This is a genomic window from Burkholderia ambifaria AMMD (assembly GCF_000203915.1).
In the GTDB taxonomy this organism is placed as follows: domain Bacteria; phylum Pseudomonadota; class Gammaproteobacteria; order Burkholderiales; family Burkholderiaceae; genus Burkholderia; species Burkholderia ambifaria.
The window spans coordinates 1,034,164-1,264,849 of sequence record NC_008392.1; the positions used below are offsets into that span (position 1 = coordinate 1,034,164).

A 230,686-nucleotide genomic window follows, 5' to 3' on the forward strand; every position below is an offset into this window, starting at 1 on the left:
CGCTATGGTCAAAGGCCGATGCGGCACGCGTTGACCGGCACGGTGTTCATCGCAACATAGTCAGCCATCGAGTGGGCGTCAATCCAAACGCCTCGACAAACTGACGAGACATATGACTTTGGTCCGCAAAGCCCACCGCGACCGCACACTCGGCTAGCGGCGTGCCATTCGACATCAGACGCCTGGCGATATCCAGTCGACGCATTGTCATGTATCTGGAAGGGCTCGTTCCAAAGAACTGCCGGAAGTCGCGCGACAGGCTCCATCGGTCGCGTCCACTCTCCCTCGCGAGCACATCCAACTCGATCCGCTGGCTAGGCGCGCTCCGGATGCAATCGCGAGCGATCAGCGCTGCCTTGATGTTGCCGGTGTGCTTTGCTTTGGCTGTTCCGGCGGCGGCCTGCAGGGCCATAGCCAGATCAAACAGTAGATCTGTACGCTCGAGCGGTTCAAGCGGGCGGTCGAACTCTCTGAGCATCGCCCATATCGCTTGATATAGCTGCGCGTTTTGCGACACGCCTTCCTTGATGAACGGAAGGGAAGTTTGGCCGAGAATTTGCTGAAGCGCTTCCGGCTGCAGATGAACGATGCGATAGCAATATCCAGCAACCGTTCCGGCCCGCCCATCGTGTATCTCGTCCGGGTGAATGACGACGGTATCGCCCGGTGAGCTATGCACCAATTCGCCCCGATAGCGGATCGATTGAATTCCAGCGGTGGTTATCCCGACCGCATAAGTGTCGTGACGATGCGGGCCATACGCTCGGCCTCTGAAAAAAGCCTCGATTCGATAAAAAAGGGCATCGTCGGAAGATACGCGCATCCAGTCCCGCCCGGATCCCGAGCGATCGACACGCCCGGTTTTCTCCGGTGTAGTTGGGGCAGCGGATTGGTCGCCAGGTCGCAAGGATGCCATGCTGCGGTGCAATGTGTGTCGTCCGAGGGCACTTGTTCGATCCCTCGTCCAAGGTTCTATCTCACTTCGGCTTTGGCTGGCATCGTCGCACAAAGCTGGCTCGCGGGCAATGCAGGAGGGCTGCGCAGAGGAAAGGGCGTAACGCGCACAAAGGTTCAAGACACTTCGATATGTCGGGGCTACCTTTACTTCGCACCGCTCCGCACGGAACGGTTCCCGGATCAACCAACGACTAGGCCCTAGATACGATGACCACGCAAAGTAAGAGCGCAGAGATTGCGATTCACCTGTCCGCAACGGCTCGCTCCGCAGACGAGCGGAAGAGATTGATGGAGTCGAAGTTCAACTTCGGCGAGCTCTTTACCGACCATATGCTCACAGCACAGTACTCGCCCACGGAAGGTTGGCACGATTTCCGTATTGCCGCCGTGGCGCCTTTCGAAATGCATCCTGCGTCCACGGTTCTCCACTACGGCCAGGCAATATTCGAGGGGATGAAGGCCTACGCGACCCCCGACGGTGGCGTCGCACTGTTTCGTCCGGAAATGAACGCCCGTCGATTCAGGGAAAGTGCGGAACGCATGGCCATGCCTCCGGTTCCGGAAGAGATGTTTGTGGCGTCGCTCAACGCACTTGTCCAGATTGAACGAACGTGGGTGCCCGATGCCATCGGCGCGGCGCTGTACTTGCGTCCGATGATGTTCGCGCGGGATGTGCGGTTGCTCACGAAACCATCGCAGTCGTACACCTTTGCCGTGATTGCGAGCCCGGTTTCCGAATACTTTCGCAATGGATTGGCGCCGATCACGGTGTGGATATCGGACAAATATATTCGCGCTGCGCGTGGGGGCACCGGCGAAGCGAAGTGTGCCGGCAACTACGCGGGCGGTTTCGCTGCACAGGCCGAAGCCGCGGCACATGACTGCGAGCAAGTGGTTTGGCTGGATGCATTCGATCGGCAAACCATCGAGGAGCTGGGCGGCATGAACGTGTATTTTGTTTTCAAAAACGGAGATCGAACAACGCTCGTCACGCCGAAGGCGACGGGCACGCTGTTGAAGGGAGTGACGCGGGACAGTCTACTGACGGTTGCCAAAGATTGTGGATATGAAGTGGAAGAACGGCGCATCGATGTTCAGGAGTGGCGCGAAGGGTGTCGTTCTGGGGCAATTACAGAAGTATTCGCATGCGGAACGGCGGCGGTTCTTGTGCCAGTCGGGCGCGCCAAATCGTCCACTGGTGAAGATATCGTGGTGAATGGTGGCGCATCCGGTCCCGTCGCAGCGAATCTGAGAGATAGGCTTCTGGCGATTCAGCACGGCACGGCGCCGGATACACACGGCTGGCTGTCGCGGGTGACCGGCGGCGCCTGAGCCAAGCGCTGAAACTCGATAGGGATGGTTGACCGCGTTAGAGAGCGAATCGAACGAATCTAATTCGATAAGGATGGCAAATTAATTTGAGACCGCCCGCCGGCAGCTACGTTCGTCGCCCTACCCGTAGTATTGCTGGCATCAATGGTCCGATATCAAAACGAAATGCTCCGGAACGCACCCCGTCGTTATATTGCTATCTGACTGTACGGAACAGTGAGCTAAGAGGAATCGCGAATCATGCAGAGATTTGAAAACTTTATCGATGGTAGGCGCGTTCCGTCAGCGTCCGGGAAGTGGTTGCCGAGTCTTGACCCATATCGTAACGAGACGTGGTGCGAGATCCCGGATAGCACCGCAGAGGACGTCGATGCGGCGGTGAAGGCTGCGCGTGCCGCATTCCTGTCACCGTCCTGGGCCGGAGCGTCGGCGACCGCGCGGGGCGCGATGCTTCGTCGACTCGGAGACTTGATCACTGAGAACGCGCAGCGGCTCGCGGAGATCGAGGTTCGAGACAACGGAAAGCTTCTGAGCGAGATGTTGATTCAACTGCGTAATCTCCCACAGTGGTACTACTACTATGGTGGCCTCGCGGACAAAATCGAAGGCAGTGTCTTGCCGATCGAGAAGAAGGATCACTTCGTTTACACGACGTGGGAACCGCTCGGCGTTGTGGCTGCCATTACGGCGTGGAACTCCCCGTTGCTGCTGCTGACCTGGAAGCTGGCGCCGGGGCTTGCCGCGGGCAATACATTCGTCGTCAAGCCGTCGGAGTTTGCCAGCGCATCGACACTCGCATTTGCGGAACTCTTCGAGAAGGCCGGATTCCCCCCGGGTGTGATCAACGTAGTGTGTGGAACCGGGCAGGCCGTTGGTGCGCCGCTTGTCACGCATCCGGACGTGGCAAAAATCGCGTTCACTGGATCCGATGCGGCTGGCAAGGCGATCAATCGGGCCGCCGCGGAAGATCTGAAGCACGTCACCCTGGAACTCGGTGGGAAGTCGCCGAACATCGTATTTGAGGATGCGGACCTCGATGCCGCGGCGGCGGGTGTGGCGTCCGGCATTTTTGCCGCGGCCGGTCAGACTTGCATTGCCGGTTCGCGGTTACTGCTGCAGCGTTCGATTTACGACGGGTTTCTCGAGAAGATCCGTCAAATGGCGCAGGACGTGAAGATCGGTGATCCGCTCGAGCCGGACACTCAGTACGGACCTCTCGCCAACGTGCCTCACTACAACAAGGTTCTGAGTTGCATCGCGGATGCGCGGAAGGAGGGGGCCGTGTTGGTGTGGGGCGGCAAGCCGTACGATCATCCCAACGGCGGCCTCTTCGTGGAGCCGACCATCTTCCGGGACGTCGATAACAACTCCCAGCTGGCACAGCGTGAGATCTTTGGGCCGGTCCTTGCTGTTATTCGGTTTGAAGACGAGGAAGAGGCACTGGCATTGGCCAACCATTCGGATTTCGGCCTCGCGGCAGGTGTATGGACGAAGGACATGGCGCGCGTGTTCCGAATGACGAAGGGATTGCAATCGGGCACGGTGTGGGTCAATACGTACCGAGCGCTCAGTTACATGGCGCCGTTTGGCGGCGTGAAGGACAGTGGCCTCGGGCGAGAAAGTGGGCAGGAGATGATCAAAGCGTACATGCAAAACAAGACGGTCTGGATCAACAACGCTACCGGGAAACCTGCCAATCCGTTCGTCATGCGGCTCGAGTAGCTTGTGAGGTAATCCGTATGACCTTGGAGAGGTCGTACGCGTTCAGCCTCACGACTCTTTCCAGGGCGCCTTTAGATCTTTACCTCGACAAGGCGTCGGTTGATTTCGCACTACTGAGTTAATGCCTTGACGGACAACAATAACGGGCATGGAAGCCAGTGCGGGATCGTAGGCTTGCTGTATCTACTTGGTCTCATATTCCGATGACTTCAGACGCTGATCAGAACATTCGTCCTTGGCAGCATGACATTCATTCAGCCTTCAAGACTTCCAATGTCGGGCACATTTCCTACGTGCCGGATGGAGGGCATCGTGGGTTGATTCATTTGTGTGAGCAGGACGCCGACATTGGTACCACCGTATTGACAACGGAAGAGGAGGGCGTCGCGCTGTCAGCCGGGCTATGGCTCGGTGGGAAGCGAAGTGTGGTTCTCATGCAGTCTTCGGGGGTTGGCAACTGCTTGAACATGTTCACGCTCGCAGAAAACTGTCGCCTCCCGTTGGTCCTCTTGGTCACGATGCGAGGAGAGTTTGCCGAGTTCATACCGTGGCAGATTCCGATGGGGAAGCGAGCCGGTGCGGCTCTGGAATTGATGGGATTCGACGTGTTTCGCGCGGAGGATCCGGAAGCCGTCGGGGAGATTTGCTCGGGTGCGCTTGATCACGCGTTCTACTCGAATCGATGCGTCGCAGTTCTCCTGGCACAGCGACTTATCGGTCGCAAAAATTGGGCAAAGTAAAGGTAGAGCAAAGATGAATGAACTTCGATTGGAACGCCGCGCCGCAGTTGCACACCTGCTTGATGACAGGAAGGAATCGATCGTCGTCGCGGGCCTGGGATCACCGATCTACGATGTCTTTGCGGCGGGCGATCATTCGCTCAATTTCTACGACTGGGGCGCGATGGGCTCAGCAGCCATGGTGGGCCTCGGTCTCGCCCTTGCACAGCCGCGGCGTCCCGTCATCGTATTCACCGGCGACGGCGAGATGCTCATGGGCCTGGGTGCATTTGCGACGATCGCTCAACATTGCCCGCCGAACCTCGCAATCGTCGTGCTCGACAACGAACAGTATGCGGAAACGGGAATGCAGCGTACCGCGACAGGCATCGGAACTGATCTGGCTGCAGTGGCCCGGGGCTGTGGGCTCAAGAATGCGGTCACGCTTACCTCGGACAGCGAATTGACATTGCTGAAGGAGAAAATTCAGGCGTGCGATGGCACGAAAGTCGCGGTCCTGAAGATCGTACCGGGTGACCAGCCGAGAACGATTCCGATGCGGGATGGTGCAGCGATCGCAAACCGCTTCATTCTCGCTCTGTAGAAGATTACGATCCGGCATCAGGGAAGTTCGATAGGAGGGCCCGGTGAATCTGCTCAATAAGCAACGAGGAAGTTGTGTAAATGGCAGGTTGACGGACTGAATCGCCGAGAGCCGGCCTTCACGCATCGTGCAGAACCATGTCGAAACATAAAAGAGGAAAATGATGGAGAGCGGAATCGACCATCACGGAGACGCGGTTGAAGAGTTTGATTACATCATCGTCGGCGCGGGTTCGGCCGGTTGTACGCTAGCGGCTCGGTTAAGCGAGGATGCCAGTGTTTCCGTGCTTCTGCTCGAGGCCGGCGGGCGAGACAAAAATATCTGGATTCATATCCCGGTCGGGTATATCAAGACGCTGGATATGCCGCGGCTCAACTGGAGATTCTGGTCCGAACCGGATCCGTACACTTACAATCGACCGATTTCGATTCCGCGCGGCCGTGTGCTCGGTGGGACGAGCTCTATCAATGCGATGCTTTATGTGCGCGGCGAGAGGCAAGACTACGACGGTTGGGTTGCGCTTGGGAACCGCGGCTGGTCGTGGGACGAGGTTCTGCCGTACTTCTGCAAAGCGGAGAACTGGGAGGGTACGCCGGCGCCGTGGCGCGGAAGAGGCGGGCCTTTGAATACCAGGGATCTCTACGAGCATGGTGAAGTTCCCGATGCGATCATTGCCGCCGCAGCGCAGTGTGGTTATCCGATCAATCCGGATTACAACTCGGGTGACACGGAAGGGTTCGGATACTTTCAGGTTACGCAAAAAAATGGCCGTCGCTGGTCGACGAGCCGGGCGTATTTGCGGCCGGTGATGGGGCGTCCGAATCTCAAGGTTGAAACTGAAGCACACGCAACGTCGGTCACGTTAGCGGGAAAACGCGCAACGGGTGTTACCTTTGTGCAACGAGGGCGAGCTCGTGCCGTCAAGGCTCGTCGAGAGGTGATATTGGCGGCTGGCGCGGTGCAGTCGCCGCAGCTTCTGGAGCTCTCCGGCATCGGGAACCCCGAAATTTTGCGAGCTCACGGGATACCGGTGCGTCACGCGTTGCCTGGGGTGGGCGAGAATTACCAGGACCACTTCATCGTGCGCATGTCCTGGCGGGTAACCAGGCCAATTACGGTTAACGAGAAGGTGCATGGTCTGAACCTCGCTAAAGAGGTCGTCAAGTATGCGTTCAAGCGACGCGGTGTGCTGACGTTCGCAGCAGGGGTGGTGTGCGGTTATGTGCGTACCAAGCCGGACGTTGCGACGCCGGACATCCAATATACGATTGCTGATGCGACATTCAAGGATCCCGTGAAGCGGGTTTTGGACCCGGAGCCGGGCATGACCATTGGCCCGTCTCCGTTGCGTCCGGTCAGTCGCGGGTCGATACACATTGCGTCGGCGGATCCGATGGCTGCGCCCAAAATATGTCCGAATTTCCTGCATGCGGAAAGCGATCGCGTGACGCTGGTGGATGGCATGAAGATCGCGCGGCAAATTGCTTCTGCACCTGCACTTTCATCGTATATCTCGCACGAAGTGGGGCCCGGGTCCTCGGCTGGCAGTGACGATGAGCTGCTCGATTTTGCCAGGCGAACCGGGGCCACGATTCATCACCCTGTCGGAACGGCGAAGATGGGGAGCGACGAGATGGCGGTGGTCGACGAGCGACTTCGGGTGCGTGGTATCGACGGATTGCGTGTAGTCGACGCATCCGTTATGCCGACAATCGTGTCAGGCAATACAAACGCTCCAGTCATCATGATTGCCGAGAAGGCATCGGACATGATCAAGCAGGACGCGAAAAATAACACCGGCGGAAGCAGCAAGATATCGATCAGTCGAGAACCACTTTCGCGCGATTCAGAATCTTCCTCGCCCGTTCGATAACCGGTCGGTCAATCATGCGGCCATCCATCATGACCGCGTGCGTATTTTGCGTTGCGGTAATGACTCTCTCGGCCCATTCGATTTCGGCTGCAGAGGGAGCGAAGATCGCTTGTGTCAACGCGAGCTGAGTTGGATGGACGCAAAGCTTGCCGAGGAACCCGAGGTTGCGTTCGAAGCGAGCAGAGTGTTCGAACACATCCAGATCGGCAATATTTTCGGTGACGCCGGCGATTGGGGCAGGCAGGCCGGCAGAACGCGAAGCCACAACGATTCTCGAGCTCGGATATATCAGGCCGACGTGCTCGTCGGGCGGGAGGTCGACGTCGGTCTGATAGTCCATGTTGCCAAATGCAAGACGGCAGAGTGGCTGCGCAGACGCGATTTCGTCGACACGGACCACCGCTCGGGCCGTCTCAATCATTCCGACAAGCGTCGTGTTGGGGGGAAGTGCCTCCTGGGCCATGGTCACTTGATCCGCCGAATCGACCATGGTCAGAAATACGCCAGCGATTTGACCGGAGATCCGGTGCAACGCCGCGGCATCAAGATGGAAGTCGCTGCTACTCACGGGATTGACGCGGATGGCTACTCGACGGCCGTCCGAGTTAGCGAGGAAAGCGATTGTGTTGTGTCTTGCGACGTTCTTGCTGGACGCTATGACCGAGGCCTCCCAGTCGATGATGACGACATTTGCGTCGCTCTGCAGCGCTTTCGGGAAACGCTCGGGGCGATCGCCAGGGACGAACAGAAAAGACGTCGCACTTTCCAGCAGTCGCTGGTCGCTCGAGTCTCGAGGCGCGCGCTCGGAAGGGGACAGCGTAGATTGCTTCATATGCGTCCTTTGTCGAAATTCATAGCACTTTCCAGATCGACGTTGCGCTCGCTACGAGGGCGCCGGACTCGTCCGACACGGTCGACTGGAGAAAGCAGATTTGCCGCCCCTTCCGCATGAAATGGCTGCAAGCTGTCAGGGTTCCCTCGCGTGCTGCCCGCATGTACTGGATGTTCATCTCGAGTGTCGCGCCTGCCCCCACGTGATGTTTGAGCAGGTGCCCCATCGAGATGTCGAGGAGTGTCGCGGTTATCCCCCCATGCAGAGAGCCTTGCGGGTTATACATGAAGTCGCGAATCGGCATCGTGACGGTACATGAGGTTTCACCGTACTCGACGCTCATCCCGAACAGGCGGGCCAGAAAAAAGGTATTGAAGTCTTGGCGGTACGTCTGGATTGCGTTCTCGAACGCGATCCGTGCTTGTGATTCGTCCATGATATTGAGTACGTTTTCTGGCTATTGTTGAGCGGTTTGCTCCGCCCGATCGCGAATCACGCCCCGAGCGGCCAGTTCATCGAGTTGATGCGCGGAGAGCCCGAGAAGCGATTCGAGGATCTCACGCGTGTGCTGGCCCAGCATCGGTGGTGGCGATGCGTGGGTCATGGGCGCATCGTCCAGGCGAACCGGGTTTGTGATGTTTTTCACCACCCCTGCAATGGGATGATCCATCGAAAGAATCATCCCGCGCTCGGTCAGTTGCGCAGCTTCACACACTTCGCCCACTGTCCGAATCAAGCCGCACGGGACGCCAGCGTTACCCAACTTTTCGACCCAATCAGCTCTGCTGTTGCCCCGGAGGAGCGCGGCAACCAACGGCCGCAACTCGTGTCGATTGCTCACGCGCAGTGGTGCAGTTGCAAAGCGTGGATCGTCGACCAGATCGGACGCATTGGCCACCTCGCAGAACAGTTTCCAGAATTTGTCGTTCGCCACACCCAGATTGATCCATCCATCGGATGCCTGGAAGGTCTCGTACGGGCAGATGGTCGGGTGTTCGTTACCCCGTCGGGTCGGCGATGCCCCGGTGGAGAAGTAAATGCCCGCGTTGAAGGTGAGCAACGAAGCGAGTGCATCCAGCATTGAAATTTGAACCGAGCGTGCAACGCCAGTTCGATTTCGTTCGTACAGTGCCGAGAGGATGCCTTGTACGGCGAAGAGGCCCGCGATCATGTCCGCGATCGATGTGCCAACCTTGGTCGGTTGGCCGCTCGGGTCGCCCGTAATGTCCATGACGCCGGCTTCACCCTGCACGATCAGATCGTAACCAGGGCGCTGCGCATCGGGCCCTTGTGAGCCGAAACCAGAGATCGAGCAGCAGATCAGCCGGGGATTGATACTTCGCAACGTCTCGTGATCGAGGCCGAGGCGCTTCATGGCGCCGGGTCGGAAGTTGTCAACGACGACATCCGCGGTCTCGATCATTCTCAGCAGAATCTGTCGTCCCGCGTCGCTCTTCAGGTCGATCGCACAACTACGCTTGTTACGGTTGACGGACAGAAAGTAGGCGCTTTCGCCTGCGACGAACGGCGGCCCGAACGCTCGGCTGTCGTCCCCGCTGGTGGGTTCCTCGATCTTGATGACGTCAGCGCCGAGATCGGCCAGATGCATGGTCGCGAATGGACCTGACACGACTCGGGTTAGATCGACAATCCGTATTCCCTCAAGGGGGCGTGCTGACGTGCCGCTATCGAACGTTGCGAATCCCGCGTCCATCTGGCTCTCCTCAATGTGTCTGAGCCAGCATAGCGGCAGCATCTATATTTCTGAAATGGATTTTCTATATCTAAACATTCATGTAAAGTATGATCGATTGTCTTCGCGATAAAGGTCACCGGGATGAACCTCCGCTCCGTAGATTTGAACCTGCTTGTCATCTTCGATGCGCTTATGCGGGAGCGGAATGTGACGCGGGCCGCGCTGAGAATTCCGATGAGTCAGCCTGCCATGAGCAACGCGCTGTCCAGACTTCGTCATCTGTTCAAGGATGATCTGTTCATTCGTTCCGGCGGGGCGATGGAGCCCACGCCGCGGGCCATTGAGCTCGGTGAGTCCGTGCGGCAGATTCTTCGGCAGACAGAGCGGCTGATGTCGAGCGACGTCAATTTCGATCCCGCGACGAGTGAGCGTGAATTCACCGCGCGAATGTCCGATCTGGTCGGTTGCCTGTTGTTGCCCCAGCTACTCGCTACGTTGTCGGAATCCGCACCACGCGTCACGCTGGACGTACTCCACCTGTCACCGGAGCGAACGATCAAGGCGCTGGAAAGCGACGAACTGGATTTCGGTGTCAGCATGCAATTGCAACCCGCGCCGAATATACGGAGCGAGAAGCTGTTCATGGACCAGATGGTGTGCGTCATGCGCGCCGATCACCCGCTGACGAAGGGCAAGCTGACGCTCCAGCGTTTTCTGAATGCGGATCATCTTCGGGTGGCGATGAGCCCGACCGACATACGTTTTGTCGATAACGTCCTGGCCGACCAGGGTTATTCCCGGAATGTGGTGGCGAAGGTCCCGCATTGGCTGCTGATCCCGCCGATCCTTCGCGAGACTCAACTGATCGCCGTCATTTCCGGCAAGCTGGCTGCGCGTTTCGCATCGGAACCATTGGCGGTGCGCGCATTGCCATTCCCGTCGGAGCCATTCTCGTGGGACATCTACTGGCATCGTCGCAACGACAACAGCGTGGCGCACAAATGGATGCGGAGCCTGATTGCCAGTACCTGCGCCTCGCTCTGACGGTCCGGTTGCGATGAACCGATTTTTTCCGCAATAGGGTGGCGATATTTCGCATTGGGTCACTAGCGCCCGACGCGTAGCCTCAACGTGTGGGCCCGGAAAGTAGTACGCCGCCTGCCCTGATCTGCAAGCCTATCCAGCCTCTTGGCTCGCCATGCTTTCCATCCATTGCTCGAACGCGGACACCGCGGCATCGTCGGCGCGATCGGCGTTCGTCACCAGCGTGTAGTCGTCGGCGCGCCATACAGGCGATGCAATGGGACACACGAGGCGGCCTTCGGCGAGATCGCGCCCGATCAACGGCAGCGACGCGAGTGCCACGCCCAGCCCCTCGATGGCCGCGCCGAGCTGAAGATTCACATGATCGAATTCGACATGGCGCGCCGCGCGCAGATCGGCAGCGCCCGCTTCCCGCAACCAGTGCGACCACGCTGAGCGCGTCGTGGCCGAATGCAGCAGCGTGTGATGGCGCAGGTCGGCCACGCTCTGTATCGGATGCTGCCGCAGCAACGCTGGGTTGCAGGCCGGCACGCGCAGGTCGGGCATCAACGGGCGCGATACGACGCCCGCACCCTGTTCCGGACCGGAGCGAACACCGATATCGAAAGCGTCGGCGACATAACGCAGTTTGCGCGATGTCGTCGACACCCTGACGTCGATGTCGGGATACCGCGAATGGAAATCGGCAAGCCGTGGCAGCAGCCAGCAAAACGCGAAGCTCATCGGCACATTGACCCGCACGACGCCCGATATCCGGTGCGCGAGGGTATTGTGGCGCAGCCGCACCACCGCGGTACCGAGGTGTTCGAACGCGTGGCTGACGTCGTTCAGCAATACGGCCCCTTCGTCGGTCAGCACGACGCCGCGCGGACGACGGTCGAACAACGGCAGGCCGAACCAGTCCTCCAGCAGCCGGATCTGTTTTCCGACCGCCCAATGGGTGACATGCAACTCCGCCGCCGCGCCCGCGAAGCTGCCGTGCCGCGCGACCGCATCGAAAGCGCGCAGCGCATTGAGCGGCGGCAACTCGTCCCGATTCTTCGCAGCACCTCGGCTTTCGCTCATGACGTACGTGACTTTTTCTCTCCGTTGACGCGATTTTAGCTCAATTGATATGACTGATACCTCGGCCATAAAATTGACGCGTCCAACCAGAAGAACACACCACGAGTGGCTTCCATCGGCCACTCGTATAGAGAGAACGTCGATGCGCTTGCCGGTTTTTTCCCCTCCCGTCACTCGGGACGCTGTGCCATCACGACCGCGCGTGCTATGGCTATCCTGCATTGCACACGCAATCCACGACGGCTATACGGACATGATCTACGCGCTGCTGCCCGTATGGCAGTCCGAGTTCGGGCTCGACTTCGCGGCCCTGGCTATCCTGCGCGGCCTCTATGCCGGCACGATGGCGGTGCTGCAGTTGCCGGCAGGACGTCTCGCGCAACGCCTGGGCAGTCGCGCCGTCCTCGCGATCGGCACGCTGCTCGCCGCGCTGGGCTATGCAATCGCCGGCATGTCGGGCGGCCTGCTCGGTTTGTGCGTGGCGCTGGCGATATCGGGCGGTGGATCCAGCACGCAACATCCGATCGCATCGGGCGCAATCTCCCGCACCTATGGGCGTGACGCGAGAGGCCCGCTGAGCCTCTACAACTTTTCCGGCGATCTGGGGAAATCCGTGCTGCCGGCAGCCATTTCGCTGCTCGTGACCATGATGCCGTGGCGGCACGCGCTATGGGTCGTCGCCGGATTGGGCTGCGTCGCTGCCGCCGGCATCGCGCTCTGGTTTCCCGCCGTGCCAAGTGGCGCCGGAAAGACGGCGGCAAAAGAGCAAGCGTCCGCTCAACGCACGGGCACCCGGGGGCGCGGATTCAACGCGCTGTTTTCCATTGGCGTGCTCGATACGGCCGTACGCATGGGACTGCTTACCTTTTTGCCTTTCCTGCTCAACGCGAAAGGCATCTCGCCCCAACTGCTGGGAACGGCCCTTGCGCTTGTTTTCATTGGCGGGGCGGCCGGCAAATTCTTTTGTGGCTGGCTTGGCGCGCGTATGGGTGTGGTGAGGACGGTGCTGCTCACGGAAGGCGGTACGGCCGCGTGCATCATCGGCGTGATGTATCTGCCGTTGGCGCTTACCATGGTGCTGCTGCCGATTCTGGGCATGATGCTCAACGGCACGTCGTCCGTGCTGTACGGAACCGTTCCGCAGATGTCCCCGCCCGAGCGCACGGAGCGCGCATTCGCGATTTTCTACACGGGAACGATCGCATCGGGCGCGATATCGCCTGTCCTCTACGGTTTCCTCGGCGACAAGATCGGTGTGCAGGCCGCCACGTATGCCACCGCGTTTACCGCTCTGGCAATTTTTCCGCTCGTGCTCGCATTGCGCCCGCATCTCGGAGATCACTCGACAGGATGAACACCATGACGAAGTCTGACTACCCGACCGTCGCCGTTGTCGGTCCGGGCGCAATCGGAACGACCGTCGCCGCGGCCCTTCATGACGCTGGCCGCACGCCGGTGATCTGCGGCCGCTCGGCGCACGAGCGGTTGATGCTGCGCTTCGATGGCGGCGAGATCGTCGTGCCCGGGCCCGTGCGGACCGATCCGCAAGCGGTCAACGAAAGATTCGATCTCGTGTTCGTTGCGGTCAAGTCGACGCAAGTGGCGAGCGCGGCACCCTGGATCGCGGCGCTATGCGATGCGAAGACGGTGGTCTGCGTGCTGCAAAATGGCGTCGAGCAAACAGCCGCCTTCGCGCCATATGCGGCCGGCGCGGCGATCGTGCCATCGGTCGTCTGGTTTCCGGCGCAACGCGAATCGGATGCGTCGGTGTGGCTGCGCGGCAAACCGCGGCTCACTGTGCCCGATACGCCGGCGAGCAATGTGGTGGTCTCGGCGTTGCACGGCACGCGATGCCCGGTCGAGGTGGCGGACGATTTCATCTCGCTCGCATGGCGAAAGCTTTTGCAGAACGCGGTGGCTGGCCTCATGGTGCTGACTGGCCGCCGCGCCGGCATGTTCTCGCGAAGCGACATCACCGAACTGTCGCTCGCCTACCTGCGGGAATGTCTCGAAGTCGCACGTGCGGAGGGCGCGAAGCTGGGCGATGAAGTGCCGCGGGAGATCGTCGACGGATTCCATCGCTTCCCGCCCGATTTGGGGACGTCCATTCTTGCCGATCGGCAGGGTAACCGCCCCCTCGAATGGGACTGCCGGAATGGCGTGGTGCAGCGATGCGGACGAGCTCACGGAATTCCGACGCCGATCAGCGATCTGGTCGTGCCGCTTCTCGCGGCCGCCAGCGATGGTCCGGGCTAGTAGCAAGGAGCCCGGTAGCCGACCCGAAGCTGTCACGGACGGATTTCGAGGTGATGGAGCCTTTCGAATGCCTTTCGGATTGGGTCAGCGAACGTCTCAAACGGGCCGAACGCCGACGTTCCTGGCGTTTCCCCGGAAAGCCGCGACGAACCGTATTTTATTGGTACTGTGAATAGTTAGATACAACATATCCATTTCGAAAATAAACGCTGCAGACCTATCGTTGAGTCTGCAGGCCTCCAGACACGAGTCTACGTGTCGAAGCCGGCTGGTCGTCGGCGTTCCTGTCGGCGCGACAAGGAAAGGAGGAGACCCAGATGCACAACGAGCTCACCGCGGCACGCCGTAGTGCCTTCAGCGCCGACGAGAGGAGAGTGGTTTTTGCCGCCTCCCTCGGAGCTGTATTCGAATGGTACGACTTCTTCTTATATGGATCGCTGGCGGCACTGATTGCTGCGCAATTCTTCAGTAGTCTGAATCATACGACTGCGTTTGTTTTCGCGCTGCTGACCTTCGCGGCCGGGTTCATTGTTCGACCGATTGGAGCGCTTGTATTCGGCAGACTGGGCGATCTCGTCGGCCGAAAACACACGTTTCTATTGACGATTCTCATCATGGGTTGCTCGACGCTGTTGGTCGGGTTGTTGCCTGGCTACGCAACCCTGGGCGTTGCCGCACCGATTATCTTGGTCGTTCTTCGAATGCTCCAGGGCTTGGCGCTTGGCGGAGAGTACGGCGCGGCGGCGACATACGTTGCCGAGCACGCGCCGCATGACAAGCGAGGCGGGTGGACCTCATGGATTCAGACCACGTCCACGATCGGGCTGCTGCTGTCGCTGGTCTTGATCATCACCGTGCGTTCGCTGACGGGTACATCGTTCGAGGTGTGGGGGTGGCGCATCCCCTTCTTGTTTTCCGGCGTCCTGTTGGGGATTTCCGTATATGTGCGTCTTTCGATGCATGAGTCACCGGCGTTCCAGCGCATCAAGGCAGAGGGACGAACGTCTCGCGCACCGTTGTCGGAAGCATTTGGTCAGTGGCGCTATCTGAAGCTCGTCCTGCAGGCTCTGTTTGGATTGCTTGCGGGACAGGCGGTTGTATGGTTCACCGCGCTTTTTTACGCGATGTTCTTTCTGACGCAGACATTGAAGGTCGATGCCGGCACAACGAACTTGTTAGTGGGACTTGCGCTGGTCATCAGTACACCGCTCTACGTATTCTTTGGACGTCTTTCCGACCGCATCGGACGAAAGCCGATCATTCTGTGTGGCTCGTTCCTGGCGGCATTGACTATCGTGCCGATCTTTCATGGGTTGACTCACTTTGCCAACCCGGCATTGGCTGCCGCTCAGGCGTCTTCGCCGGTGGCCATCGTCAGTGATCCGGCCGACTGCTCGTTCCAGTTCAATCCAACCGGTACCGCATCGTTCAACAGCGCGTGTGACGTTGCGCGCCGTGTGCTGTCGGCAAATTCCGCAAGTTACGCGACAGTCGATGCAGCCGCCGGGTCAAGCACGCGCGTCAAGATTGGCGCAACGGAGATCGCTGCGCCTTCGTTGAAAGGGCTTGCTCCGGCACAAGCGAAAGTAGCGGAGCAGCAGTTCAGGGTGGCCACGATCAGGGCGTTGGGCGAGGCAGGATATCCGCTGAAGGCTAATCCGGAGACGGTGAATCGCCCGATGATTCTCGTTCTGCTTGTGCTGCTCATGGCGTACGGAGCGATGACCCTTGGCCCTATTGCCGCCATTCTTGTCGAGATGTTCCCCACACGGATCAGGTACACAGCGATGTCGTTGCCGTATCACGTCGGCAACGGCTATTTTGGTGGGCTACTTCCGACGGTGTGTTTTGCGCTGGTTGCGCAGACAGGGGACATCTACTTCGGGCTCTGGTATCCGGTGACAGTCGCAGCGGTGTCGTTCGTCATAGGGCTGGTGTTCATCCGAGAACCTCGTCGAGACGCACTTTATAGCGACGACTAAGCCATCAAAATATTCACTAAGTGAATGTCGCGATACCGTAAATCCATTTGATAAATGAATGGTGCGTTCTTAAAGTCAAGTTGCGCGACGGCAAATGGAAACCGGGCCGCGACAAATCTTATCCAGGAGAGCAAGAGTCATGAGTAATGCTGAACAACTCAAGAGCGAGATCAAGGTTGTCATGTTCGATCAATACGGTACCGTGGTCGACATGCAGAGGGGGCTGACGGAAATCGCCGCACCCTTTCTCAAGGAGAAGGGTTGGACGGGCAACCCGAATTCGTTCGTGACGTGGTGGCGCCGCACTCACTTCGAGAACTCGATGATCGATGCGCTGCTCCACAAGGAGCACACGCCGTACCGTGAAATCGGCCATCGTGCGGTCGCCTATACCCTGGAGCGCGCAGGCATCCAGTACACGCAAGAGGAAGTCCGCTATCTCGTGTCGTGCATCGAGCGCCTCAAGCCGTTCCCAGACGTTCCCGAGGCACTTGCACGTCTGCAGACGCGCTATAAGATCGTGGTTCTTTCGAACGGCGATCCCGACATGCTTGAAACGGCCAAGGAATACCACAAGATTCCGTTCGACAACGTGATTTCCGTGAAAGCCGCCGAGTCGTTCAAGCCGCACGTCGCAACTTACACGAAGGCAGCGGAGATCATGGGGGTGAAACTCAGCGAAGTTCTGTTCGTTGCGAACCATGCATTCGATTGCATCGGTGCAAAGTCGGCTGGCATGCGCTCGGCATTCATCGACCGTCGCAAGCGCCCGTTCGGAGGCACGCCGCACCAACCGGATATCTGGGTTGACGACATGTCTTCGCTCGCGGATCTGATGGTCTAACCAAACTACACCTGACGCTTCGTCATCGGATGCGCCGGTGCATGGTGGCTTCGAAGGCGAAGTATTGATGCCGACTGAGAGCGTATGGTTGGCATACGGAAGTGTTGTTCCGGCGTGGTGAATCGAAAGGGTGCCACGCCGATCATTTTGGCTATGTTCTCGGCAGCGCGATCGCGAAGGTCGTCGCAGAATTCGTTGCGCGTCATCGCTCGAGCCTGGACGTCGGCGATGCAGCACTGGAAGCGTGTTTTTTCATCCAGCTCCACAACTCTTCGGCCGCGGTATTCTGGTTTTCTGCCGAGCGATAGATGCGGATTTCCAGGTCGGTCGCCCAACTGTCTGCGCCGGCTATCGCCACCGACTTTTCTTGCAACTCTCGCGCTATGCAACTCGCAGGGAGCCATCCTAGTCCGTTGCCTGCCACGACCATCGCCTTTACGGCCTCGGACATGTGCGCTTCGAAGGTACGCCGCAGACCGCATGTTTCTACTGAGTTCAGGATGAGCATTTCCACGACGTTGCCCAAGAATGTTCCAGGCGCATACGCCATGAATGGAATTGGCTCTTGAGACTCGCCAGACAGTCGATACACCGCACTTCCATTTGCATCGGTCGCAGAGACCGGAATCAATTTATCCGTGCCCAGCGTCAGAAAGGGGAAGCGGTTGGCATCGAGAAGGATGGGTAGTTGCGGGTGATGGTAGGCAAGGAACAGATCCGTGTCGCCTTCCACAAGGGCTTGCACGCCATCCGGAATATTGACCGCCTGGACTTTTGCCTTGATGTGCCCGAGTTCGTCCCGCAGTTTTCTGAGGCGCTGTGGCAGAAAGGTAAAAAGCAGCGTATGCACGACGGAGAGGCGCACCACCTGCACACCGTCGGCGACGAGTTCATGGGCGTGCGCCAGCGTGCGCGCGGCGTAGATGCCTCGCAGTATCTCGGCAGCCTGGCCGCGAAACATGACCCCGGTTGACGTTAAGCGTACGGGACTGACCGTACGATCAATGAGCTTTGCACCCAGCCAGGTCTCGAGTGCGGCGATCCGGCGGCTCAGGGCCGATTGGGTCAAGTGGCGATCGTGGGCAGCGCGAGAAAAGCTTCTTGTTTCCGCCAAAGACAGGAAGTCCTCCAGCCATTTCGCTTCCATTTCAATTCCGAAAGAAGTTCTGAGAGACGCCCGTGGCGACTCTACGGGTACGAAAACACCACTGTCCTACATCGCGCGTCTTTGCTCAATGCCGGATCCGACGCATGGTATTCCGAATGCGCATGGTGCTCACGCATACGAAATCTGGACACGTACTCTCGCCTGGTCGATACGGGAAGCCGCTCGTGTACGAGCAGAGACGCCAACCCGGCCGGCGAGCAAGCGCGAGCACCGCGCGCTCGACCCGCGGGAGGCGGATTCAGCGCTCAACCGGGATCGACCCACGCTCGCGAGTATTGCATCTGTCTCGCTTACTTCTGCAAGGAATGTGTATGAACCCCGTATTTCAACATTGCAAAAATCCGTCCTGGCTCGATGCCGCAAAGGCGGATCGGGCTGCGGCGGCCGTCGAGAACCTCGGTGAGTGGCGCATGGCAGTGAAGGAGATTCACAGCTGGCCCGAGTATGAGTCACAGCCGTTGCACTCGCTCGATAGTCTTGCGGCGCAAACGAATGTGGCGAAGATCTACTATAAGGACGAGAGCCAGCGCTTTGGTCGTGGTATGGGCAGTTTCAAGGCTCTGGGCGCCCCGTATGCGGTATTTTGCATTCTGGCAGACGCTGTAGAGAAGAAGACCGGTACGCGTCCGACATCGGACGATCTTCGGAGCGGCAAGTACCGGGAAATTACGGAGCGTGTCACGGTTACTGTCGCGACGGACGGAAACCAGGGGCGCGGTCTGGCCTATGCGGCGAAAGCGTTCGGTTGCCGCTGTGTTGTCTATATCCACGAACACGTCAGCCCGGGCAGGAAAGAGGCCATGGAGGCGCTTGGCGCCATTGTGATTCGCATTCAGGGCGAATACGAGGCATCCGTGGGGCGTTCGCGCAGCGACGCGAAGAACAACGGATGGCATTTCGTGTCGAGCACCTCGTGGGACGACTACGCTTCCGGCTCACCGCGCGATGTGATGAATGCGTATATGGTGCTCGTGGACGAGGCGCTGCAACAGCTGCCCGATCCGAAAGCGATCACGCATATTTTTGTTCAGGGTGGCGTCGGCAGCATCGCCGCTGCGATTTTCCTGCGCTTCTACCAGGAACTCGATGGCGCTGCGCCTCGCATGGTGATGGTCGAGCCGAATGAAGCCGATTGTTTGTATCAAAGCGCATTCAACCGCACGCCGACTCCGTCCGCCGGATCGCTGCACACCATCATGGCTGGGCTGGCATGCCGTGAGGTTTCTCCGGCCGCCTGGGCACTGCTCGATTGGCTCGGCAGCGATTTCGTTACGATCCCCGATTCGTGGGCAGAAGATGCCATGCGCGCGTTGGCAGCCGGTAACGGAGACAGCCCGATTGTGTGTGGTGAAACCGCGGCGGGAGGGACTGCTGTGGTTCTGAAGGCCAAGGAACTCCCCGAACTCCGCGAGGCGCTGGGCCTTGACAAGCAGAGCCAGATTTTGCTGTTTGGTCTCGAGGGCGCAACGGACCCGACTATCTATGAGCAGATCGTTGGACGATCGGTAGCCGACGTTTTCGACGGCGTCGCACGATAAATCGAAACGGGAGGAGCGAGCGCCGTCGTGCGATGTCGCACGGCGGTCTTGATCCAGCAGGGTGGCCGGTTTTTTGAAAATCGGCGGCACTAAATTCAAAGAAATATCGGTTCGAATTTTTACCGACTGAGTACGAACGCCACTCAGTTGCATTCGAAAGGCCGATCATCCCGGCAAGACGCCGTCACACGACGCATCGAGTGGTCATGGGCTTGCCAGGTTAACAGGAGACTGCCGTGAGCAAAACTGCGGAACGCTTGTCAGCATTGGGGATTCGGCTCCCCAATATCCCCACACCAGTCGGAAGCTACGCCCCGTACTACCGAGCCGGAAACCTGCTGTTTCTCTCGGGGCAAGGGGCTCGGAACGAAGACGGAACGCTTAGAAAAGGACGTCTCGGAAGCGGTTATACGACGCAGGACGGATATGACGACGCCCGAAGAATAGCGTTGCAGCTCCTTGCTACTGCCGAACGTGCAGTCGGGGACCTCGACAATATCCGGGGCATCGTGAAGATCTTCGGAATGGTGCAGGCGGATGCTGACTTCAAGGAGCACCCGAAGGTGATCGATGGGTGTTCGGAGCTATTCATGGAGGTGTTCGGCGAACGAGGGCGGCATGCGCGCTCTGCGGTTGGAATGGCTTCGCTGCCGGCGGGCCTTGCGGTCGAAATCGAAGCGATTTTTGAGGTCGCTTAGTCGCAGTTGACGAACCTGCCTTTCAGGTTCCTCCAACAAAAAAACCGAACATTACGCCACGTCGGAAATCCGTCCGATGGATGAGTGTGTTCGCCGAACGGTCCCATTGAGAATTCCATGAGAAAGACCCCATCCCTTACGCGCTATATCATTGGCGCGATGATCCTTGGCGCCATCGTCGGGGCGATCTGCCACAATCAAGTTCAGGATTCCGCGAAGCTTGCCTCGATAGCCGGGTACCTCTCGATCGGCACTGAAGTATTCCTCCGCTTGATCAAGATGATTGTTGCGCCGCTTGTATTCGCAACCCTTGTACCAGGCATCGCAAAAATGGGGGATGTGGGTGCGGTGGGTCGGGTCGGCCTGAAGGCGATGTCCTGGTTCGTCGGCGCATCGTTGGTGTCGCTCGTTCTTGGTCTTGTTTTGGCCAATTGGCTTCAACCCGGAGCCAATACCAATTTTCCGCTCCCCGAGGTCACCGCGAGCGTATCGTTGAGCACCAACGCGTTCTCGCTGAAGGACTTCATCACTCATCTCGTCCCCCGCTCCGCTGCGGAGGCGATGGCCCAGAACGAGATTCTTCAGGTCGTTGTTTTTTCCATATTCTGTGGGATCGCTTTGGCGGCACTCGAAGAACGAGGCAAAATGCTGGTGCAGGTGGTCGATCAGCTCGGCATGATGATGCTGAAGATCACGGAAGCGGTCATGCGCTTCTCTCCGATTGCCGTCTTCACTGCTATCGCTTCGATTATTGCCACCAAAGGTCTAGGTATCCTGATGACCTTCGCGAAGTTCATCGGAATGTTCTATCTGGGGCTGGCAACTCTTTGGTCGGTACTGATACTCGTGGGTTTCATTTTCCTTGGACGCAGAATCTTCTCGCTGATCAAGATGATTCGTGCGCCGTTCCTGCTTTCTTTCATGACGGCGAGCTCCGAGGCAGCGTTTCCGCAAATGCTCACGGCACTTGATAAATTCGGTGTGAGTCGCCGTATCTCGAGCTTTGTCCTCCCGCTCGGGTATTCATTCAATCTTGACGGGACGATGGTTTACTGCACCTTTACGATCCTGTTCATCGCGCAAGCATACGGCATCGCCCTGCCGATCGAGACGCAAATCACGATGCTCCTGATGCTGATGGTGACTTCCAAGGGAATCGCGGGCGTTCCTCGGGCATCATTGGTGGTCATTGCAGCGACGCTCGCGCATTTCAATTTGCCGGAAGCAGGTCTGCTCATGATCATGGCTATCGACACGTTCATGGATATGGGGCGGTCTGCGACCAATGCCGTGGGGAACTCTATCGCGTGCGCGGTCGTGGCGAAGTGGGAGGGCGCATTGGATGCGTCAAGAACGAATGCGCCAGAGACGGAAACGGAGCTAGTGGCGCGGCGCGAAGCAGGAGGAACGTCGCCGTCTCCTGGAGTATCGACTTGATTGGAACCGCAAGGGGTTCTTGCTATTGATGAAGCCGCGCAACCAAGGTCGTTTCGTTTGGCCATAAACTACAGGGGGTATGCCTACCAAGGAGCATCATGAGCCGCCCCCTTATCCCTGATCTCAGCTCTCGCGAGCTTCAAGCGGTATGTACCATCGCCGAATGCGGCAGTTTCATGGCGGCGTCAATCACTCTCAATGTTTCCCAACCAGCATTGACGCGTACGGTCCAGCGTGTCGAGCAAGCTATCGGTCTCGACATCTTTCGTCGCACAACGCGACGACTGGAAATCACTGCGGCCGGTGAAGAATTCGTTGCGCTGGCCAACCGTATTCTCGCGGATCTGCGCATCTCGGTTGACAGCATGCGCGAGATTACGGATGAACTGCGAGGTCAAGTCATTGTTTCCACGGTGATGTCTGTTGCATGTATCCATCTGCCCGGCATCATAGCCCGCTACAGCAAGTCGAAACCGCGTGTGGAAATCCAGATTCGCGAGGGTGTCTACGGAAAAATCGTGGAAGACGTTCGCGGTGGTGTAGCCGACTTTGGCATCACCTACATTGATGATGTGCCTAATGAGCTGTCGACCATCAAATTGGCCATCGAAGCGTTCCATGTCGTAATGCCGAACGGGCATCCGCTATCGAAGAAGCCCGGTATATCGCTCGAGGAGGCATCGCACTTTCCCATGGTGTCGATGCCCAAGGAGTCGCAGACGAGACGACATCTTGAGGGTCTAGCGCTTGCGGGCGGCTTGGTGCTTCAACACGCCGTTACAGTCAGTCAGTTCGCGACCGTTATGCAATGCGTCCAGGCCGGGGTCGGATTGGCGATCCTGCCGGGAGGAGCGGTACCGAGCGCACTTAGCGCCGGTCTTGTTTCAAGACCGCTAACGAAGCCTGTCGTCAATCGGACACTGGGAATCGTCCTGTTGAAGGACCGAGCGCTAACGCCGAGTGCGCGTGGATTTCTTGGCCAGCTTCAAGCGTCGTGGGGATAGGCTCGGCAGCATATATGCATATTTCGCAACAAATATTCGAAACAATTGGATGTATGTATTTGTCGGGTGCGACGGTACGATGCCCATCTAGCTGTCGAGGTGGATGCATTCCAGCATCGTGACGGAGACACCCAGATTCCATTTGAATTCGGAGATTTGATTTGAAAACGATTGGTATTGTCGGCGGAATCGCATGGCCGAGTTCGATTATTTACTATCAGACGATTAATAGCCTTGTCGCTCAACAGATGGGTGGCGAAGGTCTGCACTGCGCGAAACTGGTCCTTGCACAGACCGACTTCGAGGAGATCGAACGTCGACAACGAGAGGGGCGCTGGGATATCGTGGGCGACTTGCTTGCTGCAGAGGGTAACAAGCTGAAGGCTGCGGGCGCCGATTTCTTCCTTCTAGCCTGTAATACCGTGCATACAGCAGCTGAGCGGATCGAGGCGAATGTCGATCTGCCGTTCATCCACATAGTCGATCCAACGGCCCGCAGCGTGCTGGAGCGAGGCTACAAAACCGTCGGTTTGCTTGGCAGCCGCTACACGATGACAGGAACCTATTTCGTTAGCCGGCTCAAGGATCGCTATGGCCTCGACGTTGTCATTGCGGAGGGTGAGCATCAGGAGAACGTACACAACGCCTTGTACGAAGAACTCGCCAAGGGCATCTTCCTGCCCGAAACGCGCGAGAAGTTCAGGAGAGCGATCGCCGACCTGGTATCTCGTGGCGCGGAAGTGATCGTTCTGGGATGTACGGAGTTCGGCATGCTTGTCAAACCCGAGGATAGCCCCGTCCCGATTATCGATACGACCATTGCTCATGCCGAGGCTGCAGTCAGATTGGCATTGGCGTCCGAATAGCGTCTCGGTCACATCAAGCGCGGCCAGTTCCAACAGCCGGCCATGGTCTTGCATGCGTCGCGCCGAGTCGGGCATGACTTGAGCTTCTTCCGTGCGGTCGTAGGGGCCGCGCGGAAACAGCTCCTTGCGACATACACTGCGTTGACCGCTTGCGGCTTACGTTTGAGTACCTCGATGAAGTGCCGGTAATCAACGTCGCAGTGCCTCACGCGCGGTCGCAGCTTCGGCGATTGGGGTGACGTGTTCGGCGCCGGCGTGCTCTTGCCGCTGCTCCTTCCGACACACCGGCGACGGGCGTCGCCCCGTACACGCTTCCTTTCTCGTCGTAGCGATGCCGGCCATCGGCGCTCTGTCGCACCACTCTCCACTCTGAGTCTTTGTCAGGCATAGGTGTCCACCTTGAATAGGTGGGCGCCTATGCTCGTCACTCCTGGCGACCACTGCCAGACGTTGAAGAAGTACCGCTTACCCTCGACCCTTCATTCCGCAGGAGGTGGGACCGCCAGAGACCTGGCGTCCTCGGCATGGAGCGGCGACGCGGAATAGCGACGCTCCCAAGAACGCGTCAGCAGTCGCGCGTCTGGCGACCGCAGCGCCTCATTCAATACGTCCGTTAATTTCCTTAGTCGGCAACAACTCGCATCCGTGCGCCGGGACTGCGCTGAACATCGACGTGCCGCATTCGCCGCGGAGATGACGTTGGGTTCCCCTCGCTACGGAAGTTGATGGCCCCGCCTGCCACTCGGGCACTTTGGTATGGACGCGAGGCTCCGGCGCAGGGGCGAGGAAGATTTTATTTCAAATGAAGACACTTTATCTCGTTTGTCGCGGGTAGAAAATAAGCGAAAAATTCACTTCAGCTGCGAACGCAGCCGCCGAGTAATCCGGGAAGCTGGCTCTGACCCCGACGGGTCGCCCGCAATAGCTTTTCTTCTCATCGGCGGTGAGATCCCGAGTTCGCGAGCGGAGATGCGGCGCCGATGCGCCCCAAGCCCGTTTCGCATTCTCTATTTCCATTTGTTGAGGTGAACAATGAAATCCCGCTTGATCGTAGCCATGCTTGTGGCGCTATCCGCCTATGTTGCTACCCCGGCTTTCGCTAGCGAAAGCACCGTAACTCGCGCGCAAGTACGTGCGGAGTTGGCGGCGCTTCAGCAGGCTGGCTATTCGCCAAGCCGTCCGAACGACCCGCATTACCCGGACAATTTGCAGGCGGCATTGAACCGAATTCGAGACAACAGCGGCGGTGCGACCGAACGGCAGAAACTCGGCAACAGCAGCAACAGCGATTACGGGACACAGTCGGGCCGTGGCGCCGTCGCGAGCACGGCCGAGCATTCAACCTATTTCGGTCATTGAGCACTGTGCCACGAAGCTCGCCATTGACTGACACCGTACAGGGTGGCGCGGAGCAGATGGTGTTTGGCGCGCTGATCCCAACGCTGTCGGATAGTCATTGTGGTGTGAGGGAATACATTCCGACCTGGCGCCTTTCGCGGCAGGCCGTCCCGCCGCTGGCGGGACGGCTTATAGGCGCTGATACGTATCGTGAGTTCCGTGGCGCCCCTCGTTGCTCGACGACGCAATGCCCGTGAGGGGTGGCGGTGCTACCTACGTCAAGGTCCGGCGGCGCGGTCCCAATATACTCGCTGCACTGGACATTGCGTCACTTCGAGTTGGCACGAAACACGATAGAGACACGCTACACGGTGCTTCTCACCAAGCCTCCATCTACGCAGAGGTTCTGTCCAACGATGTATCCCGCAGCCTCGCTGCACAGGAAGGCACACGCCGCGGCAAATTCCTGAGGCGTTCCGGCTCGGCCCGCGGGCACGCTTTCGATCATGGCGTCGGCCACGGCGCGCAGCTCGCGAAGGCGGTCGGTCAGGATCGTACCGGGAAGCAGATTGTTGATCGTCACGTTGAACGGCGCCACCTGCCTTGACACGCCGGCAACATAGCCCGTGAGGGCCATTCGCGGCGAAGTGGACAACTCCATCTTTTCTAGAGGCGTGCGCACCGTTACCGAGGTAATGTTCACGATGCGGCCAAAGCGGCGTTCGATCATCCCTGGCAACACACCTTGGATGAGGTCAACGGCAGAAAGAAAATTCAGCTCCAGCGCCTCGTGCCATTTGGCCGCATCCAGCTCCATGTACGGCACGGCCGGTGGCCCGCCGGCATTTGTCACCAGGATATCCGTGCTCTGGCAGGCGTCCAGCAACGCCGTGCGTCCGGCAGGTTTCGACAGATCCGCCACCAGCCACTCCACACCCGATGTCGCGTGCGGCGACAACTGCTCGGCGGCACGTCGCAAATTTTCTTCGCTTCTCGACACAAGGGTCACGTGCGCCCCCTCGGCTGCCAGCGCCCTGGCGCAGGCAAATCCCAATCCCGTTGATGCGCCGCACACCACTGCCCGACGGCCGACGATTCCAAGATCCATTTCAATGCTCCATTATTAAGGATTACAGCGCAATGCCCGGCACCACAACGAACTCGGCTTGCGACACCGGTAAGCGAATCGCTTTGGCGGTTTGATACTCGGGTGACTCGTAGAATGCACGTGCATGATCCATGTCCGGGAATTCCACGAGGACCATTCGGCGTTGCTCCTCCGGGCCCTCCAACGTCATCGGCGCCTGGCCCCGTGAAAGAAAGCGCCCGCCGTGGGCTTCGATGACGGTGGGGCTCAATGCCGTATAGCCGGAATAGATTTCGGGATCATCGACCTTGACACGTGCGATCAGATAGGCAGGCACAATGGGCTCCTTCTATAGTCCAGTTGAATGTAGAGTGCTCTCGTGATCAGCAGGTGTGCGCATAGGCCATGTAGAGTTCGCGCGCACGCTGGGCGATCGGTCCATAAGGCAGGCTGCGGTCTTCAACGCGATTGCAGTGAAGCACCTTGCCGTGGTTGCCCGTGCTGAACACCTCGTCGGCCTCCATGACGTCCGACGGGGCCAGTTGTGTCTCGCGCACGGTGATGCCGTCATCGCGAAGCAATGCCATGACGCGCTGGCGTGTGATGCCATTCAGGAAGCTGCCATTGGGCGTGGGCGTGAGAGCCACGCCGTCGCGCACGATCCACAGGTTGGCGACGGCGAACTCCGCCACGTTGCCATCCGAGTCCAGCACTACCGCGTTCTCGAACCCCCGGGCTATTGCGTCTCGAATGATGCGCTGTGTGTTTGGATACAAGCAGGACGCCTTTGCCTCCGTGGGGGCCATGGAAGGGGCGGGCCGGCGGTACTCGCTGAACGTTGCACTGAAGCCTTTGTCTTCCGGCAACGGGGCCTCGAAGATGTGTAGGGCGAAGGTGGTGGTGTCGGCATCGGGCAGTAGGAAGCCACCGGGACAGAAGAACAGCATCTTGATGTAGTAGTCAGTCTCCTGATTGGTCAGATGACTCATGCCTTCGTGCACCAGCCGCTCGATTTCCTGTCGGTCTATCTTGGGCTTCATGCCCATCGTGAGCGCGGAATTGATGACGCGTTGGCTATGCGCCGATAAATCCGGCAGATGCCCGTTGATCGCCCGCGCACCGTCGAAAACCGTCGAGGCCATCCAGAACGCGTGATCGGCAGCACCGATCATGGGAACGCCCGAGTCGCTCCATTTGCCGTCAAACCAGATGATTTCGTTTTTGCTCATGGGGTGATTTCCTTTGTTGCGTCGGTGTGCTTCGCGGGCTCATGGGGGGCAATGTCTCTTGCATCCGAAACGTCGCCACGGGCATCCCGTTCAACCGAAACCGGCCGGCGGGAGGGTTGTCCCCGGACTACCTGTGATATGAGTCATGGATATAATAGGCCCCAACATTGGCTCCAGTGGGTGCGTCACGGTGCTATCTAATATTGGTGGAACTCATAACTGGACGTTGGCGGAACTTCGAGCGTTTTGCCTCGTCTGTGAATGCCGGAATCTGACTCAGGTCGCCCTCCGTCTGGAGATGAGTCAATCGGCGGTTTCTCTCATGGTTCAGCGATGGCGCTTGGCGCTTGGCACCACTCTTTTCGTGCGAACCCGCTATGGCGTAACGCCAACCGATGCCGCGATGGCGCTGCGAGACAAGCTCCATCCGTTGCTGGAAGGCATGTCGCTGGCGTTGGCCAATTCGCGAGGATTCGACCCGAAGACGTCCGAACGTGTGTTCCGCCTCCACATGAGTGACATCGGGCAATTGGTGTTCTTGCCGGGCCTCAACAGCTTCCTGGCGCAGCATGCGCCAGGCATTCGACTGCAAATCAGGAACCTTGCCTGGGAGGCGCTGGAAGCGGGGCTCAGCGCCGGAGAGGTGGACGTGGCGATCGGCTCGCTGCCGATGATCAAGGGGCGGGTGTCTTCGCGCGTGCTGCGCAAGGAACGCTATGTCACGGCCATGCGGAGGAGACATCCACTGGCCAAACGCGCGCTGGATCTGGCCGCGTTCGCCGCGGCCGAACATATGGCCATCGACGCCACAAGTAGCGGGCATTCGTTGGTGGAAAGTGTGATGCGATCGAAGGGCATGCAGAGACGCATCAGCCTCACGATGCCCCACTTCCTGGCCGCTGAACGCATCTTGGGAAGCAGCGACTATCTGCTGACCGTACCCGAGGTCGCCGTGATGTCCTTTCGAGATCCAAGCGCGCTCCACATCGTTCCAACTCCGCTGGAGCTTCCCACGTTCGATATCCGCTTACATTGGCACGAAAGAAGCCGCCAGGACCAGGAAATCAAGTGGCTGCGCGCGTCAATCACCAGCTTGTTCGAGAAGACATGAGCACGCGACCGTTCAAGGACGATTGATCGTTTTCATGTCCCGCTGTTGATTTCGTCCGCATGCAGCACACCCTGTTGGAGGACGGCCTGGCGGAGTACGTCGACCAGCGGCTGCAAGTGCATGCCACACCTGCCTCCCAGGCGCCCAGCGTCGATCTCGGCATGGCCAGGCCCGCACGGCCAATACGTCCAGGCGAACTCAGACGACACGGATCACGCCGTCATCGCCGATGCGCTACCACGGCGATCAATACACAACTCATGCGAGCGGAAGTGCCTCCTTGCGGTCCGGTGATGACGCAAGATTGCGCATCTCAATCAAGGCTTCATGGCGGCGCTTGGCATGAGTTGCCATCGCAGTAGCCTTAACCGATCCGAAGCCACGAATTTCCTGCGGCAGGCTGGCAAACGCAGCAGCGCGTTCGATTCCAGCCGCGGCCAACGTGGTACACACCGACTCTATGTCAGCAAAGAACTCGCTCACCAACTGGCGCTCGACACGCCGCTCGCGGGTGTAGCCGAAGACGTCCAGTGGCGTACCGCGCAGCTTGCGCATGCGTGCCAGCGTGTTCATCGCACTGAGAATCCAGGGGCCGAACTTACGCTTGCGCGGCCGCCCAGTAGCAGGATCGATCCGGGAGAACAAGGGCGGCGCCAGCCACAGCGACATCTTGCCTATCTCTGAAAACTGACTTGCAAGCGAAGCTTTGAACTCGTCCGACCCGTACAGGCGCGCGACTTCGTATTCATCCTTGTAAGCCATCAGGCGGTAGGCGCTGACAGCCACTGCGGTGGCAAACACCTCGCTGCCGGGCCGCACGCGTTGCTCCGCACTGCGCGCGCGGACAACCAAAGCACTGTAGCGGTGCGCATACGCGGCGTTCTGGTAGGCGGTCAGATCTGCCACATGTTGCTTGATCACCTCTTCGAGCGTCTGGGAGCCAGACTGCTTGGCGCCTTGATCGCTGACAGCGTCCAGTGCGTGCGGATGCACCGCGAGAATGCGGCCCCACGTGAAAGCACGCTTATTCAGATCAACGGCCGCACCATTGAGCTCGATCGCTCGTTCAATGGCTTCACGCGACAGTGGCAGCAGCGCCTTTTGCCATGCATAGCCAAGCATCATCGTATGGGTCGGCAGCGTGTCGCCGAACACCTTCTGAGCCGCGTCGCTGGCATCCAGGCTATGAAATCGATCGGCACGACACCGTTGCTGCACCCGCTCGAGCATAAGAGGCGTGGGCACGCTCGCGTCGCGTTGATGCACTAAGTCCGCAGTTGGCGTTGCACCCAGATTGACGACTGCGCAGCTGCGCCCGTCAGACATCTTGCCCAGCGTTTCGGCAGCCGAGGAGACGACAAGATCGGCGCCCAGTAGCAAGTCCACCGAGGCTTCACTGATGCGCGCCGCATGGATGTCGTCGGGCGAAGGGGCAATGCGTACCTGGCTCACTACGGCGCCATTCTTTTGAGCCAAGCCGGTGAAATCGAGCACCGTCATGCCCTTGCCTTCGAGGTGTGCCGCGCCGCCGATGAGGGCTCCCATCGTCAGCACACCGGTACCACCTATTCCGGCGACATAGACGTTGAACGGGGCGGTGATGGTCGGGACAGTAGGCGATTGCAGGCCATTGCCCAGTTCAGCCTCAAGGGCGTTCAACCGGGCACCATCTGGTTTGCGCAGCTTCGCTCCCTCGATCTCGACAAAGCTCGGGCAGAAGCCCTTCAGGCAGGAAAAATCCTTGTTGCAAGCGCTCTGATTGATCTTGCGCTTGCGCCCGTAAGGCGTGGCCAGTGGCTCCACCGAAATGCAGTTGGACTGTACCGAGCAGTCGCCACATCCTTCGCAGACGCGGTGGTTAATGAACACGCGCCGATTCGGGTCTGACATCGTGCCGCGCTTGCGGCGCCTGCGCTTCTCGGCCGCGCAGGTTTGTTCGTAGACGATGGCAGTCACGCCCGGGATATCGCGAAACGTGCGCTGCACCGCATCCAATTCCTCGCGGTGGTGAACGGCCACGCCATCAGCCAGTTCCTTGTTTCCCGTCCAGCGCATGGGGTCATCAGAGACCATCGCAATGCGGGCCACGCCTTCGGCGTGCAACTGGCGCGTGATGCGCGCGGGATCAATGACACCCTCCGCAGGCTGACCACCTGTCATGGCCACCGCGTCGTTGTAGAGGATCTTGTACGTGATGTTCGTCTTCGCGGCCACGGCGGCGCGGATGGCCAGCAGCCCGGAATGCTGGTACGTGCCGTCGCCGAGGTTTTGAAAGGTGTGCTTCGTGGTCGAAAACGGCGCCGCACCGACCCATTGCAGACCCTCGCCGCCCATCTGCGAGAACGTGTGCGTCTTCAGCCATGGCTGCTGCAGCGCCATCACGTGGCAGCCGATGCCCCCTCCGCTGATTGAGCCGTCAGGTGTGCGTGTGGAAGTGTTGTGCGGGCAGCCCGAGCAGAAGTACGGCTTGCGAACGGGGATCACGCCAGAAGGCAGCGCCTTCTGCGGTGTCTGCAGTGCCGCCAGGCGATTGGTCAGAATCGGCGCTTCGATGCCAACAGCCTCGATACGCATCACCAGCACTCGCGCCAGCAGCCGCGGATCGAACTCCGACACCTCTGGCAGAAGCTGAGCACCGCGTTCGGTGGTCTTTCCCGTCACGCGGGGGCGTCGCGCCGCGGGACAGTGGTACAGCGCGTCCTTGATCTGCGCTTCGACGACCGAGCGCTTCTCCTCGACGACCAGCACCTCGTCGTGCCCTTCGGCGAAAGCGAGCGCGCCTTCGGTCTCCAGTGGCCAGCTCATCGCCACCTTGTACACCGAGATGCCCAGTTGCTCAAGATCACGCCGCGAGAGTCCCAAGTCAGCCGCCGCCTGCATAACGTCTTGATGGGCCTTGCCGACGGTGATGATGCCCAGACGGCGCTGGGGAGCGGCCACCACGATGCGGTCCAGCATGTTGGCGCGAGCCCACGCCCTCGCAGCGGGCAACCGCTCCTCGATCAACCGACGCTCCAACTCGGCACGCTGTGCAGGCCACTGAAGGGAAGGGTCCCAGTTGAGACCGTGCGGCGGCATGAGGAAATCCTGAGGTATCTTGAAGCGGGGCAGCGGTCCGAGTTCGAACGATGCCGCCGTCTCGACAACCTCAGCGATTGTCTTGAGCCCTACCCATAGACCGGAGAAACGGGACAGTGCCAAGCCAGACAAACCAAGCTCGATGACCTCGCGCACGTTGGCAGGCTGGAGAACAGGGATAGATGCGGATTGGAAGATGCCGTCCGTCTGGTGCGGGTACATCGATGACTGTGCCGCATGGTCATCGCCGGAAACCGCCAGCACGCCACCGAGCTTGGACGTTCCAAGCACATTGCCAGTACGCAGCACGTCGCCGCTGCGGTCCACACCTGGACCCTTGCCGTACCAGATGCCGAAGACACCGTCCACGCGTGCCTGACCAAAGGCCCGGTGCATTTGCGCACCCCACAGCGCCGTGGCAGCCAGGTCTTCGTTGAGGCCAGGCTGAAACACGATGTCGTGCGCAGCAAGCTGCTGGGAAGCCTTCCACAGTTGTTGGTCATAGGCGCCTAGTGGCGAACCCCGGTAGCCCGAAATAAGGCCGGCCGTGCTAAGACCGTGAGCCTCGTCCCACTGCCTTTGCAACATCGGCAGGCGAACCAAGGCTTCAATGCCGGTCAGGAGGATTCGGCCATCGGAACGGCTGTACTTGGCATCGGCAGTGAAGGAGGTATCAATGGCACCCATGTTCCGCTCTTTAGGCTAGGTAACTGTCTATGGGTGGAAATTCTCGTTCTAGCGGCGAAAGCAATGGCGCTAAAATCAGCCTAGGAGAACCCTCATTTTTGGATCAGATGACCTATAATTTTGTCGCGCAATCATCCACTTGACCCAACATGGACGAACTTGACAATTTCGACCTCGGAATCCTGCGCGAGCTCGCCAGTGATGGACGACTCAGCGGACGAGAACTCGCGGAGCGCATAGGCCTGTCGTTGACGCCGACAGTACGTAGGCTGCGCAGGCTTGAAGAAGAAAATTACATCGAGGGGTATGGTGCCCATTTGAACGAGCAGCGACTAGTGGGCTCGATTAGCGTCTTCGTGTCCGTCACGCTGGAGAAGCAATCAGAGGCGGTTATCGCGAGGTTCGAGAGCGTCGTCGCACAGTGCCCCGAAGTGATGAGCTGCTTTTTGATGAGCGGCGATGCCGACTACAACCTGCGCGTGGTCGTAAAGGATCTAGTGGCCTACCACGATTTCCTCACCCGTACCTTGACGCGCATTCCTGGTGTCGCGCATATCAGGTCCAGCTTCGCCCTTAGAACGGTACTGATGCGCCCTGCGCCGCTGCTAAAGTAGCTGCGCGGCACTTGCCGCGCGCCCGAGCAACTGCGGCTCCGATAGATTGCTCATCGTCGCGCTTTACAATTCCAGCTTGGCCTGCGGATCAAAACGCCGGCGACGCAATTCGCATTCGAAGCCTGTCACCAGACGTGACTTCAGATCGTTGCAGTGCTCTGTCATTGCATCCACTTCCTCGTTCAAGTGGACGCAATCGTCGCCGCTCTAGCCTCGCAGGTACAGGGGGGATCGTCGATCGCTTACTCTTATCGTGAGGACATCGACTCGAGTGCACGAGCGAAGTCCGCGATCAGGTCCGTGACTTCCTCCAACCCAACGGAGACTCGAACGAGACCATCCGGAATGTCCATCTCCTTGCGCTTCGCAGGCCCGGCCTCCCAGAAGATCGTCGATGCCACCGGAATGACAAGTGTTCGAGTGTCGCCCAATCCGGTCGCCTTGATCGGGATCTGCAATGCATTGAGGAAGGCGTTTGTGCTGCCGGCGTCGCGTAGTTCAAACGACATCAGCCACGCATTCGCGCTAAAGAGCGCTGCGGCACGTGCATGTTGAGGATGGTCTGGTAATCCGGGATAGTTCACTCTTGCAATCGCAGGGTGCGACGAGAGATATTCGGCGAGCGCCTGCGCACTTTCGCTACTTTGACGGATTCGCAGCGCCAACGTTTCCATACCGATCGAAATCAGGTTTGCATGCTCCGACGACAGGGCTGCGCCCATGTCGCGGAGTGCCTTCTTGCGGATCTGGCGCAATCCCTGTTGCTGCGGCGGCGCGCTGCGATACTCGTGAGCGATATTGACGTAGCTGCTCCAATCGAATTGCCCTGGATCCGTTACGGCCCCTCCCAGGGCCGTGCCGTGGCCTGAAAGGGTTTTACTCAGCGAGTTGATCACAAGGCTGGCTCCCACACTTGCGGGTTTGAATAGCGCGGGCGATGTAATGGTATTGTCGACGACGTAGATGAGCCCGTGTTTCGCGCATAGCATCCCGATGCCGGGTAAGTCCGCGATTTGCGTTCCCGGATTGGCGATCGTTTCGACGAAAACCATCTTCGTCGCAGGCGTGATCGCATCGGCCAATGCATGGGTAGATGTCATATCCACCATGGACACGGAAATTCCCAGCTGCTGTAACGTTCCGAGCAGGCTATTCGTGTTGCCAAATATATGGCGACTTGCAACAAGGTGGTCACCCGCACGAAGTAGCGTCATAAACACCGCGGCGATCGCGGCCATGCCGGTGGCAAAGCACACGGTTCCTACGCCACCTTCGAGTTCATTGATCTTGGCTTCGAGCAGGGCGGTGGTCGGTGTGCCCTGACGCGAGTAGTTGAAGCTGCCTTTCTTCGTGCCTTGAAAAATGCCGATCAGATCCTCGACGTTTTCGAAGCCATACTGAGCTGACGTATGAACCGGCGCCCTCAGCGCGCCGTGCTCCATACCGATTCGGCGATCTCGATGGACGATGGTGGTAGTGAGCCCACCTTTTTTCGCAGTATTCATCCAAGTCCTTTGGCTATTGATTGGGAGGGGTCGTGCTGATGTTGCGGGTCACGCGGCTCTAACGCATCGTCACGAACTCTTCCGCAGCGGTTGGATGAATGGCCACCGTGTTATCGAAATCTCGCTTCGTCGCCCCCATCTTCAATGCGACCGCGAAACCTTGAAGAATTTCGTCCATACCTGACCCGATACCATGTATACCGACGATTCTCTCATCCGGGCCCACGCATACGAGCTTCATGCGAGCCGGTTGTCGGTGCCGGGTTACAGCTGAATACATCGAGGTGAAGGTAGCCTGATAGACCTTGACTCCATCATCGCCGTACTTCATCCGTGCCTCGGGCTCGGTTAGCCCCACGGTGCCGATCGGCGGATGGCTAAATACCACTGTGGGTACGTTGTTGTAGTCGAGATGTTCGTGCGGCTTGTTGTTGAACAAGCGTTCCGACAGGCGCCGCCCAGCGGCCACGGCGACCGGCGTGAGGTCGAGGAGCCCAGTGATGTCGCCGACTGCATAGATGCCGGGGACGGTGGTGTTCTGATATTTGTCGACGATCACGTAACCGCGGTCGTCGATAGCGACGCCTGTCGCCCGTATATTCAGGTCATCGGTATGGGGCTCGCGTCCGATCGCCCAGACGATGCAATCCGCGATGTAGCTTTCACCACCTTCAAGCTGCAGCGTCAAGCTTCCGTCCGGGTTTTTGTGGATCGCTTTCGGGATCGCATGTGTATGCAGCGTCGGCCCGTCAGACTTCATCACTTCCACCAGGGTGTCGGAGAGCAATGGATCGAGGTGGCGCATGGGTGTATTTTTTCTCACAAACAGATGTGTCTGCGAGCCGAGCGCATTGAGCACGCCGGCTAGTTCCACCGCGATGTAGCCACCACCGATAATGGCTGTGCGGGCAGGCATTTCTCGTAATGCGAAAAAACCGTCCGAATCGATGCCGTGTTCCGCGCCGGGGATGTCAGGGCGCGATGGTCGACAACCCGTTGCGATGAGAATGTGATCGGCGGTCATTCGCTCGCCATCGACTTCGACGACCCGTGTATCGACGAATCGGCCGAAGCCTGCGATCACATCGACCTTATTCCGGTCCAAACTGGTTTCATAGGACGCGTGGATGCGATCGATATACGCGCTCCGGTTTTTCACCAGGGTCGCCCAGTCGAATCGCTCTATTTCGGCATTGAATCCGTAGTCGGAACTATAGTGGCGGATCGCATCCGCGATATGCGCCGCGTACCACATGACTTTCTTGGGAACACAACCCACGTTGACGCAGGTGCCACCGATTTCTTTCGCCTCGATCAGCGCGCATTTCTTTCCATGCATGGCAGCGCGGTTGACGGAGGCAATGCCGCCGCTTCCGCCACCGATCGCGATGTAGTCGTAACGCTTCATATGGAGTTTCTCCTTATCGACGGCTTTGTGGTAGCACGGGTCGTCCTCATCGTCAGCATGACGCCGAGTAGCACGACGACTGCCGCCACCGCGCTATGCACCGGCAGCGCTTCACCCAGAACGACAACGCCGAGGACGGCGCTCAGCACCGGAACCGAAAGCTGCACCGTGCCGGCGATGATGGCGGGCGTGCGAACCCGGACCCAGTACCACATCACATATCCGAGCCCCGAAGTGACGGCGCCAGAAATCGCGGCGTACGTCAGTCCTTCTGTACTGGTTCGAAGATCATGTCGACACACCCATAGCAGGACGACGGCCAGCGGCAGTGCCAGCAGGAAGCTATTTGCCGTCCCAACGATGGATGAGCTGTTCGAGCGACCAATGAGAGAAAATGCCCCCCAAGCAATTCCCGCCCCGAGCATGAGTGCCGAGTAGCGCAATGGTGGTGCGGAATGGGAGGGCGCGAGAAAGATGAAAAGACCTGTCACCGCCAGCGCAACACCCAATAGACTGGTTTTTTCGCCTTTGACGTATCCAAAGCCGAGCATCATCAATTGTGCCGAAACGAACAGGATCAATGCGCCGGCGCCCGTATCGATACCGCGATAGGCGAAGGAGAAGGCTGCAACGTAGATGAACAACAAGGTGCCGGACAACACACCATGTACAGACACGGTTGGTCGTTTCCCGGTGACGTACACGATGAGCGTTAGTGTCGCCGCGCCCGTTGCGAGCCTTACAGCTGTGAACGTGGCCGGATCAAGGGGCGTTTTCTGTAAGGCCATTCGCGTGAGAAGTGAATTTCCCGAAAACGCAAGCATTGCGATGGCCGTCACGCCCGCCAGCCACCAGGATGCCCGCGTGCTGGTGGTATTGACGGACCGAATTTCCATTTCCTCCACGTTGTCTGCTCCTGGTATCAGATGTTCATATCGCTGACAAAAATAGGAAAGCTATCTAAATAGGAAGGAAACCTTCCACGGAAAGATAGCGTTCGCCGGTATCGTAGGCGAATCCGAGCACGCGAGCGCCGCTGCGCAACTCGGGTAGCTGATGCGCAATCGCCGCTAGCGTGGCACCGGACGAGATGCCGATCAGCAAGCCTTCGTCACGTGCGGCTCGACGTGCGTAATCGCGAGCTGGACCGTCGTCGATTTGAATGACGCCGTCCAGCAAGCTGGTGTCAAGATTCCCGGGTACGAAACCCGGCGCAAGACCTTGAAGCGTGTGGGGAGCAGGGCGGCCGCCGGAGAGTACGGGCGAGGCCGACGGCTCCACGGCAAATACCCTCAGATTCGGGAATCGCGCTTTGAGTACTTTGGCCACACCGGTCAAATGTCCGCCGGTGCCGACTCCCGTGATGAGGGCGTCCAGCCCATCGGGAAAGTCATTGAGTACTTCCTGCGCGGTAGTGGCCTCATGTGCCGCGACGTTGACAGGATTCTCGAACTGTTGCGGCATCCAGGCGCCGGGCGTCTCTTCGGCGAGTTCGCGTGCGCGATCGATGGCACCTTTCATGCCCAATTCCCTGGGCGTGAGATCGAAGGTTGCGCCGTATGCCAGCATGAGGCGGCGGCGTTCGATGGACATGCTTTCCGGCATCACGAGAACCAGCTTGTAACCTTTGACGGCGGCAACCACCGCCAGTCCCACCCCGGTGTTGCCACTGGTGGGTTCGATGATGGTGCCGCCCGGTCTGAGCTTCCCGGATCTTTCCGCCTCCTCGATCATCGCGAGCGCAATTCGATCTTTAATGGAGCCACCCGGATTGCCGCGCTCGGACTTGATCCATACGTTGGCGTCTGCGCCAAACAGGCGATTCATGCGGATGATCGGGGTATTGCCAATAGTCTGCAGGACGTTGTCGAATTTCATGATGTCTGGAAGGCGAAAGATGAGTGGTTACACGTGAAGCAGATCCGGCATCACTTGCGGTGTGCACTCGTTGTCAAGACCATGCGAAACTTGACGTCGCCCGATTTCATCCGGCGGTATGCGTCATTGGCCTGTTCCAGCGGCATGACCTCGATCTTCGGACGAACACCAGCCAGCACGCTAAACGCAAGCGTCGACTCATTTTCGTACGGCGTGCCGGTGATGGAGCCGAGCATGCTTCGCTCGCCCACGACCATTTGGCCGGTCGAAACAGGCAACGGATCCTTGCCGGCGCCCAGTAGTACCAACCGTCCTTGTGGTGCGAGGCCGGCCATCAGCGCCGACACGGTGCCCGGATGAGCGATCGTGGTCAAAATGGCCTGCGCGCCGCCCATGCTGCCGAGCTTGGCCACTGCATCTTCCTGCTCGGTGTCGATGTAGATGTGTGCGCCGAGCGCCAGCGCGTCATCGGCAATGTCGTTGCCTCGTCCGACAGCGACGACTCGGAAGCCCATGCGGCGTGCGTATTGCAGCGCCATATGTCCCAAGCCGCCGATACCCAGGACGACGACGGTGTCGCCAGCTTGGGCACCGCACTTCTTCAGCGCGTTGAACGTGGCGATCCCGGCGCAGAGAATCGGCGCCGCTTCCTCGGCATCGAGTTCGTCCGGAATAGAAACCAGCCCGGTAGCGCGGGCCAGCATCATTTCGGCATACCCACCGTCGGATGTTGCACCGACGAAGGGTTGATTCTGGCAGAGCTGAAAGTGTCCCTTTCGGCACTGGACACATTCGTTGCAATGTCCACCCAGGCGACCAACCCCCACGCGCTGACCCACCTTCCAGATGGAGGGAACATGCGTGCCGAGCGCGGCGATGCGTCCGACCACCTCGTGACCGGGCACACGCGGAGGTTGTACTTCCGTACTGGCGCCTTCGACGTCGCCGACGTCGGCGCCGCAGATGCCGCAGGCTTCTACTTCGATCAGCACTTCGCCGGTGCCCGGCGTCGGTGTCGGACGTTCCACTAGTTCAAGGAAGCCGGGGCGCGTTATTTGCATCGCACGGTAGACGGTTTTCATGATCGTTGCTCCTGGTGTGGTCGAAAGGTATGAAGGCATTAGCGCACTGGCAAGGCCAGACGCCGGGTGTGGGGCGTCGACCATGCTCGATCGAAGTCGGACATTCGGGCCTGGTTCGAAGCAGGTCCGCGAGCTGCGTGCTCCGCGCGGCTCAAGTTCTCAGAGCTGCGCGAATCCGCCATCGACGACGATTTCGGCGCCCATCATGTAGCGTGAATCATCGCTGGCAAGGAATAGCACGGCCTGGGCAATTTCCATCGGCTCCCCCATGCGGCCGGCCGGAATCTGTAAGGACATCTGACGTTTCGTCTCAGCCAGCTGCGCGGGCGTTGCACCTTCCAACTCGAAGATTGGCGTATCGACCGCGCCGGGGCTGACGGCATTGACCCGTATCTTGCGATCCAGCAATTCGCAGGACCACGAGCGCGCGAACGAGCGAACCGCCGCCTTCGTGGCAGCAAGCGCCGAGAAACCGCCCATGCCAACATTGTTGAGCCATGCAGAATTGAGAATCACCGACGCCCCATCGCGCAGCACGGGTGTCACGGCCTGCATGGAGAAGAAGAGCCCCTTGACGTTGACTGCCAGCAGTTCGTCAAAGCGGGCCTCATCCGTGGTCAGCAGCGGCGTGGAGAACGCCACACCGGCATTGCCAAAAAAGACATCCAGCCCGTCGTCGCCAAAGGCGTCCGCGACCTGTCGGGCCATCCGCTTCATGTCCTCGCTGTTGCGCACGTCGGCCTGGATGGTCGTGACCGCACCGCCCAGCTTCGCGCGCGCACGCTTCAGCCGTGCCTCGTCGCGGCCGGTGATCGCTACCTGCGCGCCCTCGCGCACGAACAACTCGGCGGTAGCCAGACCGATGCCGCTGGTTGCGCCGGTAATCAACGCGGTTTTACCCTTTAATCTCATGGTCAATTCGTTGATATGAGTAGATTGTCAGGAGAACGTCCTAATCATTCGATTGGATCACCAGTTTTTCGCTTTCCGCTTCGAGCGTGGTGCTGACATCCGAGCCGCGAACGAGCGTCAAATCAACGGGGCACCGGTCGGCAATCGCCAGGAGTTTCTGCCGCTGCTCGTCGTCGAGTGGCCCCTCGAGGGAGATCGTCCGAGCGAACAGGTCGGCGGGTGTCTGATCGGGGCGCTTGCTATGCGTCACACGGGTAGATGCACGCACGAGCGGAATGCCTTTTCGGCGCGCGTACATGCGCATGGTCATGACCGTACATGCGGCGAGCGCGGCACAGACGAACTCGTAAGGCGATAGTCCGCTTGCCATCCCGCCAACGGACTCCGGTTCGTCGGCCAGGAACTGATGCTTTCCGCTGCGCATGGCCAACTGAAACAGACCCTTGCCTGTTTCCTCGGCCAATACACCATCTCCCTCGGAAATATCGGGTATATCGGCGGCTACCGCGGGCAGGTAGCGTACGGCCCAAGCCGCGACCACCGACGCGACGTAGTCCGAATCCGGCCTCCGAGTCAGCAGATGGTCGGCGTCGTCGAGCGACACGAAGCTCTTCGGATGGTGCGCGGCGACGAAGATTCGCGTTGCATGTTGAATGTCCACAATACGATCACCGGGCGCATGCATCACAAGCAAGGGCTTGTGCATATGTGCAATGCGATCCTCCAGCTTCTGTTGGCGCGCATCGTCGAGAAACGACTTTCGGAACGTGAACGGGCGTCCAGCAAGCAGAACCTCGGCTTCACCGTCAGCTTCGATTTGCGCGAGCGAATCGCTCCCGAACAGCCCGAGAACGTGTTCGACGCTCGAAGGGGCGCCGATCGTTGCGACAGCCTGCACCGAGGGCATATCGGCCGCGGCGGCCAACGCGGCCGCGCCGCCGAGGCTATGACCGATCAGCAGGGAAGGCGCGCGGCCTGAGGCGGCCATGGCGCGGCCGGCCGCCACGAGATCATCGACATCGGCCGCGAAAGTGGAGTTAGCGAACTCGCCTTCGCTACCGCCCAAGCCAGCGAAATCGAAACGAAGCACGCCGATTCCGCTCAACGCAAGGGCTCGGGCAATGCGTGCTGCAGCGACGCTGTCCTTACCGCACGTGAAGCAGTGAGCGAAAATCGCCCAACCGCGTGGCGTGGTCTGTGGGCTTTCGAGCCGGCCGGACAGAAGGGTTCCGTGCGCGCCGTGAAAATCGAAACGTTGCTCCGCCATGATCATCTCCTCAGTGAGACGCGATCGTCAAAGAAGTGTTTGCTGTCGCAATGCGCGAAACGAGCGTCTGCACACCTAACCCGGCGGCCTCCACCGCGCCGGCCAGATAGCCGGGAAAGTGGGGTGACCATTCGCTGGCGATACCGGTCAGGCGCCCGCTCCATGGGCCGGAGGAAACCGTCGCGACAGGGGCGGCGGCATGCGCGTTCGCAGCGACGAGGTCTGCGGACGTGGCCGTATAGGGTTCCTGTGCCCAATCCTTGATGAATTCCGCGCGGGGCGTGGCTGCCGCCGGGCCGAACAGGCGCACAAACTGCGCGCGGCTATGCATGCACAGCACTTCGTCGGATACGTTCTGGCGAACCTGGGCGGGCACACCGAAGAAGCCGAACAGTGCCGCGCTGCCGCCGGGCATCGAGGCGTCGTGAATTTCTCCCAACGGCCCGCGCGCGCTGCGGGCTTCGCCGGACAGTCCCTGATCGCGCCAGAACGGGGTATCGTAGATCGCGATGTACTTTGCGTGGGGAGCCATCCAGGTCGCCGTAGCGCGCCATTGCCGGGCCAGCATGGGTGGAAGCTCCGGCTCGAACGCGATGGTGTTCTCGGCGAGGCGGGGCGGTAGCGCGAGCAACACTTGTGCGACGCGCCACGTCGTGAAGCCGCCGGGAGCATCTTCACTATCCAGCTCGACATCCCCGTCCACGATGCGCATGCGGTTCACCGACTGGCCGGTGATAACCCGCTGGGGATCCAGTGCCCGGCGTAGGCGATCCACTAGCGAGCTCATGCCGCCGATCACGCGCATCGAGGCCGGCGAGTTGACATAGCCGCGCATGCGCACCGGTGGCTCATCAGGTGAGCGCTCCACCATCATGTCGCCCGTTTCGAACTGCTCGAACTGTTCCAGGCCCAACGCGTCGACGAGGCGTCGCAGCTCCTGCTGATACTCGGGCCAAAACCAGGTGGGCCCAAGGTCGAAGCGGTCGATCGCGTCCGCAGTGAAATCGGCGTCGGCTGAAGCCTGTCCCGGGCCCGGGACGGAGATGATCCGGCCGCCGAGCGTATCGCGTGCTTCCAACAGCACGTAGTCCCGGATGCCCTGGCGCTCGAGCAACCAGGCGGCATAAAGGCCGCTCAATCCTGCGCCGATGATGGCAATGCGAGCTGTTTGCATGGCTATACTTCCGCTCCGATGGCGACCGGAAGACCAGTCTTGAGATAAACAGTGGCTCCCTGAGAAGCAGCAACGACGTGGAGGGAGTCGTCGGCGGGAACGCGGATCCAGCTGCCGCGACCGTAAATTTCGCCCTCGGCCACCACGGCACCCGTCAGGACGAGTAGTTCGGCACCGTCTCCCTGCGCCGCGACGAGAGCATCATTCGGCGCCATGCGGTGCAAGCAGACTTGTTCGGCGTCGTCGGCAAACAGTGGACAGACCTCGCGGCCGTTCTGCCTGCGCCAAGCGGCTGGATCACGGGTGTCCACGCGGACACGGCGCGCCTCATGTAACGGCATCTGACGTAGCTTGACGAAGATCATGGCGCCTTCACGACTCGAGGGCTGATGACAGGAGCCGGGCGGATTACGGAGATACCAACCTGCCGGATAGTGGCCGCCTTCGTCAGAGAACGTGCCTGAGAGCACGAGGATTTCCTCGCCGGCTGGGTGCTGATGGCGCGGGAAATGTGAACCTGGGGCGTAACGTACGATACTCGTTGCTCGCGCTTTCTCCGCGCCCACACGATCCAGCATGACGCGTTCGACGCCCCCTTGGGGCGACGCGACCCATTGGTATTCGTGTGGCGTGACGATCGCGCGGCGCGAGAAATCGGCGTTGATTAGCATGGGTTCTTCCAGACATCGGATCGAAAAATGTGGGCTGGCCGTCTCATCGTCGAGCGGCCAGCTCATTTTCGTACTGCTTACTTGTTGGGCAATTGCTGATAGGTCTCGATGACGCGCGCCGAATAGGTCAGCGCAGCACCTGCGTTGAGGGCGATCGCAACGCCGAGCGCCTCGGAGATCTCCTCCAGCGACGCACCGGCCTCGACGGCCTTCTTGGTGTGAACCGAAATACAGCCGTCGCAACGCGTGGTCACGGCCACGGCCAGCGCGATCAGCTCGTGCATCTTCGCTTCCAGATGGCCGGTCTTCGCGGCGGCGTTGTCGATTGTCATCAGGCCGCGCACGACCTCGGGGCTCTGCTTCGCATAATCGCCCACACGCTCGAGCAGGTTGTCACGGTAGGAATTCCAGTCTTGCATCATGGCTTTTGCTCCTGTTGAGAATTGAGACGCCGGGTGTCAGCATGGCCCGGCGACATGGAATTACACCGTCTGGTAAATGCGCACATCGGGTGCGGCATCCAGCAGCGGTTTGAGGGCGCCCACGACGTCGGCGTTGAACAACTCGCTTTGCAGATAAGCGCTCGCATGCGCTTCGGTATCGAAACCATGCAGCACCTGGACATCGTCGTCACGCACCAACAGTTCCTTGGATTTCGCACCCGCGATGGTCTCGAGGAACGGCGCCTTGTATTTCTGATAAATACCGGCAGCTGCAGCGCGATTGCCTTGGGCGACCTTCAGCGTAATTTGCAGATAGACCATTTGCAGTTCTCCTTGATAAGTGGAAGTTGATGCGAACCTGCGCGGCGCTCGTGTGCGCCGTACCTCAATTGCGGCCGGCCATCACGCCGCCGTCGACATCCCAGATCGCGCCGGTGACCCAGCTCGCCTTGTCCGAGAGCAGGAAAGCGACGACTTCCGCGACGTCTTGCGGCGTACCCACGCGGCCGATCGGGTGGAACGTGTTGAACCCTTGCAGTGCGGTGTGGACTTCCGCCTTGGGGATGAAGCCCTCGTAGATGGGGGTCTGAACGACCGCCGGCGACACGGCATTGACACGGATGTGCTTGGGCGCGAGCTCCATCGCCAGGTGCTGGGTCAGCGAGTGCAGACCGGCCTTCGCCATCGAATAGGCGGACGACGGCGTGGCTGCGATGGCCTGCTTTGCCCACATCGAACCGATGTTGACGATTGCGCCCGGCTTGCCGTTGGCGACCAGATTGGCGGCGACCTTCTGCGTGATGAAGTAGAACGCCTTGTTCAGCTTCATGTATTGGTCATAATCCGCGCCGGTATGCTCGAGGAAAGGCTTGGGGAAGAACACACCCGCGGCATTGACCAGCAGATCGATGTCGGCGTGCTGTTCGTCGATGGTTTTGAGCAGCGTCGCTACGCCGTCGTCGCTGGACAGGTCTGCGGTCACTGCCCATACTTGGCCGAGCTTGGCCAGTTCCGCTCGCGCTTCTTCCGTTTTCTCCGGACGATTGCCGACGATTACTGCGCTGCCGCCTTCGGCCAGCACCATGCGCGCCGACTGCATGCCCATGCCACTGGTACCGCCGACGACCAGCAGTTTCTTGCCCTTGAATTGGTTGCTCATCTCGAAACCTCTGTTGTATACCCGCCGATGGGCAGGTGTTGGACTAGAAGAAAAACTCGCACGGCGCGGGCGGCCCGCTACTTCGATGCCCCGCCGGTGCGGCAGACTGCGACTGTCCGGGCTTCCGCCAGCCGCCATCGGAACCAATGCGAACAGATAAATGGGTGCTGCTTTTTCCCGTATTTGCATTGCGACCACGTCGCGGGCGGAAGCTGCTGACCGTCGACATGGGAGTAATTCTTTGCCTGTTTGCATCCGGCGACAAACGAGATAAAGTGTCCGATGTTGAAAGAAAAACTTTGTCTCCATGAAATCTCCCGTCCATCTCAACGCATTACGGGCCTTTGAGGCCAGCGCTCGCCATCAGAGCTTCTCTGCGGCTGCGGTGGAACTGAACGTCACACCGGCAGCGGTCGGGCAATTGGTGCGCACACTCGAGGATTGGTTGGGCACGCCGTTGTTTCTTCGAAGCACCAGCGGGCGAGCGAGGCTCGTCCCGACGGAGATGGCCGAACGCGCGTTGCCGGATATCAGGGCCGGTTTCGACCGGCTGACGCTGGGTTTGGAGCGGTTGCAGGAGATCTCGACCAGCGGTGTGCTCACCGTGACGGTCAGCCCGGCGTTTGCCGCCAAGTGGCTGTTACCCCGCATCGATCGGTTCCAGGCCGCATGGCCTGACACGGACGTGCGCCTGGATACGAACCATAAGTCAGTCGATTTCGTGGCCCAGCGGATCGATATCGGTGTGCGCTATGGGATGGGAAGCTGGTCGGGCCTCAAGGCGGACAAGCTGATGGACGAGGAGGTTTATCCGGTCTGCTCACCGGAACTGCTGCGGCAGCATTGGCGTCTGCGCAAACCGGCAGACATCGTGCGCGAGACCTTGATCCACGACTTGTCGATGGACGGCCACGCAGGCTTTCCGACTTGGGAGGTATGGATGAAGAAAGCCGGTGTGACGAACGCGCCTCCCACGCGCGGCATGCAGATCAACAATTCCGCCGCGGTGCTCCAGGCTGCGATCGAGGGACACGGCATTGCGCTCGCACGCAGCGTCATGGCGCGGGATGATCTTGCGAGCGGACGATTGGTTCGATTATTCCCGGATATCAGCGTTGCGTCCGAGTTGGCCTACTACGTCGTTTATCGGCCGGAGTGCGCCAGCTTGCCGAGATTGGTCGCCTTTCGTGACTGGTTGCTCGCCGAGGCGACGCAGCATGACGGAACAAGTCCCTGATCGAAAGATCCGGCGCTTACCTGTATCGCCGCCGCATACCTTTCCTCTGGCATTCGCTGAGCGTTGTTCGGATCAGCGAGCTTGTATACCGCGCGCCAGCACTTTCCACGTTTCGCGGACCAAATTTTCAGGGGCAACATTGTTTGGCCGCATGGCGTCACTTCGCAAGGCCAGGCAGAGGACACCGTCCATCATTGCCCACAGCGCGTTGGCAGCACTTTCAGGTTCCAGGTCTGCATGAAAGTCGCCAGCCGCGATCCCGTCCCGAATAATGCTTTCCAATTTCGCGTTTTGCTGACGCGCCATCGACGCGATGCGTTCGATCGCTTCCGGTTCATCCGGTGGATTGGCGAGGATACGAAACTGTTGCGGACGCTCGAATGCGAAACGCACATACGCGTTGAACACGCTTAACGCGCGTTCTTCTGCCGTACCGGAGGCGCTATACGCCTCGTCAATGAACGCGTGATTTTCCTGCATGGCCCGCTCGGCGATGGCCATGAGCAGCGCAGGTTTGCGGCCGATTCGGTTGTAAACAGTTTGAAGGGAAACGTCCGCGCGACGCGCGACCTCTTCAGCCGTCACGGCAGCCACACCTCCTTCGATCAGGAGGTCCTCCGCAATGTCGACGAGCGTGCGCCGCATTTCAGCGGCTCGGCGCTGCGTGCGGGTCAGGGTTGGTGTATCCATGGGTTGACTTTACCTTTTTCCAAATTTAGATTCCACTCCAACAATGGATTTCACTACACGGAGATGCTCATGCGGCGGCTTGAGGTGACGTTCCCTTCTGACGGGGACGATTGTGCAGCTTGGCTATACCTTCCGGACACCAGCAGGCCGGCACCGGTGATCGTGATGGCACATGGTCTGGGCGGCACGCGTGAAATGCGACTGGATGCGTTTGCTCACAGATTCTGCGAGGCTGGATTTGCCTGTCTGGTGTTTGATTATCGGCACTTCGGCAGCAGTGGCGGCGAGCCGCGGCAGTTGCTCGATGTAGGCAAGCAGCTACAAGACTGGAGGGCCGCGATAGCATTTGCTCGAACACGAACCGACGTAGACGCAGAGAGATTGATTGTCTGGGGATCGTCGTTTGGGGGAGGGCATGCGCTGACCATCGCGGCCGACAACGCTCACGTGTCCGCGGTCATTGCCCAGTGTCCGTTCACGGATGGGCTGGCTTCCGTTTGCGCTTTACCATTAGGATCGCTAATCAAGGTAACTGCCAGAGCGATCCGCGATCAATTCCGCGCATGGTTGGGAGGGCACCCGGTGACCATCCCGATAGCCGGGAAGCCAGGGGGGGTTGCATTAATGGTGGCTCCTGATGCCGAGCCCGGCTACATGAAGTTGGTGCCGAACGATATGTCAGCCGTCTTTCGTAACTACGTGGCCGCCCGGTTCGCTCTTCAAATTATTCGCTATTTTCCCGGTCGCAAGACTTCACGGATCGCCTGCCCGGTGCTGTTCTGTGTTTGTGATCCTGATACCGTCGCGCCGACGCGTACTACGTTGCGTCACGCAAAACGTGCACCCAAAGGATTGGTGAATATATATCCGTTCGGACATTTCGATATTTATGTCGGTTATGCGTTTGAGCGGGCAGTCAGCGATCAAATCACCTTCCTTCAAAGATTCATTGATTAATAAATAGAGAGAAATCCATGAAAAAATATGATGTTCGCAACCGAGTCGTCGCCATAACAGGCTCTACCGGAGGGCTGGGGGGCGGCCTTGCTCGTGTGCTGGTCGACAAAGGCGCGCGAGTCGCACTCCTTGATATTGACCGCCGTGCGCTGCATGCGCAACAAGAGGCACTTGGGCAATCGGCCTTCGCGTTTGAAACCGATGTCCGTTCGATGAGCAGCGTCAATGACGCGATGAACGCGGCTGCGGAGCATTTTGGCGGCATTGACATCGTGATCGCGAATGCCGGAATCGATTGCGTCGAGCCTTTGATCTCGGCAGATCCCAAAAATTTCGAGCGTGTCATCGATATCAACTTGACCGGCGTCTGGCGGACGTTCCGTTCGAGTATTCCATACGTGGCGCAACGACAAGGCTATCTTATGGCGGTTTCTTCCATGGCTGCCTTCGTTCATTCACCGTTGCAAGCCCACTACACGGCAAGCAAGGCTGCGGTATGGGCGATGTGTAACAGCATTCGACTCGAGGTCCGACACATGGGGGTGGACGTCGGAAGCGTGCATCCCACATTCTTCCAAACTCCCATGATGGAACAAGTTCATTCCGACAAGGCGGGATTGAAATTGTGGGGAGGAAATCGGGGTGGAATTTGGAAGATGATTTCGATCGAAAGCGTGGTGGATGGCATTGTCAACGGAATCGAGAACCGTAGAGACATGGTCGTGCTGCCGAAACAAAACGCATTGATTGCCAAAGCCCCGGGGTTGTTCCGTCCGCTGATCGAAGCTATTGGCTTCAAAGGGAAGGATGTCAGGGAAGCAATCGAGATTTCGACGCGACGTTGAATCTGGCTCAGATGGAGCGAGTTGCGGCTGTCCATCGAGGCCGAAGTGCGGCACCAGTACACCCCATTCAGCGACGAAATGAAGTGGCGTCCGACCAAGGCCCGCAACGGTTCGGCGGTGACATGGGTCGCCGGCGCGAGGCGGTTGTCGAGGTGGCGTGAAAGTTTTTATTTCGGAAGGGAAAACTTTATCTCGTTTGCCAGACGAAAAGAAAGCGTCGAATCTTACGCTACGCCAACCGCCAGCCAGCTTCATCACGAGTCGTATCAACAGACAAAAACGAATTCTCCTCGTCATGTCCTCGGTGGACGAACCGGCGTGAGGCTGCCGGGGCGCGTACGGAGCGTAACAACGGACGATCAACTTCGCGAGCGCGGTAGTGGGATGCCAGCGTAGGCGTTAATGAAAAGAGGGTGGAATGATGAAAATGAATGGAATTGATCTGGTGGCGCTCGGCGCTATGGCTGATAAGGCCAAGAATAGTGGAGAGAACGCGACCGCTAAATTCAAGGTAAAGACGAAATGGATGGGGCAAGCAAAGACAGTCGGCGTCGTATCTGAATACGTGCTTTTCGACGAGACTTTCGATCGCCATTTCGATATTAGCGCGGACGAGCCACGTGAACTTCTCGGAGAGAATAGTGCGCCGAATCCGCAGGAGCTTTTGATGGCGGCTCTGAATGCCTGTATGTCAGTAGGTTTTGCAGCAAATGCAGCAGCCATGGGAATCAAGCTCGACAAGCTGGAAATTGAAACGGTCGGCGAGCTGGACCTTCGTGGTTTCCTCGGAATCGATCCGGCAGTCAAGCCAGGGTACGAAGAGGTACACTATACGGTCAGGGTTAAGTCCGATGCATCCCGCGAGCAGTTGGAAGAATTGCATCGGGCTGTCGTGAAGACGTCGCCGAATTTCTCCAATTTCTCGACCGCGATCAAAATGGTTCCGGAATTCATTATCGAAAATCTGTAGAGCGAGTGCGCCGCCTGGGTTGCTGTGATCTTCGTCATTGATTCCGGGCGGCGTTTGTCGAATATCTCAATGCTCCAAGGGCCTTCCATGTCGAATATCCTTTTCAAGCAAGTCGATGTCTTCACCAGCGTACGGTTCAAAGGCAATCCTGTCGTGGTTGTGTTGCGCGCCGATGGATTGACCACTGAACAGATGCAGCAAATCGCCAATTGGACGAACCTGTCGGAGACAACCTTCGTATTGCCGACCCTGGACCCGAGGGCAGATTATCGAGTTCGCATCTTTACGCCCGGAGCCGAGTTGCCCTTCGCCGGCCACCCCACCATCGGGACCGCTCATGCGCTTCTCGAGGCGGGCCTCGTCCGCGCAAAGGAAGGCACGCTCATCCAGGAATGCAGCGCCGGCTTGATCAGCCTGAAGGTGGCGCGCGAGGACGATGGCGAACAGTGGATCTCGTTTGATCTCCCGGAGTCCACGATCACCCCGCTGGACGATGCTCAGATCGATGAGTTGGACGCCATCCTCGGTAGCTCATTGTGCCGCCAGTTCAAACCCAGGTTGATCGACGTCGGCGCACGCTGGATCGTCGCTCAGCTTGCTGATGCGCAGGCCGTGCTAGCAACCCAGCCCGACCTGCAGCGCATGAAAGTGCAAGACACCAAGGCCAAGGCAACGGGTGTTGTGATCTTCGGGGAGTACGACGAACAGGCGCCTTCCCGGATCGAGGTTCGCGCATTTGCTCCGGCACATGGTGTCAATGAAGATCCGGTTTGCGGCAGCGGCAATGGCGCTGTCGGCGTCTTCATTCGCCATACGGGCCAAACTGCTCACTTCGGCAGCGAGTTCCTGGCATCGCAGGGCAAGGTCGTTGGTCGGGCGGGTGTTCTCCGCTTGGCCGTGACCGATCAGCGCATCCAGGTCGGTGGAGTTGCTGTCACTTGCATTGACGGTCAGTTGTCGATTTGACGACTTGCCGGTTGCGCGATTCGGTGTGTCAGAAGCAGGCCTGGGTGGGAGCACGGGACGGCAGAACACCTCTTCGAGCGGCCGCAGCGGGTAGCGTTGACGCGGTTCCTGCACAGCGGCCGCAACGCGGAACGGTACCACGCCGATCCGCTATGCCCGCAAGATGCTGACATCGTCGCCCGGATCATCGACAATCCGGCGTGTGCGCCGCGCCACCCGCGCGCGCCAAGCCGCCCGAGAGACGCTTCCATGTCCGGAATATCCATCCGATCCGCCAGCCTCGCCGATGCGCAGGCGATCGCCGATTTTCACGTCAAGGTCTGGCGGCATACCTATCGCGATCTCGCGCCGGCGCAAGCGCATGCCGTCCTCGACGTGCACTATCGCGGCCGGAAATGGCGGGAGAAGCTGGCGTCGAACGATGGCGACCAACTGGTGCTCGTCGCGGAAATCGATGGCACGATCGTCGGAATCGGCGCGGCCGGCGCGCCGTCGGAGCCGATTTTCGGCGGCCGTGGCGAGATCAAGTTCCTGTATGTCGACCCCGGGTTCAAGCGTCGCGGCATCGGCCGCACGCTGCTCGCCCGGCTCGCCACGCATTTGCAGACGATGCGATATCGGGGCGCGGCGTTGAGTGTCGTCAAGGGAAACGATGCCGCGATCGCCTTTTACGCGTCGCTGGACGGCCGGTTGGCGGGCGAGTATGTCGACCCGGGGCCGATCTGGCGATCGCACAACATCGTGATGGTATGGGACGACCTGGCGAGTCTCGCTACCTGAGTCTGTCCCCTGCCGCGCGCTTGTGCGTCACGCCAGACAGGCGCGCAACCACGTCGTGAACGCGGTCACGAGCGGCGAATCGGCCAGCTCGTGACGCGTGACCAGATAGTACGCATGACGCGACGGCACCGCCGCGCTGAACGGCCGCACGAGCGTGCCGTCGAGCAGGTCGTCGCGCACGGAGAGGCTGTCGCCGAGCGCGACGCCTTGCCCGTGCACCGCGGCTTCGACGCCGATGTGCGCGTTGCCGATTTCCAGAATGCGGATGCCCGGCAGCTTGTCCGCGTTCGCTTCCGCCAGCCAGCGCATCCACGAGCCCGCGTGCTCGCAGAACAGCGTGCGTCCCGCGAGATCCTGCACCTTGCGGATCGCATCGGGCCCGTTCATCAACGCCGGGCTCACGACCGGGAACAGCGCCGGATGCGCGAGCAGCTCGACGCGCCGGTTTCGCCAGTTGCCTTCCCCGTAGCGAATGCATACGTCGACGTCGGGCGAGTAGGTCTCGCGATCGTCGTTCGACGGAATCACTTTCAGATGGATCCCCGGATAGCGCTCGAGAAAATCGCCGATGTGCCGGGCGAGCCAGCGCGACGTGAGCGACAGCGGCGTCGACACGACGAGATCGCCGGCGGCTGCCGGCGAATCGAGCCTGACAGTCGCGTTCGCGATCATGTCGAACGCCGCGCCGACCGGTTCCAGCAACGCCTCGCCTTCGGGCGTGAGCTTCACGCGGGCTTTTGATCTGACGAATAGTGCGACGCCGAGCGTGCTCTCGAGAATCCGGATCTGATGGCTGACCGCGCTCGCGGTCACGTGCAGTTCGTCGGCGGCGGCCGACACGGTGCCGCACCGGGCGGCAGCCTCGAACGCGCGAAGCGGGTTCAGCGGGGGCAGGCGGTTGCGCATCGGCGGGCGCGTCGCAGGCGACGGTGCTGAGAAAAATTTCATTAAAGCGGATTCAATTTCTCGCTACAACAAAAAAAATTGAATGCCTACAGTGGGGGTAATCCAACCGAATCGAGGTCGACCGCAATGAGCCTTACCGAACCGATCGAGCGCCTGTGGGGCGGCCGCTTCCAGTCGAAACCGTCCGACGCGCTGCAGAACTTGTCGCGCTCCGATCCGAGTTTCTTCCGTCTCGTGCCGTACGACCTCGCGGGCTCCTGCGCGCATGCGCGCGAGTTGAATCGCGCTGGCATCGTGAACGACGAAGAGCTCGCACAACTGCTGGCCGCCATGGACGGCATCGCGCGCGACCACGCGGCCGGTGCGATCGCGCCGTCGCTCGCGGACGAGGACGTGCACACCTTCCTCGAGCGCGTGCTCACGCAGCGGCTGCCGGCACTGGGCGGCAAGCTGCGCGCCGGGCGCTCGCGCAACGACCAGGCGGCGAACGACCTGCGCCTGTACCTGCGCGACAAGGCCCGCCAGCTCGTGCGCGGCGTGCTCGACCTGCAGGATGCGTTGATCGGCCAGGCGAGCCGGCACGTCGACACGGTAACCGCCGGATTTACCCACCTGCAGCCCGCGCAGCCGATCGTGTTCGGTCATCAGTTGCTCGCGCACGCGCAGTCGCTGTATCGCGACGTCGATCGCCTCGTCGACTGGGACCGCCGCACCGCGCGTTCGCCGCTCGGCGCGGCCGCGCTCGCGGGCTCGGCGATCTGCGTGCGGCCCGAGCTGTCCGCGCGGGAACTCGGTTACGACGCGCCGTGCGAGAACTCGATCGACGCGGTGGCCGCGCGCGATCACGTCGCCGAATTCGTATTCGTCACGAGCATGCTGGCCGTGAACCTGTCCCGGCTGTCGGAAGAAGTGATCCTGTGGACGTCGCGGCAATTCCGCTGGGTGGAACTCGACGATGCCTATGCGACCGGCAGCTCGATCATGCCGCAGAAGAAGAACCCGGACATCGCGGAACTCGCGCGCGGCAAGGCGGGGCGCCTGATCGGCAACCTGACGGGCCTGCTCGCGACGCTGAAGTCGCTGCCTCTCGCGTACAACCGCGATCTCGCGGAAGACAAGATCGCGGCGTTCGATTCGATCGACACGCTCGAACTCGTGCTGCCGGCGATGGCGGGGATGATCCGCACGATGCGTGTGAACGTCGACGAGATGCGTCGCCAGGCGCCGCTCGGCTTCACGCTCGCGACCGAGGTGGCGGACTGGCTCGCGCTGACGGGCGTGCCGTTCAGCGAGGCGCACGAGATCACCGGCACGCTCGTGCGCGCGTGCGAGCGGGACGGGATCGAGCTGGCCGACGCGAGCGCGGAACAGTTGCAGGCCGTCGACACCCGCCTCGCGCCCGCGGTGCGCGCGCACCTGACGCTCGACGCGGCCGTCGCGGCCCGCGGCGGGGCGGGCGGCACGTCACCCGCGCGCGTGCGCGAGCAGATCGACCGCCTGAGCGACGCGATCGAACGCCAGTCCGCATGGGCAGCCGACTACCGGGGGCCGTCATGCTGAGCGCATCCGAATCGGGCCGTCTCGATGATACGCCGGAGCCGGCCGCCCGCGCCGCGGACGATATCGCCGGGTTCGTGCGCGTGCGCCGGCGCTACTGGGGCCGCTATGTCGCGTCGATCGCGATCATTGCCGCGCTCGCGTATGTGGCGGTCGCGTTCGCGCGCGGACAGATCGAATGGCGCGTCGTCGGCCAGTTCCTGACCGCACGCTCGATCCTGACGGGGCTCGGCAACACGATCGTGATGACCGTCCTCGCGATGACGCTCGGCGTCGTGCTGGGCGTCGTCACAGCGGTGATGCGGCTGTCGTCGAACCCGGTGCTCGGCGCGATCGCGCACGGCTACATCTGGTTGTTCCGCGGCACGCCGGTGATCCTGCAACTGCTGCTGTGGTTCAACCTCGGGCTGGTGTTTCCGACGCTCGGCATCCCGGGTATCGCCGAATACCGGACCGTCGACGTGATGACGCCGTTCCTCGCGGCGGTGCTCGGGCTCGGCATCAATCAGGGGGCCTATACGTCGGAAGTCGTGCGGGCGGGGCTGCTGTCGGTCGACACGGGCCAGTACGAGGCCGCGAAATCGATCGGCATGGCGCGCCTGCAGGCGCTGCGCCGGATCATCCTGCCGCAGGCGATGCGCGTGATCGTGCCGCCGATCGGCAACGAGCTGATCGGCATGGTCAAGCTGACGTCGCTCGCGAGCGTCGTGCAGTACGCGGAGATGCTGCACAACGCGCAGAACATCTATTACGCGAACGCCCGCGTGATCGAGCTGCTGATCGTCGCGGGTATCTGGTATCTCGCGATCGTCACCGTGCTGTCGCTCGCGCAGGCCCGCGTCGAGCGGCGTTTCGCGCGCGGCGCGGGCCGGGCGGCGGGCCGCACATGAACGACACGACCCTCAACCCTCGGGAGAACGTCATGACCAACGCGGTCGTTCGCGCGGTCGACGTACGCAAGTCGTACGGCGATTTCCAGGCGCTGCACGGCATCACGCTCGACGTCGAGCCGGGTGAAGTGCTGTGCATCATCGGCCCGTCGGGCTCGGGCAAGAGCACGTTCCTGCGCTGCATCAACCAGCTCGAGACGATCAGCGCCGGCGCGCTGTGGGTCAACGGCGAACTGGCCGGCTACCGGCGCGCCGGCGACCGGCTCCACGAACTGTCGGAGCGTCAGGTTGCGCGCCAGCGGCTGGCGACGAGCATGGTGTTCCAGCGCTTCAACCTGTTTCCGCACAAGACCGCGTTCGAGAACGTGATCGAAGGCCCGGTGCAGGTGCTCAAGCGCCGCCGCGCGCAAGCGGAGGAGGAAGCGCGCGCGCTGCTCGCGCGCGTCGGGCTCGCGCACAAGTGCGACGCGTTTCCGGTCGAGCTGTCCGGCGGCCAGCAGCAGCGCGTCGCGATCGCGCGGGCGCTCGCGATGCATCCGCAACTGATCCTGTTCGACGAACCGACGTCGGCGCTCGACCCCGAACTGGTTGGTGAAGTGCTGGCCGTGATGCGCGACCTCGCGAAGAGCGGGATGACGATGATCGTCGTCACGCACGAGCTCGGGTTCGCGCGCGAGGTGGCCGACCGCGTGGTGTTCATGGACGGCGGCCGGATCGTCGAGAGCGGGCCGCCCGGCCAGGTGCTGTCCGCGCCGACGCATGCGCGCACGCGCGAGTTCATCTCCGCCGTGCTTGCATGACCGGGCCGGGCGCCCCGTTTTGCAGCGCCCCAACGATCGAGCCGTCGACGCGCGCGGCATCGTCCCCATTCCTCCATCATGACAAGGCGACACCCATGAAAGCATCCGTCCTGACCCGCACGCTGGCCGCCGTCGCATTCGGCGCACTCGCGCTTCATGCATCGTTCGCCGCCGCGCAATCGGCAAACGCGAAACGCACGCTGAACGTCGCGATCGTGCCGAACTATCCGCCGTTCGAATACAAGGATCCGGCGACCGACAAGCTGGCGGGCTTCGACGTCGATCTCGGCGAGGCGCTCGCCGCGAAGATGGGCGCGAAGCTGAACTGGGTCGAAACGAGCTTCGACCAGATGATGAGCGCGGTCGCGACGCAGCGCGTCGACATGATCCTGTCCGGCATGACCGACCTGCCGACGCGCCGCGACGCGGTGACGTTCGTCGACTACATCGAGACCGGCCCGCAGTTCTATACGCTGAAGACGCGCGCGGGCGAGTTCGCGCAGATGGGCGCGCTGTGCGGCAAGCGCGTCGGCTCGAGCCGACGCACGTCGTTCCCCGACAACACCACCGCGTGGAGCGCCGAGAACTGCGTGAAGGCCGGCAAGCCGGCGATCATCGTCGTCGGTACGGACGGCTCGTCGGACGCGCGGATGCAGTTGCGCCAGAACCGTATCGACGCGGCCGTGCAGGGCGGCGAAACGCTGCCGTACCAGAACAGCCTCGAGCAGAACGCGTATGCGCCGGTGGGCAAGCCGTTCCTGTCGCAATACACGGGCATCGGCGTCGCGAAGCGCAATACCGCGCTGAGCGGCGCGCTGACGACGGCGCTCAACCAGCTGATCGCGGATGGCTCGTATCAGAAGCTGCTCGCGAAGTGGGGGCTCCAGGAGCATGCGGTCGCGAAGGCGATGGTCAACGGCACCCACTGAGCGCGCGATGACGGACCTGGCTCCCCGCTGGCCGGACGCGAAGCGCGCGTGCGTCGCGCTCGCGTTCGATCTCGACGGCCCGACCGGCGACGCGATGCTGAACGGGTCGATCTGGCGCAACCCCGCGTATTTCACGCTCGGCAGCTACGGGCCGTGGCGCGCGCTCGGACGGCTGCTCGACATGCTTGCGTCGTTCGGCCTGCCCGCGACGTTCTTCGTGCCCGCGTGGGTCGCGCGCACCTGGCCCGACCAATGCGCGGCCATCGTCGAGCGCGGCCACGAGATCGGATATCACGGTTACCGGCACGAAGCGTTCTGGGCGCTCGAGCCCTGGCGGCAGCGCGAGATCATGGCACAGTCGGCCGACATCTTCGAGCGCACGCTCGGCGTGCGGCCGGTCGGGTTCCGCACACCGTCGGGTGACTGGAGCGACGCGACGGTGGCTGTGCTGCGCGAAGCGGGCGTGCGCTATTCGAGCTCGATGCGGGGCGACGACCGTCCGTACCTGCTGCCCGGCGCGGACGGCGAGCCGCCGCTCGTCGAGATTCCCGGCCGCTGGGAGACCGACGATTACGCGTCGCTTGCGTATCACCGCAACCCCGACTATCCGGCGGGGCTCGACCGGATCGCCGGCTACGACGCGACGCTCGACAACTGGACGCGCGAATTCGACGGGATATACCGCGAAGGGCTGTGCCTGACGACGCTGCTTCATCCGAAAGTCTGCGGCAAGCCGGGGCGCATCGCGCTGCTGGAGGCGTGGCTCGGCCACATGTGCGCGCAGGATGGCGTGTGGTTCGCGCGCTGCCGCGACGTGGCCGACTGGTGGCTCGCGCAGCACGCGCACGGCGCGCAACCCACGCACCGGAGCGACATGTGAACACACCTTGTGCTTGGCCGGGCGGCGCGCGATGCGCGGTCGCGATCACGGTCGACTTCAACGACATTCATGGCATCCAGACACGCGAGCCGCGCATCGTCGGCCGGGAAAAATCGCTGTCGGTGTGGCGCTACGGCGCGACGCGCGGCGTCGACCGGCTGCTCGCCGCGTTCGACGAATTCAGCGTACCGACGAGCTGGTTCGTGCCGGGCCGCGTCGCGCAGACGCATGGCGGCGCCGTGCGGGCGATCGCCGCCGCCGGCCACGAGCTCGGCGTGAGCGGTTTTCGCTGCGAGGATTTCGACGCGCTGCCGCTTGCCGCGCAGATGGACGCGTGCCGTGCCGGGCGGGCGGCGCTCGCGGACGCGACCGGACACTGCGCGGAAGGCTTTCGCTCGTTCACCGGCAACTGGGCCGACGGCTTTGCGGATTTTCTCGTGGCGGAAGGCTTCACGTGGTCGTCGTCGTGGCGCGGCGACGATTTGCCGTACCTGCATCCGCGCGCCGGCGCAGGCGCGACCGACCTGCGGCTCGTCGAGCTGCCGCTGCACTACGAACTCGAGGACGAGCCGTACTTCGAGTTCAACCTGTCGCCGCCGGTGCCGGCCGGTCAGCCGCGCATCGCCGCGTATCGCGACGTGCTCGACAACTGGCGGCGCGATGTCGACGGGTTTCGGCGCTTCGGGCTGTGCTGCGTGCTGCGGCTGCATCCCGAAATCATCGGCACGGCAGGGCGGATCGACCTGCTGCGTGCGTTGCTCGCGCACCTGCGCGATGCGGGCGACGTCTGGTTTGCGACCGGGCGCGATGTTGCGCGTTGGTGGCGCGAGCAGGCTCACGACAATGAGCCGAACCATCCGGTCGACGTGTTTGCACGCTGCGTGGCAGACGCGTCGGCGCGATGACGATGGATACCGAAACGCGCGCGACGCGGCTCGCGACGTTTGTCGCGCAAACGCCTGCCGCCGCGGTGCCTGACGATGTCGTCGCCAAGGCCACGCGTCATGTGCTCGATACGTTCGGTGCCGCACTGGCTGGCACCTCGGCCGTCGAGACGCGCAGCGCACGTGCGCTCACCGGCGCGGTCGTGCGCGACGGTGCGTCGCTGTGGGGCACGCGGTGCAAGGCAAGCGCGCGCGACGCCGCGTTCGTCAACGGGATCGCCGCACACGCGCTCGAGCTCGACGATGCCGGCGGCTGCGATCATTCGGGCGCCGTCGTGCTGCCGGCCGTGCTCGCCGCGTTGTCATGCGCGGACCGCCCCGTGACCGGCCGGGAATGCGTGACCGCAATCGTGCTCGGCTACGACGTCGGCCGCCGCGTGCTGGAAGCCGCCGGCGGCTACTCGGCTCACAACGGTGCCGGCTGGCACTCGACGCTCAGTTGCGGCGTGTTCGGCGCGGCGGCCGCGAGCGCACGCGTGCTCGGACTCGACGCCGCGCGCACGCGCGACGCGCTCGGCCATGCGGCAAGTTTCTCCGGTGGTCTGTGGGGCTTCATCCACGACGGCTCGCAGACGAAGCGGCTGCATGCCGGCCGGGCGGCGGAAGGCGGCGTGCTCGCGGCGCTGCTGGCACGCGAAGGTGTGACGGGCCCGGCCAGCGTGTTCGACGACGTGTGGGGTGGCTTCTTCAATACGTTCGCCGCGCAATCGCATGCGCCCGACGCACTGACCGACGGCCTCGGCGCGCACTGGAAACTGATGCGCTGCTCGATCAAGCCGCACGCGTCGTGCCGCAGCGCGCATGCGGCAATCGACGCGGCGCTGCAGCTTGCGGACGGTCACACGTTCGACGCCGGCGAGATCGAGCGCGTGGTCGTGCGGGCGAGCGCGTTCGTGGCCCGGATGTGCGGCGGCCGCGACCTGTCGACGCTGTCGTCGGCGCAGATGAGCCTGCCGTACGCGGTGGCGGCGGCCCTCGCGTATGGCGACACGGGGATCGGCGTTTATCGCGACGACAGGCGGATGGATTCGCGCGTCACGGCGTTGCTCGCACGTATCGCGATCGAGGTCGATCCGGCGCTGGGCGATCTCGACGAGCCGACGGTGAGCCTGCATCGCGCGGACGGACGGCGGGAATCGCGTCACGTGCCGATCGCGCTCGGCGATCCGCGCAATCCGTTGTCCGACGCGGCGCTGCTGGCGAAGTATCGTGCGCTGGCGGGCATGGCGCTCGAGCATGCGCAGGTCGATGCGTTGAGCGACGCGTGCCTGTCGCTGGAGCGGTTGGCGGACGCGCGGATGCTGAACGCGCTGCTCGCGGGGAATGCGCGCTAAACGGCTCGTGAGGATCCGTGAAACGCTGGCCGGTCCAGTTCGGCTTCGACGCAAGCGTATAAGCGAACGCACCGGCAACGGGGCAGGTCGGCGTGAAGTGCTATGCGGCGAGCGACCGATAGATGTTGACCACGGCGGTGCCCGTAAACGTGGAGTGGATCAGCCGATCTGCGTGACACAGCAAGCAACCACGCGCCGGGGCGACACAGCGTGTTTTTTTCGGGATTCGGCCGGATACCCCGGAGCGTGGCGGGCCCGCGACAGCCCGGGCAATGTTTCCCGTGCAGGTGTTATATTGCGCGCGCATGCGCCCCGACCGATGAGCCAAGAGCCGTAGTACCCGCGGACCGGCGCGCCAGAGAACGACAACAGAAACGGGTCCGTCGCGCCATCGGTCCAGCCTCTCCGTGACCAGTGCCAGGCCGATGGGTCGATGCATCGAGGGGATCAACATGAACCGGGTCTATCGGCTGGTCTGGAACCGCACCTTGCGCGCCCCGCAAGTGGTATCCGAACGCACACGAGCGTCGCACGGCGGGATCGACGCCAGCCATGGCGCCATGCCTGCGCGCCGCTGCGCCGCTTCCATCATTTCCATCGGCATGTCGCTCGGCCTGGCGGGCACGGCCCTCCCGGGCTGGGCCGCCACGTGCACTGTCAGCACCATCGCGAATTGCAGCGCCCCCGGCGGCGACGGTATCCCGGACCGCAGCGGCAACGGCGGCAGCGGTAACGGCGGTGGCGGTGGTGCCTCTGCGTTGGGCGGAGGCACCACCACGATTCAGGTTCCTGGCGGGCCCACGTCGGGCGGGACAGGCGGAACCGGTGCCATGAACGACAGTGGCCAGAGCGGCCCCGGCGGGGCGCCCGGCGTAGCGCCCGCCGGCGATGCCGTGATCAACGGGAACACTCAAGGCGGCGCTGGCCAGGGCTTCGACGGATTCAATTTCGCGGGTGGTGGCGGCGGCGGTGGCGCGGGCGTGTATTCCACCGGCACCGGCGTGACCGTCAACAACGGCGTGACGGTGCAGGGCGGCACAGGCGGAAATGGCGGCGCCGGCACATCGGGGCCTGCCTCCAACGGTGGCGGTGGCGGAGGCGGGGGCGGTGCGCTGGTGATCGTGACGCCGGCGGCCGATGTGACGAACCGCGGCACGCTCATTGGCGGAAATGGCGGCAACGGGGGAGGCGGCGGAAACCCCGGGGGCGGCGGTGGTGGCGGCGACGGGCTGCTGACCGTGGGACCGGGTTCGCAGGTGACCAACCTTGGGACGATCGTGGGTGGCGTGGGCGGTGCCGCTGGCGGTGGCGGAAGCACGGCCGGCGCCAGCGGCGCAGGCGTCAACCTGGGCGGTGGCTTCACCGTGCTGTCCAACGTCGGCGCGATCACGGGCGGTGCCGGCAACGGCGGGGCCGCGGGAGCGGGTGTCATCGCCAATGGCGGCGATGTCATCGTCAACGGCGGCACGATTGCGGGCGGCCTGTTCGCGGATGGCGTGACGCGCGCGGCAGCCATCCGGTTCAACGGAGCGAACGATACGCTGCAGTTGGTCGGCGGGTCCAACATCATCGGTGACCTCGACGTGGCAGCGGGTGCGTCGGCCACCATCACCGCGGGCACGCCGGGGCTTGCACTGTCCAACCACATCACGCTCGGCGATGTCGCGTCCCGCGTGACCTTGAACTCAAACACGACCGATCTCGCGGTTTCAGGCGTCATATCGGGGACGGGCAACGTGGCCGTGAGCGGCAGCCACACGATCACGCTGACGGGTGACAGCACCTATACCGGCGGCACCACGATCAGCGCCGGCACGCTGCAGATCGGCAATGGCGGAGCCACCGGCTCCGTCGTCGGCGACATCGTCAACAACGGCACGCTGGCTTTCAACCGCAGCGACACGGTGTCGTATGGCGGCACCATCAGCGGGACGGGCAGCCTCGTGCAGGCGGGTACCGGCACGCTGGCGATAGCCGGCGCCGCCGGCTATGCGGGGAGCACCACCGTCAATGCGGGCACGCTCGCGCTGATCGGCGCGGGCAGCATTGCTGCTTCCAGTGGGGTTATCAACAACGGCACGTTCGATATCTCGGGGACTACCTCCGGGGCGACGATCAATGCGCTGACTGGCACGGGCACGGTTGCGCTGGGCGGCCAGACGCTGACGCTGGCCAATGCGGCCGGCACGTTCGGCGGAACCATCGGCGGTACGGGTGCGGTGACCGTCGGCGGCGGTACGCAAACGCTGTCGGCGGTGAACACCTACACGGGCGTCACCACCGTCAATGCCGGCACGCTCGCGTTGACCGGCGCGGGCAGCATTGCTGCTTCCAGCGGGGTCGTCAACAACGGCACGTTCGATATCTCGGGGACTACCTCAGGGGCCACGATCAATGCGCTTACCGGCACGGGCACGGTTGCGTTGGGCGGCCGGACGCTGACGCTGGCCAATGCGGCCGGCACGTTCGCCGGAACCATCGGCGGTACGGGTGCAGTGATCGTCGGCGGCGGTACGCAAACGCTGTCCGGGGCGAACACCTACACGGGTGTCACCGCTGTCAATGCCGGTACGTTGGCATTGATCGGCGCGGGCAGCATTGCCACTTCCAGCGGGGTCGTCAACAACGGCATGTTCGATATCTCGGGGACCACCGCAGGGGCCATGATCAATGCGCTGACGGGCACGGGCACGGTTGCGCTGGGCGACCAGACGCTGACGCTGGCCAATGCGACCGGCACGTTCAGTGGTGCCATTGGCGGCACCGGCGGGCTCACTGTTGCGGGCGGCACGCAGAACCTGTCGGGCGCCAACGGTTATACCGGCGCAACATCGATCAGCGCCGGCACGCTCGCGCTGTCAGGCGCCGGCAGCATTGCCAACTCCAGCGGCGTCATCAACAACGGCACGTTCGACATTTCCGGGACGACCTCCGGCGCAACCGTCAACGCGCTGACTGGCACGGGCACGGTCGCGCTGGGCGGCCGCACGCTGACGCTGGCCAATGCGTCCGGCACGTTCAGTGGCGCCATCGGCGGCACCGGCGGGCTCACCGTGGCGGGCGGCACGCAGACGCTGTCCGGCGTGAACACTTATACCGGGGCGACGATGGTCAACGCGGGCACGCTCGCGTTGTCGGGTGCCGGCCGGCTTGCCTCTTCCACGTCGGTCACGCTGGCCGGCGCAACGGCCGCGCTCGATCTGTCCGCCGGCGGCAGCCAGACGGTCGCGCATCTCTCCGGCGTGGCAGGCAGCCGCGTGGTGCTCGGCGGCAATGCGCTCACGCTGTCGGACGACTCGTCGCAAACATTCAGCGGCAGCCTCAGCGGCACCGGCGGTTTGGTCAAACAGGGCGCGGGCACGCTGACGCTGAACGGTGTCAGCAGCGCGTTCTCCGGGACGACGACGGTGGCTGGCGGCACGTTGGCCGTGGGCGACGCGGCTAATGCCGGTGCGGTGTTGGGCGGCAATGTTGTGGTGAACTCGCTTGGCACGTTGCGCGGCCACGGCACGGTATCGGGCGACGTCAGCAGCAGCGGCGTGGTCGCGCCGGGCGGCTCCATCGGAACGCTGTCCGTGGGCGGCAACTATACCCAGGCGGCCGGCGGCACCCTGTCGATCGAGGTCAGCCCGACGGAGGCGTCGCAACTTCGCGTAGGCGGTGCCGCGACGCTCAACGGCTCATTGGCCGTTCTGTTCGATCCCGGCACCTATACCGCACGCCGCTACACCGTGCTGAGTGCCGCCAACGGCGTGACGGGCCGCTTCGCGAACGTCGGCACCACCACGGCCGGCGCGAATCTCGGCGCGTTGCAGTCATCGGTGGACTACGGTGCCAATGGAGTCGACTTGCTGCTCGCCGAAGCCGCCGGGCCCACGCCGGCCGGCCCGACTGTCATCGCGCCGACCAAGACCTCCATCTACACCGCGCTCGGCACGACGGCATTGCTTCAGGCGCAGGGCGCCAGTTCGACGCTGCTCGGCCGTCTGGTGGGCCCGCAGGATAACGCGGCCGGTTCGCGCAACGTATGGGCCGTTGCCAGCGGTTCCAGCACCAAGGTGGGCGGCACGGGCGGCGCGCCCGGCTTTCTCACCCACGCCTATGGGTTCCTGGCGGGCGCGGGAGGACGGCTCGGCGATGCGACGGTCGGTGCGGCCGGCGGCTACACGCACACCACGCTGGGTGAGGACACGACAGGCGCATCGGGTGCCATCGATACGCTGCGTGTCGCCCTGTATGGCGCGCAGCCCGTGGGTGCAGTCAACCTGTCGGCCACGGTCGGCTATGGGCTCGATTTCCTGTCGCAGAAGCGGCCGTTCGGCAGCGCGGGTACTGCCGAAGGCGATCATCTCGGCCACGAGTTCACCGCCGCGACGCAGGCCAGCCTGCCCATGGACGCCGGCGGCCTTCGGATCGCGCCGCATATCGGGCTCCGGTATGCGTACGTGCGCGGCAGCGGCTTCGGCGAGAGTGGCGCCAACGGCCAGAACCTGCACGTCGGCCCCGACAGCGCGAGGAGCCTCCAGCCTTACGTCGGCGTCTCGCTCGACAAGGCCTTCGGCGATGCCCTGCGCCCCGTCAACGTACAGCTTCGCGTGGCCTATGCGCACGAGGTGCTGGGCGCGCGCCGCGTCGTCCAGGTGGGAAGCCAGGACGGGACCGTGTTCGCCGCGCCGGGCACCGATCTGCCGCGTTCATTCCTGACCACGGGCGCCGGCGTCACGCTTCAAGCCGCCAAGGCGACCACGGTATCGCTCGGGTTCGATGCGACGATCGACACGAGCCATGTGTCGGCGCAGTCGGCGTATGTGCGGGTCAATCACGCGTTCTGACTGCGGGGGTATGGATTTGGCTGTGCGGTTGCGCTTCGCATCCGCGCGACCGCGACCCGACACAGGCGCCAGCTAGGCGCAAGCGATTGCGCCATTCGGTTCATGAACACCTGCACCCGCACCGGCAGGTTCCGCCGGTGCGAGTGCGCCAGCGACACCGGGCATCGGTGGAGGCGGGAAGTCGTGCAGCCCGTCGACGTGCGTGTAGCCGCGCGACCACCATGCCCAATGCGTCCTGAGGAACGATCTCGAACCTGTCTCGCCGCGCATCGTCACGTGCTCCGTACCGTTGCGGCCATGGCCGCCGACTTCCGCAGCGATCGCTACGGCATCAACCGATCGAGCAGCGGCGACCGGAAGATCCGGCTCGGGTCGTAGCGTTCGAGCGTCGCGCGCGCCGCATCCCAACTGCTCGACGTCGGCTGGCCGTCACGATGCAGGTTCGGGATCGTGGTCGCGAGCATCGTGCCGTCCTGCCACGCGGCCGTGTCGGTATAGCCCCAGCCCTTCGACCATTCGGGGCGCAGCGTCGCATACGAACCGGTGTAGTTCGCGAGCATCCATTGCTCGATCTCGCGATAGAAGCGATCGGCGCCCGGCGTGCCCGGTAACGTCAGGATATCGAACCATACGGCGATGTCCCATTCGGGGTGGTCGGGGCGCGGCTTGAGCGCGGACAGCGTGGGAACGACCGCGCCGGCGCCGGCATCGGCCGGCTTGTCGAGACCGGTGACACGGATCTCGACGGGACCGTTGATCGGGTACTCGCCGCGTGCCTTGTACGCGTCGATCCGATTCTGATAGAACTGCACGAATTCGCTGATCACGCGCTGCACGTCGGCGCGCCGCGCCAGTATCGCGTAGCCGTTCGCGGTGACGCGCAGCGTCGTCGGCCGAATGTACTGCAGCACGGTGCGCGACCAGCCCCAGATGTCCCCGCTCAGCGTGAGTGCGAGGCCGGCGGTCGTGATGGCCAGCTGCGTCTGGCCGAACAATGGCGTCAATGCGCCTTCGCCGCCGATCACGATCCGCTTGACGAGATCCGAGATGGACTGCGAGATCGAATCGGAAAACGGATAGTTGTAGGGCTGCGTGACGGCGCGCGACAGGAGCGGCTTGCCGGGCGTCGGCGTCCAGACCTTGAGCCACGGGCTGGTCGTGAACGGGAACCAGATCGCTTCCATCCGGCCCGAGCGATCGAGAAACGACGCGATGGTGCGGCCCGGCGTGCCGGCCGGCGCAAACAGTTCGGACGACGGAATGTCGACGAAGCTCTGGCAGCGCAGCCGCTGGTTCGGGCCTGCAATCAGCGTGACTTCGACGACGAACGCCATCCCGATGTGCGCGAGGAACGCGCCGATCTCGGGATCGCTGCGCTCGAACCGGCGCAGCACGTATTGCTGCCGGGCCGCATCGAACACGACCGCGGTCAGCGCGACCACGAGATTGCTCAGCGAGCCGTAGGTGTGACCCGGTTGCAGGGTCTCGCCGGCCGCCGGTACGGCGGTGCCGTGCGCGTCGATCGCGAGCGCACCGCCGAGCGTGATGCCGCCCGGCGCGGGCGCGGCGATCACGCCGAGCCCATATTGCTCGAGCGTCGCGAGCAGCGCCTCCAGCGAGACGCCCGTTTGCGCGGTGACGCGCGCCGGACGCGCCGACGTGTCGACGGAGACGGCCGTGAGCGACTGCGTCGTATCGAGCAGCACGAGGTTCGCCGCGCCGGCGCTCGGGTCCAGCGTCAGCGGCGACCAGTTGTGCATGTAGCCGCGCGGGCGTATCCGGTAGCCGTTCGCGCGCGCCCAGTTGACTGCCGCGACGACGTCGTCGGCGGAACGCGGCGCGGCGGTCCATACGTCCTGCACGGCGATCTCGCCACTCCAGTTCTGGAACGCCTGCTTGTAAAGCGGGATATTGGCCGGGAAGCCGGGCGGTGTCGCGCCAGCCGTCCGCGCGTGCGCCGCAATCTGGTAAAGCGGCGTCCAGCCGGTGACGACGCCGGCCGCCGCGAGCTTCGCCATGTCGGCGAGGAAGGCGCGGCGCGGCGCAGGTTCGTCTCGGAAGTCGTGACTCATGGTGTGCTCCAATTTTTCGGAATTGTTTTGCAGATTGGAAAGACGACAAGTGGCGCGTTGAGACCGGTGCGGCAATTCGGGCAGCCGTGACGCGCGGGAAGCGTTGCGTGTTGGCGGGCCAGGATTGAAAAGCGCGATGCGTTCGGCAATGCGCGGCCGCACCTCAGCACGGATGTCCAAGGGGAAATCGGAAAACCGCCGGGCGACTTCTTCAATTGGCCGTCGGCCTGTCCTGCCGGCAGACGGATAGGGAGATTCGATTGAATAGCGCGTGGCGAAGCGCTCGCCGCGACGATCGACAAAAGATGATTGCGCGTGAATATTAATTTACATATTTCGTTTTTTTAAATAAACCAGCCCGTAATTTAAAATCGATTGACGATGCATTATTTATTCCGTTGGAAAGCGTAACAATTTATTTATCGGGCGGCAAGTGGTGGAGTTGACAAATTCCGCGCCCTTCAATATGGAAATTTTATGACTGGCAATGGCTTCGCCATTTGTGGGTATTTTGCAACACCGGTGTGGGCGGTGCTGAAGATGATGTTCGCGGCAATTTTTATCGCTTGAAAGGGTAATCAACGGCCCGCCGCCGCAGGCCGACGACGGGGATTATGTTTTATCGGCACATAGATCGAATCGATCGTTGAGAAACGCGAAACAATATCCGGACGACACTGCTGGAGGCCAGGTCGGCGGGCGAGAAGAGCATGATGAAAATCAACAATTCGCCTCTCGCTTAAGGATTCGGATGAGAATCCGTGGTATGTGGCACCGAGACAATTTTTACAAACTTTCGTGGTAAATGGATGTTGATTTATCCAGAAAACTTAGAATCGCATCGCTGCGCAGCGCGCAGATCGATCGATTTCAGGATCGCGCGCGGCGTGACTAAAAAAATGGACATAACGGTAACTGCAAGGATTTTAAATCGTCGCTATCATACGCGGCTGGGATATGCAGGGATCAAATTCAATGGAAAGAACCGTTTCGTTTTTTGTTCGTGATTTTTGTTGAATTCGGCGGGAATAAAGTCAGCTCCGGGCTGACGCCGGGTTTTCCGATTCTGGGATTCAGCGCGTCCGGCGGCATGGCGTTTTCATCCAGCAACGCTCATTGACTGAAATGGATGTTTCAGCTTCTCGCAGCGCTCGCCGGTAAGGATCGTCCATCAATGCGACGCCACCTGCATGGCGCCGTCCAGTAAGGAGGAAACATCGTGCCTGTTTCATGCTTGTCATCGGGCTGTTCGACCGTCGGTGACGAGGCTGCGCTCGCCGTGCCTGAAGGTCGTTCGCACGAGCATGGCGTCTTCCGGATCGCGGGCTGGGCATGCTTGCCCGACCGTCCCGGCCCCGAACGCGATCCCGCATCGAACTGAACAGGGAGCGGCGCGCCGCCATTTCGCGTGAGCCGAACGCCTCGGCGCGCGATGGCGGCGGCGCATCGCCCGCCAACAGAGGCACGCGACGAAGCGTGACGAAACGCGCGCCGCGCACACCGTGCCGGCTCGCCCGCGCTGGCGTTGCGTCGCCGTCCTCAAGAATGCACAACAAGGAGAGTCAGATGTTCGCGAAGCTCGGGAAGGTGATTTCGAGCGCCGGCAGTGAGCGGTTCGCATCCGACATGCATGCATTGCTGGTCGAATCGATTCCACTCGCGATCACCCGGATGACGGAATGGACGCTCGACGAGCCGGCGGGCGAAGTCGTTCGCGTACAATCGCTCGGCGCGTTCGGCGTGCCGGCCGACGACGGGCGCGCCGGCGCGCCGGCCGCGCACGGCGAGCGGGAACCGGCAGCGCATCCGCTGTCGAACCGGATCGTGGCTGCCTGCGACCGGCAGCTCATTCACATCAATCCGCTGATGCGGCGCGGCAATGGCGGCAATGGCGGCGAAGTCGCGCCGCCGCGCGCGCCGGGCGGCGGATTTCAGTGCCATCTCGTGTCGGGCAAGGCGAATCGCCGCTACGTGATCTCGCTGCATCGAACGGCATCGCATCGCGACTTCTCGTTGCAGGAGATGTCGTTCCTGAAGAGTTTCGCCGATACGCTGCTGCCGCTCGTCGAGTGGCATGCGTCGACGCGCCGGCACGGCGAACTCGAAGGCGCGGCGGCGCCCGGTGCGACGCCGGCCATGCCCGGCGTCGAGGCGCTGCGCCACGAGTTCGAATCGCGGCTCGCGCGCGCGGCGGTCGTGCTGTCGGCGCGCGAAAGCGAAGTGTGCCTCGGCCTGCTCGCGGGCAAGATGCTGCGCGAAATGGCTGGCGAGCTCGGGGTGAAGGAAAGCACGGTCGAGACGTACATCAAGCGCGCCGCGGTGAAGCTCGGCATCAGCGGCCGGCACGGGCTCACGAAATGGATGATCGACGATTACGTGCCGTGCGCGTCGGCGGCGTGATGCCGTCACGCCAGGCGCGCACGTCGATACCCGGCGCACGACGAGCGCCACCGGCCGACGTGCCGGAATGAGAATGGCTGCCGCGCGTGCCCGCACCGCCGCGCGTCGTCGCGGGCGATGACGGCGAGGTCACGGGGTGCGGCAGTTCGGTCTGCGTCGCCGGCCGGATTGCCGGCGCGCGACGGGAGGGGCAGGCCGGCGGCCGCCATCCCGTGTAGTTTCGCGCGTCGCCTGCGTAGGCAGCACGCGCGTTCGGGCCGCGAGCCTTCAGGTTCCGATGCACGGCGCCGCGCAGTCGCGCGGCGCGTTTCTCGTGCCGTCCCGGCCGGCGTCCGTCGCGGTCCCGGCCGTCTCCTCGAGCATCCAGCGCGTCAGGCCATGACGCCCGCCGAAGCCCAGCTTGACGGCTGCCCGCTTCAGATAGGTTTCGACGGTGCTTTCGCGCAGCGCGAAACGCACGGCGATGGCGGACACCGTGTCGCCGGCCAGCAGCGCCGTGCATGCCTCGATCTCGCGCGCGGACAACTTGACGCCGGCTTGCCGCAAACGATCGGCGAACCGCCGCGCCACGCGCTCCCGGCCCGATTGCGTCGCCGCCGGCGCGGCGCTGGTCACACGGGCGACCGGTGGAGCCGAATCGAGCGCCGAGACATGGCTCTCGACGATCGGAAACAGCACGTGCGAGAGCTCCTCGAGGAAGCTCCGCTCACGCGGCGAGAAATCGTCGAACGTATTCGCGCGATACAACGAGATCACGTAATAGTGGCCCCGCTTGCGGGTCACCAGATGGAATTGCACGCGATGCGGCGGCACGGTCTCCGCCTGCATGAGGAAGAAGCGGTCGAGCAGCGCGTGGGTGGGGGCATGGCCGACGAGCGTGTCGGAGACGTGCACGCGGCTCGTGTCGAGGCGCGGCGGCATCCGCGGCCCGTGACAGGCAGCGGCCGGGCCGGCCTTCGTGAGCGCCGCGCCGGCCACGCCGAGGCTGCGCATTCCGAGATCGCCGTCAGGCGCGGCGTCGGCCGCGAACGCCGAAATGCGCATTTCGTCGACGGGGACCGCCGCGCAGATCAGGCTGTACATCATGCGGGGAAAGCGTCGGGTCCCGCTGGTCGAGATCGCTTCGCCGACGTGTGCGAACAATCTGCTGAACTCCATGAAAGGATTCCTGATGAGACGTTGAAGCTGCGCTTGCGCGCATGGTTGCCGACGTGATTTAAACACCCCATTGCGAACGCGTCTGTAACGGATAGCCGGGACAGCCGATGAATCGCCGGCTGCCGAATCCGGCGTGGCGCGCGGCTCATCCCGCGACTTCGGCTCGCACGGCACACATGGCCGTATCGGAGAAGATGCGGCCGCTATCCAGGCGAATGACGCGGTCCGCCAGCTTGAAATACTGATCGTCATGGGTGATGATCACGACGCATTTCCCGCGGGATTTCAGATCGGGAACCAGCACTTCATAGAAAAATCGCTTGAAAACCGGATCTTGATCGGCGGCCCATTCGTCCAGGATGTAAATCGGACGATCTTCGATGTACGCGCAAAGCAACGCCAGCCGCTTGCGTTGTCCTGTCGATAAAGCCCTGGTCGTCGAGTACGTCTTGCCGTTGATCTCGACCTTGCCCGCCAATTTCAGCGTGTCGAGGTATTGCCGCGCAAGTTCGATGCTGCCATTTTCCCCATCCGGCCCGATGATGCGGTTGAACAAATGGAAATCGGTGAATACGGCGGAAAACAGGTTGCGGTACCGTTCCCTGGCATCGTCGTCGATGACTTGTCCATCGAGCGCAATATGGCCTTCAGTCGGCGCATAGAGGCCGCTGAGTACCTTGCCCAACGTGCTCTTGCCGCTGCCGTTGCCACCGATGACATAGACGAGCTCGCCGGCATGAATCGTCATATTGATGGGGCCAAGCACGAAGTCGGCCGACGACTCGTTGTCGCGGTAGTTCATCTTCACGTCTTGCAGCTCGATGCGCTTCCATGGCTTTGCCGATGACGATTCCCCGGTGCCAGCGGCGGCCGGTTCCTTGGGTGAATCCTGCGTGTCGTCGAGCAGAAAGCCGAATTCCGCCAACCGCGCGAGCGCGGTCTTGCCTTCGGCCACGATCGGCAGAATATTGATCAGCATGGTCAGCGGGCCCATCATGTACAGAACGGCCAGAATGCTCGCCGTGAGTACGGAAGGGGCCACGACGCCGAGCGAAGGTACGCCGAACAGCAGGAATCCGAGCAGGACCGCTACCGTGATCTGGCCGATGCTGTCGCCGCCCATGAACCAGAAGCGTTCGATGTAATTGAATCCTGCCACGCGCTTCGACGACAATTCGATCGCGGCTCGGGTGAACCAGCGCCGCCTCGCCCGGTTGAGCTTGAGCTCCTTGATGCCGAACACGAGGCCATGCGTATATTCATTGAACTGGACAAATTCATCGCGCACCCGCTCCGTGAAATTGACCGCCTTTCGATAGAAAAACAGATAAAGCACCAGGCCGACGATGGTCAGGAGGATCGTCGAAGCGAAGACAATCCACGAGAGATAGGCGAGATAGACGATGCTGCATATCAAGACGACGGATTGAACAATGATCGTCGGCAGGGTGAGCAGGGTCTGGCTCAGTTGCGGAATGTCCTGAGTCAGCATGGTCAGCACATGCGGGGCGCCGCGCCTGTCGATTTCATCGAGCGGGGTCGCCAGGATCCTTTTGCACAGGTTGACGCGCAATTTCGTCATGACTTTCATGCACGCATAGGAGGGCATCACGGCAGCACTGCTTCTGCATAGAACGGCGACGACATTCACCGCAACGAACAGCAGCAACAGCGTCTGTCGATCCTCCCCGTCATGCAGCACCCGGCTGATCAATCCGACGCCCACGATCGACGCGATGCCGCTGACGAGGCCCGTCAGGACCGTGCCCAGCGTTAACCAGGGATGACTGCGCCACATCAGGGTGGCGGCCGAATGCCACGGCGGCGATTTACTTTGAGCGGAATCCATGAGTTGCCAATATGACTCAGTTGATCAGGTGGCTGAGTTCGACATTGTTTGCCGCTGATCTCAACCTCGACGAGGTTTCGTGCTTGCCCAGGAACGTGATGCTTTCCACGATTTCCAGCGGCGAGTCGGAAAACAGGATGCAGCACTTCAGCAAGCGCTGCGCACGGTCCCAACCGAGGCTCGATGAATCGGCCACGCTGCGCACTGCAGCCTCGATCGACGCGACTGTCCAGCTGGGCTCATGTGTCAGCCGCGAATCGATCAGTCGAAGAAACTGCAGGAGGGTGCGGGGATTCCCTTCTATGCTGTACATCAGCACGTAATCCACCCGCCGTTTCTTCGTGATCAACGGGAAAATCAGGTCGATCACGTCGGCGGTCGATTCGCATTTCCCGTAAGCGAGCGAAATTGCCTCGCCGAGCTTGCAGTCCCGGTGGAGCGAATCGAGCGCGGACTTGACGAACGCCGCTTCGAGGTCGACGGTGGTGATTTTCATGATCTTCAAGGGTCTGTCGAGAGAGGGATCGCTGCGAGCGCCGGCCGCAGCCATTACCAGCCGTCCGGAATCGGAAGGGAATAGGTCAGCGGCTTTTCCGGCATGACTTCGTCCATGATGTCGGAGTAACCGGACTCCTGTCCGACCAGATTGGGTTCGAAGCAGTAGCAATTGAAGGTCTGCTGCAGGACGAGGTTGTTGCGGTCGTTGATCGCCGGCGGGTTTTCGTTGATCGCAATGAATGCGTCGTAAAGCGAGTCCCTGACGACGTACGCATGCGCGGTGAGCGTCTCCACGGTCTTGACGATGTTCGGCGCGACCGGAATGGGCGGCGTGAAGTGATAGGCGCCCAGAAACAGCATGTGCCAGTCGTTCGGCACCTGCGCGATGAACTCGGGGAAGCGCGCGGCGAAGTCGCGGTCGAAGAACGCGTCGTCCTCGAAGATCAGGACTTCGCTCGCGCCGGCGGCCTTGGCCTGTTTCACGGCGGCGAGATGGCTCATCGTGCAGCCGTAGTCCTGCGCACGCATATGGCGCAAGGATTCCGGTACGGTCACCTGCCGCGCGTCGACGGCGGACAGTCGCTCCACCGTGAGGATGTTCTGCTCCGCGAATTTCCTTTGCATGGCTTCCCAGCGGTCGGGGCGCCGGTCCAGATTGATGCAGACCTTGCGGGCGAAGGTGTTGTCGATCGTCGGTGTCGAGTTCATGAGGGCTTTTTTTCCAGAAACGGATTGACGTGGGTAGCGAGCACGCCGGCGTGCGGATCGAGCAGCATGGTCAGGTGGTCGCCGGGTACGTCCGTCACCTCGACGGGCAGCGCCGAGAAGCGCGACCAGCCCCAGGTCGGGTCCAGACGCAGCTGCGCGATCTCGGGCGACGGATCGTAGTCGCCGGGGTCCCGCTCGGTGCTGCGGAACAAGGCGATCGGCACGGGAAGCGCGGTGGCTTGCGGCGCGTAGCGCGATTTGAAGTTGGCCTGATAGACCCGCAGATACGCGCGCACGCGGTCGGATCCGGCATCCGCGAACCAGTTGCCGCGGTCGCCGATTCTGTCGAGGATCAGGCCGGCCTGGGCGTCGGGGTCGAGCGCGACGAGGTCCGCTCGCGTCACCTCGAGGTCGGTCCCGAGGAAGGTGCCGATTTCATGCGCGATCGCGACCAGCCATTCGGTGTCGTCCCAGTCTTGCCAGTAGGTTGCGGCCGAACTGTCGACGGGGGCCGACGCGTCGAAGATCGCCAGCAGTTTGACGACGGCGCCCTTGGCGACGAGCTGCCGGCTCATTTCGAGCGCCACCTGCGCGCCGAACGAGTGGCCCGCCAGGTAGTACGGACCCGCGCCCACCAATGGCCAGATGCGTTCGATATGACGGGCCGCGATGTCTTCCACGCGGGTGAGCGGCAGGCAGGAACCGTCGAGGCCGAGCGCTTCGAGGCCGAGCACCGCGTGAGCCTCGCTCAGGTGGTTCGCGAGCGGGTGGAAGTAGACCACGTTCCCGCCGGCGCCCGGCAGCAGGAAGAGCGGCGCGGCGGGACCGCCGTCCCGGATCGTCACGAGTTCGCCGGCAGGGGCGGACGGCGCTTTCCCGGCCAGTGCCGCCGCCAGTTTCTCGATCGTCGGATTCTCGAAGAGACAGGAAATGGGCAGCCGGCGATCGAACGCCTTTTCGACATTGGCCATCAGCTGGATCGCGATGATCGAGTGCCCGCCGAGGTCGAAATAATTGTCGCTGACCGTGATGTCGTCTCGTTTGAAGATCCGCTGCCAGATCGCCAGCAACGTACTTTCGTCCGCCGTCGGCGCGACGGCGCGTGCCGTCGTGGCCGCACCGGCGGCGGGTTGGGCGGGGTGGGCGGGTTCCGCGGCAGCGGCGGCCACGTCGCGCGGCGCGCCCGGCCGGCTGCCGGCTGCCGGCGCCGGCGCATCGGCGAGCTGGCCGGTCAGCTGCGCCCGATCGTCGGCGAATCGTTCCAGCAACGCGAGGAGGGTGCCCAGCATCTGCCGCACCGCGTCGGGGGCGACGCGGTGCGCGTCGTGCGTGATAAGGAACGCGAGGCGGTTATCCGGGTGTACGGTCAGGGTCAGCGGGTAATTCGATTCCGCGAAGGCGCGGGTGTCGCGGATCTCGATGCCGTCCGGCCCGAGATCGGGCGCGGCGGCAACCGGGAAGTTCTCGAACACCAGCAGGCTGTCGAACAGGCTGTCGCGGGCGGACAGTTCGCTCCATGACTGGATATCGACCAGCGAACTGTACGAATGCGGCTCCATCGCCGTCTGGGCTGCGTGGACCTCCGCCAGCCACTCGACGAAGGGGCGCTCCGGCGCGATGCGCACGCGAAACGGCAGCGTGTTGATGAACAGCCCCACGATCGACTCGACGCCGTCGAGCTGCGGCGGGCGGCCGGACACGGTGACGCCGAACACGACGTCGTTCGTCCCGGCGTGGCGCCGCAGCACCAGGGCCCAGACCGCGCGTATCAGGACGTTGAGGGTGAGGCGATGGGTGCGCATGAGCGCTTGCAGCCGGGTGGTCAGGGCCTCGTCCAGCAGGCATTGCTGTGTCCGGAGCGTGTCCTGCCGCGCGGCGTCGCCGGCGATCTGCCGGGCCGGCTTGGCCGCGACCGGCGTGGCGGCGTGGAACCCGGCCAGATTGGCGCGCCACCAGGCTTCGTCGGCCGAACGAGGATGACGCGCGAGCCAGTCGATGTACCTGCGGTATCCCGGCGCCGACGACGCGACCGCGGGCGTGCCGGTGCGGGCGAGCGACAGGTAATCGTCGAACACTTCCTTCATCAGCGTGGCGGTGCTCCAGCCGTCGAGAATGATGTGGTGCGCGCTCCAGCAGAACCGATAACGTGCGTCCGCTTCCTGAATCAGCGTGCAGCGGAACAACGGCGCCCGATGCAGATCGAAGCCGCGCCGCCGGTCGTCGGCGAGGAACGCATCGAAGTCCTGCGCGCGGCGGGACGCGTCGCGGTGTCGCCAGTCGAGGAACGTCCACGGCAGGTCGAGCGTATGCAGGACGGTCTGGACGGGATGGTCGCGATCGGCCCACGCGAACGCGGTGCGCAATACGGGATGGCGCGCGAGCGCGTTGGCCCAGGCTTGCCGGAGCGCGGGCACCTGGAGCGGGCCGCTGACGACGAAGCTGAACTGCTGGAAGTAGGCGGCAGGGTCCAGTTCGTACAGCGAATGGAACAGAATGCCCTGCTGCAGGGACGACAGCGGGTAGCTGTCTTCGACGTTGTCCCACGCGGTGTCGGACACCGACGCCACGAACTCGAGCAAGCGGTCCTTGAAATGCGCGGCCAGGTTTTCGACCGTCTGCCGCTGGTGGAGACGCTCGCCGTAGCGCCAGTCCACCTGAAGCTTGCCGTCCGAAACGGCGGCGACGATCTCGAACGCGTGCGTGCGCCGGGACCGCTCGGCGCGCAGCGAACCGAGGTCTTCGGCCGCCGGGCTCCAGCCATCGGACTGCTGCAGCACGGTATCGAGCTGCCCGTGATAGTTGAACAGGATATCGGCATTCGGCAACGCGGCGAGGCTGTCACGCACGGCATCGTCGGGGCTCAGGTAGCGGAGCAGCGCATAACCGAGGCCGTCGGCCGAAATCCGGCGCAGCTGCTGCTGCCCGGCACGCAGCGCTTCCTCCGGCGTGTGCATCGCGTCGGCCTCGAGCACGATCGGGTAGATGGAGGTGAACCAGCCCACCGTTCGGGTGACGTCGAGCGGCGCATCCGACACGTGGCGGCCGTGACTTTCGAGATCGATCCGGGTGCGGGCGTTGCCGGTGGCCATGCTGCAGGCTTGCGCGAGCGCGACGAGCAGGACGTCGTTGATGCGGGTGTCGTAGGCCCGCGGCAGCCGGCGCAGCAACGCCGTGGTGTCGGCTTCGTCCAGCTCGAATGAAACGGATGCCGCGTCGCCGACCGCATTGTTGGCCGCTTTATTGGCCGCGCCGGGGGCCGGGTAATCGACCGGCATGGGCTCGACGTCCTGCGACAGGAGGGCTTGCCACCGTGGGGCCTCGTCGCCGATGGCCGGCGACCGCGCCAGTTGCTGCAGATGCAACGCCCATTCGCGGAACGAAGTCGTCTTCGCGGGCAACGGCCGGCCGTGATACGCGGCATGCAGGTCCTCGAGGAGCACGCGCCATGACACGCCGTCCACCGCAAGGTGATGGATCGAGACGAACAGGCGGGCGAGCGGTTCGTCGGCAAAGCAGAAAAGCCGGGCCGCCAGCAACGGGCCATGCGTGATGTCGATACCGCGTTCCGCTTCCTCGGCGGCGGCGCGCATCGCCGCGATGCGCTCGCCGGCATCGCCTGCCAGCACTTCCTTCGCGAAGAGCGCCGGCATCTCGCCTGCGGCGACGACTTCCTGGGTCCACTGGCCCGCGCTGCGCGTGAAACGCAGGCGCAATGCATCGTGATGTTCGTACACTTGCCGGAACGCGTCGGCGAGCCTCGACGCGTCGATATCCGCCGGCACCTGGATCAGGACCGTTTGATTGTAGTGCGACGGCGTATCGATCTCCTGTTCGAAGAACCAGTGCTGGACCGGTGTGAGCGGCGCATCGCCCAGCGGGCTGACGCTCGACGTGTGCGCTGCCCGTTCTTCAGGCGCGGCGGCCAGCTGAGCGACCGTCTGATACTGGAACAGCTGTTTCGCCGTCACGCGAAGTCCCGCCTGATTGGCGCGCGAAATCACCTGGATGCTCAGGATCGAGTCGCCGCCCAGTTCGAAGAAATTGTCGTGGATGCCGATGGACGGCAGTTGCAGCACGTCTTGCCAGATCGACGCCAGCAGGATTTCCCGGGGCGTGACGGCCGGCGCGTGCGGCTGGGCCGCGTCGACCGCGTCCGCCGGGACGGGCAGCGCCTTGCGGTTGATCTTGCCGTTGGGCAGCAGCGGCAGGGATTCGAGCGTGACGAACTTCGACGGCACCATGTAGTCGGCGAGCTTGCCGCTCAGATAGCCGCGAAGATCGGCGAGGTCCGGCGATGCGGTCGCGACGTAGGCGATCAGGAACGTCCGGGCGCCGTCGGTTTTCGCGATCACGACACAGTCGTCGACCGACGGATGCTCGCGCAGCGCCGCCTCGATTTCACCGGGTTCGATGCGCAGGCCGCGCAGCTTGATCTGATGGTCGATGCGGCCGAGGAATTCGATGTTGCCGTCGGGCCGGTAGCGCGCGAGATCGCCGGTGCGGTAGAGGCGTGCCTGCGAATCGGCGGAGAACGGATCGGCGATGAACTTCTCGGCGCTCAGTTCGGGTTCGCCGTGGTAGCCGCGCCCGACCGGCGTGCCGCCGATCAGCAGCTCGCCCGCCACGCCGACCGGCACCGGCTGCAGCTGCGCGTCCACGATGTAGACGCGCGTATTGGCGATGGGCCGGCCGATCGGCACGATGCGGTGCGGGTCGTCGCGCCGGCATTCCCAGGCGGTCACGTCGACGGCGGCCTCGGTGGGGCCGTAGAGGTTGAACAGCCTGACGTCCAGGCGCGCGAGGCAACGCTGCTGCAGGTCGTATGGCAGCGCCTCGCCGCTGCACACGACGCGGCGCAGCGACGTGCAGTGCGCGTCGAGGTCCGGATGATCGAGAAAGGCGCGCAGCATGGACGGCACGAAATGGACCGTGGTGATCCGTTCGCGCTCGATGAGTTCGACCAGGTAGTCGGTCTCGCGCTGGCCGCCGGGCCGGGCGAACACGAGGCGCGCGCCGGCGATGAGCGGCCAGAAGAATTCCCAGACCGACACGTCGAAGCTGAACGGGGTCTTCTGCAGCACGGCATCGTCGGCGCCGAGCATGTACGCGTGTTGCATCCACAGGATGCGGTTGGTGATGGCGCGATGGGTGTTGAGCGCGCCCTTGGGCCTGCCGGTCGAACCGGAGGTGTAGATCATGTAGGCGAGGTTCTCGCCGCTCAGCGCAGGTGCGGGATTGGACGCGGGCGCGGCATCGAGGTCGAGCGTGTCGCGATCGACGACGATCACGCGGGCGTCGGTGTCGGGCAGCGCGTCAAGCAGATGCTGTTGGGTAAGGAGCCAGCGCAACTGCGCGTGGTCGATCATGAAGCGCACGCGCTCGGCGGGGTATTCGGGGTCGACGGGGACGTAAGCGCCGCCGGCCTTGAGGATCGCGAGCAGCGCGACGACCATGTCGAGCGAGCGCTCCATGGCGACGCCGACGAGGACATCTGGGGCGACGCCGAGCTCGATGAGGCGGTGGGCGAGGCGATTGGCGCGCAGGTTGAGTTCGGCATAAGTGAGTGCGACGTCGTCATAGACGGCGGCGACGGCATCGGGCGTGCGCTCGACCTGCTGTTCGAACAACCGGTGCAGCGGTTGCGCGGCGGCGTCGCCGAAATCCGTGTCGGTCCGGTTCCATTCGACGGTCAGCAGGTTCCGCTCCGCCTCGCTCGACAACGCAAGCGCGCTGAGCGGCCGGTCCGGATCGGCGACCACGGCATCGAGGAGCGTGCGGAAGTGTTCCGCCATGCGATCGATCGTGTCGGCGTCGAACAGGTCCAGGTTGTATTCCAGCGAGCCCGCGAGCCCGTGGTCGGCATCCTGGATATGGAGCGTGAGGTCGAACTTGGCGGTGTGGGTCTCCACCGACACCGGCGTGGCCACGAGACCGGGGAAGTCCACCGCATGAGGCTGCGCTTTCTCATACGCGAACACGGCCTGGAAAACGGGCGTGCGGCTCAGGTTGCGTTCGAGCTTGAGCGAGTCCACCACCTGCTCGAACGGAATCTCCTGGCGACTGTAGCCGTCCAGCGCGACGTGCTTCACGCGCGCCAGCAGTTCGCCGAAGGTCGGATTGCCCGACAGGTCCACGCGCAGCGCGAGCATGTTCGCGAAGAAGCCGATCAGCGGCTCGGTCATGCTGGAGCGCCGATTGGCGATCGGCGAGCCGATGACGAGGTCTTGCTGGTTGCTGTACCGCGAAAGGAGCAGCGCATACGCGGCGAGCACGACCATGTACGTGCTGGTGCCGGACGCGCGCGCGATCGCGCGCAGGCCGTCGGCGCGTTCGGCGTTCAGCTGGAACGGCAGCACCGCGCCGTGAAAACGCTGGATGGCGGGCCGGGGGCGGTCGGTGGGCAGTTCGATCAGGTCCGGCGCATCCGCCAGCGCCGCGCTCACGAGCGCCAGTTCCCGATGCGTGTCGGCCGATGCCAGGCGCTCGTGCTGCCAGGCGGCGTAGTCCGCGTACTGGACGGCCAGTTCCGGCAGCGACTGGCCGGCATAGAGCGCGGCCAGTTCGCGGATGAGGATGCCTGACGACCACGCATCCGAAATGATGTGATGCATCGTGATGCCGAACACATGCAGGCGCGCGTGCACGCGATACAGCACGACGCGATAGAGCGGCCCGGTGGCGAGATCGAATGGGCGGTCGGCTTCCTCGGCGAGCAGCGCGAGCGTGTCGGACTCGCTGGCGACGTCGACGACGTCGAGCGCGACCGGCGCCGGCGGGGCGATGCGTTGAACCCCGAGGCCGTCGACGGCGGGAAACGTGGTGCGCAGGATCTCGTGACGCCGGCTGATGTCGGACACGGCGGCGCGCAGGCGCGCGATGTCCAGATCGCCGTCGAAACGCAGCGCGCTCGAAATGTTGTAGGTGGCCGACGGGCCTTCCAGTTGCGCGAGAAACCACAGGCGCTGCTGCGGAAACGACAGTGGCAGGTCGTTCGCACGCGAGCGGAGCGGGATGTTGCCGGCCATCGAACCGGTCCGGGGCGACGACGCCTCGATCAGGTCGGACACCGCGCCGATGGTCTGGAGTTCGAAGATGGCGTCGATGCCGATCTCGACGGAGAAGCTGCTCCAGATCCGCGACACGAGCTGCATGGCCTGCAGCGAATCTCCGCCGTAGTCGAAGAAGCGGCCGGTGAGATCGACGGCCGGATTGTCGAGCACTTCGCGCCAGATGCGCACCAGCTCGAGCTGGATCGGCGTGGCGTCGAGGCTGGCGGCGTCGGGCGTGGCGGCGGGCTCCATGGCCAGGAGCGCCGGGCGATCCAGCTTGCCGTTGGCGTTGAGCGGAAATTCGGCGATCGGGAAAATGTCGGACGGGACCATATAGTCCGGCAGCTTCCCGGCGAGGAAGGCCCTGAGGTCCGCAACGTTCAGGTTCGCGGAACCCTTGACGTAGGCCGCCAGCTTGCGCACCCCGTGCGCGGATTCGCGCAGCATGACCGCCGCGCCGACGACATCCTCGTGCGCGGTGAGCGCGGCCTCGATCTCGCCCAGTTCGACACGGTGCCCGCGGATCTTGACCTGGTCGTCGACGCGTCCGTAGCACTGGATCTGTCCGTCGGGCAGCCAGCGGCCGATGTCGCCGGTGCGATAGATGCGCGCTTCGCCGGGGAACGGATGCTCGACGAATTTCGCGGCGGTGACGTCGGGCCGCTGGTGATAGCCGCGCGCGAGGCCGTCGCCGGCGATGCAGATTTCCCCCGGCACGCCGAGCGGGACCGGCCGCAGCGCGTCGTCGAGCATGTACACGCGCGTGTTGGCGATGGGCCGGCCGATCAGCACCGTGGGCGGCGTGCCGTCGACGCGCTCGACGATGCAGCCGACCGTCGCCTCGGTGGGACCGTACTCGTTGTAGATGTCGAGCGCGGGATCGATCTTCCGCAGCGTCGCGATGTGCTGGGGCGTCAGTTCCTCGCCGCCGACGATCACCTTGCGCACGCCGGAGCGTGACAGGTTCATGTATTCCAGCAGGTGAATGTGGGTGGGCGTGAGCTTGAGGGTGTCGACGCCGCTGCCGGGCTGGAACATGCGGGCCAGGATGGTGTCGATGCTTTCCGACTGCGGATAGATGCGCAGCGATTTGCCGCGCACCAGCGGGCAGAAGATATTGGTCAGCGTGAAATCGAAGCACAGCGAGCTGTACAGGCCGAAACTGCCGGTCGTGCTGTCCGCAAAGTAATACCCGGCGGCCCACGCAATGTAGTGGGCCAGGTTCCGGTGTTCGAGCAGGCAGCCTTTCGGTCGCCCGGTCGAGCCGGACGTGTAGATCACGTAAGCCAGGTTCGCCGGCTCGGCGCGGCAAGGCGGATTGTCCGGCAGCGGCGTCCAGCCGGGGAGCTCCTGATCCAGCAGCAGCGTCACGCCGGAGAATTCGTACCACTGCGCGAGTTGGCTCGATTGCGTCACCAGCAGCGACAGGCCGGTGTCGCCGAGGATGTGATTGATCCGTTCGGCCGGATACGCCGGGTCCAGCGGAACGAACGCCGCCCCCGCCTTCAATATGCCGAGAATCGCGACGATCATCCATTCGGAACGGTCGAGCATGATGCCGACCAGCGATTCCGGCCCGACGCCATGGTGGTGGCGCAACTCGTGCGCCAGGCGGTTGGCCTGGGCGTTCAGGTCGGCGTAGGTCGTGAGCGAAGTGTCGGTGACGAGCGCCGGCGCCGCGGGCGTGCGGGCAACCTGGGCTTCGAACATCTCGACGACCGTGGGATGGCTGGGTCCGGCCGTCGCGGTTTCATTGAAGGAAGCCAGCATCCGGCGCGCTTGCGGCGGGATCGCCTCGATGTCGCCGACCGGCTTGTCGAGGTGTTCGAATTCCTCGAGCACCACGCCGAGGCTCGCTGCGAAACCGTCGATGAGCAAAGGCTCGATGGCGCCTGCGTAACGAATCTCGATTTCGCCGCGCGCGAGTCGCAGGTGCAACTGCAGGTCGTCGTCTTCGCGGCTCAGCGCGCGGTGCACGCGGTCGTCCACCAGCGAGACCTTCGTGAGCTGCGCGGGATCCATGTCCTTTTCGTTGCGCACGAGCGTTTCCAGCGGGAAATGGTGCTCGGCATAGCTGTCTTCCACGATCCCGGCCACGCGCGACAGGTAGTCGTCGATGCGCTCGTCGGGACGGACCTCGATGATCAGCGGAACGGTTGCGGCACGGGCCGACGGATGCTCGGCAAGCCCCGGGGTTCCGAGCACCGTGACCGGGATCCGGAAGTACTTCCAGAGCAGCAACGCAATGCCCGCGGCCGTGACGGCGAATTCGGCAAGCTCGCCGTCGCCGATGCGCCGCAACAGGTCGAGCGACGCGGGCGTGAGCGGCACCGTGCGGGTGAGCAGACGGCCCGGCTGCGGACTCGGCGCGTGCGGTGCGATCCGGTAGACGCCGGTCACCAGGGAAAGGCTTCCGCGCCAGAAACGCGCGGTTTGCGCATAGCGATGATCGGTGACCAGTACGTTATTGTCTTGCACACGAAACTCCTTGAGACGTTTTGTTCATCCGAAACAATCCGACGCAGGCCGCATGGCGCCCGCCGGTCAAACCCCGCCCGGCCCGCATCACGTTTTCTCCTCGAGCGCATCGTCGGCGGTGACTTCGGGCGTGCGCTTCAGGCGCAGGCCGACCCGGACCTTCGGGCTCGCGGCGGACGCATGGCCGGACAGCGAAATGCGATCGACCGGCGTGGTCGGATCACGGAGAAAGACGTCGTGGATCTCGAGCAGTCGATCGCGCATCGCCGCGATGGTCGCGGGGCGGAACAGGTGGGTGTTGTAGATGAACTGAATGAGGTGCCTGCCGTCGCTTTCCACGATCTGGAAGGACAGGTCGAACTTGGCCGTGGTGTCCGTCTGCGAGCGGTCCGTGATGCGAAGGCCCGGCTGAGGCGCCGGCATCGAAATGTGGTTCGCTTGAATGTCGAAGATCGGGAAATGGCCCGCGGGGGTGCGGATCCGGAGGTCTTCCAGCAGGACATCGAACGGATAGGACGCGTGCTCCAGCGCTTGCGTGGAAGCTTTCGCCACACCGTCGATCACTTCTTCCACGGTCGCGGATTGCCGCACCGGCACGCGGAGCACCACGGTGTTGAGGAACACGCCGATCTGCGATTCGAGCTGTTCGCTGTCGCGCCCGGCCGACACGCTGCCGATGACGATGTCCTCACGCCCCGTGTAGCGGTGCATCAGCACGCAGAACGATGCCAGGAGCACGGCGTAGAGCGACGTATGGTGAGCGCGGGCCAGCTTCGCGAGCCCTTCCACCCGCGGGCCCGACAGTTCGACTTCGAGCGTCTGCCCGGCATGACCGGGCCGCTCGGGGCGCGGGTAGTCGGATGCCAGTTGCAGGCGGGGCAGCGGCGGCGCGAGTTGCTCGAGCCAGTACGCGCGATGCGCGGCGGCACGCGCGCCTTCCAGGCTGGCGTTGTGCCACGCGGCGTAGTCGCGGTACTGGATCGAAAGCGGCGGCAGGTCGCGTCCCGCATACAGCGCATGCAGATCGTCGGTCAGCACGCGAATCGACCACGCATCCGATATCACGTGGTGCATGTTCAGCAGCAGCAGGTGTTGCGACGGTGAGAGCCGGACCAGCTTGACGCGAAAGAGCGGTCCCGTCGCGAGATCGAATGGTTGCTCGCTTTCCGCGCGGATCAGCGCATCGATCGCTTGCGGCCCGGCATCGTCCGCGAGGTCCACCTGCTCGACGCGGAAACCGGAGGCTTCGCGGGTGAGGATGCGTTGCCGCAGATCGCCTTCGATCATCGCAAACACGGTGCGCAGGCTCTCGTGGCGATCGACCAGCGTGTCGAACGCACGCACGAGGCGCGCCGTATCGACGGCGCCGTCCAGTTGCAGCGCGCCTGCCATGTTGTACGTGGACGGATCCGCGCCGCGGCTGGCGAGCCAGATCCGCTTCTGGGCGCGAGACACCGCGTACGACGATTGCACGGCAAGGGCCGGGATGATCGCCGCGCCACCGGCGTCGTCGGCGGGCGTGGACGCCAGCTTTTGCGCGAGCGCGCGTGGCGACGGCGCATGGAAGATATCGGCGACCGCGACGTTCAGTTTCAGTTCGCGCCTGATCCGGCTGACCATCTGGATCGCCTTGAGGCTTTGGCCGCCATGCTCGAAGAAATTGTCGTCGACACCGCCCGGCTGGCGGCCGAGCACCTCGGCGAAGATGCGCAGCAGCGCCGCTTCGACTGGCGTCCGCGGTTCGACCGGCACGCCGTCGGGCACGGACGCGGCCTCCGGGAGCGGCAGCGCGGCGCGGTTGATCTTGCCGTTCGGCATGACGGGCAGGGCCGACAGCAGCATCAAGGTGTCGGGCACCATATGCGCCGGCAGTTTGTCGCGCAGTGCATCGCGCAGGCGTTTGGGCGTCCAGCCGGTGCCCGACGCGTAGCCGCACAGGGTCTTTTCCGCGTCCGGCGTGTCGCGGACGACCACGACGGCGTTGGAAATGCCGGCGAGACCGGTCAGGGCGGTTTCGATTTCCCCGAGCTCGATGCGATAGCCGCGAATCTTGACCTGGAAGTCGCGGCGTCCGAAGAAGTGGAGATTGCCGTCCGACCCGAAGCAGCCGACATCGCCGGTGCGATACAGGCGCGCGCCCGGTTCCGGACTGAACGGGTCGTCGCGGAACACCGCCCGGGTGCGCGCTTCGTCGAACAGGTAGCCGCGCCCGACGCCGGCTCCGCCGATGCAGATCTCGCCCTTGACGCCGACCGGGCAGAGGTTCATGTCGGCATCCACGACGTAGACGCGCAGGTTCTCGATGGGGCGGCCGATCGGAATCGCCGGCAGATCCGGCGCGCGCTCCATGCTGTAGTGCGCCACGGAGTCCGACGCTTCGGTCGGCCCATAGGCGTTGATGAGCCGGACCCCCGGATTCAGACGGAACCACGCTTGCGCGGTAGCGGGCTGCAGGGTTTCGCCGATGGTCAGCAGCGTGTCGAGGTGCGGGAAAGCCGGTGCCGCATGCGTTTCCAGCTCGCCGAGAAAGGTGGCCAGATAGGACGGCACGAATTGCATCGCCGTGATGCGGTCGCGTTGAAGGCTGTCGATCAGGCGCGCGGGCTCGAGGATCACGGCATCGGGATAGATCACGGTCGTACCGCCCGACACCAGCGCCGCGAAGCACTGCCAGACGGAAATATCGGAGCAGTGCGAAGCGGTCTGCGCGACCGCGCTCTGTGCGCCCAGTTCGACCCGGCGCGCCATGGCGAGCACGTGATTGAGCATGCCGCGATGCTCGACCATCGCGCCCTTCGGTTGGCCGGTCGAACCCGACGTGAAGATCACGTAGGCCAGGTCCACGGGCCGGCAACGCGGCGTCACGGGCGCCGGCGCCCCGGCGCCGTGAGGGTCGGGCAGCCGGGCGGGATCGACCAGCGGGATCGACGCCAGGGCCGGCGGCGGCACGCAGTCCGTGGCGACGATGACCGTCGGCCGGGCCAGCGTCAGGATGGTCTCGACCCGCTGGGCCGGATAGGCCGGATCGACCGGAACGTAGGCCGCGCCGCACTTCCAGATGGCCAGGATCGTTTCCAGCATCAGCGGCGAGCGCGGCATCCACACGGCGATCCGGTCGTCCGGCTGGATCGCCGCTGTCTGCAGCAGATGACCGGCGATCCGGTTGGCGCCCTCGACGAGATCCCGATAGGTGCGGACCTCCGTGCCGTGGCGGACCGCAACGCGCTCCGGATGAGCGGCGGCTGCGGCCTCGATCAGGTCGGGCAGCGTCCGGTCGGATGGAATTGGCGCGACGCTGTCGTTCCAGCCGAGCAGGATGGCGTCGCGCTCGTCCGCGGTGAGGAGCGGAATGCCGCGGTTCGGGCGATCTTCCGCATCGGCCAGGCCGGCGAGCAGCGTTTCGACATGGCGCAGCAGGCGGACGATCGTGTCGCGGTCGAACCGGCCATCGTCGTACAGCACTTGAAGCGACAGGCGCTTGCCCGGCGTCACGACCAGGGTCAGCGGGTAATTGTTCGGATCGGACACCTGGAATTCGCCGATCCGCAGCCCAGGCAGCGCATCGGCCAGCGCTTCCTCGACCGGATAGTTCTGGAAGATGAGCAGGCTTTCGAAGAGCGGCACGCCGGGCGGCAGGCCCGCGAATGTCTGAATGTCGGCCAGCGGATAGTGCGCATACTCCTCCTGCTGCGCGAGATCCATCTGCAACTGGGCGAGCCACGCGGACGTCGGGCGCGTGTCGATGCGGACCCGCACCGGCAGCGTGTTGATGAACAGCCCGACCATCTCGTCCGACACCGGCAGCGACGCCGGGCGACCGGAAACGATCGTGCCGAACACGACGTCCGCCTCGCCGCTATAGCGGCCCAGCAACTGCGCCCACGCGCCCTGGGCGAGCGTGTTGAGGGTGATGCGGCGGGTTTGCGCGAAGGCGACGAGCCGCCGCGTCTCGCTTTCGGAGAGCAGCAGCTGTTCTTCCACATAGGCGCCCGGCGCGGCCGTGCCGTCGAGTTCGGGGCGTCCCAGCACGAGCGGCGTCGCGGCCGGGAAATCCTCCAGCTTCGTCTTCCAGAAGCGTTCCGCCGCGGCGGCGTCCTGGCGCGCCAGCCAGCGCACGTAATCGGCGAAGGCGGGCGGCGCGGCGCGCTGCGGGGCGCCTTCGTCCGCCAGGTCCTGATAGGTGGCGGCCACTTCGCTCAGGAGCCGGGCGGAGCTCCACCCGTCGAGCAGGATGTGGTGATGGCTCCAATGGAAGCGCCATGCGTGATCTTCCACTCGGAACAGCGCGAGGCGCATCAGCGGCGCCCGGGTAAAGTCGAAGCCGCGTGCCCGGTCTTGCGCCACGTAGGCCGCCCAACGCCGTTCCGCCTCCTCGGCGGACGCCGCGCGCAGATCCTCGTCATGCCAGGGCAAGTCGATACGGCGATGCACGACCTGCACGGGGCTTTCGATTTCTTCCCAGTGAAACGAGGTTCGCAGGATGTCGTGGCGGTGCGCCACCGTCTCCCACGCACGGCGGAACCGTTCGACGTCGAGTGCCCCGTCGATACGGAAATCGAGGCTGCTGAAATACGCATCCGATGCCGGTTCGTACAGGCCGTGGAACAGCATGCCCTGTTGGGTCGGCGTCAGCGCGTAGACGTCGGCGATCTCGTCCGGTATGACCGAGGCCAGCGCCTGCGGCAGCGCATTCGCCGGCTGGCCCGACGCGGGCTGCGCCGATGCGGACTGGACGGCATGGTCGGCAACCAGCGCTTCGAGCGCCGCGATGTAGGCATGCGCCACGCGCCGGATGGTGTCGGCGTCGTGGCAGGCGCGGCTGAATTCCCATGCAACGTGCAGGCGGTTACCGGTCACGTAGGCGTTGACGTCGAGCAGGTGCTCGCGCAGCTGGTTCGCATTGCGGCCGTCTCCGCTCGGCTCCGCGGCCTGTTTCCAGTCGCGGGCCGCGTTCAGCATCTGATCGGTCTGACCCAAGTAGTTGAACAGCAGCCGAGGCCGCGGAACAGGGCCGTCGAGCCGGTCCCGCAGCAGACCGTAGGTGAGGCCCGCGCTCGGCACGGCGCGCAGTTGCGTCTTGATCGACGCAACCAGGCGAGCCGGGTCGTGCGAGCCGGCATCGACCGTCAGCACGACCGGGAACAGGGACGTGAACCAGCCCACCGTGCGCGAGATGTCGAGATCCGCGATCAGTTCCTCGCGCCCGTGCGCTTCGAGATCCACCAGCACGTCGGCGCATCCGCTCCAGTCGCCGACGGCACGCGCGAGCGCGGCCAGCAGCACGTCGTTGATCTGCGCGTCGTAGGCGCGGGGCGCCGCGCCCAGCAAGGCCGCGGTGGCGGATTCGCCCAGCTCGACCACGATCGTTTCGGCGGACGACACGGAATTGGCGGCAGCCGTTGCGGCGCGATCGAGCGGCAGGCCGGGCAGGGTGGCGCGCGCCAACGCCTGCCAGTGGGCGAGGTCGGCGTCGGCGGCGCCGGAGCCGGCCCAATCCGAGATGGCCCGGGTCCATGCGGTCCACGTCGCGCCGCCGCCCGCGAATTCGGGGGCCTGGCCGTGGCGCAGGCGGGTATAGGCGTCGTACACGGTTTCGAGCAGCGCGCCCCATGACACGCCGTCGATGACCAGATGATGAGCGACCAGCAGCAAGCGCAGCGATCGGCCTTCGTCGACGCGGAACAGGTCCGCGCGCACGACGGGGCCGTCCGACAGATTCAGGCTCGCATGAGCGTGCGCGACGTGCTGCGCGAGCTGATCGCGTCCGATCTCGACTACGCCGATGGGAATCTCCGGATCGTCGACGACTTCCTGGATCCAGCCGGACCCGCCCGCACGAAAGCGCAGCCGCAGCGCGTCGTGCCATTTGACCGCGTGCCGCAGCGCCTGGCGCAGCAACACCGGATCGACATCCGCCGGCACGTCGAGCAGGACCGCCTGGTTGTACTGGTTCTGGTCGTCCTTGCGCTGCGCGAAGAAGTCCTTCTGGATCGGTGTCAGCGGCAGCGGGCCGGACGACGCGACGAACTCCGCCGCGCCGAGCGTGGCGCGGGTGGCCACGGCGGCGAGTTCGGCAACCGTCGGATGCTGGAAGATGAGCCGGGTGGTGAGCTTCAGCCCTGCCTTGGCGGCCAGCGACACGATGCGCATGCTGAGAATCGAATCGCCGCCCAGCGCGAAGAAATTGTCGTGGATGCCCGGCGCCGGAATGCCCAGTGCTTCGCCCCAGAGGCGGCACAGCAGCGTCTCGGTGGGCGTGCGGGGCAAGGTCGGCGCCTGCCCCGCGGCGGACAGCCGCGCGCGGTCCAGCGGGGGCAGCGCCTTGCGGTCGATCTTGCCGTTGCCGCTCAAGGGCAGCGCGTCGAGCACCACGTAGATGCCGGGCACCATGTAGTCCGGCAGCGTGGCGGACAACGCGGCGGCAATCTCCGCGTCGCTCAGCGACGCGCCGGCGCGGAACGCAACATACGCGCACAGCGCGGCGCGGCCGGCGTCGTCGCGATAATCGAGTGCGGCCGCCTGGCGGATTTCCGGAATGGCGGCCAGCGCGTTGTCGATCTCCCCGAGTTCGATGCGGTAGCCGCGGATCTTCAGCTGATGGTCCTTGCGGCCGTGGAGCACGATCGAACCATCGGGGAGATAGCAGCCGATGTCGCGGGTGCGGTACATGCGCACACCGCTCTCCGCGCGGAACGGATCCTCGAGGAACGCTTCCCGCGTGCCGGCTTCGTTGTTGAGATAGCCGCGGCCGACGGCGACGCCGGATACGCACAGTTCGCCGGGAACCCCGATCGGGCACAGGTTCATCTGCGGGTCGACGACATAGATGCGCACGTTGCGGATCGGCTTGCCGACCGGTACGTAAGGCGTGGTCGGCGCGCACGTCATGCGGTGCTGCGCGACGTCGTCGGACGCTTCGGCCGGGCCGTACGCGTTCACCACCGCGATGTCCGCGAACACGTCGAACCACCGTTTCACCAGGGCCGGGCTGACCATCTCGCCGGTGACGAGGAGGTGCCGCAGGTGCCGCAGCAGCGCGGGCGCCTCCGACGCGTGGTCGAGTACGGCGGACAGATAGGACGGCACCAGTTCGAGGATGCTGATCCGGGCGGCTTCCAGCGTCGCGACGAACGACGCCGGGTCGCGGATGCACGCGTCGTCGACGATCACGGTCTTGCCGCCGACGAGCGGCGCCGTGAAAAATTGCCAGACCGAAATATCGAAGCAATGCGGCGCGGTTTGCGCGATCACCGACGACGCCGAGATCGAAAACTCGTCGATCTCGGCGAGCATGTGATTCAGCATGCCGGCGTGCTCGACCATCGCCCCTTTGGGCTTGCCGGTCGAACCGGACGTGTAGATCACGTAGGCGAGGCTGTCGGGTGATACGGGGCGGCCGGGATTGGTTTCGTCGCCGCCCTCGGTGACGGTATCGAGCGACACGACCGGCGCGAGCGCGGCCAGCTCGGGCGGCAGGAGGCCGTCGCAGGTAATGACGAGCGCGGCGCCGGAATCCTCGAGAATCGTGCGGATGCGGGCCGCCGGATAGTCGGGGTCGATCGGGATATAGGCGGCGCCGCACTTCCAGACCGCGAGGATCGCCTCCATCAGGCGCTCCGACCGGTGCATGCAGATTGCGACCAGCGCGTCCGGCCGCAGCTCGACGGCGGCCAGCAGGCGGTGCGCCGTGCGGTTGGCGCGGGCGTTCAGCTCGCCCGCGCTCAGGACGATATCCCGGTACTCGACCGCCGGCCGCTCGGGGTGGTCCGCCGCGGCCTGTTCCAGGCGATGCACCACGGTACGCGCGGCGTCGAACGGCACGTCGGTATCGTTGAAGGTGTCCAGCAACTGCCGGCGTTCGGCCTCGGGCAGCATCGGCAGGCGCCCGAGCAGCCGGTTCGGATCGGCCGCGAACGCGTCGAGCGTCGCGGCCACGTGGCCCAGCATCCGCTGCATGGTGTCTTCATCGAAGCGCCGCGGATCGAACGACAGCTCCAGCTTCCAGTCGTCGCGCGCCGTCACGACGAATTCGAGCGGGATGTCGGCGCGGTTGTAAAGCTGCACCTCGTCGACCGCCAGGCCATGCGCGCCATGCGTCAGCGACGCATCGAGCGGGTAATTCATGAACGTGATGTTGCTTTCGAACAGCGGGGTCGTCAGCGGCACTTCGCTGCAGCGCTGGATATCGGGAAGCGGGGTGTGCTCGAACTGCGCACGGGCGGCCACGCGCGCCTGGATCATCTTCAGCCAGGCCGCGAGCGGCTGCCGCGGATCGACCCGCACCCGCACCGGCACCGTATTGATGAACAGGCCGAGCATGGTTTCGATCCCCGGCAGGTTGACGCCCCGTCCGGACACGACGGCGCCGAACACCACGTCGGTTTCCCCGCTGTAACGCGACAGCACGAGCGCCCAGGCCGCTTGCGCGAGGGTGTTGAGGGTGACGTGATGCCGGGCCGCGAATTGCCGCAGGCGCGCGCTCAGGTCGGCCGACAGGTCGGCCTGGACTTGCGCGAGGCCCTGGCCGAAGCGATCGTTCGCGTCCGCGCGCGCTGCCGTGGGCAGCGGGGTCGGCGAGCGGAACCCTTCGAGATAGCGTGTCCAGTATTGCTGCGCGGCTTGCGGTTCGCGCTGCTGCAGCCACTGGATGTAGTCGCGATAGGGACGCACGGCGGGGAGCGCCGGCGGCACGCCACGCGTGAGCGCGCCATAGACCTGGAAGATTTCCTCGATGACGAGCGACAGGCACCAGCCGTCGGCCAGGATGTGATGGTGGCTCCAGCTGAACAGGTACGCGTCGTCGGCGACGCGCGCGAGCCGGCAGCGCACGAGCGGCGCGCGATCGAGCGCGAAGCCCTCGGCCAGATCGTTGTCGAGATGCGCGCGCCACCGCGTGCGCTGTTCGTCTTCCGGCAGGTCGCGCCAGTCGTCCTGCACCCACGGCAGCGCGGCGTGCGCATGCACGACCTGCATGGGCTTGTCGAATTCCTCCCAATGGAACGACGTGCGCATCACCGGATGCCGATCGACCAGCTGCTGCCATGCGGCATGAAACAGCGCGGGGTCGAGGCTGCCGGTGATCCGGCAACCGAGCTGGTTGAAGCTGCTTCTCGTGCCGGGCGAGTGCACGGCATGAAAGAGCATCGCCTCCTGCATCGGGGAAAGCTCGTAGATATCGGCAATGGTGGGGGATGTCACGATTTGATCCTTGAGACAAGCGCGTCCAATGCTTCCTGGCTGATGCGCGCGGCCGGAAAATCCGTCGGGCTCAGCCCGCGCGGGTCGCCGCCGCTGGCCGCGACGATCGACAGCAGACGGCTGCGGTAGCACTGCGTCAGCTGCGCGATGACGTCCGGCGCGCAGGCTTCCCGGTTGTAGTGCCAGGTCAGGCGCAAACGCCCGTCGCACACCATCCCGTCGATCTCGAAAAGATGGCCGCGCCGCGCGCGTGCGCTGTGCTCGGGGCTCTGGAAGTCGAGCACCGGCTTCCAGCCCGTGTCGTCGGTCAGCACGCGATCGATCTGGCCGAGATAGTTGAAGCGCACCGGCGCCGGCGGCTGCCGTTCCAGTGCTGCCGCGATGCCGGCGTCCTTGCCGAGGTAGCGTGCGATGCCGTAGCCGAGCCCGCGCATCGGCACCGCGCGCAACTGCTCCTTGACGTTGCGCAACGCCTCGGCCGCCACGGTGGCGTCGCCGGCATTCAGGAACACCGGATAGTGCGCGGTGAACCAGCCGATGGTGCGCGACGTATCGACACCGTCGAAGAGGTCCTCGCGGCCGTGGCCTTCGAGATCGACGACCAGCGAAGCGTTGCCGGTCCAGTCGCCGAACGCGAGCAGCAGGGCCGTCAGCAGGACTTCATTGATCTGGGTGTTGAACGCGCGCGGCACGTCCTGCAACAGCGCGAGCGTCTGCTGGGCGTCGAACTCGATGAACGTCGAGCCGGCTTCGGCGACGGTGCCGACCGGCATGTCGTCGAAGCCGGACGGTTCTTCGGCGTTCGCGTGGAGCCAATAGTCCAGTCCGTCGAGCGCGCTCGCGCCGAGTTCGGACAGACGCGTCGACCAGTCGCGCCAGGCCGTCGTCCTGGCCGGGAACTGCACCGCTTCGCCCGCCTCGATCTGGCGGCACGCCGTGTACAGGTCTTCGAACAGGATGCGCCACGAGACGCCGTCGATCACCAGGTGATGCGCCACCACGAGCAGGCGCTGCGGCTCGCCGGGACCGAACTGGAACAGATGGGCGCGCAGCAGCGGCGGCGCGGACAACGTGAAACTTTCCTGCATGCGGGTGGCGGTCGCGAGCATCTCGGCCTGCCGCATGGCGGGCGCCGCGCCGGCCAGCGACGTGACGCCGAGCGGGATCGCCAGCGGCGGCGCCGCATGCGACTGCTGCCACGCGCCGGCGACGCGCTCGAAACTCAGCCGCAGCGCGTCGTGATGCGTCGCGACAGCCGCCAGCGCGTGCTCGATCACGTCCGGCCGCAGCGACGCGGGCACCTCGATCATGGTCGACTGGTTGTAGTGGTGCGGATCCGCCACGTTTTGCGCGAAGAACCAATGCTGGATCGGCGTCAGCGGGGCGGGACCGACCACCGGCTCCTGAGGAATCCTGATGGGTGGCGCATCCACGACAACCCGGGCGAGGTCGGCGATGGTCGGATGGGCGAAAAACTGATCGGCGGTGAATCGGAGGCCGACTTGCTGGGCCAGCGACATCACCTGAATGAGCAGGATCGAGTCGCCGCCCAGTTCGAAGAAATTGTCGTGCACGCCGATCGGCTCGCGGCCCAGCACCTCGGACCAGATCGTGCCCAGGCGCGCCTCGACGTCGTTGGTCGGCGCGGCATACTCGGTTTCGCTCGCCACGGGCGCCAGTTCCAACGCGGCGAGCGCCTTGCGGTCGGGCTTGCCGTTCGGCGTCAGCGGCAGCCGTTCGAGCGTCACGATCGATCCCGGCACCATGAACTCGGGCAGGCGTTCCTTCAGGTATTCCCGCAGGCCGGCGACGCTGGCCGTCGCCGTCTCGACGCAGGCCACCAGCTGCCGATGCTGCGGCGTGTCCTCGCGCACGAACACGATCGCGTCCGCGACGTCGGCGTGCTGCCTGAGCGCCGCTTCGATTTCCCCCATTTCGATGCGATAGCCGCGAATCTTCACTTGCATGTCGCGGCGCCCGGTGACTTCCAGGTTGCCGTCAGGCAGCCAGACGCCGAGGTCGCCGGTGCGATAGAGGCGCTCGCCCGACTCGAACGGGTGGTCGACGAAAGCGGCGGCGGTCAGGTCGTCCCGGCCGACGTAGCCGCGCGCCAGCGCGATGCCGGACACGCAGATCTCCCCCGTGCAGCCCTCGGGCGCCAGTGCCCCGTGCTCGTCGAGCAGGTACAGGTGCGTATTGTGGATCGGCCGGCCGACCGGCAGACGGGCGCCGTAGGCAGTGGCCGGATCGACCACGTAGTCCGCGATGCAGACGGTGGCCTCGGTGGGGCCGTACGAGTTGTGGCACGTGCGGGTGCGGGCCAGCTCGCGGAGATCCGCCACGCGGGCGTTGTCGCCCGCGCTGATGACCCGTTTCACGGCGCCGAGCGCGTTCCAGTCGAGCGCGGCGAGATAGGCAGGCGTCGCGTTGACGGTGGTGACGCCCTGCTGCGCGATATATTCGACGAAACGCGGCACGTCCCGGATCACGGCAGGCTTCGCCAGCACCAGGCGCGCGCCCGCGAGCAGCGTGACGAAAATCTCCATGATCGAGCCGTCGAAGCCCGGGGAGTAGAACTGGACGAAGCGGTCGGCGGCATCGAAACCGAAGGCGTCCACATGGTATTGCGCCATGTTCAGGAGGCCTGCGTGTTCGAGCACGACGCCCTTGGGCACGCCCGTGGAGCCGGACGTATAGATGATGTACGCGGCGTCGTCAGGCCGGACCTCGACCTGCGCCGACGCCGATGCGGGTGCCAGCGTGTCGAGCTGAAAGTCGAGGGCGAACATCGGAATCGCCCAGAAATCGGCGAGCAGCGGCAGGTGTTCCGAGTGCGTCAGCAGCGCCTTGACCTTCGCGTCCTCGATCATGAAGCGCAGGCGCTCCTGCGGAAACTCCGGGTCGAGCGGCAGATACACCGCGCCCGCCTTGAGCGCGCCGAGCAGGCCGACGATCCAGCGCTCGGAACGGTCGGCCACCACGCCCACCACGTCGCCGCGTTCGATCGCGTATTCCGTGAGCAGGAAGCTCGCGAGCCGCGACGCCTGATCGTCCAGTTCGGCATAGGTCAGCGATGCGTCGGCGGTCGCCACGGCGATGCTGTCCGGCGCGGCCGCGACCCGTTGCGCGAACTGCGCCAGGAAGGTGCCCTGCACCGCGACGGGCGCCGCATGCGAACGAAGTCGTGCACGTTCGTCGTCGTCGAGCAGCGAGACGGTGTCGAGCGGCGCATCCAGCGTGCCGAAACCGGCCAGGACGTTGCGCAGGTGTCGCGCGACATGCTGGAGATAATGCAGCGTGAACACAGTCGGCCGGCCCGTCAGCACGATCTCGTAGCGCTCGCGATGCCGGATCTCGATCGACAGGTCGTGATCCGCCGACGCCCAGTCTTCATGAAGACCGTCGAAGCGCACGCCTACGTTGGTCGTGCGGCGCTCGCCATGCAGCTTGTGCGCCAGCGCGGCGATCGGAAAGTCCTGATACGAATAGCTGCGCTGCACCCTGTCGCGAACCTGGTTCAGATACGCGCGCACCGTGGGGCCGGGCTGGATGGCGTCGAACAGCGGGACGGGGTCGGCGGAACCGCTCGCGGGTTCGACGATCAGGTGCGGGGACTCCACGAACAGGCCGGCCGTGCCGTCGTAGCGCCCGAGGACACGGAACAGGGCCGCCAGCAGCACGACGAAAGCGCCCAACGCCTGGCCGGCAGCGAGCTTCTCCAGCACCTGCGACGCGTCGCCGTCGAGCTCGAACGTCAGTTCCGGTGCAGGGCCAGGCGGCAGCGCATAGGCTTGCCACGCCTGCTGAAGCCGGAAGTCTTCGTCGAGGCGACCGAGCGCGTCGCTCCAGAACGCCACGTGTTCCTGGTATTGCCCGCTGGTCGAGAGCGTGTTGAGATTCAGTTCTGACACAGCACGATCTCCCTCGTCGCGTACAGGATTTCGGAATCGATGCCCTTGGCCTTGCAGTGCGCGACGAACTGGGTGGACTGGATATGGCTGGGCGAGTTTTCGTCGAAGGTGTTATCGAGGAGGTAATTCAGCCACGGCTCCTGACCCATCGCGTAGACATAGGCCGCATTGAACGCGAAGTCGTCCACCAGCGCGGCGGCCTCGCCGAACTGGCAGCCCCGCGCACGGCGCGACTGATCGATGTCGCGCGGCAGCGCCTTGGGAAACAGCGGGCCACAGACCCACGACGGCGGCGCGCCCTCGGTTTCCATCCCGACGAACAGGGTGTCCGGCTTGCCGGCGAGCCGGAAGACATGCTCGTAAAGGGTGGGGTCCAGGTTGCACGAATCGGCGATGCACAGCACCGAACGCTTGCCGAAGCGGATCATGAAGCCCTGCTTGCTCTGGATCGCCAGATCGTTGTGTTCGCCCAGGAACGGAATGGCGGTGATGGCGCCGTTGGTCACCTTGATTTCCTGAGCATCCCGAACTTCCAGCACGTCGTCGAAGCCGAGCTTGCGCAACGCCAGTTGCAGTGACGGATCTTGCGGAAAACCGTCCAGGTTCCTGCCGACCACCACGGTCTTGACCTTGTGGCGAAGCTGCAGCAGCGTTTCCAACACAATGTGATCGTGATGGCTGTGCGTGATCAGCACGTAGTCGATCTGGTCCGGCAGGTCGGCGAAGGTATAGCGCGGCAGCGCGGTGTCGTAGCCGTAGCTGATCACCGGATCGATCAGGATGCTCACGCCGCGGCTCTGAATCAGCAGGCACGCGTGGCCGTAGTAACGGATGCGGATGTCGTCGCCATCGAACGAACGATCCGGTTTCGGCGCCGGCGCCTCCTCGACGAAGAACGAGCGGAACAGCGGCTCGTCCTTCTCCTCCACACGCATCAGATCGACGATTTTCGCGTAGCTGCCGGGCGTGTCGCGCATGCGGAACAGCACGTCGAGCGCGCGATCGTCGAAGGCCGTGTTGCTGAACACCGTGCGCTCGTCGCTGAGCCGGGGCGTGCTGAGAATGAATGGCCGCGGCGTGTGCTCGTCGATCGCCGACAGCGCGATGCTCTGCGCGTCGCGCACATAGAGCGGGCTCGCGTACAGCAAGCTCTCGTAGACCCGGAAGGACGGGTTGTGATTCAGGTCGTAGTAGATCTCGACATAGCCTTTCAACACCTCGGGAATCTGCGGGTAGAGCGGGTCCGACGCCATCCCCTTGGCCTGTTCCAGCAGCAGCGTGGAGAAGGCCTTGTAGGCCTTCGCCAGTTCCAGTTGCCCGGTCGCGCGCCGGGTGGTCTGCTCGATCAGCGCGCGGATTTCGTCGACGCGCTTGCCGTCCAGGTCGAGGAACGGGCCGCCGCGCATCGCCGGATCCTTGCACGCCGCCGCATGCATCATCGGCGAGGCGACATAGGACTTCATCAGCGGCAGGAACCGCTCGGCCACGTTGAGTGCGGCGGTCAACGGCGGAAGCGTGTGAAACCACGCGTACCAGCCGTTGATCAGCGGTTCGAACTGGATGTTTTGCCGCAGGTAGACCTGCGTGTTGGACGAAATGGTCAACGAAGGCTCCTTAGAATGCACTGAGTTCGACGGTGGGCTGGCGGGCTTCGGCCTGCAGCACGGGTTGTCCCAAGGTCAGGTTCCGGATGCGAACGCCCGGATTGGCCAGCACTTCGCCGATGACGGATGTCAGCTCGTTGGCAAGGCCCTGCACCAGCGCCTCGCTGAACCGCCCCGCGTGATAGACGACGCGGATCGCGAGGCCGTCGGCGCGCGGCTCGGCCAGGAACCAGAAGTCCGTCGCGGCTTCGGTGTCCGCGCCCTGCAGGTCGTGGTCCGGCAGTTCGGCGATGCGCACTTGTCCCGCGTAGCGATCGACGGCGCCTTGTCGCTGGTTCTGCAGCGTCAGCCCGATGTCGAAGAGCGGATTGCGTCCCGCGACGCGTTTGATGCGCAGGTCGTCGAGCAAGCGATCCAGCGGATACAGCGGGTGCGAGAACGCTTCGAGGGTGGTGTCCCGCACCCGGGTCAGCAGCGTATCGAAACGATCGTCGCCGGCGACGCGATCGCGCAGCGCCAGCACGTTCAGATAGGGGCCGACCTGCGACTCGAGTTCGGGAAGCTCGCGGCCCGCGACCGGCGTGCCGACGACGATGTCCTCCTGGCCGGAGCGGCGGTAGAACAGCGCCTTGATCGCGGACAGCAGCGCGATGAACAAGGTCGCACCGTGGCGTTTGCCGAGCGATTCCAGCGCCGTCGTCTCGGCGGCAGGCAGCTCGAACCGCCAGGTTTTCCAGCTGGGCTCGGCCGGCTGCTCGATGTCGCCCGGCAGTTCCAGCGCGCGCAGGCCGCCGCCCAGCCTGGTCAGCCAGTATTCCTTCATGCGTTCGCCGTCCGGCCCGGCGAGCAGGCGGTTCAGCCAGCCGGCGTAATCCTTGTACTGGATCGAGAGCGCGGGCAACGGATTGTCGCGACGCTGGACCAACGCGTCATAGATCGTCGACAGGTTGTCGAGCAGCACCTCCGTCGACCAGCCGTCGCTCACGATGTGATGCATCGTGCAGATGCAGACGTGACGGACTTCGGAGAGCCTGAGCAGCTTGACGCGGAACAGCGGGCCGGTGCCGAGATCCATCGGCGCGAGGCGTTCGCGGGCGGTGATCGACATGGCCTGGGCATCCCGGTCCTCGGCTTCCTGCAAATCGATGACCTCGACCGGGAACGCGGCTTCGCCCGGAGGCAGCACTTGCTGGACCGGCTCATTGCCGGACAGCACGAAACGCGTGCGCAAGATTTCATGACGTTCGCTCAATGCACGGAACGCCCGCACGAGCGCGTCCACGTCCAGCACCCCCTCGAACAGCAGGGACGTGGGCAGCGGCCCGCCGGCTTGCGCCCCATTCAGGCGATCCTGGACCCACAGCCGCGTCTGGGCGGGAGAGAGTGCGTAATGCGCGTGCGCCGGCAGCGGTGTCACCGGCGCGTAATCGATCGGCTGCGTATCGGCGATGCGTTTCGCGAGGCTCGCAATGGTGGGATGCGAGAACAGGCTGCGGATTTCAAGCTTCACCTGCAGATCGCGGCGGATGCGCGCGGCGACCTTCGTCGCGGAAAGCGAATTGCCGCCCAGCTCGAAGAAATTGGCGGTCGTGCTGATCCGGGCCTGGCCGAGCACTTCCTGCCAGATTGCCGTCAACTGCGCTTCGAGCGCGTTGGCGGGCGCAACGTGGTCCAGGCCGTCGCCGGGTTCGGGCAGTCTGGCGCGATCGAGCTTGCCGTTGGGCAGTTGCTCGAACGCGGGCACGACGACGAATGCGGACGGCACCATGTAATCCGGCAGCCGCTGCCGCAGGTGCCCGCGTACCGCTGCGATCAGTTCGGCTTCGGGGTGCGACGATCGCAGCCATGCGACGAGCCGCGCGCCATCGTCCGCACCGCGCAGTGCCACGACCGCGGCCTCGACCAGCGGATGCGATGCCAGCGCCACCTCGATTTCACCGGGTTCGATGCGCAGGCCGCGCAGCTTGATCTGATGGTCGATGCGGCCGAGGAATTCGATATTGCCGTCGGGCCGGTAGCGCGCGAGATCGCCGGTGCGGTAGAGGCGGGCATGCGGGTCGGCGGAGAACGGATCGGCGATGAACTTCTCGGCGCTCAGTTCGGGTTCGCCGTGGTAGCCGCGCCCGACCGGCGTGCCGCCGATCAGCAGCTCGCCCGCCACGCCGACCGGCACCGGCTGCAGCTGCGCGTCCACGATGTAGACGCGCGTATTGGCGATGGGCCGGCCGATCGGCACGATGCGGTGCGGGTCGTCGCGCCGGCATTCCCAGGCGGTCACGTCGACGGCGGCCTCGGTGGGGCCGTAGAGGTTGAACAGCCTGACGTCCAGGCGCGCGAGGCAACGCTGCTGCAGGTCGTATGGCAGCGCCTCGCCGCTGCACACGACGCGGCGCAGCGACGTGCAGTGCGCGTCGAGGTCCGGATGATCGAGAAAGGCGCGCAGCATGGACGGCACGAAATGGACCGTGGTGATCCGTTCGCGCTCGATGAGTTCGACCAGGTAGTCGGTCTCGCGCTGGCCGCCGGGCCGGGCGAACACGAGGCGCGCGCCGGCGATGAGCGGCCAGAAGAATTCCCAGACCGACACGTCGAAGCTGAACGGGGTCTTCTGCAGCACGGCATCGTCGGCGCCGAGCATGTACGCGTGTTGCATCCACAGGATGCGGTTGGTGATGGCGCGATGGGTGTTGAGCGCGCCCTTGGGCCTGCCGGTCGAACCGGAGGTGTAGATCATGTAGGCGAGGTTCTCGCCGCTCAGCGCAGGTGCGGGATTGGACGCGGGCGCGGCATCGAGGTCGAGCGTGTCGCGATCGACGACGATCACGCGGGCGTCGGTATCGGGCAGCGCGTCAAGCAGATGCTGTTGGGTAAGGAGCCAGCGCAACTGCGCGTGGTCGATCATGAAGCGCACGCGCTCGGCGGGGTATTCGGGGTCGACGGGGACGTAAGCGCCGCCGGCCTTGAGGATCGCGAGCAGCGCGACGACCATGTCGAGCGAGCGCTCCATGGCGACGCCGACGAGGACATCAGGGGCGACGCCGAGCTCGATGAGGCGGTGGGCGAGGCGATTGGCGCGCAGGTTGAGTTCGGCGTAGGTGAGCGCGACGTCGTCGTAGACGGCGGCGACGGCATCGGGCGTGCGCTCGACCTGCTGTTCGAACAACCGGTGCAGCGGTTGCGCGGCGGCGTCACCGAAATCCGTCTCGGTCCGGTTCCATTCGATGGTCAGCAGGTTCCGCTCCGCCTCGCTCGTCAGCGGCAGCCGCGCAACGGCGGCCGACGCATCGTCCGCGACACGCGTCAGCAAGGTCCGGTAGAACCCGAGGAAACGTTGCACCGTGCTCTCGTCGAACAGATCGCTGTTGTAGTCGCAGTCGATCAGGAGTGCCTGCCCCGCATCGAGGACGTTGACGTTCAGATCGAACGCGGTATGGCGGATCAGCGGCGTGACCAGGCCGACCGTCAGGCCGGGCAGTTCGGGCAGCGCCGACACGGGTTCCAGATTGAAGACGACCGACACCAGCGGGGCGGCGTTGAGATCGCGCTGCGCGCCGATTTCGCGGACCAGTTCGGCGAACGGGAAATCCTGGTGCTCGAGCGCGTCGAGCAGGTTCTGGCGGGTGCCCGCCAGGAAGCCGGCCACGGTGGCCTGCTCCGGCAGCGTGGAGCGCAACGGCAGCAGATGCGTGCAATAGCCGGCGAGGCGATCGCTGCCGGCCACGGAGCGGCCGGTCACCGGGATGCCGGTGACGATCTCCTGCTGGCCGGCGATGCGGTGCAGGAACAGATTGAAGCCCGCGAGCAGCATCATGTAGAGCGTGCAGCCGTTCTGACGGGCGGCGGTGCGCAGCGACGCGGCCTCCGCCGCGTCCAGATGCAGGGACACGCGCGCGCCGTGAAACGTCTTCACCGCGGGCCGCGGGTAATCCAGCGGAAGATTCAGCGGTTCGGTCTGGCGCGCGCATTGCGCCAGCCAGTACGCGCGATTCGCCTTCGTTTCCGGGCTGTGGCGCTGGCCGTCGAGCTGCTTCAGGTACTCGCGGAACTGCAGCGGCGCCGCGGCTGGTGCAGCCCCGGCATAAGCGCGGGCGAGATCCTCGAGCAGGATGCCGAACGTCGAGCCGTCACAGATGATGTGATGGGCCGTCATCACCAGCAGGTGACGCGTGCTGTCCAGGCGCACGAGCGCGGCGCGAAAGAGCGGACCGTTCACGAGGTCGAACGGCTGGCGGCTTTCGTGGTCGCGCCACGCGTCCTGGTTCGTGTCGATCAGCGGAACCTGCAGCTTCAGCGACGGATGCACGATCTGGCCCGACCCGTCCGGCGTCAGCGTGGTGCGCAGCGCTTCGTGCCGGTCGACGAGACCCTGCACGGCCGTGCGCATGGCGGCCTCGTCGAGCCGGCCATTCAGTTCGAGGGTGGTATTGACGTTGTAGGCCAGCGATCCTTCGGGATCGACTTCCGACAGGATCCACAGCTGACGTTGCGCTTCGCTCAGCGCGGCCACCGTGCCGTGCTTCGAGTGAGGCCGGATGAAACCGCCCCGGCGCAGGTCGGCGACACTGTCCTTCACCGCGCGGATGAACCGGTCGATATCGGCTTCCGTATGTGCGGTGGACAGGAAGCAGGTGCGCCACTCCCAGATGTAGATGCCCTTTTCGAGCATGTGATAGAAGAACAGGTCGAGGTTCTCGGTGAATTCGAAGCGGAACATCGAGCCGAACCACGTGACCTTGATCGGCGCCTCGGCCTCCGCGAAAAACGCATTCAACGTTTCGGCGATTTGCGCGGTCCGCTCGTTGAGCGCGGCCTGCAGCGCCGGCCCCTCCTGTTCGATCTTCTCCAGCACGGCCAGCGCGGCCGCCATCGCGAGCGGGTACTGGCAGAAGGTGCCGCCGAACGCGGTGCGGTCGGCCGCGGGGAACGAGTGGTCGCCGTAGGTCCACATGCCGCCGTCGATGGCGTCCATGAAGCGGCTGGAACCGGCGATGACGCCCAGCGGCAGGCCGCCGCCGATGATCTTGCCGTATGTCGCGAGATCGGCCCGGACCCCGAACATGGCCTGCGAGCCGCCCGGATGGACGCGGAAGCCGGTGATCATTTCGTCGAAGATCAGCGCGATTCCGGCCTCCTCGGTGATGCGGCGCAGTTCCTGGAGGAACGCGACGGGCTGCAGGGACGGGTTGCGGCTCTGCACCGGCTCCACCATCACGGCGGCGAGGGTCGACGCCATCCCGCGAATGGCCTCGAGCGCGGCGTCGCTGCCGTAGTCGAGCAGGACCATGTTCTCGACCGAACCGAACGGCACGCCGGGGGCGATGGTTTCCGTCACGCCTTCCGCGTTCGCCGCGGCGAGCGTGCCGTCGGCATGGCCGTGATACGAATGCGTGAACATCACGATCTTGTCGCGTCCGGTCACGGCGCGCGCGAGCCGCATCGCGGTCATGACCGCCTCGGTGCCGGTGTTCGAGAAAGCCACGCGATCGAGACCGGTGACGCGCGCAAAGCGCGCGGCCACTTCGCCGACGAGCCTCGAGCGCGCGCCCAGTTCGAGCGGGCGCTGCCACTCGCGGGTGACCTGGTGCTGGATGAAGTCCGGCGTGTGGCCGAACAGATGCACGCCGAAGCCCATCGTGAAATCGATGTACTCGTTGCCGTCGATGTCCCACAGCCGCGAACCGGCCGCGCGATCGCCGACGATCGGATACAGCATCTCCTTGGTCGAGAACCGGAAGCCGACCGTGGCACGGCTGTCGGCCAGCACCGGGCGGGACGCCTGCACCGATTCCTTCGATTTCCGGGTGCGCGTCGTGTAACGCACGATCAGCGCTTCGAGATGCTCCTGCTGCACGGCGGACAAGCCACGCGCCCGCTGTTCGACCGGGCTGCCCCACGGCATCATCGGCTTGGCCGGCCGATTGTCCGCCGCGGCCGCAGTTGCAGTTGCAGGGGCGGGCTTCGTTGCGGGCCCGGCGGCCGGCGCCGCGATCGCGGCCTTTGGTGTGACGTGGGTGACGTTGGCGACGCTCGCAGCGCTCGCGACGGCTTGCGCGGCGATCGTCGTCGGCCGGACGCCGGCCTGGCCGGTCAGCGACGTGCGCAGCAATTCCATCTGCTGGCCCATGACGCGGGACAGCAACTGATTCTGCTCCCGCAATACCCGCTCGACCGTGGAGCCGCCTTCGGCCGCCACCCATTCCGCCGGGGCGGCGGCGAGCGGCGCGAGCGCCGCCTCGGACGGCGCGACCGCCACCGCGGACAGCGCGGCTTCGGCCGTGGCCTCGGGCTCGGCCGGGGCGGCAGCCGCCGGCAGATTGTCCGCGACGTACTCGGCGAGCGCCTGCACCGTCGCCAGGTCTTCGAAGAAGCGGCGCATGACCAGCTTCACGCCGTACTGTTTCTCGATGTGCCGGATGGCCTCGATCAGCACGATCGAGTCGGCGCCCATCTCCAGGAACGGCAGGTCGATGTTGATGGTGGCGGGATCGGCCTGGATCAATTCGCCGATCTTGCCGCGAAGCCATTCGAGAACCTCGCCGCTACGGTTGTGCGTCGGCGTTGCAGCGATGGGTGATGCGCTTGTCTGAGTCATGGACATGTCCGCTTTCTGGAACCAGGTACGGCTGCGTTGGAAGGGATAGGACGGCAATGCGACGCGCGTGGGCGCGGGTGTTTCGGTGGGGGCCCAGTCGACATCGACGCCGCGCGCATAAAGGCTCGACAGCGTTTCGACCAGCGCTTGCTGCTCGACTTGCGGCCGCTGCAGCGCAAGGAACTGGATCCCGGCGTCGGGCGCGCAGCACGCGCGGGCCAGGTTGACGAGCACCGGCTTGGGGCCGATTTCGACCAGCAGGTTGAACCCGGCTTCGGCGAGGCGCTCGACGCTGCTCGCGAACTGCACCGGCTCCCGGCAGTGACGGCGCCAGTACTCATCGGTGGGCGCCTCGTCCATCACGGCGCCCGTGAGATTGGAATAGAACGGGATCGCCGGGCGCGTGGCGCGTACTGCTTTTGCCACGGCCTGGAAGCGGTCCAGCATCGGCTCGACCAGCGGCGAGTGGAACGCGTGCGACGTATTGAGCTGCACGGACCGGATGTCCAGCACCGCGAACGCGTCGACCAGCGTCGCGATGCGCTCGCGCTTGCCGGAGATCACGATGCTGGCCGGACCGTTGACGGCCGCCACCGCGACCTCGTGCGGCCACGCTTCGATCGCGCGCTCGACCGTGGCGAGGTCGGTGAAGATGGCCGCCATCTCGCCGTCGCGGGGCAACGCCTGCATCAGCCGGCCGCGTTCGGCGATCAGCCGCAGGCCGTCTTCCGGCGAGAAGACGCCGGCCGCGCAAGCCGCTGCGTACTCGCCGACGCTGTGTCCCATCACGGCGTCGGGCACCACGCCGAACGACGCCAGCAGCGTGGTGAGCGCGAACTGCAGCGAGAACAGCGCCGGCTGGCTGTAGCCGGTCTGGTGGATATCGTCGTTCGGGGCCGACAGCACCTCCAGCAACGGTTTGTCGAGCAGCGGATCGGCCACCGCACGGCAGCGGTCGATGGCGTCGCGGAACACCGGATAGGCGTCGTACAGACGGCGGCCCATGCCGGCGTATTGCGAGCCCTGACCGGTGAACAGGAACGCCATCTTCACCCGCGGGGGCTGCGCCGCGTCGGCAGGTTCCTTCGCCTGGAACGCGCGCAGCTTTTCGATGGCGTCCTCGAGCGACGTCACAGGCAGCGCCAGCCGATGCGTGAAATGCGAGCGGCCGGTCGATGCCGAAAAGGCCACGGCCGCGATATCGAGACCGGGTTCGGCTTCGAGCCGCCGCTGATAGCGCCGGCCAAGCTCGCGCAATGCCGCCGGCGTCTTGGCCGACAGGACCAGCGGATGCACCTTGTGCTTCGACGGCGTCGCCTGCCGCACCGGCGCGGGCGCTTCTTCCAGCACCAGGTGCGCATTGGTGCCGCTCGCGCCAAACGCGCTGACGCCGGCGCGCCGCGGCCGCTCGCCGCGCGGCCACGCGCTCGCCTCGGCGCAGACCTCGATCGGCAGCGCGTCCCACCGCACCAGCGGGCTCGGCTGGCGGAAGTGCAGGTGGGCGGGAATGCGATCGTGGTTCAGCGACAGCACGACCTTGATGACCCCCGCGATGCCGGCGGCGGATTCCGTGTGGCCGATGTTGGTTTTCACCGAGCCGATGCGCAGTCGCCGGCCCTCGCCGCGGTCGGCGCCGAACACCGTCGCCAGCGCCTCGACCTCGACGGGATCGCCCAGCGGCGTGCCGGTGCCGTGCGCTTCCACGTAATCGATGGAGGCGGCGGGCAGCCCGCCCAGCGCCTGGCGGATGACGGCTTCCTGCGCGCGGCCGTTCGGCGCGGTAAAGCCGCTCGACGCACCGTCGTGGTTGACGGCTGAACCGCGGAGCACGGCCAGCACGCGATCGCCCGCGGCGAGCGCATCGGACAGGCGCTTGAGTACCAGCGCGCCGCAGCCTTCGCTGCGCACGAAGCCGTCCGCCGCCGCGTCGAAGGTCTTGCAGCGGCCGTCCGGCGCCAGCGCCCGCGTGCGCGAGACGGCGATCGAGTTGTCCGGCGACAGGATCAGGTTGACGCCGCCCGCGATCGCGAGATCACACTCGCCGCTGCGCAGATTCTGGCTGGCGGTATGGATCGCGGTGAGCGACGACGAGCACGCGGTGTCGATCGCCATGCTCGGCCCCTGCACACCGAGCCCGTAGGAGATGCGGCCGGCCGCCGTGTTGAGCGGATTGCCGGTGAAGAAATAGCCGTCGATGCCGCTGCCGCCGCCGTTGCGAAGCTGCAGATTCGCGTAATCGTTGGTGGTGATGCCGACGAAGACGCCGGTCCGGCTGCCCTTGAGACTGTCGACGGGAATGCCGGCGTGCTCCAGCGCTTCGTGACTGACTTCGAGCAACAGGCGCTGCTGCGGGTCCATCGCGGCCGCTTCGCGCGGCGTGATCCGGAAAAATGCCGGATCGAACTGATCGACGTCGTCGAGAAAACCGCCGAAGCGGCAGTACATCCGCCCCGGCGCTTCCGGATCGGGATCGTAGTACGCGTCGATATCCCAGCGCTCGCGCGGCACTTCGGAAATCGCATCCACGCCGTCGTTCAGCAGCCGCCAATAGGCGTCGAGATCGTGCGCGGCGCCTGGAAACCGGCAGCTCATGCCAACGATCGCGATCGGTTCCGGCGTGCCGGCCTCGCGCGGCGCAACGGCTGGCGCGGCCGGCCGCGACGGCACGGCCTGCGTCGGCGCCGCGCTCGCGTCCGCCGCCGTGGGGGATGACTGCTCCGCCAGGAAATCCGCGAGGGCATTGACCGTCGGATGATCGAACAACAGCGCGACCGACAACGGGATGCCAAGCACTTTCTCGAGCTGCGTGCGCACATCCAGCGCCATCAGCGAATCCATGCCCATCTCGAAGAAGCCGAGATCGCGGTCCAGCGTCGCCGCGCCGAAGCCGAGCACCTGGGCCACCGCGCGATCGATGCTATCCGCCAGCAGGCGCTTTCGCTCGCGGGGTGATGCGTCGCTCAACGCCGGCATCGCCAGCGCGCTTGGCGCGGCTCCGGCCACCCGCACGCGATCGAGGAACGGCTTGGGTCCGCGCGCCTCGTAGGAGCCCTGGAACAGCGCCAGGTCGATATCGACGACCGCGATCTGGGGCACGGCGGGGAGACGATCCAGCACGTCGAGCGCGCGATCCGCGGCCAGCGAGCGGATCCCGACGCGCCGCAGCAGCGCTTCCGCCTCGGGGAACGTCATGCCGCCGTGCGCCCACGGCCCCCAGTTCACGCTCAGGGCCGGCAGGCCCAGGCCGCGGCGATGATGCGCGAGCGCGTCGAGGAATCGGTTCGCGGCACTGTAGTGCGCCTGGTCGCGCGACCCCCACGCGGACGCGATCGACGAAAACAGGATGAAGAAATCGAGCGGGAACGGTTCGCTGTGCTGATGAAGCAGCCACGCGCCCGCGACCTTCGGTTGCAGGACGGCTTCCAGTTCCTCGCGCTCGACCTGCATCAGCGGCTTGTAGCCGACGATGCCGGCCGCGTGCACGATGCCCCGCAGCGGCACGCCGTCGCGCCGGAGCACGGCGAAGAAATCGGCGACCGCCACCGGATCGGCGATATCGACGCGCTCGCAACGCACGGATAGGTTCCGCGCGCGCAGCTCGGCGATCGCCTGCTGGCTCTCGTCACTGCGGGCCCCGTGTCGGCCGACGAGGATCAGCGTGCGTGCGCCGTGTGCCGCCAGCCACCGGGCGGTGTGCAGCCCGAGCGCGCCGAACCCGCCGGTGATCAGATAGGCCGCTTCCGGGTCGACCCGCAGCGCGGCCGTTTCGGCGGGCGCGAGCGGGCTCAGGCGCGCGACATGGCGCACGCCGTGCCGCAACGCCACCAGCTCCTCACGGCTTTCACCGAGGATTTCCTGAAGCAGCGCCTGCGTCTCGTCCTCCGGCGCGGCCGAATCGAGATCGATCGAGGTGCCGAACCATTCCGGATGCTCGATCATCGCGCCCCGCGCCAGGCCCGACAACGCAGCCTGTGCGAGCCCCGATACGCGGGGCGATTCGCCGGCTTCCACCGCGTCGCGCGTGACCACCCAGATCCTGGGGCGGGTCGACGGCGCCCAATCGCGCTCGCTGCCGACCAACGCGTGCACGAGATGCAGCAGGGCGGTGGCCATGCGCGACGCGCCGACGGCTTCGTCCAGCGCCCATAGAAACACGATGCGCTGGCCCGGGGCGGCGGTCTCGTTCAGCAAGCGGACGAAATGATCCGGCCGCTCGGGCGCGACTTGCCAGCCCGCTTCCGCGCCGCCGCCATGGTCGGGGCCGGGGCGCACCAGCGAGCAGGATGCGCCGCGCGCGCGCAGCAGCGCCGCGAACCGCTCGCCGACACCGCTTTCGTCCGCGAAAATCAGCCACGGGGACGCGTCGGCGGCGAATAGCGCCTCCGGCAACGCGGCTTGCGTCTCCCATGCGACGTGATAGAGCGGGTGGGCGTTCGGGGCAGCGGTTGCGGCGGGAGCGAACGCAGTCTGAAGCAGGTCCGGCAACGCGTTCAGCACGTCCTCAGAGTACTTGCCCGACGTCTTGAGGTGCCGCAACGCTTCCTCGATGCTGCCGGCATCCATGCCGACGATGGGCGCCGGCGTTTTCTCCAGACCGAAGCGCTGCCGCTCGAACGGGTAGTTCGGCAGGGTCGTGGCGGGCTGGGCCGGCACCGGGAACAATGCGTTCCAGTCGAACTGCGCGCCCTGCACATACAGCGCCGCGAGTGCGCGCTCCAGTGCATCGCCGGCGCATGGCGGCGGCAGCCAGCCGTCGGCAAGCCCCTCCGGCGTGGGCGGCGCTTCGGCCTGCGCGTTGGCCTGCGCTTCGGGTCGATTCGACAACTCGGCAAGCTGCAACCAGTACTGGGGATGCGTGACCTCGTCGGTCACCTCGGCGCCGAGACAGCCGGAAATCAGGCGGACCGAGGGCCGTGCGAGGGGCATGTCCTGAAGCGCGGCGCGCAACGCGTCGGCATCCGACCGGGCTGCGACGACGCGCAGCGCGTCGGCCACGCTCATGACCCCCGCCACGCAGGCCGCGACATATTCTCCGACGCCGTGGCCCGACACGACGGACGGGCGGATGCCCCATGCGTTCCACAGTTCCGCCCACGCGAACTGGATCGCGAAGCGGCCCTCGTCGGTATCGAGTGCCGCCAGCGGCACCGCGCAACGCGCGAAGGCGTCGCGGAAAAGCGGTTCGGACGCATGGAGTTCGCGTGCGACGCCGGTGTCCGGCGCACCGAACCTGAAGCCGATGCGCAACGCCTTGCCCGTGCGTGCCGCTGCCGCCGACGGTTCCCTCACGCCCGACACATAGGCCGCGCGAAACGGATAATGGGCTCGCCCCGTGGCGGCGGCCCGGCAGATGGCGGCCAGTTCCCGCGGCGTCGCGCCGGCGATCGCGCGCTCGTAGCGTTGTGCGAGCGCCGTGAGCGCCGCTTCGGACCGGGCCGACAGCAGCAGCAGCGTGCGCTGCGCGGCGTGGGCCGGCGCGACCGGCGGTTCCTCGACGATCGCGTGCGCATTGGTGCCGCTGAATCCGAACGCGCTCACCCCGGCGATTCGCCTGCGTTCCCCGCGCCGCCACGCGACCGGGTCGGCCGCCACGCGAATGGGGATGTCCTGCCACGGCGTATGCGGATTGGGCTGCGTGAAATGCAGATGCGCCGGGATCCTGTCGTGCTCGAACGACAGCAGCACCTTGATCAGGCCGGCGATGCCGGAGGCCGACTCCAGATGCCCGATATTGGTCTTGACCGAACCGATCACGAGCGGCTCGGCCGCCTCGCGCCCGGGGCCGTAGACGCCGGCCAGCGCCTCGACCTCGATCGGGTCGCCAAGGGACGTCCCCGTACCGTGGGCCTCGACATAGGAGATGTCGCCGGGCACGAGGCCGGCTTGATTCAGCGCGCGACGGATCACCCGTTCCTGCGAATCGCGGCTCGGCACGGTCAGCCCGCCGCCCGCACCGCCCTGATCGACCGCCGTGCCACGCACGATGCCGAGCACGCGGTCGCCGTCGGCGAGCGCGTCGGAGAGGCGCTTGAGCACCACCATGCCGCAACCTTCGCCGCGCACATAGCCGTCTGCCGCCGCGTCGAAGGTCTTGCACCGGCCGTCCGGCGACAGCATGCGCGCTTGCGAGAAACTGACCATCACCTCGGGCGAGAGCATCAGGTTGACGCCGCCTGCAAGCGCCATGTTGCTTTCGCGCGAGCGCAGGCTTTCGCAGGCCAGGTGCAGACAGACCAGCGACGACGAGCAGGCGGTATCGATCGCCATGCTCGGGCCGGTGAGGCCCAGCACGAACGACAAGCGGCCCGCGGCCATGTTCAGCGCGCTGCCCGTGCCGGCGTAGCTGCTCGACGGCGTCGCCGCATTGGACACCTGGATCGCATGGTCGAAGCAGGTAATGCCGACATACACGCCCGTGGCGGACTGCCTGAAGCGTTCGGGCGGGAGATGCGCGTTTTCGAGCGCTTCCCAGGCCACTTCGAGCAGGAGCCTTTGCTGCGGGTCGAGGTAAGTGGCTTCGCGCGGCGCGATCCCGAAGAACGCCGCGTCGAACTCATCCACGCGTTCGAGAAACGCGCCGTGGCGGGTCGCCATCTTGCCGGGCGTGGACGGATCGGGGTCGTAATAGCGATCGATGTCCCAGCGTTCGCCCGGCACTTCGGCGACGGCATCGCGCGCGTGATCGAGCAATTGCCAGAACGCGGACGGCGTATCGCTCTGGCCGGGGAATCGGCAAGCCATGCCGATGACGGCGATCGGCTCGTTGCGGTCCGAACGCAGTGCCGCGATCTCCGCGCGCCGCAGGCGCAGTTCGTCGAGCGCGGCTTTCAGTGCATGCGTGGCCTTGGCGTTCATTGGGCGCCGATCTCCTGGGCGATCAGTTCGGAAAGGTCGTCCTCGTCGAGGTCGTCGGATGCTTCATCGACGACAGGCGCGGGGAGCGACGGCGACAGTTCGTTGAGAACGTACTGGGCGAGCGTTTGCAGGTTCGGATAGGAAAAGAACAGCGTCGCGCGAAACGGCCGTCCGAACACCTTGTTGAGGCGGTCGGTCAGTTCGAGCGCGACCAGCGAATCCAGGCCGAGATCGAGCAGCGATTGCTCGGCCGCGATGGCGTCGGGGCCGGACAGACGAAGGGTCTCGGCCAGCATCTTCGCGAGCGTGTCGGTGATGAGCTCGACCCGCTCGCGCGGCGCGCACGCATGCAGTTGGCGCAGCAATGCCGTCTCTTGCTGCGCAGGCTGCGCGGCCGGTTGCGCCAGCTCGGAAAACAGCGCCGACCCGGCGGCCGGCGCGTCGACCCGGAACAGGGTCGGCCAGTCGATCCGGGCCACGCCGGACTGGACGACGCCGGACGCCATCAGCCGTTCCAGCGCCGCGATGGCCAGTTCGGGCGACAGCGTGCCGACGCCGAGCGCGGCCAGCTGTTCGTGCGCGCGCCGTCCATAGTCGGTCGCGGCGTGGCCGATCTCCGCCCACGGCCCCCAATTCACGCTGAGCCCCGGTTTTCCCTGCGCGCGCCGATGCTGCGCGAGGGCGTCGAGGAAGCTGTTCGCCGCCGCGTAGTTGCCCTGGCCCGGCATGGTGATCAGCGCGGCCATCGACGAGAACAGCACGAAATGATCGAGCGGCAGGTCGGCCGTCAGCTCGTGCAGATACCACGCGCCATCGGCCTTGCCGCTTCCGGCGCGATGGAAGGCATCGTCGTCCTGGCGCGTGAGCAACGCATCGTCCAGCGCGCCGGCGAGGTGAAAGACCCCCTTGAGCGGCGGCATCGAATGCGCGATTTCACCGAGCGCCTGCGCGACGTCCTCGCGACGCGACAGGTCGGCGCGAATGAACCGCGCGTCGAGCGTGCTCAGGATTTTTTCGGCCGCGGGGGAGGGCGCGCCGCGCCCGAGCAGCACGACCTTGCCGGCGCCGTTGGCGGCAAGCCAGGACGCGAGCCGCAGGCCGAGCCCGCCGAGCCCGCCGGTCACCAGATAGGTCGCGTCATGGTGGAACCTGATCGGACGGTGACTGACGAATTCGCGATTGTCGCGGGCGATACGCGCGACGTAGCGCTGTCCGCCGCGGAACGCGATCATGTCTTCACGGCCGCCGGCCTGTACCGCCTGCACGATGTGCGCCGCCGACGGCTGCGCGGGATCGAGGTCGATGAGCCCGCCCCACAGCGCCGCGTGCTCCACGGCGATCGCCCGCCCCAATCCCCACAGGGGAGCCTGGGCCGGGGCGCTCGATTCGCCGTCCAGCACGTTCATCGCGCCCGACGTCACCAGCCACAGACGCGCCTGCCGCGCCGCCGGTGCGCGTGACGCAAGCGCCCTGACCAGTTGCAGCACGCTCGCGCTGGCACGCCGTCTCGCCGCGATGTCGGCCGGCGCGAGATCGAGACTCCACAGGTGAACGATGCCCTTCAGCGGCCGGTCGGGTGCGGGCAGTTCCGGCGTCGCGTCGGCGAAGCGCAGCGTGCACGTATCGCCCGCGCTTTGCAGCAGGTCGGCCAGTTGCGCGCCGACGCCGCCGCGGTCCGCGAGAATCAGCCACTCGCCCTGCGCCGAAGCGCCGGTTGCCGCGTCGACGCTCGACGGTCTCCACACGCGCTGATAGAGCAGCGCGGACAAGTCGTGCCGCTCGATGGTGGACGCGGAACGCACATGCTGCAACCGCAGCGCATCGATCTCGATCAGCAGTCGCCCGTCGAGGTCATGGACGCGGATATCGCCCTCCAGCGCGCCTTGCCCGATCGGCTTGCGCAGCGTGGCGTGACTCCATGCATCCGTTGACGACGGCGGCTGATGAACCCGTACCGCACCGATCGAACTGGGCAGGTACAGGTCGCCCGCCTCCAGCGCGGCCGGATCGATCGCGGCGGCGAGCACACGGCTGCACGCGTCGAGAAAGGCGGGGTGCACCTGGTATTGCGACGACGCCAGCGCGTCGGCCGGCAGGCTGATTTTCCCCAGCGCCTCGCCGGCCGTGCGCCAGATCTGCTGGATCGCGTCGAACACGCCGTCGATCTGCACGCCGTGCTGCCGCACTTCGCCATTGAAGTCCGCGCCTGAAGTCGTTTCGATGCAGCGGGCCTGCACCGCGGCGGCATCGAATCTCGTCGGCGCGGCGGATTGCCTCGGGGCACACAGCTCCCGCAGCCGACGCAACTGCGGTAGATTGCCGAGGATCAGCTCGACCGGCGGACCGAAATCGAGCAGGCAGGCCACTTCGTCCACGCCGATCGACTCGAGATCGCGCACCAGGTCGACGCAGGTTTCCGGCGTGCCGATGAGGCCGCGCGATTGCGCGAAACGTTCGTAGAGAAACTCGACGAACTCGTCCAGTTCGCGCGCGCCCATCGCGCGCACGTCCACCGACTGCCCGCGGCTCTGCGCCAGCCCGTTCAACAGCCCGATATTGCTGCGGATGTAGTTGCAGAACGGCGCACGCGCCTGCTCGCGCACCCGCGCCGCATCGTCGCCGACGAACGTGTGCAGCATCACGGACACGGTGCCGGCCGCCGGATCGAAGCCATGCGTTGCGCGCGCCGCGCGGTAGAGCGCGATCTTTTGCGCGAGCTGGTCCCGATCCTGGTCGAGCACGTGGGTCAGCAGGTTGGCGCCGACTTCACCGGCGCGCACGAAGGTCTGCGGATTGCTCGCGGCGGTCACCCAGACGGGCAGCTCCGGCTGCACCGGCGTCGGATAGATGCGCAACTGCACCGGCTTGCCGACGCCGTTGCGCGCATCCAGCGACCCGCCGCGCCACAGATGCTGGACGGCGCGCATCGTGGTCAGCATGTCATCCTGCCGGGTCGCATATTTGTCCGGGGCGAACACGAAGTCGTCCGGATTCCATCCGGACGCGAACGACACGCCCACGCGGCCGTTCGACAGGTTGTCCACCATGGACCACTCTTCCGCGATCCGGATCGGGTTGTGCAGCGCTGCGACTACGCTGCCCGCGACCAGCTGCACGCGCTGGGTGGCCGCGGCGAGCGCGGCGTGCAGGACAGCGGGATTCGGGTATAGCGAGCCGAATTCGGTGAAATGGCGCTCCGGCACCCAGACGCTGGAAAACCCGTTCGCATCGGCGAAACGGGCGCTTTCCATGACAAGCTGGTACTTGTTGCCGGACAACGCCTCTTCACTGCTGGCGAAGAACATCAGGCCGAATTTCATGCGTGGCTCCGATCCGATTCGTGAATTTCGGCACTCGCGCATATCTGCCATGACGCGGCGGCGCGGGTGTCCTCGATCCGGTGATAGACGGCAAACGAAAACGGTCCCCAGGACCGGCGGCTCAGCACGGTCTGCACGCTGTGCGATGCATGCGGATGCAGCGGCAACGGCGCATGCAGTGCGAGGTCCTTCAACGTGGTATGACTGGCGGCGCCGATTTCCGACGTCGCCGCCAGCGCCATTTCCACATAGGCGGAATAGGGCAGCACGGGCGATCCCTTGACGCGATGACCGCTGAGAAAGGTGGTGGCCGGCGCGTCGAGACGCGACTGCCAGATCCACGTGGCCGGCGCATGCGCGTGCTGCTCCATGAGACGCCCGAGCAACGGATGCCGCGGCGCACGTGGACTGATCCAGAACGCGCGACGCTCGAACGGGTAGGTCGGCAGCGCGAGCCGGCGGCGCGGGGCGTCCTGCTCCACGGCATCCCAGTCGATGGACGCGCCGCGTACGTAGAGTTCGGCGAGCGTGCGCAGGATCGTGTCCCACGCGGCCGTGTGCGCGCCGATTTCGATCACGATGCCGTGGCTTCCCGCCGCGGCGCCGTCCGGCGCCTGCGGCACGTCCGCAAACGCGGCCGCGGCGCGATGCCCGTCGCCCGTGCTGCTGACGGCGCCCGGCGTGATGCCGAAGGACATCCACAGTTGCGCGAGCGCGCGCTGGAATGCCGTGAACCCGGCTGCGGCGGAATCGACCGCGGGCGCGTCGGACACCGCCGATTGCCGCTGCATCAGCGCGCCGAAAGCGGGGCAGGCCGAACGCAATTGCCGCACCGCGTCGTCGCTGCCGCCGTGGTCGGCGCAAAAGTGGAATGTCACCGCAGGCGGCGTGTCGGCAGGCTCGCCGGCCGACACGGCATCCAGTTGCGAACGCAACGTATCGAGACTCGACGCGACGATGGCCGCTCGCCGCGTGAAGTGGGTGCGCCCGGTATTTGCCGTGAACGCGACATCGCGCACACGGATCCCGGGATGGGCGTCGAGATACGCCGCATAGGACGCCGCCAGTGCCTGCAACGCTTCGGGGGTGCGCGCGGAAAGCGTCACGACGCGCGCCGCGGGCGCCGCCGGGTCGGCTTCGATCTCGCCGGGCCGTGGCGCTTCGGACAGGATCATGTGGGCGTTGGTGCCGCCGAAACCGAACGAACTCACGCCGGCCATGCGCGGCCCGTGTTCCGAATGCCACGGCGTGACCTGCTGCGGAATACGGAAGGGCGTGCCGTCGAGCGCGATTTCAGGATTGATCGACCGGAAATGGAGGTTCGGCGGAATGGCGCGATGGTGTAGCGCAAGGGCGGTCTTGATCAGGCTGGCGATGCCCGCCGCCGATTCCAGATGGCCGATGTTGGTCTTGACCGAGCCGATCCAGCAGTGATCGTCCGGCCGACGGGATTCGCCCAGGACGGCCGCCAGCGCGTTCAATTCGATCGGATCTCCGAGCGGCGTTCCCGTACCGTGCGCTTCGACGAAGCCGATGTCCTGCGCGCGTACGCCGGCATCGTGCAGCGCACCGCGAATGACGGCCTGCTGGGCCGGGCCGTTCGGCGCGGTCAGGCCATTGCTGCGTCCATCCTGGTTCACCGCCGAGCCGCGGATCACGGCGTACACGGTGTCGCCGTGCTCGAGTGCATCGTCGAGACGCTTGAGCAGCACCATGCCCGCACCTTCGCCGCGCACATAGCCGTTGGCTGCCGCATCGAACGCCTTGCATCGGCCATCCGGCGAAAGCATGCCGGCTTGCGTGAAGGAGTCGCTCAATTGCGGCGCCAGAATCAGGTTGACCCCGCCGGCCAGCGCCGCATCGGCCTCGCCGCGCTGCAGCGCGCGGCACGCGTGGTGAACCGCGACGAGCGAGGACGAACACGCGGTATCGACCGCCCAGCTCGGACCGCGCAAATCGAGCGTGTAGGAAATGCGGTTGGCGGCGACGCTGAGCGCATTGCCGGTCGCGACATAAGGGCCGACATCCGCGACTTCTTCCTGCGCCAGACGGATGTAGTCCGAATTGCTGATGCCCACGATGACCGCGGTGCGTCCGCCGGCGAGACGCCCGGGCGCGATCCCCGCATGCTCGAGCGTCTCCCACGCGACCTCGAGCAGCAGGCGCTGTTGCGGATCCATCGCTTCGGCTTCGCGGGCGCTGATGCCGAAGAACGCCGCATCGAACAGATCGACCTGGTCCAGCAGTCCGGTGGGCGGCAGGTCGCCGGCACGCTTCTTCGACGCGCCGACCGCGTCCCGGCCCTCCAGCAGCAGCTGCCAGAATGCGTCGGGATGACCGGCGCCGGGGAAACGGCATCCCATGCCGACGATCGCGATATCCGCGCGCGCTGCGGCGGAACCGGGCGCGTGGTCCGGCACGGCATTCCCGGTACCGCTCAAATGGCGCGCCAGCAGGGAAATACTCGGAAAATCGTAGACGACGGTAGGCGAGACCGGCAGCCCGAGCCAGTCCTGCAACTCGCCCGACAGCATGATGGCGTCCTTCGAATCGAGCCCGTAGATGCTGAACGGCGCGTCGGGGTCGATCTTGCCGGCATCGATTCCCGACAGACGCGAGACACGCTCGACGCACCATTGCACCAGCGTTTGCGTGTCGCGTAGCGCGGCCGTGGAGGGTGCGTACGTCGCGGAGAACGAACGCCGCCACTCGCCCGCGATCGCGAGCCCCTGTTCATCGAGGAACGCTTGCCTGATTCGGCTCCGCTGGATTTTTCCGCTGGACGTGCGCAGGATCGTGGCGGGCTTCAACAGGATCGCCGCATACAGATCGACGTCATGTGCTTCGGCGAGCTTGCGCCGGATCTCCGCAGCGACGGCTTCCGCGTCCAGCGTGTTGAGCGCTTCCCGGCGCACTTCACATGCGATGACGACCCGCTCCACGTCATCGACGTTGATCGAGAAAGCCGCCGACGCGTTGGGCGCCAGCGCGGGGTGGCTGCCCTCGGCCGATTGCTCGAGATCCTGCGGGTAGTGATTGCGCCCGGCGACGATGATGAGGTCCTTGAGACGGCCGGTGACGAAGAGGTTCTCGCCATCGACGAAGCCGAGATCGCCCGTGCGCAGGTAATGCGCATCATCGCCATCGAGCTTCGCGCGAAAGGTGTGCTCCGTTTCGTCGACGCGGTTCCAGTAACCGACGCCGACGCTCGGGCCCGTCACCCAGATCTCGCCGATCCGGTCGGGCGGGCAGCGCTCACCGGTATCCGGATTCACGATCTGCAGGCGGTGCTCCGCCCAGGCCCGGCCGCACGACACCAGCGCGTGGCGCTTGCCGCCGTCGCTTCTCGTCGCCACGCCTCGTGCGAGGCCGTCGGCGTCGTAGTCCGCCACGAGCGGCAGCGAGCGGGCCGGCTGACCGGAGATGAACAAGGTCGCCTCGGCCATGCCGTAGACCGGGCGCATGGTGTGCGCGTGGAAGCCACATGCGGCGAAGGCGCGCGAAAAACGCGCCACCGACTCCGCGCGCACCGGTTCCGCGCCGTTGAATGCAACGCGCCAACTGCTCAGATCCAGCAGCGCGCGGGCTTCATCGGATATTTTGCGCGCGCACAGGTCGTACGCGAAATCCGGCGCGGCGCAATGCGTGCCGCGATACTTCGTGATTGCCTGCAGCCAGCGGATGGGTTTCTGCACGAACGCCGCGGGCGCCATCAGCACTGCCGGCACACCGAGATAGATCGGCAGCAGCACCTTCCCGAAGAAACCCATGTCGTGAAACACCGGGAGCCAACTGACGAACACCGTCGACGCATCGGCATCGCTCGCCTCGGCGATGACCGCCATATTGCTCAGGATGTTCGCGTGGCTGATCATCACGCCTTTTGGCGTACCGGTGGAGCCTGACGTGTATTGCAGAAGCGCCAGCGTCTGCGGCGTGATGTCCGGTGCGCGCCATTGTTCGGCCGGTGCGTCGAAGCCCTGGTCCGTCGCAAGGATCTTCAGTTCCAGCGTGTCGGAATAGCCATCCGCGCGATGCGCGATGCCGTCGAGCGTGGCTGCGTCGGTCAGCGCGACGACCGGGCTGGCGTCGGCGACGATGGCCTTGAGACGATCGGCGGGACGATGCCTGCGCGGAGGATAGGCCGGCACGCCGATCAGGCCGGCGTACAGGCATCCCACCCATGCGCAGATGAATTCAAGGCCGGGCGGATAGACCAGCAGGACGCGATCGCCCGGTTGCGCCATGCCCTGCAGCCTGGCGGCGATGCCGCGCGCGCGTTTGTCCAGATCGCCGAACGTGAGTCGAGCCCGCTCCGATTCGCCGTTCTCGAGAAAAATGAATGCCCTCTTCTCCGGTTCGACCTTGCCGCGAAATATGAAAATTTCTGTAACAGTCCTGAATTTTGTATCGGGAAGCATCTCGACCTTCGTTGTCTGCTGAACGTTGAATTCCTCAGGACCCGTTGCGACGATCCCGCCAAGCTTGCTTCTTGAATTGGATGGCATGAAATTAGAGCACCGCTCCAACCCGACGTCTGCCCCGTAATCCATGGACACGGCGTTTCGCGCACTGGATCAATATGGGTTTTAATTTGCGCGCGCGGCCCTGCTAACGACCGGCCATTCCTTCGATGTCGGGGGAGTACGGGTCCAGCAGGGACACGACGACCTTGCGCTCGCCTTCGAACGGGTTGCGGCCATGCGCGAAGCGCATGTTGTCGACCAGCAGCACGTCGCCTCGTTGCCATGGAAACGTGATCGCGCATTCGCGGAACGCGTTGCGGATCTGCTCGATGTCGGCGAGATCGAACGGACTCCCGTCGCCATGGCACGCGTTGCGCGGAATTCGGTCAGTGCCGAACAGGCTGACGATCGAACTGGCGAGCGATGCTTCCAGGTTCGAGATATGGAACAGATGTGCCTGATTGAAGAACACCCTGTCGCGGGTGACCGGATGGTAGGCCACGCCCTGATTGATCTGTACGGTGCGTAACGTGTCGTCGTCGAGCCATTCGAGTTCGATGTCGTTGTCCGCGCAGAAGGTCGCAACCTCGCTGCGGTCGCCGGTCTGAAAGACGGTTTCCCACGGAATGTCGACATGCCGCCGGTAGTGCCTGACGTAGCGCACCCGTTTCGCCTCGAAGCGCTCCATGATGCGCGGCCCGATCCTGCGGCTCACCTCCCGCATGTCGGCAATCGGCGTTTCGCCGCCGGTCGTGGCCGGCGTCAGGCAACAGAATGCAATTCTCAGCGGCCAGGTGCGTTGATACGCGTTTTCGCAATGAAGTGCGATCGTCTCGCTCGGCGGATACTCGGTTGCGGTGAAGATGCCGTTGCCGATCGAGGTGCGCGGCGTGGAACGATAGACGTAGTCGGACTTATGGGCCGAAATCGCGTCGGCAAACGCTTCGAAGCCGCCCACGGATGACACGTCGAAGCCACGAAACAGCAGCGCACCATGTTCCAGAAGCCGGGATTCGAGTTCCCCCCGGTTGTCGTTCACCGCCAGCACGAGATCGTGCCCGTTCGCGCGTGCGTTCGACGCAGGCTCCAGCAGCCACGGAGAGCTCCCCTCGGCAAGCAGCTTGCGTTCCGTCATGCCCAGCATCGTCAATGGTCCTTTTCTGAACGAGGATCGCGGCGCAACCCGGACCGGTCGGCCTGCAGGGGTCGCGCCGCGGTGCGGCTAGGCACGGCAGGCTGTTTCCACGGCATGCTCGAAGCGATTGAGAATTTCGTGGATATCCGCTTCCGATACGACCAGCGGCGGCAGGAACCTGAGCACCGCGCCGTTGCGGCCGCCGGTTTCGATCACGAGTCCGTTTCGCAGGCAGTTCGCCTTGATGGCTTTCGCCCGTGCTGCATCGGTCGGGCCGGTTTGGCCGTTCGTGCCGGGTATGACGACTTCAGCGCCGATCATCAGGCCGCGGCCGCGTATCTGGCCGAGACACGGGAAGCGTTCGGCCAACCCTTCGAGGCCGGCAACCAGCAGTTTGCCCACTCTGTCCGCGTGCGCCGACAGGCCGTCCCGTTCGACGATGTGCATGGTCGACAAGCCGGCCACCATCGCAATCTGGTTGCCTCTAAAGGTGCCGGCGTGCGCGCCGGGCGGCCAGGTGTCCAGGCGCTCGTCATAGACCACCACCGATAACGGATAGCCGCCGCCGAATGCTTTCGACAACACCAGTACGTCCGGCCGGATGCCGGAATGTTCGATGGCGAACAGGGCGCCGGTTCGACCGAGCCCGGTCTGCACTTCGTCGACGATCAACGGAATTTCATGCCGAAGCGTCAGTTCGCGCAATTCGATCAACCAGGCGTCGGAAGCGGGGATGCAGCCCCCTTCGCCTTGCACGACTTCGACGATGATTGCCGCCGGTTTGGTTATCCCGCTCTCGGGATCGGACAGGACGGTCCGAATGTAGTTGATGCTGAGTTGATCGGTCGCCGAGCCATCGGTGCCGAACGGGCAGCGAAACACATAGGGATACGGCAGGAAATGAACGTCGCGTCCATTGCCGCCGGCCGATTTGGGCGTGAGATTTCCCGATGCGGCGAGTGCGCCGGCCGTCATGCCGTGGTAGGCGCCGTGGAACGCCATGATCGTCGAGCGGCCCGTATAGTGCTTGGTCAGCTTGACAGCCGCTTCGACGCCATCCGCGCCGCTGGGGCTGCAAAACTGGATCTTGCCGGATTCGGCGATCTTCCCGGGCAGGAGCGAGAAAAGCTTCTCGACGAACGCGTGCTTCGCCGGCGTTGCCAGGTCGAGTGCCTGCTGCATTTGATCGGACGACAGAAACCGCATGACGGCCTCATTGACTTCCGGGTGATTGTGTCCGAGCGCGAGCGTACCTGCATTCGACAGACAGTCGATGTATTCCTGCCCGTCGGAGTCGCGTACGCGTATGCCTTTGGCATGGGTAAACAGCCGTGGGAAAGATGTCGCGTAGGTCCGTGCCTTCGATTCGACATGCTTCAGATACTCGAGTTTTTCCATGCGCGGAGAGCCGGCTTGCGAGGCGGATTGATGGACACTGGCGCACGGGAATCGCTTCATCCCGGCCAATGGCGTGATTGGAGCATGTCCTCCATGTCACGTCTGTCACGTAAAAATGGGACACAGGCAATGCAACGTCACTACGTCATGAAATCGCCTCTCAACCATCGACGCGTGGTTTTTGGACGCGCCGTCAAGCCGGCACGGTCGAGCGGAAATAGTCGATGGTCCGCCGCAGCCCCGCTTCGAGCCCGACCGTCGGCGCCCAGTCGAGGTGGGCGCGTGCGAGGCCGATATCGGGGCAGCGTTGTGTCGGATCATCCTTCGGCAGCGGACGGAATACGAGCCGCGACTTCGAGCCGGTCAGGCGCAAAATGATCTGCGCGAGTTCGCTGATCGCGATCTCGTGCGGATTGCCGAGATTGATCGGGCCGGTGAGGTCAGCGGGCGAGGCCATCATCCGGATCAAACCGTCGACCATGTCGTCGACATAGCAGAACGCCCGGGTCTGGCTGCCGTCGCCATACAGCGTGATGTTCTCGCCGCGCAGCGCCTGCACGATGAAGTTGGACACCACGCGGCCGTCATTGGGATGCATGCGCGGCCCGTACGTGTTGAAGATGCGGACCACCTTGATTCGCACGTTTTGCTGGCGGTGATAGTCGAAGAACAGCGTCTCCGCGCAACGTTTTCCTTCGTCGTAGCAGGCGCGCGGCCCAAGGGGGTTGACGTTGCCGCGGTAACTCTCCGGTTGCGGATGTACGTCGGGATCGCCGTACACTTCGCTCGTCGAGGTTTGCAGCACGCGTGCATGCGTGCGCTTGGCGAGCCCCAGCATGTTGATCGCGCCCATCACACTGGTCTTGGTGGTCTGCACGGGATCGAATTGATAATGGATCGGCGAAGCCGGACAGGCGAGGTTGTAGATCTCGTCCACCTCCACGTACAACGGAAAGGTCACGTCGTGGCGTAGCGCCTCGAAGCTCGGGTTGCCGAGCAGTGCGGCCACGTTCTGCTTCGTGCCGGTGAAATAGTTGTCGACGCACAATACGTCGTGACCGAGTTCGACCAGCCGCTCGCAAAGATGCGAACCGAGGAAACCCGCGCCACCTGTCACGAGGATTCGTTTTCGATTACGTTGCACAATTGCACTCCAAGTATCGCGCGCAAGGAAGCGACGCGTGGCCTCCACGCATGCTTGACCGGCCCGCGGCGCCGGCATGGAAGCCGATAACGCGCGAGCCTCTTCATTCGACGATCACGGCACCGGCCGGCACGCCGGTCACGAGGATCGGCCCGTCATGCTTGCAGTGCGCTCCACGCAACGTGTTCCGTGCGCCGCAGGCGTGCCGCGATGATGCCGGCCATCGTCCGCATTTCGCTTCTCATAAAGAAATGATCGCCTTCGATCACATGAAAATCGAAGTGCCCGGTCGTCTCCGCGCCCCAGCCTGCAACGGCATCAACGGGGGCGTGTTCATCCGCGCGGCCCGCGAACGCGGTGATGTCCACCGCGAGCCTGCGCCCGGGCACGGGCCGGTAGTTTTCGATCAGCGTGAAATCCGCACGCAGCGCCGGCATCAGCAGCGCCATCAGTTCGCTGTTGTCCAGCACCGGCTTCGGTGTGCCGCCCATCTCGTGCAGTGCATCGACGAAGGCGCGGTCGTCCAGCGCCTGCATCTGTCGAACCGGTCGCTCCCTGCCCGGTGCGGCGCGCCCGCTCACGAACAGATGCCGCAGATTCGGTCGCGCCCGGGCGGGAAGCCGCAGCGCCAGTTCGACGGCGATAGCCGCGCCCATGCTGTGTCCGAGCAGTGCGAAGGGACGATCGAAGCAGTTGTCCAGGTCGCACAGCAACGCGTCGATCAGCGTCGACATGTCTCGCGCGGCAGGCTCGGACAGGCGGCTGCCCCGGCCTGCAAGTTCATGACGGCACACTTCGATGCCGGGCAACAACGCTTGCAGCGCACGATAAACGGCGGCCGAGCCGCCCGCATAGGGAAAACAGATCAGGCGCATGCGAGCAGGGACTCGAGCGGCTCGCTTGCTGCCCGCGCGCGGGAGATCGCGCTGCGGGAATTCACGTGTTCGGCGTTTTTCACCATTCAAGTTCCAGTCATTGTTGCCATGACGATGCGTCGGCATTCTTCACGTGGAGAGAAACGGGCGCGACAGCCAGGCGCGCGCAGGTTCATGCTCCGATGGCCGGTTCGTCAACGCTACAAGGGCGGTGCGTCGAGCACGACGCAACGCATGGAAGCATCGACTTGCGTCATGAAAATTCACGGTGCGCGCCGCTCGGATCCGGAATACGCCCGATCCGCTCTGGCATGAGTTAAACATGCGGCCGCGTGAATGTATGTCGTAGGAAAAGGGGACGCGCGGAGTCGAAAATGTCTGCCCCTGACGTCATACGCACATCACATGCTCGGCTTGGCGATCCATCCGTATCGCCTGAGCAGGCTGTCGGTCAGACCATGGCAGTCGCCTTCGACGCAAATCTCGGTCCAAAGTCGAGATCGCGTCAGCGGTACACGGAAACCTGAGCGGCCCCTCGCGTTGATGCGAGGACGGTAATGACGAACGGGCGCACCTTGCGCAGCGCGCGCCGTGCCGACTCGGGCGGGGAAACACGTAGGGAAACACCCGCTCTTGTTTCAGCGCGGATACATCGGAGTCGGTCCCGGTGCGTTGCGCGGCCGTGCGTATCGCAGTCCGCATGTCGGGTGGCATCCGACGCGTGCATGTGCAACGGTTGTGGATGAGAGTCGGTTGTCGGCTCTGCCGTCCGTTGCACGGCCTGTTCGCCGCGCGGAGCCGCGCGCGCAAACGGCCCCCTCCGGTCCGGGAAATCAGTGCGAACCTGACGCGGCGCGTAGCAAATTTGAAACGAAATCGCGTTTTTGCGTCGCGATTCTCGTGCGCGCCGCCCGGTGTCCCTCAAAGGGGCTGGATTTCCGATGGGTGGCACGCTTCTCGCTGGCGCTCGGAGGTAAGGCCAACGCCGACGCATATCAGCGCTGTGCCTGCATGGCAGCGGTTCGCCCTCTGAAGGGTGGGCGCTCACGCGTTCGCACTGCATTGCGCGGAACGCTGCGGCTCTTGCGATCGTATGAACGGCCGGTGCCCCCATACACGCAACCTCGGCAGCGGTGCCCGTGCATTGCTGCCTCGATACGAAGAGGTATGACGCGATGTTACCTAATCGACGTGAACGGGCGAAGGCGCCGGGGCTTGAATCCGGCGACAGGACGGCTGCTTGTCGGCCAGTGGCCGCCGTGGCGGCGAGCACGTCGTGGCTGGCGGTCCTGACCATCGCGGCGATCGTGCTGAACGGATGCACGCTGGCGCCGGGCATGAGCTTCAGCGACAGTTCGGCAGGGGGCGCCGCGACCACCGCACGGTTTGGCGACGCGTCGCGCGCGGTCCACGATGCCAGAGGCACCGGCGGGAAGGGCTCGGCTGCATCCGGACGCGATTCGGCCCCGGCGGGCTCGCTGATCGAGATCAATGACGAGCTGATCCGTACCGAACGCGCCGCCGTCGAACCGGGCATTCCCACCAAAGTGCGCAAACTGTTTGCCCGGCCCGGCCCCTATACGCTCGGTCCCGGCGATGTGTTGAGCATCGTCGTCTGGGATCATCCGGAGCTCAACATGCCGCCCCCGACGATCGGCGCCGGCGCGGACGCAGCCGGATCGAACTCGGTCGTCGCCGGCTATACGGTCGATTCCGGTGGCAACGTGCAATTTGCCTATGCCGGCCCGATCAAGCTGAGCGGCCTGACCGAGATGAAAGCGCGCGACCTGCTGGCGTCGAAGATCGCTCGCTACATCCGCAACCCGCAGGTGACGCTGCGCATACAGGCATATCGCAGCAAGCGAGTCTATCTCGACGGAGAAGTGCGCAACCCGGGCATCCAGATCCTCAACGACCTGCCGATGACGTTGCCCGAGGCGATCAACCGGGCGGGCGGCTTTACCGCGAACGGCGATCGTGCGGCGGTCGCGGTGACGCGTGGCGACGATACCGCCGTCGTCGACATCGCCGCGATGATCGAAAAGGGCATCAATCCGGACAAGATCCTGCTGCGCGATGGCGACCTCGTGCGCGTGTACTCCGTGAACGACCGAAAGGTGTTCGTGCTGGGCGAAGTCGGGCGCGCGACCTCGTTGCCGCTCAACAACGGACGGCTGTCGCTGAACGAGGCCCTCGGGTCCGCCGGTGGGGTCAGCCAATACTCGGGCGATGCCGGGCAGGTGTATGTCGTGCGCAACAAGCGTCCTGGCAAACCGGAAATTTTCCATCTCGACGCGCGATCGCCGGTCGCAATGGCGCTGGCCAACGACTTCGAACTGAAGCCGAACGATGTCGTGTTCGTCGATGCGTCGCCGCTCGTTCGCTGGAGCCGCGTCATCAACATGCTGCTGCCGAGCGCGCAGACCCTCGCCACCGGTCGAAACGCTGCGTACTGACGGCGGGCGGGACTCTGTAACCCTTCGTTTTCCGATCATTCAGCGCGCCGTCCTGGCGGCGCGCTGAATGATCGCGTCCATCCCATCGATCATGTTGTTGGAACCACGAAGCGTACGCGTCATGCCATTGGTTGCTCATACACCTATATCGATGAATCTCTCAAGCCTTGGTCTCGCATCGCCGCTCGTATGCGAGTGTGCTCTAACACACCGTAACGGAGGCCACGTGCGCATAACCTTCTTCCTTGAGATGCGTCACCTGATTCGATTCATCGAGTCCGGGCCATTTGCCGATGCGCACGAAGGCGTTTCCCCGTCGATCGATGCGCATGCCGGGCTTTGACGAACACGAAAGGGTGCCGACGGGATTCGGCGTATCAAAGACACAATCGATGGAGACGTTTCCATGTCGCACGCATACGATTCTGACCAGAAGGTCGCGGTTGTCGTGGTCGGGTGCTCGCTCAACGGGCTGGGCGTTGTCCGCTCGCTCGCCCGCGAGCGGGTTCCGATCGTCGCGGTGGATTGCAAACGAATCGGGCCGGCCTTGTGGTCGCGCCATGTCCGCGGGCATTTGATCCGAAGCTTCGTGGGGCGCAAGTTTGTCGACGACATGGCGCGTCTCGGCGCGATGTTCGAGCGTCCCCCGGTGCTCCTGCTGACGGATGAGGATGCCGTTCATTCCGTTTCCGAGAACCGCGAGGAGCTGGCGAAATGGTTCTGCTTCTGTCTACCCGAGGATCGCAACGTCAAGCTCATGAGCAACAAGTCGTCGTTTCATGAATTTGCGTGGCAGCACGGGTTCCCGGTTCCGCGCTCCGTCATTCTGCAGACTCAGGCCGACCTCGGCCTGCTCGCCGAGCTGCGCTTTCCGTGCGTGCTGAAGCCCGACGACAAGCGCTACGTGCTGACGGGGAAGAAGGACCGGGCGGTGCGCGTGCGGACGTTGAGCGAGGCGCGTGAACACGCGGTCGTCATGCTCAGTTCACCGGGCGGCATCGTCGCGCAGGAATGGATCGAGGGGCCGGGCAGCAATATCCATTTCACACTCTTCTATCGCGGAGCGGGCGGGGAAGTCGTCAGCGTGTTCACCGGCCGCAAGATCCTGAGCGATCCTCCCGACATCGGCAATACGGCGATTTGCGTCGCCGCGGATGAAGCGCGCGATGTCCTCGAGCCGATGACGCTGGACTTCGCGGAGCGCGCGGGCATGGTGGGCATGGGCAGCATGGAATACAAATGGGACGACAACTACAAGGAATTCGTGATGATCGAGCCGACCGTCGGCAGGACGGACTGGCAGGAGGAAATCGCGACGCTGTGCGGGGTCAATATTCCCGCGGCCGCGTATCGATACGAACTCGGCTTTCCGCCATTGCCCGCTCGAACGCATCATGCAGCGGTCGCGTGGCGCGCGACCTTCCTCGACCGGCCTCCGCCCCGCCTGACGGGTGCCGATACGAGGATGATCGACGGCTACTTCCGTTGGAACGATCCGTTGCCCGCGTTGCAGTTTTACTGCGCGATCGGTCCTCTGCGCCGCGTCGTCAGAGGATGGCGGGAAAAAAAGCGTACGCGGATTGCTCGACAAATACTCAGGGAGGCAAAGAATGCCATCGACTGACACGGTAATTATTGGCGCAGGTCCGTACGGCTTGTCGCTCGCGACACATCTGAAGGCCGCCGGCGTGCCGCATCAAATCCTCGGTCAGCCGATGTGCGCGTGGCGAAACTACATGCCGCCCGGCATGCTCATGCGTTCGGAGGCATTTGCTTCGAATCTCTGTGCGCCGCGACGCGGCTATACGCTGAAGGACTATTGCCGGGTGAAGGGCATCCCGTATCAGCCGGTGGGCATGAAGCTGACATTGGAAACCTTCGTCGACTACGGGCTTTGGTTCCAATCAACGCTGGCCGCCGAGACCCGGCCGGTCGAAGTCGTCGACCTGCGCCGCAGCGACGATGGCTTCAACCTGAGCCTGAGCGACGGCAGCACGCTGGACGCGCGCAGGGTGGTGATGGCGCTGGGCCTCAAGGGATTTGCCCACACACCGCCGGCGCTGCAGGGATTGCCGGATACCTACGTGTCGCATTCCGAAAAGTACGGCAGCCTGACGTGGGCCGCCGGACGGGACATCGTCATCGTCGGTGGCGGGCAATCGGCGCTCGGGCTGGCTGCACTGCTGAACGAAGTGGGCGCAAGCGTTCGCGTGCTGGTGCGAGATCAGTCGGTGGACTGGAATCCGACGCCGGAAACCGAGCGCTCGTTCGTGTCGAAAATGCGGAGTCCGGACGCAGGCCTGGGCCGTGGCTGGCGAACGCATGTGCTGTGCGAATATCCGCAGATCTTTCACGCGCTGAGCCCGCGATTGCGCAAGCATCTCATCGAGCGATTGCATGGGCCGTCCGGCGCGTGGTGGCTGCATGATCGCGTCGTCGACAAAATCCCGATCGCCGTCGGCACGGAAGTACGAAGCGCGGCAATCGATGACGACAAGGTGGCGCTGCGGGTCGCGAACGGGAACGGAGAGTCGACCGTCACGGCTTCGCATGTCATTGTCGCCACCGGATTCAAGACCGACATGACGCGGCACACGTTCATTTCGAAAGAAATCATGGATTCGATTTCACTCTTCAGCGGCGGGCCGGAGCTGACGAGTCACTTCGAGACGACGGTGCGCGGGCTTTACGTGATCGGCCCGGCTTCCGCGCAATCCTTTGGTCCGGTGATGCGTTTCGTCTACGGGGCAAAACACGCCGCTCCGCACGTGGCATTGCACATCGGCAACGCGCACCGAAGCGAGACGGCGAAGATCGGATGGCGCGACGCGGCGGGCCAACTCCTCGAGCCGACGAGCGAGCGAGACGGTTCGTTATAGGAAACCGGCACCAGCGCACCGTTGCTGAACGAAACCATTCGAATCGGTTGCTCGAATGCAACGATACGGAGAGTCGACGATGATCTCGGGTAAAGCAATGTTGAGAGAGATCCTTTCGCGATGTGTGATGCTGTTCGGCATCGACCATATCGTTCGCGTGTTGCTATGGCGCGATCGAGTGGCGATCCTGCTCTACCACGACCCCGATCCGGCGACGCTGGATCGGCACCTCACCTACCTGAAAACCATCTGCGATCTCGTGCCGCTCGACGCACGCGGTTTGCCGGGGAACGGGCGTCCGCGCGCGGCCATCACGTTTGACGACGGACTGGCGGGGAATGCCCGCCTGCTGCCGATCTTCATCAAGCACCAGGTGCGGCCGACGATTTTCCTGTGCAGCCGCATTGTCTGCCGGCCGCGCAGACACTGGTGGTTGCATCCCGCCGCGGAGCGGCTTGGCGTCGAGCGCCTGAAGCGCCTCGCGAACGATCAACGCCTCGCCGAGCTACGTGTGCACGGCTTTGACCAGGATGGCGACGACGAGCCGACAGGGCTGAACCTGCAACAGCTCGAAGCGATGCGCCCATTCGTGGATTTTCAGGCGCATACGCGCTTTCACCCGATACTGACGCGCTGCGGCGACAGCGAATGCAAAGCGGAAATCATCGAATCCCGGCGTGAAGTCGAGGCGTTGACCGGCAACCGTTGCGAACACTTCGCCTATCCGAACGGCAATTACGGCAAGCGGGAAATCAATCTGCTGAAGGCGGCGGGGTACAAGAGCGCGCGAACCTGCGATGTCGGCTGGAACGATCACCGTAGCGACGCGTTTCGTCTGAAAACCATCATCATCGACGATCGCGCATCGCTCCGGTGGTTCATCTGCAATTTGACGGGCATCCCGCCGTTTTTGGGTTATCTGCGCAAGGGCGGCGGTTTGCGCGGGCATTTTCCCCAGTTCTGATCCGGCCGCGACCCTGTCGATACGCGAGCGCGCGCCGATATGGAACGTGCAATGTGCGCTGGTGAACATACACGGCGCCGGCCGATGACAGACTACGGATATCGCAAGACGAACGACGTCGCTTGCGGATATTTCGGATTTCGAAAGAGTCGTGCGTAAGGAGTATTCGACATGATTGCCCGACAGCTTGAAATGGGGACGATCGATGCCAGCGATGAAACCGGCGGTTCGTCTCCGAAGGAGATGATGCGTTTCGTCATCGACAACATCTGGACCGTCATCCTCATCACCGCGGCGGTGACGATCGCGGCGAGCCTTTACTGCGTGTTCGCCACGCGCGTTTACTCCGCCGATGCGATTCTGCAGGTCGATCGATCGAATTCCGGCGGGCTGAGCATCGCTGCGCAGCCGACCGCGCAGACCCAGCAGCAGCCAGCCACGCCCATGGCGCAGCTGAGCCAGACCGAAATACAAATCATCCGCAGCCGCTCGGTGCTGACGCCGATCATCGAGCAATACCGGTTGTTCGTGTCCGTTACGCCGCGCACAGTCCCGGTGCTCGGCCAGATTGCCGAGCGATTTGCGACGCCCGGCCAGCTCGCCGCGCCCTGGCTGGGACTGAGCGACTACGGCTGGGGCGGAGAACGAGCCGATATTGCCGTCCTGGATGTGCCGGCCAGTCTCGAGAGCAAGGACCTGCAATTGATCGCGCTGCAACATGGCGGCTATCGCCTTGCCGATCCGAATGGACGGGTGCTGGTGGAAGGGACGGTGGGCAAGGAGGCGACCGGCAATGGCGTGCGGATCCGGATTACGCAACTGGTGGCGCACTCGGGGATGCGCTTCGGCGTCGTCCGTTATAACGACATCGACGCCATGCAGCGCTTCTTGCGCGATCTGCGGGTGAGCGAGCAGGGCGCGGATACCGGCCTCATCAAGGTTTCCTACGAGAGTGCCGACCCCGCGCGTGCCACCGCGGTCGCCAACGATATCGCGCAGAACTACATGGCCTCGCATATTGCATACCGTCAGGACGAGGCCACCCGGATGCTGGCCTTCGTCAACGGCGAGCTGCCGCGCCTGCGTACCGAGATGAAGGAGGCGGAAGACAAGCTCACCAAGCATCAGGCGACGACCGCTTCGCTGCAGCCGGCCAGCGAGAGCCAGGTCTACCTGCAAGGGATCATGGACTTCGACCGACAGATCGCGACGCTCTCGATTCAGCGCACGCAAATGCTCGAGCGTTTCACGACGGAGAGCGCGCAAGTCCGGACTATCGATCAGCAGCTCGGCCAGCTCAACATGGCGAAGCGCAATTTCGAGGCCCGCTTTGCCAGCATGCCTGCCGCCGCGCGCCAGTCGGCCGATCTGACACGCGATGCGAAAGTGGCCGAGCAGATCTACGTGGCAATGGTCGGCAAGGCAAACGAGTTGTCGGTCACGCGTGCCGGCACGATCGGCAACGCGCACATTCTCGATGCCGCCGTGCGACCCGCGGCGCCGATCAAGCCGCAGAGCGCCTTCATCATCCCCATCGGCGGCGTGCTGGGGCTCATGTGCGGCGTGTTGTTCGTCACCGTCCCGCGCCGGTTCTCGTCGAAGATCGAGGATCCGGTTGCCGTCGAGCGGCGCTTCCGGCTATCCGGTCTGGGCGTGATCCCGTTCAGCGAAGAACAGGTCAGGCTCTCGCGTTGCCTGCAGCAGGTCGATGCAACGCAACGCGAGCCGGATGCGTGCGGCGATGCGTCGGCTCCCCGTATTCCGGACGGACGTGCAGGCGTCCCGGATGAAGCCGCGCCGCCGGTGTGCGACTTGCGCGCCACGCTGCTGGCGATGCGGTGCCCTCAGGATGTGTCGGTCGAGGCGCTGCGCTGCGTGCGCACCGCGGTCGTCAGCGAGATGGCGGACGTGCCCAGCAAGGTGCTGGTGATCACGAGCCCGACGCCGTCGACTGGCAAGAGCTTCGTCGCGTCCAACCTTGCCGTGCTCCTGGCGGAAACGGGCAGTCGGGTGCTGTTGATCGACGCCGACTTGCGGCGCGGCAATCTCGCCGCTCGCTTCGGGCAGCCGCGCGCATGCGGTCTTGCCGATCTGCTGGCCGGGCACATCGAAGCACGTCAGGCGATTCGGCCGATCATCGACGACAGGTTGTCGTTCATCTCGACGGGGCCGTATACCGCCAATCCGTCGGTATTGCTGTCGACGCCGCGGATGAACGAATTGCTGAACGAGTTCCGTGCCAGTTTCGACTTCGTCATCGTCGATTCGCCGCCGGTGCTGGCCGTCAGCGATGCGTCGATGGCAGCGGGCAGCGCCGACGCGACGATTCTCGTGCTGCGTGCCAACGTGCAGACCGAGCGCGAGATCGAGGAAACGCTGAGCCGGCTCGAGCGGGCAGGCGCGCGGGTGATCGGCCCGGTGTTCAATGCCGTCGCGATCCGGCGCAGCGACAAGCGCCTTTACCAATACACGAGCGCCTATATCGCCGACGAGCCGGCCAGGTGGCAAATCAACTAACGACGTCGCCGGCGCCCCGAGGGCGCCGGTGAAAACACTATCCGACACCATTCGAGCTGCTTGCCGTGGTCTACATCACGCTCATCGCGCTGCTTTTCAGCATCACGAACTTCATCCCGGTCAGTGCGATCGGCTTCGCGCCGATTTGCCTCTGCGCGTGGCGCTTGTTCGACCGGCGTTATCCGCCGTTCGTGACCTGCTTGTCCGTCTTCGGGCTGTTGGCGTTGGGCTCGACGCTGCTTTACGACCCGCAAGCATTGCTGTCGTACGATTTCTACCGCCACGACGGCAACTTCTTCGTGTCCTATGCGCCGATTCTTGCCGGTTGCCTGTATTCGCATGATCTGGATCTCGACAAGGCGCTGAGACGCTTCTTCGTGTTTGCCGTGCTCGCGAACCTGCCGCCCTATGCCGTCTATGTCGCGCAAAACGGCCTGTTGGCGATATTTTCGAACGCCAACGACTCGTTCGGCAGCTACTTCATTGCCCGTAACGCCGCCGGCGGTTTCCTCGCGATGCTGTTCTGTCTCGGCTTGGCCTGCTACGTGAAGCGCCACGACAAGCTCGTGCTCGGGTTGCTCGTCCTCAACGCGATGTTCGTGTTTTCCACCTACAGTCGCGGATCGATGCTGGGGATGGCGACCGCAATCGCGTATCTATTGCTGGGCCGCAAGCGCTGGTTGGTGGCGGTGCTGATGGCCGCGGCAGTGGCGTTCTCCTTCGGCGCGGCCTGGAACCACACGCAATCGGCAGTCGACTACATGGCCCACGAGCACACGGTGCGGGATGTGGACGCGAAAACGGCCAACGTGGACGTGCGCTTCGGATGGCTGTGGCCGCGGGCATTGGCGTATTTCGAGGCAAGCCCGATCATCGGGATGGGTGTCGGGTCGTTCGACGACGAAGTGCATGACGTCGTGAACTATTTCGGTGTGGTCGGCCAGCCGCGGGACGTCACCGTGCTCCATACCGATGCGCATGCACACAATTCCTACCTGCATATCGCCGCGGAGCTGGGCGTGATCGGTCTCGCGCTGATGCTCGCCTTCTATTGGCATCTCGTCAAATGGGCAGTGGAAGGCGCCGCATCGACGCTGCCTGCGCGCCGCAGCAGTGTCGGCGCGTATACGTTCGTCGAGTTGTCATCGGTGTGCCTGCTCGCGATGGGCACGACGGAGCACCGCCTGACCACGCCGTCGAATGTCCTGATTCTTGCGCTGGTCGTGTCGTTGCTGCTGTCGTGGCGCGTGCGGCGCGCGGGTGGGGCAGCAAAAGTGGCGCGTGCCGCTCCGCGCGGCGTGGCGCTTACGGCAGCGGCGTCACGACGAGATAGCCAAGGCACGGGCACGGTTTGTCGTCAGCGCCGGGTCGCGGCTCCGGTACGTAGAAGCTGATCGAGAGGTGACCGCCGGCCCAGGACGACACGAGACGCGGTTCCGGAATCGGCGTGCCGAGGATGGCATCGACGTAATCGATGCGAAACCGGCCCGAGGCCGGTGCCGGCAGGCCGTCGACCGAAAGCCATCTGCGCCCTGGCGTACCGCCGACCTGGAACACGATGCTGTCGCCGGAGATCAGCGCGTTGCCCGACAGTTCGGGGCTGAATTCGATCCGGTGATGAAACGCTGCGAGCGGGCCCGACAGGACGGATTTGAGCGTGATCAGCGAGCGCCCGGACGCGTTATAGACGCGCGTCGACCCGCGATGCGTGAGCCGGTACGGCTCGCTGCCGTCCCAGTGATAGATCATCGACACGTACTTGTCGGGGTCGTCCCAATTCCGGTCGAGCGCCCACGCGGCAAGATCGAAAAAGTACGTGGGCAGGTAATTCGGATTGTCGATGTAGGTATCGCCCATCTCGGTCTGCCACAAGCCGCGCACCTTGCCGGTGGCGACGTAGCGCTGGTAAAGCCGGTCGAGGCTGTCGAGGCCGAGATAATGGACGTCGAGATAGTCGACCCAATCGAGCATTCGCGCGTGAGCGGTAGGGCTGGTGTATTCGAGCCAGCGCATGTAGTTGTCGAGGCCGCCCTGGTCGGGCCAGCCGCCGTAGACGACGTACGCGTGATACTTGCGGATGATTCTGGCGGCCGGTATGTGAATCCGCTCGACATAGTCGCGCATCGCGTCGGGGTACGGGCGGGCCAGCGCCGGATTGCGGTTGTTGCCCGGTCCATGCCAGAACGACGCTTGAGGCGAGCCGCCCGAAAGCGGGCCCGCCGCCTCGTTCCAGATCTGGAAGTACTTGACGTTGTACGGCGGGGCCGAATACTTCTTCACGACGGCCTCGACATACCGTTCCCACACCGCGACGTCCTTCGGCGCGGAAAACCCGTCTCCGGGCACGGACGCATTCCATGCGGGGGTATAGCCGACGAACAGCAGGGATTTGATGCCGTTGCGATTGTTGCGCAACAGGATCGGCGGCAATTCCGCGCCGTAGCTCGGGCCGGTCCGGTCAATATCGATCCGGCCGTCGTGCGGGCCGGGCTGACCCGGGCCGACGGAATCGCGTCCCCAGCGAAGGCCCATGCGTTGCCAGTACGGAATATCTTCGTCCGAGCCCGACCATCCATTGGCGCCGATCAGCTCCGTGATCCGGTGTCGCGCCGGCGACGTGCGCGGCGCAGGATTCGTATCGGTGCCGCTCCATGCCGGCAGCGCGTTTCCCAGTATCGCCAGCGCAAACGCAACGCACGCGCCGCGCGCCGCGCGCGTCATTTCAATGGGACGGCACATGGGCGTGCGCTCCGTTCGCGACTGGATCGCGCGCTTCGGGGAGCAGTTCGGTGTTCGGCTCGCCGAGCGACAAATGACGCATCACCTCGCACGCGTAACGCGACTTCGTGTACAAGCCCACGTCGTACGACAGCTGCGCGTTCGCGAGATGATCGGCGAGCGCATCGAGTGCTGCCGTGAGGCTGGCCGGGTTCGCCGAGTATTTGATCTTGTTGCCGATTTCGTCACCGAAGGTCGACATGCTGCCGAGATCATGAACGAGGATCGGCATGCCGAGCGCGGCCGCTTCGACGATCACCAGCGGCGCGTTCTCGCCGCAAATCGACGGGAGCACCAGCGCGTCGAGCCCGCGCGCACGCGGAAACAGCTCGGCGTGCGGCAGACTGCCCGCAAACGACACACGTCCTGCGTCGATCAGCGAAGCGTACTGGCTTTCCAGCCGGCGTCTGTCGGGACCGTCGCCGAACAGCGTGATGCACCGCACGCCGTGAAATTGCGTGGCCGCCAGCAGCTCGAGGAACTGGCCGATGCCCTTTTCCGCCGAAATTCGCCCGATGAACGCGAGTTGCAGGCCTGAATCGCGTCGGCCGGCGCGCCGTGGATGACATTCCGGAATCGCGACGGGGTTGGGAAAGAACACGCTGTTCGTGATGCCGCGCCGGCGCAACGCTTCGCGCATGAACACGCTCGGGCACAGGAACAGATCGAAGGCGCTGCGCGGATCGGTCAGCCGGTCCATGGCCAGCCAGTGCATTTTCCTGAGCGTGTCGTAGACGAAGCCGCGCGGGCTCGAGCGCGTCATCAGCGGACGCAGCGTGCCGATATCATCGAGCGCGACCGGCACCACGCGCCCGCGTGGGTAATAGAGCATCAGCGGGTTATGAAACACGAGGTGGTAGTCGTGGCAGGTCAGGTAGGTCCTGTAGCCGAACCGCTGCCTGTTTCGCCTGATCACGCCGAGAATCGACGAAGACATGTAGCCGTGATAGTTGTGGACCCAGATGCGATCCGGCATGAACCGCTGAATCGTCCTGTCCAGCGCCAGCGCGGCACGAATGTTCCATACGGGATGGGCAGCCAGGCTCACCTCCGCGACATCGCCCTTGTCGAATTTCTCGACCACGACTTCGGGCATCTCCCGCAACGTCTCCACCGACAATCGATAGACCTGCTCGGCCCCGCCGAAGGCATCGTAGTCGTTCACGATCAGCACGCGCTTGCTTTGCATAAGAGGCCTCGGAGCGTGCCGTTCCGCCACAGGATCAGGACGCGATGATTGCGGCGCGCATCGCGATGGATGAATGGAATGGCTTCGATCCGGAACGGATCGATTTCGAGTGGTGCCGCCATTGATTCACGAATACGCGCCGGATTTTCCCGATCCACTTCTCAGCATGCGGTATGCCAGCAGTGAAAGAAACGAGGCGTGCCAAGGGTAAGCACGACGAGGCGGCATTTTTGAATGCCCAATTCGATGAAAAACGTTGCAGGAGTGAATCGTCGGCGCGTGGAACCAGCGCGTGGCGGGCATCCGTGGTTTCAAGAGAGAAACATTGCGCGGGTTAACGGCGCGATCGCTCGTTCGTTGATCGTATGAATTTCGCCCGCCCGATTCGATATGAACATTTCGATTAATTAAAAGGAGCCGTCCACAGACACTTTGCGGAATTACGGTATTTCTTTGTGGGTTTCATAACAGAGCACGCGTGCTTCCTTCAGTACGATCGGTCATGAATCGGGGTGGCGGGCGACAGACGCCGAGTAGCGAAGGGACGGGGGCCAGCGGCCATTTCCAGTCCTCGGTCGGTGCTGTCGTCATAAGCGGAAGGACCGGCTACGTCGGCGGTTTCGTGGCACGACCGTCGCGGTGGCTGCAATGCTGGGGGAAGCTGAAATGCCTGGATATTTCCACAGAGCGATCGACGTCACGTTGATCGTGTTGGGCGCGGTCGGAACATCCCGTGTCGGTATGGCCGACATCGGAAGTCCACCCCGACTGGATCCCTCGTTGGTCGCATTCGTCGCCGCGCTTGCGCTGTCGGTATTCCCCGCGTGCGGCGCCTACTCGGCGCGATGCACGAAGTCGCTCGCAAGCGCGATCAGCCGCACGACGCTCGCGTGGTTCGTCGTGCAGCTGTGCGGCCTCGTATTGCTGTTCATGATTCATCGCAGCGCGCCGCCGTTGTTGCCGTGGTTCATCTACTGGACGCTGGTGAGCGGGATTTCGCTTCTCGTTTCACATACGGCCGCCCTCGTTGCATTGTCTGTCGCGCGGCCGGCCTGGCTCGGGCATTGGCAGACGGAACATGGCTACGGCATCGGCGGCGCCGCCCCGGCGTCGGCCGGCGAAGCGCGCCCGTCCGTGCCGGCGCGGTACATCGTGAAGCGCTGTTTCGACGTGATCGGCGGTGCGTTGCTGATCGTCGTGCTGTCGCCGCTGCTGATCACGCTGATGGTCGTCGTATGGTGCGACGGCGGGCCGGCGTTCTACGGACACGTTCGCGTCGGGCAGCATGGGCGCAAATTTCGATGCATGAAGTTCCGCTCGATGGTCGTGAACGCGGACCAGATGCTCAAGCAACTTCTGGAAACCGATCCTGAGGCTCGCGCCGAGTGGGAGAGTGGCTTCAAGCTCAAGAACGATGTCCGCGTGACGCGTATCGGCCGCTTTCTGCGCCGCACGAGCCTGGACGAGCTGCCGCAGCTCTGGAACGTGATGCGCGGAGAGATGAGTCTGGTGGGGCCGCGGCCGATCGTCGATGAAGAGCTCGCGCGTTACGGCGCCGACGTCAAGTACTACCTGCAGGTCAGGCCCGGCATGACGGGGCTTTGGCAGGTCAGCGGCCGCAGCAATACCGACTATGCGACGCGCGTGTCGCTGGATGTGGACTATGTGAAGAACTGGTCGGTCCTTCGGGACGTGGTGATCCTGTTCAAGACGATCAGGGTGGTCGTCAAGGGCCACGGCGCGTACTGATCACCCGGGCGCGATCCCGTCGCCGGGATCGATTACCTCACGCACATACTGAAGAGATGTCGACATGGCTCATGTGATGCAAAGCGATACGGCCGTCAGCGATTCAACGCGCTTCGGCAGGGTGGCGATCGTGCACGACTGGCTGACGACGTATGCCGGATCCGAACGCGTGCTGGAGCAGATCATCCGGATCTGGCCTGACGCGGACTTGTTCAGCATCGTCGACTTCTTCCCGGAAGAGCATCGCGCCGCGCTGGGCGGCAAGCATGCGAAGACCTCGTTCATCCAGCATCTGCCTCGGGCGAGAAGGGCTTTTCGCACGTACTTGCCGCTCATGCCGCTGGCCGTCGAACAGTTCGATCTCTCCGCGTACGATCTCGTGATTTCGTCGAGCCATGCGGTTGCGAAGGGGGTCATTACCGGGCCCGACCAGGTTCATGTCAGCTACGTGCATTCGCCTATCCGCTACGCGTGGGATCTTCAGCACCAGTACCTGATGCAGGCCGGTGTGACGAAGGGGCCGAAGAGCTGGCTCGCACGCAGCGTGCTGCATTACATGCGGATCTGGGATCAGCGCACCGCGCATGGTGTCGATGCGTTCGTCGCGAACTCGGAATTTATCGGCCGCCGGATTCGCAAGATCTATGGAGCCGGCTCGACGGTCGTGTATCCGCCGGTAGACGTCGATCGTTTCGACCTCGGCACAAACCGTGAGGATTTCTATCTGATCGCGTCGCGGATGGTGCCGTACAAGCGTATCCCGCTGATCGTCGAGGCGTTCGCGAGCCTCCCCAATCGACGTCTGGTCGTCGTCGGCGACGGGCCCGACTTCAAGCGGGCGAAGGCGCTGGCGGGGCCGAACGTCACGTTGCTCGGGTATCAGCCGACACCAGTGCTGATCGACCTGATGCGGCGCACGCGCGCGTTCGTGTTCGCCGCGGAAGAGGATTTCGGCATCACGCTGGTGGAGGCGCAGGCCTGCGGCGCGCCGGTCATCGCGTACGGCCGGGGCGGGGCGCTCGAAACGGTCATCGAGTCGCAGGATCCGAACTACGGCACGGGCCTGTTTTTCATGCAGCAGAGCGTGCCGGCGATCGTCGATGCGATCACGCGCTTCGAAGCGCATGAGCCGATGCGTCCGGAGGTGTGTCGCGGCAATGCGGTTCGCTTTACCGCCGAGCGCTTCAGAGCCGAGTTTCTGCAGGTCGTCGAGAACGCCATATGCGAGGCGCGCGCGCGATGTTCGCCACACGGTGCATTCGAGGGAGCATGAATTGATCGCACAGATCGCAGCGTGGCGGAGCCGCCTGTCCCGGCTTCACCCCGACCATCTGCGGATCGCGCGGGGCGCGATCTGGATTTCGACGTTTGTCTTGCTCGGCAAAGTCGCGGCCGCGCTGCGGGAAATGGCGATCGCCTACCACTACGGCATCAGCCCGGTCGTCGATGCCTACCAGCTCACGTTCAACCTGATTACATTTCTGCCGGCGGCATTCGTCGTCGGGCTTCAGATCATGCTGGTACCCACGCTGGTCGGACTACGCACGCAGCCCGTACGCGAGCAGGCCCGCTTTCTGGGCGAATTGCAGATGGTGGCGCTCGTGTTCGGCAGCGTCTGCGCAACGGCGTTGCTGGTTGCGTGGCCCTGGATGCTCGGACTGTTCGAGCGCAACCTGTCCGGCCAGACGCGCGAGATGTCTCGCGCGATGATGATGACGATGAGCCCGATCGGCATCCTGATGATGACGATCTGCGTGTTCGCGGCGCGCCTGCAGGCGCGCGAGCGCCACATCAACACGTTGCTGGAAGCGCTGCCTGCCGTCGTGGTGCTGCTCTTCCTGATCGTCTGGCAGCAAGGGAATTCGCCCGCGCCGCTGATGTGGGGCACGACGATCGGCTTCCTGCTGCAAGCGGCGTGGCTCGCCGCGCTGGCGCGCGCCACCGACGGTGTGCAAACCCGCTTCTTTTTTTCGCTGCGATCGCCGCAATGGTCGCGCAACTATCGCACGGTCGGCATGTTCATGCTGTGTCAGCTCGTGTTGAGCCTTGCGGTGCCCCTCGATCAGTATTTCGTCGCAGGCCTCGGCGATGGCGCGATCGCGACGCTCTCCTATTCGGGCCGGCTGATTGCGCTGCTCGAGGGCGTCGGCGCGATGGCCATCGGCCGCGCGACATTGCCGGTGTTCTCGGACATCCAGAGCAACGGCGAGCCGGCGAGGGCACGCGAGATGGCGCTCAAGTGGTCGTTCCTGATGCTGGGCGTTGGCGTGCTGGTGACGGCGATCGTCTGGCCGCTCGCGCCGATCGTCATCAAGCTGATCTTTCAACACGGCGCGTTCACGGATGCGGACACGGCCACCGTCGCCCATCTGGTGCGCTGGAGTCTCGTGAAGTTGCCGTTCTATTTCGCACAACTGGTGCTGCTGCAGCTGTTCGCGAGCGAAGGGCGCCTGAAGGCATTGGCCGGCATGGCCATCGTGTGCTTCATCGTCAAGGCGCTCGCCAATGTCGTGTTGATCCAGTGGCTCGGCATCGTCGGTATCGTGCTCGCATCGGCGGCATCCGCCGCGAGCGCGTTCGCCTACCATCTCTCGCTCATGGGTTGGGATCGGCACGTTCGAACGGTGACCCGGAGCGGGAAACGAAAGGCATGATCGTCGTCCGTTCATTGCGCGGCCGTGGAGCGGTGGCGGCGACCTGATGAACCACGCGTGTCGCGAATCGAACGTCCAGTGTGTCGTTACGCACGGTCTGCAAAATCGATGCGACTTAGAGTGAATGCATGAAAGGGCGGGCGCGATCGTCCGGAAAGCATCGCGCGTCCGAATGCGCTTCAGTCGCGGGAGACAGCGGCGCGTTCCTCGACAGCGGAGCGATACCATGTCATCACTGCAAGTAGAGACGTGCGACATCGACGAAGGCCGGCAGCCGGAGTGCGGTCCGGTCGTCGATCAGTCGACGGCGCCGGTGCGTACGCGCATTCTGCCGGTCATTCTGGCCGGCGGTTCGGGCACACGCCTATGGCCGGTTTCGCGCGAGCATTATCCGAAGCAACTGATCGATGTCGTCGGCTCGGATTCGTTGCTGCAAGCCACCGCAACGCGAATGACCGATCTCCCGGCCGGCTGGCAGGTGTCGGGCTCGCCTGTCGTCGTGTGCGGCGCCGACCTTCAATTCCTGATCGCCGAGCAACTGCGCGCGGGCGGGATCGACGCGCGGTTCATCGTCGAGCCCGTGCGGCGGGATACCGCGCCCGCGTTGACACTGGCGGCCTCGTTTGCATGCGCGGCCGGCGACGACGCGATCCTGGTCGTCATGCCGTCCGACCAGTTGATCAAGGACACGCCGGCGCTCAAGCGGGCCGTTGCCCTGGCCGCCCGCCATGCGGAAGCGGGAGCGATCGCGACGCTCGGTGTGCCGCCGACCCATGCCGCGACTGCTTTCGGGTACATCTGCGTCGGTGCCGCGATTGGCGACGGCGCGCACCGGATCGAGCGGTTCGTCGAGAAGCCATCGGCGGAGCGCGCGGCCGAGTACCTCGCGGCGGGCGGCTACTGGTGGAACAGCGGCATCTTCGTGTTGCGCGCGTCGGTCTGGCTCGCGACGTTGCAACGGCTGCAGCCGGACATGCACGAGTCGTGTCTTGCTGCGTTCGTCGCCGGCGCGTCCAGCGGCAGCGTCTTCAATCCCGAGCCCGGCGCGTTCGCCCGCGTTGACGCGAACTCGATCGACTATGCGGTCATGGAGCGCATCGGCATGCCCGAATCGGAGTGCGACGGGGTTGTCGTACCGCTCGACGCCGGCTGGTCGGATCTCGGTTCGTGGGATGGCGTGTGGGACGCGCTCGACAAGGACGATTGCGGCAATGTGGGACGCGGACGCGTCATGTTCGAAGGCGCGGCTTCCACGTACGCTCATTCGAACGGACGCCTCGTGGCATGCGTGGGTACCACCAATGTCGTCGTGGTGGAAACGGCCGATGCGGTGCTCGTGGCCGACCGGGCGCACGTGCAGGACGTGAAGCGGCTCGTGGCGCGCATCAAGGCGGAGCGGGCGCCCGAGGCCGATTCGCATCGCAAGGTGCATCGCCCCTGGGGCTTCTATGATTCGATCGATCGCGGCGAGCGTTTTCAGGTGAAGCATATCGTCGTGTCGCCGGGTGGGCGGCTGTCGTTGCAGATGCATCACCACCGTGCGGAGCATTGGGTCGTCGTGCGTGGCACCGCGCTCGTCACGCGCGGTGACGAGCAGCTGCTGCTCACCGAAAACGAGTCGGCCTTCATCCCGGTCGGCGTGCGTCACCGGCTCGAGAATCCGGGCAAAGTCCCGCTCGAGATCATCGAGGTTCAATCGGGCACGTATCTGGGCGAAGACGACATCGTTCGTTTCGACGACAGCTATGGCCGCTGCGACCCGCACACGTGATGCCGGATGAAGCGCGTGCGACGTCCGCCGTATCGGCGTCGCACGCCTTGTCGTGGTGCCGGGCCTGCCGCGCCTGCCGGGGCCCCGGTTCGTCGCGGCATGGCACGGCATGGCAACGCCGCGCCGACGCGCGTTCGCGGCGCGGCCCACCGCTGCCGCATTTCGCATGCGGGTTAGAGAGAGGGGCTGTGCAACGGTGTGAGGCCGCAAACCGCTTCGCCCTCCGGCCGCCCGACCGTACCTGCGTCGGGCACGGCCGCGCGGTGCCGATGCGGCAACAAGCGGTCGAACTCCCGCTTGACGAGTCCATAGCATTCGCAGGCGTTCGCTTCGAGACCGTTGCGATCCAGCACCCGGATATGGCCGCGGCGATGGAGGATGAGGCCTTCGCGATGCAGCTTTCCGGCCGCTTCGGTGACGCCCTCGCGCCGCACGCCGAGCATTTCCGAGATCAGTTGCTGGGTGACCGCCAGTTCGTACGAGTCGACCCGGTCGACCTCGATCAGCAGCCACCGGCAAAGTTGCTTGTTCAATGAATGGTGCCGGTTGCACGCGGCCATCTGCGCGATCTGGGTGAGCAGTGCGTGCATGTAGAGCAGCATCAGGCGCTGCATGCGCTCGGATCGCGCGAAATGGAGCCGGAGCGCCTGCGCGCTCATTCGATACGCGAAACCGGCGTACTGCACCTGGACGCGGTTCGGCATCGCTTCGCCGCCGGTCAGGACGGGCACGCCGGTCATGCCTTCGCGGCCGACTGCGGCAACCTCGACGGAGCCGCCATTTTCCATCATGTAGAGGATGGAGATGACTGCGGTGGTCGGGAAGTAGACGTGATGGATCCGCTGCCCCGAGTCATATAGCAACTGTTCCGCGCGCAAACGAACGAGTTCGAGGTGGGGGGCGAGCGCTTGCCATTCATCGTATGGCAGTGCGCTGAGGAGGTGGTTGCCGTGAAGATCCGATTGCAGCGCCAACATGTCAAGTTCTCCATCCGAAGCCGCATGTGACGCAGCTTGTTGCATCCGCATCCGGTTCGCACGGCTAGCCCTGATCCGCCGGATGAACGGCGAGCAGGGGCAGTACCGTGTCGATTCAACGCTATGCGGCCCCGATGCAGATGCTCAATTTATCGAGCAAGTGGCTAGGTTTAAAGCTAGAAACATGCCAATCGAACGGAAAGCAAGCGCTGATATGGTGCAACGAGTTGTCCGTGCCAGCGCTTGCGGGAATACGTACACCGACGATTGCGTTGTGTTTCAATTTCGAACGCCATTTTCCGGCGAGCGGCGCGGCGATCTTCCCAACGATTCAACCGAGGTGGTTGATTCGATTGGGTTTCCATGGCGAAGACCCGCGTACGTCCGCTGCGCATCGCACGTCAGGCGGCTGCATCTGCAGCAAATCGGCATCCGGCCGGGATCGAATTGTTTCAGAAGTGTTCACGGTGGTTTCCCTATGGCGGACCGCAGGATTCGATGTGCGGTAGGCGAGCGCCGGGTGCCTGTGCGTGAACCGCGGTCTGTCCCGATAATTCCATGGCTTTGATGGGCACGCTGCTGAATTCCGCCGTGAGCCGCAGATTGGCCCAGCCGGCCACCCTCACGATAAGCGGCGGCGCACAACGACGCTGATTGGACTGCCGACAGGACACCGTGCATCAGAAAAACTCTGGCAGTTTTTGCAGATGCGTTGTCATCTTCCAAAAATTCAGACTGGCTGAATGTGGATAAAGTACGCATCACGGAGACGCTTCAAAGCACCGGAGTGCCAGCTTCCCCTGCTTCGAGCCGGTAGCCAATGATGCAACCATCGAGCGCAGTTCAGCGCCATTGACGGTTTGCCGACAGATCCACAGTAAGGTCCCATCAGATTGAGGAGTCAATCATCATGAAGCTTGTCCTTTCGAAGGTTGCAAAGGCAATCGTGTCCGCGTGCGCCATTCAGAAGACCGACGTCATGGTCTGCAATTCGGCGGGACAGGAGATCCCGTACGTCATGTTGTTCACCATGTATGGCTTCGTCTGAGCGCGGAGCCACGCCTTTACAAGGAAGGAGATTCTCATGCGCACGACAATCGCAGCGATACTCTGCTTCGTCACGTGCTTCCCGTTGGCCGCAAGCGCCGATGTAGTCGATGCGGTCGATGCGGGCTGCGCCGCGGCAGGGGTCACAAGTGGAAAGACGCGCGCCGAGGTGCGGGCCGAACTCGTTCAGGCAGAACGCGACGGCTGGATTCCGACTCACTCGCGCAGGCAGCGGACCTATCCGCCCGATATGGCGCAGGCTCGCCGGAATCGGGATGTCCGTGATGCAGGCGCCGGCGCGACGCCATCCTTGCAGGCGTCGAACCGGCAACCTTGAGCAATGACCGTGGCGTCTGCATGCCGGCGCCGACATATCGCCGCATCGTCGTGTGCACTCCAGCGCGAGCAACGCTCAGAATTTGTGTCGTATAGCGAGCCGATAAACCATCTGGTGGTTATTCGATGAATCTCCGGATCCGCCGATGTTGGCGACCGCCGGCGCGCCCGTCGACGATGTGCCGGAAGCGCGTTGCCAGCCGCCCGAGAAGTACACGTCGGTACGCTTCGACAGCAGATAGTCCAGCGTGAACGCCACCTGACTGTAGTGCTGATTGCCGACGGAATTGCCTTGTGCCGTCGTGACGCTGCGCGCTTTCATGTAGTCATACGCGACGCCGACGAAAAAGGCCGGCGTGACACGGTAGTTCAAACCGATGTCATAGTTGTTGAAGATGGCCGTACCGTTCTGGAACGACGCACCGAGATTGGCGTATTGAACATTCGAATACGACGCGCTGATCGTCGCGTTTCCGATCGTGTAGGCCGCCGCGATGACGGCGTCCTGATAGGCTTGCGCGACCTGATAAGCCGAGTTCAGGGAAGAGGCCAGCAGATTGAAGCCGCTTGCATAGTTGGTGAACCATCCGTTACCTGGTGTCGATGTCGGGTGTTTGAAGTAATCGAACGCCGCGCCGATCTGAAGCGGACCATGTGTGTAGCCGACTCCAAGCGAATAGCCCGACGTCGAAGTGAAGTCGCCGGGCACGCCGCCGAGGCTATATTCGACGCCAAAGGAGAAGCCGTGGAAGTCCGGGCTCATGTAGCGCACCGAGTTGTTGAATCGCACGCTGTTACTGGTGTTGTCGAAATCTCCCGGATGCGCGCTCGCCAGGTCGCCAACCGCCGCGGCACCGGCAAGAAACTCGGGGAAATACCACACCATGTCGTATTGACGGCCGACGGTGAGAGAACCGTAAGCGTCGCTGCTCAGTCCGACGAAAGCTTGCCGGCCGAACGCCGTGCCGCCCTGGGCAAGTTGTCCGTTATTCACGTTGATGCCGGACTCGAGCGTAAAAATCGCCTTGAGACCGCCTCCCAGATCTTCCTTGCCGGTCAGCCCCCAGCGACTGCCGTCGATACCGTTCAGCGAGTCCATGTAGACGGCTTTGCCGCCGCCTACGTTGGTCTGGTAATGAATACCGTTGTCGATCTCGCCATAGAGCGTGACGCTGCTTTGGCTATGCGCGACGGAACTGGCCAACCCCACGAGCGAGCCGACAATGATTTCGATTTTTTTGGTTTTCATGAGATCTCCGCAATTCAAAGGCAATACAAAAAAACAGTTCTCCTGACGTTCATCGATTCAGCGAGCGGTACGGGTCAGGCGGAAAAGGATTTCTTCAGGCCGCTCTTCGTCAGGCCATAGCAAGCGCCCATCAGGGCCACGCAAGCCGCGGCAATGAGTATTGGCGCTGCTGCGACGCGAAACATCGCGTCGACGGTCCAGTTGTTCGCGTACAGGACACCCGCGAGGTAGGTGCCGCCCGCGGCGCCGAGCCGACCGAATCCATAGGCCCATGCGACGCCCGGCGCGCGCAATTCCGGGCTGTAGAAGAGCGTGCACAACGCGATCGCGCAGGTTTGTCCGCCGCTGATGCAAAAGCCGCAAAAGAAGATCGTCGTGAGTAAAGCGAGATGCGATGAGCCGATTGCTATCGAGATCGCGTACATCGACACGGCGCCGCCGACGTAGACCGCGGACAGGATTCTGTAGGGGCTCGTGCGATCCATGATGGGTCCCATCAGCAGACTGGCCACCATGCCGCCGATGATCACGGTGATGGTCGCCCAGACCACGAGCGCGGGTGGGAACGAGATGGACGCGAGAACGGTCGGCAGCCAGCTTTGCAGAAAATAGAAAGCTGCCAGGTTGATCGCGAATACGGCCCACAGCAGGAATGTCCCCACGCGGAATCGTGCGGAGAACAATCCGAGCACACTTGCGTCCGCCGGCTTCTCCTCGTGAGTAACCAGTTCGCTGTCCGATTGCAGCGTGAAATCGGGAAAGAGGCGCTTGGTTAAACGAAGCAATTCGGCCGGCTCCGCATTTGCCGACAGGTAGGCCACGGATTCCGGCAGCAGCGGGATAAGCAACACCGTCAAGCCCAGTGCCGCGAGCCCGCCCAGCCACAGTGGACCTTCCCAGCCAAACCGCGGGATCAACGCGCTACTGCAGAGGCCCGCGAAGATAAACCCCAGCGCATATCCCAAGTAGACGAGAATGACGAAAGTCGCGCGGGTTCTCTTTGGGCTGAATTCCGAAACGAGGCCCACCGCGCAAGGCGTGGCCGCTCCGAGGCCGATGCCGGTGAGGAACCTCAAGGCGATCAGTTGCGGCACGCTGGTGGCAAAGACGGTCAGCACGGTGAACAGGCCGAAAGCAGTGGTTGCCACGAAAGCGATCTTCTTCGTGCCGAAGCGCCGGGTCGCGAACGGAATGCTGAAGTTACCGATTAGTAGCCCGAAGAAAACTGCTGAAAAAATCGCGCCGAATACCGTCTTGGGCAGTTGCCATTCCTTCGCGAGAACGGGCACGATGAAGCTGATGACCTGGGTGTCGAAGCCATCGAACAGCATGAGCAGCGCACAGAAGGCGACGATGAAATACTGCCTCCTGCCGATTCTGCGACTGTCGATGAGATCGTAGACATTGATTTTCCGTATTTCCATATTGTTCTCCTCGCGTTAAAAGGAAGGGTTTGCTTCGGGTATGGCATCTTTTCTCGTTTAAAGGCGGTGGTGCGATGGTCGAGCGTTCAGCACCAGTAAAACGGGTTTGAATAATCGATATTTAATATGATTAATATCTGCTTAATTGCTGAGGAATGTCCGGTTACGCGAATAGACCGGCGCTGCGGATTCAACCCACGACGGCCTTGCCGTACGGGCAAGGCGCCGCACGCTATGGCGCTGCGCTGTCGTCCGCTCGGTATTGGTATGACAAAAACAATCTGTCTCCATTGATTTATTATTCGTCGCTCCAGATCTCATCGCGTGACGAAATCCGGGTCGCCTGGATCGTGAAGTCATTTTGATTGCACGGAGAAATATTGCCGCAGTTCAGGCAGCATTTCTTATTCTTGTGTTGCCGGAGTGGCGCTCCGTTCGGCCGATTGTGCGGTGAAAGCAGTCAATCGAAGCGTAATTCGCGGTCGGTGGCGCGCTGAACTTCGCGGTGCCGTCCACGTCGATCTGCTCGACGCCATCGTGGCTTTCGTCCGACTCGTGAAGCGTGCACGTGATGTGCCACAGCCCACGCACGAAGCGCAATCGGGTCCCAACCGGACTGCAAGCGCTGATTCCAGGCGTCCGGGAAGGGGAGGTCTCGCGCAATGAAGTCGTGGCGCCATTCCAGCCGGGTATGACGCGACTATGCCGGCTCCTGCATCGCATCAACTTCGCTACAATTTCAACATGTCGCTAAAATGCCGGATATGAACCGTTACGTTAGTCTTCCTGATTTTGCGGATCCCGACGCGATCGATCGGCCGGCGGTAGCGATGCACATGCGCGTCGACGAGTATGCTGCCGAAATTCCGGTTCACAAGCATCTGAAGGGGCAACTGGTGCTGGCGTTGCACGGCGCCGTAACCTGTCGGGTCGCGGGCGCGTTCTGGATCGTCCCGCCGCAATGCGGCGTCTGGATTCCCGGCGAGATGCCGCACAGTAACCATGCCACACCCAATGCCCGGCTTTGCTATCTGTTCGCAGAGCCCGGTATCGTCGACTTGCCGACGGATTGCTGCACGCTGTCCATTTCGCCGATGCTGCGGGAAATGATCCTGCATCTGGCCGGTGCGCCGCTGGACTATGAGCAGGGCGGCCATCTCGACCGGCTTGCACGCGTGCTGTTGCATGAGCTGACGTTGATGCCGGTCGAGCGCCTCTATCTGCCGGTTACGGATCATCCGCGAATCCGGCAGATGGCGGACGCGTTGAACGCCAAGCCCGGCGATCGCAGCACCGTCGCGCAATGGGCCAAGCGTCTCGCCATGAGCGAGCGTTCGCTGGCAAGACTCGTCGTCAGTGAAACAGGGCTGACCTTTGGCCGCTGGCGGCAGCAGTTGCAACTGCTCGTTGCGGTGCGCGAGCTTGCCGGCGGCGCTTCCGTGCAACGCGTGTCGGACGAACTCGGCTACGAGTCGGTAACCGCCTTCATCACCATGTTCAAGAAAGCGCTCGGGCATTCGCCGGGCCGCTATTTCGCCGCGCTGGCTCGCACGCAATCGGAGGTCGTGCTCGCGCCGGCGGCTTCGACCGAGATGGACGACCGAGCGGATGGCCCGGCGGATGCTGTGGCCGATGTGTGAAGCCGCGCGCCTCGGCGCGTCGACGAACGCGTGGCGCGAGCGGCCGCAATCATGCGGCCGGTTCCTTCCTGGTGCCCGTCGTGATGTAACGCGCTTCGAGTTTCGACGCGCCTTTCGCCCCAATTTCCCGCCCGTGACGCCGGGTCCTCCACGCTAGGCCACCCACATCGAATAGAAATGCTGTCGATCACGCATTTCGCAGAAGAGACTGCAGCCGACACCGCGTCGGCGGCCTTTAATACGACCACACATTCTGCGGCATCCCCCGTAATCTTTGCGCACTCGCCACTAAATTCGCATTGCTTTTACGGAGTTGCAAGATGACCGACTTATCGACGGCGACACCCTCGATCCTTTCCCTGGGCCAGACGAAAGTCGACGACGACCCGCTCGAAACCGCCGAATGGCTCGACGCGCTCGATGGCGTGGTTCGGCATGCAGGTGCCGAACGTGCTCAGTACCTGTTCGATCGGCTCGCGGCCCACGCTTCGTCCAACGGTATCGCAACGGCGCGCCTCAATATCACGCCCTACGCGAATACGATTGCCGTCGATCAGCAGCCGCCGTATCCGGGCGACTTCGATATCGAAGAAAAGCTTGCCGCCGCGCTGCGCTGGAATGCGCTGGCCATGGTGGTGCGGGCCAATCGCGCCTACGGTGAGCTCGGCGGGCATATTGCCAGCTATGCGTCGGCGGCCGACCTGTTCGAAGTGGGCTTCAATCATTTCTTTCGTGGCCCGAATGATGCCCACGGTGGCGATCTCGTCTATTTTCAACCTCATTCCGCGCCGGGCGTTTACGCGCGGGCTTACCTCGAAGGCTTTCTCGACGACGCGCATCTCGAGCATTACCGACAGGAAATCACAGGTGCGGGCCTGTGTTCCTACCCGCATCCGTGGCTGATGCCGGACTTCTGGCAGTTCCCGACCGGCTCGATGGGCATTGGGCCGATCAACTCGATCTACCAGGCGCGTTTCATGCGTTATCTGCAGAACCGCGGACTGCAACGCACGGAAGGCCGCAAGGTATGGGGCTATTTCGGCGATGGCGAGATGGATGAACCCGAGGCGATCGGTGCGCTTTCGCTGGCAGCGCGCGAGCGACTCGACAATCTCGTGTTCGTGATCAACTGCAATTTGCAGCGGCTCGACGGACCGGTGCGCGGCAATGGCCGCATCATCGACGAACTCGAAGCGCAGTTCACGGGGGCGGGCTGGAACGTCATCAAGGTGTTGTGGGGTTCGGACTGGGACGCCCTGTTTGCACGTGATCGCACCGGGGCGCTGTTGCGCGCGTTCGCGCACACCGTGGACGGCCAGTTCCAGACCTTTTCCGCCAACGACGGCGCCTACAATCGTGAACGCTTTTTCGGTCAGAACGCCGAACTGGCCGCGCTCGCCGCGCATCTGAGCAACGACGATATCGACCGCCTGCGCCGCGGCGGCCACGATGTGCGCAAATTGCACGCTGCGTACGAAAAGGCGTCGAAACACAGCGGGCAACCTACGGTCATTCTCGCGAAGACGATGAAGGGCTTCGGCATGGGCGCGATCGGCCAGGGGCGCATGACGACACATCAGCAAAAGAAGCTCGACATCGACCAGTTGAAGGCGTTTCGCGACCGCTTTCGCCTGCCACTCTCCGACGACGATGTCGAACAACTCAAGTTCTACAAACCGGACGACAGCAGTGCCGTCATGCAGTATCTGCACGCGCGCCGTGCGGCGCTGGGCGGCTACCTTCCCCGAAGGCGCACATCGGCATCGCACGCGCCGGCCGTGCCCGCGATGTCGTCGTGGGGACGATTCGCGCTCGACACCAACGACAAGGAAATGTCGACCACGATGGCGTTCGTGCGCATGCTCGGCAACCTGTTGAAGGACGCCGAGCTGGGGCCGCGTGTGGTGCCCGTCGTCGCCGACGAGGCGCGGACCTTCGGCATGGCGAATCTGTTCCGGCAAGTCGGCATCTATTCTCCGCTCGGTCAACTGTACGAGCCGGAAGACATGGGTTCGATGCTCTACTACCGTGAAGATACGGGCGGCCAGATTCTGGAAGAGGGCATCTCCGAGGCGGGCGCGGTGTCGTCGTGGATTGCCGCGGCGACGTCATACAGCGTGCACGATCTGACGATGCTGCCGTTTTATATCTACTACTCGATGTTCGGTTTCCAGCGTATCGGCGACCTGATCTGGGCGGCTGCCGACCAGCGCGCGCGCGGTTTCCTGATCGGCGCGACGGCCGGCAAGACGACGCTCGGTGGTGAAGGTCTGCAGCATCAAGACGGCACGAGTCACCTTGCGGCCTCGACGATACCGAACTGCCGTGCGTACGATCCGGCCTTCGCGTACGAAGTGGCGATGATCGTCGACGAAGGCATGCAGGAGATGATCACGCGTCAGCGCGACGTGTTTTACTACATGACGGTCACCAACGAAAACTACGCGCAACGTTCGTTGACTGAAGCGGATGTCGATCGCGTCCGGCGCGGCGTGCTCAAGGGGATGTACGTGCTGGAGCCCGCGCAGGTCGAGATCGCGCAGGTGCAGTTGCTCGGCTCGGGCGCGATTCTCGGTGAAGTCCAGGCCGCGGCACGGATGTTGAAAGACGACTGGAATATCGACGCGGCTGTCTGGAGCGTGACGAGCTTTACCGAATTGCATCGCGACGGCGTGTCCGCGGAGCGCGCGCAGCGGCTGGTGGAGCGCGGCGAGACTGCGGTGCCCTACGTGACGGCGGCCCTGGGCGCCGCGCGTGGGCCGGTGATCGCCGCGACCGACTATGTGCGCGCCGTGCCCGAACTGATCCGCGCGTACGTACCGTCCCGCTATGTCGTGCTCGGCACCGACGGCTTCGGGCGCAGCGATACACGTGCGGCGTTGCGTGCGTTCTTCGAAGTGGACCGTGCGTCGATCGTGATCGCCGCGCTGAAAGCACTCGTCGACGAAGGCCAGCAGGACCCTGACATCGTGCGTCAGGCGATCGACCGATACGGGCGAATCGGAAGCGGGCTGATCGAACCCTGGCTTGTCTAGAACCCGTTGACCGGTGAGCGCCATGAGAGCGGCGCGCGAATCGGCTGCTCGAAGGCCTCGCGCGTCGATCGGTCCATCGCGGGAAATCCGATCGAATCAAGTGCGTCCGGCCTGATGAAGAGGGGGCGCCGACTGTTGAAACGCTTGCCGTTGGAGACGAATGTGCGGGTGACACGAATAGAAGTACCGGATATCGGCGATTATAAGAACATCCCCGTGATCGAAGTTCTGGTGGGAGTCGGACAACGCGTCGAACAGGAGCAGTCGCTCGTCATGCTCGAGTCGGACAAGGCGACGATGGATGTGCCCAGTCCCACCGCTGGCGTGATCAAGGAGATGAAGGTCGCGGTTGGCGAGACGGTGTCGCAAGGCACGTTGATCGCGCTGCTCGAAAGCGACGACGAGCGGCAGGACGACGCGGTGCCTGTGCCTGCGGGCGCCTCCGCTGCGCGCGGTCTCGCGTGTCCGCCGGCGAATGTCACGACAGGGCCAGTGCCGGCGCCCGCGCCGGCGCCCGAACTGAAATCCGCATCCGCGCCATTGCATCGCGCCCCGGCGCGCGAAGGCGAGCCGTATCGCGCAAGCCATGCGTCGCCGTCGGTGCGCAAGCTCGCGCGAGAACTGGGCGTCGAGATATCGCATGTGCAGGGCACCGGTCGGAAGCAGCGCGTTACATCGGAAGACGTTGCAGCATTCGTCAGGAATGCGATGACGGCATCGTCCGGCACGTCTCCCCTTTCGACGCCTGTCCCGGCGAACGGCGCGGAGCTGGGTTTATTGCCATGGCCGAAGGTGGATTTCGCGAAATTTGGTCCCGTCGATTCGCAGCCGCTGTCGCGCATCAAGAAGATCTCGGGCGCGAACCTGCATCGCAACTGGGTGATGATCCCGCACGTCACGAACAACGACGAAGCGGACATCACCGAGCTCGAAGCGCTGCGCGTGCAGCTGAACAAGGAGCACGAGAAGGCGGGCGTGAAGTTCACGATGCTCGCGTTCGTGATCAAGGCGGTCGTCGCCGGGCTGAAGAAGTTCCCGATCTTCAATGCGAGCCTCGACGGCGACAATGTGGTGTTCAAGCAGTACTACCACATCGGGTTTGCCGCCGATACGCCGAACGGTCTCGTCGTGCCCGTGATCCGCGATGCGGACAAGAAGGGGCTCGTCGACATCGCGAAGGAAACGGCCGAGCTGTCGAAGGCCGCGCGCGACGGCAAGCTGAAGCCGGATCAGATGCAGGGCGGCTGCTTCTCGATCTCGTCGCTCGGCGGGATCGGTGGGACGCATTTCACGCCGCTTATCAATGCGCCGGAAGTGGCGATTCTCGGGTTGTCGCGCGGGCAGATGAAGCCGGTTTGGGACGGCAAGCAGTTCGTGCCGCGGTTGATCCTGCCACTCTCGCTGTCGTTCGATCACCGCGCCGTGGATGGCGCGGAAGCCGCGCGGTTCAATGCGTATCTCGGAGCGTTGCTCTCCGATTTTCGGCGCATCGTTCTTTGATGAGTGGAGGGGCTCGCGGGGGCGTGGGGTTTCTGTGGGGTTTCTGTCGGTCATCCACGCCTCGTCGTTGAACTTGCTTTCATAACGGTCCGCTAGCGTCGCCCCTGCGCGGGGCGGCGGTCACTTTTCTTTGTCTTCCAAAGAAAAGTAACCAAAAGAAAGGCGCGTCCTTGGGCGGACAGCAAAGGTGGTTCTGCCCAACTCCCCGTTCTCCAGTCAGGCCGTCGTTCAGCGTTCGAGCCTTCTCCCTCTTTCAGCAGCCAAACAAGAAGGGGACGTACATGTGTCTCATCGAAGTCAAGGTTCCGGATATCGGCGATTTCAGCGGCGTCGATGTCATCGAAGTCAACGTCAAGCCAGGCGACATGATCGAAAAAGAACAAACGCTCATCACGCTCGAATCCGATAAAGCCTCCATGGAAGTGCCCAGCGACGTCGCCGGCACAGTCAAGGAAGTCAAGGTCAAAGCCGGCGAGAAAGTCTCGCAAGGCACCATCATCGCCATCGTCGAAACAGCAGCAAGCGACGCCGCACCCGCGAAAGCACCCGAGGCAGCGAAACCCGGAGCGGCTGCACCCGCTCCGGCCGCCGCCGCTCCCGCAGCCGCTCCGGCTCCCGCGCCGCAAGCCGGCAGCTACAGCGGTGCCGCCGACATCGAGTGCGACATGCTCGTGCTCGGCGCCGGCCCCGGCGGCTACTCAGCCGCGTTCCGCTCAGCCGACCTCGGCATGAAGACGGTGCTGGTCGAACGCTACTCGACGCTCGGCGGCGTGTGCCTGAACGTCGGTTGCATCCCGTCGAAGGCGCTGCTGCACACGGCACTCGTCATCGACGAAGCCGCGGCGCTCGCGTCGCACGGCATCACGTTCGGCAAGCCGGAAGTCGATCTCGACAAGCTGCGCGACTTCAAGGGCGGCGTGGTCAAGAAACTGACGACGGGCCTCGCCGGCATGGCGAAGGCGCGCAAGGTCGAAGTGGTTACCGGCGTCGGCACATTCGTCGATCCGTATCACATGGAAGTGCAGGGCGAAAACGGCAAGAAGGTCGTCAAGTTCAAGCAGGCGATCATCGCCGCAGGCTCGCAAGCCGTGAAGCTGCCGTTCATGCCGGAAGACCCGCGCGTCGTCGATTCGACGGGCGCACTCGAACTGCGCCAACTGCCGAAGCGGATGCTCGTGATCGGCGGCGGCATCATCGGCCTCGAAATGGCCACGGTGTACGCGACGCTCGGCGCCGAGATCGACGTGGTCGAAATGATGGACGGCCTGATGATGGGCGCGGACCGCGATCTCGTGAAGGTCTGGGAAAAGTACAACGCGAAGCGCTTCGGCAACGTGATGCTGAAGACCAAGACGGTCGGCGCGGAAGCGAAGGAAGACGGCATCTACGTGAAGTTCGAGGGCGAAAAGGCGCCGGCGGAAGCGCAGCGCTACGACCTCGTGCTCGTCGCGGTGGGCCGCAGCCCGAACGGCAAGACGATCGGCGCCGACAAGGCGGGCGTCGCCGTCACCGACCGCGGCTTCATCGACGTCGACAAGCAGATGCGCACGAACGTCCCGCACATCTTCGCGATCGGCGACGTCGTCGGCCAGCCGATGCTCGCGCACAAGGCCGTGCATGAAGGCCACGTCGCAGCGGAAGCCGCGCACGGCGAGAAGGCGTACTTCGACGCGCTGCAGATCCCGTCGGTGGCCTATACCGATCCGGAAGTGGCGTGGGCCGGCAAGACGGAAGACCAGTGCAAGGCCGAAGGCATCAAGTACGGCAAGGCCGTGTTCCCGTGGGCCGCATCGGGCCGCGCGATCGCGAACGGCCGCGACGAAGGCTTCACGAAGCTGATCTTCGACGAGGAAACCCATCGCGTGATCGGCGGCGGCATCGTCGGCCTGAACGCAGGCGACCTGATCAGCGAAGTGTGCCTCGCCGTCGAAATGGGCGCGGACGCGGAAGACATCGGCAAGACGATCCATCCGCATCCGACGCTCGGCGAATCGGTCGGCATGGCCGCCGAGCTGTACGAAGGTGTGTGTACGGACCTGCCGCCGCCCAGAAAGGCCTGATCGCCATCTCGGCTTGCGTGTCGCAAGTATGACGAATAGCGGGTTTTCCCGAGCGTGCGCCGAGAATGTCTGTTTTTGGTGATAACTCGACTTTTTATCGGAATTTTCCGGAGAGCTGCCTCGCATAAACTCGTTCATCAGGTGATGTTGTTCGAATGCATGCTGGAGCGGAAATCGATGTTCTTCCCGAAAGTGAGCGTTCGAACCTCAGGGCACCGGAGCCTTGTGCAAAGAGGAGACCCAGGTCATGAACGTTGCGCTGGACAGGATAGACCTTAGCATCCTGAGTGAACTTCAGGAGGACTCAAGTTTGACGAATCTCGAACTGGCGGCTCGCGTCAACCTGTCGCCCTCTCCCTGTCTCGTCAGAGTCAGAAATCTGGAGCGTCTCGGTGTAATCAGCCGGCGCGTCGCCGTGCTCAATGCGTCCCTTCTCGGCCTGGGCATCATGGCCATCGTCGAGATCAGTCTGGAGCGGCAGGGCATGCAGGCGCGGGAGAGTTTCGCCGACACGGTCAGAGGCATCACCGAAGTCATGGACTGCTTCATGATGACCGGGCAAACCGACTATCTGCTGCGCGTGGTGGCGAGGGATCTCGTCGAACTCGAACACATCATCACACACAAGCTGACGTCGCTTCCCGGTGTGGCCAGCGTTCGCTCGAACGTCGTCCTGAAACGGCTTGCCAACAAGACGACGCTTCCTATCGACAAGACACGGCCTATCCAGATTCATGGACTGGCGCAGGCGTCGTGATCACATCGCGTAAGGTGTTCTCATGAGTAACGCAATGCCCGCCGGCCGGCCGGCGGATTCGCGCGCCGACATCGCAACGGCGTCGGAGATTATCGAAGAAGCGCGCGCCGGGCGGATGTTCATTCTGGTCGACGACGAGGATCGCGAGAACGAAGGCGACCTTATCATTCCCGCGCAATTCGCCACGCCCGACGCCGTCAACTTCATGGCGACGCATGCGCGTGGCTTGATCTGCCTCGCGATGACACGCTCGCGCTGCGAATCGCTGGGCTTGCATTTGATGAGCCGAATCAACGGCTCGCGGCACGAGACGGCCTTCACGGTGTCGATCGAGGCGCGTGACGGTGTGAGTACCGGCATCTCGGCGGCCGACCGTTCCCGCACGATTTCGATTGCGATCAATCCGGAAACGGGGCGAGACGAGCTCGTTTCTCCCGGGCACGTCTTTCCGCTCATGGCGCGCGACGGCGGCACGCTCGTGCGCGCGGGTCACACCGAGGCGGCAGTAGATATCGCCCGGCTGGCCGGGCTCGCACCGGCCGGTGCGATCTGCGAAATCATGAACGACGACGGCACCATGGCGAGGCTGCCGGACCTCATCGCCTTTTCACGGCGGCATCAGCTGAAGCTGGGCACGATCGCCGATCTCATCGCGTATCGCCGACGAACGGAACGGCTCGTGGAGGCCGTTGAACACGGCAGCTTTACCGAGCCGAATGGAAGGCATTGGCGGATCGTGGTCTACCGGAACCGGATCGATCAGGTCGAGCATATCGCCTTCGTCATGGGCGATCTACGGGGAGCGGACCCTGTTCTCGTGCGCATGCATGCGATGGATACCATGAACGACGTCATCGGCGGTCACCACCTCGCGTCCCTACGCGGCGCCGCGCGTTTGCTGGCGGACGAGAATCGCGGCGTCATCGTGGTGATCCGCGAGTCCCGCGTCACGGCCGTGTCGGAACGTGTGCGTTCCATGATGCATCCCAAGCCTGCCGAGCCGGAACTGCGTGATTACGGAATAGGCGCGCAAATTCTCACCGAACTCGGCGTGAAGAACATGATCCTGCTCTCCAATCATGAAAGAACGATCGTGGGCCTGGAGGGCTACGGTTTGAATATGGTGGAGCAGAGAAAAATAGAGCGGATTCACGACCATCAGGAAGTCTGACGCCATCCGGTCGTGCCGCCGTGCCGATGCAGAAATCGGGGCGTCCCGTTCTGGTTGCGGGGGCACTTTCCGGATGAAGTCGTGCCGCTCATTGCAGGGCGTTTCGTGACCATAAAAGCAACTGGAGGAGAGATGAGACACGCAGAAAACCCCGGCATCGTCGGCGAGCGCGCGAGTGCCATGGCCGCGGGGCGGCCCGCATGAAAACAACGGCAGACAATCCCTATACGATCGGACTCGAGCGCGACCGGCCGAACTTCATTGCCTTGTCGCCGCTGACGTTTCTCGAACGCGCCGCGTCTGTCTGGCCGGAGCGCACGGCCATCGTGCACGGCACGATTCGCCGCGACTGGGCCGAAACCTATCGGCGTTGCCGGCTGCTCGCCGGTGCGCTGCGCGGGCGCGGCATTGGCAACGGCGATACGGTGGCGATGATCGCGGCCAATACACCGGAACTGTTCGAGGCGCATTTCGGTGTACCGCTTTGCGGCGCCGTACTGAACACCATCAACACACGGCTCGATGCCGACACGATCGCTTTCATTCTCGACCACGGCGACGCGAAGCTGCTGATCACCGACCGCGAATTCTCCCCGACAGTGAAGAAAGCCCTGGCACGGCTTGGCCGCGTCATTCAGGTCATCGACATCGACGATCCACAGTGTGGAGAAGGCGATCTGCTCGGCGAAAAAGACTACGAAGCGTTGCTGCAGGAGGCCACGCACACGGAATTCTCTGTCGCGATGCCGGAAGACGAATGGCAGGCCATTTCGCTTAACTACACATCCGGCACGACGGGCAATCCGAAAGGCGTGGTGTATCACCATCGCGGCGCATATCTGAACGCCGTGTCGAATGCACTATCGTGGCATCTGGACGAGGACACGACCTATTTGTGGACCTTGCCGATGTTTCATTGCAATGGTTGGTGCTTTCCCTGGACCATGGCGTTGGTGGCCGGCACCAGTGTCTTTCTGCGCCATACGCGGGCCGAGCGGATTCTCGCCGCCATCCGCACCGAGGCGGTCACGCATTTTTGTGCCGCGTCCGTGGTGTTGAACATGATCAATAACGCCGCGCCGGAGCTGAAAGCGGGCATTCGTCACCGAGTCAAGGTCATGACCGGCGGTGCGCCGCCGCCCGCTTCGGTGATCGCCGGCATGGAGTGCATGGGCTGGGAGGTGACGCACGCGTACGGGTTGACCGAGTCTTATGGGCCGGTCGTGCAATGCGTGTGGCGCGAGTCGTGGAATGCGCTCGAGCTCGATGCGAAAGCGCGACTCAAGGCCCGCCAGGGTGTGCGCGGCCCTGTTCTCGAGGCAATGATGGTGGCCCGCCCGGATACGCTGGAGCCCGTTCCAAAAGACGGGCAAACGCTCGGCGAGGTATTTCTGCGCGGCAACAACGTCATGAAGGGCTACCTGAAGAATCCGGACGCCACCGTGGAGGCATTTTCCGGCGGGTGGTTTCACACGGGCGATCTCGGGGTATGGCATCCCGATGGCTACCTGGAAATCAAGGATCGCTCGAAGGACATCATCATCTCGGGAGGCGAAAACATTTCGTCGATCGAGATCGAGGACATACTGTATTCCCATCCCGCTGTTCTGGAGGCGGCAATCGTCGCGCGTCCCGACGACAAGTGGGGCGAGACACCTTGTGCTTTCATCACGCTCAAAGACGATTCGGTCGTGACTGAAGCGGACATCATCGCGTTTTGCCGCGAGCGGCTGGCACATTTCAAGGTGCCCAAGACCATCGTGTTCTCGCCACTGCCGAAGACTGCGACCGGCAAGATCCAGAAGTTCAACTTGAGGGAACGAGCGCGCCAGCTGTGAAAGAGGCGGCGGTGTAGCACCAGCCGCCGCGTTTCGATCAACGCGAGGAAGCCTCCTTGTTGTCCACTCGAAATTTGCCGGGACTTTGTCCCATGGTCTTCTTGAACATGGTGATGAACGAGTTCGGACCTTCATAGCCGAGCTCGAGCGCCACTGCGTGAACCGACGCGCCTGCCGACAATCGCTGAAGCGCAATGATGATATGCAGACGCTCGCGCCAGCGCCCGAAGGTCATGCCGGTTTCGCTGCGTACCAGCCGCGCGAGCGTACGTTCGCTCATCGCATATCGGCGCCCCCATTCCGCGATCGTGCTGCGGTCGGCGGGGTTGTCGAGCAACGCCGAAGCGATCTGTTGAAGCCGGGGATTGTCGGAGATCGGGAGAAAGACGTCGTCGGGCGCCAGCAGCGCGAGCTGATCCAGCAACACTCTGGCGAGCCGGCCCACCGGGCCGTCCTTCGGATAGTCGGGCGGAAACCTGGCCAGTGAACGGATCAGCTCGCGGATGAGCGGCGTGATCGTAAAGCTGCGGCAGTCGGTGGGCAGACCGGCCTCGTCCGGTGGAATGAAGATGACGTACAGCTTGGCGAAATCGGAAGCATGATTGCTGTGAGGAATGCCGCCCGGAATCCACACCGCGCCGTTGGGCGGGACGATCCACCATCCGCTCGGTGATCGGCACATGACCGACCCGCTCAATGCGACGACCATTTGCCCCTTGCGATGAACGTGCATCGGCAGCTCATCCTCTTTTCCACTCGTCTCCAGGAGAACGGAAATGACCGGCAAATCGACGGAGTCCGGATCGAACGGTTGATAGTTGATCTTCACCGGGTCTGTCATGGCTCGCGAAGCGGACATACGGATTTCAGGATTTTCGGGTTCCACGGTTCACTCGCTTTCTGCGCCTGCCGGGCCTCGGTGAATTCATGTGTCGTCGCCCTCGGCGCAACATACGGTGGGCCATCCGACTGACGCGATTTTAATCCGCCGAATCAACGATGGCGCCGGCAAATCAAAATTAAATTTGGGCCTGCTGGACCTACACTGACCCGATGAAAATTCACGAGACATCAGGTATGAAAACCGACGAATTGATTCGCACACACATCGACACGGACGTCGTGCGGCTGACGATCAACCGGCCACCGGCAAACGCACTGAGCGAACCGCTCATCACCGCATTGATGTCCATCTTCCGCGACCTCGCTCAACAAGACGTGCCACCCGGCATCGTGCTCACCGGGGCAGGAGAGAAGTTCTTTTGTGCCGGCGGCGATATCAATGAAGTGGCGGACCACGAGCTCGCCCTGTCGCGCATGGAAGCGTTCCACGCGTTCCTGGCGCAACTCGAGCAGTATCCGAGCCCGCTCGTGTGCGCGGTCAACGGCTATGCAGTGGGTGCCGGATTCGAAATGGTGCTGCATGCGGATTACGTCGTCGCGTCCGCTGAAGCCCGGCTGGGATTTCCCGAGATCAATCACGGCTTGTTGCCCGCGGCAAAAGGCATGCGCCACGCGGCGGCCCTGCTGGGTCGACGTGCCGCGCGTTCGCTGCTTTTTTCAGGCGAACTGATCACTGCCGGAGAAGCGTTGGCGATAGGTGCGGTGGACGCAATATCCGCGCGCGATGAAACGCTGCGAGACGCGCTGGCCAAATGCCGCGAGCTTTGCACCAAAGATCCCCAACTCTTCGCCGCCATCAAGCGAACGCTGCGCGAGAGTCCACGGATGAACGACGAAGCGCTGCTGCAGATGACGCTCGATGACCTGCGTGGATATCTCGGTAACGCGCAGACCGCGGACGCAAGATCCAGATTTCTGAACCGCAACAAGAAGGTCTGATCGTGAGCAATCTCAAACTGCCGGAAACGCTGCATCTTGCGCGCATGACGTATGAGGACGTGGCGGCTGCATTGGCCACGCAGTTCGATCGCGTCATCATTCCTTGCGGCGCAATCGAGCAGCACGGCCCCCATCTGCCGCTGAGCATGGATGCCGATCATGCTGACGCGCTCGCCGTGGAAATCGCCACATCGCTGGGGCGAACCCTGATCGCACCGACGATACAAGCGGGATGCTCGAAGCACCACATGGCCTTCCCGGGCACGATCTCGTTGCAGGAGCATACGTATGCCGCGCTCTGCCACGATTACTGCGTGAGCCTCGCGACACATGGATTCAAGCGCATCTACCTGTTCTCTGCGCATGTCGGTAACTTCAATGCCCTTCATGCGATGTTGCCGGGATTGCGACAGGCTGTCGGGCCGGACGTCCAGGTGCTTGCCTATACGAATCATCAGGCGTGGCTGCGTGAATGGCGACTGGCGGTCGAGAAAGCCGGCGGCGATCCGGCATCCGTGGGCGGACACGCAGACATCGCCGAAACCTCCCTCATGATCCACCTTCATCCCGACAGTGTCCGACTCGCTCAACTCACGGCAGGCCACGTGGGCGTCATGACGACCGAGCAATTGAACCGGATGTGGAAGGAAGGCGTGGCGTCCATCTCCCGAAACGGCGTGCTGGGCGATGCGCGAGGATCGTCACGCGAGATTGGCGAGGCCTGCCTGCGTGCGACGGCGAGACTTCTCGCGTCGGCATTTGCAGCCGAATCGTCGACGTAGAAAAGGGCGGAAAGGCGGCAGCATGATCTGCCGGTATCGGCAAGGTCGCGGCATGAAAAGAATAAAAAATGCTGCGGGATCTGCGGCAATATTTATTCACGGAAACAAAAGTGACATCAAGGCAGAAACGGCATCCATATAGATAAGTACCACTATCTAATAGGGATGAGACGTTTCGAAATAAAGTCAAACGGCGATGTCCATTGGTTAACGGCGCGACACTGACCGAACCTCGGCAACAGTTCGCGCGCGCCGTGAATTTTCAAATTACGACTGTCAAGGAAAAGAAAATGCCATTGAAATTCGGTTTTTGGTCCGAGCAGGAGACGCAGGTCGGGCATAGCTACTCGAACAGGCTTCGCGAGCTGGTTCGCGAAGCGCTTTTCGCGGAGCAAATGGGTTTCGACTTCGTTGCTTTGTCGGAGCAGCACTTTGCGCTTGGCGGAGTGTCGAGTTCGGCGCCTGAAGTGGTCTTTGGTTATCTCGCGGCCGTCACCTCGCGCATCAAGCTTCGTCCTGCCGTGGCGTTGATGCCGAAGGCCATCAATCACGCACTACGTACCGCGGAACGGCTGGCGGCCACCGACATCCTCTCCGACGGTCGGATGGAGATGTATTGCGGGCGCGCGAACACGACGATCGCAATGCGCGCGTTCAATGTATCGCCCGAGGAAACCCTTCCGCAGATGGAAGAGGGCATGGCGCTGTTGCGCAAAGCGATGCGTGAGGACGTTTTCACCTTCGACGGAAAGTACTACCAGGTGCCGCCCCGGTCGCTCGTGCCGAAGCCGTTGCAAAAACCGTATCCCGTGCTCGGCGTTGCCGCCACCAGCGCGAACAGCCACGCTTGGGCCGGCTCGGAAGGCCTCGCGGTGATGAGCCATGCGATTTATCAGGGATGGGAAAAACAGAAGGGTCTGCTGGACACCTACTGGAAGAGCTGGAAGCGCGATGAGACCGGACCGTTGCACAAGCCGCGTGCCGGCATGCCGCTCTTCATCGGTATCGGCAAGACCGACCAGGAAGCGAAGGACACTTACGCCCGCGCGATCATGAACTACGCGCGCATCTCGACCGACGCCTATCCGCGGCTCGCCAAACTCGCGGACAACTACGCGTACATGGCCGAAAGCGTGCCCGCGATGCAACGCGCAGCCGAAGATTGGGACTACCTCCTGAACGAATCCGCCACCACGGTGTGCGGAAGCCCCGATACCGTCATCCGTCAGTTGGAGCAATACGAGAAGCTCGGAATCGACGAGGTGCTGCTGCATATCGACTCGGTACCGCACGAGCAGATCATGTCGGCGATCGAGATGGTGGGTCGCTACGTGATTCCTCATTTCAACGATCGCAACAATATCGTCCGCCCGACCGACGAGTTGCTCGAGAAGATTCGCGCCATGCGCCCGCAGGCTGCCAACCCGCAGCACACTCAAGGATGAACCTACGTATGAATACGTCCTCGCGCTATCAGTATCTGAATGTCGAACAGCGGTCCTCCGGTGTCGCGATTGTCACGATGAATCGCCCGGAAATCCTGAACGCCATCAATTGGGACATGCACAGCGAGCTGGAACGGGTGTTCGTCGATCTGGATCACGACAAATCGGTCAAGGCGATCGTTTTGACCGGCGCCGGCCGCGGTTTCTGCTCCGGCGGCGATCAGAAGTCGATCGACAATGGCGATATCCCGTCGGCGACGCGCGGCGGCCGTCACCTCGTGAGAAACATGCTCGAGGTCGAGGTGCCGATCGTGGCGGCGGTCAATGGCGTGGCCGTGGGTCTGGGCGCGACGCTCGCGCTGTTCTGCGACATGATTTATGCGAGCCCGACCGCACGGTTCGCCGATACGCACGTCAATGCCGGTGTCGTTGCGGGCGACGGCGGTGCGGTGATCTGGCCGCTTCTTCTCGGGCCGGTCCGCGCCCGGCACTATCTGATGACGGGAGACTTCGTCAGCGCCGAGGAAGCGCTGACGATGGGGATGATCAACAAGATCGTAGAAAGCGACAAGCTGCTGGAGGCGGCGATCGATTACGCGGAACTGCTCGCGAGCGGTCCGCGCGACGCGATCGTCTGGACGAAATACTGCGTCAACAAGCTCATCAAGCAGAATGCTCATCTGCTTCTCGATACGTCGCTCGCTCTGGAGACGATCACGTTCAATTCCCCCGAGCGCCGCGAAGCGGTAGCTTCGTTTACCGAAAGGCGCAAGCGCTTTGGAGACAACTGGAAATGAACGCGGCACCGTGGACTTCCGGCAGTCAATTCGCGACCACCACCATTCCGGCCTTGCTGATCGAGCGCGTGAAGAACGACGCCGACGCAAACGCGTTCTTTCAGAAGCGTGCCGGGGAGTGGGTGCCCACCACCTGGAAAGGCTATGCGAACGCAGTTTGTTCCGTATCCGCCGCCCTCAGGGCGGCCGGTGTAGCACGAGGCGATCGGATTGCCATCATGGGCGACGTATCCCGGGAGTGGCTCATTGCCGACATGGCGACGATCTGCTCGGGAGCGGTTACGGTAGGCGTCTATTTCACCGCGTCGGTCGAAGAGGTCCGCTACTACCTGGAGGATTCAGGGGCGAGACTCGCTTTTGCCGGTAGTGCCGAACAGCTTCGGATCATGGAAGCCGCCGATACGTCCCGCAGGCTCCTCAAGATCGTGGTGCTCGATCCGGACTGGAAGCGCCCGCCTGGCGAAACCGGCATGAATGTCGTTTCACTCGCCGAGTTCGCGTCGCATTTTTTTGGCGACGAAGTCGCTTATCTGCGTGAGCAGTCCGAGCTTGCGAGGCCGACGGACCTGGTGAGCCTGGGTTATACCTCCGGAACCACGGGGCCGCCCAAAGGCGCGATGCTAACGCATGTGTCGATGCTCGCGGGCGCGTTCACGTGGCCGACCTTCTGTCCGGCGATATTGTCCGAACCGCAGCGCATGGTGGTCCATCTGCCGCTTTCGCACACGGTCGCGCGCATTCAGGCGACGACGCTGCCGTTGATCGCGAAGACGGTACCTTACTTCGTCGACGTGTCGGCCGATTTCGCGAAGTGCATACAGGAAGTCAGACCGACGTCCTATATGGCGCCGCCGCGCTTCTATCAGAAGTTCGCGACCCAGATCATCAACCACGTAAACGGCAGCAGCGAAGCCGAGCAGAGAAACTACAAGCTCGCGCTTGGCATCGCGCGGGAAGTGCTGGCCGATCGGCTGGACGCAGGCACGGGCGACCCATTCAAGGAACAGCTCTACGCCACCTGCCGTGAGCGCGTTTTCAAGCCGTTGCTGGCCAGAATCGGCTTCGACGATTTGCGCTATCCGTATACGGCATCCGCGCCAGTGCCGCCCGAGGTCGTCACACTGTTTCAGTTGTGGGGCGTCAACCTGAAAGAGAATTACGGGCAAACGGAGATGGTCGGCGGAAACCTCGCGCAGGTGACCGACTGGTCGAGGCCTGGCAACTCCGGCGTCCCGCTTGACGACCCCGCCTGGGAAACCCGCGTGTTGCCGGACGGCGAAATGATCGTTCGGGGGCCGGGGCTGTTCATCGGCTACTGGAACAAGGAAGCCGAAACGAAGGCCGCGTTGCGGGACGGCTGGCTGTATACCGGCGACATCGTCAACGTTGGCGCGGACGGTTCGTACAAGCTGATCGATCGAAAGAAGGAGCTTATCAATACGGCCGCCGGCAAATCGATCAGCCCGGTGCAGATCGAAAACGAACTTCGCCAGAGCCCGTACATTACCGAGGCACTGGTGATTGGCGAAGGGCGCAAGTATCTGACGGCGTTGATCGAAGTCGACGGCACGCTCACCATGGATTGGGCCAGGACGCGCGACCCTTCGGTCACGCAGTACGCCGATCTCGCCACCTCGCAGATCGTTATCGACCTGATCCGTGAAGAAGTGGAAAAGGCGAACGCGAGGTTGGCGCGGGCAGAGCAGATCAAGGCGTTCAGGATATTCCCCGAGGAACTCACACCGGAAAACGGCGTGATGACCGCCACGCGCAAGAAACGCCGCAAGGCATTGACGGCACGCTACGGGCACATTATTGCCGGCCTTTACGACGATGCCGAAGAACAGTTGATCAAAGAGCAGCTTGCCGGTTCAGGGCCAGCAGCTTCCGTTCACCAGCAATAGGAATCGCCGGCAGCGCAACTGGCCACGAGAACCCGTCGACGGTGCGGCGCGGGCGATGAACGGCGCAACGCCACGGGTACTTCACCACGCATGCTTCATGCAAGTACCTGTGGCGCTCCGCCATGAAGCCGCACCCCTGTTCCGTCCACCGAGAGAGGTACCGCCGTGATCGCACTTTCCCCTGACCGCACGACCTTCCGCGAAGCCATGTCCCGTATCGGCGCCGCGGTGAATATCATCACCACCACGACACCTTCCGGCGATGTCGGCATGACGGTGTCCGCGGTGTGCTCCGTCACCGACGACCCTGCGACGGTGCTCGTTTGCATAGGCCAGTCCAGCCGTCAATATGGCCACTTCAGCAAGGCGGGCATCATCTGTGTCAACGTTCTTTCCCATGAGCACGAGATGCTTGCACCGATCTTCGCGGGCAAGGGTGATGTCCCGATGAGCGAGCGCTTCACGTACGGCGAGTGGATCCGGCTCGTCACGGGTGCGCCGGTGCTGGCCACAGCGGCCGCGAGTCTCGACTGCACGGTGGACCGAAGCATCGACATCGGCACACATACGGTCTTTTTCTGCGCCGTGCAGGCGGTACATCTCGGTTCCGCGTGTTCGGGCCTCGTCTATCACGGGCGCGCTTATCATCGGCTGCCGCAGCAGCATGCGTGAGACGGCGCGGATGTTCGCGACGGACCATAAGGCCACGCTGATTGTTGCCGGTCGAATCATGAGAGTGCGACACGGGCAATCTGATTCCCATCAGATGTGCAATGGGATTGACATCCTCCGCTGCCTGAAGGCAGGGGAGGATGTCAAGGTCATGCCGTACGCTCCCAACGTTCCTTGCCGATTGGCTAAAGGCGTTCTTACCATCCGCGCTGAATGCCGGTCTTTACGAGGTGTGCGTCATAGTCTTCCTCGGAACTGAACTGGGCTCTAAGGGCATTGTAATAGTCAGGAGCTTGAACACCATGGATCTGATGCCCGTTACCATTTGACGCCTGATAATATGGGTTCATTCCGGGCCGATCTGGCACGACTACGGCCTGCGGATATACCGACTGACGCGCGGCTAATTCCCGATCAACTTGACGAGCGGTGTGCGCATGCGATTGCGGGACGTAAACGCTACGAAACTCTGACGGCGGAATACTGTGACGGGTGTCTTCGTACGGGGATGCATATGCCGCTGGGGCACTTGCGTGCGCTGTCACCATAAAAGTATTTTGCATCCGATGATAGGCCTGCGATTGCCCCTGCGGTGACAAACTTGTTGTTTGTTGATCCTTCGCCATCATCGCGAGAACCTCCTCAGGCTTCATACCGTACTCCACCACCGCGTCATTAAAATCTTTACGTTGTTGGGGATTCAACGAGCTAAGCACCTCTTCCATTGATGGCGCGTGTGTTTCAGTATGCAGCGGGCCGTATCCATGGCGCTCAAGTGCGACGGAAAGCGCCCCATGCGCAGGGTTTTCCAGAGCCATGCGCGCGGCGCGCGCCCTCTGTTGAGGATCCGAGCTACCCTGTATCCGGGTAACATCAATATTGTTTCGCTCCACTTGACCGTCGTGCGATTGATTAAATGCGATGTTCTGAGCTCGCATCTCGTTTTGAGGAAGGATACCGTGTCGCCTTACGCTGCTATAGGGGGCAGCAAACGCGGGATCAGTCGTCGTTGGCGCAGAAGATGGACGCCCGTGGAATGCCGGAGGCATCCCATGGATAGGAGGCTGCGTGTTAGAGGCGGGCCCAGTCCCCGACCCTCCCCCCGAGCCGGGCGCTGGGTACGGTTCATGAAAATCAGTCGTGTAAGCGTTGTTGCCGTACGTAACTCGCGGAAAGCTGTTGCTGCCGTTCATGTGGGTTTCTCCGGGTAACACAAGGTTTAGTACCGATATTAATGATGTACGCCGACTCGGAAGCCTCACTCACGCGCAATAAAAGCATGAAACGCGAACCAGAGAACGCTTCAATCTGGAAGCGGCAATTGACCGGGAGTAGTGCAACTCAAGATTGCACCTGTGAAGGAATTCTTCCGCATGCGCGACGAGCTCGGCCGGCGCGAGCGGAACCTCTGGCAGCAGATGCGGGCGCGGATCGCGAGCGAAGTCGAATCGAAGGTGCGGGCGTCATTTGGCTAGCACTTGATCCTTCTCTTCTCACTCACTGAATCCGGCTCCGCGCCGGGTTTTTTCATTTGTGCAGGTTGTTGACGACGGAGAATGCCGACGCTAGCGGATGGGCTCGACGGCGCCACGTTCCACGGCAGCAGTTCGTTGATGCGGTTGATTGGATGGTCAGCGATACGCTCGAGCACTAGGAGAGATATGCCTCGGCTGCCGCCAGTCAAAGCCCTCGAGCAGGAGCGAGAGCGGGGCAGTTGTCAGCGCGACTGTTCCAGAGTCGGCGTGGGCAGAGATCAATCGCGGCGCGATTGCTGAAAACCTCGCAGTGGCACGTTCGCTGGTGCGCGACGGCGTGAAGATCTATTTCGTTTGCAAGGGAGACGGCTTCGGCTTTGGCGCAGCCACCGTCGCGCGGCTCGCGGCCGACGCGCGCGTCGACGGCTTTTGCGTCGGTAGTCCAGAAGAGGGCGCGGCGATTCGCGCGGCCGGCATCAACCACGAAGTGCTGCTGTTCGCGTCAACGCTGCCGGAGGACGCCGCGCGCGTCGCGTCACTCGGGTTGACGGTGACGATCCAGAGCATGGAAAGCCTGCACGCGTTCGTGTACGCCGGCATTGCGGTGGACGCGTTCGTCGAGATCGATCCGGGGTTCGGGCGATTCGGCTTCCTGCCGTCGCAATGGCAGGAAGCGTTTCGCGCGCTCGCCGCGCAGTCGGTCGTGCGGCTGAAAGGCATCTACACACATCTGAGTTCACCCGGCGTCGATACCGTGACCGGCCGCCAGGCCGGCGTTTTCGATGCCGCGCTTGCCGATGCGCGAGCGGCCGGATTCGACGACTTGACGACGATGCTTGCCAGTTCGCGCGTGATGATCGCACATCCGGAACTGAGCTATCGCGCGGTCGATCCGGGACGTCTGCTGTACGGAGCGCTCGATCGTGAATGGATGGAGCGGGTACCTCTGCAGCCGATGCTGCGAGCGGTGCGCGCCCGCATCATTCATGTGCAACAGCATCCGGCCGGATCCATGCTCGGCATCGGCTATGCGGCGCCAATTCGTCTTGAACGAGCGATGCGTGTCGGCGTCGTTCCGATCGGCTTCGGAGATGGACTGAATCATGTGCCGCCGCTCGGCCACGTATTGGTCCGCGGCGTGCAGGCACGGGTGCTGGGGCGCCGTTCACTGCAGCATACGGTGATCGATTTGACGGATCTGCCCGATGCCGGTATCGGGAGTGTCGTCACGCTGGTTGGCGAAGATGGAGGGAAGCGGATAACGATCGATGAACTCGCCGATACCTTGAAGTTGCCGGTCATGGAGTTGCTCCCGCGACTCGTGCGTAGTCTGCCTCAGATTTGCTTGTCGTAAAGCGGCATTGAAGCCGTGCTGGTCGACATCAGATTTCCGGTTCTGGTCCGCGCCGGCACTCAGCAACGTCGGCGTTCGGCGTCGCGCTGTCGGCTCAGATGCCGTTCGTGATTGCGTTCGGCCCGCTCGTCACGCTGTCGAGCACGGTGCTCGCGAGCAACGGTACCGCATACCAGTCGGAACTGTTTCCGACCGCGATCCGCGGGCGCGCGCTCGGCTTCGTGCATTCGATCGGCCGCCTGACCGGGGCCGATAGCAGTTTCATCATCGCGCTGCTGCTCGAGCGGGCGGGCGTGTCGGCGGTGTTCGCGCTTATCGGCGGCAGCATACGGACATTGATTTTACATAAGGTAAATTATCAACCGATCAGATTGTAATGGCTAGATTGAAATGTCCGCTTTTGGCTACATAGAAATGTCCGCTTTCGTGCCGCGTAAGCTGAACGGCCGCCGGGTGTCCGGCGCCGGAGGCTGCGATGGCTGCAACGGAGCGGATCACGATGACGATGCGCGAGCTGGACCGATTCAAGGTCATTCAGGACGTGGCGGACGGCAAGCTCAAGCCATGGCGTGCGGCAGAACGGCTGGAATTGACGACGCGGCAAGTTCGCCGGCTGGTCGCCCGGCTGCGTGAGCATGGTCCGGCAGGTTTGGTGTCGGGACACCGATCGAAGCCCGGCAACCGTCGCCTGGACCCAGGAGCCGCCGACCGGGTGCTCTCGATCATCCGCCACCGCTACGCCGATTTCGGGCCGACGCTGGCCTGCGAGAAGCTATGGGAATGCCATGGCATTCGGCTGGCCAAGGAGACGGTCAGGAAGCTGATGACGGACGCCGGCTTGTGGATTCCGCGCCGGCAACGACCGCCGAAGGTCTACCAGCCGCGAGCGCGCCGGGCATGCCTGGGCGAACTGATCCAGATCGACGGCAGCGACCATCGATGGTTCGAGGAGCGTGCGCCGGCGTGTACGCTGCTGGTGTATGTGGACGACGCGACGAGCCGGTTGATGATGCTGCACTTCACGCAGACCGAATCGACCTTCAGCTACTTCGAAGCGACGCGAGCGTACATCGAGCGGCACGGCAAACCTGGGGCGTTCTATAGCGACAAGGCCAGCGTGTTTCGCAACGTGAAGCCGGGCAAGACCGGCAATCGCGTGACGCCGTTTGGCCGGGCGATGTACGAGCTGAACATCGACACGTTCTGCGCGAACAGCAGTTCGGCCAAGGGGCGCGTGGAGCGAGCGCACCTGACGTTGCAGGATCGATTGGTCAAGGAGATGCGATTGCGCGGGATCAACACGGTGGCCGACGCTAACGCTTACGCGCCCTCCTTCATGGCCGCCTACAACGCACGCTTCGCGAAGCCGCCGAAGAGCGACTTCGATGCGCATCGGCCGCTGCGGGCCGACGAGAATCTGGACTTGGTGCTGACGTGGCGCGAGCCGCGAAAGGTAACGAAGTCGCTCACGGTGCAGTACGACCGGGTGATGTATTTGCTGGATGACACGCCGGCCAACCGGAAGCTGATCGACCGCCAGATCGAGGTATGGGAGTACCCGGATGGGCGGATCGAAATCCGGGCTGATGGTCGTGTGTTGCCGTACCGGCAATACGATCGCCTGGCTGAAATCGATCAAGGTGCCGTCGTTGAGCACAAGCGTTTGAGCCATGTGTTGCAGGTCGCGCAAGCCCTTCAGGCGCAACGCGATAACAGTCGAATCGGTAAAGCTCCGTCTCGAACGCATCGAGGCGACTCAACCCGGACCGACCGAAACGAACCTCATACGGGCAAGAAGAAGCAACGCGAGATCACGCAGACCGACGTCGAGCATGTGATCGTGGATCTGGCGCAACGTAGGCAGACCGCAAAGCCCTCAGACAAACCTGGCCGCCGGTCTGCAAAAGCTGGAGAAACAAACGTGAGCGCCCTGCCCGTTCAAGCACCGACCTTCGACACTGCGTAACGGTCAAAACGAGGAAACAGAAGTAGCAAAACCAACCTTAAAACCGGACATTTTTAAATAGCTGGAAGGTGGACATCTGAATCCGGGTATGACACAGATTGTAGTAGCTTTTTAGAAATGTCGTGTTCTAGCCATTTAGAAATGTCGCGTTTGGACCTCGGTAAGCTTGCCGGCTCCCCGTCAGATCATGGAACCGGCGATGCACCGAACCGCATTGGTGACATTGAACATGCGAGAACTCGACCGTCTGAAGGTAATCCAGGCCGTAGTGGATTTGGGCCTGAAGCCTGGCCGCGCGGCCGAACGCCTCGGCCTGACGGTCCGGCAGATCGAGCGGCTGGTGATTCGATACCGGGAGTCTGGCGCGGTGGGCCTGACCTCTCGCAAGCGTGGCGGTCCTGGCAACCGGCGGCTGGATGCGGAGTTGGCCCAGCGGGTCCTGACGATCATCCGGGATCGCTACGCCGATTTCGGGCCGACACTGGCGTGCGAGAAGCTCCGGGAATGCCACGGCATCCAGCTCGCCAAGGAAACGGTACGGCGGCTGATGACGGAAGCTGGTTTGTGGGTGCCACGCCGGCAACGACCGCCGAAGTTCTATCAGCCACGAGCGCGCCGGGCGTGCCTGGGTGAACTGATCCAGATCGACGGCAGCGATCATCGATGGTTCGAGGAACGGGCGCCGGCCTGCACGCTGCTGGTGTACGTGGACGACGCGACGAGCCGGCTGATGCATCTGCACTTTGCGGCAACGGAATCGACCTTCAGCTACTTCGAAGGCCACGCGGGCGTATATCGAACGCCATGGCAAGCCGGTGGCGTTCTACAGTGACAAGTGCAGTGTGCTTCGCAGCACGAACGCCGGCAAAACCGGCAGCAGCGTGACTCACTTCGGCCGAGCCATGTTAATGGACGTTACCGATCAAATTGGAGTATTAAGGAACGGAATCTTCGGCGGCGCAAGCTGCCGCAGAATCGTCAGGTGAACATCTAGTTTGACCTTCTTGAGATGGTCGAGATTCATGTGACCGCCGACAATCAGGGCAGGCTCAAAGCCATACATCTCATCCGGTTCAAGCGGTCCGAGTTTGCCCGCAGCGCGTTTGAATAGCGGCTGCTTCGCCTCGTCCTTAAAGTCACATTCGCTTGGCGTCTTGGCACCGAAGAACGTCTGCACTCGAAAGTCGGGATTTTTGAGCTGTCCCTTCAAATCTTTTTCCAGAGCAATAAGAGAATGCGTCGGGCACGAAACCGTCAAGCTCGGCCCTGTTTTCTCGCCCCATGCATACAACTTCCCGAACGCGGTCCGCGCGATGACGTGGTAGCTATCGACCTCCTCGAAGATCGTGTCCTCAAGCCACATGTCCAAGACGTCTTCGTACTCGTCGGGATTCACGATCGAGAACAAGCCGTCCGCGTAACTCGCCCACCCTTCTTCAGACCAATATTTCAAGAGCTGAGCAGGCAGCTTCTTGTCGAATTTTTCGAAGCTGGCCTGAGGGACCTCGACGCGGCTCGTCGCTTCTCCAAAATTCTCGATAAACAACTCAAAATCTTCGTCTCTCATCTCATTCCCTTTCCGCGACAAGGTTCTAGTTTGACGTTCATCAAGGCATCTCCCTTGCCGCTCGAAATGGCGTCCTTAGCACCCCCCTCCATCGTCGAGAGGCGATCGCCCTGGTTCCAACTCCCACCAATCGAAGAGTTGACACCGGTGCTTCCCATGCGGGTCGGATCCGGGTTCGCCCAGCCGCCTGCAACCATATCTGGCTCATGCAGCGCTGCAAGCGTGCTTGCAACCGTACTCGCACGCTCGGTTGCGGCACTCATGGCTTCCTTTGCGCCCATGCCCGAGGCTGCTCCCGAAAGAATCGTCGAACACGTCGGATGCATTCGACACGCTGATCGAGTCCTTCGCTTTCCCCGAGAAATTCGATTTCGTCGACATCGATCTTGGGCGAATCCGGCGCGCGGCGCGCGCGCCGCAAGCACGACAACTGACCTTGCACCTGGCTATTCGCGACGCACCTGCAGAATCACCAGCCGCCCAGGCGCTGAGCGACCTCGACGCCGCATCGTTCAAACTGTTTTGCACGCCCGTCGTCAATTTGTTCCAGCGAGACGCGACGTCCATCCAGCTCACGTCCACCGACCGGGCCTACCCCGTGACGCCCGAGCCCCTCGAGACCGGCACGCCACTCGACGTCTACTCGATCGATGCCGTTCGCCTAGGTGATCGGACGCAGTCCGAACACGAAAAAGGTGCTTCGTCGTCCACCGCTGCGCCACGAACGGCCGTGTTGCCCTACCGCGCGTTGAGCCATGGCCGGCAACCCGATCCGACCGTCGCTTATTGGACGGCGTTTCGCGATCCGTATGCCGCCGCGGGAAATGCGCGTGCGCCTATTCTCCTATCGCTCATCGGGCTGGACGGGGGCTCCGCCCAGGTGAGGCATCCCCAAATCGACGTCGACGTCACCGCCACCAACGGTGACCTCCCTTCGCGGCTGCCGATCGGCGCGCCTGATAGCGACTTGGTTCATGAAGGTGCAGCGCTGGCTTGCCCGATCCGGTTGCTGACGCAGCCGACCCTGCCGTGCTCGCATGCGCGCGGACACGGTGCGTTGTGGCGGGTGGTGGCGGGTCTTTCGTTGCACCCTTTCGATCTCACCCAGACCGGGCTGAAGGCGTTCAAGGACTTCTTGCGCTTGCACGCTCCGCGCACGAACATCGTCGCTCAACGCAGCATCGACGCAATCGTCGGACTGGATCACCAACCCGCAATGAAATGGATGTCGCTCGACGGCCAGTTTCCGTCGTTCGTGCGTGGTATCGAAATCGTCGTATCGCTCGAGGAGAGCGCGTTGCGCGACGTCACGTTGCATCTGTTCGCTCGGACGCTCGATCGATTTTTCGCCCCGTATGCACCGACGAACAGCTACGTACAGCTCATCATCCGGTCGTCTCAGGCCGGGCAGGAATTGCATCGCTGCCCGGCCCGATCCGGAACCCGGCCGGTAATTTAGTCAATGCAGATAGCCAACCAGGATCCCGGCGCCGGCGCCCGCTTGCAAGCCAACGGTCGTGCCGCCCATCAGCAAGATCGCAGGCGCATGCGCAATCGCTATCTCGGCGAGCCACGTCATCGCCGGGTTCGACAATCCGAGGGCAAGCTGCGCTGAATTGATCCCGAGGATCATTGCGGAACCAGCCTTGCCATAGCCGATGCCGACACCACCATCGAGGTAGACCGTCGCCCCTTGAAAGTCGCTCTTGGTCAGCTCGGTGCCGCTGAACGCGGGTGCCATATAGATGAGCCCCGCGCTGTCGAATGACTTGGCAGACCCTGCGCCTCCGACCTCGCGGCCGGCGATCTTGGGTATCTTGAGCTCCGGCAAGGAAAACCGCGGAAGCTTGATCTTCGGGATACGAAAGCCGAAACCGATACCGACGCCTACGCCGCCGTAGTAGAAATCGGTTTCCGTTCCAGCGGGGTCGGCCAGAACGATCGTTCCGCCCGACGCAACGACGAACTCGATGCTGACGCCGCCTGTCGCTCCCGTCTTGTAGCTCCAGTTGCTTGGTCTCAGAATTGACACGGCCGATCCTCTCAGATGCTGTTATTTTTTTGGTGCCAGATTCATCGCCGCGAAGAGGATGAATCCAAGACCGAATATCGTCGCCATCAATGTCCAGTTCCACACGGCGCCAAACCGGTCAATCGTGGCGGTGCGGGCCGGCGCCTCGGGCTGGTAAAGGACGGTGACCTTGTCGCCGACCTTGGTGCCGTAGATCATCCCGCCTTGCGGATAAGACACGCGCTCGCCCGTTTTTGTAACGAACTCGATCTGTGGGTGGCTCCCGCCGGCATTGAGGCTGACCACCTCGCCGGGAACGGCGATCGCAGTCTGCAAAAATCCTCGCGTGGACCACCCGATGAAAGCCGCGATCACGAGAAAAACGACCCCGATCGCAATGCCCGCAATAGCCTTAGACATGAGCCCTCTCGATTTTTGTCGTTCGACACGCGGCAGCACCCTGTCAGTGCGTGTCCGAGCGGGATTTTAGCGCATTGGCACACACTGGCCGGACATCATGTGATGCCCGAAAGTATTCGCAGCACGACCGAGCCCGCAGGTCAAGTTTCACTTTCGGGCGGCTTCATGTCGCCGCTTTGGGCGCGTCTCCTCGGTCGTCTTAATGCTGAGGAAATAGCAGCGCGGGCACCAATGACCGCGACGGATCGTGTTCGCGAGCGCGTCGCGCCTGCCTGGGCGAGCTGATTCAGATCGACGGTAGCGATCATCGGTGGTTCGAGGAACGGGCGCCGGCCTGCACGCTGCTGGTGTACGTGGACGACGCGACGAGCCGGCTGATGCATCTGCACTTTACTGCAACGGAGTCGACCGTCAGCTACTTCGAGGCCACGCCAACGTATCTGGAGCGCCATGGCAAGTCGGTGGCGTTCTATAGCGACATGTACAGCGTGTTTCACAAATTGAGTCAGCTGCGGAAGCAAGCTGCTCAACCGCACCTTGGTCCTATTCGTGCCTCGCGGGCTTACTACAGGCGCAAGATCCAGCAGTGCACGCGCCGCAATCGAGCACTTGCGCCGGCACAGCGACGCGATGACGTTCCGTCGCCATGACCCGCCCTGCCGCGCGCCCTCATCGGTTGGGTATAGTTACGCATCCGCCCCACGTAACGAGATTGCGCCATCCCAAATGCGCTCTATCGCTCTCCCAGGCCGGAAAACAACGGGCGAACCGATTTTGTCGTCTTCCAGAATAACTAAATTCTTCCGATTATCGAGGGTCTATGGATTTGCTGGCGGCCATGCGAATTTTCGTGCGGGTTGTCGAGCGTGGCAATTTATCGAGGGCCGCGAAAGATCTCGGCCTTGGCCAACCTACCGTTAGCGATCGCGTCGATCGGCTCGAACGGTTTCTCGGCGTCAAATTGCTGCTCCGAAACACGCGTGCGGTGTCGTGCACCGATGAAGGCATTCTGTTCTATCAACGAAGCAAGATCGTGCTCGACGCGGCCGACGAGGCGCGGGCCGTCGTCACGCTCGGCAACAACATCGTGCGTGGACGCATTCGCATTGCCGCGCCACATGGGTTCGGCGAAGTCGTGCTGCCGGAAATCCTCGCGGTCATCCGCGAACATCATCCGCAGCTCCATATCGATCTCGTCCTGAATGACGAAATCACCGACCCCGTCACCGAGGGCGTCGATATTTCATTGCGACTCGGCCAGATCGGCGATGGCAATTTCGTCGCGCGTCGATTGGGTTACGTACGACGCGTCCTGGTCGCGTCGCCGCGTTATATCGAGAAGCACGGGCTGCCAGAGGAACCGACCGATATCGTCGGGCACCCGTTCATTCGCGTCACGGGGCTCTTCAACGACGGCCAGCTTTGCCTGATGAGCGCGTCTAAATCGGTGCGGCCGACGCCGATCAACGTCGTCGTCAGCACCAGCCACTGGCGGCCGGTCTATGAGCTGTTGCTCAACGGCGCGGGTATCGGCGTCCTTCAGGAACACGTCTGCATCGACGCACTGGAATCCGGCCGGCTCGTCAGGCTGCTGCCGGAATACACGGTACCGGGATTCGACCTGCATGCGCTGCTGCCGGTCACGCGGCCCGTCCCTTCGAAGACACAGGTCGTCATGAAGATCATCGAGGAGTATCTGCCAAAGGTGATGGCGCGGGCTGCGGACGGCGCGCTCGACATGTAGCGCGCCGCGCCCGCAAGCAGAAGCGCGGCGCCGATGGCCCGCGCAGGCCCCCGAAACCTGCGAAGATCGCGCCCGGCCCGCATCGCCGCAGCGATGCGCGCACCGGGAAAACACACATCAGTCGTAGGCGCGCGAGCCGACGGACACGATCGGCACGGACCACTTTCGGCCATACGCCAGCATCATCACGAAGCTGAGGACGAAACTCAGGCCGCCGACCATCAGCAGGCCAAGCTCGCCGAGCACGGGCAACAGGTTGGTGAGGAAGCCCGTCACGACCCAGGCGATCGCCATCACGGAGCCGGCGACGCCGAGCGCCCAGCCCTGCCGGTCCTCGCTCACCGCGTCCGAATACGCGGTGTACATGGTGGTGTATGCAACCATGTCGAAGCAGCCGACCACCATGCCGAGCACCCAGAGCGTGTTTTCGTGCGGAAACAGCGCCGACAGCACTTGGCCGATGCCCGCGATCAGCAGGCCCGTCTTCGCGATGTCGACCACGCTCCAGATTTTCAGCATCAGCCGCACGATCACCATCAGCCCGAACACGAAAGATATTCCGATCAGGCCGCTGAACAGGCCGAGCTGCGAGCTGGTGTAATGAAATTTCGTCTGCAGCACCAGCATGATTGTCTGCAGATACAGCCCGTAGCCGACCTGCATCAGGAAGAACACGATCGACAGGAACGCGACGCGGCGGTGCGTGCCGGCCTGGTAGATGATCCGCAGCGGCATCAGCAGGTCCACACGCGTGTTGCCGGTCGGCGCGACCGCGTTGCGATATGACCAGAACGTCCAGAGCCCGCAGACGACCGACAGCGCGGCGACCAGCAGGAACGGCGTGCCGTAGTTGAAGAACGGCGCGATCGTGCGGTCCGACGTGACGCCGCCGAGCACGGGGCCGACGATGACGCCCGCGCTGAACGCGATCGACATGATGCTCATGTTGTACGCCTTGGTTTCCGGCGTGCTCATGTCCGTGATCGCGGCCTGCGCGATCCCCTGGCAACCGGCCATCAGCCCGCTCAGGCCGCGTCCGATCAGCAGCAGCGCGATACTCGGCAGCAGCGCGCCGACCGCCATCAGGAAGTAGCTGAGCGCCAGGCCGAACACGCACAGCAGCAGGATTTTCCGTCGGCCGTAGCCGTCGGACAGTTCACCCATCAGCGAAGAGCCGAAGAACATGCAGAACGGATAAACGCCGTACCCGACCCCGAGGTAGAAATTGCGGAGGTGCGGACTCGTGTCGGCCCCGATGATGCCCGATTGGGGGTCGGAGAAAATCGCCGCCATGATCGGGTACACGAGCCCGAATCCCATCGCGTCGATCGCAATGGCAAGCAGGCATGGACCCAGCAGTTTGATGTTGAGTTTGGACATGAATGGCCTCGGTAGTAACGTGACGGCTACAGTAGTCGAAGGCCGGTTTTGCGAGTAGAGACGTATCTGCAATAGAAATTATCGTAGTTACCGATAACCCAGGATTTCCTTTCAGAACTGTAGGGAAAGGCTGATGGCAGTGAGTTCGCGCTCTGCCTGGTCAGGGTCCGCGGATGGAAAATTAAAAGGTTCATCGCGGATTTTCGGCGGGAGCGCCGGGGGAGGAGCGTCGGCGTTCAGTCAGAAGCGGTCAATCGATTGATCGCATCGAAAGCCGGGTTTCCGGCGCTGGAACACGACACGACGCTGTCATGCAGACGGCATGCGGTACTTCGACCACATTCGCATGTGGCACAATCGACGCCGCTCTTTCGAAACAGAAAAACAAGCAATGACAAAACTGATTCGATTCCGGGTTCGGCCCGTCTACCACGGTAGCGATCTTCTGGTCGAGATACTCGAAGACCATCGCGCTGCCGACTTTCCAAACGTCGCTGCGATCCTGCGAGATGCTCTGCATTCTGTCCAAGTACCGCATCCAGACGGCCTTGATGGTCCAGGAATCGCCTTATCTCAGGACCACTATTTCAGCTACTGGAAATATGCTCGTGGCTACTATGAAATAGACGACGATATCTGGGGACTCTTCGTGACCGCCTCAATCGACAACGCGTCCATAGTCGCGGACGTCGAAGGGGCCCTCCTGTTGACAGGGAAGTTCGTCAAAGAAGAAGCAGATTTCGGCAAGTTCAAGTGAGTCAACGGGATCCGGGGACGCTCACGCAACAACGGCGAACACCAGCACCGCACCTGATGCATCGAGCGCGCGATGGGCGCCGAGATGAATCGCATCTGCCCTACCCGTCGTGCCAGCCCAAGCCGCCCGGCTAGCCCAATGAGCGCCACAGCGCCAGCGGCAAATCCCCCCACTTCCTGATTTCGGTCAACCGGCTCTCGCACGTTCGGGCTGTAATCGAATTACCGTCCCGTCGACTCCGCTGAGGCGCTCCATGAAACTGACTTTTCTCGGCGCGACCGAAACCGTGACCGGCTCGAAGTATCTGGTCGAGCACGGCAGCCGGCGCGTGCTGGTCGACTGCGGCCTGTTCCAGGGTACGAAGAACCTGCGGCTGCGCAACTGGCAGCCGCTGCCGCTCGCGCCCGACACGCTGGACGCGGTCGTGCTCACCCACGCGCATCTCGATCACTCCGGCTATCTTCCGGTGCTGGTGCGCGAAGGCTATCGCGGGCCGGTGTACTGCACGGCGGCCACGGCCGAGCTCTGCGACATCATGCTGCGCGACAGCGCGCGGCTGCAGGAAGAGGAAGCCGACTTCGCGAACCGGCACGATTATTCGAAGCATCGGCCGGCGCAGCCGCTTTACACGCTGGACGACGCGCAGCGCGCGCTGCGCCTGCTGAAGCCCGTTGCGTACGACGAATGCACGGCGCTCGGCGGCGGCGGCCTGTCGTTCCGCCTGCTGCCGGCCGGGCACATCCTTGGCGCGGCGAGCGTCGTGATGCACTGGGATCACAAGGTACTCGCCTTCTCCGGCGATCTCGGCCGGTATCACGATCCGATCATGCAGCCGCCGCGGCCGCCCGCGCATGCGGACTACGTCGTCGTCGAATCGACGTACGGCGACCGGCTGCACCCGGCGTCGGATCCGGAGAACGAGCTGGCTGCCATGTTCGACAAGACCTTCGCGCGCGGCGGGGTCGTCGTGATGCCCTGCTTCACCGTCGGCCGCACGCAGGAAATCCTGCACTACATCGCGCGGCTGAAGGCGTCCGGCCGCATGGCGCACGTCCCGGTCTTCCTCGACAGCCCGATGGCGACGAACGCGACCGAGATCTATCGCCACCATATCCTCGAACATCGCCTGACCGTCTCCGAAGCGAACACGCTCGGCCATGCGGCGACGATGGTCCGCTCGGTCGACCAGTCGAAGGCGATCGCCGAACACCATGGCCCGATGGTCATCATCGCCGGCAGCGGGATGGCGACCGGCGGACGCGTGCTGCATCACCTGAGCCGCTATGCGCCCGATGCGCGCAACACGATCGCGCTGGTCGGCTACCAGGCCACCGGCACGCGCGGCGCGGCGCTGGCCGCGCACGAGCCGACGCTGAAGATTCACGGCGAGTACGTCCGTCTGCGTGCGCAGGTCGAGTCGATCACGGCGCTCTCGGCCCATGCCGACTACGAAGAGATCCTCACGTGGCTCGGCACGATGCAGTGCGCCCCCGTCCGGACCTTCATCACGCATGGCGAACCGGCTGCCGCGGACGCGTTGCGGCGGCGTATTGCGGAGCGCCTGCAGTGGCCGTGCGAGGTGCCGGCTTACGAGCAATGCGTCGATCTGGACGAAGTCGCATCCGGCGGCGCGCAGGGATCCGCGGTGCTTTCGTCATAACTGACGGCAATGCGGCGCATCGCGGAATGCGCGTGACGGGAAGTAGATGCTCGCACCCCCCACTCACCGCGCATTCGCGAACAACTGAACCACGACGCCGCGCAGCCAGCGATTCCCTGCTTCATGGTGATATCGCGAGTGCCAGTGCTGTCGAACCGCAAATCCCTCGACCTCGATCGGACACGCATGCACCGTCAGGTCATTGGCCTGAGCCAGCGTCTCGCCGATATGGCGCGGCAGCGTCGTGATCAGGTCCGTGCTCTGGATGATCGCGCCCAAACCCAGAAACCCCGGCAGCCCCAGCACGACCTGACGCTCGATGCGCTCCCGCATCAGCGCCTGATCGAGAAGCTGCGCGCCCGTTCCGGCCATAATGGCCACATGCCCCTCCGACCGATACTGTTTCACGCCGAGGCGACCGCGAATCCTCGGGTGATGGCGATTGGCAAGGCACACCCAGTCCTGGTCGTACAGTTTCTGCTGGTAGATGCCGCCGCCGAGCCACGGCACATAGCCGATCGCGAGATCGGCTTCGCCCGACTCGAGCGCCCGTTCCGTGTTGCCGTCGATTCTCGCCGCCTCCAGCCGCACGCCCGGCGCCTGCGCGCGAACGTGTGCGAGAAGCCGCGGCAGCAGCGTGACATGGCTCGCATCGGTCATGCAGATGCGAAACCGGCGCTGGGCAGTCGCCGGGTCGAACGCGATCTCCCACGCCGCGAAGCGCCGCAACGATTCGAGGATTTCCCGGCACGGGCCGATGAGCGCGTCGGCCTGCGGCGTCGGCGCCATGCCGCCGGGCGTTCGAATGAACAGCGGATCGTGAAGGTGTTCGCGCAAGCGCCCGAGCCAGATGCTGACGGTCGGCTGGCTTTGTCCGAGTTGCTCGGCCACGCGGGTGACGCTGCGCGCGTCGTACAGCAGATCGAAAAGCTGCAGCAGCTTCAGGTCGGGAAGATCGGTCGGAATCATCGCATTATTGTCCATCGCAATAACGTCATTGTAGTCATTGCATTGTCAGCATGACGGGCAACTTCTATCGTGCAGCGATACGTCAACCCTACATGACATCGGAGAAACCCATGAAGATTGCAATGCTGGGCGCCGGCGCGCTGGGCTGCGCGATTGGCGCCGCCCTGACCGAAGGCGGCCACGAGACCTGGCTGATCGCCCGCTCGCCGTCGCACGTCGGCGCGATGTGCCGCGACGGCCTTCAGGTCGACGACACGAGCGGATCACGGCGCGTCCGCGTCCGCGCGACGACGCAGGCGGACGACGTCGGCGTGGCGGATCTGGTGATCGTGCTGGTCAAGTCGTTCCACACCGCCGCTGCCATGCGCGGCGCGCAAGGGCTGATCGGGCCCGATACGCTCGTGCTGTCGCTGCAGAACGGCCTCGGGCACGAGGACATCCTCGCCGACGTCGTCGGCCGCGAGCGCGTGCTTGCGGGCAAGACCTACGTCGGCGGCGTGCGGCGCGGCGACGCGCACATCGAATCGGGCGTGGCCGGCAAGCTCACCTTCATCGGCGAACTCGACGGCCGCATCACGCCGCGCGTTCAGGCGATCGCCGATGCGTTCAATGCCGCGGGCCTCGCGACGACCGTCAGCGACAACATCGTCGGCACGATGTGGGACAAGCTGCTGGTCAACGTCGCCACGGGCGCGCTCACCGGCATCACCGGCCTGACCTACGGACAGCTCTACGGCGAGCCGCTGCTGAAGTCCACGTCGCTTGCGGCCGTCGCCGAGGCGATCGGGGTCGCGCAAGCGGCCGGCGTCAGGTTGTCGATGACGGACCCGGAGCAGGCCTGGACGCTCGCCGCGGAGGGCCTACCAGCCGCGTTCAAGACATCGATGCTGCAAAGCCTGGAGAGAGGGACGATGACCGAAATCGACTTCATCAACGGATCGGTCGTGCGCTGGGGACAGCGGTACGGCGTGCCCACGCCGGTCAACGCGACGCTGGTCGCATGCATCAAGGGAATCGAGCGCGCGATGACCGATCGCCAAGCGAAGGAGGTGGTCGCATGAGCGCCACGAGAGCTTATCTGGAGCACGTCGCCATCTGGGTGAAGGACATCCATTGGCATATCCGCTTCTTCGAGGACGTGCTCGGCATGACGATGCGCGAGGTGGACGGCACGGTCGACGCGCCGCGGCAGTACTGGACGCTCGGCGGCCTGCAGTTCATCCATGCGCCGGGCTGGGACGGCCCCGAGGGCCGGCTCGGCCATCTGGGCGTGATGTGCGAGGACCTGGAAGCCGCGCTGGCCGCGGCGCAAGCGTACGGCGTGACCGACCTGCCGCAGGGGCGGAACTGGCTGCGCTTGCCGGACGGTCTGGTCGTCGAGCTCATTCAGGCAACGCCCGCCTCCTGTGTCGCGCAGGCGCTGGCGATCAACCCGCGGACGGAGGCATGACCATGACGATCGTCGAAAAGTACTGGGACGATGCCCGCGAGGGCGACGCGTGCACGAGTCCGACCTACACGGTCACCCAGGCGCGCATCCTCGCTTACGCCGACCTCACCGGCGACCACACGCCGGTGCACGTCGACGAGGCGTATGCGAACGCGAGCCACTTCGGCTGCCTTGTCGCGCACGGGCTGTTCGGGCTGTCGATCGCCGACGGCCTCAAGACGCAGAGCGACTACCGTTTCCTGCCGGGCATGTCGCTCGGCTGGACCTGGGACTTCCTGCTGCCGATCAAGGTGAACGACGTGCTGCACGTGACGTTCCGCGTCGGCTCGATGCGGGCGAGCAAGAGCCGCCCGGGCTGGGGCATCGTCGTGCTGCCGTCGGAGCTGATCAACCAGGACGGCCAGGTCGTCCAACGCGGCGAGCATCGGCTGATGGTGCCGCGCCGGCCGGGAGCGTTCTGATGCAGGCCCGCCCTCTCGAAGGTATTCGCGTCGTCGACTACAGCCATTTCCTGGCCGGCCCGTATGTCGGGCGCTGCCTCGCGGCGCTCGGCGCCGAAGTGATCAAGGTCGAACGCCCGGGCACCGGCGACGCCGGCCGCCAGCACGCGACGGTCCTCGACGACCAGCAAAGCGGCTATTTCCTGCAGCTCAACATGGGCAAGCGCGGCGTCAGCGTGAACATGAAGGACGCGCGCGGCAAGGCATTCATGCAGCGGCTGTGCGACTCCGCGGACGTGTTCATCGAGAACTACCGCCCAGGCGCGCTGGACAAGCTGGGGCTCGGTTATGCGGAGTTGTCGGCCCGCAATCCGGCGCTCGTCTATTGCTCGATCTCGGCCTACGGACATACCGGCCCCGATGCGCATCGCGCGGGTTTCGGGCTGATCGCCGAGGCGAAGAGCGGCATCATGCAGATGGTCGGCACACCGAGCGAGCGGCCGCCGCTGCTGCGGATATCGCTCGGCGACATGTACACCGGCATTCATGCGGTCGCGGCCATCAACGCCGCGCTGTTGGGACGCGTGAAGAGCGGCCGCGGACAGCACATCGACATGGCGCTGTACGACACGCTGGTCTCCATGCACGAATACGCGGTCCAGTGCTACACGCTGCAAGGCGTGCTGCCCGAGCAGACCGGGCACGACATGCCGACTTCGACGCTCTACGGCGTGTTTCGCGCGGCGGACGGCGATCTCGTGATCGCCGCGCAGGTCGACGATGCCTGGAAACGCTTCGCCATCCTGATCGAAGCGCATGGCGGGCCAGTCGGCTTCGGCGCCGACACGCGCTTTCACGACAGTGTCGGACGCAACGCGCACCGCGTCGAGATCCTGTCGATCGTCGAGCCGTGGGTGGCCGCCCGTTCGGTTGCGTCGGTGCTCGACCTGCTCGATCGCATCGACGTGCCGTGCGCGAAGGTACAACGCATCGACGAGGTACTGGCGGATCCGCAGATCCAGGCGCGCGGCATGATCGTCGAGCAGGAGCACCCGCGCTACGGCACGCTGCGCCTGCCGAATCTGCCGTTCCGGTTCTCGGATTGCGATACGACGATTCGCGACGTCGCGCCCGATCTCGGCCAGCACAACGCCGACGTCGCCCGTTCGCTCGGGTTCGAGCCCGCTGAAATCGACGCGATGCAGGCCGATGGTGTTCTCTATTCAAAAGCGAGCCAACGATGACTGACCAGTACGCGGTGATCGGCAACCCGATCGGACACACGAAATCTCCGCTGATCCACGGCATCTTTGCGGAAGCGACGCGGCAGGACCTGCACTACTCGGCCATCGAAGGGCCGCTCGAGCCGGAAGGCGCGTTCGTCGACGTGGTGCGGGCATTCGCCGCGCGCGGCGGCAAAGGCATCAACATCACCGCCCCGTTCAAGCTCCAGGCGTTCGCGATGTCGGACGAACGCAGCGAGCGCGCGTCGCTCGCCGGCGCGGCCAATGCGCTGAAGTTCGAAGGCGGACGCATCCTCGCCGACAACTTCGACGGGATCGGGCTCGTGCGCGACATCGAAATCAATCTCGGCCTGCCGATGGCCGGCAAACGCGTGCTGATGCTCGGCGCGGGGGGCGCGGCGCGCGGGGCGCTGCTGCCGTTCCTCGCGGCCGGGCCGGCCGAGATGGTGATCGCGAATCGCGACGTCGACAAGGCGCGCGCACTGTCCGCGCAGGTCGCCGGACGCGGGCCGCTGGCGGCGTGCGGCTATGCCGATCTGGTCGCGATGGGACGTTTCGATCTGGTGGTCAACGCCACGTCGGCGAGCCTCGCCGGCGATCTGCCGCCCGTCCCGCCGGGCGTGTTCAGCCCGACCGGGGCCGCATACGAGCTTGCTTACGGCAAGCGGCTGACGCCCTTTCTCCGGCTCGCACGCAATGCGGGCGTGCACCGCGTCGCGGACGGCGTCGGCATGCTGGTCGAGCAGGCCGCCGAAGCGTTCGCGTGGTGGCGCGGCGTGCGCCCGGAGACGGCTACCGTGATCGAACGACTCACGGTCCCGCTCGATTGAATGCGGTGCGCGAGCGCAGCGCGCGCTCGCGTTCCGATTCGATACGGTCAGTGCTGAATACCCCAGCGTCGCACCGTCACACGCTCGAGCGTATCGAACACGAGATGCTCGACCAGCAGCCCGATCACGATGACGGCCGCGAGGCCCGCGAACACGCGGTCGGTGTACAGCTCGTTGCGGTTCTGGAAGATGTACCAGCCGAGCCCGCCCTGCCCGGCGCTCGCGCCGAACACCAGTTCCGCCGCGATCAGCGTGCGCCACGCGAATGCCCAGCCGACGCGCAGCCCCGACAGGATCGACGGCAGCGCGGCAGGCACCAGAATCAGCGCGATCTGCCGCGCGCCGGTGAGGCCGTAGTTGCGCCCGGCCATCTTCAGCGTGGCCGGCACGCCGGCGAAACCCGTGTACATGCTGAGCGCGAGCGGCCACAACACCGCGTGCACGAGCACGAACAGCAGGCTGCCGGTGCCGAGCCCGAACCACAGCAGCGCGATTGGCAGCAACGCGATCGACGGCAGCGGATTGAACATCGCCGTGAGCATCGTCAGCACGTCACGGCCGATGCGCGTCGATACCGCGAGCGACGTCAGCACGAACGCGAACACCACGCCGAGCGCATAGCCGCGCAGCAGCACCGACATCGAGACCCCCGTCTTCACGAGCAGTTCGCCCGACGCGATGCCTTGCACGAACGCGGCCTGCGTCGCGCCGACGGTCGGCACGAGCAGATCGTTCGCGACGATACGCGCGACGATTTCCCACGCGGCAATCAGCACGAACGCGACGACGACGCGCCGAAACGCGCTCGCCCCGGCGATGCGGCGCACCAGCGGCGCGGGTGCCGAACGTTCGGCGTCGGGCGGCGTATCGAGCGTGCGCACGTATTCGGCGCGAACGGGCGGCAGCGGCGGCAGAACCGGATCGATCGTGTTCATGATGCCGTGGCCTCCGTGGTCTCCGTAGTCGATGCGGGATGCGTTCCGCTCGTCACGTCGGTATCGAACAGCAGATGATGAATCCGCGCGACGCTGTCGCGGAAGTCGCCGCTGCCGATGCTGTCGAGCGAATAATCGTGGCTGTTGAGCTCCGCGCGCACGCGGCCCGGATGCGGCGATAGCAGCAGGATCCGGTTGCCGACGACGAGCGCCTCGTCGATCGAATGCGTGACGAACAGCAGCGTGAAGCGGAATTCGTCCCACAGGCGCAGCAGCTCTTCCTGCATCTTGCGGCGCGTAAGCGCGTCGAGCGCGGCGAACGGTTCGTCCATCAGCAGCACGCGCGGCTGCATCGCCAGCGCACGCGCGATCGCGACGCGCTGCTTCATCCCGCCGGACAGCGTATGCGGATACGCATCGGCGAACGCGCCGAGCCCGACCTTGTCGAGATAGTGCAGCGCACGCTCGCGTGCTTCGGCGCGCGACAGCTTCGCGGCGGCGCGCAACGGAAACGCGACGTTCTCGACGACCGTCTTCCACGGCGGCAACTGATCGAACTCCTGGAACACGACGATGCGGTCGGGGCCCGGCCCGTGCACTGGCTGGCCATCGAGCGCGATCGAACCCGACACGGGCTCGATGAAGCCGGCGATCGCCTTCAGCAGCGTGGACTTGCCGCACCCCGACGGGCCCAGCAGCACGAACCGGTCGCTGCCGTACACGTCGAAGCTGACCTGATGGGTCGCGCGGACGATCCGCGCACCGTTGCGGTATTCGAGGCTCACGCAATCGATCGCGAGCAGGCGCTCGCTGTGCGCGCCTGCCGGTGCGGCCTGCGGCGCGGGCCGGCGCGCGGCGCGTGCGTCGATGGCGGGATGGGCGGCCGGCGCAGCCGCGCCGCGCGCCGCATACGGCGGCAACCCGATTCGGGGAGAAGTGGCGTTCACGATCGAAACTCTTGGCGGGAAAGCATCAACATACGGCTGCGCGGCGCGCGACCCAACCAACGATTGCGCATATCGAAACCGCGTCGACGCATAAGCATCGATCGCGACGTTGCAACGCCATCGCTCAACTGCCGCCGGCCCTCGCCGGATCGTCGAAGAAGTAGTCGCGCCACGACTTCGGCTCGTTGCGGATCGCACCGGTGCGATACATGAACTGCGCGAGCTTCAGCGTGTTCTGCGGAGCCGTCTTGAACTGCACCTGCGGATTGCGCAGGATCTTCAGCAGCAATGCGCGATCGATCTTCGACCCGTTCACGCGGATATAGGTGTCGGCCGCGCGCTCGGGATCGGCGGCGATCTGGCGAGCCGCGTCGGCGAGCGCGGCGACGAACGCACGGTACGTCTTCGGGTTGTCGTCGCGGAATTTAGCGGTCGCGTACAGCACTGTCGCGGAACTCGGGCCGCCGAGCACGTCGTAGGAATTCAGCACGATGTGCGCGTTCGGATTGCCCGCGAGTTCCTGCTCCTGGAACGGCGGATTGCCGAAGTGCCCGGTAATCACGTTGCTGTTCGCGAGGATCGCGGCCGTCGCATCGGGATGCGGGATCGCCTGGGTCAGCGGATCGAGCTTGTCGAACTGCTTGTCGCCCCACTGCTTCGCGGCCGCGTACTGCAGCACGCGCGACTGCACCGACACGCCGACGGCCGGCACCGCGATGCGGTCCTTCGCGCCCAGGTCGGCGATCGTCTTCACGTTCGGGTTGCTGCTGACGAGGTAATACGGAAAATTGCCGAGCGACGCGACGCCCTTCACGTTCTGCCGGCCGCGCGTGCGATCCCACACGGTCAGCAGCGGCCCGACGCCCGCACCGGCGATATCGACCGCGCCCGACAGCAGCGCGTCGTTCACAGCCGCCCCGCCCGACAGCCGCACCCAGTCGACCTTGATGTCGATGCCGGCCTTGCGCCCTTCCTTCTCGATCAGTTGCTGGTCGCGCGCGACGTTCAGCATCAGGTAGACCACGCCGAACTGCTCGGCGATGCGGATGCGGCCTTCCGCGTGCGCGGCTTGCGGCGTGCCGGCGGCGGCGAACGCCAGCGCGGCGGTGAGCGTGGCGGCCAGCGCGCGGCGCGCGAGCCGGGTCGTGCGGCGCAGTGCCGGCGAAAGCGGAAACGACATCGGAACTCCAGTCAGGATGGGGGCAGCGGGACGACGACGCGCGACGCTCAGAACGGCGCGTCGCCTTCGATCGTCGTGCGGTACAGCTTGCGGCGCAGATGGTCGGGCGTGCCGGCCGCGAGATGCATCAGCGAGCGGTTGTCCCAGAACACGAGGTCGTGCGCGCGCCAGTGGTGCCGATACAGATGCTCGGCACGCACGCTGTGCGCGAACAGTTCATCGAGCAGCGCGCGGCTTTCGTCTTCGGGCAGATCGACGATGCGCGTCGTGAAATGCTCGCTGACGAACAACGCCTTGCGGCCCGTTTCCGGATGCGTGCGCACGACCGGATGCACGACCGCCTCGACTTGCGCGATCTGCTCGGCAGACAGATTCGGCCGCCACGGGCTGCGCGCCTGCAGCTCGGCATAGCGGGCCAGATACGTATGCTCGGCACGCCGTCCTTCGACCGCGCGACGCAGGTGCGCGGGCAGCGTATCCCACGCGAGATGCATGTTCGCGAACAGCGTGTCGCCGCCTTCGGCCGGCAGCTCCTGCGCATGCAGCAGCGAGCCGAGGCTCGGTTTTTCCTTGTACGACAGGTCGGAGTGCCAGAAATGGCCGGCGTCGCCGAGCCCGATCGGCCGGCCGTTCTCGACGATGTTCGACACGATCAGCACTTCCGGATGCGCGGCCAGCGCGAACTGGTGCAGCACATGGATCTGCAGCGGGCCGAAGCGGCGGCTGAACGCGACGTGTTCGTCCGGCGTGATGCGCTGGTCGCGAAACACCAGCACGTGGTGGTCGAGATGCGCGCGATGGACGCGCGCGAAATCGGCGGCGCCGAGCGGTTGCGACAGGTCGATGCCAACGACTTCGGCGCCGAGCGGCGCATCGAACGGGACGATGTCGAATCGCTGCGCGCCGGCTTCCGGCGGCAACGCGGCCCGATGGCCGGCGGACGTCGATGCGGCGCGGATGGCGGAAGTCGTCACGGTACAGCCCCTGATTCGGTAAAAATGCGAATCTACGAGCGCGTGCCGGATTGCGTCAACGAAGCGATTCCGATACGTTTATCTGCTGCGGCGATAAGGATCGGTGCTCGAGCGACGGGCCGTGCCGGCCGGATCGCGCACCCATCTTGCACACCGCGTGTCCAGAATTTACAAACCCGGTGGCGTCCGGCACCGCCCGCAGGGCGCCGAAGCCCGTGCCGCAAGGCCGCGGGGCCTGCCCCGAGCAGGCGGCACGCAGCTTGCTCACATCGGCCCGGATATGGCGACGGCGACAGCAGTGGGACGCCGGCCGCCACCGGCAATCGCCTGGTCGTGAGCTATGACACCTGACTCTCCCCTGCTGGAATCGGCCCTGATGCGGGCCGATCATTTCGTGCAGTTCTACGAATCCGACGAGCAGCTCGTGTCGGAGGTCGCGTCGTTCGCGGCCGATGCGTTGCGCGACGGCGGCAGCGCGATCGTGATCGCCCGGGCCGACCGGCTCGCGGCGGTGCACGAACGCCTGGATGCGCTCGGCGCGGCAATCGGCCCGGGAGCCCGCGACCGGATCTTCATGTCAAGCGCGCAGGCGCTGCTCGACAGCTTCATGGACGGCGACCTGCCCGATCCGGCGCGCTTTCGCCGCTCGATCGGCCCGATCGTCGAAGCCGCGATCCGCGCGGGCCGCCCCGTGCATGCGTTCGGAGAAATGGTCTCGCTGCTGTGCGCGCAGGACCGGTACGCCGGGGCCCTGCGACTGGAAGCGTTATGGGACGAACTGATCGCGCGGTACCGCTTCTCGCTCTACTGCGGCTATTCGCATGACGCGTTTCCGAGCGCCGAGCAGTCGGAGATGTTCCGCCACGTGTGCTCGCTGCACCGCCGCATCCTGCCTGCCGCGTCGCTGCGCAACGACGAGAACGAGCTGCACCTGACACTGGCGCTGTCCCAGCAACGCTCGCGCGCGCTGAGCGACGAGATCCGCCGCCGCGAGGACGCCGAACAGCAACGCAACGGCGTCCTGATGCATGCGCCGTTGCCGATCGCGCTGCTGTCGGGCCCGGAGCACCGGATCGTGCTCGCGAATCACCGTTTTTCCGCGCTGTGCGGCCGGACCGACATCGTCGACCAGCCGCTGACGTCGGTGCTGCCCGGCGGCGATACGCCCGCGATCGTGCAGGCGCTTGAAACCGCCCGCGAGCAAGGCTGCTCGACGACGATCGGCGAGCACCACGACCGGCCCGAACCGGACGGCGCCGCCCGCGTGTACCGGCTGCATTTCAATCCGCAGCCGCTCGCCGAGGGGCTCGGCGTGATCGTCAGCGCGGTCGAGGTGACCGAGCACGTCGCCGCGCGCGAGAAGCTCGTCGCCGCGAACGCCGAGCGCGACCGGCTGCTGGGCGAATTGCGCGACGCGAACCAGGCGAAGGACCAGTTTCTCGCGGTGCTCGGCCACGAGCTGCGCAATCCGCTGACGCCGATCTCGCTCGCGCTCGAGCTGATCCGCAACCGCGACGGCCAGGCGACGCCGAACGAGATCGCGATCATCCAGCGGCAGCTCGATCACATGGTCCGGCTGATCGACGACCTGCTCGACGTGTCGCGCATCACGCGCGGCAAGATCACGCTGAAGAAAGAATCCTTGCGGCTCGCGGACATCGTCGATCGCGCGGTCGAGGTCGCCAGCCCGCTGCTCGAGCAGCGCCGCCACCGCCTCCATGTCGACGCCGATCCCGACGCGCGTTGCCACGGCGACCCGGTGCGGCTGTCGCAGGTCGTCGCGAACCTGCTGACCAATGCGGCGAAATACACGATGCCGGGCGGCGACATCACCGTGCGCGCGACGCACGGCGTGGACGGCGCCGCGATCATCGAGGTCTGCGACAACGGCGCCGGCATTCCGCCCGACCGCCTCGACAGCATCTTCGAGCCGTTCTACCGGCTCGACGGCGAAACGAAGCAGGCGCACGGCGGCCTCGGCATCGGCCTCGCGCTCGTGCGCAGCCTCGTGAACCTGCATGGCGGCACCGTGCGCGCGGACAGCGCCGGCCCCGGCTGCGGCAGCACATTTACGATCGCGCTGCCCGAATACCGGCCGAAAGCCGTGGCGGTGGTCGCACCGCAGCCGCCGCCGGGCATCCGCGAGTTGGCGCCGGGCAGCACGGGCCGGCGCGTGATGCTGGTCGACGACAACGAGGATGCCGCGTCGACGCTCGCGCAATGGCTGCGCGACGCCGGCCACGAAGTCGCCGTCGTGCACGACCCGGTGACCGCGCTGGCCGCCTACCGCGCGTACCGCCCCGACGTCGCGATCCTCGATATCGGGCTGCCGGTGATGGACGGCTACGAGCTGCTGCGGCGGCTGAAGGCGATCAACGAAGTGACGACGTGCATGTTCCTCGCGCTGACCGGTTATGGCCGCAGCGCGGATCGCGAGCGCTGCCTCGCGACCGGGTTCCTGCAGCATTTCGTGAAGCCGGTCGATCCGGCCGCGCTGCATCTCGCGATGACGCTGCCCCGGCCGGGCGGCGATGCGCACGACGGCACGGGCGCGGAAGCCGGACGCTGAACGCGGCCCGGTACATGCGCGCCGTAGACGGCGGGCGGCGGACGGCGGCGCGCGGCTCAGTTCTCCGATGAACAACGGACCGACGTCAGCCCGGCCGACTCGAGAGTCCGGATCAGTTGCGGCAGCATCACGTCGGTGTTGGCCTGCTCGCGCCACTGCACGAGCAGTTCCTCCTCGCGCAGCGCACGCGCGACCGATTCGTGAAAGCCGCGCGTGCGGCACGTGAATCCCGCGGCGTGCAGCCGGGTCGTCAGCCGCTCGCGCGCCGTCGAGCCGAGTTCGTATTCGACCGTGACCCGCGCCGTCCTGACGCCGCGCAGCCTTTCCTCGACCAACCGCAGCGGCCACACGACGAGCAATGCGAGCACGAGCCCGAGCGCGCCGAGCGACAACTGGCCGCCGCCGATGCACAGTCCGATCACCGTGACGAACCACAGCGTCGCTGCCGTGGTCACGCCGGAGACGAGGCCGTCGCGATGCAGAATTGCACCCCCGCCGATGAAGCCCATCCCGGTCAGGATGCCGAGCGGCAGCCGCATCGGGTCGATCACCGCAAACGCGCCCTCCGGCTTGCCGGCCTGCATCAGCAGCGCATTCACCTGCAGCATCGCCAGGCACGCGGCGAGGCAGACAAGGATCGTCGTGCGCAGCCCGGCCGTCTTGCCGGCTTCACTGCGATCGAGGCCGACCAGCCCGCCCGCCACGAGCGCCAGCGCGATCCTGAAGAGGGCATCGGTCCAGTGAAGTACGACCGGCATCGGCTCCATGCGCGCCTCCATGCAAATCGTCATGCGAGATGCGTCGCGGTACGACCGCGAACGACACTCCTGGGACGCAAGGTTCGAGCCCGGCCGCGCGTGCAATGCGCGACGCCACATCACGCCCTCGGCGTATCCGATCGGATACGGACATAGCCGCACGTGAGGATTGAACGCCCCGCCGTTTCCGATCGGGTACGAAAGGACGCGCCGGCTTGCCGTGAACGCATATTCGTTCCCGAACGGATACGAACTGATGCCCGGGCCGGCGCGTTGTGCCATACTGTTCCCGATCAGATACGAAGCACGGAGAACGTCATGTCGGAGCCCCAGTCCGTCGACACGATCGGCGCGCTCGCCCACCTCATTCGCGCGACGCGGCTCCAGCAGGGGTTCACGCGCGACGAACTCGCGAACGCGACCGGGCTGTCGCCGAAATTCATCAGCCAGGTGGAAGCCGGCAAGCCGACCGCGCAAATCGGCAAGGTCATGCTGCTGCTCGGCGAACTCGGCGTGCGCCTGTACGCGGAATCGTCGGTCGAGATTTCGGAAGCCACCGCGCTGAAGGCCGCGCAACGCCGCAGGAGCGGCCATGGCGGCTAGAACGCTGATCGCGTCCGCCAACGGCGTGCGCATGGGCACGCTGACCGACGACAAAGGTATCTGGTCGTTCGCGTACGATCCGCAGTGGCTCGCGTCCGCGGCCGCGTACCCGCTGTCGCCGGCGTTCGCGCTGCGCGCGGACACCTTCACCGACACGTCGACCGATCGCCCTGTGCAGTGGTTCTTCGACAACCTGCTGCCCGAGGAAGGCATGCGCATGTCGCTCGCCCGCGAGGCGAAGGTCGATGCCGCCGACGCATGGGGCCTGCTCGCATACTTCGGGCGCGAATCGGCCGGCGCGCTGACGCTGCTCGCCGACGGCGAGCGGGAAGCGCCCGGCAGCCTGCAGCCGCTGTCGCTCGACGAACTCGAGCGCCGGATCCAGGCGATGCCCGAGCGCGCGCTGACGGCCACCGCGCCCAAGCGCATGTCGGCGGCCGGCGCGCAGCAGAAGCTGCTGCTGGTGCTGCGCGGCGACGCGCCCGACTACACGCTGTACGAGCCGGTCGGCAGCGAGCCGTCGATGCATCTGCTCAAGCCGGACATGCGCGCGGCCGGCTACCCGCACTCGGCGATCAACGAATTCTTCTGCATGAAGCTCGCGAGGAAGATGGGGCTCGACGTGCCCGACGTGCACTTCCTGCGCGCGCCGTCCGCGTGCTACGTGATCGACCGGTTCGACCGCGACGTCGCGTCGGCGCCGGCCGGGCGCGTGCATACGATCGACGCGATGCAGTTGCTCAACTACGACCGCGGCTTCAAGTACCAGCGGGCGAATGCGCAGGAACTTGCCCGCGCGATCGACCGCACCAGCACGCGCGCGCTGGCGCGCCTGTCGGTGTTCCGCTGGACCGTGTTCAACGTGGTGGTCGGCAATGCCGACGCGCATCTGAAGAACCTGTCGTTCTTCGTCGACGCGCGCGGCTACCGGCTCGCGCCGTTCTACGACATCGTCAGCACGGTCGTGTATCACACGCCGACGCACCGGCCCGACCATCGCGGCGATCATTGGCCGCACTGCGAACTGACGATGCCGCTCGGCAACGCGACGCGGTTTGCCGATATCGATGTGGATGCGTTGATCGCATTCGGCGAGGCGCTCGGGCTCAGAGGCAAGGCGGCGGCCAGCGAACTGCGGCGCTTTCTCGAGCCGCTCGATCGCCACGTCGTGCTGACGCTCGACGAAGTGCGGGAGATCGCGCGGCCGGACGCGGGGGAGATGCGGTTGCTGAATTCGATCGTCGCGATGCCGATCGCGGAGATGGGGCGGGCGCTTCGGTCGATGCGGGAGTGAGCCGGGTTGGGTGGAAAACCGCGCCGGCGGGCACTGCGCTTCGCTGCGGGCCTCCCCTGCCGGGACACCCGCTCAGCGGCGCACCGCGAACGCGTCGACTCCCGTCAGCGCAGCGGAGTGCGCCCATAGACGCTCGGCCGCCTCGGGATCGATCGCGTGCGGCCGCACGCCGGCCTCCTCGTCGCCGCGCGTGACGACCGCGACATCGCAAATTCATCGCTGACCGGTGGGCCAGGAAGCGTCACGGATGTTCGATGGCCACGAGCGCATCGAACGCGTCTCCTTGCGGAAACGCCGCCCACGATTCCGGTCCCGCCTCGATTTCTTCCACCGTCAACAGGCACGCATCGAGTTCGCGGCGCAACCGTTCGTGATCGATCGACTGCCCGATGAACACGATTTCCTGCCGGCAATCGCCGACCGGCTCCGCCCATTTTTCCAGCACGCCGGCGCGGCGATAGTCGTCGCGCGGCCAGTCCGACTGCGGCACGAATCGCCACCAGCGGCCGACATAGCCCCACTGGAACCGGCCCCCCGTCTGCACGAGCATGCCGATCTCCTCATGGCGGTGCGCAGCCCATGCATAGCCCTTGCAGCGAAGTAGCCGGCCATTGGTCCACGGCCGCCTCAGCCAGGCGAGCAGGCGCGCCGGATGAAACGGCGCACGTTCGCGATAGACCCACGATCCGATTCCGTACGTGTCGGATTCCGACGCTCGTTCGTCGACCTGCATGTGGCGCATCCATCCCGGCGATTCGACGAGCGCCGGCAGGTCAAAGCGCCGGGTTTCGAGCACGTCCGACGGATCGACTTCACCGTCCTGCATCGGCAGAATCCGCGCGGATGGATTCAACGACGCGAGCACCGCGCGCAGCCTGTCGAAACCCGCATCGCCGATCCGATCGAATCGGCTGACGAGGACGACGTTCGCATACTCGACCTGTTCGATCAGCAGGTCCGACAGCTTGCGTGGCTGCCCGGTTTCACTTCCGTTCGAGGCCGGTTCGTCCGACGTGATCATGTCCTCGAACGTCTCGCCGTTGACTACCGTGACGAGCGTATCGAGCCGCGCGAGTTCGCTGAGGCTGAAGCCGTCGCGATCGAGGAACGCGAACGTCTCCGCGACCGGCATGGGCTCCGAGATTCCAGTCGACTCGATCAGCAGGTAATCGAAGCGCTGCTGTCGCGCGAGCGTGCTGACCTGATCGAGCAGATCGGCCCGCAGCGTGCAACAGATGCAGCCGTTGCTCATCTCGACCAGCTCGTCCACGCCGCGATGCAGCTCCACGTTGCGTCGCACCTCGTCGGCGTCGACGTTCACTTCGCTCATGTCGTTGACGATCACGGCCACCTTCAGGCCGGCGCGATTGCGCAGGATGTAATTCAGCAGCGTCGTCTTCCCGGCGCCGAGGAATCCGGACAGTACCGTCACCGGAATCCGCGCCGGCGGGCCGGCCGGCACGGGTTGATTCGCCAGCGCATTCATGCGCGCGTCTCCGGCGCGCGATCCAGGTAGCCTTCGAACAAATCGGCCACGACATAACCGTCGTCGGCGGCGTCGCCCCACAGATCCCTCACGCGGAATTCGACGTGATAGGTCGGCTGATGCGCGGCGCCGGTGTCGCCGTGGCCGATCGCGTCCGGGAACGGCCACGATTCGGTCGTCCGGTGCAGCACGACGCCTGTCTTTCCCCGCACGTAGCCCGGTGCCCGGATGTGTCCGCTCACGTATTCGTCGCGCACGACGACGCGATCGCCGACCTCGAACCGCGTCGCGCCCGCGGGCGCCGCCCGGCCGACGGAATGCGACGGGTTCGCGAGCCGGAAGTGCGAACCGAGCGCGCGGTCGAGCTCGTCCTGCGTCAGCACGCCGGTTTCGACGAGCAGCGTCGCGGTCGCGATCACGTAGCGCTCGTAGTAGCGCGTGCCGACATGCTGGCGCACGTCGATCCGTTCGACCGCGTGACGCACTTCGTCGACGCTGAACTTTTTCAATTGATCGACACCGACGAACATCAAGCTGTATGCGAGATGTTCCCAGTCTTCCTTGAAGACCGGCTTGTAGCCGAGGCTGTTGATCGTGTGCGGCACCCGGCCGAAGCCCTGGAATCCGCCGAGGTCGTGAAAGCCGTCCATCTGTGATCTCCGAAATGAAGGTCGATAAGGGAATGCGGCGCGGATCAGCTCGCGCGCGGTAGCGCGACGCCGATCAGCACGTCCTTCGTGACAAGCGTTCGCAGTTGTTCCTCGGTCATGTGCCCGGTGCCGGCGGGACGCACGGGCAGCACCAGGTAGCGGCTTTCGGCCGTCGTGTCCCACACCTTCACGACGACGTCGTCGGGCAAGTCGGTACCGAGTTCGCGCAGCACCGTGCGCCCCTCGCGGACGAGCCGCGCGCGGTATTCGAACCCCTTGTACCACTCGGGCGGCAGCCCAAGCACCGGCCAGTTCGTGCACGAGCACAGGCTGCAGACGATCACGTTCTTCAGCGTCGGCGTATCTTCGAGCGCGACGATGTATTCACCCTGCGGGCCGGTGTAGCCGAACTGCGCGCACGCGGCGGTACCGTCCTTCAATAGCAGCTCGCGAAACCCCGGATCGACCCACGCACGCGCGACGATCCGCGCGCCGTTGGCCGGGTCCCAGGTCGTCGACATCAGTTCCGTCAGGCCTTCTATATAGCCGTCCGGGATCAGGTTTTTCTCTTTCATCACGCGAAACAGCGCCCAGGCGCGTTCGCCGGGTGTCGATGCTGTTTCTGCAGAGTGGTTCGCGCTCATCGTGGGGCTCCTCGTGGGGGTTCGGGTCGACCGCCGCCACGCCGCTGCTTCCCTGGCGGGGCGGGACACGTCGTATCGGTCACGCTCGACGAGTAGGTTAAGAAGAGAAAAAGCGCGGTTCTTTGCCGGCACGGATCGGAAACTGTGCTGAGACGGATCCGACACCTGCCTTTATTGCGACTGCATGGCATCGACGGCAGAGGCCCGCCACAGCCAATTTCTTGTTCCGCCGGAAAACAGAATCGCGGATTTTGCCTCCCTATTCTCATCCTCAAGCGACGGCCGTTCGGTGTCGCGAATCGTCGGCGCACCCGATGCGCCGATGGATAACAGCGTGCAGCACACCACGACTCCGGCGTCCGGGCGCGCGTGCGTCGCACATCGGACGCGATGGTTTCTGCGCATCCAGGCAAGGGGCATGATGGACAACGTCAACAGAATGAAACTGAAGCGAATCGCGCACTGGATCGGCGCATCGCTGCTAGTCGTCGCGTCGCATTACGCGGGCGCGGTCGAGGTCGATCCCGGCGACTACGAGCAGTACCCGGTCGGCGCGACGATCGGCGTGCTGTATTACAACTATTCGGCGACGAACGCGTACTACGCGAACGGCAGCAAGACATCGAATTTCGACCTGCAGTCGAACATCGGCATCGCGCGGCTGCTGCACGTATTCCAGCTGACCGACCGGCTGACGATCGATCCGCAGGTGCTGCTGCCGTTCGGCCACGTGAGCGGCTTCGGCAATGCGAGCGCGCTCGGCAGCACGACCGGCGTCGGCGACGTGATTCTGACCGCGCCGCTGAAATTCCGCCTGAACGAAGCGAAGGACGTGATCGCCGCAACCGTCTACCTGTATGCGCCGACCGGAAGCTACGACCAGAACCGCGGCCTGAATCTCGGCGCGAACCGCTGGTCGCTCGACTTCCAGGCCGCGTACGTGAAGCATTTCTCGGCGAAGTGGGCGCTCGACCTCGTCGGCGACGCGATCTGGTACGGCAACAACACGTCGTACGGCGCAAGCGGTGCGACGCTGCATCAGCGGATGAGCTACAGCGCGCAGGCGATGGTTCGCTACATGCCTGATCCAGGCACATCGCTCGGCTTAGGGATCACGCAATTCTGGGGCGGCGAAACGCGCGTCGACGGTGTCGACGGCCATGACGCGCTGCGCACGACGCGGATGCGGCTGACCGCGTCGAAGTTCGTGACGAAGGCCGACCAGGTACAGGTCCAGCTCGGCACCGACCTGAGCGTGCGCAACGGGCCGAAGAACAGCCTGCTCGTCGGCCTGCGTTACGCGCACATCTTCTGACGATGAGCCGGCGCCGGGTTCTGCTTCCGGCGCATATCGATTCGTTTTACCGACAGTTGATTCGTCGACACCCGACTCCCTTTCCAATGAGGCCATGCATGGAATCCGCAATCGATAAACACCTGGTCTGCCCGCGCACGCTGTCACGCCGTGTCGCCGACGACTACCAGCCGCCGTTCCCGATGTACGTCGCCCGTGCGGCGGAAGACCTGAGCCAGGTCGTGATGGGCTATTTCGGCGTGCAGTATCGCGGCGCCGACCAGCGCTCCGTCGCACTGGCCGCGCTGCGCCGGATCGTCGCCGATTTCGATGCGCCGGACGGCCCGGGCAATCATGATCTGACGCAGCACACCGACAACCAGGGCTACGACAATCTGATCGCCGTCGGCTATTGGCGCGACCCTGACGCATACGCGCGCTGGATCGCGTCGCCGGCGGTCGCCGAATGGTGGGCATCCGACGCGCGGCTCGCGGACGGCATCGGCTATTTCCGCGAGATCGTCGCGCCGCGCGCGGAGCAGTTCGAGACGCTGTACGCGTTCACGAACGATTTTCCCGGTGTCGGCTCGATCATGGACGGCGTCAGTGGCGAGATCGAGGAACACGGTTACTGGGGGTCGATGCGCGACCGGTTCCCGATTTCGCAAACCGACTGGATGCATGCGGACGGCGAATTGCGGATCGTCGCGGGTGACCCGGCGCGCGGCGGCCGCGTGGTCGTGCTGGCGCACGACAACATCGCGCTGATCCGTTCCGGGCAGGACTGGCGTGCGGCCGAAGACGACGAACGACGGCTGTATCTCGACGAGATCGAGCCGACGCTTCGCAGCGGGATGGACTTCCTGCGCGACAACGGTGTCGACGTCGGCTGCTATAGCAACCGCTACGTGCGGTCGATCGATCTCGACGGCAATCTGCTCGACGAGAGTTACAACATCGGCCACTGGCGCTCGCTCGACCGCCTCGAGCGATGGGCGGAGTCGCATCCGACTCATCTTCGGATCTTCGTCACGTTCTTTCGCGTCGTCACCGGGCTTTCGAAGCTGCGGCTGTATCACGAGGTGTCCGTATTCGACGCGAAACATCAGGTCTACGAATACGTGAACTGCCATCCGACAACCGGGATGATGCGCGACGCCGTCGCCCGCTGAATCGTGCCGGCGCCGCGCAGTGCGGGCGGCGCCTCCTTACCGAACTGGAGAACGTCGATGGCCATCAAACGCCCGACCCGCGAACAACTTTCCGACATCGCAGCCGGCTTCGGCTTTCATGTCGATGCCCGGCAGCTCGCCGATTACGACGACGCGCTGCAGGCGAATTTCGACGCGTACGACGCGATCGACGCGCTGCCCGACTATCTGCCGACCATCGCGTATCCGCGCACGCCCGGCTACCGCCCGGAAGGCGACGAAAACCGTTATGGCGCGTGGGCGCGCAAGAGCACGATCCACGGCGCCGCCGACGGCAAGCTGCGCGGCAAGACCGTGGCCGTGAAAGACAACATCTGCGTCGGCGGCGTGCCGATGCGCAACGGCGCGAGCACGTTCGAGGGTTACGTGCCCGACGTCGACGCGACTGTCGTCACGCGGATGCTCGACGCCGGTGCGACGATCGCGGGCAAGTCGACCTGCGAGTACTACTGCTTTTCCGGCGGCTCGCATACGAGCGCGTCCGGGCCCGTGCTCAATCCGCGCAAGGCCGGACATTCGGCCGGCGGTTCGTCGTCCGGCAGCGGTGCGCTGATCGCGAGCGGCGAAGTCGACATGGCGCTCGGCAGCGATCAGGGCGGCTCGGTGCGGATTCCGTCCGCGTATTGCGGTGTCTACGGAATGAAGCCGACGCACGGCCTGGTCCCGTATACCGGCGCCATGCCAATCGAGGCGACCGTCGACCACCTCGGGCCGATGACGGGCAACGTGCTCGACAACGCGCTCTTGCTCGACGTGATCGCCGGTGACGACGGGCTCGACCCGCGCCAGCGGGCGCTGCCGCCGCGCGCCGACTATCTCGGTGCGATCCGGGACGGCATCGCCGGCCTGCGGATCGGCATCCTGCGCGAAGGGTTTGGACTCGCGAATTCGGAGGCGGTCGTCGACGAGGCCGTGCTCGTCGCCGCGCACCGGTTGCGCCAGCTTGGCGCGAAGGTCGACGAGGTATCGGTGCCGTTGCATGCGGCCGGAACGGCGATCTGGCTGCCGATTGCCGCCGAAGGCGCGACTCAGCAGATGATGAAGGGCAACAGCCACGGCTTCAACTGGGGCGGCCTGTACGTGACCGGCATGATCGATCATCACGCGGGCTGGCGCGAGCGTGCCGACGAGCTGCCGGATACCGTCAAGGTGACGATGCTGCTCGGAGAGTATTTCACGAGCCGGTATCGCGGCCGCTATTACGCGAAGTGCCAGAACCTCGCACGGCGGCTGCGGGCGGATTACGACACGGCCCTGCAATCGTATGATCTTTTGTTGATGCCGACCGTGCCGATACGCGCGTCGAAACTGCCGGAGCCCGGTTGCGCGATGTCCGAATCGCTGACGCGCGCGTTCGAGATGCTCGCGAATACGGCACCGTTCGACGTATCCGGACATCCGGCAATGTCGCTTCCCTGCGGGATCGCGGAAGATCTACCGATCGGGCTGCAACTGGTCGGGCGTCGCTTCGACGAGGCGACGATCTATCGGTGCGCCTATGCGTATGAACAGTCGTCCGACTGGCGCCAGACGACGTTCGCATGATGAGCCGGGCCCGCCGGCGCACCCTTTCGCGTCGGCGGCCAATGCGGCGCGGGTTTCGACCGGGTTGGACAACGCGTTTTTGAACGGGCACGCTACTCGCTGCCGTTTGCTTATCCATGTGGGGCACGATCATGACAACACCTTCGATCCCTCCCTTCCCTGGTTGCGACGACTTCGCCCTCGCGTCAGGCGGTGCGCCGTTCGAATGGACGCGTTCGTCGATCGAGGTCGCGACCGACGGCTCTGTCAGCCAGCGCATCGAATTCTGGCGCGAGATGATCCTGCGCCTGTTTGCGGATGTGCAGATCGCGGCCGTCCAGAAAGACGATTTCTTTGGCCGGGTGCGGCAGCGCAAGTGCGACAAGCTGCGGATCTCGGATATCCACGCGAGCGAGCAGGCGGTGACCCGGCGCTTTCGTCAGGCGCGTAGCGAGTACGAGGACAAGTATTTCGCGGTACTGATGCTCGAGGGTAGCCAGTCGGTCGAACAGGACGGCAAGATCGTCACACTGCGTCCCGGTGATTTCGCGGTGTATGACGCGACCAGGCCGCATCACCTGCAGTTCGGCCAGTCGTGGCGCGAAATCGTCGTCAGCATTCCGCGCACGACGCTCAACCAGCTCGTCGTCGGGATGGAGCACCGTACCGCTTGCCCGATGCCGACCGGGCAAGGCGTCGGCTACGTGATGCGCGGGTTTCTCGAACAGATGTCGTCGCAGATCCGCCACGTGTCCGAGGAAGAGATGCTGCAGTTGTCGGATACCGCGATCTCGCTGATCGCGATGACAATCGGGAGCCTGCAGCGCAACGACGTCGCGCAGTCGCGGATGAAGGCGCTGACGCTCACGCGCGTGAAACGGCATCTGCTCGAACATCTGCGCGACCCGGACTTGAACCCCACGATGGTCGAGCAGGCGACCGGGATATCGTCGCGGTACATCAACAAGCTGTTCGAGGCGGAGAACACCTCGCTGATGCGCTACATATGGAACCTGCGGCTCGAACGGTGCGCGGAAGATCTCGCGAATCCGCAATGCGGGGTGCTGCGTGTGTCCGACATCGCGTTGCGCTGGGGATTCAACGACATGTCGCATTTCAGCCGGGCGTTCCGCGAACGGTTCGCGGTGGCGCCGCGCGCGTGGCGCCGGCAAGGTGGTGCGGAGGCGGCGAGTTGACGGTGTGGCGGTGTGCCGGTTCCCCGCCGATCCGATTGTCGGTATTCGCTATGGAGAGCGCTCCGCGCCTGAGGCACCTTTCATCGATGCCGAGGCGTTTTTGTTTCGATGTATCAGGATAAGTATTCTTATCACAACACCTCGATCACCGAGCAAAACTCGAGCGCACCGAACCACGTCAGATGTGGCCGGCACGCACGAACTCACCTGCCGATCGGCAGCCCCGTCGGCTCGATCCACCCGAGCCGGTACGCGATCAGCAGCGACAGGAACAGCGTGATCGACAATCCGACGCGCGCCGCGAGCGACCACGCCATCCGCTTGCTTCTGCCGCGGTCGTGATTCATGAAATACAGCGCGAAAATCAGGCTTCCGATAATCAGCGCGAACGCCACCGAAACCAGCGCAATCTTCATCGTTGATGCTCCTCCAGGCCCGAATCGGCCTTCAGCAGTTCAGTCAGTCTTTGCCGCTCGGCAGCGACGTCGGCCACACCCGACGCCGGCCAGTCGAGCGCCACGCCATTGCCCAGCGAATCGCGCACGAGCGTCTGGTAACGCCGGTCGCTGATTCGCCCGTCGTCCATCGCCTCCGAGATCTCATGTCGAAACGGTAGCGGAAAGCTCGCGTATGCGCGCGACAGCGCCGCATATTGCCGCGCGTCGATCTCCTTCGACGACGGCACGACGGCCCACACGACGACGGCCACGATGGCTGCGAAAGGAATCGCCGTGTAGCGGAGAACGAACTTGATCGGGGTCATGAGGCGGATATCGAAGTAACGACGACGTAGCGGGGAAAATAGCGGCGAAGTCACGCCGCACGGACGGCGCACCTGGGCCGCGTGGAACCGGATGCCGCCCGCGCAAGCCACGGCCGGCAGCGGCCTGCCGACATGGCAGACATTGTACTTAAAGCCCCATTGGGCTAACAGAGTATGATAATGTCATTATCATGTCTCACAGATGATTCGAGCAACCCGGCCCCCTTTGCCGGTGGCCCGCGCGGGCGCCTGACACCTGACACCGGTGTCGGTCGTCCTGTCCGTGCCCGCCATCCGGGCGATTGAGTATCCCTATGCCAGCGCAGTACTTTCGAAGCCTCACCGGAAAACACCGCAGCGCGACCGCGAACCGTCAGCTCGGCTTTTCGCTGGCCTTCGTCGCGGGCGCGGCCAACGCCGGCGGCTACCTGGCGGTCAAGCAATACACGTCGCACATGAGCGGCATCGTGTCGGCGATCGCCGACCAGACGGCGCTCGGCGACATCCAGCTCGCGCTGGCCGGCATCAGTTCGCTGGGGTCGTTCCTGATCGGCGCCAGCTGCTCGGCGATCCTCGTCAACTGGGGGCGGCGCCGCGGCCTGCAGAGCCAGTTCGTGCTGCCGCTGCTGGTCGAAGCCGTGCTGCTGCTCCTGTTCGGGCTGCTCGGCAGCCATCTCGCGCTGTGGGAAACGTTCTTCGTGCCGGTCACGGTCACGCTGCTGTGCTTCATCATGGGTCTGCAGAACGCGACGATCACGAAGCTGTCGGGCGCGGAAATCCGCACGACACACGTGACCGGCATCGTGACCGACCTCGGCATCGAGCTCGGCAAGCTGTTCTACTGGAATCGCTCGGCCGTCGACGTGGACGCGCACGCGGTGATCGCCAACCGTTCCAAACTGAGGATTCACGCGACGATGCTCGCGTCGTTCTTCGTCGGCGGGCTCGCCGGCGCGATCGGCTTCAAGCATGTCGGCTACGTGGTGACCGTGCCGCTCGCCTGCCTGCTCGTGATGCTCGCGGCGATGCCGCTGATCGACGACCTGCTTGCGTGGCTCGAACGCCGGCGTTGAGCCGGCGCACACGCTGCAACGGCGCATTCGGCGCTGGCGCCGAATGCGGATGCATTATAATTTGATTAACATATCGACCACCCTGCCGCACGATGGAAACGAAAACCGCCCGCCTGACCGTCCTGATCGATCCCGCCAAGAAAGAAGCGTTCGAAATGCTCTGCGCGGAGCAGGATCTCACGCCGTCGCAAGTCGTGCGTCAGTTGATCCGCGAGTATCTCGACAAGCACGGCGTCACGTACAAGACGAAGAGCGTGCTCGGCAAGCGGATGAAGTAACGCGGCAGAACCCGCACCGCGATCAGGTGCAGCTCAGGTGCAGATTTCCCATCGCGGGTGTTCACGCGCGCGCCACACGAGCCGCTCGGGAGCGATGCCCTCCCCTTCCTTCATGCGCCGGGCGGTGGGCGACAGCTTGAGCTCGCCGGCCGACGCGAACCCCAGCGCGCGTTCGAGCAGGATGCGCAGCGACGGCAGCGGGTTGCCGTTCTTCCACGCGAACGCGATGAAGTTGTTGTCGTCGCCGCACGGCAGCAGCGCATACGAAGCGTCGAACACCTCGCGCAATTGCGCGAGATGCCGCGGCAACGCCGGATCGTCGTCCATGAAATTGATCGCGAGCACGCCCGTTTCGCTCAGCCGCGCACGGCACGCGTCGAAAAAGGCGGCGCCCGTGCAGCGGCCCGGCATGCCGTCGGCGACGAACGCGTCGTGCAGGATCACGTCGGCCTTGACCTCCGGCCGGCCGACGTAGTCCGCGCCATCCGCGCAGATCACGGCGAAGCGCGCGTCGTCTTGCGGAATCCTGAACACGTCGCGCAGCGCGATTACGTCCGGGTTGATCTCGACCGCGTCGATCGCCGTATCGGGCAGGTGCCGATAGCAGTACTTCGCCAGCGACCCGCCGCCGAGCCCGATCATGCAGATGCGCGCGGGCGCCGGCTGCAGCAGCAGGAAACCCATCATCACGCGCGTATAGCCGAGTTCGAGCCGGACCGGATCCTTCAGCGACATGAAGCTCTGCGTGCCGAAGTGGTCGAAGTGCAGCGAGACCGTGTGCTTGGTCTCGAGCACGAACGGGCGGCCGTCGTTCAATGGCATTGCCAGAAACCGCACGAATGCGTCATAGGAAATTCGATCCTCGCTCATGGTCGGCAGCCCGGTAGTCGGAGAGTCGGTCGAACCGCGCGCGGTCAGACCTTCTTCAGGTAGCACGCCTTCAGCATGAAGCCGCCCATGTCGGTCTTGCAATCGACTTCGTGATCGCCGCCGACGAGCCGGATGCTCTTGACCTTGGTGCCCATCTTCAACGTGATCGACGAGCCCTTCACGCGCAAGTCCTTGATCAGCACGACCGAATCGCCGTCCGACAGCACGTTGCCGTTCGCGTCCTTGACGACGTCGCCGGCCGGTTCGTCGCCGGCGTCCGCGCCGGCACCGGCCGACCATTCATATCCGCAGTCCGCGCACACGGTCAGCGTGCCGTCCGGGTAGGTGTTTTCCATCGCGCATTGCGGGCAGGCGGGGGCGGCGTTCATTGCAGCTTCCATTCGGTGGGAGTTCGGGTCAATCGAAAAAAATGCCGGGCACGCAAGCGCGTGGCCCGGATCGCGCATCGCGGCGGCCCGTCGACAGGGCGACGGGGCGGCCTTCATGCACACGGCATTATAATGCAATACACATAATCCAGCTGTCGTATTATAATCGTCCACTTTCGATCATTCGCCGGACTTGATGGCGGTTTCGCTGAGGATGTCGACATGTTCGAGATGAATGAAGCACCGGTGTCGGGCGCGCAAGGCCCGGCGCCCCGTCGGGAAGCCGTGTGTCGGGCCTGCGGGCCGGCCGTGGCACGCCGTTCCGACGAATTTCCCCGAGGCTGATCCGCATCGTGGCAACCGTCGTCTACGTTGAAATCGGCTCCGCATGGAACCGCGACCGCGCGCTTGCGTCCCGCGACGCGATCGTCGCGGCGGCACACCGCTTCAAAAGCGACATCCTGCTGCTCGCCAACGGGCTCAGCGGCAGCGCGAAGGACGCGACGGCCATCGCCGCGCTGCAGATGCATGGCGGCACGTCCGCGCAGGTGCTCGCCACCGGGCCCGACGAGGAAGCCGCGCTCCACGCGCTGCTGCCTTTGCTGCAGGCGGGTTGACTCCGCGTCGCCCGACCCCACGGCCTTGTGCCGTTCACCCTGAATCACCACTCTCCGAGGAAGCGATGAACGACAACGTCATGTCCAACACCCCCAACCTGTCGGCCTCCGCACTCTGGGCGCTCGAGCGCCTCGCCGATGTGCGCTACGGCCGCGATGCGCCCGCGCTCGGCTGGTCGGTCGAACAGGAACTCGTCGGCGCGGGCTTCGTCAGCCATGCGTCGAACAGCCGCTCCGGCGCGTCGATCACGGCGCATGGCCGCAGCTTCTTGAAGAGCCGCAAGTAGGAGCGGCCGGCGCGGGCGCGATGCCGCTTCGTGCGAAACATGCGGGCGTATCGATGTCCGCCGTGACGCGTCCGCGCACAAACCGCCGCTGCTGAGTTTCGCAACGCGCCGCCGGCAATCGACTCGCATTCGTCGAGCGCCCTTCGCTACGGTCAGGCCGCGATGTCGTCGTGCGACCTTGACCGTGCCGCCACCACCGGCGGACGTCGGCGACGGCCATTCGCTCGATGCGTTTGCATTCCTCGAAGCAGGCAGGGATTGGCAGCGGCGCGCCGATTTCCGCGGTATCGTACTGGGCCCTGGCGCGGCGCACGGCCTCGCCTTCCCTGCCCCTTTCACATGGAACGCCGAATGACATTCAGCGCGCTGCCGCCCGTCATGTCCCCGCCGGTTCTCGACACCCCCCGCCTGATACTCGAAGGCCACCCGCTCGGCGACTTCGACGCGCTCGCCGCGATGTGGGCCGAGCCGACCGTCGTCGCGCACATCTTCAACGGCCAGCCGTCCGCGCCGCGCGACTCGTGGATGCGACTGCTCGCCTATCGCGGGCTGTGGCCGCTGCTCGGCTACGGCTACTGGGCGATTCGCGAGAAGGCGTCGGGCCGCTACGTCGGCGATCTCGGCTTCGCGGACTTCCACCGCGCGGTCGAGCCGTCGATTCGCGGCGTGCCGGAAGCCGGGTGGGCGCTCGCGAGCTGGGCGCACGGCAAAGGCTACGCAAGCGAAGCGCTGTCGCACGCGCTCGACTGGCTCGATGCGCAGAACCGGTTCGAACGCAGCGTATGCCTGATCGCGCCGACCAACGTCGCGTCGATCCGCGTCGCGGAGAAGGCCGGGTACGTCGATCCGCTACGGATCCGCTTCAACGACGCCGATTCGCTGCTGTTTTCGCGCGCGCGCAGGTAATCGGGATGCCGCGGGCCGGCCGCCGCAGTGTTGCCGGTGTTGCCGGTGTTGCCGGTGTTGCCGGTGTGGCCGGTGTCACCGGTGTCGCCGATGCAGCCGACGCGACCGCGGCAGCTATTGCGCCCGCGTCATATCGGCTCGCGATGGCGCCACCGCGCCGACCGTAGCCGCATCCGCCGCCGGCCCGGTCGTCTGCCAGCCGCCGCCCAGCGCCTTGTACAGCGCGACGAGATCGGTCGTCGTCTGCAACGCCCCCTGCACCGCCTGCTGCCGCCCCTCCGACCATTGCCGCTCGGCGTCGAGCACGTCGAGGAACGGCGACAACCCCTTCCGGTAACGATCGCGCGCGAGTTCCAGCGCGCCCTGCTCGGCCTTGACCGCGTCGTCGAGCGCGGCCGCGCGCGCCTGGTCGGTGCGGTAGACGGCCAGCGCGTTGTCGACGTCGCGCAGCGCGACGAGCACGGCCCGTCGATAGGCGAGCGCCGCTTCGGCCTGGCGCGCCTGCGATAGCCGCAGGTTCGATACGAGTTGCCCGCCCGAAAAAATCGGCAGCGATACGGCCGGCCCGAACGAGTAGAACAGATGCGACCAGTGCGCGAGCTCGCGCACGTGCGCCGCGCGCAACCCGACCTGCCCGGTCAGCGAGATGTCCGGATAGAACTGCGCGACCGCGACGCCGACATCGGCGGTCGCCGCATGCAGCTCGGCCTCCGCGCGGCGAATGTCGGGCCGCCGGCGCGCCAGCGTCGACGGCAGCCCCACCGGCACGGTGGGCGGCACGCCCGGCAACGCGCGCGGCGCGTCGAGCCAGTCGTCGAGCGCGCCCGGGGCCCCTCCGACCAAATACGCGAGGCCATTGCGCAGCAGCACGATCTGCTGGTCGAACTGCGGCAGCTGCGCACGAATCTGCGCGAGCCGCGCGTCGGCGCTGCGCACGTCGAGGTCGCTCGCGAGACCGTGCGCGGCCTGCTCGCGCGTGAGATCCAGCAGGTCGCGCTGCGCGCGTTGCAGGTCGTCGGCCAGCGCGCGTTGCGCTTCGGCGCCGCGCAGTTGCAGATAGGTCTGCGCGACTTCGGCCTCCAGCGACAGCAGCGCATCGTCGCGGCTCGCGACCGCGGCGCTCGCCTGCGCGCCGGCCGATTCGACCGAGCGACGCACGCGCCCGAACAGGTCGAGTTCCCACGATGCGTCGAACCCGGCCTGCCACACATTGACCGGCGCTTCGAGCGAATCGATCGCGGCGCGTGCGCCCTGCTGCACGCTCGCGCCGGTGCCCGGCCCGAAGCGGTCGAGCGGTGAACCGGGCGCGCCGAGACGATCGACGCGCTGGTCGATACCCTGTTCCTCGATGATGCCTTTCAGGCCCAACTGTTCGCGCTGATAGCTCGCGTTCGCCCGCACGTTCGGCAAGCCCTGCGCGGCGGCCGCGCGAACCTGCGCACGCGCCTGCGCGATGCGCAGCACGGCCGCCTGCACGTCGAGGTTGTCGCGCGCGGCACGCTCGACGAGGCGATCGAGCAGCGGATCGCCGAACGCGCGCCACCAGCGCGGGGCGGGATCGGCGCCGGTCGTCGGCGACGATGGCGCGTGCGCGCCGGCGGCCGACGCGCGCGATGTACCCGATGTACCCGATGCGGCCGCCGCACCCGATGCACCCGATGCGCCCGACACGCCCGATTCACCCGATGCCGGCGATGCGCCCGACGCCGGCGATCCCGCCGCAGCCGACGCCCGCAGGTCATGCCAGTTCGCCGGCACATCCGCCTGCGGCGGCTTGAAATCCGGCCCGACGGTACAGCCCGCGAGCGCCGCGCAGGCCGCCAGCATCGCGGCGAGGCCGAGCGGTTGCAGCGCATGCCGGCGGCTGCCGCGCTGTCGATTCATCGTCATCGTCAATGCCCTCCCGCGCCGCGTGCGGCCTTCACCGGCGAGAACAGGAACGTCAGCGGAATGCTGAACGCGCAGAACACCGCGAGGATCGCGAACACGTCGATATACGCGAGGATCGTCGCCTGCGAGATGAACGTCTCGTACAGCCGGCCGGTCGCGGTTTGCAGCGCGGCCGGCGGCGGCACGCCCGACAGCGCGCCGATCGCGCGCGCGTTCTCGTGCAGCGCGTCCTGAAAGTTCTGCGACAGCGGCGACATGTGCGTGGACAGGTGCGCCATGCGCGCCTGCGTCCGCTCGCGGATCAGCGCGGTCGACACCGAGATGCCGATCGAGCCCGCGACGTTGCGGAACATCGTGAACAGCGCGGAGGCGTCGTCGTTGAGCCGCTGCGGGACGGTCAGGTACGCGAGCGTCGTGATCGGCACGAACATGAAGCCGATCGCGAGCGACTGCGCGCAGCGGATCATCACCAGGTGCCGGTAATCGATGTCCGGCACCAGCAGCCGCGAATAGACGAGTGCGACCGACAGCAGCACGAAACCGAAGCCGACCAGATAGCGCGTCTGCACGTGCGGCATCAGCCGGCTCACGAGCGGGATTTCCAGCGTGATGAGCAACGCGCCGGGCGACAGCACGAGGCCCGCGAGCGTCGCCGTATAGCCGAGGTGCTGCTGCGCGAGTTGCGGGACGATCACCGCGCTGCCGTACAGCACGGCCGCGAACGTCGCGATGGTCACGCAGCCGAGCGCGAAGTTGCGGTCGCGCAGGCACGACAGATCGACCACCGGCTTCTTCACACGCAGCAGCCACAGCGTCGCGCCGATCAGGCCGAGTGCCGACAGCACCGCAAAGACGCGGATGAAGTTCGATCCGAACCAGTCCTCGTCCTCGCCGCGATCGAGCATCACCTGCAGGCAGCCGAGCCCGATCGCGATCAGCCCGATGCCGATGTAGTCGACCGAGATCCCGCGCTCGGCGCCGCGTCGCCACGGCGGATCCTCGACGAGCTGCATCACCGCGAGCACGGTCAGCGCGCCGATCGGCACGTTGAGCAGGAACACCCAGCGCCACGAGAAATGATCGGTGATCCAGCCGCCGAGCGTCGGCCCGAGCACCGGCGCGACGACGATCGCGATCGCCGAGATCGAGAACGCGCGGTTGCGCTGTTCGGGCGGAAACGTGTCGAGGATGATCGACTGCTGGTTCGGCTGCAGCCCGCCGCCGAAGAGGCCCTGCAGCACGCGGAACACGATCAGTTCGCCCAGGTTGGTCGCGACGCCGCACAGGAACGAGCACACGGTGAACGCGGCGATGCACAGCAGGAAGTAGCGCTTGCGGCCGAGCAGGCGCCCGAGGAAGCCGGAAATCGGCAGCACGATGCCGTTCGCGACGAGGTATGACGTGAGCGTCCAGGTCGCCTCGTCGTAGCTCGCCGACATCGTCCCGGCGATATGCGGCAGCGCGACGTTGACGATCGTCGTGTCGAGCACCTCCATGAACGCGGCGAGCGTGACGACGATCGCGATGACCCACGGGTTCGCGGCGGGCCGCCACGCGCCGCCGGACGAAGAGGCCCCGTTGGGCGGCCGGTCGGACGGCCGGTTCATCGACGGGCCCCCGTCAACATGGCGGACGTGCGGATGTCGGGCATCGGATCGCTCCGGTGAAAGCGGGCCGCCGCGCGGCGGCCGGTCATTTCAGGTGCACGGTCGGTTCGGCCGACAGGCCGAGACCGAGCGGCGGATTGTTCGGCAGCGGACCGTCGAGCACGATCTTCACGGGCACGCGCTGCACGATCTTCACGAAGTTGCCGGTCGCGTTCTCGGCCGGAAACGCGGAGAAGCGCGCGCCGCTGCCGAGCTGGATGCTGTCGACGTGACCGTGCAGATCGAGATCGGGATACGCGTCGACCGACACGTCGACGCGATCGCCGATGCGCATCCGCTCCAGTTGGGATTCCTTGAAGTTCGCAGTGATCCATACGCGCGGCGTGACGACCGAGAAGACCGACGCGCCGGCTTGCAGGTACGAGCCGAGTTGAACGTTCCTGCGCGTGACCCAGCCGTCGGACGGTGCGCGCACTTCGCAGTACGACAGGTTGAGGTTCGCCGTATCGAGTTGCGCACGTGCCGCCAGTACCTGCTGGCGACGCTCCTCGACGGCCGTTTCGGCCTGGCGGATCTGCTGCGGCACGAGGCTCGCGGTGCGCGCCTGGGCTTGCGCCATCGCGACGTTCGCATCGGCGCTCGCCCGCTGCGCGTCGGCCGCGTCGATCGCCTGCTGCGAGGTTGCGCGCGCATCGACCGCACGCTGCCGCTCCTGCGCGGCGAGCGCCTGCCGGTACGCGGCTTCCGCCGATTCGATCTGGGCACGCGCCTGCTTGTACTGGGCCGGGAATTGCACGTGCGCGATGTCGAGCTGCACGCGCGACGCATCGAGCTGCGCCTGCGCGAGGCCGAGTTGCGCGCGCGCCGCGTCGACCTGCGCACGGTAGTCGCGCGGATCGATCTCGACCAGCACGTCGCCGCGGTGCACGTAGGTGTTGTCGTCGACGGCGAGCCGTGTCACGTAGCCGGAGACATGCGGCGCAACGGCCACCGCGTTGCCGTCCGTGTATGCATCGTCGGTGCTTTCCTGATTGCGCGTCGCGAGCCACCACACGAGCCCCGCGATCACCAGCACGACCGCCACCGCGCCGAGGATGATCAACGGCTTCTTGCCCGGTCGCTTGCGTTCGCCTTCACCTGCGCCGTTGCCGCCGTCGCCATCGCCGCCGGTGCGGCCGCCGCGATCGTCGTGCGGATGGCCGTCGCCCCCGCCGCCGCCCGGCGCATCGGTGTCGCGTTCGTCGTGGCGGCCGGCTCCGGTGCGCCCGCCGTGGCCGCTGTCGGCGTTGCCGTCGCCGGCGCGGGTGATGGTGGGCGGTGCAAGCTCCGTAGATGCTGCGGCCGCGTATGGGAGCGGAATAGCTACCGGCAGCGCCCACGCACCGCGTCGTCCCGGCGTGAACGCGCGGCGCAGCACGACGCGGAATCGCTCATGAATGGACAACGGGAACAGGGTCGCATCGGGCATGAAAGATCGCTCCAGGGCGGTGGCCGCGGGCGGCATTGCCCGCGCCGGCCTTCAAGCGCGCGGGCAAGCAAGCGGCGCACCCGGCCGGCGCGCGGACGGGGCAGCACGCGCTGAACTACGCTGCGCCGCGCCTCGTACGGGCCGGCGACCGATGTCGGGTGTCGGCCTGCGGAACAAATGACAACGCATTGAAAAATCGCAGGCGGCCCGCGGCCGGCTGCATATCGTCTTGAAGCGCGGCTCGCGTATCCGCGCCTGTTCCGAACTCACATGCGCAGTGCGCCGCACGAATGCGCCACCGTCACGCGTCGGTCTGCCTCTCGCTGACCGGCGGGATCGCAGGGTTCGGAGCCTCGCGCGCGAGCCCCTGCGCGAACACCTTCAACCCTTCGAGCAACGGCGTCAGCGCGTCCCACAGCGCTTCGTCGTGCAGCAATCGGTATGCGCCGCGCACGCCGGGCGCGACGTGTTCGTGCTCATCCGGCTTCCACGCGCCGATGTGATGCAGCGCATCGGCCGCCGCGAACGCGGCCTTGCCGAACTGCTCCGGCGGAATGCGCGACAGCGCCATCACGAGTGCGGCAAGATTTTGCACACCGGTTTGCATGCCGGGCTTGTCCAGCGCACCGACGAACGTCTCGGCCATCTGCGCGTTCGCGCTGACGACCTCGTTCGCGAAGCGCAGGAAGCCGTGCCGGTGCAGGCTGCCGAGCAGGCTTTCGAGCGCGTTGTGCGCATCGGGTTCGGGTGCGGGAGGCGGCGTGCCGGGGGATGGGCGATCGGTCATCAGCTGTTCTCCGGATGGGGCGCCGCACAGCCGCCGTGGCGGCAGCCGCGCGTGCGCCGGATTCGTGTCGTGCTTCGTTCACCGCGCCCGCCGGCGCGCGGCCGATGCCGCCGTCAGTGCACGGGGCCGCCGGGCGGCGCCTTGTATTCGCTGCGTGCGCCCATCGCGTCCTCGACGGCCTTCACGCCATGCACCGCGGCGATGCCGTCGACGATGGCATGCCGTTCCGCTTCCTCCACCTGCCCGCTCAAGCGCACATGCCCGTGCGAAACGCTCACGTCGACGTCGCGCGCGCGGCCGACCAGATGGCCCAGCGCGGCGCGTACGCGTTCGGCGAGCACCACGTCGTCCGCATCGCCCGAGAGCCAGTCGGCGCGCAGCCCGGCGATCGCGCCGCGCGCGCGGTCAGCCGCCCGCTTCGCCTGCGTGTTCGCATAGTCGAGCACACCGTGCCGGCTCGCCGCCGCCTTGTCGCGCACGTAGGCGCGCCGCCGCCGGCCCGAGGCCGGATCGAGGAAGTACATCGCCGCCGCGCCGCACGCCACGGCCACCGCTAGATTCAACAACGGATTGTTCGAACGCGTTCTGGAAGTCATGGGAATCACCGTAGTCGATACCCGGTACCGCCGGGCTTCGTCATCACGAGACAGCATGTGCCGTGCCTCGTACGGGCGCGTCGGTCCCCAACCGAAGCGCAAGACCGCGGGCCGCTTCACGCCGCATCGGGGTCGGCCGAAATGACAAGCCGTTGAAAAATCGTCGGGCGGACCCGGACTCGCCCTGCGCAACAGTGCGTGCGGCGAGCCACCGCCGCTCACCGTGGCGCATGCGTATCCTCGTCGTCGGGGAAAAAGCGGATGTCCGTTAGTTGCGCAATGCCGTCGAGGTCCGGGAAGATCGTGCCGATGCTGACGCCGACGCCGGCCAGTTCGCGGCGGATCGCGCCGAAGCGCTCGCCCGGCACGACGATGCGGACAAGGCGCCCGGCCAGGTCCGGATCCTCGTCGAGCGGCGCGAAACCCTGCGCGTCGGCGTCGTAGCGGTGGATCGTGAACCAGCCGTCCTGCGCGGTAATTCTCGGCATCACGTGTCGCGGCCGGAACACCTTGGTGCGCGTCACCTGCAACGGCGCGTGGCGCTCGGCCGCGGTCGCGATGTCCTCGGCATCGTGCGACAGGCACCACACCGCGCCGTCGGCCCCGATACCGTTCGCGCTCCTGACCGCGAACCACAGCGCGGCCAGCGCATTGCCGGACCAGTCCAGCAGCCGCGTGCGCATCCCATGCTGCTGCGCGAGCGCGAGCCAGTCGCACGCATCGAGGTTCGGGGCCGGATCGAGATGCGGCAGCGCGCGCCGCGTGAATTCGTCGAGCATTTGCGCTTCCACGTCCGGCGACGCGCGCTGACGCGCGATGCTCGGCACGAGCGGCCAGCCGGCGTTGCACTGCCCGCGAAACAGCCGCGAGGCCGTGGTAGCGTGCGCCGCGCCGATCGCGGCCATATAGTCGGCGACACTGTCGATCGTGTGGTCCATCACGCGTCGTTCACGTCCCATGCTGCACACCCTTGCACACCGTCATCGTTCGGGTTCGCAGCCGATATCGCCACGAACCTTGCCGCGAAACACCCGGTACGACCGCCACCCGCACAGCGGCAGCGCGGGCAGCATGACAGCGCTGCCGGTCGTCCGGAACGCCTGCGATCTCCGCGCGGACGCCGCCGATCACGGCGTGCGCGGCCGCGTCTGCATCGCAGCCGGCGCTCACGGCGCCGCGCCGTGCTCCTTCTGCCAGCGCTCCATCAGCGCGATCTCGTCGCGCTGCGCGGCGATGATGCGGCGCGCGAGCTTGCGCAGCGTCGGATCCTTGCCGTGTTTCAGTTCGACCTGCGCCATGTCGATCGCGCCCTGGTGGTGCGGCGTCATGTGCGCGACGAAATCGCGATCGGCGTCACCGGTGTACGGTGCGCTTTCCATCGCTTCCATCATCCGGTGGTCCGCGCGCTTGTACGCTTGAGTCGGCGTGTCGGCAACGGCCGCGGGCGCCGGCGGGCGCAACTGGCCCCACGCCGGCAGCGCGGCAACGGCCGCGACCAGCAGCGCGCAGGCCGCGCCGTGCCGGGGTTTGCGCATCGGGCGGCGAGTGAACGGATCCATGTCGTGACTCCTCGAAAGTTGAACGGCAGATGCACGCCGCGCGGCGGACGGAGACCGCCTACCGCCACCGTGCGCGCGCATGTGCGTCGCCGCGCGCGACGAGCGCGCGAATGCGATCGGCGGTGCGGCACGCGATCGCCTGGATCGTCAGCGACGGGTTCACGCCGCCGACGGTCCGAAACACCGAGCCGTCGCAGACCCACAGGTTCGGGATGTCCCAGCTGCGACAGTCGCCGTCGACGACGCTCGTCGCCGGGTCGTCGCCCATCCGCACGGTGCCCGCGAGATGGCAGGTGTCGTCGTCTTCATGCCAGATGTCACGCGCGCCGGCGGCTTCGAGCGAACGCGCCATCTGCGCGGACGCATGACGTATCATCCGGCGGTCGTTGTCGTCGTACGAATAGGTGACGCGTGCGATCGGCAGCCCGAACGCGTCGCGCTCATCGGCGAGCGTGACACGGTTGCCGGCGCGCGGCAGCGTCTCGCCGACGATCTTCAGGCCGGCCTGGAAGTTGTAGCGCGCCATCTCGCGCTTCAGCGCGTCGCCCCACAGCCCGCGCCCGGCGAGCTTCCGCGCCCATTCGATCGGCAGCGGCCCCTGACTCATCCAGCAGTAGCCGCCGAAGAAGTCCTTGCCTTCGTCCACGTAGTTCCAGTGCTCGGTGAGCGACAGCGACGGCGGCCCCTTGTACCAGCGCACCTCGTCGTCCATCGTCCCCCACGACGCCTGGTTCAGTTGCGCCATCAGGTAGCGGCCGACGAGGCCCGAGCTGTTCGCGAGCCCCTGCGGATGGCGTCCGTTCGCGGACAGCAGCAGCAAGCGCGGCGTCTCGATCGCGTAGCCGGCGACGACGACGTTGCGCGCGCGCTGGAAACGCGTGCGGCCGTCGCGCTGATAGTGCACACCCGTCACGCGATCGCCCGCGGCCTCGATCCGCAGCGCCATCGCGAGATCGCGCACTTCGGCGCCGGCCGCGACCGCGCGTGGAATCCACGTGACGAGTGCGCTCTGCTTCGCATTGGTCGCGCAGCCGCTGATGCAGAAGCCGCGATACACGCACGGATGCGCACGACCGCGCGGCGCGGACAGCGTCGCGAGCGGCGTAGGCGTCCAGTCGATGCCGAGCGCGTCGGCGCCGCGCGCGAGCACGAGCGCGGCCGCGTTCAGCTCATGTGCGCGGTACGGATAGCGCGGGCGCGGCGGCCCCCACGGGTAGCTCACCGGCCCGCTGATCTTCAGCGCCTGCTCGACCTCGCGGTAGTAGCGCCACATCTCGCGCCAGTCGAGCGGCCAGTCGACGCCGTAGCCCAGCGCCGTGCGCGAGCGGAACCACTCGGGCCGAAAGCGCAGCGATACCATCGCGAAATGCACGGTGCTGCCGCCGACCGCGCGGCCGCTGTTGTTGTTGCCGAGCGTCAGCGGATCGGCGCCGTCGCAGATCCGCTCGTCGGTCCAGAACAGCTTGTGCTGGTGCGACTCGTCGGACGCGAATTCCTCGAGCGGCCGCCACCATGCGCCCGCGTCGAGCGCGACGACCGAGAAGCCGTGCTCGGCGAGCCGGCACGCGAGCGTGCCACCGCCGGCGCCGGTGCCGACGATCACGAAGTCGACCGGATCGTCGTCGCGAAACATCCGCATCGGCGACCACCCGCCGACGCGCAGCGGATCGGGCGCGCGGCCATCGCGGCCACGCGGCCTCGCGGCGGACAACGCGTCGTCAGCGGCCATCGCGATCGCCCTCCCCGTCCACCTGCGCTTCCCACGGGTCGCGCCGGTTGAAATCCATTCGCACGTAGCCGCGCGGGCTCGCCGGGCCGCCAAAGCCGATCTCGTTCCACGCGAACGGATGGCTGTAGTACGCGCCGCACAGGTCCATCAGCACGCGCTTCGCGAAGAACGTGCGCGGATCCATGCCGGCCCATGCGGATTCGACTTTCGGGTCGATCCTGCCTTGCTGGACCGCGCGCAGCAGCGCATCGGCATCGTTGCCGTCGAGCGACGCGAACGGACGGTCGTGCGCATGGCGCGCCATCGCATCCAGCGCCGCGAGACCGATCTGCCAAGCGGCGCGCAGCGGCGGCAGCCTCGCGTCGCGATACCCGTCGCCTTCGTCGCTCGCGAGGCGCGCGTCGAGCAGCGCGGCGGTCGGCACGAGGCCGACGCCGCCGTGCGGCTGCGGCACGATGCGTGCGCACAGCGCGGTCAGCGTCGCGAACCGTTCCGCGTCGAGATGGCGCGGCGCGGCCGCGGCGACGCGCAGCCGTGCATCGATCGCGCGGCGCGTCGCGTCGTTCCACGACGGCGTATCGCGCTTCGCGAGCACGTCGTAGCGGGAATAGCGCGGCAGCGCGAGCGGCTTGTCGTTCACGTGCTTCATCGCGCCTCCCGTTCGGCGAGCGCGGTCGCGGCGAGGCCGGCGATCGCGAGCGCGGTGAAGCTCGGCGGTGCGGGCAGCGGCGGCCCCGACAACACGTTCTGCGACCAGTTGCGCCAGCCGCCCATCTGCCGCGCGACGCCGCGCGCATGGAACGCGACGCCGACGATCCCGAGCACGGCCGTCGCGCGCATCCACCAGCGGCACAAGCGCCGGTCGCGGGACGGGCGCGACAGCGCGAGCTGCGCGGCCGTCAACGCGGCCACCGGCGGCACGACGAGCGGGGCGAACATCGCGCGATGCTGGAACGCGCCGCGAAAATGCAGCAATCCGACTTCGCCGAGCGTGCCGACGAGCCCCGCCGCGACGAGCCCGGCCAGCGCGCGGCCGGCCGGCAACCCGCCGAGGCGCGGCGCGTCGGCCGGACACGCGCGCAGCCGCTCGCCGGCCGCGCCGAGCATGCCCGATAGCAGCAGCGCGAACGGTGCGCCGACCGGTGCACCGTAGAACAGGTTGTGCCAGCTGAAGCCGCCCGGCCGCTTCGTCACGTTGTACACGTGGAACGCGGACCCGACGACGCCGACGGCGGCCGACGCGACATGCACCGCGTCGCGCAGCCGGTGGCGCTCCGGCGTGTCGTCCGCATGGCCGTGCACGCTCGCGAGCACCGAGAGTGTCGACGACACCAGCGGCGCGAGCATCGCGCGGTTGTGAAAGGTGCCGCGATAGTGTTCGACGCCGCTATCGGCGAGCACCGACCCGGCGAGCAGCAGCGCGCTGCGGTTCAGCAGGCGCGCTGCATCGGCCAGCAACCTTTCCTGCTCGGTCGCGCGGTGGCGGGGGTGTCGCATCGGTCCTCCTTGCTCGTGGCGGGCGCGCTGCCGCCGGATGCATTCAGATCGCGAACTGCGCGACGTCGGCCTCGCGTAGCTCGAGGCCGAGCCCGGGGCGCGCGGCATCGATCTCCAGTGCGCCGTCGACGACGGTTGGCGCGCCGTCGAACATCATTCGCTCGATCCGCACGTGATCGTGGAACCATTCGACGTGGCGCATGCGCGGCGCGACGCAGCCGACGTGCCGATGCAGCGCCGGCGCGCAATGCGCGGACAGGTCGACGTGATGCGCATCGGCCAGCGCGGCGGCCGCGAGAAAGCCGCTGACGCCGCCGCAGCGTGTCGCATCGGCCTGCAGCACGTCGACCGCGCGGCCTTCGAGCAGGCGCCGGAAGTCGTCGGGCGTATACGCGTACTCGCCGGCCGCGACGTCGACGCGCGCGCCGACGTGCTCGCGCACGAAGCGCAGGCCGTCGATATCGTCGCTGCTGACCGGCTCCTCGAACCAGCGGATCGCGCAATCGCTCACCATCTCCGCAAACGCGAGCGCGGTGCGCGCCGCATACGCGCCGTTCGCGTCGACGAACAGGTCGACGTCGGGGCCGAGCGCGGCGCGCGCGACCTGCACGCGCGACGGATCGCGCGCATCCTGCGCGCCGATCTTGATCTTGCACGCGCGGATATTTTCATTGCGCCAGCCATCGAGCTGCGCGGCGAGCGTCGCGTCGTCGTAGGTCGTGAAGCCGCCGCTGCCGTACACGGGCACGCGTTCGCGCACGCGGCCAAGCAGGATCGCGAGCGGCACGCCCGCGAGCTTCGCCTTCGCATCCCACAGCGCGACGTCGAGTGCGGAGATCGCGGTCGCCGCCACGCCGGCCCGCCCGACGTTGCGCACCGCGCGCCACAGCGCGTCGACGGCGGCCGGGATATCGACGAGCGGCCGCTCGCGCAGCACGTCGGCCAGCATCGACTTCGCGAGCAGCGCGGCGCTCGCATCGGTGTACGTGTAGCCGAGCCCCGTCACGGGCCCCGCATCGACCTCGACGACGACGATCGTCGTCGCGTGCCATGCGTAGGTGCCGTCGGCTTCGGGCCGGTCGGTCGGCACGCGGTAGGCGCGGGCGCGCACGTCGTCGATCGCCGGCGCGTCGGAAAGTGCCATCGTTGCGCTCCGGATTGCTTGCCTTTTGCTTGCAACGCCCGCGTGCAACGCCCGTGCCCGACGCGATCGCGCGGCACGCGCCTTGCGCGACCGGCCGACAGCGCCGCGCGGGAGCATCGCCCGCGGGCGGCGCTTCGGCTCATCCGGAACCAAGGAGAAACGGCATGGCGACAGTGGCGGATTTCATCGTCGAACGGCTGTACGACTGGGGCGTGCGCCGCGTGTACGGCTACCCGGGCGACGGCATCAACGGCTTTTTCGGCGCGCTCAGCCGCGCCGAGGGCAAGATCGAATTCATCCAGGCGCGCCACGAAGAGATGGCCGCCTTCATGGCGTCCGCGCATGCAAAATTTACAGGCGAGCTCGGCGTGTGCGTCGCGACCTCGGGCCCCGGCGCCACGCACCTCGTGACCGGCCTGTACGACGCGCGGCTCGACCACATGCCGGTGCTCGCGATCGTCGGCCAGCAGGCGCGCGCGGCGCTCGGCGGCCACTATCAGCAGGAAGTCGATCTGCCTGCGCTGCTCAAGGACGTCGCGGGTGCTTTCGTCCAGCTTGCAGTGGTGCCCGCGCAGGTGCGCCATCTGGTCGACCGCGCGGTGCGCATCGCGCTCGGCGCGCGCACCGTCACCGCGCTGGTGCTGCCCAGCGACCTGCAGGAGCTCGACTACGCGCCGCCGAAGCGCGCGCATGGCACCGTGCATTCGGGGGTCGGCTATACGCCGCCGAAGGTGGTGCCGTACGCGGACGACCTGCAGCGCGCGGCCGACGTGCTCAATGCGGGCAAGAAGGTCGCGATGCTGGTGGGCGCGGGTGCGCTGCACGCGACCGACGAGGTGATCGCGGTGGCCGACCGGCTCGGCGCGGGCGCCGCGAAGGCGCTGCTCGGCAAGGCCGCGCTGCCGGACGACCTGCCGTGGGTGACCGGCTCCATCGGGCTGCTCGGCACCAAGCCGAGCTACGAGCTGATGACCGAATGCGACACGCTGCTCGTCGTCGGCTCCGGCTTCCCGTATTCGGAATTCCTGCCGAAGGAAGGCCAGGCGCGCGGCGTGCAGATCGACCTGAAGGCCGACATGCTGAGCCTGCGCTATCCGATGGAGGTGAACCTCGTCGGCGACAGCGCCGAGACGCTGCGCGCGCTGCTGCCGCTGCTGAAGGAGCGCGGCGACACCGGCTGGCGCGACCGGATCGCGAAATGGAATGCGGACTGGCACGACACGCTGGCCGCGCGCGCGGCCGCGAAGGCGAGTGCCGGGCGCGGCGTGAATCCGCAGCGCGCGTTCACTGAGTTGTCGTCGCGGCTGCCCGACGACGTGATCCTGACGAGCGATTCCGGCTCGTGCGCGAACTGGTATGCGCGCGACCTGATGATGCGGCGCGGGATGATGGGCTCGCTGTCGGGCGGGCTCGCGTCGATGGGCGCGGCGGTGCCTTACGCGATCGCCGCGAAGTTCGCGTACCCGGTGCGCCCGGTGATCGCGATGGTCGGCGACGGCGCGATGCAGATGAACAACATGGCCGAGCTGATCACCGTCGCGAAGTACTGGCGGCAATGGCCCGATCCGCGCTGGATCTGCATGGTGCTGAACAACGAGGACCTGAACCAGGTCACGTGGGAGCAGCGCGTGATGGAAGGCGACCCGAAGTTCGACGCGTCGCAGCAGATTCCGAACGTGCCGTACTCGCGCTTCGCGACGCTGCTCGGACTGAAGGGCATCTACGTCGACGACCCGGAACAACTCGGCGCCGCTTGGGACGAGGCGCTGGCTTCCGACCGGCCGGTCGTGCTCGAGGTGAAAAGCGATCCGGAGGTGCCGCCGCTGCCGCCGCACGTGACGCTGCAGCAGGCGAAGCACTTCGCCGAGACGCTGGTGAAGGGCGACCCGCGTGAAGCGAACGTGATCGTCGAGACGGCGCGGCAGGTGCTGTCGGCCGTGTTGCCGGGCAATGGCGAACACGGCGGCAAGGGAAGCAAGAAGGAGTCGTAGGGGATGACGGGCGGCACGGCGCGGCACAGTACGACGCGTTCGCGGTGTCGCCCGTCGCGTCCCGTGCGAGGCGGCGCGGCGGCGCGTCAGTGGGTCAGTGGGTCAGTGCATCAGCCAATATCCACGTCGTCCCTTCCGTCGCCCTGCAGCGCGAGCGCCGCGTTGATCAACCCGACCTGCGCGAGCGTGAACGGGAAGTTGCCGCACAGGCGCCGCGCGTTCACGTCGTATTCCTCGGCCAGCAGCCCCACGTCGTTGCGCAGGCTCAGCAGCCGCTCGAACAGCGCGCGCGCATCGTCGTCGCGACCCTGCATCCGGTACACCTGCACGAGCCAGAAACCGGCCGTGACGAACGCGCCTTCGTCGCCTTCGCAGCCGTCGTTGAAAGGCTGTGGCCGATAGCGGAACGGCAGCCCGTCCTCCAGCAATTCCCGCTCGATCGCGGCAACCGTGCCGACCACCCGCGGATCGCACGCGTCGAGCATCCCCGTCAGCGGAATCAGCAGCAGGCTCACGTCGAGCCCGTCGCCGTCGTAGCGCTCGACGAACCGGCCGAGTTGCTCGTGGTAGCCGCGTGTGCACACGTCGTCGCGAATCGCATCGGCCCAGCGCTGCCACACGTCGAGCGGCGCGTGATGACCGAACGCGCGCGCCGAGCGGCACGCGCTTTCGACCGCCGCCCACACCATCACCTTCGACGACGTGAACAGATGCCGGCCGCTGCGCACTTCCCAGATCCCTTCGTCGGGGTCGCGCCAGACCGTCGCGAGATGCTCGATCAGCCGCCGCTCGAGCATCCACGCATCGTCGTCGGGCGGCAACCCGTGCCGGCGCGCATGGTACAGCGCGCCCAGCACCTCGCCGTACACGTCGAGCTGCAGCTGCAGGGCCGCCGCGTTGCCGAAGCGCACCGGTTGCGCGCCTTCGTAGCCGGCCAGATGCGGGGCAGTCCATTCCGCCGCACGACGGCCGCCGTCGGCCGCATACAGCACCTGCAATTGCGACGGATGGTCGGCGATCGCGCGCACCAGCCAGTCGCGCCAGCGCGCGGCCTCTTCGCGGTAGCCGCAGCGCACCAGCGCGCGCAGCGTGAAGCTCGCGTCGCGCAGCCAGCAGAACCGGTAATCCCAGTTGCGCTGGCCGCCGAAACGTTCGGGCAACGAAGTGGTCGGCGCCGCGACGATGCCGCCGGTGCGCAGGCTCGACAGCAGCTTCACCGTGATCAGCGCACGCTCGATCGCGTCGCGATACGGGCCTTCCGCCGTGTTGCACTTCACCCAGCCGCGCCAGAACGACTGCGTGTCGCGCACCGACGCGTACGCGTCCGGCACGACCGGCGGCCGGTCGTACGAACGCGCGTAGCTGATCGCGAAATCCACGCGCTCGCCTGCCGTGATGCGCTGCGCGCCGACGAGCCGATCGTCCTGCACGTCGAGCTGCATCTCGGTATCGAGCCACATCGCATCGCCGCCCGTCATCATCCGCCAGCGCCGGCCGAACGGACGGCACCACGGCAGCGCGTGGCCGTAGTCGAAGCGCACGCCGAGATCGACGTCGATCTCGACCGTGCCGCGCTCGCCGCGCACGCTGCGGACCAGGCACGGATCGGCCGTGTTCCAGTTCATCCAGTCGAGAATCACGATGCAGCCCGACGACGTTTCGAAAGTCGTCTCGAGAATCGCGGTGCCGGGCAGATAGCGGCGCACCGCACGTGCATTCGCGTCGCGCGGCGCAATGCGGAAGCGGCCGTTGTCGGGCGTGCCGATGAGTGCGGCGAAGCACGGCGGCGAGTCGAAGTCCGGCCAGCACAACCAGTCGATGCTGCCGTCGCGCGCGACGAGCGCGGCACTGCGGCCGTCGCCGATCAGCGCGTAGTCCTCGATCCGCATCGCGCTCACCGGTCCAGCTTGCGCGCGGCGACGAAACCCGCCGCGAGCACCGCGAAGACCGCGGCGAACGCCAGCGCGCGCGACGCGCCGAGCCCGGCCTCCGCGCCGGTGCGGCGCGCTTCGGCGGTGAACGCGCCGCGCGTCGCATGGCCGGCCGGCACCGTATGCCACAGATTCGATTCGCGCGGCCCGGCCGGCGTCGGGCGTTGCTGGCCGCGCACGGCCGTCAGCGCGAGATAGCGGTCGAAGCAGCCAGGCGCGAACGCGTTCGCCGCGATCGCGGCGAGCGACGACCAGCCGACCCAGCGCTCGCGGCACGGACGACGCGCGGCCTGCACGATCGCGTCGGCCGCCACTTCCGGCGCATAGACGGGCGCGACCGGGCGCGGCGCATTCGGCAACGTGGATTGGGCCCAGTCGAACTGCGGCGTGTCGATCGCCGGCAGTTGCACCATCGTCACGCGCACGCGGCTGTGCGCATGCAGCAACTCGCAGCGCAGCGCGTCGGTGAAGCCGCGGATCGCATGCTTCGCGCCGCAGTACGCCGACTGCAGCGGGATCGACCGGTACGCGAGCGCGGAGCCGACCTGCACGATCGTGCCGCGATTGCGCGGCGCCATCCGCGCGAGCGCCGCGCGCGTGCCGTACACGCAGCCCAGGTAGGTGACCTCGGTCACGCGTGCATAGTCTTCCGGCGAAATTTCGTCGAAAGGCGCGAACACCGTCACCATCGCATTGTTGACCCACACGTCGAGCGGGCCGAGTTCGTTTTCGATGCGCTCGGCGGCCGCATCGAGCGCGGCGGCGTCGCTGACGTCGACCGCGATCGGCAGCGCGTCGACGCCATACGCGCGCACTTCGGACGCGGTGTCGTCCAGCGCGTGCGGATCGCGTGCGAGCAGCGCGACGTTCGCGCCGAGCCGCGCAAACGCGTGGGCGGTGGCGCGGCCGACGCCGGCGCTCGCACCGGTGATCGCGACGGTCTTCACGGTCGATTCCTCCCGCTGTTTCAGGGTGGCCCGCACGCCGAGCGCGGCTTGCGCATTGCGTGCCGGAACGCGATCGGCGTAGCAAGCGGCATGCCGCGCAGCGTGCGGGCCTTGCAACCGGGGCGCGCGCGGTGAACGGTCGCCCAATTTACAAGCCGGCTGTAACGCACCGGACGTTGCGCCCGCAATCTCCGAGCCATGCGCAAACGCGCGCAGCGCGCACGGAAATTGCTGCGCCGCGAACGGTTTGTGGTCATGCCGTCGAATCCGGCAAGGAGTCGTGTTGCCCGTTCCGCCGTTCGCCCAAGCGCGCCGTATCGCGTGCCTCGCTTCCGTCGCAAGCCTCGTCGCGCCGGCGGCCGCGCGCGCGGCCAGCGAATTGGGCAAAGCCGCCACCGGGCCGGCCGGACCGCTGCCGCTCGCGTACGTCGCGCATGCGGCCGGCCCCGCCGCGCGGCCAGTGCTCGTGCTCGGCTGGGCGCTCGTCGCACTGTGCACGTTCGTGTGCATCGCGATCGCGGTGTTGCTGCTGATCGCGATATTTCGCCGCCGCGCGCAGGCAGATGGTGCGCCGCGCAGCGGGCTGGCGATCGTGACGGTCGGCTCCGCGATCTCGATCGTGCTGCTGTTCGCCGCGCTCGTGTACATGCTGCGCGTGCTCGGCGTGGTCGCGGCGCCGCCGCGCCCGCCCGCGCTGACGATTGTCGTGACGGCACACGACTGGTGGTGGGCCGTCCGCTATCCGGACGACGCGGGCGGCCCCGCGTTCGTCACGGCCAACGAGATCCACATCCCAGTGGGCGAGCCCGTCGCGATCGAACTGAACAGCGCGGACGTGATCCATGCGTTCTGGGTTCCGCAACTGGCCGGCAAAACGCAGACGATTCCCGGCCAGACCAACCATCAATGGCTGCAAGCCGACCGGCCCGGCGTCTATCGCGGACAGTGCTCCCAATACTGCGGCGCGCAGCACGCGCACATGGCGTTCGAGGTCGTGGCCGAGCCGCCCGACGCGTTTCGCGCATGGCTCGCCGCGCAGCGGCAGCCGGCGCCCGCCCCCGCGGCCGGCGCCGAGCAGCGCGGCCGGCGCGTCTTCGCCACGCGCTGCGCGGGCTGTCACGCGGTGCGCGGCACCGACGCGGCGGGCGACGCGGGCCCCGACCTGTCGCATCTCGGGTCGCGCCGGCTGCTCGCGGCCGGCACGCTCGACAACACGCCCGAGAACCTGCGGCGCTGGATCGCGCACGCGCAGCAGATCAAGCCGCAGACGCTGATGCCGTCGTTCGCGCTCGCGCCGCGCGACGCCGACGATCTCGCCGCCTATCTCGCGACGCTGCATTGAACGGAGGATCACGAATGGCCGTTGCCCACGACACGCCCACCGCGCCCACCGCGCTCAGCCGCGTGCCCGACCTCGGCGACGCGCCGCCGGGCTCCGCGCACGAGCGCGCGCTCGCCGCGCTGTGGGAATCGGAACCCGGCTGGCGCGGCTGGCTCGGCACGGTCGATCACAAGCGCATCGGGCTGCGCTACATCGTCACCGCCTTCGCGTTCCTGCTGCTCGGCGGCGTCGAGGCGCTCGTGATGCGCATCCAGCTCGCGCGCCCGAACGCAACGGTGCTCACGCCCGCGCAGTACGACGCGCTGTTCACGATGCACGGCGTCACGATGATCTTCCTGTACGCGCTGCCGGTGCTGTCCGGCTTCGCGAACTATCTGTGGCCGCTGATGCTCGGCTCGCGCGACATGGCGTTCCCGCGGCTCAATGCGTTCTCGTACTGGGCGTTCCTGTTCGCCGGGCTGTTCCTGTATGCAAGCTTTCCGCTCGGCGCGGTGCCCGACGGCGGCTGGTTCAACTACGTGCCGCTCACGTCGCTCGACTACAGCGCCGGCGCGAACATCGACATCTATGCGCTCGGGATGATCCTGCTCGGCATCTCGACGACCGGCGGCGCGGCGAACTTCGTCGTCACGCTGCTGCGCATGCGCGCGCACGGGATGTCGATCGACCGGCTGCCGATCATCGTATGGGGCACGCTGACCGCATCGGTCGCGAACCTCGTCGCGGTGCCGTCGGTGAGCCTCGCGTTCCTGCTGCTGTGGCTCGACCGCAATGCCGGCACGCACTTCTTCGACGTCGCGAACGGCGGCCGGCCGCTGCTGTGGCAGCACCTGTTCTGGATGTTCGCGCACCCGTGGGTGTACGTGGTCGTGCTGCCCGCGATGGGGATCGTGTCGGATGCGCTGCCGACCTTCTGCCGGCGGCCGCTCGTCGCGTACGAGGCCGTTGCGGTGTCGACGGTCGCGACGATGCTGATCGGCTTCGAGGTGTGGGTGCATCACATGTTCGCGACCGGCATCGCGCCGCTCGCGCTCGCGTTCTTCGGCGCGGCGAGCATGCTGATCTCGATCCCGAGCGCGGTCGCGGTGTTCGCGTGGCTCGCGACGATCTGGACCGGCCGGCCCGTGTTCCGCACGCCGTTTCTGTATTTCGCGGGCTTCGTGCTGATGTTCGTGGTCGGCGGCGTGTCCGGCGTGATGACGGCAGCGGTGCCGCTCGACTGGCAGTTGACCGACACGTATTTCGTCGTCGCGCATCTGCATTACGTGCTGCTCGGCATCAACGTGTTCCCGGTACTCGGCGGCGTCACGTACTGGTTCCCGAAGTTCACCGGGCGGATGATGAACGAGCGCTTCGGACGCCTGACGTTCTGGGTCGTGCTGGTCGGCTTCAACCTCGGCTTCTTCCCGATGCACGTCGCCGGGCTGCTCGGGATGCCGCGCCGCATCTATACCTATCCGTCCGGGATGGGGTGGGACACGTCGAACCTGCTGACCACGATCGGCTCGTTCATTTTCGGCATCGGCATCGTGATGTTCGTCGTCAACGCGCTCGTCAGCGCGCGGCGCGGCGCGCGTGCCGGCGAGAATCCGTGGGGCGGCGCCGGACTCGAATGGTCGGTCGCGTCGCCCACGCCCGTGTACAACTTCGCGGTGCTGCCGCTCGTCGGCTCGCGGCATCCGCTGTGGGAAACGCGCGACGATCCGAAGCGCACCAGCCTGCGGGTCGGCTACCGGCTCGCCAACGGCCGCGAGGCGCTCGCCGTCACGCCGCTCGCGGCGGCGCCGAGCGCGATCCTGAAGATGCCGGAGGACACCTGCGTGCCGTTCGTGCTGGCGCTGCTTGCGACGGCTGTGTTCGCGGCGATGCTCGCGCGCTCGCCGACGCTCGTGTGCGTGGCCGTCGCCGGGTGCGCGATCGCGAACGCCGTCTGGCTGTGGCCGCGCGGCACGCTCGGGCAGCGCGCGCACCTGCCGGCCCGCGACGACACGCAGGCGCCGTCGGCCGCGGCCGGCGCGCATCCGGACGAACCGTCGCCGGCCACGACGCCGGCGGGCGCGCCGGCCGCGTGCGTCGAACCGCTGCCGGTCGGCAGTTGCGGCGAACGCGCGGGCGGCTGGTGGGGTGTCATCACGCTGATCGTGACCGAGGCCGGCCTGTTCGGCTATCTGCTGTTCTGCTACTTCTATCTGCAATCGCAATCGTCCGCGCCGTGGCCGCCCGAAGGGATGCCGAAGATCGGCCTCGCGGCCGGCAACACGGTCGTGCTGCTGTCGAGCAGCGTGTTCGTGTGGCTCGCCGAGCGCGCGGTGCGGGCCGACAAGCGGCCGCACGCGGTGGCCGCGCTCGCCGTCGCGCTGGTGCTCGGCATCGCATTCGCGCTCGTTCAACTGCACGAGTGGCGCGACCATCCGTATGGCCCGACCGTACACCTGTACGGCAGCCTGTACTTCACGATCACCGGCTTTCACCTCGCGCACGTGGTGGCCGGGCTCGTGATCCTCGCGCTGCTCGCCGGCTGGACGGCCGCCGGCTTCTTCAGCGGCGAGCGGCGCGTCGCGCTGACGGTCGGAGGGCTCTACTGGCACTTCGTCGACATCGTGTGGCTGTTCATCTTCACCGCGCTGTACGTGTCGCCGTACTGGCTCAGGAGGTCGGGATGAACGGCGCGCGACGCTCGTGGACGCCCCTGCTCGCGATCGCGGCCGGCCTGATCGGCGCGCCCGCGCTGTGGTTCGCGCAGATGCTGGCGTCCGAGACGCTCGCGTCGACCGCGTGCTATCCGCTCGGCGTCGCGCAGGCCGTGCCGCGCTGGGCGCACGTGGGCGTGTGGCTCGCGCTGATCGCCGCGTGCGCATTCGCGCTGGCGGCGGCGTTCGCCACCTGGCTCGTGCGCACGTGGCAACGCAGGCACGATGCCAACGTTCAGGCCGCGACGCGCGACGACAGCACGCGATTCCTCGCGCGCTGCGGAATGCTCGCCGCGCTCGGGTTCGTGATCGGTCTCGTGTTCACGGGCATCGTGTCGGCTTTCGTGGGGCCGTGCAGTCCATGGCGCTGATCTCGTTCGCTTCGTTCCGCTTTCCCGGGCGTGCGATCGGCGTCGCACTCGCCTTACTCGCCGCTTGCGTCGCGCTCGCCGCGTGCGACATGCAGCGGGACGATCATCCTGCGTCCGCCGGCGATACGGCCGACGCCGCGTCGGCGGCGGACGCGCCCGAACCCGCGTCGGGCTGGCGCTTCGTGCGGATCGGTGCGGCGGCGGCCGATGCCGGTGCGTCGATGTCGGCTCGCGTGAAAGAGGATCGGAGGCTTTCGGGGGCGCCTGTCGTGGCGGCGTCGGCTGCTGCGGCTACGTCGGCGGTGTCGGCGGTGTCGGCGGTGTCGGCGGTGTCGGCGGTGTCGGCGGCGGCGGCGGCGGCGGCGGCGGCGGCCCCAACGCCCGCCGCGCCATCGGTTGCGGCATCGGCCAAGGCGGCCCGACGCCCGATGGTCGCCGCTGCCGCCGCGAACACCGACGCCGCGACGATCGCGCACGGCCGCTACCTCGCGCTTGCCGGCGACTGCGCGGCCTGCCACGACGCGGCCGATCACACGCCCTACGCGGGCGGCCAGCCGGTGAATTCGCCGTTCGGGCCGATCTATGCGCCGAACATCACGCCGGATCCGGCGCACGGAATCGGCCACTACACGCTGCAGCAGTTCGACGACGCGTTGCGGCGCGGCGTGCGCGCGGATGGCAGCCGGCTGTATCCGGCGATGCCCTACCCGTCGTTCGCGCGGATGACCGACGCCGACGTGCGCGCGCTCTATGCGTATTTCATGCGCGGCGTCGCGCCGTCCGCGAACGCGGCGAAGCTCACGCGGCTGCCGTTTCCGTTCAACCAGCGCTGGGCGCTCGGGCTATGGAGCCTCGCCTTCGCGAACCGCGACCGGTTCGTGCCGCAACCGGCGCAATCGGCCGAGTGGAATCGCGGCGCGTATCTGGTGCAGGGGCTCGGCCACTGCGGCGCGTGCCATACGCCGCGCGGGCCGGCCTATAACGAGCGCGGCTACGACGAGCGCAGCCCGGCATTCCTGACCGGCGGCATCAACGATCACTGGTTCGCGCCGAACCTGACCGGCGCGGACACGGACGGCCTCGGCCGCTGGACCATCGACGAGCTCGCCGCCTTCCTGCGCAGCGGCCATGCGGTACGCGGCGCGGTGTTCGGCGCGATGGCGCCGGTCGTCGAAGAGAGCACCGCGCTGCTCAGCGACGACGATCGTCACGCGATCGCCGTCTACCTGAAATCGTTGCCCGCGCAACCGACTGCCGCGACGAACCCGCTGGGCGTCGGCGTTCCGCGGCTGACGGCCGCGGGGCCTCGGCCGCAAGGCGGTCAGCAGGCGCCGGGCGCCGGCGTGTATGCGGGGTTCTGCGCGCGCTGTCACGGCGCGGACGGCGCCGGCGTGCGCGATCACGGGCCGCCGCTCGCGGGCAATACGGCTGTGCTGGCAGCCGATCCAACGAGCGCGATCCGGATCGTCGTCGAAGGCGCGC

At 64.5% G+C, this 230,686-nt stretch carries 166 protein-coding genes and 5 pseudogenes (1 of these 171 cut by a window edge); 89 read left to right on the plus strand and 82 right to left on the minus strand.

Annotation, left to right across the window (positions count from 1 at the left end; all coding sequences use genetic code 11):
- Positions 1-46: 46 nt before the first annotated feature.
- The gene (locus BAMB_RS31910) at positions 47-823 is read right to left on the minus strand and encodes an AraC family transcriptional regulator (protein ID WP_011661279.1); all 777 of its coding nucleotides are present in this window, start codon (positions 821-823) and stop codon (positions 47-49) included.
- A 341-nt stretch (positions 824-1,164) separates the two neighbouring features.
- Here BAMB_RS31910 and BAMB_RS31915 point away from each other — a divergent pair, with 341 nt between their 5' ends.
- The 5 genes from BAMB_RS31915 (at position 1,165) to BAMB_RS31935 (ending at position 7,207) form a co-directional block, all read left to right on the plus strand.
- A complete protein-coding gene (locus tag BAMB_RS31915; RefSeq protein WP_011661280.1) occupies positions 1,165-2,289 on the plus strand; it encodes a branched-chain amino acid aminotransferase in 1,125 nt (374 codons plus the stop codon).
- A 240-nt stretch (positions 2,290-2,529) separates the two neighbouring features.
- Positions 2,530-4,011, plus strand: coding sequence for an aldehyde dehydrogenase (locus BAMB_RS31920; RefSeq protein WP_011661281.1), 1,482 nt, complete (start codon positions 2,530-2,532; stop codon positions 4,009-4,011).
- A 203-nt stretch (positions 4,012-4,214) separates the two neighbouring features.
- A complete protein-coding gene (locus BAMB_RS31925) occupies positions 4,215-4,751 on the plus strand; it encodes a hypothetical protein (protein ID WP_011661282.1) in 537 nt (178 codons plus the stop codon).
- Between the two features lie 13 nt (positions 4,752-4,764).
- Entirely contained in the window at positions 4,765-5,334 is a 570-nt protein-coding gene (locus BAMB_RS31930) for a thiamine pyrophosphate-dependent enzyme (protein ID WP_011661283.1), read from the plus strand.
- Positions 5,335-5,497: 163 nt separating this feature from the next.
- A complete protein-coding gene (locus tag BAMB_RS31935; protein WP_011661284.1) occupies positions 5,498-7,207 on the plus strand; it encodes a GMC family oxidoreductase in 1,710 nt (569 codons plus the stop codon).
- Here BAMB_RS31935 and BAMB_RS31940 read toward each other — a convergent pair.
- The 3 genes from BAMB_RS31940 to BAMB_RS31950 are packed head-to-tail and all read right to left on the minus strand — an operon-like array spanning position 7,155 to position 9,753.
- On the minus strand, positions 7,155-8,039 hold the full coding sequence (locus BAMB_RS31940) for an HpcH/HpaI aldolase/citrate lyase family protein (protein WP_011661285.1): 885 nt from the start codon (positions 8,037-8,039) through the stop codon (positions 7,155-7,157). The two genes, BAMB_RS31935 and BAMB_RS31940, sit on opposite strands and share 53 nt — an antisense overlap.
- 19 nt (positions 8,040-8,058) lie before the next feature.
- Positions 8,059-8,475: a PaaI family thioesterase gene (locus BAMB_RS31945; RefSeq protein WP_011661286.1), complete on the minus strand. Its 417-nt coding sequence runs from the start codon at positions 8,473-8,475 to the stop codon at positions 8,059-8,061.
- A gap of 21 nt (positions 8,476-8,496) precedes the next feature.
- Positions 8,497-9,753 carry a CaiB/BaiF CoA transferase family protein gene (locus tag BAMB_RS31950; RefSeq protein ID WP_011661287.1) on the minus strand — a complete coding sequence of 419 codons (1,257 nt, stop codon included), beginning with the start codon at positions 9,751-9,753 and terminating at the stop codon, positions 8,497-8,499.
- Positions 9,754-9,876: 123 nt separating this feature from the next.
- Between BAMB_RS31950 and BAMB_RS31955 the strand changes: the two genes are divergently transcribed.
- Entirely contained in the window at positions 9,877-10,779 is a 903-nt protein-coding gene (locus BAMB_RS31955) for a LysR family transcriptional regulator (protein ID WP_011661288.1), read from the plus strand.
- A gap of 132 nt (positions 10,780-10,911) precedes the next feature.
- Here BAMB_RS31955 and gcvA (BAMB_RS31960) read toward each other — a convergent pair whose 3' ends face one another.
- A complete protein-coding gene (gcvA, locus tag BAMB_RS31960) occupies positions 10,912-11,844 on the minus strand; it encodes a transcriptional regulator GcvA (RefSeq protein WP_041491820.1) in 933 nt (310 codons plus the stop codon).
- 142 nt (positions 11,845-11,986) lie between these two features.
- On the opposite strand from gcvA (BAMB_RS31960), the gene BAMB_RS31965 reads away from it, so the two are divergent.
- The 4 genes from BAMB_RS31965 to BAMB_RS31980 all read left to right on the plus strand — a co-directional run bounded on the left by BAMB_RS31965 (position 11,987) and on the right by BAMB_RS31980 (position 16,926).
- The gene (locus BAMB_RS31965; RefSeq protein WP_041491821.1) at positions 11,987-13,198 is read left to right on the plus strand and encodes an MFS transporter; all 1,212 of its coding nucleotides are present in this window, start codon (positions 11,987-11,989) and stop codon (positions 13,196-13,198) included.
- Between the two features lie 5 nt (positions 13,199-13,203).
- Positions 13,204-14,100 carry an oxidoreductase gene (locus BAMB_RS31970; RefSeq protein ID WP_011661291.1) on the plus strand — a complete coding sequence of 299 codons (897 nt, stop codon included), beginning with the start codon at positions 13,204-13,206 and terminating at the stop codon, positions 14,098-14,100.
- 317 nt (positions 14,101-14,417) lie between these two features.
- The gene (locus BAMB_RS31975; RefSeq protein ID WP_011661292.1) at positions 14,418-16,082 is read left to right on the plus strand and encodes an MFS transporter; all 1,665 of its coding nucleotides are present in this window, start codon (positions 14,418-14,420) and stop codon (positions 16,080-16,082) included.
- A gap of 139 nt (positions 16,083-16,221) precedes the next feature.
- The gene (locus BAMB_RS31980) at positions 16,222-16,926 is read left to right on the plus strand and encodes a haloacid dehalogenase type II (RefSeq protein WP_011661293.1); all 705 of its coding nucleotides are present in this window, start codon (positions 16,222-16,224) and stop codon (positions 16,924-16,926) included.
- A 202-nt stretch (positions 16,927-17,128) separates the two neighbouring features.
- Here the strand turns inward: BAMB_RS31980 and BAMB_RS31985 are convergent, their stop codons facing one another.
- The gene (locus tag BAMB_RS31985; protein WP_011661294.1) at positions 17,129-18,073 is read right to left on the minus strand and encodes a LysR family transcriptional regulator; all 945 of its coding nucleotides are present in this window, start codon (positions 18,071-18,073) and stop codon (positions 17,129-17,131) included.
- Between the two features lie 332 nt (positions 18,074-18,405).
- Between BAMB_RS31985 and BAMB_RS31990 the strand changes: the two genes are divergently transcribed.
- The 6 genes from BAMB_RS31990 (at position 18,406) to BAMB_RS34745 (ending at position 24,996) form a co-directional block, all read left to right on the plus strand.
- Entirely contained in the window at positions 18,406-19,632 is a 1,227-nt protein-coding gene (locus BAMB_RS31990) for a diaminopropionate ammonia-lyase (RefSeq protein WP_011661295.1), read from the plus strand.
- A 236-nt stretch (positions 19,633-19,868) separates the two neighbouring features.
- Entirely contained in the window at positions 19,869-20,330 is a 462-nt protein-coding gene (locus tag BAMB_RS31995; protein WP_011661296.1) for a RidA family protein, read from the plus strand.
- Between the two features lie 117 nt (positions 20,331-20,447).
- A complete protein-coding gene (locus BAMB_RS32000) occupies positions 20,448-21,767 on the plus strand; it encodes a dicarboxylate/amino acid:cation symporter (protein WP_011661297.1) in 1,320 nt (439 codons plus the stop codon).
- 98 nt (positions 21,768-21,865) lie between these two features.
- Positions 21,866-22,771 carry a LysR family transcriptional regulator gene (locus BAMB_RS32005; RefSeq protein ID WP_011661298.1) on the plus strand — a complete coding sequence of 302 codons (906 nt, stop codon included), beginning with the start codon at positions 21,866-21,868 and terminating at the stop codon, positions 22,769-22,771.
- A gap of 161 nt (positions 22,772-22,932) precedes the next feature.
- Positions 22,933-23,637, plus strand: a complete 705-nt coding sequence (locus BAMB_RS32010; RefSeq protein ID WP_011661299.1) for an aspartate/glutamate racemase family protein — start codon at positions 22,933-22,935, stop codon at positions 23,635-23,637.
- Positions 23,638-24,669: 1,032 nt separating this feature from the next.
- Entirely contained in the window at positions 24,670-24,996 is a 327-nt protein-coding gene (locus BAMB_RS34745; RefSeq protein ID WP_011661300.1) for a DUF4148 domain-containing protein, read from the plus strand.
- 343 nt (positions 24,997-25,339) lie between these two features.
- Here BAMB_RS34745 and BAMB_RS32015 read toward each other — a convergent pair whose 3' ends face one another.
- Genes BAMB_RS32015 through BAMB_RS32025 form a run of 3 tightly spaced genes read right to left on the minus strand, consistent with a single transcriptional unit; the run spans position 25,340 to position 27,291 of the window.
- Positions 25,340-26,083 carry an SDR family oxidoreductase gene (locus BAMB_RS32015; protein WP_011661301.1) on the minus strand — a complete coding sequence of 248 codons (744 nt, stop codon included), beginning with the start codon at positions 26,081-26,083 and terminating at the stop codon, positions 25,340-25,342.
- A gap of 22 nt (positions 26,084-26,105) precedes the next feature.
- Entirely contained in the window at positions 26,106-26,399 is a 294-nt protein-coding gene (locus BAMB_RS32020; protein ID WP_011661302.1) for a DUF1330 domain-containing protein, read from the minus strand.
- Between the two features lie 46 nt (positions 26,400-26,445).
- Positions 26,446-27,291, minus strand: coding sequence for a branched-chain amino acid aminotransferase (locus BAMB_RS32025; RefSeq protein ID WP_011661303.1), 846 nt, complete (start codon positions 27,289-27,291; stop codon positions 26,446-26,448).
- A gap of 145 nt (positions 27,292-27,436) precedes the next feature.
- Between BAMB_RS32025 and BAMB_RS32030 the strand changes: the two genes are divergently transcribed.
- Complete coding sequence (locus tag BAMB_RS32030; RefSeq protein WP_011661304.1) at positions 27,437-28,402, plus strand: LysR family transcriptional regulator; 966 nt, start codon at positions 27,437-27,439, stop codon at positions 28,400-28,402.
- Between the two features lie 50 nt (positions 28,403-28,452).
- Here BAMB_RS32030 and BAMB_RS35765 read toward each other — a convergent pair.
- Together BAMB_RS35765 and BAMB_RS32035 are read right to left on the minus strand one after the other, a co-directional pair.
- Positions 28,453-28,583, minus strand: a pseudogene (locus tag BAMB_RS35765) (IS66 family transposase); the annotation flags it as partial.
- Positions 28,584-28,660: 77 nt separating this feature from the next.
- Complete coding sequence (locus BAMB_RS32035; RefSeq protein WP_011661305.1) at positions 28,661-32,167, minus strand: indolepyruvate ferredoxin oxidoreductase family protein; 3,507 nt, start codon at positions 32,165-32,167, stop codon at positions 28,661-28,663.
- A 149-nt stretch (positions 32,168-32,316) separates the two neighbouring features.
- On the opposite strand from BAMB_RS32035, the gene BAMB_RS32040 reads away from it, so the two are divergent.
- Positions 32,317-32,781: an Lrp/AsnC family transcriptional regulator gene (locus tag BAMB_RS32040; RefSeq protein ID WP_011661306.1), complete on the plus strand. Its 465-nt coding sequence runs from the start codon at positions 32,317-32,319 to the stop codon at positions 32,779-32,781.
- 63 nt (positions 32,782-32,844) lie between these two features.
- Here BAMB_RS32040 and BAMB_RS36145 read toward each other — a convergent pair whose 3' ends face one another.
- The 13 genes from BAMB_RS36145 to BAMB_RS32100 all read right to left on the minus strand — a co-directional run bounded on the left by BAMB_RS36145 (position 32,845) and on the right by BAMB_RS32100 (position 44,280).
- Complete coding sequence (locus BAMB_RS36145) at positions 32,845-32,967, minus strand: hypothetical protein (RefSeq protein WP_258181778.1); 123 nt, start codon at positions 32,965-32,967, stop codon at positions 32,845-32,847.
- Positions 32,968-33,029: 62 nt separating this feature from the next.
- Positions 33,030-34,286 (minus strand): cystathionine gamma-synthase family protein, encoded by a 1,257-nt coding sequence (locus BAMB_RS32045; RefSeq protein WP_011661307.1) that lies wholly within the window; start codon positions 34,284-34,286, stop codon positions 33,030-33,032.
- 58 nt (positions 34,287-34,344) lie between these two features.
- On the minus strand, positions 34,345-35,694 hold the full coding sequence (gene gorA / locus BAMB_RS32050) for a glutathione-disulfide reductase (RefSeq protein ID WP_011661308.1): 1,350 nt from the start codon (positions 35,692-35,694) through the stop codon (positions 34,345-34,347).
- Entirely contained in the window at positions 35,691-36,590 is a 900-nt protein-coding gene (locus BAMB_RS32055; protein ID WP_045555001.1) for a DMT family transporter, read from the minus strand. Before BAMB_RS32055 ends, gorA begins: the two co-directional genes overlap by 4 nt.
- Before the next feature lie 64 nt (positions 36,591-36,654).
- The gene (gene cysK, locus BAMB_RS32060; protein WP_011661310.1) at positions 36,655-37,572 is read right to left on the minus strand and encodes a cysteine synthase A; all 918 of its coding nucleotides are present in this window, start codon (positions 37,570-37,572) and stop codon (positions 36,655-36,657) included.
- Between the two features lie 50 nt (positions 37,573-37,622).
- Positions 37,623-38,654, minus strand: coding sequence for an alcohol dehydrogenase (locus BAMB_RS32065; RefSeq protein WP_011661311.1), 1,032 nt, complete (start codon positions 38,652-38,654; stop codon positions 37,623-37,625).
- 159 nt (positions 38,655-38,813) lie between these two features.
- Positions 38,814-39,566, minus strand: a complete 753-nt coding sequence (locus BAMB_RS32070) for an SDR family oxidoreductase (protein WP_011661312.1) — start codon at positions 39,564-39,566, stop codon at positions 38,814-38,816.
- 40 nt (positions 39,567-39,606) lie between these two features.
- Entirely contained in the window at positions 39,607-40,833 is a 1,227-nt protein-coding gene (locus tag BAMB_RS32075; RefSeq protein ID WP_011661313.1) for a bifunctional alpha/beta hydrolase/OsmC family protein, read from the minus strand.
- A 10-nt stretch (positions 40,834-40,843) separates the two neighbouring features.
- Positions 40,844-42,007, minus strand: coding sequence for a flavin monoamine oxidase family protein (locus BAMB_RS32080; protein ID WP_011661314.1), 1,164 nt, complete (start codon positions 42,005-42,007; stop codon positions 40,844-40,846).
- 2 nt (positions 42,008-42,009) lie between these two features.
- Positions 42,010-42,678: a cupin domain-containing protein gene (locus BAMB_RS32085; RefSeq protein ID WP_041491824.1), complete on the minus strand. Its 669-nt coding sequence runs from the start codon at positions 42,676-42,678 to the stop codon at positions 42,010-42,012.
- A gap of 77 nt (positions 42,679-42,755) precedes the next feature.
- Complete coding sequence (locus BAMB_RS32090; protein WP_011661316.1) at positions 42,756-43,100, minus strand: carboxymuconolactone decarboxylase family protein; 345 nt, start codon at positions 43,098-43,100, stop codon at positions 42,756-42,758.
- Positions 43,101-43,160: 60 nt separating this feature from the next.
- Positions 43,161-43,442: a hypothetical protein gene (locus BAMB_RS32095; protein ID WP_011661317.1), complete on the minus strand. Its 282-nt coding sequence runs from the start codon at positions 43,440-43,442 to the stop codon at positions 43,161-43,163.
- Between the two features lie 64 nt (positions 43,443-43,506).
- Positions 43,507-44,280, minus strand: a complete 774-nt coding sequence (locus tag BAMB_RS32100; protein ID WP_011661318.1) for an SDR family NAD(P)-dependent oxidoreductase — start codon at positions 44,278-44,280, stop codon at positions 43,507-43,509.
- A gap of 307 nt (positions 44,281-44,587) precedes the next feature.
- Between BAMB_RS32100 and gcvA (BAMB_RS32105) the strand changes: the two genes are divergently transcribed.
- Positions 44,588-45,517, plus strand: coding sequence for a transcriptional regulator GcvA (gcvA, locus tag BAMB_RS32105; protein WP_011661319.1), 930 nt, complete (start codon positions 44,588-44,590; stop codon positions 45,515-45,517).
- A 72-nt stretch (positions 45,518-45,589) separates the two neighbouring features.
- Here the strand turns inward: gcvA (BAMB_RS32105) and BAMB_RS32110 are convergent, their stop codons facing one another.
- Entirely contained in the window at positions 45,590-46,207 is a 618-nt protein-coding gene (locus BAMB_RS32110; RefSeq protein ID WP_011661320.1) for a TetR/AcrR family transcriptional regulator, read from the minus strand.
- A 63-nt stretch (positions 46,208-46,270) separates the two neighbouring features.
- Between BAMB_RS32110 and BAMB_RS34750 the strand changes: the two genes are divergently transcribed.
- The 5 genes from BAMB_RS34750 (at position 46,271) to BAMB_RS32130 (ending at position 50,725) form a co-directional block, all read left to right on the plus strand.
- Positions 46,271-47,164 carry an alpha/beta hydrolase gene (locus tag BAMB_RS34750; protein WP_127456162.1) on the plus strand — a complete coding sequence of 298 codons (894 nt, stop codon included), beginning with the start codon at positions 46,271-46,273 and terminating at the stop codon, positions 47,162-47,164.
- Between the two features lie 17 nt (positions 47,165-47,181).
- Positions 47,182-48,009: an SDR family NAD(P)-dependent oxidoreductase gene (locus BAMB_RS32115; protein WP_011661322.1), complete on the plus strand. Its 828-nt coding sequence runs from the start codon at positions 47,182-47,184 to the stop codon at positions 48,007-48,009.
- 421 nt (positions 48,010-48,430) lie between these two features.
- On the plus strand, positions 48,431-48,979 hold the full coding sequence (locus tag BAMB_RS32120; RefSeq protein WP_011661323.1) for an OsmC family protein: 549 nt from the start codon (positions 48,431-48,433) through the stop codon (positions 48,977-48,979).
- 87 nt (positions 48,980-49,066) lie between these two features.
- On the plus strand, positions 49,067-49,945 hold the full coding sequence (locus tag BAMB_RS32125) for a PhzF family phenazine biosynthesis protein (protein WP_011661324.1): 879 nt from the start codon (positions 49,067-49,069) through the stop codon (positions 49,943-49,945).
- A gap of 96 nt (positions 49,946-50,041) precedes the next feature.
- Entirely contained in the window at positions 50,042-50,725 is a 684-nt protein-coding gene (locus BAMB_RS32130; RefSeq protein WP_227739244.1) for a GNAT family N-acetyltransferase, read from the plus strand.
- Between the two features lie 27 nt (positions 50,726-50,752).
- On the opposite strand, the gene BAMB_RS32135 is transcribed toward BAMB_RS32130, so the two are convergent.
- Entirely contained in the window at positions 50,753-51,631 is an 879-nt protein-coding gene (locus BAMB_RS32135; protein ID WP_041491912.1) for a LysR substrate-binding domain-containing protein, read from the minus strand.
- A 126-nt stretch (positions 51,632-51,757) separates the two neighbouring features.
- Here BAMB_RS32135 and argH point away from each other — a divergent pair, with 126 nt between their 5' ends.
- From argH to BAMB_RS32175, 8 genes are all read left to right on the plus strand, one after another.
- Entirely contained in the window at positions 51,758-53,191 is a 1,434-nt protein-coding gene (gene argH / locus BAMB_RS32140) for an argininosuccinate lyase (protein ID WP_011661327.1), read from the plus strand.
- Positions 53,185-54,078, plus strand: a complete 894-nt coding sequence (locus BAMB_RS32145) for an amino acid ABC transporter permease (RefSeq protein WP_011661328.1) — start codon at positions 53,185-53,187, stop codon at positions 54,076-54,078. The genes argH and BAMB_RS32145 overlap by 7 nt, the downstream gene beginning before the upstream one ends.
- Complete coding sequence (locus BAMB_RS32150) at positions 54,075-54,878, plus strand: amino acid ABC transporter ATP-binding protein (protein WP_041491825.1); 804 nt, start codon at positions 54,075-54,077, stop codon at positions 54,876-54,878. Before BAMB_RS32145 ends, BAMB_RS32150 begins: the two co-directional genes overlap by 4 nt.
- Before the next feature lie 95 nt (positions 54,879-54,973).
- On the plus strand, positions 54,974-55,807 hold the full coding sequence (locus tag BAMB_RS32155) for an ABC transporter substrate-binding protein (RefSeq protein ID WP_041491826.1): 834 nt from the start codon (positions 54,974-54,976) through the stop codon (positions 55,805-55,807).
- A 7-nt stretch (positions 55,808-55,814) separates the two neighbouring features.
- Positions 55,815-56,687, plus strand: a complete 873-nt coding sequence (locus BAMB_RS32160; protein ID WP_011661331.1) for a polysaccharide deacetylase family protein — start codon at positions 55,815-55,817, stop codon at positions 56,685-56,687.
- Positions 56,684-57,592 carry a polysaccharide deacetylase family protein gene (locus BAMB_RS32165; protein ID WP_011661332.1) on the plus strand — a complete coding sequence of 303 codons (909 nt, stop codon included), beginning with the start codon at positions 56,684-56,686 and terminating at the stop codon, positions 57,590-57,592. Before BAMB_RS32160 ends, BAMB_RS32165 begins: the two co-directional genes overlap by 4 nt.
- Complete coding sequence (locus BAMB_RS32170) at positions 57,589-58,965, plus strand: MmgE/PrpD family protein (RefSeq protein ID WP_011661333.1); 1,377 nt, start codon at positions 57,589-57,591, stop codon at positions 58,963-58,965. Before BAMB_RS32165 ends, BAMB_RS32170 begins: the two co-directional genes overlap by 4 nt.
- A 452-nt stretch (positions 58,966-59,417) precedes the next feature.
- A complete protein-coding gene (locus tag BAMB_RS32175) occupies positions 59,418-63,797 on the plus strand; it encodes an autotransporter-associated beta strand repeat-containing protein (RefSeq protein WP_011661334.1) in 4,380 nt (1,459 codons plus the stop codon).
- Between the two features lie 323 nt (positions 63,798-64,120).
- Here BAMB_RS32175 and BAMB_RS32180 read toward each other — a convergent pair whose 3' ends face one another.
- The gene (locus BAMB_RS32180) at positions 64,121-65,869 is read right to left on the minus strand and encodes a cholesterol oxidase substrate-binding domain-containing protein (RefSeq protein WP_011661335.1); all 1,749 of its coding nucleotides are present in this window, start codon (positions 65,867-65,869) and stop codon (positions 64,121-64,123) included.
- A gap of 1,566 nt (positions 65,870-67,435) precedes the next feature.
- Here BAMB_RS32180 and BAMB_RS32185 point away from each other — a divergent pair.
- The gene (locus BAMB_RS32185) at positions 67,436-68,269 is read left to right on the plus strand and encodes a helix-turn-helix domain-containing protein (RefSeq protein WP_127456119.1); all 834 of its coding nucleotides are present in this window, start codon (positions 67,436-67,438) and stop codon (positions 68,267-68,269) included.
- Positions 68,270-68,536: 267 nt separating this feature from the next.
- Here BAMB_RS32185 and BAMB_RS32190 read toward each other — a convergent pair whose 3' ends face one another.
- The 15 genes from BAMB_RS32190 to BAMB_RS32260 all read right to left on the minus strand — a co-directional run bounded on the left by BAMB_RS32190 (position 68,537) and on the right by BAMB_RS32260 (position 122,633).
- Entirely contained in the window at positions 68,537-69,601 is a 1,065-nt protein-coding gene (locus BAMB_RS32190) for a helix-turn-helix transcriptional regulator (protein ID WP_227739238.1), read from the minus strand.
- Positions 69,573-71,276: a cyclic peptide export ABC transporter gene (locus BAMB_RS32195; protein ID WP_011661339.1), complete on the minus strand. Its 1,704-nt coding sequence runs from the start codon at positions 71,274-71,276 to the stop codon at positions 69,573-69,575. Before BAMB_RS32195 ends, BAMB_RS32190 begins: the two co-directional genes overlap by 29 nt.
- 16 nt (positions 71,277-71,292) lie before the next feature.
- Positions 71,293-71,772, minus strand: coding sequence for a hypothetical protein (locus tag BAMB_RS32200; RefSeq protein WP_227739236.1), 480 nt, complete (start codon positions 71,770-71,772; stop codon positions 71,293-71,295).
- 53 nt (positions 71,773-71,825) lie between these two features.
- On the minus strand, positions 71,826-72,482 hold the full coding sequence (locus tag BAMB_RS32205) for a glycosyltransferase family 25 protein (protein WP_011661341.1): 657 nt from the start codon (positions 72,480-72,482) through the stop codon (positions 71,826-71,828).
- Positions 72,479-82,009, minus strand: a complete 9,531-nt coding sequence (locus tag BAMB_RS32210; protein WP_011661342.1) for a non-ribosomal peptide synthetase — start codon at positions 82,007-82,009, stop codon at positions 72,479-72,481. Before BAMB_RS32210 ends, BAMB_RS32205 begins: the two co-directional genes overlap by 4 nt.
- 87 nt (positions 82,010-82,096) lie before the next feature.
- Entirely contained in the window at positions 82,097-91,207 is a 9,111-nt protein-coding gene (locus tag BAMB_RS32215; protein WP_082089703.1) for a non-ribosomal peptide synthetase, read from the minus strand.
- The gene (locus tag BAMB_RS32220; RefSeq protein WP_011661344.1) at positions 91,204-95,118 is read right to left on the minus strand and encodes a non-ribosomal peptide synthetase; all 3,915 of its coding nucleotides are present in this window, start codon (positions 95,116-95,118) and stop codon (positions 91,204-91,206) included. The genes BAMB_RS32215 and BAMB_RS32220 overlap by 4 nt, the downstream gene beginning before the upstream one ends.
- Positions 95,106-96,743, minus strand: a complete 1,638-nt coding sequence (locus tag BAMB_RS32225; protein ID WP_227739235.1) for an MBL fold metallo-hydrolase — start codon at positions 96,741-96,743, stop codon at positions 95,106-95,108. Before BAMB_RS32225 ends, BAMB_RS32220 begins: the two co-directional genes overlap by 13 nt.
- Complete coding sequence (locus tag BAMB_RS32230) at positions 96,733-110,169, minus strand: hybrid non-ribosomal peptide synthetase/type I polyketide synthase (RefSeq protein ID WP_011661346.1); 13,437 nt, start codon at positions 110,167-110,169, stop codon at positions 96,733-96,735. The genes BAMB_RS32225 and BAMB_RS32230 overlap by 11 nt, the downstream gene beginning before the upstream one ends.
- Positions 110,166-113,489 (minus strand): type I polyketide synthase, encoded by a 3,324-nt coding sequence (locus BAMB_RS32235; RefSeq protein ID WP_011661347.1) that lies wholly within the window; start codon positions 113,487-113,489, stop codon positions 110,166-110,168. The genes BAMB_RS32230 and BAMB_RS32235 overlap by 4 nt, the downstream gene beginning before the upstream one ends.
- A complete protein-coding gene (locus BAMB_RS32240) occupies positions 113,486-117,910 on the minus strand; it encodes a beta-ketoacyl synthase N-terminal-like domain-containing protein (RefSeq protein ID WP_011661348.1) in 4,425 nt (1,474 codons plus the stop codon). Before BAMB_RS32240 ends, BAMB_RS32235 begins: the two co-directional genes overlap by 4 nt.
- 190 nt (positions 117,911-118,100) lie before the next feature.
- A complete protein-coding gene (locus tag BAMB_RS32245) occupies positions 118,101-119,099 on the minus strand; it encodes a TauD/TfdA family dioxygenase (protein WP_011661349.1) in 999 nt (332 codons plus the stop codon).
- Positions 119,100-119,177: 78 nt separating this feature from the next.
- Entirely contained in the window at positions 119,178-120,488 is a 1,311-nt protein-coding gene (locus tag BAMB_RS32250) for a diaminobutyrate--2-oxoglutarate transaminase family protein (RefSeq protein ID WP_041491828.1), read from the minus strand.
- Positions 120,489-120,681: 193 nt separating this feature from the next.
- A complete protein-coding gene (locus BAMB_RS32255) occupies positions 120,682-121,632 on the minus strand; it encodes a UDP-glucuronic acid decarboxylase family protein (RefSeq protein ID WP_006751989.1) in 951 nt (316 codons plus the stop codon).
- Positions 121,633-121,787: 155 nt separating this feature from the next.
- On the minus strand, positions 121,788-122,633 hold the full coding sequence (locus BAMB_RS32260; protein WP_011661352.1) for a thioesterase II family protein: 846 nt from the start codon (positions 122,631-122,633) through the stop codon (positions 121,788-121,790).
- Between the two features lie 1,049 nt (positions 122,634-123,682).
- Here BAMB_RS32260 and BAMB_RS32265 point away from each other — a divergent pair.
- The 6 genes from BAMB_RS32265 to BAMB_RS32290 all read left to right on the plus strand — a co-directional run bounded on the left by BAMB_RS32265 (position 123,683) and on the right by BAMB_RS32290 (position 132,717).
- Positions 123,683-124,963 carry a polysaccharide biosynthesis/export family protein gene (locus BAMB_RS32265; RefSeq protein WP_011661353.1) on the plus strand — a complete coding sequence of 427 codons (1,281 nt, stop codon included), beginning with the start codon at positions 123,683-123,685 and terminating at the stop codon, positions 124,961-124,963.
- Between the two features lie 406 nt (positions 124,964-125,369).
- Complete coding sequence (locus BAMB_RS32270) at positions 125,370-126,587, plus strand: carboxylate--amine ligase (RefSeq protein ID WP_011661354.1); 1,218 nt, start codon at positions 125,370-125,372, stop codon at positions 126,585-126,587.
- The gene (locus tag BAMB_RS32275) at positions 126,574-127,842 is read left to right on the plus strand and encodes an NAD(P)-binding domain-containing protein (protein WP_011661355.1); all 1,269 of its coding nucleotides are present in this window, start codon (positions 126,574-126,576) and stop codon (positions 127,840-127,842) included. The genes BAMB_RS32270 and BAMB_RS32275 overlap by 14 nt, the downstream gene beginning before the upstream one ends.
- 79 nt (positions 127,843-127,921) lie before the next feature.
- On the plus strand, positions 127,922-128,806 hold the full coding sequence (locus tag BAMB_RS32280) for a polysaccharide deacetylase family protein (RefSeq protein ID WP_082089718.1): 885 nt from the start codon (positions 127,922-127,924) through the stop codon (positions 128,804-128,806).
- Between the two features lie 171 nt (positions 128,807-128,977).
- Positions 128,978-131,323 carry a polysaccharide biosynthesis tyrosine autokinase gene (locus BAMB_RS32285; RefSeq protein ID WP_011661357.1) on the plus strand — a complete coding sequence of 782 codons (2,346 nt, stop codon included), beginning with the start codon at positions 128,978-128,980 and terminating at the stop codon, positions 131,321-131,323.
- Between the two features lie 164 nt (positions 131,324-131,487).
- Positions 131,488-132,717, plus strand: coding sequence for an O-antigen ligase family protein (locus BAMB_RS32290; RefSeq protein ID WP_232625477.1), 1,230 nt, complete (start codon positions 131,488-131,490; stop codon positions 132,715-132,717).
- Here BAMB_RS32290 and BAMB_RS32295 read toward each other — a convergent pair.
- Complete coding sequence (locus tag BAMB_RS32295; RefSeq protein ID WP_011661359.1) at positions 132,629-134,062, minus strand: hypothetical protein; 1,434 nt, start codon at positions 134,060-134,062, stop codon at positions 132,629-132,631. The two genes, BAMB_RS32290 and BAMB_RS32295, sit on opposite strands and share 89 nt — an antisense overlap.
- On the minus strand, positions 134,046-135,290 hold the full coding sequence (locus BAMB_RS32300; protein WP_011661360.1) for a glycosyltransferase family 4 protein: 1,245 nt from the start codon (positions 135,288-135,290) through the stop codon (positions 134,046-134,048). Before BAMB_RS32300 ends, BAMB_RS32295 begins: the two co-directional genes overlap by 17 nt.
- 666 nt (positions 135,291-135,956) lie before the next feature.
- On the opposite strand from BAMB_RS32300, the gene BAMB_RS36150 reads away from it, so the two are divergent.
- The 4 genes from BAMB_RS36150 to BAMB_RS32320 all read left to right on the plus strand — a co-directional run bounded on the left by BAMB_RS36150 (position 135,957) and on the right by BAMB_RS32320 (position 141,464).
- Positions 135,957-137,039: a sugar transferase gene (locus BAMB_RS36150; protein ID WP_011661361.1), complete on the plus strand. Its 1,083-nt coding sequence runs from the start codon at positions 135,957-135,959 to the stop codon at positions 137,037-137,039.
- 64 nt (positions 137,040-137,103) lie between these two features.
- Positions 137,104-138,312 carry a glycosyltransferase family 4 protein gene (locus BAMB_RS32310; protein WP_011661362.1) on the plus strand — a complete coding sequence of 403 codons (1,209 nt, stop codon included), beginning with the start codon at positions 137,104-137,106 and terminating at the stop codon, positions 138,310-138,312.
- Between the two features lie 100 nt (positions 138,313-138,412).
- A complete protein-coding gene (gene murJ, locus BAMB_RS32315; protein ID WP_227739230.1) occupies positions 138,413-139,693 on the plus strand; it encodes a murein biosynthesis integral membrane protein MurJ in 1,281 nt (426 codons plus the stop codon).
- Between the two features lie 226 nt (positions 139,694-139,919).
- Positions 139,920-141,464, plus strand: coding sequence for a mannose-1-phosphate guanylyltransferase/mannose-6-phosphate isomerase (locus tag BAMB_RS32320; RefSeq protein ID WP_011661364.1), 1,545 nt, complete (start codon positions 139,920-139,922; stop codon positions 141,462-141,464).
- Positions 141,465-141,637: 173 nt separating this feature from the next.
- On the opposite strand, the gene BAMB_RS32325 is transcribed toward BAMB_RS32320, so the two are convergent.
- Positions 141,638-142,441: a Crp/Fnr family transcriptional regulator gene (locus BAMB_RS32325; RefSeq protein WP_011661365.1), complete on the minus strand. Its 804-nt coding sequence runs from the start codon at positions 142,439-142,441 to the stop codon at positions 141,638-141,640.
- Between the two features lie 910 nt (positions 142,442-143,351).
- Between BAMB_RS32325 and BAMB_RS35770 the strand changes: the two genes are divergently transcribed.
- Entirely contained in the window at positions 143,352-143,489 is a 138-nt protein-coding gene (locus tag BAMB_RS35770) for a hypothetical protein (protein WP_158380557.1), read from the plus strand.
- A gap of 36 nt (positions 143,490-143,525) precedes the next feature.
- A complete protein-coding gene (locus tag BAMB_RS34755) occupies positions 143,526-143,825 on the plus strand; it encodes a DUF4148 domain-containing protein (protein ID WP_082089704.1) in 300 nt (99 codons plus the stop codon).
- Between the two features lie 75 nt (positions 143,826-143,900).
- On the opposite strand, the gene BAMB_RS32330 is transcribed toward BAMB_RS34755, so the two are convergent.
- On the minus strand, positions 143,901-145,073 hold the full coding sequence (locus tag BAMB_RS32330) for a porin (protein ID WP_011661368.1): 1,173 nt from the start codon (positions 145,071-145,073) through the stop codon (positions 143,901-143,903).
- Between the two features lie 74 nt (positions 145,074-145,147).
- Positions 145,148-146,497: an MFS transporter gene (locus tag BAMB_RS32335; RefSeq protein ID WP_011661369.1), complete on the minus strand. Its 1,350-nt coding sequence runs from the start codon at positions 146,495-146,497 to the stop codon at positions 145,148-145,150.
- 764 nt (positions 146,498-147,261) lie between these two features.
- Here BAMB_RS32335 and BAMB_RS32340 point away from each other — a divergent pair.
- The 7 genes from BAMB_RS32340 to BAMB_RS32370 all read left to right on the plus strand — a co-directional run bounded on the left by BAMB_RS32340 (position 147,262) and on the right by BAMB_RS32370 (position 158,498).
- Positions 147,262-148,137, plus strand: a complete 876-nt coding sequence (locus BAMB_RS32340; protein ID WP_227739225.1) for an AraC family transcriptional regulator — start codon at positions 147,262-147,264, stop codon at positions 148,135-148,137.
- 320 nt (positions 148,138-148,457) lie between these two features.
- Positions 148,458-151,172 carry an alpha-ketoglutarate dehydrogenase gene (gene mdeB / locus BAMB_RS32345; protein ID WP_011661371.1) on the plus strand — a complete coding sequence of 905 codons (2,715 nt, stop codon included), beginning with the start codon at positions 148,458-148,460 and terminating at the stop codon, positions 151,170-151,172.
- Positions 151,173-151,286: 114 nt separating this feature from the next.
- A complete protein-coding gene (aceF, locus tag BAMB_RS32350) occupies positions 151,287-152,672 on the plus strand; it encodes a dihydrolipoyllysine-residue acetyltransferase (RefSeq protein WP_011661372.1) in 1,386 nt (461 codons plus the stop codon).
- A 281-nt stretch (positions 152,673-152,953) separates the two neighbouring features.
- Entirely contained in the window at positions 152,954-154,732 is a 1,779-nt protein-coding gene (gene lpdA, locus BAMB_RS32355; RefSeq protein ID WP_011661373.1) for a dihydrolipoyl dehydrogenase, read from the plus strand.
- Between the two features lie 247 nt (positions 154,733-154,979).
- Complete coding sequence (locus BAMB_RS32360; protein WP_011661374.1) at positions 154,980-155,489, plus strand: Lrp/AsnC family transcriptional regulator; 510 nt, start codon at positions 154,980-154,982, stop codon at positions 155,487-155,489.
- A 22-nt stretch (positions 155,490-155,511) separates the two neighbouring features.
- Positions 155,512-156,660 (plus strand): 3,4-dihydroxy-2-butanone-4-phosphate synthase, encoded by a 1,149-nt coding sequence (gene ribB, locus BAMB_RS32365; protein WP_011661375.1) that lies wholly within the window; start codon positions 155,512-155,514, stop codon positions 156,658-156,660.
- Between the two features lie 200 nt (positions 156,661-156,860).
- Complete coding sequence (locus BAMB_RS32370; RefSeq protein WP_011661376.1) at positions 156,861-158,498, plus strand: acyl-CoA synthetase; 1,638 nt, start codon at positions 156,861-156,863, stop codon at positions 158,496-158,498.
- Between the two features lie 37 nt (positions 158,499-158,535).
- Here the strand turns inward: BAMB_RS32370 and BAMB_RS32375 are convergent, their stop codons facing one another.
- Entirely contained in the window at positions 158,536-159,357 is an 822-nt protein-coding gene (locus BAMB_RS32375; RefSeq protein WP_011661377.1) for an AraC family transcriptional regulator, read from the minus strand.
- A 218-nt stretch (positions 159,358-159,575) separates the two neighbouring features.
- On the opposite strand from BAMB_RS32375, the gene BAMB_RS32380 reads away from it, so the two are divergent.
- The 6 genes from BAMB_RS32380 (at position 159,576) to BAMB_RS32405 (ending at position 165,940) form a co-directional block, all read left to right on the plus strand.
- Positions 159,576-160,340: an enoyl-CoA hydratase/isomerase family protein gene (locus BAMB_RS32380; protein WP_041491832.1), complete on the plus strand. Its 765-nt coding sequence runs from the start codon at positions 159,576-159,578 to the stop codon at positions 160,338-160,340.
- 2 nt (positions 160,341-160,342) lie between these two features.
- The gene (locus tag BAMB_RS32385) at positions 160,343-161,122 is read left to right on the plus strand and encodes a creatininase family protein (RefSeq protein WP_011661379.1); all 780 of its coding nucleotides are present in this window, start codon (positions 160,343-160,345) and stop codon (positions 161,120-161,122) included.
- A 290-nt stretch (positions 161,123-161,412) separates the two neighbouring features.
- Complete coding sequence (locus BAMB_RS32390; protein ID WP_011661380.1) at positions 161,413-162,567, plus strand: LLM class flavin-dependent oxidoreductase; 1,155 nt, start codon at positions 161,413-161,415, stop codon at positions 162,565-162,567.
- 8 nt (positions 162,568-162,575) lie between these two features.
- The gene (locus BAMB_RS32395) at positions 162,576-163,364 is read left to right on the plus strand and encodes an enoyl-CoA hydratase/isomerase family protein (RefSeq protein WP_011661381.1); all 789 of its coding nucleotides are present in this window, start codon (positions 162,576-162,578) and stop codon (positions 163,362-163,364) included.
- Positions 163,361-165,268, plus strand: coding sequence for an AMP-dependent synthetase/ligase (locus BAMB_RS32400; protein ID WP_011661382.1), 1,908 nt, complete (start codon positions 163,361-163,363; stop codon positions 165,266-165,268). The genes BAMB_RS32395 and BAMB_RS32400 overlap by 4 nt, the downstream gene beginning before the upstream one ends.
- Positions 165,269-165,433: 165 nt before the next feature.
- Positions 165,434-165,940, plus strand: a complete 507-nt coding sequence (locus tag BAMB_RS32405; protein WP_011661383.1) for a flavin reductase — start codon at positions 165,434-165,436, stop codon at positions 165,938-165,940.
- 197 nt (positions 165,941-166,137) lie between these two features.
- On the opposite strand, the gene BAMB_RS35775 is transcribed toward BAMB_RS32405, so the two are convergent.
- On the minus strand, positions 166,138-166,878 hold the full coding sequence (locus BAMB_RS35775) for a hypothetical protein (protein WP_127456117.1): 741 nt from the start codon (positions 166,876-166,878) through the stop codon (positions 166,138-166,140).
- A 635-nt stretch (positions 166,879-167,513) separates the two neighbouring features.
- Positions 167,514-167,591, minus strand: a pseudogene (locus tag BAMB_RS36320) (transposase domain-containing protein); the annotation flags it as partial.
- Here BAMB_RS36320 and alr point away from each other — a divergent pair.
- The 4 genes and pseudogenes from alr to BAMB_RS32430 form a co-directional block, all read left to right on the plus strand.
- Entirely contained in the window at positions 167,564-168,769 is a 1,206-nt protein-coding gene (gene alr / locus BAMB_RS32415; protein WP_011661384.1) for an alanine racemase, read from the plus strand. The pseudogene BAMB_RS36320 and the gene alr sit on opposite strands and share 28 nt — an antisense overlap.
- A gap of 98 nt (positions 168,770-168,867) precedes the next feature.
- On the plus strand, positions 168,868-169,146 hold the full coding sequence (locus BAMB_RS32420) for a hypothetical protein (protein ID WP_011661385.1): 279 nt from the start codon (positions 168,868-168,870) through the stop codon (positions 169,144-169,146).
- A 98-nt stretch (positions 169,147-169,244) separates the two neighbouring features.
- Positions 169,245-170,735, plus strand: a complete 1,491-nt coding sequence (locus tag BAMB_RS32425) for an ISNCY family transposase (protein ID WP_011658838.1) — start codon at positions 169,245-169,247, stop codon at positions 170,733-170,735.
- Positions 170,736-170,934: 199 nt separating this feature from the next.
- Positions 170,935-171,640 (plus strand): annotated as a pseudogene (locus BAMB_RS32430) (ISNCY family transposase); the annotation flags it as partial.
- A gap of 17 nt (positions 171,641-171,657) precedes the next feature.
- On the opposite strand, the gene BAMB_RS32435 reads toward BAMB_RS32430, so the two are convergent.
- The gene (locus BAMB_RS32435) at positions 171,658-172,302 is read right to left on the minus strand and encodes a GAD-like domain-containing protein (RefSeq protein ID WP_011661387.1); all 645 of its coding nucleotides are present in this window, start codon (positions 172,300-172,302) and stop codon (positions 171,658-171,660) included.
- Positions 172,299-172,628, minus strand: coding sequence for a polymorphic toxin type 15 domain-containing protein (locus tag BAMB_RS36300; RefSeq protein ID WP_082089719.1), 330 nt, complete (start codon positions 172,626-172,628; stop codon positions 172,299-172,301). The genes BAMB_RS32435 and BAMB_RS36300 overlap by 4 nt, the downstream gene beginning before the upstream one ends.
- On the opposite strand from BAMB_RS36300, the gene tssF reads away from it, so the two are divergent.
- A complete protein-coding gene (tssF, locus tag BAMB_RS32440; protein ID WP_011661388.1) occupies positions 172,529-173,761 on the plus strand; it encodes a type VI secretion system baseplate subunit TssF in 1,233 nt (410 codons plus the stop codon). The genes BAMB_RS36300 and tssF overlap by 100 nt on opposite strands.
- Here the strand turns inward: tssF and BAMB_RS32445 are convergent, their stop codons facing one another.
- Positions 173,762-174,334 carry a hypothetical protein gene (locus BAMB_RS32445; protein ID WP_011661389.1) on the minus strand — a complete coding sequence of 191 codons (573 nt, stop codon included), beginning with the start codon at positions 174,332-174,334 and terminating at the stop codon, positions 173,762-173,764.
- Between the two features lie 21 nt (positions 174,335-174,355).
- The gene (locus tag BAMB_RS32450; protein WP_011661390.1) at positions 174,356-174,733 is read right to left on the minus strand and encodes a DUF3592 domain-containing protein; all 378 of its coding nucleotides are present in this window, start codon (positions 174,731-174,733) and stop codon (positions 174,356-174,358) included.
- A 254-nt stretch (positions 174,734-174,987) separates the two neighbouring features.
- Between BAMB_RS32450 and BAMB_RS32455 the strand changes: the two are divergent.
- Positions 174,988-175,227: pseudogene (locus BAMB_RS32455) on the plus strand (ISNCY family transposase); the annotation flags it as partial.
- A 326-nt stretch (positions 175,228-175,553) separates the two neighbouring features.
- Positions 175,554-176,477, plus strand: a complete 924-nt coding sequence (locus tag BAMB_RS32460; RefSeq protein WP_011661392.1) for a LysR family transcriptional regulator — start codon at positions 175,554-175,556, stop codon at positions 176,475-176,477.
- Between the two features lie 117 nt (positions 176,478-176,594).
- Here BAMB_RS32460 and BAMB_RS32465 read toward each other — a convergent pair whose 3' ends face one another.
- Positions 176,595-177,857, minus strand: coding sequence for an MFS transporter (locus BAMB_RS32465; RefSeq protein ID WP_011661393.1), 1,263 nt, complete (start codon positions 177,855-177,857; stop codon positions 176,595-176,597).
- A 322-nt stretch (positions 177,858-178,179) separates the two neighbouring features.
- On the opposite strand from BAMB_RS32465, the gene BAMB_RS32470 reads away from it, so the two are divergent.
- A complete protein-coding gene (locus BAMB_RS32470; protein ID WP_011661394.1) occupies positions 178,180-178,614 on the plus strand; it encodes a hypothetical protein in 435 nt (144 codons plus the stop codon).
- A gap of 253 nt (positions 178,615-178,867) precedes the next feature.
- Positions 178,868-180,274, plus strand: coding sequence for an MBL fold metallo-hydrolase RNA specificity domain-containing protein (locus tag BAMB_RS32475; protein ID WP_011661395.1), 1,407 nt, complete (start codon positions 178,868-178,870; stop codon positions 180,272-180,274).
- 63 nt (positions 180,275-180,337) lie between these two features.
- On the opposite strand, the gene BAMB_RS32480 is transcribed toward BAMB_RS32475, so the two are convergent.
- Positions 180,338-181,258 carry a LysR family transcriptional regulator gene (locus BAMB_RS32480; RefSeq protein WP_011661396.1) on the minus strand — a complete coding sequence of 307 codons (921 nt, stop codon included), beginning with the start codon at positions 181,256-181,258 and terminating at the stop codon, positions 180,338-180,340.
- A 95-nt stretch (positions 181,259-181,353) separates the two neighbouring features.
- On the opposite strand from BAMB_RS32480, the gene BAMB_RS32485 reads away from it, so the two are divergent.
- Genes BAMB_RS32485 through aroE form a run of 5 tightly spaced genes read left to right on the plus strand, consistent with a single transcriptional unit; the run spans position 181,354 to position 185,207 of the window.
- Positions 181,354-182,304 (plus strand): ketopantoate reductase family protein, encoded by a 951-nt coding sequence (locus BAMB_RS32485; protein WP_011661397.1) that lies wholly within the window; start codon positions 181,354-181,356, stop codon positions 182,302-182,304.
- On the plus strand, positions 182,301-182,693 hold the full coding sequence (locus tag BAMB_RS32490) for a VOC family protein (RefSeq protein WP_011661398.1): 393 nt from the start codon (positions 182,301-182,303) through the stop codon (positions 182,691-182,693). Before BAMB_RS32485 ends, BAMB_RS32490 begins: the two co-directional genes overlap by 4 nt.
- Positions 182,694-182,695: 2 nt before the next feature.
- Positions 182,696-183,154: a MaoC family dehydratase gene (locus BAMB_RS32495; RefSeq protein ID WP_011661399.1), complete on the plus strand. Its 459-nt coding sequence runs from the start codon at positions 182,696-182,698 to the stop codon at positions 183,152-183,154.
- The gene (locus tag BAMB_RS32500) at positions 183,154-184,377 is read left to right on the plus strand and encodes a CaiB/BaiF CoA transferase family protein (protein WP_011661400.1); all 1,224 of its coding nucleotides are present in this window, start codon (positions 183,154-183,156) and stop codon (positions 184,375-184,377) included. Before BAMB_RS32495 ends, BAMB_RS32500 begins: the two co-directional genes overlap by 1 nt.
- Entirely contained in the window at positions 184,374-185,207 is an 834-nt protein-coding gene (aroE, locus tag BAMB_RS32505) for a shikimate dehydrogenase (protein WP_011661401.1), read from the plus strand. The genes BAMB_RS32500 and aroE overlap by 4 nt, the downstream gene beginning before the upstream one ends.
- A 47-nt stretch (positions 185,208-185,254) precedes the next feature.
- On the opposite strand, the gene BAMB_RS32510 is transcribed toward aroE, so the two are convergent.
- The 4 genes from BAMB_RS32510 to BAMB_RS32525 form a co-directional block, all read right to left on the minus strand.
- Positions 185,255-186,142 carry an ABC transporter permease gene (locus tag BAMB_RS32510; protein ID WP_011661402.1) on the minus strand — a complete coding sequence of 296 codons (888 nt, stop codon included), beginning with the start codon at positions 186,140-186,142 and terminating at the stop codon, positions 185,255-185,257.
- Complete coding sequence (locus BAMB_RS32515) at positions 186,139-187,089, minus strand: ABC transporter ATP-binding protein (RefSeq protein WP_227739220.1); 951 nt, start codon at positions 187,087-187,089, stop codon at positions 186,139-186,141. Before BAMB_RS32515 ends, BAMB_RS32510 begins: the two co-directional genes overlap by 4 nt.
- A gap of 124 nt (positions 187,090-187,213) precedes the next feature.
- The gene (locus BAMB_RS32520; protein ID WP_011661404.1) at positions 187,214-188,269 is read right to left on the minus strand and encodes an ABC transporter substrate-binding protein; all 1,056 of its coding nucleotides are present in this window, start codon (positions 188,267-188,269) and stop codon (positions 187,214-187,216) included.
- Between the two features lie 47 nt (positions 188,270-188,316).
- Positions 188,317-189,243, minus strand: a complete 927-nt coding sequence (locus BAMB_RS32525) for a TauD/TfdA dioxygenase family protein (RefSeq protein WP_011661405.1) — start codon at positions 189,241-189,243, stop codon at positions 188,317-188,319.
- 376 nt (positions 189,244-189,619) lie between these two features.
- Here BAMB_RS32525 and BAMB_RS32530 point away from each other — a divergent pair, with 376 nt between their 5' ends.
- Positions 189,620-191,812: a hybrid sensor histidine kinase/response regulator gene (locus tag BAMB_RS32530; protein WP_041491835.1), complete on the plus strand. Its 2,193-nt coding sequence runs from the start codon at positions 189,620-189,622 to the stop codon at positions 191,810-191,812.
- 56 nt (positions 191,813-191,868) lie between these two features.
- Here BAMB_RS32530 and BAMB_RS32535 read toward each other — a convergent pair whose 3' ends face one another.
- Positions 191,869-192,579 carry an MgtC/SapB family protein gene (locus BAMB_RS32535; RefSeq protein WP_011661407.1) on the minus strand — a complete coding sequence of 237 codons (711 nt, stop codon included), beginning with the start codon at positions 192,577-192,579 and terminating at the stop codon, positions 191,869-191,871.
- 309 nt (positions 192,580-192,888) lie between these two features.
- On the opposite strand from BAMB_RS32535, the gene BAMB_RS32540 reads away from it, so the two are divergent.
- On the plus strand, positions 192,889-193,173 hold the full coding sequence (locus BAMB_RS32540; protein WP_011661408.1) for a helix-turn-helix domain-containing protein: 285 nt from the start codon (positions 192,889-192,891) through the stop codon (positions 193,171-193,173).
- Positions 193,163-194,467: a HipA domain-containing protein gene (locus tag BAMB_RS32545; RefSeq protein ID WP_011661409.1), complete on the plus strand. Its 1,305-nt coding sequence runs from the start codon at positions 193,163-193,165 to the stop codon at positions 194,465-194,467. The genes BAMB_RS32540 and BAMB_RS32545 overlap by 11 nt, the downstream gene beginning before the upstream one ends.
- A gap of 241 nt (positions 194,468-194,708) precedes the next feature.
- Here the strand turns inward: BAMB_RS32545 and BAMB_RS32550 are convergent, their stop codons facing one another.
- From BAMB_RS32550 to nthA, 3 genes are read right to left on the minus strand one after another with little or no spacing between them, the layout of a single operon-like run.
- The gene (locus tag BAMB_RS32550) at positions 194,709-195,953 is read right to left on the minus strand and encodes a GTP-binding protein (protein ID WP_011661411.1); all 1,245 of its coding nucleotides are present in this window, start codon (positions 195,951-195,953) and stop codon (positions 194,709-194,711) included.
- Positions 195,950-196,603 (minus strand): nitrile hydratase subunit beta, encoded by a 654-nt coding sequence (gene nthB, locus BAMB_RS32555; protein ID WP_011661412.1) that lies wholly within the window; start codon positions 196,601-196,603, stop codon positions 195,950-195,952. Before nthB ends, BAMB_RS32550 begins: the two co-directional genes overlap by 4 nt.
- Before the next feature lie 44 nt (positions 196,604-196,647).
- Positions 196,648-197,247, minus strand: a complete 600-nt coding sequence (nthA, locus tag BAMB_RS32560) for a nitrile hydratase subunit alpha (protein ID WP_011661413.1) — start codon at positions 197,245-197,247, stop codon at positions 196,648-196,650.
- A 418-nt stretch (positions 197,248-197,665) separates the two neighbouring features.
- On the opposite strand from nthA, the gene BAMB_RS32565 reads away from it, so the two are divergent.
- The 4 genes from BAMB_RS32565 (at position 197,666) to BAMB_RS32580 (ending at position 202,472) form a co-directional block, all read left to right on the plus strand.
- Positions 197,666-198,562, plus strand: coding sequence for a transporter (locus tag BAMB_RS32565; protein WP_041491836.1), 897 nt, complete (start codon positions 197,666-197,668; stop codon positions 198,560-198,562).
- Positions 198,563-198,660: 98 nt separating this feature from the next.
- Positions 198,661-199,713, plus strand: coding sequence for an aliphatic aldoxime dehydratase (gene oxdA / locus BAMB_RS32570; protein WP_011661415.1), 1,053 nt, complete (start codon positions 198,661-198,663; stop codon positions 199,711-199,713).
- 57 nt (positions 199,714-199,770) lie between these two features.
- Entirely contained in the window at positions 199,771-201,297 is a 1,527-nt protein-coding gene (locus BAMB_RS32575; protein WP_011661416.1) for an amidase, read from the plus strand.
- A gap of 131 nt (positions 201,298-201,428) precedes the next feature.
- Entirely contained in the window at positions 201,429-202,472 is a 1,044-nt protein-coding gene (locus tag BAMB_RS32580; RefSeq protein ID WP_011661417.1) for an AraC-like ligand-binding domain-containing protein, read from the plus strand.
- Between the two features lie 203 nt (positions 202,473-202,675).
- Here the strand turns inward: BAMB_RS32580 and BAMB_RS32585 are convergent, their stop codons facing one another.
- Together BAMB_RS32585 and BAMB_RS32590 are read right to left on the minus strand one after the other, a co-directional pair.
- On the minus strand, positions 202,676-202,888 hold the full coding sequence (locus BAMB_RS32585; RefSeq protein WP_006752898.1) for a twin transmembrane helix small protein: 213 nt from the start codon (positions 202,886-202,888) through the stop codon (positions 202,676-202,678).
- Entirely contained in the window at positions 202,885-203,235 is a 351-nt protein-coding gene (locus tag BAMB_RS32590; RefSeq protein WP_041491838.1) for a hypothetical protein, read from the minus strand. Before BAMB_RS32590 ends, BAMB_RS32585 begins: the two co-directional genes overlap by 4 nt.
- 314 nt (positions 203,236-203,549) lie before the next feature.
- On the opposite strand from BAMB_RS32590, the gene BAMB_RS32595 reads away from it, so the two are divergent.
- Complete coding sequence (locus BAMB_RS32595; RefSeq protein ID WP_011661419.1) at positions 203,550-204,308, plus strand: YoaK family protein; 759 nt, start codon at positions 203,550-203,552, stop codon at positions 204,306-204,308.
- Positions 204,309-204,400: 92 nt separating this feature from the next.
- Positions 204,401-204,586, plus strand: a complete 186-nt coding sequence (locus BAMB_RS32600; RefSeq protein WP_011661420.1) for a ribbon-helix-helix protein, CopG family — start codon at positions 204,401-204,403, stop codon at positions 204,584-204,586.
- A gap of 33 nt (positions 204,587-204,619) precedes the next feature.
- Here the strand turns inward: BAMB_RS32600 and BAMB_RS32605 are convergent, their stop codons facing one another.
- Both BAMB_RS32605 and BAMB_RS32610 read right to left on the minus strand, forming a co-directional pair.
- Positions 204,620-205,456 (minus strand): spermine/spermidine synthase domain-containing protein, encoded by an 837-nt coding sequence (locus tag BAMB_RS32605; RefSeq protein ID WP_011661421.1) that lies wholly within the window; start codon positions 205,454-205,456, stop codon positions 204,620-204,622.
- Between the two features lie 44 nt (positions 205,457-205,500).
- Positions 205,501-205,845, minus strand: a complete 345-nt coding sequence (locus BAMB_RS32610) for a zinc ribbon domain-containing protein YjdM (RefSeq protein WP_041491839.1) — start codon at positions 205,843-205,845, stop codon at positions 205,501-205,503.
- A gap of 353 nt (positions 205,846-206,198) precedes the next feature.
- Between BAMB_RS32610 and BAMB_RS32615 the strand changes: the two genes are divergently transcribed.
- The 3 genes from BAMB_RS32615 to BAMB_RS32625 all read left to right on the plus strand — a co-directional run bounded on the left by BAMB_RS32615 (position 206,199) and on the right by BAMB_RS32625 (position 207,655).
- Positions 206,199-206,462, plus strand: coding sequence for an HPr family phosphocarrier protein (locus tag BAMB_RS32615; RefSeq protein WP_041491840.1), 264 nt, complete (start codon positions 206,199-206,201; stop codon positions 206,460-206,462).
- 65 nt (positions 206,463-206,527) lie between these two features.
- Positions 206,528-206,749 carry a hypothetical protein gene (locus BAMB_RS32620; protein WP_011661424.1) on the plus strand — a complete coding sequence of 74 codons (222 nt, stop codon included), beginning with the start codon at positions 206,528-206,530 and terminating at the stop codon, positions 206,747-206,749.
- 339 nt (positions 206,750-207,088) lie between these two features.
- Positions 207,089-207,655 carry a GNAT family N-acetyltransferase gene (locus BAMB_RS32625; RefSeq protein WP_041491841.1) on the plus strand — a complete coding sequence of 189 codons (567 nt, stop codon included), beginning with the start codon at positions 207,089-207,091 and terminating at the stop codon, positions 207,653-207,655.
- A gap of 114 nt (positions 207,656-207,769) precedes the next feature.
- Here BAMB_RS32625 and BAMB_RS32630 read toward each other — a convergent pair whose 3' ends face one another.
- The 12 genes and pseudogenes from BAMB_RS32630 to BAMB_RS32680 form a co-directional block, all read right to left on the minus strand.
- Positions 207,770-209,545 (minus strand): efflux transporter outer membrane subunit, encoded by a 1,776-nt coding sequence (locus tag BAMB_RS32630; protein WP_011661426.1) that lies wholly within the window; start codon positions 209,543-209,545, stop codon positions 207,770-207,772.
- Between the two features lie 2 nt (positions 209,546-209,547).
- Positions 209,548-211,152, minus strand: coding sequence for a DHA2 family efflux MFS transporter permease subunit (locus tag BAMB_RS32635; RefSeq protein WP_011661427.1), 1,605 nt, complete (start codon positions 211,150-211,152; stop codon positions 209,548-209,550).
- Between the two features lie 85 nt (positions 211,153-211,237).
- Positions 211,238-212,620, minus strand: coding sequence for an HlyD family secretion protein (locus BAMB_RS32640; protein ID WP_011661428.1), 1,383 nt, complete (start codon positions 212,618-212,620; stop codon positions 211,238-211,240).
- A 301-nt stretch (positions 212,621-212,921) separates the two neighbouring features.
- Positions 212,922-213,407 (minus strand): hypothetical protein, encoded by a 486-nt coding sequence (locus tag BAMB_RS32645; protein WP_011661429.1) that lies wholly within the window; start codon positions 213,405-213,407, stop codon positions 212,922-212,924.
- 113 nt (positions 213,408-213,520) lie between these two features.
- On the minus strand, positions 213,521-214,003 hold the full coding sequence (locus tag BAMB_RS32650) for a BON domain-containing protein (RefSeq protein ID WP_011661430.1): 483 nt from the start codon (positions 214,001-214,003) through the stop codon (positions 213,521-213,523).
- A 218-nt stretch (positions 214,004-214,221) separates the two neighbouring features.
- Positions 214,222-214,962 carry an FRG domain-containing protein gene (locus BAMB_RS32655; protein WP_011661431.1) on the minus strand — a complete coding sequence of 247 codons (741 nt, stop codon included), beginning with the start codon at positions 214,960-214,962 and terminating at the stop codon, positions 214,222-214,224.
- Between the two features lie 21 nt (positions 214,963-214,983).
- Positions 214,984-215,130 (minus strand): annotated as a pseudogene (locus tag BAMB_RS36075) (ubiquinol oxidase subunit II); the annotation flags it as partial.
- Positions 215,131-215,169: 39 nt separating this feature from the next.
- On the minus strand, positions 215,170-215,562 hold the full coding sequence (gene copM, locus BAMB_RS32660) for a CopM family metallochaperone (protein ID WP_011661432.1): 393 nt from the start codon (positions 215,560-215,562) through the stop codon (positions 215,170-215,172).
- Between the two features lie 58 nt (positions 215,563-215,620).
- Complete coding sequence (locus BAMB_RS32665; RefSeq protein WP_041491842.1) at positions 215,621-217,291, minus strand: GMC family oxidoreductase; 1,671 nt, start codon at positions 217,289-217,291, stop codon at positions 215,621-215,623.
- Entirely contained in the window at positions 217,281-217,940 is a 660-nt protein-coding gene (locus tag BAMB_RS32670; protein WP_011661434.1) for a gluconate 2-dehydrogenase subunit 3 family protein, read from the minus strand. The genes BAMB_RS32665 and BAMB_RS32670 overlap by 11 nt, the downstream gene beginning before the upstream one ends.
- On the minus strand, positions 217,937-218,788 hold the full coding sequence (locus BAMB_RS32675) for a hypothetical protein (RefSeq protein ID WP_011661435.1): 852 nt from the start codon (positions 218,786-218,788) through the stop codon (positions 217,937-217,939). The genes BAMB_RS32670 and BAMB_RS32675 overlap by 4 nt, the downstream gene beginning before the upstream one ends.
- Positions 218,789-218,831: 43 nt before the next feature.
- A complete protein-coding gene (locus BAMB_RS32680) occupies positions 218,832-219,932 on the minus strand; it encodes an enolase C-terminal domain-like protein (RefSeq protein WP_011661436.1) in 1,101 nt (366 codons plus the stop codon).
- Positions 219,933-220,096: 164 nt separating this feature from the next.
- Between BAMB_RS32680 and BAMB_RS32685 the strand changes: the two genes are divergently transcribed.
- The gene (locus BAMB_RS32685; protein ID WP_011661437.1) at positions 220,097-221,923 is read left to right on the plus strand and encodes a thiamine pyrophosphate-requiring protein; all 1,827 of its coding nucleotides are present in this window, start codon (positions 220,097-220,099) and stop codon (positions 221,921-221,923) included.
- Positions 221,924-222,033: 110 nt separating this feature from the next.
- On the opposite strand, the gene BAMB_RS32690 is transcribed toward BAMB_RS32685, so the two are convergent.
- Both BAMB_RS32690 and BAMB_RS32695 read right to left on the minus strand, forming a co-directional pair.
- Positions 222,034-223,812: a glycoside hydrolase family 15 protein gene (locus BAMB_RS32690; RefSeq protein ID WP_011661438.1), complete on the minus strand. Its 1,779-nt coding sequence runs from the start codon at positions 223,810-223,812 to the stop codon at positions 222,034-222,036.
- A gap of 5 nt (positions 223,813-223,817) precedes the next feature.
- Positions 223,818-224,801 carry an SDR family oxidoreductase gene (locus BAMB_RS32695; RefSeq protein ID WP_011661439.1) on the minus strand — a complete coding sequence of 328 codons (984 nt, stop codon included), beginning with the start codon at positions 224,799-224,801 and terminating at the stop codon, positions 223,818-223,820.
- Between the two features lie 283 nt (positions 224,802-225,084).
- Here BAMB_RS32695 and coxB point away from each other — a divergent pair, with 283 nt between their 5' ends.
- The 4 genes in view from coxB to BAMB_RS32715 are tightly spaced (at most 14 nt apart) and all read left to right on the plus strand, a layout consistent with a single transcriptional unit that may run on beyond the window.
- Positions 225,085-226,143, plus strand: coding sequence for a cytochrome c oxidase subunit II (gene coxB / locus BAMB_RS32700; RefSeq protein WP_011661440.1), 1,059 nt, complete (start codon positions 225,085-225,087; stop codon positions 226,141-226,143).
- A gap of 14 nt (positions 226,144-226,157) precedes the next feature.
- A complete protein-coding gene (gene ctaD, locus BAMB_RS32705; RefSeq protein ID WP_011661441.1) occupies positions 226,158-228,806 on the plus strand; it encodes a cytochrome c oxidase subunit I in 2,649 nt (882 codons plus the stop codon).
- The gene (locus BAMB_RS32710) at positions 228,803-229,204 is read left to right on the plus strand and encodes a hypothetical protein (RefSeq protein WP_011661442.1); all 402 of its coding nucleotides are present in this window, start codon (positions 228,803-228,805) and stop codon (positions 229,202-229,204) included. The genes ctaD and BAMB_RS32710 overlap by 4 nt, the downstream gene beginning before the upstream one ends.
- Positions 229,195-230,686, plus strand: the 5' portion of a protein-coding gene (locus BAMB_RS32715; protein WP_011661443.1) for a c-type cytochrome. Its footprint extends 173 nt past the window's final position; only the first 1,492 of its 1,665 coding nucleotides appear in the window; it begins with the start codon at positions 229,195-229,197; its stop codon lies off the right edge, out of view. Before BAMB_RS32710 ends, BAMB_RS32715 begins: the two co-directional genes overlap by 10 nt.

Bases quoted from the DNA above. Each gene is read 5' to 3' on its own strand.
- BAMB_RS31910 (WP_011661279.1), bottom strand. From the start codon at position 823: ATGCGCGTATCTTCCGACGATGCCCTTTTTTATCGAATCGAGGCTTTT.
- BAMB_RS31915 (WP_011661280.1), top strand. From the start codon at position 1,165: ATGACCACGCAAAGTAAGAGCGCAGAGATTGCGATTCACCTGTCCGCA.
- BAMB_RS31920 (WP_011661281.1), top strand. From the start codon at position 2,530: ATGCAGAGATTTGAAAACTTTATCGATGGTAGGCGCGTTCCGTCAGCG.
- BAMB_RS31925 (WP_011661282.1), top strand. From the start codon at position 4,215: ATGACTTCAGACGCTGATCAGAACATTCGTCCTTGGCAGCATGACATT.
- BAMB_RS31930 (WP_011661283.1), top strand. From the start codon at position 4,765: ATGAATGAACTTCGATTGGAACGCCGCGCCGCAGTTGCACACCTGCTT.
- BAMB_RS31935 (WP_011661284.1), top strand. From the start codon at position 5,498: ATGGAGAGCGGAATCGACCATCACGGAGACGCGGTTGAAGAGTTTGAT.
- BAMB_RS31940 (WP_011661285.1), bottom strand. From the start codon at position 8,039: ATGAAGCAATCTACGCTGTCCCCTTCCGAGCGCGCGCCTCGAGACTCG.
- BAMB_RS31945 (WP_011661286.1), bottom strand. From the start codon at position 8,475: ATGGACGAATCACAAGCACGGATCGCGTTCGAGAACGCAATCCAGACG.
- BAMB_RS31950 (WP_011661287.1), bottom strand. From the start codon at position 9,753: ATGGACGCGGGATTCGCAACGTTCGATAGCGGCACGTCAGCACGCCCC.
- BAMB_RS31955 (WP_011661288.1), top strand. From the start codon at position 9,877: ATGAACCTCCGCTCCGTAGATTTGAACCTGCTTGTCATCTTCGATGCG.
- gcvA (WP_041491820.1), bottom strand. From the start codon at position 11,844: ATGAGCGAAAGCCGAGGTGCTGCGAAGAATCGGGACGAGTTGCCGCCG.
- BAMB_RS31965 (WP_041491821.1), top strand. From the start codon at position 11,987: ATGCGCTTGCCGGTTTTTTCCCCTCCCGTCACTCGGGACGCTGTGCCA.
- BAMB_RS31970 (WP_011661291.1), top strand. From the start codon at position 13,204: ATGACGAAGTCTGACTACCCGACCGTCGCCGTTGTCGGTCCGGGCGCA.
- BAMB_RS31975 (WP_011661292.1), top strand. From the start codon at position 14,418: ATGCACAACGAGCTCACCGCGGCACGCCGTAGTGCCTTCAGCGCCGAC.
- BAMB_RS31980 (WP_011661293.1), top strand. From the start codon at position 16,222: ATGAGTAATGCTGAACAACTCAAGAGCGAGATCAAGGTTGTCATGTTC.
- BAMB_RS31985 (WP_011661294.1), bottom strand. From the start codon at position 18,073: ATGGAAGCGAAATGGCTGGAGGACTTCCTGTCTTTGGCGGAAACAAGA.
- BAMB_RS31990 (WP_011661295.1), top strand. From the start codon at position 18,406: ATGAACCCCGTATTTCAACATTGCAAAAATCCGTCCTGGCTCGATGCC.
- BAMB_RS32000 (WP_011661297.1), top strand. From the start codon at position 20,448: ATGAGAAAGACCCCATCCCTTACGCGCTATATCATTGGCGCGATGATC.
- BAMB_RS32005 (WP_011661298.1), top strand. From the start codon at position 21,866: ATGAGCCGCCCCCTTATCCCTGATCTCAGCTCTCGCGAGCTTCAAGCG.
- BAMB_RS34745 (WP_011661300.1), top strand. From the start codon at position 24,670: ATGAAATCCCGCTTGATCGTAGCCATGCTTGTGGCGCTATCCGCCTAT.
- BAMB_RS32015 (WP_011661301.1), bottom strand. From the start codon at position 26,083: ATGGATCTTGGAATCGTCGGCCGTCGGGCAGTGGTGTGCGGCGCATCA.
- BAMB_RS32025 (WP_011661303.1), bottom strand. From the start codon at position 27,291: ATGAGCAAAAACGAAATCATCTGGTTTGACGGCAAATGGAGCGACTCG.
- BAMB_RS32030 (WP_011661304.1), top strand. From the start codon at position 27,437: ATGGATATAATAGGCCCCAACATTGGCTCCAGTGGGTGCGTCACGGTG.
- BAMB_RS32035 (WP_011661305.1), bottom strand. From the start codon at position 32,167: ATGGGTGCCATTGATACCTCCTTCACTGCCGATGCCAAGTACAGCCGT.
- BAMB_RS32040 (WP_011661306.1), top strand. From the start codon at position 32,317: ATGGACGAACTTGACAATTTCGACCTCGGAATCCTGCGCGAGCTCGCC.
- BAMB_RS32045 (WP_011661307.1), bottom strand. From the start codon at position 34,286: ATGAATACTGCGAAAAAAGGTGGGCTCACTACCACCATCGTCCATCGA.
- gorA (WP_011661308.1), bottom strand. From the start codon at position 35,694: ATGAAGCGTTACGACTACATCGCGATCGGTGGCGGAAGCGGCGGCATT.
- BAMB_RS32055 (WP_045555001.1), bottom strand. From the start codon at position 36,590: ATGGAAATTCGGTCCGTCAATACCACCAGCACGCGGGCATCCTGGTGG.
- cysK (WP_011661310.1), bottom strand. From the start codon at position 37,572: ATGAAATTCGACAACGTCCTGCAGACTATTGGCAATACCCCGATCATC.
- BAMB_RS32065 (WP_011661311.1), bottom strand. From the start codon at position 38,654: ATGAAAACCGTCTACCGTGCGATGCAAATAACGCGCCCCGGCTTCCTT.
- BAMB_RS32070 (WP_011661312.1), bottom strand. From the start codon at position 39,566: ATGAGATTAAAGGGTAAAACCGCGTTGATTACCGGCGCAACCAGCGGC.
- BAMB_RS32075 (WP_011661313.1), bottom strand. From the start codon at position 40,833: ATGGCGGAGCAACGTTTCGATTTTCACGGCGCGCACGGAACCCTTCTG.
- BAMB_RS32080 (WP_011661314.1), bottom strand. From the start codon at position 42,007: ATGCAAACAGCTCGCATTGCCATCATCGGCGCAGGATTGAGCGGCCTT.
- BAMB_RS32085 (WP_041491824.1), bottom strand. From the start codon at position 42,678: ATGCTAATCAACGCCGATTTCTCGCGCCGCGCGATCGTCACGCCACAC.
- BAMB_RS32090 (WP_011661316.1), bottom strand. From the start codon at position 43,100: ATGATGCAAGACTGGAATTCCTACCGTGACAACCTGCTCGAGCGTGTG.
- BAMB_RS32095 (WP_011661317.1), bottom strand. From the start codon at position 43,442: ATGGTCTATCTGCAAATTACGCTGAAGGTCGCCCAAGGCAATCGCGCT.
- BAMB_RS32100 (WP_011661318.1), bottom strand. From the start codon at position 44,280: ATGAGCAACCAATTCAAGGGCAAGAAACTGCTGGTCGTCGGCGGTACC.
- gcvA (WP_011661319.1), top strand. From the start codon at position 44,588: ATGAAATCTCCCGTCCATCTCAACGCATTACGGGCCTTTGAGGCCAGC.
- BAMB_RS32110 (WP_011661320.1), bottom strand. From the start codon at position 46,207: ATGGATACACCAACCCTGACCCGCACGCAGCGCCGAGCCGCTGAAATG.
- BAMB_RS34750 (WP_127456162.1), top strand. From the start codon at position 46,271: ATGCTCATGCGGCGGCTTGAGGTGACGTTCCCTTCTGACGGGGACGAT.
- BAMB_RS32115 (WP_011661322.1), top strand. From the start codon at position 47,182: ATGAAAAAATATGATGTTCGCAACCGAGTCGTCGCCATAACAGGCTCT.
- BAMB_RS32120 (WP_011661323.1), top strand. From the start codon at position 48,431: ATGAAAATGAATGGAATTGATCTGGTGGCGCTCGGCGCTATGGCTGAT.
- BAMB_RS32125 (WP_011661324.1), top strand. From the start codon at position 49,067: ATGTCGAATATCCTTTTCAAGCAAGTCGATGTCTTCACCAGCGTACGG.
- BAMB_RS32135 (WP_041491912.1), bottom strand. From the start codon at position 51,631: ATGCGCAACCGCCTGCCCCCGCTGAACCCGCTTCGCGCGTTCGAGGCT.
- argH (WP_011661327.1), top strand. From the start codon at position 51,758: ATGAGCCTTACCGAACCGATCGAGCGCCTGTGGGGCGGCCGCTTCCAG.
- BAMB_RS32145 (WP_011661328.1), top strand. From the start codon at position 53,185: ATGCTGAGCGCATCCGAATCGGGCCGTCTCGATGATACGCCGGAGCCG.
- BAMB_RS32150 (WP_041491825.1), top strand. From the start codon at position 54,075: ATGAACGACACGACCCTCAACCCTCGGGAGAACGTCATGACCAACGCG.
- BAMB_RS32155 (WP_041491826.1), top strand. From the start codon at position 54,974: ATGAAAGCATCCGTCCTGACCCGCACGCTGGCCGCCGTCGCATTCGGC.
- BAMB_RS32160 (WP_011661331.1), top strand. From the start codon at position 55,815: ATGACGGACCTGGCTCCCCGCTGGCCGGACGCGAAGCGCGCGTGCGTC.
- BAMB_RS32170 (WP_011661333.1), top strand. From the start codon at position 57,589: ATGACGATGGATACCGAAACGCGCGCGACGCGGCTCGCGACGTTTGTC.
- BAMB_RS32175 (WP_011661334.1), top strand. From the start codon at position 59,418: ATGAACCGGGTCTATCGGCTGGTCTGGAACCGCACCTTGCGCGCCCCG.
- BAMB_RS32180 (WP_011661335.1), bottom strand. From the start codon at position 65,869: ATGAGTCACGACTTCCGAGACGAACCTGCGCCGCGCCGCGCCTTCCTC.
- BAMB_RS32185 (WP_127456119.1), top strand. From the start codon at position 67,436: ATGTTCGCGAAGCTCGGGAAGGTGATTTCGAGCGCCGGCAGTGAGCGG.
- BAMB_RS32195 (WP_011661339.1), bottom strand. From the start codon at position 71,276: ATGGATTCCGCTCAAAGTAAATCGCCGCCGTGGCATTCGGCCGCCACC.
- BAMB_RS32200 (WP_227739236.1), bottom strand. From the start codon at position 71,772: ATGAAAATCACCACCGTCGACCTCGAAGCGGCGTTCGTCAAGTCCGCG.
- BAMB_RS32205 (WP_011661341.1), bottom strand. From the start codon at position 72,482: ATGAACTCGACACCGACGATCGACAACACCTTCGCCCGCAAGGTCTGC.
- BAMB_RS32230 (WP_011661346.1), bottom strand. From the start codon at position 110,169: ATGAACGCCAAGGCCACGCATGCACTGAAAGCCGCGCTCGACGAACTG.
- BAMB_RS32235 (WP_011661347.1), bottom strand. From the start codon at position 113,489: ATGAAATTCGGCCTGATGTTCTTCGCCAGCAGTGAAGAGGCGTTGTCC.
- BAMB_RS32240 (WP_011661348.1), bottom strand. From the start codon at position 117,910: ATGCTTCCCGATACAAAATTCAGGACTGTTACAGAAATTTTCATATTT.
- BAMB_RS32245 (WP_011661349.1), bottom strand. From the start codon at position 119,099: ATGCTGGGCATGACGGAACGCAAGCTGCTTGCCGAGGGGAGCTCTCCG.
- BAMB_RS32250 (WP_041491828.1), bottom strand. From the start codon at position 120,488: ATGGAAAAACTCGAGTATCTGAAGCATGTCGAATCGAAGGCACGGACC.
- BAMB_RS32260 (WP_011661352.1), bottom strand. From the start codon at position 122,633: ATGCCGACGCATCGTCATGGCAACAATGACTGGAACTTGAATGGTGAA.
- BAMB_RS32265 (WP_011661353.1), top strand. From the start codon at position 123,683: ATGTTACCTAATCGACGTGAACGGGCGAAGGCGCCGGGGCTTGAATCC.
- BAMB_RS32270 (WP_011661354.1), top strand. From the start codon at position 125,370: ATGTCGCACGCATACGATTCTGACCAGAAGGTCGCGGTTGTCGTGGTC.
- BAMB_RS32275 (WP_011661355.1), top strand. From the start codon at position 126,574: ATGCCATCGACTGACACGGTAATTATTGGCGCAGGTCCGTACGGCTTG.
- BAMB_RS32280 (WP_082089718.1), top strand. From the start codon at position 127,922: ATGATCTCGGGTAAAGCAATGTTGAGAGAGATCCTTTCGCGATGTGTG.
- BAMB_RS32285 (WP_011661357.1), top strand. From the start codon at position 128,978: ATGATTGCCCGACAGCTTGAAATGGGGACGATCGATGCCAGCGATGAA.
- BAMB_RS32295 (WP_011661359.1), bottom strand. From the start codon at position 134,062: ATGTGCCGTCCCATTGAAATGACGCGCGCGGCGCGCGGCGCGTGCGTT.
- BAMB_RS32300 (WP_011661360.1), bottom strand. From the start codon at position 135,290: ATGCAAAGCAAGCGCGTGCTGATCGTGAACGACTACGATGCCTTCGGC.
- BAMB_RS36150 (WP_011661361.1), top strand. From the start codon at position 135,957: ATGCCTGGATATTTCCACAGAGCGATCGACGTCACGTTGATCGTGTTG.
- BAMB_RS32310 (WP_011661362.1), top strand. From the start codon at position 137,104: ATGGCTCATGTGATGCAAAGCGATACGGCCGTCAGCGATTCAACGCGC.
- BAMB_RS32320 (WP_011661364.1), top strand. From the start codon at position 139,920: ATGTCATCACTGCAAGTAGAGACGTGCGACATCGACGAAGGCCGGCAG.
- BAMB_RS32325 (WP_011661365.1), bottom strand. From the start codon at position 142,441: ATGTTGGCGCTGCAATCGGATCTTCACGGCAACCACCTCCTCAGCGCA.
- BAMB_RS35770 (WP_158380557.1), top strand. From the start codon at position 143,352: ATGAAGCTTGTCCTTTCGAAGGTTGCAAAGGCAATCGTGTCCGCGTGC.
- BAMB_RS34755 (WP_082089704.1), top strand. From the start codon at position 143,526: ATGCGCACGACAATCGCAGCGATACTCTGCTTCGTCACGTGCTTCCCG.
- BAMB_RS32330 (WP_011661368.1), bottom strand. From the start codon at position 145,073: ATGAAAACCAAAAAAATCGAAATCATTGTCGGCTCGCTCGTGGGGTTG.
- BAMB_RS32335 (WP_011661369.1), bottom strand. From the start codon at position 146,497: ATGGAAATACGGAAAATCAATGTCTACGATCTCATCGACAGTCGCAGA.
- BAMB_RS32340 (WP_227739225.1), top strand. From the start codon at position 147,262: ATGAACCGTTACGTTAGTCTTCCTGATTTTGCGGATCCCGACGCGATC.
- mdeB (WP_011661371.1), top strand. From the start codon at position 148,458: ATGACCGACTTATCGACGGCGACACCCTCGATCCTTTCCCTGGGCCAG.
- aceF (WP_011661372.1), top strand. From the start codon at position 151,287: ATGAAGAGGGGGCGCCGACTGTTGAAACGCTTGCCGTTGGAGACGAAT.
- lpdA (WP_011661373.1), top strand. From the start codon at position 152,954: ATGTGTCTCATCGAAGTCAAGGTTCCGGATATCGGCGATTTCAGCGGC.
- BAMB_RS32360 (WP_011661374.1), top strand. From the start codon at position 154,980: ATGAACGTTGCGCTGGACAGGATAGACCTTAGCATCCTGAGTGAACTT.
- ribB (WP_011661375.1), top strand. From the start codon at position 155,512: ATGAGTAACGCAATGCCCGCCGGCCGGCCGGCGGATTCGCGCGCCGAC.
- BAMB_RS32370 (WP_011661376.1), top strand. From the start codon at position 156,861: ATGAAAACAACGGCAGACAATCCCTATACGATCGGACTCGAGCGCGAC.
- BAMB_RS32375 (WP_011661377.1), bottom strand. From the start codon at position 159,357: ATGTCCGCTTCGCGAGCCATGACAGACCCGGTGAAGATCAACTATCAA.
- BAMB_RS32380 (WP_041491832.1), top strand. From the start codon at position 159,576: ATGAAAACCGACGAATTGATTCGCACACACATCGACACGGACGTCGTG.
- BAMB_RS32390 (WP_011661380.1), top strand. From the start codon at position 161,413: ATGCCATTGAAATTCGGTTTTTGGTCCGAGCAGGAGACGCAGGTCGGG.
- BAMB_RS32395 (WP_011661381.1), top strand. From the start codon at position 162,576: ATGAATACGTCCTCGCGCTATCAGTATCTGAATGTCGAACAGCGGTCC.
- BAMB_RS32400 (WP_011661382.1), top strand. From the start codon at position 163,361: ATGAACGCGGCACCGTGGACTTCCGGCAGTCAATTCGCGACCACCACC.
- BAMB_RS35775 (WP_127456117.1), bottom strand. From the start codon at position 166,878: ATGCGAGCTCAGAACATCGCATTTAATCAATCGCACGACGGTCAAGTG.
- BAMB_RS32420 (WP_011661385.1), top strand. From the start codon at position 168,868: ATGCCGTTCGTGATTGCGTTCGGCCCGCTCGTCACGCTGTCGAGCACG.
- BAMB_RS32425 (WP_011658838.1), top strand. From the start codon at position 169,245: ATGGCTGCAACGGAGCGGATCACGATGACGATGCGCGAGCTGGACCGA.
- BAMB_RS32435 (WP_011661387.1), bottom strand. From the start codon at position 172,302: ATGAGAGACGAAGATTTTGAGTTGTTTATCGAGAATTTTGGAGAAGCG.
- BAMB_RS36300 (WP_082089719.1), bottom strand. From the start codon at position 172,628: ATGCATCCGACGTGTTCGACGATTCTTTCGGGAGCAGCCTCGGGCATG.
- BAMB_RS32450 (WP_011661390.1), bottom strand. From the start codon at position 174,733: ATGTCTAAGGCTATTGCGGGCATTGCGATCGGGGTCGTTTTTCTCGTG.
- BAMB_RS32460 (WP_011661392.1), top strand. From the start codon at position 175,554: ATGGATTTGCTGGCGGCCATGCGAATTTTCGTGCGGGTTGTCGAGCGT.
- BAMB_RS32465 (WP_011661393.1), bottom strand. From the start codon at position 177,857: ATGTCCAAACTCAACATCAAACTGCTGGGTCCATGCCTGCTTGCCATT.
- BAMB_RS32470 (WP_011661394.1), top strand. From the start codon at position 178,180: ATGCGGTACTTCGACCACATTCGCATGTGGCACAATCGACGCCGCTCT.
- BAMB_RS32475 (WP_011661395.1), top strand. From the start codon at position 178,868: ATGAAACTGACTTTTCTCGGCGCGACCGAAACCGTGACCGGCTCGAAG.
- BAMB_RS32480 (WP_011661396.1), bottom strand. From the start codon at position 181,258: ATGGACAATAATGCGATGATTCCGACCGATCTTCCCGACCTGAAGCTG.
- BAMB_RS32485 (WP_011661397.1), top strand. From the start codon at position 181,354: ATGAAGATTGCAATGCTGGGCGCCGGCGCGCTGGGCTGCGCGATTGGC.
- BAMB_RS32490 (WP_011661398.1), top strand. From the start codon at position 182,301: ATGAGCGCCACGAGAGCTTATCTGGAGCACGTCGCCATCTGGGTGAAG.
- BAMB_RS32495 (WP_011661399.1), top strand. From the start codon at position 182,696: ATGACGATCGTCGAAAAGTACTGGGACGATGCCCGCGAGGGCGACGCG.
- BAMB_RS32500 (WP_011661400.1), top strand. From the start codon at position 183,154: ATGCAGGCCCGCCCTCTCGAAGGTATTCGCGTCGTCGACTACAGCCAT.
- aroE (WP_011661401.1), top strand. From the start codon at position 184,374: ATGACTGACCAGTACGCGGTGATCGGCAACCCGATCGGACACACGAAA.
- BAMB_RS32510 (WP_011661402.1), bottom strand. From the start codon at position 186,142: ATGAACACGATCGATCCGGTTCTGCCGCCGCTGCCGCCCGTTCGCGCC.
- BAMB_RS32520 (WP_011661404.1), bottom strand. From the start codon at position 188,269: ATGTCGTTTCCGCTTTCGCCGGCACTGCGCCGCACGACCCGGCTCGCG.
- BAMB_RS32530 (WP_041491835.1), top strand. From the start codon at position 189,620: ATGCGGGCCGATCATTTCGTGCAGTTCTACGAATCCGACGAGCAGCTC.
- BAMB_RS32535 (WP_011661407.1), bottom strand. From the start codon at position 192,579: ATGGAGCCGATGCCGGTCGTACTTCACTGGACCGATGCCCTCTTCAGG.
- BAMB_RS32540 (WP_011661408.1), top strand. From the start codon at position 192,889: ATGTCGGAGCCCCAGTCCGTCGACACGATCGGCGCGCTCGCCCACCTC.
- BAMB_RS32545 (WP_011661409.1), top strand. From the start codon at position 193,163: ATGGCGGCTAGAACGCTGATCGCGTCCGCCAACGGCGTGCGCATGGGC.
- BAMB_RS32550 (WP_011661411.1), bottom strand. From the start codon at position 195,953: ATGAATGCGCTGGCGAATCAACCCGTGCCGGCCGGCCCGCCGGCGCGG.
- nthB (WP_011661412.1), bottom strand. From the start codon at position 196,603: ATGGACGGCTTTCACGACCTCGGCGGATTCCAGGGCTTCGGCCGGGTG.
- nthA (WP_011661413.1), bottom strand. From the start codon at position 197,247: ATGAGCGCGAACCACTCTGCAGAAACAGCATCGACACCCGGCGAACGC.
- BAMB_RS32565 (WP_041491836.1), top strand. From the start codon at position 197,666: ATGATGGACAACGTCAACAGAATGAAACTGAAGCGAATCGCGCACTGG.
- oxdA (WP_011661415.1), top strand. From the start codon at position 198,661: ATGGAATCCGCAATCGATAAACACCTGGTCTGCCCGCGCACGCTGTCA.
- BAMB_RS32575 (WP_011661416.1), top strand. From the start codon at position 199,771: ATGGCCATCAAACGCCCGACCCGCGAACAACTTTCCGACATCGCAGCC.
- BAMB_RS32580 (WP_011661417.1), top strand. From the start codon at position 201,429: ATGACAACACCTTCGATCCCTCCCTTCCCTGGTTGCGACGACTTCGCC.
- BAMB_RS32585 (WP_006752898.1), bottom strand. From the start codon at position 202,888: ATGAAGATTGCGCTGGTTTCGGTGGCGTTCGCGCTGATTATCGGAAGC.
- BAMB_RS32590 (WP_041491838.1), bottom strand. From the start codon at position 203,235: ATGACCCCGATCAAGTTCGTTCTCCGCTACACGGCGATTCCTTTCGCA.
- BAMB_RS32595 (WP_011661419.1), top strand. From the start codon at position 203,550: ATGCCAGCGCAGTACTTTCGAAGCCTCACCGGAAAACACCGCAGCGCG.
- BAMB_RS32600 (WP_011661420.1), top strand. From the start codon at position 204,401: ATGGAAACGAAAACCGCCCGCCTGACCGTCCTGATCGATCCCGCCAAG.
- BAMB_RS32605 (WP_011661421.1), bottom strand. From the start codon at position 205,456: ATGAGCGAGGATCGAATTTCCTATGACGCATTCGTGCGGTTTCTGGCA.
- BAMB_RS32610 (WP_041491839.1), bottom strand. From the start codon at position 205,845: ATGAACGCCGCCCCCGCCTGCCCGCAATGCGCGATGGAAAACACCTAC.
- BAMB_RS32620 (WP_011661424.1), top strand. From the start codon at position 206,528: ATGAACGACAACGTCATGTCCAACACCCCCAACCTGTCGGCCTCCGCA.
- BAMB_RS32625 (WP_041491841.1), top strand. From the start codon at position 207,089: ATGGAACGCCGAATGACATTCAGCGCGCTGCCGCCCGTCATGTCCCCG.
- BAMB_RS32630 (WP_011661426.1), bottom strand. From the start codon at position 209,545: ATGACGATGAATCGACAGCGCGGCAGCCGCCGGCATGCGCTGCAACCG.
- BAMB_RS32635 (WP_011661427.1), bottom strand. From the start codon at position 211,152: ATGAACCGGCCGTCCGACCGGCCGCCCAACGGGGCCTCTTCGTCCGGC.
- BAMB_RS32640 (WP_011661428.1), bottom strand. From the start codon at position 212,620: ATGCCCGATGCGACCCTGTTCCCGTTGTCCATTCATGAGCGATTCCGC.
- BAMB_RS32645 (WP_011661429.1), bottom strand. From the start codon at position 213,407: ATGACCGATCGCCCATCCCCCGGCACGCCGCCTCCCGCACCCGAACCC.
- BAMB_RS32650 (WP_011661430.1), bottom strand. From the start codon at position 214,003: ATGACTTCCAGAACGCGTTCGAACAATCCGTTGTTGAATCTAGCGGTG.
- BAMB_RS32655 (WP_011661431.1), bottom strand. From the start codon at position 214,962: ATGGGACGTGAACGACGCGTGATGGACCACACGATCGACAGTGTCGCC.
- copM (WP_011661432.1), bottom strand. From the start codon at position 215,562: ATGGATCCGTTCACTCGCCGCCCGATGCGCAAACCCCGGCACGGCGCG.
- BAMB_RS32665 (WP_041491842.1), bottom strand. From the start codon at position 217,291: ATGGCCGCTGACGACGCGTTGTCCGCCGCGAGGCCGCGTGGCCGCGAT.
- BAMB_RS32670 (WP_011661434.1), bottom strand. From the start codon at position 217,940: ATGAAGCACGTGAACGACAAGCCGCTCGCGCTGCCGCGCTATTCCCGC.
- BAMB_RS32675 (WP_011661435.1), bottom strand. From the start codon at position 218,788: ATGCGACACCCCCGCCACCGCGCGACCGAGCAGGAAAGGTTGCTGGCC.
- BAMB_RS32680 (WP_011661436.1), bottom strand. From the start codon at position 219,932: ATGGCACTTTCCGACGCGCCGGCGATCGACGACGTGCGCGCCCGCGCC.
- BAMB_RS32685 (WP_011661437.1), top strand. From the start codon at position 220,097: ATGGCGACAGTGGCGGATTTCATCGTCGAACGGCTGTACGACTGGGGC.
- BAMB_RS32690 (WP_011661438.1), bottom strand. From the start codon at position 223,812: ATGCGGATCGAGGACTACGCGCTGATCGGCGACGGCCGCAGTGCCGCG.
- ctaD (WP_011661441.1), top strand. From the start codon at position 226,158: ATGGCCGTTGCCCACGACACGCCCACCGCGCCCACCGCGCTCAGCCGC.
- BAMB_RS32710 (WP_011661442.1), top strand. From the start codon at position 228,803: ATGAACGGCGCGCGACGCTCGTGGACGCCCCTGCTCGCGATCGCGGCC.